Source organism: Burkholderia sp. MSMB1459WGS, assembly GCF_001534535.1.
GTDB lineage: Bacteria > Pseudomonadota > Gammaproteobacteria > Burkholderiales > Burkholderiaceae > Burkholderia.
This window is the reverse complement of sequence record NZ_LPMU01000008.1, coordinates 54,980-285,665: the sequence shown is the minus strand read 5'-3', so window position 1 is coordinate 285,665 and position 230,686 is coordinate 54,980. Positions and strand designations below refer to the sequence as shown.

Below are 230,686 nucleotides of genomic sequence, written 5' to 3'. Positions count from 1 at the left end.
CTGAACTGGGGCTCGCCCGTAGCTCCTACTTCTATCACCGGGCGCGGATACAAGCTGCCGACAAGTATGCCGGTGTACGCCTTGCCATCGCAGATATCTTTGAACTGAATCACCGCTGATACGGATATCGCCGAGTGCGCGCGGCACCTGGCAGGCAGAAAGTCTTCATCTCGGAGAAGGTCGTTCGGCGCTTGATGAAGCAGGAACAGCTAAGCGCAGCCACAACGAGGCGACGTCGATATGGCCCCTACGCCGGAGAAATAGGTCCGGCTCCAGAGAACCTTATCAACCGGGATTTCCGCGCCACAGCACCGAATGAAAAGTGGCTCACAGACATCACGGAGTTCCAGATTCCGGCCGGTAAAGTCTATCTGTCACCGGTCATCGATTGCTTCGATGGACTGGTGATCAGTTGGTCGATCGGTACGCGACCGGACGCCGAGCTTGTGAACACGATGCTCGATGCCGCCATCGAAGCAATCGGTAGCAGCAACAGTCGGCCCGTGGTCCATTCAGATCGCGGTGCGCATTATCGCTGGCCAGGCTGGCTTACCCGGATACGTGAGGCCAGGTTGATTCGCTCAATGTCGCGCAAGGGCTGCTCGCCCGACAACGCAACGTGCGAAGGCTTCTTTGGGCGGCTGAAAACGGAACTGTTTTACTCTCGGGACTGGCAGACCGTCAGCACCGACCAGTTCATCGAGGCCGTTGACTCGTACATTCGCTGGGACAACGAGAAACGGATCAAGATCTCGCTTGGCGCACTCAGTCCGATTGAATATCGGGAGACCCTCGGGCTGACGACATAAATCAGTCCAAGAATTCCGCCACACCCCCGAACACGACATTTCTAAAAAGCTACTACATACGAAAAATCGTTAGATACAATTATGTAAAATTAATTTGGAATCCCAATAACTTCAAATTTGGACTTGTAGATGATTTGACCATCGCGTGCCGGTGCGTTTCCTGCGCATCGGATAGCGAATGTCCTTTCGGTCCGATCTGTAACCGGCGAGCTCGACCCGTTCGATCTGGGCACCTGCGTCTACAACCCCGGTCAAGCCTGCAACGGCAACGTCACGTGCACGCCGAAACCGCCGCCGTTCAGCCCGTCGATGTACGTCAGATTCCCGCCCAGCTTGACCACGATGCGCGCGACGATGGACAGCCCCAAGCCGCTGCCACTCTCGTCGTGATCCGCGCCGCGAAAGAAGCGATCCTGCAGTCGGGACAGATCTTCTTCTGGGACGCCGGGGCCGTCGTCCAGTACCCGGATGCTGATCACGCCGCCGTCCTGCGACGACGAGATTTCGATGCACCCCTGCTCGCGACCGTACTTGATCGCATTGTCGACCAGGTTGTCGAGCAGGACGCGCATCAGCGTCGGCGGCGCATGTGCGACGACCGGACCATCGACACATGACACCAGCGACATGCCCTTGCGCTCCGCGTTCGCTCGATGGTCGTCGATGCAGGTCTGCACTGTGCGCGCGAGATCGACGTCCTCGCCCGGCATCGGTACCGCCTCGTCGAGTCGCGCCAGTGCAAGCAATTGGTCGGCCAGATGCGTGCTGCGGTCGACGCCCTCGACGACCCGCTGCATCGCGCGCCGCTGGCGAGCGGGATCGCGTGCGGTAAGCGCCACCTGCGCCTGAACCTTGAGCGCGGCAAGCGGGGTCTTGAGCTCGTGGGCGGCGTCGCTCGTGAACGCGCGTTCGCGATCGAGCGAGCCGCGCAGGCGCAGCAGCAACGCATTGAGTGCGGCGACAAGCGGCCGCACTTCATCGGGAATGTCTTTCGTGCCAATCGCATCGAGGCTGTCGGGGGAACGGGCGTCGATTGCCTCGGACAACGTACGCAGCGGCGTGAGGCTGTGGCCGATCGCCAGCCAGATCAGCACGGCCAGCACGGGCAGCGCGAATGCGAGTGGCCGGGCGATGCGGCGCGCCACCTCCGCAGACAAGTCTGAACGGTGCGTGCGCTGCTCGAAGATGCGCACAGAACGGCCGCGCGTGGCATCGGTCAGCACATACGCGTGCCACTTCGGATTGTCGAACCGTGACGGGCTCGACGCCGCGGCGGGAAACACCGGGAGATCCACCGACTCCAGTCCCGGGCTGGCGGCCAGGATGCGCCCGCCCGTGTCGCTGACCTGATACAGCATGCGCGGTGATGCATCGTTATCCCCGTCTCTGTCTTCGGCCGACCCGAGGGCGATGTCCGCAAAAACCGGGAGATCGGCCGCGTCGAGCGCGACGAACGCCCTTGCGATCTGTTCGACGCGCGTATCGTCCCATTCCTCCGCTTCGTGAATCGCCTGGCGGTAGCTCGACACCAGCGAGTACGCCCAGACGACCACGACACCCGACAGAACCAGCAAGGCCAGCCGTTGCCGAATCGAGCGCATCACGACGCCTTCTCCACCACGTATCCGACGCCGCGGATCGTGCGGATCAATTCGGCACCGAGTTTCTTGCGCAGGTTCGACACATGCACTTCGATCGCATTGCTTTCGATCTCTTCGTTCCAGCCATAGAGGCTGTCCTGCAGCTGCGCACGCGACAGCGGACGCCCCTGGTTCGCTAGCAACTCGACCAGCAACGCGCATTCGCGCGAAGTCAGCGCGATCCGTTCGGCACCGCGGACGACCGTCATCAATGCGGGATAGACCGTCAGTTCGCCATATTCGATCGTATCGGTCCCGCGGCCCTGCGAACGCCGCACGAGCGCACGGCACCGGGCAATCAGCTCGGCCAGGTCGAACGGCTTGCCGAGGTAGTCGTCGGCGCCCGCGCTCAAGCCGCTCACGCGGTCGGCCACCGTGTCGCGCGCAGTCATCACCAGTACCGGCGTGTGATCGCGGCGCTTGCGAATCCAGCCGAGCAAGTCGGTTCCCGACATGCGGGGCAGCCCGAGATCGAGCACGACGAGGTCGTACGGCGTGGTTTCGAGCGCAAGTTGCGCATGCCTGCCGTCGTGCGCCCAGTCGACCGTCATGCCGGCCTCGATCAGGCCATCTTCGACCCCGCTGCCGACCAGCTTGTCGTCTTCCACGAGTAACACCCGCATGGCGTCGCGTTCCTTTGGGTTCGGACATGGCGTCCCTTGCCGCACGATAACCGCGCGCACGGGCGGGCATCAAGCGGCGCGCTGAAAAATCCAGCCCTTAAGAATCCGTTAACGTCGGTGCCCTAAGGTCGCGATCACCGACACGTGCAATCGACTGACGACCATGAACAGACTACCGTTTCGACTCCGTTTCTGCGTAACGCTGGGCGTACTGCTTTCCGTGGCGGCCGCACCGGCCCGCGCAGGCGAAATCAAGACGCTGATGACTGACATGAAGCACGCGCTGCAGGGTGCGTTGGGCAGCCGGACGATTCCGGAAATGAAAAGCTACGCGATCCGGCTCGAAAGCGATGTGCAACGGGCGAGCCGCCAGCGCTATCGCAACGATCAGCCGACCTACGACGAAGGCATGCGCGTGCTGCACGATGAACTGACCGCCGTCGACCGTGCCATCGAAGCCAATGATCTGCCGGGCGCGAAGCAGGCGTTGCGGCGAATCAACGGTTCGAAAAAACACTATCACGACCTGCTCGGCTAACCCGGGCCGGACACGCTTGCGACACAGAACAGGCATTCCCGTCATGAAAACTGTTACCCGTTACCCACTGTCGATCAGTGTGCTGCACTGGCTGCTGGCCGCCGCGTTGATCGGCAACCTGATCGTCGGCTTGCTGCTGGACGACAACGAAGACCTCGTCGGCCTGCACAAGTCGATCGGCGTCGCCATTCTCGTACTCGTGGCGATTCGCGTTGCGAATCGGCTGCGCATGCGACGCCGGCTCCCGCCGTCGGTCAATCCGGTCGGCACGCTGAATCGGCTTGGGGAACGCTGCGTCCACGCGCTGCTCTACGTGTTGATGCTCGCCATTCCCGTGCTCGGGTGGATGAAGACAAATGCGGCCGGGCACGCCGCCAGCTGCTTCGGACTCTTCTCGCTGCCGACGCTAGTGCCCGAGAGCCGCGAACTGTCGCACTGGCTGGGCGAGCTGCACGCACTGACGGCATATGGGCTGGCCGCGCTGGTGGGCTTGCACGTGCTTGGTGCGGTGGCGCACCGGCTGTTCAAGTCGGAGAACGTGTTGCCGCGCATTCTGCCGTTGCCGACGCGCGTCGCCCGGCCGAGGATTCCGCCCGGCGACCGGAATTGAGCGCGGGCGCGGGCTTGAGCAGCGCGTTAGCAGTCGATCCCGTCAGGTCTGACAAATAGCGCGCCGGTACGGTCGGCCTTCGGTCACCGACGAGGCCCCGTCGCCCCGGACACCCACGACGAAGGTGCTTGACGGAGGTCAACCCCGTGGCAGCACACCGTGCGAAAAATGCCGTGTACAAGACCGTCGGTCGCCATCGGGAGACATTCATGAGCACCTGCCCTTCACCCGCCCAGGCCGTCCCCGCTCCGCGACGCGTGCTGATCGCCGTGGACGGTTCGAGCGCATCCGCGCATGCGCTCGCGTATGCCAAGGCGTTCCTTCCGGCAAACACGGAGGTACATATCGTCAGCGTCGCGGAAAACCCGCGAACGCTCGTCCCGCTCGGATCGAAGACCATGGCATTTCTCGAATCGGCGCGCGACGAGTTGCTCGGGGATGCATCCGACGCGCTATCGCGCGCCCAATCCGTCATGAAGCGCGACGACCTCGCCGTCGACACGGAGACCTTCGACCTGGCTACTCGTGGAGGGGATGTCGTGCATGCGCTGGCCGACAGCGCGCGAGCCTGGCGGGCCGATCTCCTGATCGTTGGTGCACGTCAGCATCACGGCTTGCTCCGCTGGGTAGAAGGAACGGTTTCAGGCCCGCTCGGCAAGTTCGTTGGCTGCCCGCTGCTCATCGTTCCGGAGGGCTTCGCGTCGGTTGCCGAGCATCTGCCGCGGCGGATGCTGTTCGCCGTCGATGGAAGCACGATTGCGCTCAACGCATTGGGAACGGGGTTGAAGTGGTCGCGACCGGATACGGAATTCCGTACGATATGCGTGCTCGATCGCCCCGTCTCGCTGGGTGATTTCGTCCCCGTCGAGACGCTGGATAACGCATTGATCGGCGAAGGCAATCGTGCATTGAAGGAGGCCACGGCTCTGCTCGGCGACAGGGCCGTGCAAGTACAGTCGCAACTCATTCAGACGGATTGGGCCGGCGCCGACGTCGCTCATCTGATCGTGCGCCATGCCGTCGAATGGAACGCGGACATGATCGTGATGGGCACCCATGGGCGACGCGGCGTCACGGGCTGGCTCGTCGGCAGCGTGGCCGCACGCGTGGCGCGCATCACGAAGACGCCGGTTCTGCTCGTGAACCCGCCGCGCGCATGAATGATGCGTTTCGACGTGTCGTCATGCATCCGCTCCCACGGCGTGGAACAGTTCCTCCTCCTGGGCGCAGTGCAGCCGGACGATCGCCTCCAGCCCGTACAGCAGGCGCTGTATCGCCTGAACCTGCAAGGGGTTCGATCCGTCGCGCGGCAGGTCCGAGACCATCTCCCTGAGCGACCGGACCATCCGGAAGATCTCCCGGTGTGCGCCGCTCATCGCCGCGAGCGGATCCTCGCCGCCGAGCAGCGGTGCAAGCCGCACGTAAACCTCCAGATCGTCGGCGCGCTCGTGCGGCAGCAGCCGTTGGTCCAGCGAGTCGACGGCATCGGCAAGCTCGCTGGCGGCGGTGACTCCGGACAGTTGCGGCAAGCGGTCCGCGAGATCCCTGAGGCGGTCCAGCAACGGTGACAATGCCGCATGCTCGCGCCTGAGTTGCTCGACGTCGACATCGGCCAGCCGGGCTTCCGGCGGCCGCACCAGCAACACGCGCAGCGCATTGACGATCACGACGACGTCGACGGCTTCCTGGATCACCGCGCCGGCAATCGGCGGCAGGAATCCTGCCGCGGCGATCGTCATCGCGACGACCGATAGCGACATGCCGATCAACACGCTCTCGAGCGCGATCCGGCGCGATCGACGGGCGATGCGCATCGCATCCACGAGTCGATCCAGCCGATCCACCAGCAGTACCACGTCGGCTGCTTCGGATGACGCGGCCGCTCCCCGCGCGCCCATCGCGACGCCGACGTCGGCTGCCGCCAGCGCCGGCGCGTCGTTCACGCCGTCGCCGACCATGATCGTCACGCCCTCCGTGCGCGCCGCCTGGACGGCCGCAAGCTTGTCCGCGGGCGTCTGTTCGGCGCGCACGTCGGTGACGCCCAGCAGTTCGCCAACGGCCTGGGCAATGTCGAGCCGGTCGCCGGTCAGCATGACGAGACGCTCGACGCCCTCGTGCTTGAGCAGCCGCAACGCCCGCGGCGTTTCCAGCCGCACCTGGTCGGCCATCTGGATCGCGCCAACCATGGCGCCATCGATGCCGACGAACACGGCAGCCCCGCCCGCGTTGCCTACCCGCTTCAGGAAGGCTTCGCACCAGGGGGCAACCGTCGCGCCGGCGCGGACGTACCCGAACTTGCCGATCGCGACGACACGGCCGTCGACCCTGCCGGTCACGCCCTCGCCGGCCGTCTCCATGACGGCCGACGGTGGCGATAGGCGGATCCCGCGTTCTCGCGCCGCGACCGTCAGCGCATCCGAGACGACATGGCCCGATGCCTGCGCCAACGACGCCGCGAAGCGCAGCACGTCGCCCCTTCCGACGCTGGCGCCGCATTCGATCGCGACGATGCGTGCGCGCCCGCCCGTCAGCGTTCCGGTCTTGTCGAAGAAGAGAATCGTCGCCTGCGCAAGCCGTTCGAGCACGCCTCCGCCTTTGACCAGGATGCCCCGTTTCGAACAACGCGACAGGCCCGAGACAATCGCGACCGGCACGGCGAGGATCAGCGGACAAGGCGTGGCGACGACGAGCACGGAAAGCGCACGTGCGACATCGCCGGTCAGCAGCCACGCGGTACCGGCGACGAGCAGCGACGCGAGCACGAAGAATGCGGCGTAGCGATCTGCAAGACGCACGGACGGACCGCGCTCGTGCCGTGCGCGCTCGACCATGCGGACGATGCCTGCAAACGTGCTGTCGGCCGCCGTCGTGCGGGCGACCATTTCAAATGGCGCGCCGGCATTGACCACGCCGCTGCATGCGTTTTCTCCGGAACGTCGCCGCTGGATGGACGACTCGCCCGTCAGCATCGATTCGTCCAGCTCCGCGTCGCCGGTCAACGTGCCGTCGACCGGCGCGCATTCGCCGCTTCGCACAAGCAGTCGGTCTCCCTGAACGATGGTTGCCGGTGCAACGGAACGCCACTCACCGTTCTCGAACCGCGTCGCTTGGCGCGGCGCGCGGCCGAGCAGCGCGGTCATCTCGCGTTGCGCGCGGTCTTGCGCATATCGCTCCAGCATCCGGCCGCTAGCCAGCATCAACCCGATGACCGCGGCAGTCAGCGTCTCGTCGAGCATGATCGCCAGGCCGATCGCCAGCCATGCGAGCACGTCGATGCCGGCCTGCCGTTTCGCCGCCGCCATTGCCAGCGATACCGTCAACGCGAGCAAGACCGGCACCGTACCCAGCAGCCACGCGAATCGCGCGAGCGAAGGCGCGCCGAACGCCGCGCACATGCCCCCTGCGGCGAGCGTAACGGCCGCCAGAACCAGCAACGCGAGATCGATCGACCAAGGGATTCGGGGCATGACCATTCTTCCGATCGCCGTACGAGGCGGGATTCGCCGCATCCGGTACCGGTTGCGGACGGCGTGGCATCAGTCTAGGCAACGCCGCGTTGCGACGGTTGACCTGAGTCAGCGCGATGCGCGTGACGCGACCGACTGGCGCGGCCCGTTGCTTGACGTGAGTCAAGCGGTCGACGCCTTTCGTCAGCACAATCGAAGCGTGACACCGGAGCGCCTGGAGTCGATATCGTGCTGACGCTGGCAGTACTCTTTCTGCTGATTCTCCTGCTGAATCTCATACCGGCGTTCGCACCGCCCACGTGGATGGCCATGTCGTGGGTCGGGTTCAACCTGCCTGACGGCAATCCGTGGGTCTTCGCCGTCGTGGCGGCCGGCGCGGCGACGACCGGCCGCGTCATTCTGGCGACCTTCGCAAGATCGCTCGTACGCTCCCGCTGGATGCGCGAATCGGATCGGGCGAACATCGAGGTCGCCACGCGCTGGCTGCGAAAGCACCGGACACTGACCGCCGGTGCGTTCTTCTTCTATGCGTTGAGTCCGCTTCCGTCGAACTATCTGTTCATCGCATACGGGCTGTCCGGGTTGCCACTCAGGATCATCGCGGCGGCGTTCTTCGTCGGCCGCGCGACGACCTATGCGATCTGGGCGTACCTCGGCCGCTTTGCGTCGACCCGGCTGGACGTGGAGTCCGAACTCGAAGGCACTTACCTCGGCGGATACTTCGTCGTCACGCAACTGGTGTTGCTCGGCGTCGTCTTCGCGTTGATGAAGCTGGACTGGCGCGCGCTCGTCGAAGAGCGCCGGTTGACGTTCCGACGCGGCCATCCTTCGCGCGGCGCGGAATGACACGGCAGGTCGCCGGAGCGGAACCGGCGCATTCGCCGAATGACGCGACGTCGCACCTCTGGCGGCGGCATGATCTGCGTCAAGCCCGCGTTCTCGCTCCACGTCAGCATGGAAGCACGATACCGGGTCGCTCTGCGCGCGCATTGTCGACGCGGTAGAACCACCGCCGAGGAGGCTTCGATGCGATCGCGAATTTTTCCTGTGCTGCTAGCCGGGCTAGCATTGCTCGCCGGCGAGGTATCGACCGCCTGCGCGAACGATCTGACGCGCAGCGTGACGACACCCACGCTGGTCATCCATTACGGGGTGGTTCCGGCGAGTCGCGCCGCCACGCCGGGCGGCCATGCCGGCGACGCATCGAACAATGTAAGCCTGTACCTGCTCACGGTCGCGTTGTTCGACAAGTCGAACGGAAATCGCATTGAACATGCTCGCGTCGCCGCCGTTGTTCAGGGCCCCCGAAGCGAAGCCAGTTCCTTCCATTCGAAGCCGACGCGAATGCAGCTCGACCCGACGCCGGACGGCAATGCGGTCACCTACGGGAACGTGTTCGACGCACGTTGGAAAGGCGTATATCACATCGATCTCACGATCACGGGAGACGGTCTCGCCCATCCGGAGCACGTCCGTCTCAACTACGACCAGCAGTTCTGACCGCTCAAGCTTCGTGGTCGCATCCGCGCCGCTGCGCGCGGCCGGGCCGGACAACAGGCGCACGTCGCGTTTCGGCCGGCCTGCCGCCGGTGCAAAAGCCGCCGTCGACGTGCGGTGGGCACGGTGCGGCTAGCGGTCAGCTTGCGGCTGCGAGGCCGGGCACGCCATGCACAGACGCATCGTTCCGCGCCGATCGGGGTCGTGCCAGTAAAAGCGTACGTCGACGGCGCCACTCGCCGGAACGACGACGCGCCGCACCTCCTGCACGGCCCTGTCGTGCGCGGACACGGTATATCGTCCCGGCGGCACCCGCGCGAACAGGAACGGTCCGCTCGTGTGTACGTCGAGGAGCTTCGACTTGCCGGACGACAGCGTCACATCGATGTCGGCAAGGTACTGGCCGGCATTCGATGCGAAGGTGATCCGCAGGTTGTATCGAGGCGCGACATCGCGAAACGCGGTGACCTCGTCCTGGCCGATTCCGCCGGTGATGTACGCGACACCGTTGCGCACGACCGGTTCGGTCGACGTTTCGGCCAGCGCGTTCACGCCGACGTTCAGCAGGCAGGCTGCCAGCAGCAGCGCCTTCACGGTTCCGGTCCTCATCTTCACTCTCCTGGTTGGCCCTGCATGGTCGCGATGCGGCCTGTCCGGTCGCGGAACGTGGCGCGTGCGGCGACGTCGCAGGCGTATCGACGACAATGCCAGCGTCGCGCGGAACGCCGATTTCCCGTTGACTCATGTCAAGGGCGCGCCTGTCGAAGCAGACCGACACCGCAGCGGGCGCCGCGATGCAGTCGTCGCGCCCGTCTTCCCGAGCGGGCCGCAAGCCTGGCAACACGAGGGCACGGCATCCGTCCGGCGCAATCGTCCGTAACGTCTGTCAACCGTTATTGCATGGCCCGTCGGAAATTTCCGACACGGTGGCTCGACATCGGACAGCAAGCTCAGGCCACGCTGATTGTCCCGCGCGGCGTCACTGTCGATACTGGAGACGTGACAGGACGCAACGTGTTTCGCGGCCGATGCGGGGTTTTCGCCCGCCGCCGCCGGGGCCGAGGAGCTGGCGATGAGACATCCGACCGCAGTGCACGCCGACGACGCCATACCGGACGGCGAACCGCCGGTCGGTGCCCACCTTGTGACCCGCCGCCATGGCTATCTGCATCATGGGATTTATGTCGGCGACGGCAACGTGATCCACTACGCCGGATGGTCGCGCCACCTGAGCGGCGGCGCGGTCGAGGTCGTGACCCTCGACGGCTTTCGCGCCGGTTTCGAGCTCGCGGTGATCCGCCACGCGCGCGCGCCGTACGACGGAACAGAGGCCGCGCGCCGCGCGGCGTCGCGCCTCGGCGAATGCCGCCACCGGCTTCTCACGAACAACTGCGAACACTTCTGCCTGTGGTGCCTGTTCGGTGTCGGGCGCAGCGATCAGGTCGCGTCGTGCCTGCGCAATCCGGTGCACGGCGTTGCGGTCGTCGTCATGCTGGTCACGTGCGTCCTGGTTGCACGGTGGCATCCGGCGGCGGCCGGGCGCGAATGCCCGCTCGGGTATCCGGCCTAGCATCGGCCGGAGTGCCTTCGTGCTGTCGATCGCTACGTTCTCCAAACCTGCCGGTCAGTGCGGCAACATGGCGGGATCGTAGCGATTGCGAGGATTCCACAGCATCCAGCCATCCGTGCCTGCGGCGTCGGCCGCGTCGACCTGTGCGCGAATCTCGTCGGCATCGAACGGCCGGCGATCGAATGCATAGTCGCGAAAAGCCTGGAGCCACGGCCTGAACCGGACACCGTCCAGGCCGGTCCGGCGCTTCGCCTCAGCCAGTGACCGCGCAACGATCTCGCCCGGATGCTCGGTCGGTTTCCGGCAACCGGGCAGGCCCCACGTAAAGCCGGACGGGTACAGCATCGGCGACACATAGTCCAGGGCCGGCCCGAGCGCATCGAGCCGCTGTCCGATCGCGGTGTCGTCGGTGTTCCAGCAGACGTAGCCGAAGATGTCGGCAGACGTGTAGAGGTTGTACGGCTGCAGTCGCTCGCGCGCGCCGGTGAGGAATCCGGCGATCGCGGTGACCCGGTTGGCCTCGGTATTGGGCTCGGCGAATCGCAGGCCGTTGGCGTCGGGAAACCGCAGGTAGTCGAACTGAATCTCGTCGAAACCCATGCGGGCGGCTTCTTCGGCGACATCGTAATTGTGTTGCCACGCCGCGCGCGACGTCGGGTCGATCCAGCGCTGATGCTCGCGGTCCTGCCAGATCTCGCCGGCCGCGTCGCGCACGGCCCACTCGGGGTGAGCGCGCGCGAGCGGATCGTCCTTGAACACGACGATTCGCGCGATCAAGTAGAGGCCGCGTGCATGAAACGTCCGCAGCAGGTCCGGCAAATCGGGCTGATGCACGATCGCACCGGCGACATGGCTCGCGGCGCCGGAGATTTCGCGCGCCTTGCTGCGATAAGGCGTCACGCCGCTGTCGCCCTTCACGTCGATGACGAGCGCATTGATCGCCGTCTGGTCCTGGAGGGACAGCGCCGCGTCGCGCAGCGTGCGGTCTGCGACGCCGTAGGCGGACAGGTAGACCGCCTTCGGACGCACCGGCGTCATGCGGATCGTGTACGCGGCCGCGGCGGGAGCCAGCGTGACTTCGATTCGCGCGTAGCCTGGCGCACGCACGCTCAGGCGCGTTCCGGCGGCGTCGATCTCCAGCGAAAACGATCCCTCGCGATCCGCGGTCCAGTTCGCGCCCGGCGCGTGGCCGATCGCGCCTGCCAGCGCGCGCCCGTTCGTCGCATCGACGACGGTGATCGTGACGGGCGCCGCCCGGGCGGCGAATCCCGCGAGCGACACGAGCAGACAGACGATCAGACGTTCGATCACGGGTTCCCCCCGACGGTTCTCAGCAATCCGTTCATGCATCGTGTGTCGCAGGCGTCGGTCATCAGATAGCGTGGCAGCGCCATTGCCGAGTCGGTGATACGAACGGGGCGTGCATCGAGGGTGAACGCCGCGACGTAGCCTTCGCGAGCGGCCAGCTGGTCGGTCAGCGCATCATGGACGCCGAACGGCCAGGCCAGCAGCCGGACCGGACGGCCGGTTTCGGCCTCGAGCCGCGCGCGCGACCGGCTCAACTGGAACGACACGAAACGCCGGTAGTCGTCCGGTGCGAGCCGGGCACGCTCGACGCGAAAATTCGGATGCCAGACCGTGTGGGACTCGATGTCGAACCCAGCCCGCCCGAGCGCAAGCAACTGGTCCCACGTCATCGCGTAGCTGGCGTTGGAGATGGCCGACGGATAGATGAACAGCGTGACCGGCACCGGATGCGCGGCCAGCAGCGGGCGCAGCACCTCGTAGACTGAGCGGTGACCGTCATCGACCGTGATCGCGACCGCCCGCGCCGGCACGGCATGGCGTTGGCCGTCATGCCAGCGTACGACGTCGGCGAGTGGCACGATGCGATAGCCGTTCGCGTCGATCGCCTGCAACTGATTGCGGAACGTGTCGATGCGCACCGTCATCGAATCGAGCCGCGCGGCGGCGAACCGATGGTAGACCAGGATCAGCACGCGCTGCGGTGGAGAAACGACCGTCGCGACGTCGGCGGACGCAACCGGTCGCATGCACGACAGCAGGAGCAGGCAGGCGATCAGTCGATAGACCATGGCGGATCTCGTGGAACGGGTTCCCCATTTTTTGCGATCGCGCCGCGCATGCCGCTGACCCAGATCAACGATCTGATCGCGCACCGGCGAGATTGTGTCCGCGTCGGGGCGCCCGCCCGTCAGCTTGCCTGCGCAACCAGTTCGGCATGAATCCGCTCGACGTCGTCGCGCGAGCACAGCGCCGTCCCCGGACGTTCGACCGAAGCGGCCGACGCCGCCAACGCGTAACGGCACGCATCGTCGAACGGCATGCCGCGCGCCAGCGCCCACACCATGCCGCCGACGAAACTGTCGCCCGCGCCGACCGTGCTGCATACCGCTGCGGGCCTGCCGGGCAGGCGCAGCGTGCGATCGCGCGTGACGACCCATGCGCCACGCGCGCCGAGCGTCAGCGCGACGATGTCGGCCTGGCCGCGCGCCACAAGTTCGCTCGCTTTCTGGCATGCCGACGTGTCGTCGAGCGGTTCGCCGGCCAGCGCGCTCAGTTCGCCAATACTAGGCTTGACGAGATGGACACCGCCCTCGAGGGCCGCCTGCAGCGCCCGGCCCGCAGCGTCCACAACCACGCGGCTGCCCCTTGCCTTCGCCGTCCGCGCAAGCGTCGCGTAGAGATCGTCGGGCGCGCCGGGCGGCAGGCTGCCGCTCAACACGAGATAGCGCGGCGCCGGTTGCATCGCGTCGATGCGCGCCGCGCACGCGCGCCACTCCGCCGCCGTGACCAGCGGCCCCGGCATCAGGAAGCGGTATTCGCGCCCGGTCGCGGTCTCGGTCACGCACACATTCTCGCGGGTCTCGCCGGCGATCCGGATGCGCTCGCTCGGCAGACGCTCGGCTTCGAGCAGCCGCGTCAGGACGGCGCCGGTCGGCCCGCCGGCCAGGTACAGCGCGACGCAATCGCCGCCAAGCCGGTGAACGGTCCGGGCGACGTTGATTCCGCCCCCGCCGGGGTCGCGCCGCGGCCGCGCGCAACGCAGCTTGTGCGTATCGACGATGTGCTCGACCGACGTAGCAACATCGACGGCGGGATTCAATGTGACGGTCACGATGTCGATCATGGTGGGTGGCTCTCGGTCGATGGCTGGGACGCCCGCCGGCTTGCACGGCGGACGCCGGCGCGGCGATACCCGGCAACCGGTGCGTGCCGGTCGTGGCTCCACATTACGTTCGCTGCCGGCCATCACGTTGACCGCGGTCAAGCCATGTCGCGAAGGCGCCCGCTTGCGCTCGATCAACGACGCATCCGGGCGGACTCCTACAGTGAGTCATTCATCGTTGCCGAGCCCCGCCATGGACGAGCAGCCGCTTTGCACCACCGTGTTTACCGAACGCTATGCGCAGCCCGGCGAAACCTCTCGCACGGCCGTCTTCCATCGCGTCGCGCATGCACTGTCGCTCGCCGAGCCGGCCGATCTCCGCGCGCAGGCGGAGCGTGCGTTCTTCCGGAACCTGCAGCGCGGCGCGCTCGGCGCGGGCCGCATCCTCGCGAACGCCGGCGCGGATACCGGCGGGACGATGGTCAACTGCTTCGTCCATCCGCTCGAGATTCCGCCGGGCGCGCGGTGGCCGGCCGTCGACGCAGCGCTTGCTCGTGCGCTCAGTGACGCATGGCGCACGCTATTGATGGGCGGCGGAATCGGCTACGACTTCTCGCCGGTGCCGCCTGCCGGCGCGTACGAACGGCGCGTGTCGTCCGAACGAGGCGCATGCATTGCGATCGACCGCTTCGATGCGATGTGCCGGGCGCTGTCGTTCACCGGCCCGCGCCGGGGTGCGCAAATGGGCGTGTTGCGCTGCGATCATCCGGATCTCGCGGCCTTCGTCGCATCCAAGCGCGGGCGATCGCGCTGGCCGACGTTCAACCTGTCGGTCGGCGTCACCGATGCGTTCATGGAGGCGGTCCGGCAGGACTTGCCCTGGGCGCTCGTGCATCACGCGCGGCCCCGTTCCGGGGCCGGCGCCCCGATCCGGCGGCCGGACGGCCAGTACCTGTATGCGACGATTCCGGCGCGTACGCTCTGGCACGAAATCGTCGGCGCGGCGCGCGACAGCGCCGAGCCGGGGCTGCTGTTCCTCGACACGATCCGCGACGCGAATCCGCTGCGCGAACACGAGCGGATCGACGCGACGAACCCGTGCGGCGAGCAGCCGCTGCCGCCGTACGGCAGTTGCGCACTCGGGCCGATCGACCTGTCGCGGTTCGTGCATCACCCGTTCGGCGTCGACGGCAAGCCGCGCTTCGATTTCCCGGGGCTCGCCGACGCGGTGGGCATCCAGGTGCGCATGCTCGACGACGTGCTCGACCTGACCGCGTGGCCACTCGCCGCGCACGAGCACGAAGCGCGGCGCACGCGCCGCATCGGGGTCGGCGTGACGGGCCTGGGCGACGCGCTGCCGATGCTGCAGTTGCGCTACGACAGCGCGCAAGCGCGCGCGTTCGCACGCGGAATCGTGCTGACGATGCGCGAGCATGCGTTCGCCGCCTCTGCCGCGCTTGCCGCCGAGCGCGGCGTGTTTCCCGCGTACGATGCCGCCGCCTATCTGACCGGCCCCGCGCACCGCACGCTGTTGCCGCTGAAGGTGCACCACGCGATCGCGCGGCACGGGCTGCGCAACAGCCATCTGCTGTCGTTCGCGCCGGCCGGCAGCGTGAGTCTCGCGTTCTGCGACAACTGTTCGAACGAGATCGAGCCAGCGCTCGGCTGGACGCAGCGTCGCCTGGTGCGCACCGCGGACGTCGACGCACTGTTCTTCCAGGCATGGCGTGGCGGGCTCAAGGGAATCACGGTGTTCCGGCCCGATCCCCGGCTCGCCTCGGTCGTGACCGCCGATGCGGCGCAGGCGCGGCGCGAGCACCCGGTTTGCATCGGCTGTTGAACGACGCACGGAAGCCAGCAGCCGACGCTCCGCGCGACCCGGCAATCGTTCGTTCAGACAGAGGCGTCCGTGGTCGTTTCCGTGTCGGCCTGCGTGGGCCGGCGCGCGTCGCCGATATCGTCGGGCCGCGCGATGAGCGCCGTCAGCCTGTCGTGATCGATCGATTCGTGTTGCAGCAAGCTGCGCGCGATCCGCTCCAGCGCATCGCGCTGCTCGCCGAGCGTCGCCGCGACCCGCGCGTGCGCATCGTCGAGCAGCGCGCGCACCTCTTCGTCGATCAGTTGTGCGGTGTGCTCGCTGCAATGGCCGTCGCCCGGTGTCCACACGGCCGGCACGCCGCCCTGCGATACCGCATCGTCGAGCGTCACCAGTCCGATCCGCTCGCTCATTCCGTACTGCATGACCATGTGCCGCGCGAGCGCGGTCGCGCGTTCGAGATCGTTCTGCGCGCCGGTGGATACGTCGCCGAACGCGAGTTCTTCCGCCACCCGCCCACCGAGCAAGACGTCGAGCCGGTCGAGCAGTTCGCTCCTGCGCAACACGTAGCGATCCTCGGTCGGCACCTGCTGCGTATAGCCGAGCGCCGCGATCCCGCGCGGGATGATCGACACCTTCTTCACCGGATCGCAGTGCGTACGGCTCTGCGCAACGAGCGCGTGCCCCGCTTCGTGGTAAGCGATGGTCCGTTTTTCCTGCTCGTTCATCACGCGGCTCTTGCGTTCCATGCCCGTCAACGCGCGATCGATCGCCTCGTCGAAATCGGCCATCGCGATCGCTGGCTTGCCGAGTTCCGCCGCATGCAGCGCGGCTTCGTTGACGACGTTCGCGAGATCGGCACCGACGAAGCCCGGCGTGCGTTGGGCCAGCTCCGCGAGGTCGACTTCCGGCGCAAGCTTCACGCGTTTCGTGTGGACGGTCAGAATCTGCTTGCGTCCGACCAGGTCCGGCCGGTCGATCGCGATGTGCCGGTCGAATCGTCCGGGGCGCAGCAGCGCGGGATCCAGGATTTCCGGCCGGTTGGTCGCGGCCATGATGATGACGCCCGAATTCGCCTGAAAGCCGTCCATCTCGACGAGCAACTGATTGAGCGTCTGTTCGCGCTCGTCGTTGCCGGACATCAGTCCGACGCCGCGCGCCTTGCCGAGCGCATCGAGCTCGTCGATGAACACGATGCACGGCGCCTTCTGCTGCGCCTGCTCGAACAAGTCGCGCACGCGGGCCGCCCCCACGCCGACGAACATCTCGACGAACGCCGATCCGCTGATCGTGAAGAACAGCACGCCCGCCTCGCCGGCGACGGCACGCGCAAGCAGCGTCTTGCCGGTGCCCGGCGCGCCGACGATCAGCACGCCCTTCGGAATCTTGCCGCCGAGCCGCTGGTAGCGCTCGGGGCTGCGCAGGAACGCGACGATCTGCTGCAGCTCGGCCTTCGCCTCGTCGATACCCGCGATGTCGTCGAACGTGATGCCGGTCTCCTGCTGCACGTACACGCGGGCCTGGCTCTTGCCCATGCCGCTCAGGTCCCGCATCCCGCCCGGCCGCCGTATCATGAAGTTCCAGACCAGCACGAGCACAATCATCGGCAGCAGCCACGTCGCGAGCATCGCGATTCAGCCCGAATCCGGCATCCCGCGATAGCGGATGCCGGCGGCCGTCAGCGCGGCGACCAGATGATCGTCGCCGACGCGATTCGTCGTGAAACGCCACGGCGGCCCTGCCTTCTTGACGGCGACCGCGTTGGAAGCCGGCAGCATCGCGCCGGCTTCGGGCATGCGCAGCGCGCTCGAGATCGACGACTGACCGATCTCGAGCTCGTCGACGAGCCGCGCGTCGACCAGCCGATGAAAATCGCTGTACGAAATCGATGTCGTCGCCGGCTGGGCCGCAAGCAATTGATAGGCGACCAGGACCGCGAACGCGATCGGGATCATCAACCCGGAGTAGTCGAATGTTTTCTTCATGACGTCGATGCTGTGCGCCGGACCCGCGACCGCTCAGGCCGCGTCACGGGTCCAGTTCGCGCGCGGCACGTCCTCGCTGTCGCGATAGTTGAATGCCAGCGCGCCGTGATGCGCATGCGCCTCACCACGTGCACGCCGGTGGTTCGAATCACGAGCGCGTCGCCGGTTTGCTCGATCTCCATGATGCGTTCGAGCGCGTGCTCGCTCATCTCCAGATCGGCTTGCCGCTCGAGCAGTTCGAGGATCGCCGAGCGATGCCGGCGCACGTATTCGCCGCGCAGCACCAGTTCGCCCGCCGGCGCGTTTTCCCGCATGCGCTTGCAGGCCGGGCATTCGAGCTGACGCCGGTCGAGCGGCGTCGCGTACCAGGTCCAGCGGCCGGCGTCGCAGACCGCGCCGCATCCTTCGCAGATCCGGTCGCCCGACGGCCGTTTCGGATCCCGATAACTGTCCTTCGTATGCGGCTGCATCCGCTCGTCGCGGCGCAGATAGTGGCGGCCGGGGCCGGAATGCGAACGATTCATGGCTGCTTCTCGGTGGTAATCGGCGGTACGGGCGCGACGGTCACGCGACGGTCAACCGGTCGACGACCTCGCGCACGCCCCTGACCGACGCCGCCGCGCCGCACGCGGCACGCCTTTCCGCCAGCGACGCGACCGTGCCCGTCAGCGTGACGATGCCGTCGTCCGCATCGATCGAGATCCCGGCGGATTCGCGCTGCGCGCGACGGGCCAGCGCTTCGGCAATCCGCGTGCCGACGTCGGGCACTGTATGGTCGGCCCGCACCCGAATGCGGTTCGCGACACCGACGACGCCCTTCATCCGGCTCACCATTTTTTTCGCTGCACGACTCTGGAACGCATGATCTACCTCGCCGTCGAGCGTCACGCAGCCGTGATCGACTTCGACGCGAATTTGGTGATCGCGCAATGCCTCCTGCCAGCCAAGCGCGAACGTGATCGCGATCGCCAGTTCGTGGTCGGCGCAGGCATCCTCCGGCGGCTCGACGTTCAGTTCGAGCACCAGCGCGCGCGCATCCGCGACGTGCAGCGCAGTTTTCTGGGCCTCGAGCTTCTGGGCCCAGCTGTCGACCGTGCCGCGTAACGTCACGATCCGGTCGCGTACGTCGACGTCGATCCGGCGCGAATCGATCGCCGGATTCCAGAACAGTGCTTGCTCGACATCCTGCTTGAGTGTTGCATCGGACTTCATGTCGGTCTCCCGTCCCGGCGTGCGCCGGTCGCGAAGCGTGCGACCGGATGTGTGCCGTACCCGATTCAGCATCGCGCATGGCGGCACTGGCGGCTTGACGAGGATCAATCATCCGCAGGCCTGCGGCAACGGCGAGCAGGCGCGCAACCGGCCAGTTTGTCCGTTGATGCAGATCAACGGCCCGCCGGCGCGCGACTCGATCATGGCGACAGAGGCTGCAAACCAGGCGACAACGCGCACATGGCGCAGCGATATGACCGAACCGCTTTCCGGGAGACCGTCATGAACCGAAAGCAGTACCGCATCGCACTCGCGACGCTGAGCGTGTTCATCGCGCTGGCGTCGCTGGCCGGCATCCTGCATGGGATGCTGTTCGACGAACGGGTGTTCAGGTATTCGATCATCACATTGATCCTGAGCATCCTGTCGTTCGTCGTGCTGCTGAATCTCGCGCCGGGCGACCGCCCATAAACAGAACATCGGCTGGGCGATCTGCCGTATGCATGTCAAGCGAGGCTTCACTCGAAACGCATTACGGACGCAGTGATACAGATCAAGGGGGCGCGCGGCAATCGTCGGATATAAGTGAACCCGAAGCGGCGTCGCCATGCAGCGGGCGCCATCCAGCGTTCTCGTATCCGATGAGGCATCCCATGCGCGCCGTCGCGGTTCCTCCGCTGTTTTTGCCTGCCATCGCGCGGTGCATTCGTCTCGTTGCGCTGGCAGCCGGCGCGGGCCTGTTGTCGGGATGCCTGTCGCTCGCGCCCCCCGACGAACGTCCCGCCGCGCCGATCCCCGCCGCGTTCCCCGATCCTTCCCGCAGCGTCTCCATTGCGCAAGCGCCGCCTGCCTGGCACGACTACTTCGTCGACGTCCGTCTGCGCGCGTTGATCGGGCAGGCACTCGCCAACAATCGGGATCTGCGTGCAGCCGTTGCACGTGTCGAACAGGCACGCGCCGTCTACGGTATCCGCAGCGCGGATCAATGGCCGACGATCGGCGCCGGCGCGGCCTACGCGCGGTTTCGCACGCCGGGTGGCTTCCTGACGCCAGCGCCGGTCATCGGCCAGGTATACGAGGTCCAGCTGGCTGAAACGCAATGGGAGATCGATTTCTGGGGCCGCGTGCGCAACCTGAAAGCGTCGGCGCTGCAGCGCTATCTCGCGAGCGATGCAGCGCGGCAAGCGGTGACGCTGAGCGTGATTACCGGCGTGGCGGACGCCTATCTGACCCTGTGCGAGCTCGATGAACGGATCGCGCTGACGCGCGCGACGATCGACTCGCGGCGCGAATCGCTGCGGATTTTCCGGCTGCGTCACGCGGCCGGCGCGATCTCGCGGCTGGACCTGACGCAATCGGAGATCCTGCTGCAGCAGGCCGAGTCGCTCGGCGTCCAGTTGCAACAGGCGCGGGCATCGGCGGCCGATGCGCTGGCATTGCTCGTCGGTGCGACGCCGGCGCTGGCCGACGCGCCGCTGACCCTCGACGACGGCGCTGTGACGCTGTCGCTCGCGCCGGGCCTGCCGTCGTCGCTGCTCGCGCGGCGTCCGGACGTGATCGCGGCCGAGCACGAACTGCAGGCCACGCGCGCGAACATCGGCGCAGCGCGTGCTGCGTTTTTCCCGCGTATCGCATTGACGAGTGCGATCGGTTCGGGAAGCACCGCGCTGCACGACCTGCTGTCGTCCGGAACGGGCGTGTGGTCGGTGATTCCGAACGTCACGCTGCCGCTCCTCGACGGCGGCCGCAACCGGTCGAATCTCGCGCTCGCGCACGCGCAGCGCGACGAGGCGCTCGCCCAGTACGAGAAGACCATGCAGCGCGCGTTTCGCGACGTGTCCGATGCACTCGCCGCACGCTACTGGCTCGCCGACCAGGTCGCGATCGAACGGGCGACGCTCGCGTCCCAGGCCGAGCGCGCACGTCTGGCGAAACTGCGCTACGACAGCGGCGCAACCCGCTTCCTGGAAGTTCTCGATGCGCAACGGGACCTGATGAACGCCGAGCAGCAATGGGTGATGACGCGTCGCGCGCTGTTATCGAGCCGCGTCGCGCTGTACGGCGCGCTCGGCGGCGGGACGCCCGGTACCGACAGCGCCGCCGCGGCATCGAACCACCTTTCCATCGATTCGGGTTCCATACCATGAAGACCATCATGCGCCCTCTTCTGATCGGTGCCGGTGCGGCCGTGCTCGCGATTGGCCTGATTTACTACGGCTGGACCCGCTGGCGCGACGCGCAGACGGACGCCGGGCTCGTCAGCGGCAATGGCCGCATCGAGGCGACCGAGATCGACGTCGCGACCAAGTTGCCGGGGCGCGTCACCGCCATGCTCGTCGACGAAGGCGATTTCGTAAGCGCAGGTCAGCCGCTCGCCCGCATGGACGTCGTCGTCCTTCGGGCGCAGCTCGACGAGGCGCAGGCCCGGGAACAACAGGCAGTGAACACCGCGGCGAGCATCGACGCGCAGGTGGCCCAGCGTCGCAGCGACAAGGCTGCGGCGGCTGCGCTCGTCGTGCAGCACGAAAGCGAACTCGACGCGGCCACGCGCCGGCTGGCGCGTTCCGAAACGCTGTCGCGGGACGGGGCGTCGTCGCTGCAGGAACTCGACGACGATCGCGCGCGCGCCGGCAGCCTGCGGGCGACCGTGAACGCCGCGCGCGCTCAGGTGGAAGCCGCCCAGGCCGGGATCGACGCCACGCGGGCCCAGCTCGTCGCCGCGCGCTCGGCGGTGACGGCCGCGCAAGCGACCGTCGCACGCGTACAGGCCGATATCTCGGACAGCGAGCTGACGTCGCCGCGCGACGGGCGGGTCCAGTACCGCATTGCCGAATCGGGCGAAGTCCTGCCGTCAGGCGGCAAGGTGCTCAATGTCGTCGACCTGTCCGACGTCTACATGACGTTCTTCCTGCCCGAAACGGTCGTCGGCCGCGTCCCGCTCGGCGCCGACGTGCGGATCGTGCTCGATGCGGCGCCGGAATACGTGATTCCGGCACGCGTGTCGTACGTGTCGAGCACGGCGCAATTCACGCCGAAGACGGTCGAGACGGCCACCGAACGGCAGAAACTGATGTTCCGGGTCAAGGCGCGCATCGACCGCGATCTGCTGCAGCGCCACCTGAAGCTGGTCAAGACCGGCCTGCCGGGTGTCGCGTGGCTGAAGACCGATCCGAACGCCGGCTGGCCGGCGCGCCTCGCGATCAAGGTGCCGCAATGAACGCGACGTTGCCTGTCGATACCGGTGCCGGTGCGGGCGAAGGTCCGTCGGCATCCATTGAATCGGGCGCGGTCGCCCGGCTGTCGGGCGTTTCGTTGCGCTACGGCGCAACGTACGCGCTCGACGACGTGACGCTCGATATCTCGGCCGGCCGCATGGTCGGGCTGATCGGACCGGACGGCGTCGGCAAGTCGAGCCTGCTCGCGCTCGTGTCCGGCGCACGTGCGATCCAGCAGGGCCGTGTATGGGCCCTCGGCGGCGACCTGTCGTCGCGCGGCCACCGCGCACGCGTATGCCGGCGCATCGCCTATATGCCGCAAGGGTTGGGTCGGAACCTGTACGCGACGCTGTCGGTCGAGGAAAACCTGCAGTTCTTCGCCCGACTGTTCGGCCACGATGCGGCCGAGCGACGCCGCCGGATCGACGCGCTCACGCACAGCACCGGGCTGCATGCGTTTCTCGACCGCCCTGCCGGCAAACTGTCCGGCGGCATGAAGCAGAAACTCGGTCTGTGCTGTGCATTGATTCATGATCCCGACCTGATGATCCTGGACGAACCGACGACCGGCGTGGACCCGCTCTCGCGAGCTCAGTTCTGGGAGCTGATCGAACGTATTCGCATCGCCCGTCCGGCAATGAGCGTACTCGTCGCCACCGCGTACATGGACGAGGCCCGGCGTTTCGACTGGCTGATCGCGATGGACGCCGGCCGCGTGCTGGCGACGGGTAGCCCCGGCGAACTGCTCGCTCGCACCCATTGCGACACGCTGGAAGCCGCGTTCATCGCGTTGCTGCCGGAAGCGCGACGGCACGGGCACCAGCCGATCCGGCTGACGCCGTTCCAGCCCGATGAGACCGACGGCTACGCGATTGAGGCCGACGCGCTAACGATGCGGTTCGGCGATTTCGTCGCGGTCGACCACGTGAGCCTGAAGATTCGTCGCGGCGAAATCTTCGGGTTTCTCGGCTCCAACGGCTGCGGAAAATCGACGACCATGAAGATGCTCACGGGCCTGCTCGCCGCGTCCGAAGGCACGGCGACGCTGTTCGGCCGTCCGGTCGCCGCGAACGACATCGATACGCGCCGGCGAGTCGGTTACATGTCGCAAGGGTTCTCGCTGTACGGCGAGCTGACCGTCAGGCAGAACCTCGTGCTGCATGCGCGCCTGTTCGGCGTACCGGAACCGGACCTTCCCGCGCGGATCGACGAAATGGTCGGGCGCTTCGGGCTCGCCGAGGTGCTCGATGCGCTGCCCGAGCGCCTGCCGCTTGGCATGCGGCAGCGGCTGTCCCTTGCCGTAGCGATGGTGCACAAGCCCGAACTGCTGATCCTCGACGAACCGACGTCGGGCGTTGACCCGGTTGCGCGTGACGACTTCTGGCGACTGATGATCGAGCTCGCGCGCAACGATCGCGTCACGATTTTCATTTCGACGCATTTCATGAACGAGGCCGCCCGCTGCGACCGCATCTCGCTGATGCACGCGGGCCGCGTGCTGGCAAGCGCCGCGCCGGACGAACTGGTTCGCCTGCGCGGCGCGGCCACGCTTGAGGACGCGTTCATCGGCTACCTGAGCGACGCGCAACGCGTGGACGGCGCCCCGACGGATACGTCGTCGGGCACCGGCTGGCTTGCCGCGTCGCCCGAGGCCGGCAACGCGGGCCACCGTGCCGCATGGTTCAGCCCGGCGCGCGCCGGCAGCTACCTGTGGCGCGAAGTGCTGGAACTGCGACGCGACCCGTTGCGCGCCACGCTGGCGCTGTTCGGTTCGCTCGTCCTGATGTGCGTGATCAGCATCGGCATCAGTCTCGACGTCGACAACCTGACCTTCGCCGTGCTGGATCGCGATCAGTCGATGCTGAGCCAGGACTACGCGCAGAACCTTGCGGGTTCCCGCTACTTCGTACCGCGCGCGCGGCTCGCGGACGATCGCGACATCGATCGCCGCATGCGCAACGGCCAGCTGTCGCTGGCGATCGAAATTCCACCCGGTTTCGCCCGCGACGTCGCACACGGCCGGCACGTGGAGATCGGCGCGTGGGTCGACGGCGCGATGCCGATGCGCGCGGAAACGATCCGCGGCTATGTGGCCGGCATGCACGAGAACTGGCTGCGCGATCAGGCGAAGCGCCGGCTCGGCGTGTCGCTCGTCCCGGCCGTCGATGTCGCGATCCGCTATCGGTACAACCCGGACGTCAAGAGTTTGCCCGCGATGATTCCCGCGATCATGCCGATGCTGCTGCTGATGCTGCCCGCGATGCTGACGGCGCTGGCCGTCGTACGGGAACGGGAGCTCGGATCGATCGTCAACCTGTACGTGACGCCCGTGACCCGCGCCGAATTCCTGCTCGGCAAGCAGGCGCCGTACGTGATGCTGGCCATGCTGAATTTCCTGCTGATGGTCGTGCTGGCCGACGTCGTGTTCGGCGTGCGGATCAAGGGAAGTTTCCCAACCTTGGCGGCTGCGGTGCTGGTCTTCAATGTCGTCGCCACCGGCATCGGGCTCTTTGCGTCGACGTTCACGCGCAGCCAGATCGCCGCGATCTTCATGACGATCGTCGGCACGCTGATCCCCGTCGTGCAGCTCTCCGGCCTGCTTACGCCGCTGTCGTCGCTCGAAGGCAGCGGCAGGTGGATCGGTACGGTCTATCCGGCCACCTACATGCTCGCGATCAGCCGAGGCGTCTACAACAAGGCGCTCGGGCTGGCCGACCTGTCGTCCCAGTTCTGGCCGCTGCTCGCGGCCGTGCCGGTCATCATGGTGACGACCGGCGTCCTGCTGCGCAAGCAGGAGCGCTGATCGTGTCGCGCCTGCTCGCCATTTACCGGCTCGGGATCAAGGAACTGTGGAGCCTCGCCCGCGACCCGATCCTGCTCGCGCTCATCGTCTATACGTTCAGCGCGTCGATCTACGTCGCCGCGACCGCACGCCCCGAAACGCTGCACAAGGTGCCGATCGCGCTCGTCGACGAAGACGCGTCGCCGCTGTCGGCACGGATCGCGGCGGCGTTCTTTCCGCCCCAGTTCGCGCCGCCCCCGATCGTCGACGCCGGCGCGGCCGATCGCGGCCTCGACAACGGCGACTACACGTTCTCGCTCGACATTCCGCCGGACTTCCAGCGCGACGTGCTTGCCGGCCGTCATGCGACGATCCAGCTCAACGTCGATGCGACACGGATGACGCAAGCCTTCACTGGCAGCACCTATATCCAGCAGATCGTGTCGGGCGAGATCGACGCATTCGTGCGACGCTATCGCGGCACGCCGTTGCCGGGCGTCGATCTCGCGATGCGGATGCGCTTCAACCCGAATCTCGACGAAGTCTGGTTCGGCGCGCTGATGGAACTGATCAACAACGTGACGATGCTGTCGATGATCCTCACCGGCGCCGCGCTGATTCGCGAGCGGGAACACGGCACGATCGAGCATCTGCTCGTGATGCCGGTGACCGCCGCGGAAATCATGCTCGCAAAGGTCTGGTCGATGGGGCTCGTCGTCACGGTGGCGGCCGTCGCGTCGCTGACGTGCGTCGTGGGCGGCGCCCTGCACGTGCCGATTCCCGGCTCCATCCCGCTGTTCGTGGCCGGGATGGCGTTGCATCTGTTCGCCACGACGTCGTTGGGGATCTTTCTCGCGACGCTCGTGCGCAGCATGCCGCAGTTCGGCATGTTGCTCGTGCTCGTGCTGCTGCCGCTGCAACTGCTGTCAGGCGGATTGACGCCGCGCGAAAGCATGCCGGCGGCCGTGCGGGACATCATGCTGGCCGCGCCCACCACCCATTTCGTCGAGCTCGCGCAACGCATCCTGTACCGGGGTGCCGGCCTCGATGCGGTGTGGCCGCAATTCGCGGCGCTTTCCGCGATCGGGAGCGTGCTGTTCCTGCTGTCGCTGATGCGGTTCCGCAAGACGATCGGTCAGATGACGTGATCGCCCGGTCGCGCGTGCGAAGCCGGGACTCACCTGTTGATACAGATCAACCGCGCCGGAGGCCGGCACGCGATCATGACGTCGTGTCTTGCGAAATCGCAAGCCGCCGCGATTGCGGCAACGCGGACGAACACCGGCCGCCCCACGGGAGAACGTCATGATTCGCCATTCGTACCGGACCGCGCTTGCTACGCTGGGCGTGTTCATTGCACTCGCGTCGCTACTGGGCGTCGTGCACGCGATGCTGGTCGACGCGCAGGTGCTGCCGTACGCGATCGGCACGCTGGTATCGGGCATCGTCGCGTTCGTCTCGCAGCTCGAGCCCGCGCCGAAAGAGCGATAGCGAAACAGCTGGAAGCGCCGGATTCGACCTCATCGTTTGATGCGGGAATCCCTGATTTCCGTCAATCGCCGCGGGCCGGTTCGCGATGTAATCGACGCACTGAACCCCTCGACTTTCAGGGAGGCGAGCGATGAAACTGACTTTTCTCGGTGCGACCGAAACCGTGACCGGCTCGAAGTATCTGGTCGAGCACGGCGGCCGGCGCGTGCTGGTCGATTGCGGCCTGTTCCAGGGCACGAAAAATCTGCGATTGCGCAACTGGAGACCGTTGCCGCTCGCACCCGACACGCTCGATGCAGTCGTGCTTACGCATGCGCATATCGACCATACCGGCTATCTGCCGGTGCTGGTGCGCGAAGGTTATCGCGGGCCGGTGTACTGCACGGCGGCCACGGCCGAACTCTGCGACATCATGCTGCGCGACAGCGCGCGGCTGCAGGAGGAGGAGGCCGAGTTCGCGAACCGGCACGGCTACTCGAAGCATCATCCCGCGCAGCCGCTCTATACGCTCGACGATGCGCAGCGCGCGTTGCGCCTGCTGAGGCCCGTTGCCCTAGACGAATGCACTACGCTCGGCGGTGGCCTGGCGTTCCGGCTGCTACCGGCCGGGCACATCCTCGGAGCGGCGAGCGTGGTGATGCACTGGAATCATAAGGTACTCGCGTTCTCGGGCGACCTCGGCCGCTATCGCGACCCGATCATGCAGCCGCCGCGACCGCCCGCGCATGCGGAGTTCCTGGTCGTCGAGTCGACGTACGGCGACCGGCTGCACCCAGCGTCGGATCCCGAGAACGAGCTGGCCACGCTGTTCGACAAGACATTCGCGCGCGGCGGGGTTGTCGTGATGCCCTGCTTCACCGTCGGCCGTGCGCAGGAAATCCTGCATTACATCGCACGGCTGAAGGCATCCGGCCGCATGGCGCGCGTCCCGGTATTTCTCGACAGCCCGATGGCGACGGACGTAACCGACATCTATCGCCACCACATCCTCGAGCACCGGCTGACACTGTCCGAAGCGAACGCCCTCGGCCATGCCGCGACGATGATCCGGTCGGTCGACCAGTCGAAGGCGATTGCGGAACACCACGGCCCGATGGTCATTATCGCGGGAAGCGGCATGGCAACGGGCGGGCGCGTACTCCATCACCTGAGCCGCTACGCGCCCGACGCACGCAACACGATCGCGCTGGTCGGCTATCAGGCTGCCGGTACGCGCGGCGCGGCCCTGGCTGCACACGAGCCGACAGTGAAGATTCACGGTGAATACGTCCGCGTGCGCGCCCAGGTCGAGTCGATCACCGCGCTTTCCGCGCATGCCGACTACGAGGAGATTCTCCAGTGGCTCGGCACGATGCAGCCTGCGCCCGTGCGGACCTTCATCACGCATGGCGAACCCGCATCGGCCGACGCATTGCGGCGGCGCATTTCGGAGCGCTTGCACTGGCCGTGCGAAGTACCGACTTACGCGCAGACCGTCGATCTCGATGCAGTCGAATCGGGCGATGCGCGCGAGCCGGCCGCCCTCTCTGACTACGGCACCGGCGAGACGCCGGCCACGCACGGTGGGATCCGGACGTTGCGTACCGGTCCCCGTCGCGCGCTACCCGGCGATCAACCAGCGATCAACCGGCTTCGATGATGACCTTCAGCGCATGGGTTTGCGCCGCGCGGCCGAACGTGTCGTACGCACGCTCGACGTCGTTGAGCGAGAACCGGTGGGTGATCAGGCGTTTCGGATCGAGACGCCCGGCGCGCACGGTCTTCAGCAGCATCGGCGTGCTGACCGTATCGACGAGCCGCGTCGTGATTGCGATGTTGCGATCCCACAGCTTCTCGAGGTGCAGGTCGGTCTTCACGCCATGCACACCGACGTTCGCAACGACACCGCCCGGCGCCACGAGCCCCGTGCACATCTCGAACGTCGCGGGAATGCCGACCGCCTCGATTGCACAATCGACACCGATGCCGTCGGTCAGCTTCATGACTTCCGCTACCGGGTCGCCAGCACGGCTGTCAAAGCAATCGGTCGCGCCGAAGTGCCGCGCGATCTCGCGCCGGTTGCCGTCGGGATCGATCATGATGATCTGCGCGGGCGAATAGAACTGCGCAGTCAGCAACGCTGCCAGCCCGATCGGGCCTGCGCCGACGATCGCGACCGTGCAGCCCGGCTGCACCTTGCCGTTCAGTACGCCGCATTCGAATCCTGTCGGCAGGATATCGGACAGCATCACGAGCGCGTCCTCGTCCGCGCCTGCCGGAATCCGGTACAGGCTCGTCTGCGCATGCGGGATGCGCACATACTCGGCCTGTGTGCCGTCGATCCGGTTACCGAGAATCCAGCCGCCGGTTGTGCAGTGAGAATAAAGTCCGCGGCGACAGTATTCGCAGCGGCCGCACGACGAGATGCACGAAATGAGTACGTGATCGCCCGGCTTCAGCGATTCGACCGCGGCGCCGATCTGATCGACGACACCGACGCCCTCATGGCCGAGAATCCGGCCGGGTTCGCACGTCGGTACGTCGCCCTTGAGGATATGCAGATCGGTGCCGCAAATCGTCGTGCGCGTCACGCGGATGATCGCGTCGGTGGGCGACTGCAGTTCCGGCTTGGGCCGTTCCTCGAGCGCCTTGCGCCCCGGCCCGTGGTAGACGAGTGCTTTCATCGCTGTTCCTCCATCGGAAAAGTTGCGGGTTCGTTGATCGAAGCGGGCGCGTGCCGTTGCTGCGCCAGCAATGCGGCCAGCGCGCAAGACGCGACCCGGACCGCGACGCTGTCGGCGCGACTCGTCAGCACGATCGGCACGCGTGCGCCGACGACGATGCCCGCGCTGGCGGCGCCCCCCAGGTATTCGAGCTGCTTTGCAAGCATGTTGCCCGCTTCGATATCGGGGACGACCAGGATGTCGGCGTGGCCGGCCACAGGGGAATCGATCCCTTTGTCGCGGGCCGCACGTTGGGATATCGCGTTGTCGAATGCGAGCGGGCCGTCGACGATCGCCCCCTCGAGCTGGCCACGCTCGGCCATCTTGGCGAGCGCTGCCGCGTCGAGCGTCGAACGCATTGCCGGATTGACGGTTTCGACCGCGCACAGCACCGCCACACGCGGACAGGCCACGCCAAGCGCATGGGCGACGTCGATCGCGTTCTGCGTGATGGCCGCTTTCTGCGCGAGATCCGGTGCGATGTTCACCGCCGCATCGGTCAGGATGAATGGTCGCGGATACGCCGGCGTCTCGATCAGGAAACAATGGGACATGCGCTTGTCGGTGCGCAGGCCCGAATCCGCGGCGACGACCGCACCCATCAGCTCGTCCGTATGCAGGCTGCCTTTCATCAGCGCGCCGGCGCGCCCGGCCGCCGCGAGTTCGACCGCACGAGCGGCGGCCGCATGGCTGTGCGGCACGTCTTCGATCGTCCACGTCGAAAGATCGACGCCCGCGTCGTTCGCGGCCCGCAGCACCTTGGCGCGGGGCGCGACGATCAGCGGCTCGATCGATGCGCCCAAGGGAGACGCCCTCAACTCGGCAAGCGCAACGACGCTGGCGGCATCACACGGATGCACGACGGCGACGACCAGCGGCCGCGCGTGACGCGTGCGTGCAATCAGGGACGGCAGTTCGCCGTTCGCTTGCGGCAGCAGCCTGGGCAGGCACGCGTCGTCGAGGCCACCCGGATGGAGGTTGTCGTTCATGTTTCGAGTACGTAAGTGCCGGGCGCCGCCGCGAACCCTGCGGCCGGCGTGCGGGCCGGTACGTCGCCCGACGAGCGCGCGTGCAACCAGTCTCGCCAGCAGAACCACCACGAGCCGTCCACCGCCGGCGTATCGCGCACGAAGTCGTGCCGGCTGCGGTAGGCCGCACCGGATTCGCGGGTCACGCATCGGTAGTGCCGGCCCGGATGGCCCGGCTCGGACACGATGCCTGCGTTGTGCCCGCCCGACGTCAGCACGAAGGTCAGCGCATGGTGCGTGAGCAGATGGAGCTTGTAGACGGACCGCCAGGGCGACACGTGATCGCGCTCGGTGCCAACCACGAACGTCGGCACGTCGATGTCCGACAGCGCGACAGGCCGCCCGTCGACGCAGTAGCGGCCGGCCGCAAGATCGTTGTCGAGAAAGAGCTGCGTCAGGTATTCCGTGTGCATGCGATACGGCATGCGCGTGGTATCCGCATTCCACGACATCAGGTCGTTGGGCTTCGTGCGCGTGCCGAGCAGGTATTCGCTCATCATCCGCGACCAGATCAGGTCGCGCGCGTTCAGCAGTTCGAACGCGGCGGACATCTGCGCACCGTCCAGGTAGCCCTGGCGCCACATCAGCGCGTCGAGCGCGGACAGTTCGCTCGCGTCGATGAACAGGCCGAGTTCGCCAGGCTCGCTGAAATCGGTCTGGGCCGCCAGCAACGTGACCGAGCGCAACGCTTCGTGTTGCCGCCCGTCGCGCGCCAGCGCTGCCGCGGCGATCGCGAGCAGCGTGCCGCCCAGACAATAGCCGGCCGCATGCACCGCTTCGCCGCAGATCGTCCGCGCGGCGTCGAGCGCCGCCATGCACCCGTCGCGCAGATAATCGTCGAGCCCGAGGTCGCGGGCCTCCGCGCCCGGGTTACGCCACGACACGGCGAACACCGTATAGCCCGCATCGACCAGGAAGCGAATCAGCGAATCGTGCGGCTGCAGATCGAGGATGTAGTACTTCATGATCCACGACGGTACGACCACGATCGGCTCGCGGGCCACGTCGGCCGTCGTCGGGGCGTACTGCAGCAGCTCGCACAGCGCGTTGCGCCAGACGACGCGGCCCGGCGTGATCGCCACGTCGCGTCCCGGCAGATAGGCGCGCGCATCGTGGCCCCGCGTGCCGCTCGCGCGATCGATCAACGCGTTCGCGTCGTCCAGCCAGTGTCGCCAGCCTGCCGCGAGGTTCGTGCCCCCGCTGCGTATCGTCGCGTCGAGTACGACCGGGTTCGTCGCGAGGAAATTTCCAGGCGAGCATGCGTCGAGCCACTGTCGCGCGACGAATCCAACCAGTTCCTCGTGATGACGTTCGACACCCGGCACGCCGCGTGTCGCGTCGCGCCACCAGCGCTGGATCGACAGGAAGCCGTCGCGATACGCGCGAAACGGCCAGCCGCCCCACGCCGGCGCGGCGAAGCGCGGATCGGCGCGGCCGGCGTGCACGGCAAGGCCGCTCGCATCCGCGTCACCGGCCTCGCCGTCGCGCCCGTTTGCCGCCGGCGCCACGGCGCCCAGCCACGCCTGCGTCGCGAGCACGAAGCATTTTCCCGGGGCCACAGCCAGATGCGCGCCCCAGTCAAGAATGGCCAGCGCCAGCGACACGGGTGACAACCCGAAGGTCATCGCGGCCACGTTCGCATGCGCGGCGCGATTCCACTCGTCGGCAGGCGCCGCTCGAACGGGTGCGCAGCCGGCGGCGCTCGTCGCGATTTCGACTGCATCGGGCGGGCACGTCAGCTCCGGCCCGAACGGGGCGCGGATGACGGCTGCCCTCATTTCATGTGCATCCCGCCGTTGACGTCGAATTCCGCGCCCGTCGCGAACGCCGCCGCATCGGAACACAGAAACGCGACGAGCGCGGCGATTTCGTCGGGATTGCCCAGGCGGCCGACCGGAATCTGCGGGAGGATCTTCGTGTCGAGCACCTCCTTAGGCACCGTCTCGAGCATCGCGGTCGCCAGGTAACCGGGTGCAACCGTGTTGACCGTCACGCCGTGGCGCGCGAGCTCGAGCGCCAGCGCCTTCGTGAAGCCGTGGATGCCGGCCTTCGCGGCCGCGTAGTTGGTCTGCCCGTAGGCGCCGCGCGAACCGTTCACGGAGCCGATGTTCACGATCCGCCCGAAGCCGCCTTCGATCATGCCCGGCACGAACGGCTTGGTCATGTTGAACATGCCGTCGAGATTGGTGCGCAACACCGCATCCCACATGCTCTTGGTCATCTTCACGAAGGTGGCGTCGTGCGTGATGCCGGCGTTGTTGACGAGCACGTCGACGCGCCCGAATTCGGCCAGCACGCGCGCCGCGCAATGCTGGCACGAATCGTAGTCGGCCACGTCGACCTCGAACGCATGGAACGCCCGACCCGCCTCCCGTTCCTTCGTGAGCCACGTCGCCACATGGTCGTTGCGCTCCGTGTGCGACACCGCCACCGTCATGCCGGCATCGTGCAGGCGATGGCTGATCGCCGCGCCGAGCCCGCCCATTCCCCCCGTGACGAACGCGACGCGCTTAGCGGACATGATCGTGCTCCCGTGCGCCTGCGATGTCGTTCACGCGGCCGGCGAGCAGTGCTCCGTTTGTTGCGCCGCCCGCGTCCTCGATCCCGCGCTCCAGCGCCGCCATCCAGCCGGCCCACGGCATGCTGGCTTCGTTGACCGCCGCGAGTCGCCCGAGGTCGGGCAACCAGTCGGTCTGATAACGAGACAGCGCGCCTGCGCCGTATTCGCGCAACCAAGTACGCCACGCACTGGCGCTCTCGAATTGCGCACGCATGCATAGCTCGGCGGCGTCCTGCCAGATCGCGATGCTCGCGATCGCGCAGTCGCTCATCACTTGCCTGCCGGCCTCGGCGAAGGCCGTCCATGCCTCCGATTCCCCCAGCGCCTGCTGCAGACGGCGCACCGCCGTGCGGTCGCGCTCGATGCATCGCCCTGCCAGCGCATGCCATTCGTGTTGCCAATCGCGGTTCTGCGCGATCACGCGCAACGCGAGATCGCAGCCCGCGCGCCAGGCATCGTTCGGTGTCTTCAAAGCATCGGGTTTCATCGGCTTCCCCCCTTTCGATCGGGTCAATGGGTTGGCATCCGCCTCGTGACGCCTACCTTGCCTCGGCGTCATGACCGCTTCACTGTGCGGGTATCGAGCACGGCTGCCGTTGATCTGAGTCAAGCGCGTGGAAACCCTGCTTCGTAGACTGGATCGCACTGGCGGATCACCCGTCGATGGAGCGATTCCGATGAGCTACAAAAGCATGGTCGTGCACCTCGATACGAGCGCCCGCGCACATTCCCGTCTCGAGTTCGCGTTGCATCTCGCCCGGCGCTTCGGTGCGCATCTCACCGGGCTGTTCGCGGTCTACACGCCCGAGCCGCATTCGTTCTACGTGATGGCCGGTTCCGCCGACTATTTCCGCGCGCATCGTGAACAGCGAGACGAGCGGCTCGCCGCGCTGGAGCGCCTGTTCCATGCGGAGACCGCTCGCGCGAAAGTACCCGCGACCTGGATTCGCGCGGACGAGCGCGCGAACGTGGCCGTGCCGCGCGCCGCGCGTCTCGCCGACCTGGTGATCACCGGCCAGAGCGATCCGAACGATCCCGAAACCTATATCGACGACCAGTTTCCGGAGAACCTCGTGTTGTCCGCCGGCCGCCCGGTGCTGTTCTGGCCGTACGCTGGGGAATTTCCATCGATCGGCGAGCGGGTGATCGTCGCGTGGGACGGCAGCCGCGAAGCGACCCGCGCCGCGCACGACGCACTCCCGTTTCTGGAGCATGCGAAGCGCACGACGGTCGTCGCCGTGGTCGACGGCGATTCGGACGCCGCGACCACGCGGGTTCCGGCCTCCGATGCCGCGCTGATGCTGGCGCGCCACGCGTACGACGTGAACGTGCTCGACATCGATACCGGCACCGGCTCGTCGGTCGGCGACACGCTGCTGTCACGCGCGTACGAGACCGGGTCCGACCTGCTCGTCATGGGGGCCTTCGGGCATCCGCGCTGGCGGGAGCTGGTCATGGGCGGCGCCACGCGCACGGTGCTGGCGTCGATGACGCTGCCGGTCCTGATGTCGCACTGAACCCGTCGATGCGTACGCTCGCGCTGCTCGTCATCAACGCCGGTTCGTCGAGCGTGAAGTTCGCGGTGTTCGCGTACCCGCCGCACGGCGATCCCGCGCGGCGGCCGCTGCACGAAGGCGAAGCGGTCGCCGCCGGCAACGGCGTGTCGATCCGCTTCGATGCCGTCCAGGACGGCACGCTGCCGCTGGGCGCGGGCGACCCTTACCGCGCGGTGCTCGCGCGGATCGCGACGTGGATCCGCGTGCAGCTGCCGCATATCGCGCTGGGCGCCATTGCGCATCGTGTCGTGCACGGCGGCGCCCGGTACGTCGACCCGGTCGTCGTCGACGATGCGGTGCTCGACGCGCTGCGCACGCTGACGCCGCTTGCGCCCCTGCACCAGCCGCACAGCCTCGATGCGATCGATGGGCTGCGCGACGCGTTTCCCGACCTGCCGCAGATCGCCGTGTTCGATACCGCGTTTCATCGCACGCTGCCGCGCGCCGAGCAATTGCTGCCGTTGCCGCACGCATGGTTCGACGAGGGCGTGCGGCGTTACGGGTTCCACGGTCTGTCGTACGAATACCTGGCGGTCGCGCTCGACGAGCAGTTCGGCGCGCGTGCACACGGCCGGGTCATCGCCGCCCATCTCGGCAGCGGCGCCAGCCTGTGCGCGATGCGCGACTGCCGCAGCGTCGCGACGACGATGGGCTTTTCGGCGCTCGACGGCCTGATGATGAGCACGCGCTGCGGAACGCTCGATCCCGGTGTCGTCCTGCACCTGCTCGAGATCGGCAAGCTGTCGGGCGATGCGCTCGGCCACCTGCTGTATCACGAGTCGGGCCTCAAGGGTGTTTCAGGCGCGTGCGGCGACCCGCGCGTGCTGCTCGCGTGCGAAGCCGCGGGCGACGCACGGGCCGGCGATGCGCTGACGCTGTACGTCCATCGCATCGTGCGCGAAACCGGTGCGCTGACCGCGCTGCTTGGCGGCCTCGACATGCTGGTCTTCACCGCCGGGATCGGCGAGCACTCGGCCGTGTTGCGCGAGCGGATCTGCGCGTCGCTCGGCTGGCTCGGCATCGATATCGACCCGCGTGCGAATGCGGCCGACGCACACGTGGTGTCGTGCGCATCGAGCGCGGTCACGGTGGTCGTCGAGCCGACCAACGAAGCGTGGATCGCGGCGCGCGCCGCGGTGACCGTGCTGCGCGGCAACCGCGACGCTTGATCCAGATCAGCGCCGTCGGCGTGCACGCGCCGATGATGAGTTCATCCACATCCGTTCAAGGGAAATGCCATGTACTCGAACATTCTGGTTGCGCTCGACGGCAGCGACACGTCGTCCCGTGCACTCGACGCCGCGCTGGATCTCGCGGCGGAAACGGGCGCGCGGCTGACACCCGTCTACGTCGTCGATTTCCTGGTGCCGGCCTACGACATGTACGGATACGATCCGTCGATCCTGGTCGATTCATTCCGTGAAGAAGGATTGCGCGTGACCGAGGACGCCGCGCGACGCATGAAAGCACGCAGCGTGACCGGCACGCCGCAGATTTCCAACGTGGCGCCGGCAGGCGAAGACATCCCGCACCGGATCGTCGGTCTCGCGGGCGAGATCGGGGCCGATCTGATCGTGTTGGGCACGCATGGCCGGCGCGGCGTCCAGCGCCTCTTCCTCGGCAGCGTGGCCGAACGCGTGCTGCGCCAGGCCGCATGCCCGGTCCTGATGATTCCGGCGAGCTGCGCCGCGAAGGCGTCTGCCGCAATCACGGCCGCGTCTACCGAAAAGGAGCCGTCATGAGCTACAAGACCCTGCTCGTTCACCTCGACGACAGCGAGCGCTGTGCGACGCGAGTCGACCTCGCGCTCGAGCTCGCGGGACGCTGGAACGCGCATTTGATCGGCCTCTACCTGGTCTGCCAGGATCTGTTCGAACCGTTGCGTCGGCCCGATGAACCGCTCAAGCTCGCCGTCTACGAGCGCTTGTGCGACCAGCGGCGCAAGGAGGCGGAAGAACGATTCCTGACAGCCGCCGAACGTGCCGGACGCAGCGTCGAATGGCAGGCGCCGAGCGGCAATGCGACCGATGCCGCGATCCTGCATGCACGTCACGCCGATCTGCTGGTGCTCGGCCAGGAGGATCCCGACGACCGCACGACCTACGTGGCGCGCCATTTCGTCGAGGACGTCGTGATGGGCGGCGGACGCCCGGCGATCGTCGTGCCCTATGCGGGCGACGTGCGAACGATCGGCGAGAACGTGCTGATCGGCTGGGACGGCGGACGCGAGGCCGCCCGCGTGATGGCCGATGCGCTGCCGCTGCTCGCCCGCGCGCGCTTCGTCAACATCGAGACAGTCTCCCGCGGGCATCCTGATCCGGATAAGACACCGCCGGGCGTCGATGTCGCCGCGTATCTCGAACGGCACGGCATTCGCGCGTCGTTCTCGACCACGCCGCGCACGCGGTCGGTCGGCGTGGGGGCGACGCTGCTGAACCGCGTGACCGACCTGCATGCGGATCTGCTGGTGATGGGCTTGTACAGTCATGCCCGCATGCACGAACGCGTGCTCGGCGGCGCGACCCGTACGATCCTCGAGACGATGACGGTACCGGTCCTGCTGTCTCACTGAACGCGTGAAAACGGGCAGCCGCGTGCGGCTGCCCGCTTCCGGCGACGACCACCGTCACTGCAATCGCAGTCGTCACAGCATGCCGGCGCAAGCGCCCGGCCCCTCCCGTACGACTAGCACCGGCCGGTCCGCGACGCGCACCAGCGATTCGGCGACGCTACCGAGCAACGCACGGCGCACGCCGCGGCGACCATGCGTGCCCATCACGATGAGGTCAGCGTCGCATTCGGCGGCGGCGCGCGCCAGCACGTCCGAGACGTCCTGTCCGCACGCGTCGATCATTTGCGCGATACCGCGTACGCCGGACAGCTGAAACGCCGTTTCCGCGTCGGAGACCGCGATCGCGGCCTTGTCCGCGTCCAGTCCGGCCGGATCGCGCTGATCGATATAGCCGCTGTCGACGTCCGCCAGCCGCGGCGCGTCCGATACCACGCACATGGCGATGACCAGACTGCCCGAATCGCGGGCGAGCGAAATCGCCTCGTCGAGCGCAAGCCGCGCGCAGCGGCTGCCGTCGAGTGCAGTAAAGATTCTTCGATACATAGCGCGTGCCTCCTGTCGTCCCGGTTCGATCGGTTCGTGAAACCAGTCTGATCCCTCCGCACGCCTTTCCGTTGACGCGGGTCAAGCGCGCGCGGCGACGTCCGTACGCATCAGTCCCGATTGGCGAACCTCGGTAAAACGCGCACAATTCAGGGCGATATCGCAATTCCAGCCCGCCCCGCCGCTTTTCGTGTCCCGCGTCCGGCCCGCCGCCAGCCGGCCGTCGACGAAATCCGTCAGGATGAACGGCCATGACAGTGAATGCGCCCCCCTTCCGGGCCGGGCCGGCTCCGCGCCGGATCCGGCCGCCCGCCCGATATGCCGCGCTGGCCGCGCTGCTGACGCTGGCGCTCGGCCTGACGGCAACATTTGCGGCATCCCGGGTACTGGAGAACAATGTCCGGCACGCTACCCAGGTGAGATTCGAGCAAGCCGCCACCCGCGCGACGGCCAGCCTGCGGCGCAGCCTCCTCGACGCCGCAGTTATATTGCGCGGCACCCGCGCGTTTGCATCGGCACTCTCGGCGGAGCCATCCGGCGCCGCATGGCTGCGCTATCTCGCCAGTCTCGATCTGGACGGGTTGCAATCGCCGGTCCGCAGTCTCGGAAGAATCGAGCCGAGCGCCGCCGAGGACAATCAGGCAACGCGACAGGCGCTGCAGCGGGCGGCAGAAACCGGCAAGGTCGCTTTGGCCGCGAACGCGATACAGGACAGTATCGATACGGCGTTCGCCCGGACGGAACTAACGTTGTATCTGCCGATTGGTGCAAAAGCGGAAGACGGCACAGCGTCCGAGGCGCGGCACGCGACGGCGACCGGATACGTTTATGCCGCACTGAATCCAGACCGTCTGGTCGATCCGTCCCTGCTCGATCGACTGCATCTGGAAATCGTCGCCGACACCCCAGCGGCGCCGGTCTATACCGTCGGTTTCAGCGGCGACGATGCCACCGATTCCCGCAAAGCGCTCGAGCGAACTGATTCGCTCGTGTTCGGTGGCACGCCGCTGTCGCTGCACTATCGCGCGGCGTCCGCCGACACGGCCCGCACCGCAATGGCTGTGCTGCTGACCGGCACCGTGCTCTCGCTGACGTTGGCCGCGCTCGTGCGGCAGATCCTCTCGCAACGCACGCGTGTCGCCGAGACCGCCGGCAACAGTCAACCGACGGAGGCCCGGATGATGGGCATCATCCGGTCGTCGATGGAAGCTATCGTCACGGTCGACGAGAACCAGACGATCGTGATCTTCAACCCTGCCGCCGAACACGTGTTCGGCGTTTCCGCGATGGAGGCGGTCGGCGCGCCGCTGTCCCGCTTCATCCCCGAACGCTTTCGTGCCGCGCATGCGCGGCATGTCGAGCAATTCGGCGTGACCGGTGTGTCTGAGCGCCAGATGGGGCGGCAACGCGTGCTGTTCGGCTTGCGCGGCGACGGCACCGAGTTTCCGATCGAGGCGTCGATCTCGCAGATTCGCGACGGCGGCGGCAAGCTGTACACGGTGATGCTGCGCGACGTCACCGAGCGGGTGCGAGCGGAAAACGCCCTCAAGCAGTCGCGCGAGGAGTTGCGCGACCTGTCCGCCAACCTGCAGAACGTGCGCGAGGAAGAGAAAACACGGATTGCGCGCGAATTGCACGACGACCTCGGCCAGCAACTCACGGCGCTTAAGATGGACCTGTCCGCCGTCGAACTGGGACTGGCGGGCGTCGTCGCGCCCCACACCGGCGTGCGCGAGCAGTTGGGTGCCATGCATCGCCTGATCGATTCGACCGTTGCGTCGGTGCGGCGCATCGCGGCCGATCTGCGGCCGGTGATGCTCGACGACCTGGGTCTCATCCCGGCGATCGAGTGGCTTGCAAACGATTTCATGCGCCGCTACCGGATCACGGTCGACCGTGACATCGGGCCGGTCGACACCAAGTTTACCGGCGCCGGCGCGACCGCGTTGTTCCGCATAGTGCAGGAGGCGCTGACCAACGTCGCGCGACATTCGGATGCGACGAATGTGACGCTGACCTTGAAAGCGGCAGACGGCTATTGCATGCTGCGCATCGCGGACAACGGCCACGGCGCGCCGAAACACCCCCGCGACAGTCAGGATCGCCCGTCGTTCGGGCTGATCGGCATCCGCGAGCGCGCGCACATGCTCGACGGCACGGTGACGATCGACAACCGGCCGGGCTCGGGATTCACGATCACCGTGGCGCTGCCACTTCACGCCATCCAGCAAGGAGACGTGCTGTCATGATCAGGGTACTCATCGCCGACGACCACGCGCTCGTGAGGGACGGTCTGCGGCACATCCTCCAAAACGCGAGCGGTTTCGACGTCGTCGGCGAAGCGCAGGACAGTGCTGCGACGATCGCGCTCATGCGCGACACGGACGCTAACGTGCTCGTGCTCGACCTGTCGATGCCCGGCCGCAACGGCGTCGAGCTCATCAAGCAGATCAAGGACGAGAAACCGGGATTGCATATCCTTGTGCTGACGATGCACGCCGAGCAGCAATACGCGGTGCGCGCGTTCCGCGCGGGAGCCTCAGGCTACATGACCAAGGAAAGCGCCAGCGCCGAACTGGTCGCCGCGTTGACCAAGATCGCGGTCGGTGGCGTCTACGTGAGCCTGACCATGGCCGAGCAATTCGCGCAGAGCCTGAACGAACCGACCGATCTCTTGCCGCACCAGCGCCTGTCCGACCGCGAGTTCGATGTGTTCCGGCGCGTCACCACCGGCGAGTCGATTTCCGAAATCGCGCAGGCGCTGTGCGTCAGCGTCAAGACCGTCAGCACGTACAAGACGCGGATCCTCGAAAAGATGCAGATGCCGAACGACACGGCCCTCGTGCGCTACGCGATGCGCCACAAGCTGTTCGAGGACCCAGACGAGCTCTGACGGCGGTCGCGACAAGACGCCGCACCAGTGTAGGAAACCTCCTACAAGCCTTCCCTCTCACCTACCATAACTTCAATTCCGGCTGATTTTCCTGACGGCGCGCAACATCCATACTGCAGATCAAGAAAAACAATTCAGCGTGCCTCCCGACGCACCGGCAGCGTCATCGCCGAGACCGGCCTGACGGTCTCCTGGCGCGTCCGCAAGGCGATCCCGACACGAAGGCGGCGCAGACAGGCCGCCGGTACAACGGCCGGCGCGATCCCACCCGACGGCGAATCGCCGCTGCCCCGAACTGGAGCCGATCATGCAGAGCAGTGCCGAAGTCTCGACGACCATGCCGTTACGTCCGTTCATCCCGCTGCATCCCGTCGAACCGGCGGACCAGCCCAAGCGCGCCGCGTCCCGCTGTTCGACGTGTGCGTTGCGTACCGTCTGCATGCCGCCCGATCTTTCGCCCGACGATTTCGTCCGCGTTGACGCGATGATCTGCACGACGCGCCACGTCAAGCGCGGTGAAACGCTGTTTCGTTCGGGCGATGCGTTCAACAGCATCTATGCGGTGAGAACCGGCTCGTTTAAGACGATCGTCATGCACCGCGACGGCGACGAGCAGATCACCGGCTTCCAGATCGTCGGCGAGTCGCTCGGGCTCGATGGCGTGCACACCGGGCGCCACAACGGCGACGCGATCGCGCTCGAAGACAGCACGGTCTGCATCATTCCGTTCGGCCAGCTCGAGCAGATGTGCCGCGAAGTGCGGCCGATGCAGCATCACGTCTATCAGATGATGAGCGGCGAGATCGTGCGCGAATCCTCGCAGATGCTGCTGCTCGGCACGATGAGCGCCGAACAGCGCGTGGCCGCGTTCCTGCTGAATCTTTCCGCGCGCTTCAAGGCGCGCGGCTACTCGGCCGCGGAATTCGTGCTGCGGATGACGCGCGACGAGATCGGCGAATATCTCGGGATGAAGCTCGAAACGGTCAGCCGCATGCTGTCGAAGTTTCAGCACAAAGGGCTCGTCGCGGCCCAAGGCAAGCAGATCCGGATCGTCGATTCGGACGGCCTGCGGCAAATCTGACCGCGCCGCGGCGGCGTCGAGCGGATCAGTCGTGCATACCGAGCACGGCAGCGCCTGACACGCGCCCGCCGCGCAAGTCGTCGAGTGCGCGGTTCGCGTCCGTCAGCGCGTAGCGTACCGTCTCGACCCGCAGCGGCGTCGCGGCGGCGATCCGCATGAATGCGGCCGCATCCGCACGCGTCAGGTTGGCCACCGACGCGATGCGGCGCTCGCCCCACAGCCACGCGTACGGAAAGCCGGGGATGTCGCTCATGTGAATGCCGCCGCACACGACGATCCCGCCTTTGTCGAGTGCCCGCAGCGCGGCCGGCACCAGCGCCCCCGCCGGCGCGAAAATCAGCGCGGCATCGAGCCGCTCCGGCGGCGCTTCGTCGCTGCCGCCGGCCCATGCCGCGCCCAGCGACAGCGCCAGTTGCTGCGCCACGGTGTCGCCGGGCTTCGTCAGCGCGAACACCTTGCGTCCTTCACCCCGCGCGACCTGCGCGACCAGATGCGCCGCTGCACCGAAGCCGTAGAGGCCGATACGGCGCGCATCGCCCGCCATGCGCAAGGTTCGATGACCGATCAGGCCGGCGCACAGCAGCGGCGCGGCCTCCAGATCGGAATAGCGCCGCGGCAGATGCACGCAGTACCGGTGGTCGGCGACCGCGCACTCGGCATAGCCGCCGTCGATCGTATAGCCCGTGAAACCCGGGCTGTCGCACAGGTTTTCGCGGCCGGATGTGCAATACGCGCAATGCCCGCATGTCGAGCCCAGCCACGGGACGCCTACCCGGTCGCCGACGGCAAAGCCCGTCACGCCTTCGCCCAGCCCGCGCACGGTGCCGACGATCTCGTGCCCCGGAATCAGCGGCAGCTTCGGGTGCGCGAGTTCGCCGTCGACCACGTGGAGATCGGTGCGGCATACGCCGCACGCGTGCACGTCGATCAGGAGCTGACCCGCCGCGGGCGACGGGTCAGGCACGCGCGTTTCGCGCAAACGCGGCGTCGTGCCGTCAAACGTCATCGCAAGCATGTTCCCCCTCCCCGCGCGAACCTCTTCGCGCGCTTCGCTTTCACAGGCTAGTCGCCGCCCGTCGCGCGTGCACCGTCCGGTGACGGACGCTTGACGTGGGTCAACGGCCGCCGGTCGGTTGCTGACACGATGAAGTGGCGTGAGTGACGCCGCCGGCGCGGCGACCTGGAGATGATCGATGATATCCGTTCCCCCGCTTGCCGCAAGCACGTGTCCCGACCGCGATCCGAGGTCGCTGGTGGGCTACGCGGTGCTGGCGCCGTCCAGCCACAATTCCCAGCCGTGGCGCTTCCTGGTCGACGGCAACACGATCTCGTTGTGCGCGGACCGCGTGCGCGCGTTGCCCGTGGTCGATCCGTTCGATCGCGAGTTGATCATCAGTTGCGGGGCGGCGTTGCTCAATCTGCGCGTCGCGCTCGATCACGCCGGGTTCGCCCATACGATCAGCACGTTTCCTTCCGAAGTCGACCCCGATCTGCTGGCGCAGGTCCGGATCTGCGACGACGGCTATTCTGACGCCGCCCTCGGCACACTGTTCGATGCGATTCCGGCGCGCGTCACGACACGCGCGCCGTTCGAATCGAGCCCGGTTCCGGAAGCGATCCAGCAAGCGTTGATCGAGGCCGGCATCGCGGAAGGCGCCGACGTCGCGTGCGTCGACTCGATTGCACACCGTGCGCGCGTCGCCGAGCTGGTCGCCGAAGCCGACCGTCGGCAGTTCGCGGACCCGCGCTTCCGGCGCGAACTCGCAAGCTGGATCGATCCGCGCCGGCACGTCGACGGCATGCCGGCATTCGCGGCCGGCGTGCCGACGCTGCTGGACTTCGCCGCGCCCGTCGTGACGATGGCGGTACGGACCTTCGATCTCGGCAACGGGCTGGCCGCGCTGCATCACCAGCTCGTCGGCGCATCGCCGTTGATCGTGTGCATCGCGACCGTGCGCGACGATCGCGAAGCATGGCTCGCCGCCGGCCAGGCGCTGGAGCGGATCCTGCTCGTCGCGACGCGCGCTGGCTATACCGCGTCGTACCTGAACCAGCCGGTCGAGACGGCCGGGTTGCGCGCCCACTTGCGCCACATGCTCGGCCTGCGCGGCGAGCCGCAGTTGCTGCTGCGCGTCGGGCGCGGGCCGCATACGCCGCATTCGCCGCGCCGCCCGCTCGACGAAGTGCTCTCCTTCTCCTGATCTCGACGAGGAAACGAACATGAGCATCATGCGTTGCGCGGTTCTCTGCGTGATCGCCGCGACGGCCGGCACGGCCGCCGCACGGACGGCCGTGCCCGAGCCGACCGAACTCGTGGACGCGCAGCACTGCATGTTCTGCCACACGCCCGACCTGACGTTCCTCGGCCCGTCATTCCGCGAGATCGCCGAGCGCTACCGCGACGATCCGCATGCGGCCGCGTATCTGGAACGTAAGCTGCGCGTCGGCGGCGGTGCGCACTGGGGCGACACGCCGATGCCGTCCGCCCTCGATCGCGGCGGACCGCTGTCCGTCGACGACGCGCATCGGCTCGTGCAATGGGTGTTGAGCCAGTGACCGCCGCGCGCCCCCTCCGCTCACGTCGACCATGATCGAGCACGCGCCCGCGGGCTCGGCGCGGCGCAACGCGCGCCACCGTCCCGCATCCGTTGCGACGATCGCGAAGCCGCGCGGCAAACGCTCGCGCACCAGGCTCGATGCCGTCGTCGGCGACGTCGGCAGCCAGCCCGTCTCGCGTCCGACGCGTACGGCGAAACGCCCGAACTGCGCGCGGATCGACGACGACGCGACCTTTTTGCGGCGCTCCGGCATGCGCGGCATCCGGCTGCAGCTCGACTACTGGAAAGCCGAGGAGCGCCTGCAGAACGAGCGCATCGGCCATGCGGTCGTGATCTATGGCAGCACGCGCATCGTTGCGCCGTCGGTCGCGAACGCGCGGCTCGACGAAGCGAACCGCCTGCTCGCGCAGCGTCCGCACGACGCGAGCCGGCGGCGCGCCGTGACGATCGCTAGCCGGCTCGTCGAACACAGCGGCTATTACCGCGTCGCGCGCGAGTTCGGGCGTCTCGTCGCCCATGCCGACCGATGCACGCGCACCGCGCGGCTCGCCATCGTCACCGGCGGCGGCCCCGGCATCATGGAGGCCGCCAATCGCGGCGCCTACGAGCGCGGTGCGCCGAGCATCGGCTTCAATATCGAGCTGCCGCGGGAGCAGGCGCCGAATCCGTACATCACGCCCGATCTCTGCTTCCGGTTTCACTATTTCGCGATCCGCAAGCTGCACCTGCTCGAGCGCGCGAAGGCCGCCGTATTCTTCCCCGGCGGCTACGGCACCTTCGACGAACTGTTCGAAGTGCTGACGCTGCTGCAGACGCGCAAGATCGCGCCGCTGCCCGTCATCCTCGTCGGCGAGGCGTACTGGCGCCGCGCGGTCGACCTGGCGTTTCTCGCGGACGAAGGGATGATCGACCGCCGCGACCTGGCGCTGTTCACGTATTGCGAATCCGCCGGCGAGATCTGGCACGCGATCGGAAGCTGGTATGCCCGGCGGCGGGAACGCGCGCCGGCCCGCTGCGATGCGTCCTCGAAGCCACGCGCGGTGTAGGAATCCGCCGACGAAACGAGCGCGATTCCTACCGCGACTTCGGGGCAGGCTGATTGAAGCGGCGACACGCGACACCGATACTGAAACCAGGGATACCGGCTGCACGGAGTCCGATCGCAAGACAACCAGGAGAGATGTCATGTCATACGTCGACTATCGTTCCGATCCGGGGATGCGGGCCGCCACCTTCGACACGGCCGGCACGGCATCGCTCGACACGGTGGCGCTCGTCGCACTCGCGCGCGACGCCGGCATGCTCGTCACGCTTGACGGGCAGATCGGGTGCGAGCGCTACGAAAGCGTGACGGGATCCATCGCGACACTGGCCCGCTTCGCACAGGCGCTGCAGCTCGCGGGGCTCAAGGCGGCGTGATGTCCGGCGTCCCGGCGCGCCGTGCCGCGACGTCCGTCGCCGTCCGAATGGCCCGGTCGTCGCACCGTCTTGCGCGCCCGTTCGAGGGGAGCTGTGTCTCGACGAACGCGTGCCTGCCGATGCGAGCCAGCCCGTTCGCGCAGACGCGTGCCCAATGAAGCCGCGATGAACCGCCCGTTATCCGGACGCATCGCCAGCGTGCTGCCGGGCGTGGCGCTGCTCGCGAACTACCGCCGCGCGTGGCTCTCGCGCGATCTGTATGCGGGAATCGCGCTGTCCGCCGTACTGGTGCCGGTCGGCATGAGTTACGCGCAGGCGGCCGGGCTGCCCGCCGTCACGGGGCTCCATGCGTCGGTCGCGGCGTTGCTTGCCTATGCGTTGCTCGGCCCGAGCCGGATTCTCGTCCTCGGTCCGGATTCCGCGCTGGCTGCGCTGATCGCCGGCGCGATCGCCCCGCTCGCCGGCCATGACCCGTCACGCGCGATCGCGCTTGCCGGCGCGCTGGCGCTGTCGGCGGGAACGATCTGCATCCTGCTCGGTGTGCTCGGCCTCGGCTTCGTCACCGATCTGCTGTCGCGCCCGATCCAGTATGGTTACCTGAACGGCATCGCCATCGCGCTCGCGCTCGGGCGGCTGCCCGAACTATTGGGCATGCCGATATCGGGCGGCGACGTGTTATCCAGCGTGCCGCGTATCGCGCAGGCGCTCGTCGGCGGCCGCTTTTCGGTCGCGGCCGGTCTGCTCGGCGTCGCCGTGCTGGCGGCCATCGTCCTGCTCAAACAAGTGGCGCCGCGCTGGCCCGGCGTATTGATCGCCGTGCTGGCGGCGACGATCGCCGCCCGTCTGCCGCCGTTGCACGGGATCGCGACGGTCGGCACGCTGCCGGTCGGCCTGCCCGCCCCGCGTCTTCCGGCCGTCTCGCTTTCCGACCTGAGCGCGCTTGCGTCCGGCGCGGTCGCCGTGGCGCTGGTGTCGTTCGCCGACATCAGCATGCTGTCGCGTGCGCTGTCCGCACGGACGGGCGATCCGCCGGAGCGCAACCAGGAACTGATCGCGCTCGGCGCGGCCAATCTGCTGGCCGGCATGACGCAGGGGTGCGCGGTCAGCAGCAGCGCGTCGCGCACGCCGGTCGCGATCGCCGCCGGCGCCCAAAGCCAGATCACGAACCTCGTCGCGGCTGCATGCATCGCAATACTGCTCGTTGCCGCGCCGGCCCTGCTGACCTTCGTCCCTTGCACGGCGCTGGCCGCGGTCGTGATCTACGCGGCGTTCGGCATCGCCGACGTGCGCAGCGTCGTGCGGCTGTACCGCATGCGCCGCGGCGAATGCCTGGTTTCGATGCTGTGCTTCGCCGGCGTGATCGGCATGGGCGTCGTGCCCGGCATCCTGCTCGCCAGCGCGCTGTCGCTGCTGTCGTTCGTGTGGCGGGCCTGGCATCCGTACGACGCGGTGCTGGGCCGCCTGACGGGCGTGCGCGGCTACCACGACATCGCGCGGCATCCGGGCGCGGCGCAAACGCCCGGACTCGCGCTGTTCCGCTGGGATGCGCCGCTCTTCTATGCGAACGTCGAAATCTTCTGCGAACATCTGCACGCCGCGATCGCACGATCGGCGAAGCCGGTCACGCGCGTCGTGGTCGCGGCCGAGCCCATCACCGACATCGACGTGAGCGCTGCGGATCGGCTCGTGGCGCTGCACGCAGAACTCGCGGAACGCGGCATCGCAATGAATTTCGCCGAGATGAAGGGGCCGGTGAAGGATCGCCTGCGCGCCTACGGCCTGTTCGACGTGTTCGGCGCAGCCAGCTTCTTTCCGACCGTGACCGATGCGGTTGCCCGTCACGTTCGGCGGCCGAGCCGACAGACGCGTCCGTGCAAAAGAAAGCGTGCGGCGCGCCGGCGCGTTTCGCACAAGACGCGATAGACGAGCGACGCGCAAATCGATACGGCCGCCGCCGCATTGCGCGACGGGATCGACGCCGTCGTCGACGCGCCCCGCCGTCGGCATACGCCGGTTCAGACCGTAAAGGTGTTCGACTTCTTCATCTCGATCCACGTCATCCCGACGCGCAACCCGTCGATCGCGGCCTCGCGCTCGCTCGCATGGATGCGGCTGTGCGCGAACGTCCGCTCGCATGCGCCGTCGGGCGATTCCAGCGCGACGTGGATCCGGCAACGAAAGCCGCCTGCTTCGGCCGGGACCGTCTCGATCGCGACCGACCAGTCCGCTTCGTGCACCTCACCCGACAAGGTCATCCGACCGCCCTCCCGGACTGCCGCATCCCGGCGGATTCACTCGACCACCAGGTCGTCGACGACGGCACGCACGCCTCGCGCCGACCACGCGGCGCCGCGCACGGCCTTGCGCTCGGAAAACGAGCCGACCTTGCCGGACAGCCGCACGGTGCCGTCGTGTACGTCGATCGCGATGTGCTTCGCTTCGCGCTCCGCGTGGCGCATGATCGCGCGCTTGATGTTGCCGCCGATGTCGTCCACGCCGACTGCCCCCTGCACCGCGATGTGGTCGGTCACGCCCGTCACGCTGCGCATCTGCGAGATCGCGCGCACGGCCAGGTGGCTCTGGTATGCCCAGTCGACCTTGCCGGACAACGTGATCCAGCCGCGCTCGACCTGGACCTTGACCGCGTCGTCATGCAGCCCGACCGTCCAGTGCAGCACGGAACGGACCGCCTTCGCGATGTCCTCGTCGGTACGCACGTCGTCGTCCGGCAGATGCACGGTCATGTCGACGACGAGCGCCTTGACCCCGTCCACGCGGTTCGCCGCGCGCTCGATCGCGAGCTTTTTCGCATAGCTGGGCGGGTGCCCCGAAAGCGTCACGATCCGGTCGGCCACCTCGACACCGATGCGTGTCGCGTCGATCGACGGGTCGGACTCCAGTTCATCCTCGACGTCCTGCTTCAACTGCTTGTCGGTTTTCATCGTCTGCTCTCCTGTGAGCCACGGCATGCCCGTGCGCCGCATACGGCCAGATTTGCACAAGCGCGTGCCCGGGTCGCTGATGCATGTCAACGGATGCCCAGCGTCACGCCGCGCGGCCGGCCGACGCGTCGCTTGACGGAAGTCAACTAGGCGCGGTGCGACCGTCTTATCGTGAGATCGCCGATGCGCGACTTTCCAGGCCCGCGCAGTCACGCTTCAAGGAGACTCGAATGACCGAACCGTAACTGTTGGCCTATTCGCCGGCGCCCGCGGCGCAGCCTGCACCGCCCCGCGGCGAGTCGCCGGAAGCCATCGACCTGTCGCGCCCGATGTTCGACAACGACGTGCCGCTGATGGCAGCGCTCGCGACCCGCATGAGTTCCCGGGAATTCGCCACCACGCCGATGCCGCCCGCGACGCTCGGCACGATGCTGTGGGCGGCGGACGGCATCAACCGTCCCGCGAGCGGCGGCCGTACGGTACCGTCCGCGCATGCGTTCAACGAAATCGACGTCTACGTCGCGCTGCCGGCCGGTGTCTATCGATACGATGCACCCGCACACCGGCTCGTGCTGAAGCACGCGGTCGACGCGCGCAACCTGACGGGCTACCAGGACTTCGTCGGCCGGGCGCCGCTGGATCTCGTCTATGTCGTGCAAACGTCCGCGATACTCGACATGCCGCCGCGACAACGTGACATGTTCTCGGCGATCGCGGCCGGCGCGATCGCGCAGAACGTTTCGCTGTACTGCGCGGCGGCCGGCATCGGCACCGTCGTGCGCGGCTGGATCGACCACCGCCTGCTCGCGGACGCGCTGCGGTTGAACGAGGACGAATTGCCGATCCTCGCGCAGACGGTCGGCTATCGAACCGGCGGCACGCCGTCGCATGCATGAGCGCCCCGCGGCCGCATCAATGAAAACGGCGCGCGGATCGCTCCGCGCGCCGGCTTCTCGCGGCGGACAATGCGCGCCTGCACCGCCCGCCGACGATCAGCTGATCGCGAGCTTCTTCTGCCCGACCGGCGCCTTCTTCGGTAGTGTCAGCGACAGCACGCCATCCTGATACGTCGCCGTCGCGTTCGCGTCGTCGATCTCGCCCGACAACGAGAACGAACGGCTGAACGCACCGCTGTAGCGTTCGCGCCGGATCACGCGTTCACCGTCCTTCTGTTCGTTGTTGCGCTCGATCTTCGCGTTGATCGATACGGTATTGCCCGTCACCTGGACGTCGATATCGTCCTTGGCGAAGCCGGGCAGTTCCGCGTTGACCGTGTATGCGTTGTCGTTTTCGGTGACGTCGATCTTCATCGATGCAAGATCCGGCTCGTCGGCCAGCGTCATCCCGCGCAGTGGCATGAACAGGCCCTGGAACAGGTCGGAAACGGGTTCGATCGAGAACGGATCGTAATGCGTCATGTTGTTCATGGTTCATACTCCTCATGCAGATGACAAGCAGTCGGCGCTTTCGTCCCGACAGCATCGACCGCGATGAAAACCGGGCGCGACACCGGGTGCCGCGCAAGGGACGAATGATCTTGCGAATTCCAGCGTACGCGCCCGTCTCGGCATGCGCTTGATGCGCGTCAAAGGCGGCGGCCGATCACGTACAGAACCGGAAGTACCCGCTGTGAATCAGGACCGGCCGCCCGCCCATTTCCTCGAGCAAGCAACGCGCCGCACGTTCGATGACGGGACGATGGCGCACAAACGCGTCGACAAGATCCTGCTCGCGAGGTGACACCGCGCGGAAGTGGTCCTCCAGCGCGGCCGCGGTGATCGCGCACTGCACGCGATGTCCGTCGACGAGCGCAAAAAAGCGCAGCGCGGGGTCGACGCCGCAATACGTCGGCGGTTCGGAAGGAAACGATATCTGCATGATGGGATAGTCCATTGGCTGTGGACGAAGGCACGCTCGGCACGTTGGCCGTGTCGTTCGGCCCGCACGTTCGGCTCCACCGCCGAGCTTCGTGCCGTGACGGCAATCAGGCCGCCACGGCGGCGGGTGTGGGGCCTTCGTCGCGCACGAGCAGAACCGGGCAACGGGATTCGCGCAGGAAGCGTTCGGCGACACTGCCGAGGAGCATCCGCCGAATGCCGCGACGTCCGTGTGTGCCGATCACGGCCAGATCGATCGAACGATCGTCGACGTATCGCTGCAGCCGCTCCACGACATCCTGCCCGATATCCGTCTCGACAATTTCCGTCTCGCCGTTCACCCCGGCATGCGAGATCGCCCGGTCAGCGCTTCGCAGGATCGTCTTGCCATAGTGACGGATTTCGTCGAGCAGCGCGGCCGGCTCCATACGCCCGCCGTAAGCAAACAGAATGGATTTATCGACGACGAAAACCGCGAACAGCCGTGCGCCGCACGATCCGGCCATTTTCAGTCCTTCGTCGAGCGCCTTTTTTGATGAAGGGCTACCGTCTACTGCGACCATGATGTTCGTATACATGCGGACCTCGCTGGATAACCCGACGCGTTGGCGGCGTTCGAATGTGTTTCCATCATCATCGCTGGCCGGACGCGCTCGTTGACCGAGGTCAACGGTTTGAAATCGGCGGAATGCCGACAACGGACGGGACCGAGGTCCGCAGCGGCGAGCGCATCGACGTGTTCGGTCGTGTCCCAGCGCGACGCAAGCCTTGACGCGACGCGCAACATGTTCAACGCTCACTCGGCAGCGATGGGATATGCGGCGAAGGCGGCTGACGCACGTACGACAGGAAGCCGCTCTGTATCCCGAGAATTTTCTTCGCGCACGTATCGTATTGCCAACCCGGCCCGCCATCGCTGTCGTACATGCCCTCGCACATCGGCTTGAGCCGGATCACGTAGCCGCCACCGTCCGATACCGTGCGAGAGGCCCACAGATAGACTTCTCCGGCCACATACGGTTGTGCGGTTTCGATCCGATCCATGCCTGATCGGATGACTCGGGTAGGCGAGTGATTTTCGATGTAGCGCTGTGTGCGGTTCCACTCGCCATCGCATTCCGATCGAGTCGAACACCGCAGTGATGCCACCTGACGCCCCTCGAGCAGTTGCGTCTCCGTCGACCTGAAAGTCGCAGCCCGCTGCGACCCGGCACATGCGCCGAGTGCGAGCAGTACACCAGCCATCAACATCCGTCGTTTCATCGCAAGTGCCTCGCGCAGCCGTGATTTTCCGCTCGTGATGGAACGACATGATTGGGCTTGATGTAGGGCACGGCCGCGCCGCGACGAACATGCCGCGTCCGGCGCACAATCACGCGTCATGGTGTGCGAGCGCTGGAACCGAATGTATTGCCGCTCCGGATGACACGATTGACCTGTGTCAATCATGCTTCGGTGCGGCGATCGATCGCGCGCGGAGGCCGGGGCCCATGCGCCTGGGCAGAAAGCCGCACACGCGGCATCATCTTCATTGACCGGTATCAACGCCAACGAATCGCGCGTGATAAACTCTCTAAGGCAAGCATCGAAAACGCCGCTCGTGGCCAAGGCAGACTGAACCGGCCACCCCGACTCTCATCGACGGCAGAGTTTTGATAAGCGCACCCCAAACTCTCCCCGCGTTGCGTGGTAGCGCAGTGACTACCGTCACCATCTCTAGCCCCATGATCGCGGTACGTTTTCCGCCGACACGCAGAAAGTGGCGCGTTGCCAGCAACATTACCGAAACCGAGAAATGTCAGTGCACGTCCGGTCGATACATCCGCCTCCGAAGACGCCATTCGCTTCGTTGGAGGCGAGCAGACGCTAACCCATTGTTTTGGCGGGTAACTATCTTGGACCACGAGACAACGCCTTCCCAGGTGTAAAGGCGTCTAACCGTAAGCGCTCAATAAATTACGCCCTGCCATAGATGTCGTGAATATGGGAAAAGGTGTCCACCTACTATTGGTGGACACTTATGGCAGAGAAAAACTCAGAGTTAGGAGTAGTGGGGCTGACGCGGGATGGTCGTCGCCGGTACGATGAGGGCGCGAAGCGCGCGCTGGGCGAGCGAGCGTTGAGTCCGCGCGTATCGGTAGCGCGACTGGCGCAAGAGCATGGGGGCAACGCCAACCTATTGCGCAAGTGGATTACAAAGCATCTGATGCAGCGCGAAGCTCCGGCAGTGGTTCCGCAGGAAGTGCGTACGATCGATATGATCGAAGGCGTGTCGATAGACATGCCAGCGCGTAATCGGTGGTGCCGCCCGAGCCGGCGTTCATTCCAGTCGTGGCCGCATCAAAGACGCCGGTGACTATGAGCATATCGAACGAATCTCGGCCTGCTACGACGATGGCAGTTGCGCTCCATGTGCGCTTGCCCAATGGAATCGAATTCGATCTCGGCGAAGCGAGTGCCGATGAGTTGGCCACGGTGATCCAGATGCTCGGGAGGCTGCCGTGTTCCGATTCGACGAAGGGCTGAAGGTCTACCTGCATCGCGATCCGGTCGACTTCCGCATCGGCATCAACGCGCTGTCGATCCTGGTCGAACAGGCGATGCGCCTGAACCCCATGACCTCAGCGCTGTTCGTCTTCGGCAACCGCCGTCGCGATCGCATCAAGATTCTCGGCTGGGGCGGCAACGGCTTCTGGTTGCTGCTCAAGCGACTCGAAGCCTACCGCTTCGTCTGGCCGACCGGAGGCGACACGATTACGCCCAGCGTTGAGCAGTTGCATTGGCTGCTCGACGGAATCGACCTGGCCGTGATCCAGAAGCATCCCCAGCGATATTACTCGCGGATGAGCTGAACACGACGAGGACCACATGGTCTAATCGGCCATGCCGAACAATCCCGTCATGTTGAGCGCCGAGCATTACGAGGCGCTGATTGCCGCGAGCACCGAACGCGATGCACTGCGCGGTGAGCTTCGGCTCGTGACGGCTCAGCGCGATCTGGCCGAAGAGAAACTGCGGGCCTACAAGCACGAACTGTTCGGCGCCTCGAGTGAGGCGCGCCATGCCGATCAGCTCGGCCTGTTCAACGAAGCCGAGGCGTTGGCGATGACTACCGACGCGCCTGCGCGCGAGGACGTGCCCGGCACGTTGGTCGCCGCCCACACGCGAGGCAAGCGCGGTCGCAAACCACTCGATCCGAACCTGCCGCGCGAGTTCGTGCGGCATGAGTTACCAGAGTCCGAACGATTCTGCACGCACGACGGCCATGCCCTTGTGGAGATCGGTGTCGTGACGAGCGAGCAGCTCGACGTGATTCCCGAGCAGGTGCGCGTCGTTCAGCACCAACGGGTCAAGTACGCGTGCCCGTGCTGCGACCTCGGCATCAAGGTCACGCCAGCCCCGGCGCGCATCATTCCACGCGGGCTGCTCACCGAATCCGCGCTGGCGTGGATCATCACCGGCAAGTACCAATACGGCATGCCGTTATATCGTCAGGCCACGCTGCTGCGTCGCTTCGGCGGAGACATCTCGTCGAATACGCTAGCCGCCAGCGTGGTGCGTGTAGGTCTGGCCACGCAGCCGGTGATCAACCTGATGCACGACGCGCTGCTCGAATCGGATCTTATCTACGGTGACGAGACAGCGTTCCAGGTACTGAAAGAACCGGGACGAAGGCCGCAGGCAAAAAGCTATCTCTGGGCGCAGGTCAACGGTTCGGGCCGCCTGTGCGGATGTTCTCGTACTCGCCGGGACGCGTTTCCCAACATGCGCAGAAGCTCTATGCCGGCGTGCAGCCTGGCACAGTGCTGATGACGGATGGATATGAACTCTACAATGGCATCGCCCACGATCACCAACTCGTGCATCTCGGGTGCTGGGCACACGTGCGCCGTGGCTTCATCAAGGCCGAGGAGTCGGTGCCGAAGGCCGCACGCTCTGCGGATCTGCTAGCCACGCGCTTCGTCGTGCTGATTGGCAAGCTGTCGCGGCCGAGGCGCGCAGCGCAAAGTGGAAGCCCGAACGTCGGCGGCGACTGCGCGCCCGGTACAGCATCCGCGTGCTTGCCATCATCGAGCGCATGCTGGTCGAGCATTTGCCCACCGTCATGCCATCGAGTCTGCTCGGCAAGGCATTGCAGTACATGAGCGGACAGTGGCACAAGCTGGTTCGGTACGTCGAGAACGGCAACTGGCCGATCTCGAACAACCTGTGCGAGAACGCGATCCGGCCGTTCGTCGTCGGACGCAAGGGCTGGCTGTTCTCCGATACTGTCGCTGGCGCGCAGGCTAGTGCTAACCTGTACTCCCTCGTCGAAACGTGCAAGGCGAACGGCATCGATCCGTATCGCTATCTGGTCTCGCTGTTTAGGGCATTACCGGAAGCCGCGACTCTCAGCGACTACGAAGGTCTTTTACCTTGGAGGACTGTACGTGCTGAAGTCATCGGACATTATCATCCGTGAAGCGCGATCATCGGATCACGCAGCAATCGCGCTCTTGCTGCAGCAACTCGGCTACCAGACAACTCCGGCGATAACCCTCGAGAAGATTGAAGCGATGCGTCCGAGCCCGATGGACAAAATCATTGTTGCATCCATGCGAGAACAAGTCATCGGGAGAATCAGCCTTCACGCCCTACCGTTGTTCCACGTGGCGGGCAGTCTCGGACGCATAACTAGCATGGTCGTCGACGAGCGATATCGGGGAAACAGAGTTGGTAGCACGCTGATTGACGCTGCAGAACACTGGTTTAGGCAGGTCGGATGTGTAAAGTTGGAAGTGACGAGCGGAGACCACCGACAGGCTGCTCACCACTTCTACGAGCGCCATGGTTTCCTGAGGGACGGCCAGCGCCTCTCCAAGAAGCCCCATTCATAGGAGTGGTGTCATTACCTGACCGCTTACGGATAACGGATAAACGACGTGCTGAGCAACGTCAGCGGATGCTGGAACATACTCGTCCTATGGCGCAGAATGCTTGGACGCGACGGATACCCTCACCACAGAGGCGCACAATGCAGGTTGGCCAATGTCACTGCACCCGACCAGGCAGCGACTGGCTTTACTTCAACCCGATAACATTGTGATATAGAGCGCCGAACATGAAGAGTTGGATCCGCCCCGTCCCGCTAGTCTTCGCGACGATGCTGTCGTTGCCCGGGCCCGGATGGGCGAGCAATGCGCCAAAGTTTACGACCGAGGAAACGGCATGGATCTCCGCACATCCGGTGGTACGTACGTGCGTCAACTCACAGTGGCGCCCATTTGAATTTGTCGAGAACGGAAAAATCGCCGGCCTGGTACCAGCATATCTGGAGGCTGTTTCAAGGATTAGCGGATTACGCTTCGAGTTCGTCGACGGCGCATGCTGGAACAATTCGATCAATGCGCTAACGTCCGGCAAGATCGACATGTCGCCCGACTGGCCCAAAAACGAGGACTTGGAGCTTTACCGCAAGGGCGTTATCACGAGCAGGCCGTATTTCGTCGGCACGGTCGCCGTCGTGACGACCGACCGCGAGTATCTTTTTGTCGACTTTCAAAGGCTCGCCGGCAAGCGGGTCGCAATCAAAGGTGGAGGCGCGCTCGAATACGGGGTCCGTCAAAGCAAGGTGCCGGTGAACCTGCTGACCTTCCCGGATGAACGCGAAGCGTTGGAAGCAGTTGCAGATGGCAATGCGGACGCTGCGCTCGGTACAGACGCGACCATCCTTCCGCCGTTGCACCGACAGTTCAAGGGTAAGCTATTCCTTTCGGGAAGTCTGTGGGATCGCCCGTATGCGTTGACGCTGGCAACGCGCGATGACGAGGCCGTACTGGCTTCGATTCTCGACAAGTCCCTGACAGCGATCCCGGCATCGGACACCGAAGCCATCCGCCATCGATGGCTCGAAATGGCGGACTACGGCGAACCGACATTGGCGTCGATCCTCCATTACCGTCGACGACAGGTCGCAGTCGTCGGCAGTGCCCTGATCGCATTCGCGCTGCTGGCGTACGTGTCGTGGCGCTCACGCGTGAGTGCCATCCGCAGCGAGCGCGACAAGGCGATGTTTCTTGCGTTCATTAGTCACGAGATCCGCACACCGATGCATACGATCCTGTCGTCGCTCGAGCTACTGCAGCGCTCGGCGCTGACCGGACAACAGGCGAACCGTGCGGATGCGGCGATCTCGGCCTCCGAAACGCTGCTGACCCTGCTCGACGACGTACTCGAATATTCGCGCCTCGAATCGCGCAATGTCACACTCGCGCCGAAGCCGACAACGATCGGGCCGTGGGCGAATCAAACCATCGAGATGGTACGCTGGCGGTCGAATGAAAAGAAGCTGACGCTGACGCTCGATCTCGCGTGCTCGCCGCAACTCGAGGTGTATTTCGACCCGATGCGGGTGCGGCAAATCGCGCTCAATCTGCTGGTCAACGCGATCAAGTTCACGTCGACCGGGACGGTTCTGCTGCGCGTCGATTACCTCGCCCGAAAATCCGGCCGTTCGGGTACGCTCGTGCTCGAAGTTCGCGACACCGGCATTGGCATTCCGCCCGATCGCCAGCGGCACATCTTCGAACCGTACCAGCGCGTCGAAAACCCGGGACACCGCGGTGCAAGCGGCAGCGGACTGGGCCTGTCCATTTGCCGCGAATTGGTCGACCTGATGAAAGGCGCGATTACGGTCAGCAGCAACCCCGGCATCGGAACCGTCTTTACCGTCATGCTGCCTGTGCGTCCGCCGCAGCAGCAGCCGTCGCGCCCCTCCGCCCAAGCGCCCCACCCAGCTCCCGTCGACCGCTCTACCCCGAAACGCTCACCCGATAGTGCTAGAGTCGCAGTGTCGCCGGCCACGAACGGCGGCCCGATGATCCTGGTCGTCGACGATCACGAAGCCGTACAGCACGCGATCCAGCATCAGCTCGACGCGCTGGCCTGCCGGTCGACGATCGCAGGCACCGGCGAAGCGGCGCTAGAACAATTCGGGCGAATGCCGTTTGACATGGTGCTGCTCGACTGCAATCTACCCGGCATCGACGGATATACGGTCGCGCAACAGATGCGCGACATCGAGCGGCAACGGCACGGCAAGCGCACGCCAATCATCGCCATCTCGGCTGCGACGGACGATGCGCATCGGGAACGCTGCCTCGACAGCGGCATGGACGGCGTGCTCGGCAAGCCGCTGCGACTCGCGGTATTGCGACAGGTGATCGAACTCTGGTGCGCATCCTATGAATCCGATGTGCCCGGCACTTTGCCAGTGGAAGCCGATGCGCCGCGCGCGGGTTTCAGCACCGTCTTCCGGCAGAGCGTCGACGGCGATCTGGAGATGCTTGCGCGCGCATTGCAAAGCCGCGATATCGATCTGGCCCGTCACGCGGCTCACCGCATCAAGGGCGCTGCCGCAGTCGCAGGCAAAACTGCCATGTACGATCTGGCTGCCGACCTGGAGCACCGGCTCCGGGAATCGGCCGACGGCATTGCGGTCGATGTCGACGGGCAATTTGCCGAGTTGCAGCGAATGCATCTTGCCGACACTGTGATTCACGGCGGTGGCGACGCAAGCGGTTCGGTCGGCACAAAATCATGAATCGCCTTTGGTCGCAAACAGCGGTGCGACGGTGTGCCACGCCGTTGACCCGCCGGCTGCCGGCGATCGGCGACAACGTGCGCGCTCCCTAGAGCACGTCGGGGTGTTCGCGCAGTTGCGACTCGATGCGTTCGGCCAACTCGGCCACGCGCGACGCCCCGGCGGTACGCGACGCGCCCTTGATCCGATGAGCCGCGCGCAAGGCGCCGGCAATATCGCCTGACTGCATTGCGTTGAAGAGTGCCTCGAAGTCCTGCACCACCGTCCGGGCGTAGAGTCCCTGCTGATCGCTTGAGTCGCCGAGAAGAAATGCTGTCGGCTCGTCCGGCACGATGTCCTGATAGGCCGGGCACCACATCGCGAGAAGTTGCCGTAACGCAGACAGCCTTAGCGGCTTGCCAAGTACGCCGTCCATGCCGCTGTCGAAGCAGCGCATTTTGTGTTCGTCACCCGACAAAGCTGAAATGGCAATGATCGGAACGCGTGGCGTTTTCCTCGTCGCCTCGTTCAGCCGGATCGTTCGGGCCAGCGCATAGCCGTCGGCGTCAGGCAAGTTGCAATCGAGCAGCACCATGTCGAAGCGAGTGCGAGCCAATTGCTGCAATGCGGCCATTCCGGTCTGTGCCATGACAGTCCGGCAACCAATCTCTTCGCACTGTCGGCAGATTGAATGCTGCACGCCCTCATGATCGTCGATGACCAGAATCAGCGGCTTGCCACCGCATTCGCATGCGCCATCGGCATTTTTCGACGAAACGGCGGTGTCCGAAGCGAGCGGCGGCGCAGGTGCCGCAGTCAATGCGATCGCCGTCGAAACCGGCAGTCGGACCGTTATCGTCGTCTCCACGTGCGGCGTGCTTTCGACCGCGATCGTCCCGTGCATCAGCTCGACGAGCTGGCGGCAGATCGCAAGCCCCAATCCACTGCCTTGTGCGCCGTGTTGCTGTAATCGCTCGGCCTGCGAGTACGCGTCAAACATATGCTCGCGATATTCCGGGGAAATACCGACACCGGTATCGCGCACTTCAAGCACCAGGATGCCGTGCGGCGCTTGCGGGCCGGGCTCGTAGTCGACGCGCAGGGCAACCGAACCGGCCGGCGTGAACTTGATCGCATTGACGAGCAGATTGAGCGCAATCTGACGAAGCCGCACCGGATCGATCACGACCTGCATCGCCGGTGGACAGGCGGCGTCCAGCACCAGTGCGACTTGCTTCTCGTCCGCACGCCAGCGCACCATGCCCAAGGTATCCCGGGCCCATGCATCGAGCGTGACCGGCTGCGGCTCGAGCGTGACTTTTCGCGAATCGAGACGCGAGAATTCGAGCACGTCGTCCAATAACGTCAATAGCGTTTCCGAGGCCGCAACCGCCTCATCCGCCCGGATTGCCTGTTGCCCGGTCAGCGCCGAGCATTGCAGCAACTCGAGCGACGACAGGATCGTCTGCATCGGTGTGCGGATCTCATGGCTGACGAACGCGAGAAACATGGCCTTGTCACGCTCGCTGCGAACGGCTGCGGTACGGGATTTCCACGACAGGTAGGCGAGCGTCGCAAAGGCGAGCAGCGCGAAGCCGACGGCGATTACCTGGGGCGCACGGTAATGCAGGATCGAGCGAATGGTCGGCTTGCCGTAGTCGGCCAACTCGACCCAGTTCCGGGTCATTTCCGCCGTCTCGCTGACGGGAATGGCGGCAAGCGACTTGCTGATGATCGATGCGAGAATCGGCATGTCGGTGCGCGTAATCATCGCCAGCGAAACAGGACGATCGGCGAGCATGCCCGACATGAAGAGCTGACCGAGGTAGCGGCTGCGAACGATCGGCAGCATCGTGACGTCGACGCCGAGCGCGGCGTCCGCTTCGCCTCTGGCGACGGCAGCCAGCGCGAGTTCCTCGCTGTCGAACGTCTGCACGTCGAGGTTCACGCCGCTGTGACGCGTGAAGTATTCGACCGCGCCGCGCCCCTTGATCGCGACGCGCTTGCCCTCGAGACGCTGCAAGCTGAAGATCATCGTCGAATCGCTGCGCGTCACCGCGGTCAGTCGACCGACCAGATACGGCATGCTGACGAGCGCACCGTCGCCGAGGCGGTCGTGCACCAGTTCGCGCCATACGCCGGGCAGCAGATCGACGTGGCCGGCTTTGAGCGCCTCGTAGGCTTGCCCCCACTGCGTGCCGGGCACCGTTTGAAACGTGAGACCGCTGATCCGGGAAATCGCATCCAGATACCCGGCGACCAGGCCCGCGTGCTTACCGCCGCGGAGGTATTCGATAGGGTGCCAGTTGGCTTCCACTGCAATGTGAACGACCGGATGCGTTTTGATCCATTGCAATTCTTCGTCGGTGAACGCCGGCTTCGTGCTCTCGGTCGCGGCTGAAGCAGAGAGTGATGCGACGAGCATGGCCACGAGCAGCGCGCAACAAAACCAGCGCCAGACGGCGCCGTTGGTGGAAAGCCGGGTTTTCATAGAGGCCAGTGCAATTCATCGGTCGTATAGCGGGAGCGATGAATTTAATCGTCGAATGGCCTATTTCGCACTTTACGGCGCAAATTCCAGACGCAGCCTATAAGACATTTCTTATAGGCCAGAAAAACGGAATATGTCTGTCGAGTCCAAAGATAGCCCGACGCCACTTTGGCACAGTAGTTCGATTGATCGGTGGGGATGTGAACGGCGCGGACCCGCTGTCGTGGAACCCAGGGACCCTATCGGCGTTCAGCTTTCCTCGAGCATCTTGCGGGACGCGAACAGCTCGGCGTCGCTTCGAATGCCGAGCTTGCGACACGCCGACTGTTTTTGCGCGCTGATGGTCTTGGGGCTGCGCGAGAATTTCAACGCGATGTCGGCAATGGTCATGCCCGCCAGATAGCAGCGCAGGACTTCGTGTTCGCGCGGGCTGAGACGCAGGTTTGCCGACAATGCGGAATCGGGCGAGGTCGTGCTTTCGTCGACGACGGGCGACCGCTCGAGCGAGCTCGGATCGACGGTCGTGCTCGACAGCATTTTCCGGGACAATTCGGCGCTGATATACGGACGGCCATTTGCAACCACGTGAATCGCATGCGCAAGCTCGCGGAGATTCTCGCTTTTGCCGAAAAATCCGAGCGCGCCGGCGCGCATCGTCATGTTGACGGTTGCGGGCGTATCGCTGCTCGAGGTCATCAGGATCTTGCAATCCGGAAAACGCGTGGCGATCAATTTGATCAGATTCAGGCCGTCGATCTCGTCGGGGCCTAACGTGTAGTCGAGCAGCACGACGTCTACCGAATTGGACTCGAGCCAGCGAATCAGGTCGCGCGATTTTGCGAAGCTCGCCGCAACCTCGATGCCGGTCTGCTCCGTCAGGTAGCTGGCGATCCCAAGCTGAACGACGGCATGGTCGTCCAGGATCACAACCCGGATCGGTTGATGCTCTGGCCTCATTGCAACCCCCTTGTCTTACGATTATTTCGGTCTAAGGGGATAATTTTAACTCTGTCGACTTGGCTCGGTTTGTATTTTCGCGAGGTCTGAAGCGCGCGCGGTCCGTCCAGTACGACGCCGATGCTTTGTCGGTGGCCGTGCCGAAGTCTGCACGGGCCGGTTCGACATCGGCAGGAGCCGGAAAAAAGAATTCGCGTCGTACGATGCGCCCAGAGACGGACATCGAGTTATTCGCGTCGCGCACGATGCACAAGGACAACTGGACGGGTGGCGGTCCGTGAATCGTTCCCACGCCGATGGGCCTACCATCGGATTTCGACAACGGTTCGCCAGGAGGCGTCGCTTTGGTACGGTCTAATCTCGATCCGAACACCATCGTACGGACGTTGCTTCAGTCAATTTCAGTCAATGCTTGTGTCGAGCGGGTCGCCATCTTCCGAAGCGCCGTATGGCCGCTTCCAAGAGATGTGTCATGCTCTGAGACTCGGAGCGTCTGCACACAACTGCTACTGGTATTCGATCTGCAGTGTGGCACCTGCCTCGAACCTGCCCAATTTCGGCTTGTCCGTCTGCCAGACAGCTTCTGCCACATACCGGTTGGTTTGAGATGTGGCGCTGGTCAAGTCCGCGAGTTCTTTTTTCTGATTAAACGGGAATATCTCGCCACTTCCTTGATTGCGAATTCTAATTCCAATTGAATCATTCCCCAACGGCATGATGAAATCGCCGCGAGTATAGCTATTTGCCACCAACGGTTTAAGTGTCGCGTTCACCTTGAACTTTCCCGGGCAAGACCGACTGGACGAGATTTCAAATGGGACTTGCCTTGCAATTTCATTGTTTACTGCGCGAAATGCCGAAACTTCATTGAAATCGATCGTATTCTTTGAAATTTTTACGTCAGCCGCGCAATCAATGCTTGTAATTCCAGGGTTGTTTACTGCTATGTGAACTGCCGCTGCGGTGCCTTCCGTTACGGCGCCATTGCCAGTCCGGGTCACCTTCAGTTGGACGGTTGGAAAAATCGAAGAATCCCACATTGGCCCGCTGGGCACATCACCTGCACGCCTCACAATAATGATGGAAAATATAAATTTAAACGAAACCTTGTCCCCAACTTTTGGCCCGAGTATATACGGCGTTGGCCTCATGATTCTGTCAAAGGGGTATTTAACACCTTGAAATTCATATCCCGGCTCCAATCCTCTCACACCGAAACCATTCCCCACCAACGCTGCCTGTACCGGAACCGATTCTTCTCTGAATGCGGCTATTAGTCGTTCGCATGTCACATCGAAAACAACCTCGCTCGACTGCCATACTACCGCGCCCAAGGGCATGTTGCCCGCAGGAATGGCTTCCGGAGGATCACCCGAATAAACTTGATGCGGAGGGACCTCGCCTTTGGTTGGCGCTCCGGTTTTGTAGCAAACAGTTGCGACAGCGCTAAATGCCGGAGTGGAATACGCCGACCAAATCACCAAAAACAACAATAAAACCGCACGATTCATTTGCAATATCCTGGAATTTTAAACATTCTCCGCACACACATGTTTCACACGAAGCGAAATGACATGGAGTTTCTCGTCAGAGGCAAAAAACTACCGACACCGTACGCTCTGTCGCACGTAATACCGCCCGGCTTCCGCCTTCGGTAACGCATACGGCGCCTGGCAGTGCCCATCCTTCCACTTGACTGCCAGCGTTCCCTGCTCCCGATCGAGCAGCACGAGCGCGTTGCCGCCCGGATCGATAATGCCGAGCTGCTTCCCGGATTCCTCATCTTCCAGGCTGGCCCCGAACGGCACCGGCTGACCATCCGACTGCGCCACGTTGAACTGCACTCGCCGTCCGCCGTTCGCCTTGAACACCGCTTCGACCGCCGCGCCACGACGCGGCACCACCTGTTTCGCCGTATCGATCAATTCCACGTCTGCTCCGAGGTTCCGCGTGTCCGGACGCAGCGTATTCACGCGATAGGGCTGCGCGTAGGGCACCACCATGTAGCCGTTCCGGCCAATGCTCACGCCATCGTCGGTCCGCACGTCCGCCCCCTTCACGCCCTCGACCTTCATCAACGCAAAGGTATCGCCGAGCGTCCGGCTCAGATTGACGCCGCCGCGGTGCACGACCAGCGCGCCCGTCGCGCCGACGCTGGCCGACTGATAGCTGCGTGCGTAGTTGTAGCTGCCCGTCAACTGCCCGATGTCTGCGTTGTGCGTCAGGCTCGCACCGGCCGTCGCACCTTGCCCCTGATTCGTATAACCGGATTGCGCCGCGTACGACGTCCGCTCGTTGAAACTGCCGCTCACGCCCGCCCGCACGTTGGCCGCGCCGGAGCTGTCACGGCTGATGTTCGTATAGGCACGCGGCGAACGAACCTGCTTGCCGAGTGGAATCGACAGCGAGGCCATCACCTGCGTGTTCGAGCCCGAGTTGCCGTATCGGGTGTCGCGCGACTGCGTGAAGCTCAGGTTGTAGCTCAACTGCTTCCAGTTGTTCCCGTAGCCCATGCTGACACTTCGGCTCGACCCGGACTGGTTCCAGTACGTCTGCTGGCTGACGTTCAGATAAACGCTGCCGTATTTCCGCTCCGGACCGAGGTCCTGGCTCGTCGTCAGATCGACCCGCGAACGGCTGCGCGCGGCCCGAATGCCGCTTGCTCCGTTGACGTCGCTAACGTGGTCGCTGAACGTCCGGTAACCCTCGGTCGAATATCGATACGCTGCCAGCGTGAAGTTGGTGTTGGTGCTCGTGAAAGTCTTCGCATACAAGATGCGCACACTCTGGCCAGCGTTGCGTGCGCCCTGCGCGCGGCTGATCGACTGCGTGACGTCGAGCGACAGTGCGCCGATCGGCGTATTGGTGCCGACGCCCAGGTTGAACGCCTGGAAATCCTTGGAAACCTGAAAGCCGCCCGCGACCGTGCTGTTGTCGGTCAGGCCGTACACTACCGAGCCCGTCGCCAGCATGGGCGACGCATCCTCGCCGCCCTGATACTGTCCGGCCGAAAAGTTGTACTTCATCCGGCCTTTGCGCAGCATCAGCGGCAGGCTCGAGAAGGCCTGGCGCGTCACATGCTTGCTGCCGTCCGCCTCCGTCACCGTGATTTCCAGGTCGCCGTTGGACCCCGACGGGAAGATGTCGGTCAGTTCGAACGGACCAGGCGGAACGTTCGCGCGATACAGCACGTAGCTACTCTGACGCACTTCCACCACCGCGTTGCTGAACGCCTGTCCGCGAATCACCGGTGCATAGCCGCGCTCGCTGTCCGGCAGCATTGCGTCATCCGACCCGAGCTGCACGCCGCGAAAGCGCACGCTGTCGAACAACGTGGAATCCGAATATTGCTCGCCGATGGCGAGCTGCGACTTGAGCGACGTGATATCGCGTTCGACCAGCGTACGGTTGCTTTTGAATTGCGGCTTGCCGCCCGTGCCGCCACTGAACGTGGACTCATTGCGCAAACGCCATGGGCCGATGTTGACGCCGTTTTGAAGACCAAGGAAATAGGCGCGGCTGTCGCCCGCGAAGGCGCTGTGATTATAGTTGCCGGTGAACTGGTAGTTCACGTACCCGGCCGCGACGCCGGCATCCCACAGCGCTGGATCGACGTAACCACGTGCCGTGCGCGACAGGAATGCCTGCGGGATGCTGAGATCGAGCCGCAACCGGCCGGCGTCGAAGTCCACCGCAGCCTGGTCCATCGTATTCGGCACGTCGATACACGAAGTGTCGTTCACTTCGGGCACCGGTGTCAGCGCGTGCAAGTTGACGCCGAAATCCCGAAGCATTTGTGCAGTCAAGCACGGCTCGATTCGCCCCTTCGTTTCGTCGAGACGGAAATTGATATCGCGGCGCGTAACGAGATCGCCGTTGACCTGAACTTCGACTCGATAGGTGCCCGGAGGCACGCTGTTATCAGCTGTCAGAACCGACGACAGATCAGTCGGTCGGCCGCGATCGTGCAGGAAGTTCGTATTGAACGCCAGAGTCATCGGTGCGGCCTGAGCGACAACCGTATCCGCCGTTTCCGCGTGTGCCTTGTTGACGATAGCAAGGCATATCGCGAGATACAGCGGCGTCGCACGCGGAAACGCGGTGGACGGAATCGATCCGGCCACGCTGCACGGCGATGTTGTAAACGGTCGGTCTGGCATCGAGGTTAAACTCCGGCGGCGGTTGAGTCAGGCAAAATTTGCCAGCGCAGATAGGAATACGAAATGACTTTGGTCGAACGAAAAATGAAACCGGCCGGCGTCACCCGCGCGGCCGCGCTCAGTGCGTGACGGAAACCGGTGCTGCGGACTGACCGGCAGGCAACGTTACGCGGTAAGATTCCCGTCCGCCGAAATCGTTGACGATCTCGTAACGAAGTTCAGGTGCGGCTTCGTTTGCTGGCAACTTGACCGGCATGCTCGCCGACGCACCGGGCGCGACCATCTTGGCGTCGATGACGGACGCATCCGTGCTGCCCGTGTGCCACTTCGCATCGACGACCGTGACGTGATACAGACCGGCATTCTTCACATGGAGAACTGCCTTGCCTGATTCGCGATCGAGGCGCCACTGCAGATGCCCGGGCGCCTGTTGCGGATCGCCCTTCAGCCCCGTCGGCCGAAAAAAGACCTTGATCCGCTGACGAACCGCGAGCTGAAGAACGTTGTCACCGGCGGCAGCCTGCGGGATTTCCTGCACATTCAGCCAGAATGCGGATTCCCGATCCGCGGGCAAGCCGACGCCCTCGTACAGCACACGAAGCAGTTGCTGCCGATTCGCAGGCACCTTGACAAGCGAAGGCGTTACCGCGAACGGCAACGCCTGGCTGCTGGCGTCGTCGAGCGGATCGAGCCAGGACTGGATCAACGCTTCCGCGCCGTCATTGTTGACGACGACAGACGCTTCCTTGTTCTTGCCGTCGAAGATGACGCGCGTGGCGGCCAATGAAATCGCAGCATGTGTCGCGGGCGTAATCAACGCGCACGCGAGCGCCACTCCGGCGGCGAAGTATCGAGTTTTCATAGCGAGGAGACCTGCAGAAGTGCAGCAGGGACGAGCGCCCCTGCTGCACGTTGAAGGCGACTCAAAGCCGCCTGAAGGGAACTTACTCGTAGCTCAGCGTGAACGGCAGGCTCGCGTTCGCGATACCGGCCGTGACCTTCGACGGGTCCTGTGCCACGTAAGCGGCTGCAAAGCGCACGTTGATTGCACCGGCTTGCGTCAATTCCGTCTGCGCCAGCAGATCGCCCTTGCTAAGGTCGAACGCATTTGCGCCAGCGCCCGTGCCTTCATACACAGCGATGCCCACGTTCTGCGCGTAACCAGCCGCAGTCGTGCCGTTGTTCACGCGAATCGACTTGTTGTCTGCGCTCAATTCCGAGGGCTGACCCGCGAACTTCATGCTGACCTTCGCGCCTGTCTTACAGGCGATGTTGAAGTTCGCAGTGCCCGCGCCGCTCGCCAGGAACTTCGGCGCTGCCACAGTACCGACGTCGTCGGTCGCGATCGTGCCCATGTTCACGTTGATCGTGCCGGCGTCGCCCGTAACAGAGCCCACCTTGCAGGTATCGCTCACGATCGAGCCCTGGAAGTTGATCACACCATCGACGGTGTCAGCCATCGCAAAGGAAGAGAACGTAGCCAGCGCAGCGCCGGCGAGAATCATTTTTGCTTTCATTAGATTGCTCTGTATGTATAGGACACCCTAAAACCGGGCGCCTTGAGTGGGATACAAGGCCTCACGCTCCACGCGAATCCTTCATTTACCTTTCACGGAAAGGCGTGCGCAGTATCTCAATCGGAATCGTTCGAGACCATAAGAATCGGCCTAATTCCATCCTTGCCCTGTCGGTACGGGCAGTCGAACGAGCTGCGAAAAACAGCTCATTGGGGCGTTCCCATGCTCTAAAGCAGGAATGAAGCGGAAGATCGGCCGTCGCCGAGTGCGGGTATTGATAGGTGACTGGCCAGTCTGCAAAGCTGTCGCGTGTCGGGTGGCGATCACGCCGGAATCCTTACTTGCTGTCGACGCGTTGCAACAGGCGTACGCCCACTATGAGAGGCCGCAAGTCGTGAACGATCAGAGCGAATTTTTCCATTTTAGGAACATCCTTATATCAATAGCCGGCTCCTTAAGGAAAATGCACGCGCCTTCATCACCTCCGATAACAAGGCAGCATTTCCCATTGTGAGGATGTCGAAATTGAAAAAAACGCCTGCAATGTCAGGATTTTTCCTGCGCCCCATCGTGCTCGCAACATCGCTGTTGGCGGCTCATCATGCGCTGGCGGTCGGCCCCGGCGCAATCGTGCACGGTAGCGGTTCTGTCGTAAGAGACGGCGCCGTCATCACCGTCAATCAGAAGACCGACAAGATGGTGGTCTACTGGGGCAACATGGACGTTGCGCCAAACGAGACGCTGAACTTCGCGCAGCCGAGCAAAACCGCCGCCGTGCTGAACCGGGTCGTCGGAACCGATCCGACGCAGATTCTCGGCGCGCTGAACGCGTCGGGCCGCGTGTTCGTCGTGAACCCCAACGGCATCCTGATCGGCAACCAGGCGAAGGTCAACGTCGGCAGCCTGGTCGCGTCGTCGCTGAACGTGTCAGATTACGACTTTATAGCGGGCCGCCTCAACTTCTCCGGTACCTCGCAGGGCAAGGTCGTCAACGAAGCGCGCATCGACGCCGGCGAATCGGTCGCGCTGATCGGCGCGCACGTCGCGAACCGCGGCACGATTCACAGCCAGCGCGGCAGCGTGGCGCTCGCGGCGGCCGATGGCATCTCGCTCGCATTCGCTGGCAACGGACTGCAAGTGAAGCTGACGCGCGGCAGCCTGCAGGCGCTGGTCGAAAACGGCGGGATGATCGTCAGCGACAATGGCGACGTGATGCTCAGCGCGTGGGCGCGCGACGCCCTCACGCGTGCCGTCGTGAACCAGACCGGCAAGATCGAGGCCGGCGGCATGGGGCAACTGCGCGGGATCCGCATTGCCAGCGAGGGCAGCGGCACGGTGACAGTAGGTGGAGACGTGCGCCTGACCGGCTCCGCCGCGAACGGGATGGAGCGTTCGATCGACATTTCGGCGCAAGGCATCCGGATCGCGGATGGCGCGCACTTCGACACGGCTGGCGGCCAGGATTCGATCAAGCTGCATACGCGTGCGCAAGCGGGAGCGGCCGGACACGTGACGTTCGGCGACGCGACGCTGAAGGCCGGCTATGTCGATATCGTCGCGGACAACGTGCTAACCGCCGCAGCAAGCGCCGGCTTGCCGACCTTCGTAGCCGACGCAATCATGCTCAGCGCCCAGAATGCGAAAGCCGGCTACGTGCTGAACCGCGCGCCCGACGCGCAAGCCATGTCGACGCTGGCGGCCGGCACCGGTTCCGTAAGCAGCGGTTTCCTGAAGGCGGCAGGCGAGCAAAATCTTTGGATCCTGTCGCAAGGCACCGTGTCCGTGCTCGGCGCCGTCAATGCGTCCGCCTTGTCGATCGCGGGGAACGCGGATGTCGATTTAAATGGCGGCTTCAACGGCAAGCAGCTCGCCGTGTGGGGCAATTCGATCAAGCTGGCCGGCACCACACAAGCGGACGCCGTGTCGCTTGCCGCCAATGACATCGCGCTGGACGGCGTCGTGGGCGTATGGCGGCTCGACGTCGACGGGTACGTCCGCGCGCAAACTACCGATCGCGCCGCGTTGCGCGCCAACACGGCCAATCTGGCTGGCGGTCAGATCGACTTTTCGCGCGGCGCGCACACGCTGAAGCACGTCGACATCGACGCGAATGGCGCACGTCTGTCGCTGGCCGGCGACACGACGATCGGGCGCGCGAAATCGTTCAGCGATCTGACGCTGCGCAGCCAAGGGAAGCTCGTGGCGGATATGCTCGACGCCCGCGGCAACGTCGATGTGGTGGCACGGGGCGACGCATCCCTCGGCAAGGTGTCGGGGAACAGCGTCACGTTGCGGTCGACGGATGGCAAGACCGCGTATGCGCGTCTCGACGCAAAATCCGGCGCATCGATCGCCGGAGCGCGCGGCGTCGACGCCGGGCAGACGAACGCATCGTCCCTGACGCTCGCGAGCGACGGCGATGTGCACATCGGCAGCGACCTGTCCATCCGCGGCCCGGTGGACATCAGCGGAAGAAACGTCACGGCCGCCGTTGTTCGCGACGGCGACACGCAACGCCTTTCGGCACGCGCGCACATCTCCGCTTCCGACGACGTGCGAGTCGCCGCCAAGGGCAATGCCACGCTCGGCAACGTGAGCGGCCAAACGGTCGCGCTCTCCGCGGGCGAGCAGCTCGACGTCGCCTCGGTCGTTGGGAAGCGCGGTGCGACGCTCGATGGGAAGGGCGGGCTGAGCGTGCGTCGCGCGGAGGCAACGTTCGGCGCACTGATGCTCAACAGCGACGGACGCATCCGCTATTCGGGTCCGCTCGTGGCAAACGGCGCGATGAGCGTGCAAGGCGGTGAAGTGTTGGCGGTTCGCGATTCCAGGCAACCCGCGCCGGTGATCATCGGCTCGGGCGGCATCACGATCCACGGCGTGCACGGGGTCGATCTCTTCGCGGTGCATGCGGCCGGCGGCGACCTTCGCGTCACGAGCGGCGGCGACATTCGCTTCACGGGAGGCCTGTGGGCGCACGGGGGTTCGAGCACCGTCCAAGGCAAGCGTGTCACAGCCGTCAGCGGTCCGAACGACTCGCATCGTCCCGGCATATACGCCACGGGCGATGTGTCGATCTCTGCGGACAGCGCGCCGACTCTCGGCAAGGTTTACAGTCGAGACGGCGCGGTCCGGGTCACGCTTCCGGCCCAGTCCACGCCGACACCGGCCACAGGCGACGCTTAAGTTCGTCGCCATGCCTGCCTGACGAATCGCGCATGAGCGCCGCTCGTTCCGATGCGGCAACGCGCTAACGCGATACGTTCTGTTCGAGCGCTCGGCTTTGGCCGAGCGCTCCCGTTGTTCCGACGTCGCACGCCGCGGTGCACCCTTCGCGGCCAACCGCGATGCGCGTCGGCTCCCCTGGTTCATCATGTTCGCCTCTCGCTTTCGTGCACTCACGCTCGGCGCGTTGTCCTGCGCCGCCCTTCACCCATTCGCCGCGCTCGCAGATGCGTTGCCGGCGCCGCCGGGCGATGCGCACGGCCCGTTGCCATCCACCGGCTCGATCCTGCGCAACCATTCGCTGCCGGAGCTGCAGGAGAAACCGCACCGCGCCGATGTGCCGCTTATCGAGCGTCGACCGGCCGACGACGCCCCCGAGGCAAACGACGCGGTGCGCTTGTACGTCGCCCGCATCGTCGTGGACGACGTGCCTGAACGCCTGCGGCAAGCAGTGGACGCCGTTGTCGCACCATACCGCCAGCGCGCGATGACGTTCGCGGAACTGCGCGAGGTGGCAATCGACGTCACGCGCGTGCTGCTCGGTAACGGCGAGTCCCTTTCGTATGCGTACCTGCCCGATCAGGATATCGTCGACGACGTCGTGCATCTTGCCGTCATGCAAGGCAAGCTCGAATCGGCGGCGCTGCGGCAAAACCGCTCGCTGGTGCGCGATTCGGTCATCGAACGCTATCTCGGCGCCGGCCTCGACCGCGACGGCGATGTGCGACGGATGCAGGATCAGCTCGACCGCCTCGGCGACCTGCCGGGCGTTGGTGCGATCGCGCCGGAATTGGCGCCCGGCCGGATGCCGGGCGGCACGGCCATGACGGTTGACGCCGACGCTGGCGAGCGGCTGACAGGCGCACTGATCGCAGACAATGCGGGCCAGCGGACCACCGGCCGCAACCGCATCGGCGCCCAGCTCGGCATCAACAGTCCGCTGGGGCTGGGCGACCGTCTTCTGGGTATCGCGTTTTTCTCGCCCGACTTCATGCAGCGCAACCACGACAGCGACGGCGGCAGCACGATGGTCGGGCGCATCTCCTACGACGTTCCTGTCGGTTGGCGCGGCACACGGCTAGGCGCGGCGCTGACGCGCGTCGACTACACGGTTGGCGGCGAGCAGTATCGCGACAGCGGCACCGGCGGACATGCAACGCTCTTCAGCGTGTACGGCACCGTCCCGCTGCTGAGAACGCCGGCCCACACGCTCGACGTCGAAGCCACCGCCGAATTCAAGCGGCTGTCCGACCGGACCCTCGATATCGACAATCCGCGCAGCGCGCCCGCATTAACCGTGCAACTGGCCGGTTCCCGCTACGGTGCATGGTCAGGAAACCAGAACATCGCCGCCTATCGCATCGGCGTCACCCGCGGCAGCCTGACGAACGAGGACGATTGGAACGGCGCCGCCACGCGCGGCCGCTACGTCAAGACGACCCAGCAATTCGACTTCCACCAGCGGCTGTCCGCGCGCACGCGCATACATCTGTCGCTCAATGCGCAACAGACGACCCGCAATCTCGACGGCTCGGAGAAAATGTCGCTCGGCGGCCCGTACGCGGTGCGCGCTTACGACAACGACATGTTCAGCGCTGATTCCGGCTATATCGTATCGGCCGCCTTGCATGCCGGCATGCCCGCGGTTCCCGGTCTCGGCTTCAGCGTTTTCTACGATCACGCGCGCGCTACCGTCCAGAAATTCTCGAGGCGCAAGCTGGCATTGACGCTTGCCGGGGCCGGCGCCGGCATCGAATACGCGATCGGCAAGCATGCAACCGTCAGCGTTTCGTACGCAATGCGAACGACAGGCGGCACGGGCGACCCGCCAAAAGCCATGACGTGGGTCAGCGGTGTGATTCGCCTCTGATCGCCCGTCGCCGCGATCGTTCGTCGAGACGATTTCCGGGCGTGGCACCCAAGCGCCAGCAAGGCCATCGGTAGGTCAATCGGTGGCAGGCGGTCTGTCTCGCTGCAATCCATGTGGCTGTCGTTCCGGCAGGCAGCAGGAGATCGGCGGATAGACTACTGAACCTAACTTGTCGACATCGCACACCCTAGATAGAAGGTTCACGTTAAGCTTTTGAGCTTTTCTCGCAAATTGGCTCTGCCCGTCCCCGGTCGGAGCGGGAGAAACTTCACGGAGGAAACTATGTGGCGCAGCTTGGTCAGTTCGACTTCCAGTGTGATGGATCGAAAGCGCTCATGGATCACACTAATGGTCGTGTTGCTGATCGGCGTCGCGCTGACGGGGTGTGGCAGAGTCACCGGAACTAGCACTGACACGGTCGCTCCGGCCGGGTTGATTTACGGCTACGATTCGGTGGTGTACGCGGTTGGTCAGCCGATCGAACCCAATGCACCGAGTAGCAGCGGAGGCGCTATCACGCAGTACAGCGTGGCGCCCGCATTGCCGGTCGGCCTCAATCTCGATGCAGCTACGGGTGTGATCTCCGGCACGCCCAGTGCGGTAGCGGACGCCGCGCTCTATACCGTCACCGGCACCAACAGCGCGGGCCACACCACCGCCCGCGTGCAAATTGAGGTCCGGCAGACCGCAATCGCGCCAGAGACCCTCCGCTATCGCGACAGCTCGCCGGTCTATTCCACTGGCGTCGCGATTGTCCCGAATCACCCCGTCATCACCGGCGGCGAAATCACGCGCTACAGCGCAGACAAACCGTTGCCCACCGGCCTGAATCTCGACCCGGCCACGGGTGTGATCTCCGGCACGCCCGCGACGGTCACCGCATCGGCCGTCTATACCGTGACCGGCAGCAACAGCGCAGGCAGTGTCGCGACCCGGCTGACGCTTGAGGTACGTGCAGCTGTCATCCCGCCGGCAAGTCTGAGCTACAGCGATCCGGCTCCGGTATATCGTTTGGCACAACCGGTTGTGCCGAACGCGCCGAGCAGCAGTGGCGGCGAGATCACGCAGTACAGCATCGCGCCGCCGCTGCCGGCGGGCCTGAGCCTGAATACCGTCACCGGCGAGATTACCGGCACGGCGACTGAAGCGGCGGCACAGGCTTCTTACACTGTGATGGGCGCCAACAGCGCGGGAGCGGTTTCCACCATCGTGAGCATAACGGTCGTGTCGGTAGGTGAATTTACACCGACCGACAACATGGCCGTCGCTCGGGCGCAGCACACCGCGACGCTGTTGACCGACGGCAAGGTGCTGGTCGTGGGGGGCGCCGACAACCTCGATGGCAAGTCTTCAGCTGAACTGTACGATCCGATCACCGGCAGGTGGTCGGTCACCGGCAGCTTGGCTACGCCGCGTCACACCCATACCGCGACGCTGTTGCCCAACGGCAAGGTATTGGTCGCCGGAGGCGCAGACAAGTTCGACAGCAAGTCCTCGGCGGAGCTGTATGACCCGATCACCGGAACTTGGTCGGCCACCGGCAGCATGGCCGTGCCGCGCTACTATCACAGCGCGACGCTGCTGCCGAACGGCAAGGTGTTGGTCGCCGGAGGCTTCAGCGTGATTACCAGCCTCTCGGCTGCCGCAGAACTGTACGACCCGGGCACCGGCACATGGTCGGCCACCGGCAGCATGGCCTGGGCGCGCGGCAACCACTCCGCAACGCTGCTGCCCGACGGCAAGGTGCTGGTCGCAGGGGGTAGCCTCCTCGATCCGAATTCAGCTGAGCTCTACAACCCGATTACCGGCATATGGTCGGCCATCGGCCGCATGGGCGCCGCGCGGCTGGCTCACACGGCGACCCTGCTGGCGGGCGGCAAGGTACTGGTCACGGGCGGGCGCAACAAGCAAGGCGCAGCGGAATCCTCCACGGAGTTGTATGACTCGAACACCGGCATATGGTCCACCGCGGGCAGCATGCCCGAACCGCGTTATGACCACCCCGCGACGCTGATCCCCACCGGCAAGGTGCTGGTCGCGGGAGGCGCCAACGGCCCCGGAAGCGGTCAGTCTTCAGCGCAGTTGTACGACCCGATCACCCGCACATGGTCAGCCACCAGCAGCATGGCTATGGCGCGTTACGAGCACAGCGCGATGCTGCTACCCAGCGGCAAGGTGCTGGTCGTGGGCGGCGCCAATGGCAACAACCTGTCTTCGGCGGAGCTGTACGAACCGTAACCGCAGATTGAATCATCCTCTGCAAGGATTCGCATCAGCCCCGTCACGATACCGGCTTGCCGAATAGCCGGTGATTTCGTGCAAACGTGACAAAGCCGAGATCGACCGTTCAGAACCGGAGGGTGACTAAAGCAAACAACAGGTGCGAGTGCGCCGGCGCATCGTGCGGTACGAATCGTCAGCTAACGGCACAGGCATGTGCAAACCACGCAACCTGCGACTGGCAGAACTCGAGATACGCGCGCACCAGCGCCGACGGATGCCGATGCGACGGGTACAACAGGTTGACCTGCTGTTCGGGCAGCCGATGGCCGGGAAGCAACGCCGTCAACCTCCCCTGCCGAATCGGCTCCGCGGCGAGAAATGGCGGAAGCTCCGTGACGACCTCGCCGGATATCGCGCGGCTGCGCAAGTGCGAATAGTCATTAGTGGACAAAACGGCGGCCGGTTCAAACGTCTGATCGCCCAAACGCCACCCCCGATCGAAATTCCCACCGGTGCCCCAGACCGCGCACGGAAACCGGTGCAGGTCGTCCGGCGCTGCCGGAGTGCCCAATGTGTCGAGCAAGCCCGGACTGGCGACCAGCACGTGCCGGTAGGCCAACAACCGACGCGCCACCATCGCTTCGTGCGAGATCGTGCCGATCCGCAGTGCGACATCGACTCCGTCTTCGATCAGATCGACTCGACGCTCGGTCGAATAGACATGCAAGTCGATTTCCGGATACCGCTTCCGGAACGCCGACAACAGATCCCACCACGCCTCGAATGCAGGCGGTAACGACAAGCGCAACCGCCCTTTCAGCCGAGCCTGATCGCTGACCACGGCCTGCTCGCCCTCGGCGAGTATTTCGACGCCGCGGCTCGCGTGCTCGTAAAGCCGGGTTCCCGCCTCGGTCAGCTTGGTGCCGCGCGCGGTGCGCTCCAGCAACTGCACCCGCAACTGCTTCTCGAGCGCGCGAATCCGGCGGCTCACCGTCGGCAACGGCATCTCCAGCCGCGCCGCGGCACCGGAAAGGCTGCCCGTCTGCACGACGCCCACGAAGATCCGCGCATCATTGAGATCCACTTCAGCCTACCAAAAATGAAATCAATGTTTCCATTCTAGCTACTTACATTGCAGATTTGAACTGTCCAGAATGGCACGCATTCGATGGCCGTTCTTCGTGGGATGTGCCGTCATAACGCAACTTTTCGCACTTCGGGCAGTGCATGTGGAAGCGGGTTCCGTACGGCGTCACTCAGGCTACAGATGCCCGTTACGGCGATCGCGCACGCATGTGCCCGGCGTGCATCGGGAGTACTCGTGAAGGCCTATGTCATTGAACGCTTCGGCGGCCCGGACGTCCTGCAGTTGCGGGACGTCCCGATTCGGAATCCCGGCGACGATGAAGTCCGGATTCGCGTTCGCGCGTTCGGGCTCAATCGCGCCGAAGCCTACCTCCGCTCGGGCAACCTCGGGCCGCTGGGCGACCAGCCGCGCGTGCCGGGCATCGAGGCCGTCGGCGAAGTGCTGCACGATCCCGCCGGCCAGTTCCGAACCGGACAGGCCGTCGCGACCGCGATGGGTGGCCTGCAGTTCACGCGGCCGGGCAGCTACGCGGAACAAGTCATCGTGCCGCGCTGCAACGTCGTCGCCTTGCCCGACACGGCACTATCGTGGGAAGAGCTGGCCGCGTTGCCGGAAGCCTATGTCACCGCGGTCGGCGCGCTCGACAGAATGCTCGCGATCCGCTCCGGCCAAACGCTGCTGGTTCGCGGCGGCACGTCGTCGGTCGGGCTCGCGGCCATCGCCTATGCGAAATACCGCGGTCTCACGGTCGTTGCCACGAGCCGTGCGGAAGCCCATTTGCAACGAATGCGCGACGTTGGCGCCGATCTCGCGCTCGTCGACGACGGGCAGATTGCGCCGACCGTCAGGAAAGCGATTCCGTCCGGCGTCGACGCCGTACTGGAAGCCGTGGGCGCCAGCACGCTCAGAGATTCCCTTCGCACGTTGCGCCCGTTCGGCACGGCGAGTGTCGTCGGCATGCACGGCGGCGCGCAGCTCGAGCATTTTCATCCGATGCGCGATCTGCCCGATGGCGCGCGTCTCGGCTTTTTCTCGTCCGGCATGTTCGGCACGGCAGCACTGCCGGCGTCGGCCGTGCCGCTGCCCGAGATCGCGCGCGCGACGGCCGAAGGCCGCATGCCCTCGCTGCGCACGCACACCTTCGACTTCGATGAACTCCGGCGCGCCCACTGCCTGATGGAAAGCAATCGGGCGCTGGGCAAGATCGTCGTGTCCGTCTGACGACTCACCCGCCGCGATGAAGCACTACCTGGCCGGCCAAGCCGGCTGAATCTGAATCCAGACCATCACCTCGCATCGACCATTCAATTCGATCAGAACCATAGGAATCCAACATGAATTCGAACGCCTCGCCCGGTATTTCGCTTCCCGCGACAGGCATCGCCCGATATCAGCCGGCGGCGATGCTGATTGCGCGCATTTTTCTCGCGCTGATCTTCCTGCTGTCCGGCCTCTCGAAGCTTGCCGCCCCGGATGCGATCCGCGGCTACATGGAGGCCAACCATGTGCCGGGCCTCCTGTTCGTTCCGACCGTGATCTTCGAGATCGGAACCGGTCTACTGGTCGCTCTCGGATATCGCGTGCGCGTCGTGGCCGGGCTGCTCGCCGTCTTTTGCGTCGTGACCGGCGTGTTGTTCCACAACCAGTTCGCGGACCAGACGCAGATGGTCATGTTCCTCAAGAACGTCGCCATGGCCGGGGGCTTCCTGCTTCTGGCAAGCGTCGGCGCGGGCCGTTTCAGTCTGGACGCGAAACGCGGTGCGCTCGATGCGTACCCCAACGGCAGCGCTCCCATTCATCCCGTTGTCCCACTCAATGAAGAGAGGAATTCACAAGTGTCGAATATTGCCGAAGTGATCAAGTCGCGTGTTTCCGCGAATCGCTACGACGCCGGCCGCACGGTGTCGGAAGAACAGATCCGTCATCTGATCGATCTGGCCACCCGCGCGCCGTCCGCGTTCAACCTGCAGAACTGGAAGTTCGTCGCCGTTCGCAGCGACGCGGCCAAGGCGCGCCTGCTGCCGCTCGCTTACGGGCAGCAGAAGGTCGCGGACGCTGCCGTCACGTTCATCGTGTGCGGCACGCTCGATCCGCATCTGACGCTCGCCAGCGCGTTGAAGCCGACGCTGGACGCCGGCATCATCGACGAGGCCGTCTACAAGGGCTGGGTTGGCGCGGCGCAGAACATGTACAAGAACAACCAGACGTTCCAGCGCGACGAAGCGATTCGCTCGGGTTCGCTGGCGGCGATGACGCTGATGCTCGCCGCGCAGGATTTTGGCCTCGTATCCGGCCCGATGATCGGCTTCGATCCGCATGGCGTCGCCGAAGCCTTCAAGCTCGAACCGACGGACGTCCCCGTCATGCTCGTCACAGTCGGCTATCCGGCGTCCGGCAACTGGCCGCAAAAGCCGCGCAAGCCTGTGACGGAAGTGCTGAGCTTCGCGTGAAGAATCCACCCGGGCGGCACGTGACGTGCGCGCTCCGGGTGACGACGAACGTATTCAAGCAGCAAGATGGGCGGTGCATGCGTTTTTCGTCGAAACGCCTCAGCCATTCGCTTTTCGGCATCGTGGCACCGCATCGAATCGTCAAACCGGCCGCAGCCGCGACGAATCGGGTCCCCGACCACACATCCGCGTTCGCCAAGAACATGCGAACGTCGTACCGCGCGATGATTCCGTCTGCTGGCGTACCCGACGCGGTCGGCAAGGTACTCGCGCTCGACGTGCCTGCCGGTCAACCTTCCCGGAACATTCCGGTGCGCGTCTATCGCCCGGCCGATGTACTGTCGTACGAGCGGCTCCCGATCGTGCTGTTCGCGCACGGCGGCGGCTTCGTATCGGGCGATCTGGATACGCACGACGTGCTCGTGCGCGCGATCGCCGGCCGCACTCGCGCACTCGTGATTGCCGTCGACTATCGGCTGGCGCCCGAATTTCCGTTCCCAGCCGGTCTCGAGGATCTCTACGCCGTGCTGCGGTGGACGGCCAACCACGCCGACGAATTGGGCGGCGACGCAAGGCGGATCGTCCTCTGCGGCGACAGCGCGGGCGCGACACTTTCGGCGGCTACCACCATGCTCGCCCGCGATCGCGACGGCCCTCGCCCGGTGGCGCAATGGCTGATGTATCCATTCGTGAGCAACAAGCTGAATACGGCCTCGTGGGCTGAGCTGGGCGACGCCTACTTTCCCATTCGGGAAGTGATGCGCAACGTGCTGGCGAGCTATGTGCCGCCGGGAACGAGCCCGTACGCGCCGCTGCTTTCCCCGATGCTCGGCGAGCATGCCGGCCTGCCGCCCGCGCTGATCCAGGTCGGCCAGCTCGATCCGTTGCGCGACGAGAACGTCGCCTACGCAAACCGCCTGAAAGCGGCAGGCGCGGAAGCGTCCGTCGTCTACGAAGGACAGGCGCATGGCTTCATCCAGTTCTTCAAGGACAACGCGAACCATTCGCGGGGCGAAGCTGCACTGGACGATGGCATCCGGTTTCTCACGGAACGGACGACCTCGCGGTAATCCCCCTGTCCGGCCGGCGACGGGCTTGTGTGCGGCAGGACGCGCACGGTCGGCGATCCCGCTCCGAACGATGCAATAAACAAGTTCTCCGATATGAGCGCTTTCGTGGGCCGTCGTCGCGTCGGGCACTTTTCCGAAGCCGCGCGTCGCCTCAGCACGGCCAAATCAATCATCAGCCAACGCATTCAGCAGCTCGAGAAGCGTCTCGGCTGCACGCTGCTCAAGCCCAGACGCCCGCTGCAACTGACCGGCGCCGGCCAGCGCTTCTTCGGGCAATGTCGTGTTTGCGGCACAGGTCTGCGACCTTCATGCCTGCGTCGGCTTCCTACAGCACCCCCGATAATCTGCGCTTCGCAGAACCGCGACTTCTTCATGACAAGGGTTCTCCTGCGCCCCGAGTTGGCTCAGCATTCCAGGAATTTAAACAATATCCGTCGACTCATCACTTTATAGAACGATCACAAATCGTGCTTGACCTAACCATTTTCAAATCCTAGATTGATTCAAAATACCTCCCCATGGAATCGAAAGCCCATCATGACAAGCAAGTGAAACAATAAAACTTTTATGGTGCACGCTTTCGCTTTCTTGGGAATTTGATGACGGGACCACCCCAGACTCAGCTTCGATACAGATTCACATAATTTCTACCACCTTCCCATTGAATTGGCCTGCAGAGATATGCAGGTCGCGACTTGCCGCCATTAAACATACGAAAGGAAAGACAAGTATGGCCAGCACCGCACCGCTACCATTACCTTTCCGCTAGACCATAGCGATTATGCGCACATTTAAAATTCCGGAATAGTTTCCGGATGATTATGTGCGCCTTCTCGATTATCAGAATTCTGCGCGGATTGCAAAACCCATTCGTCAGGCATTTTCCGATCGATGGTCGTCGCGCGCGCAATTCACCCTCCATAGAAATTCAAGCTGGATGAAAATGAAATGGATGAGACTCTTATTCTGGTAGACAAAAACGATACGCCTTTAGGTTTCGACACCAAGACGCGAATTCACCAAAATGGCGCATTGCATCGGGCTTTTTCAATCTTCATTTTCGACCGCAGAGACCGTCTGTTGCTTCAGCGGCGCGCCCTCCGGAAATACCACTCGGCGGGCCTGTGGAGCAACAGCTGTTGTGGCCATCCGCGGTACGGAGAGGAACTGGACGCGGCGGTATCGCGACGTCTGCGCGAGGAGATGGGCGTCGATTGCCGGATGAACAAGGTGTCATCGCTGACGTACCGCGCGGAATTGCCCGGCGGGCTGATCGAGCACGAGTACGACCATGTTTTCGCCGGCACCCTGGAGGGCGAGCCGACGGCGAATCCCGACGAGGTCGCCGACTGGCAATGGATCCCGATCGATCAGGTCGTGGATCTGGTCGAGTACCGGCCACACGACTTTACCGTCTGGTTCCGGGAAATCCTGGGCCGCGCGAGAACGAAGGGCCTCGCGCAATGGCGAACCATTTCGGGCAGCGGCCCATCGCTTCCCGCCGGGAGCGTCCCGGTATCGCGCTGACGGGATCTGCGAGATCAGCCCAGGACAACAACATGGACGCCTTGCTGAAGTCGATCGATACACCGGCCGCGTTGCGGAAACTCGCACGCGGACAACTCGCGGACGTGGCAACGGAATTGCGCGATTTCGTGCTGCAAACCGTATCGGCCACGGGCGGCCATCTGTCGTCGAATCTGGGTACCGTCGAACTGGCCATCGCGCTGCACTATGTGTTCGACACACCGTACGATCGCATCGTCTGGGACGTCGGGCACCAGTCGTATCCCCATAAGATTCTGACCGGCCGTCGCGATGCGATGAAAACGTTGCGGCAGCTGGGCGGTATTTCCGGCTTTCCACGACGCGAGGAGTCTGCCTACGACGCCTTCGGCACCGCGCATTCCAGTACATCGATTTCGGCCGTGCTCGGCATGGCCCATGCGGCACGGATCGCGGGCGAGGCAAGGCACTGTGTCGCCGTGATCGGCGACGGTGCGCTCAGCGCGGGGATGGCATTCGAGGCGATGAATAACGTCTCGGCGCACGAGGACATGCGCCTGCTGGTCATTCTGAACGACAACGACATGTCGATTTCGCCGTCTGTCGGCGGACTGCGCGACTGCCTCGCAAAACTGACCGCAAACCGCTTTCTCAACCAACAGAAAGTCAACGCGAAAGCCGCGTTGCAGGGGATGCCTGCTGCCGCAAGGGACATCGCTCATCGGCTCGAGACGCATTTGAAAGGCATCGTGCTACCGGCCACGCTGTTCGAGGCGCTCGGCTTCAATTATGTCGGCCCGCTGGACGGGCACGATCTCGATGCGCTGGTTCCCGCGCTCGAGATGCTGCGCACGCTCGAGGGACCGCAGTTGCTCCATGTCGTCACGCGTAAGGGACAAGGATATGCGCCGGCCGAAGCCGATCCGGTGCTGTATCACGGACCAGGCAAGTTCGATCCGTCAGTGGGGATCCTGCCGGCCAAGACAGGCAAAACCACCTATGCGCAAATCTTCGGCGACTGGCTCTGCGACGAGGCAGAACGCGACAGACGCGTGGTGGCGATCACGCCGGCGATGCGCGAGGGATCGGGGCTGGTCGAATTCGAGCGGCGCTTTCCCGATCGCTACTTCGATGTCGGCATCGCCGAGCAGCACGCCGTCACCTTCGCCGGCGGACTGGCGACCGAAGGCTTCCGGCCGGTGGTCGCGATCTATTCGACCTTCCTGCAGCGCGCTTACGATCAGCTCATCCACGACGTCGCGATCCAGCGCCTGCCCGTGGTGTTCGCCATCGACCGCGGCGGCGTGGTCGGCGCCGACGGCGCCACGCACATGGGCGCATTCGACCTGGCCTATCTGCGCTGCATCCCGAATCTGGTGGTGATGGCGCCGTCGGACGAGAACGAGTGCCGGCAGATGCTGCACACCGCCTTGCTGCACGACGGCCCCAGCGCGGTGCGCTATCCGCGCGGCACCGGGCCCGGCGCCGCCACCGCCAAGGAAATGAAGGCGCTGCCGATCGGCCGGGGTGAAGTCCGGCTCGAATCGTCGCAGCCGATGGGAAAGCGCGTCGCCATCCTGGCGTTCGGCGCGATGCTCGCGCCGGCGCTGGCCGCGGCCGAGCGGCTCGACGCCACCATCGCCAACATGCGCTATATCAAGCCGCTGGACGAAACCTTGTTGCGGGCATTGGCGCAGACGCACGATGCGCTCGTGACCGTGGAAGAAGGGTGCGTGATGGGCGGCGCGGGTTCCGCGTGCCTGGAAGCGCTGGCGGCGCAGGGCATCCTGATTCCGGTGCTCCAGATCGGCTTGCCCGACCGGTTTATCGAGCATGGCGATCCGGCCAGGCTGCTCGAAGCTTGCGGCCTGCATGCCGATGGCCTGTCGCGGTCGATCGAGGCGTTCCTCGACGCCAACCTTTCTGCCAGTCGGGCTGTCGCGGCGATCCGCACGCCTGAGCCCGTTTCCTTGAACGCCACACGGAGAAGACTCTCATGAGCACAACCCTCGCGCCCACCGGCCACGCCGTCGCCGCTCCGTTTGAAGTGGTGCCCGGCGCCGTGCCCAATCCTTATCTGGGCAAGGTGGAATATACCTATCAGGACGACCCCGAAGACTGGCGCAAGGCGATCGGGGACAACCTCATGTTCCAGTTCGGCGTCTATGACGATCCGCGTTCGACGCCGCCGATCTCGCTCGACGAATCGGGCCTGCGCTATTTCGACCAACAGATGGAGATCGCAGGCTTTGGCGGTTCCGAGCCGGCCCCGATCATCCGGCGCATTCTCGATGTCGGCTGTGGCTGGGGCTTCGGTCTCAAATATCTAGCGGAGCGCTTTCCGGCATGCGCGCGGCTCGATGGCGTCAATGTCAGCCGCACCCAGCTCGAATATTGCGCGAAATATCTCGCCGGGCAGCAGCTCGACGATCGCGTCCATCTCTATCTGTGCGATGCGCAGGACGTCGACCGGCTGCCGGACGCCGACGAGCTCTATGACCTGGTGACCATCCGCGGCGTCATCACGCACTTCCCGGACGATCTGTACGAGCGCGCGATGCGCCGGCTCGCCCCTCGCGTGCGCGAAGGCGCGAAGCTGGTGATCTCCGACAACCTCTACAACGTGCCGCTCGACGACTATCGCTCGGATATCCATGACGAGGTGGACCGGCTCGCCTGCAAGCACCGCAAGCGTCCGGACTATTTCCGGCGCGTGATCGAGGACAGCGGCTTCGTGGTGGAGGACATCCGCGTCCTGCCGGCCAATATCGACGTCGTGCGCTGGTTCATGGACGTCAAGAAAAACATCGAGCGGCACTTTACGCCAGGCAATATCCCGCCGCCGCTGGAGGAGCTGCGCGTCATGGCGGTGAGCCTTTCGGTCGCGCTGATCAAGGACAAATTCTCGACCTACAGCGTCATCGCGCGGCGGGAATCCGCCTGAGCGCGAGTCCGCCGATTCCAGATTCCATCCCAGCATCGGAGGCCCGTCATGAACGCGTTGCACGCGAGCGCAGCAGAAATCGAAATCGTCCGGGGAACCGGCGTCGATCCTTATCAGGACATGGTCGAGAAGGTTTATGCCGACCCATCGGAGGAATGGCGCAAGATCATCGGCAGCGAGCTCTGGTATCAGTACGGCATATTCGACGAAAAGACCGACCCGCACAGCGACCCGCTCGACGCGTCGGGCCGTCGGCATATGGAGCTGCAGTTCGAACTCGCCGAGCAGGCCGGCGCCAATCTGTCCGCGTCATCGGTGCGACGGGCCCTGGACATCGGCTGCGGCTGGGGGCCGGTGCTCCGCTTCCTGGCCGCGCGCTATCCCGATTGCCGGGTGGACGGCATCAACATCAGCCCGTCGCAGATGGAATGCGCGCGCCAGATGGTCGAGCGCGAGGGGCTGGCAGACAGAGTGCGCCTCTATCTGTGCAACGCCAAGGACATCGCCGCGCTGCCGCACCCGGAGATCCCCTATGACCTGGCGATATTGCGCGGCAGCCTGATCCATTTCCCGCCGGAGGTGCTGCAGGCGGCGCTGGCCGCGCTAGCCGCGCGCATGCGCGCCGATGCGACGGTGATCATTTCGGAAAGCCTCTACAAGGTCGATCTGGCGACCTACCAGTCGTTCATCCCCGACAAGGTGGATCGCGCCGCCTCCGGCCACCGGAAGACGCCTGACGGCTTGCAGAAGGCGCTGGAGGATCATGGTTTCGCCGTGATCGACCAGCGCATCCTGCCGAGCAACGCGGAGGTCGTCCGCTGGTATGACCTGGTCCGGGAAAACATCGAAGCCCACTGCCCGCCCCCCAGGAAGGCGAATTTCGAGGAGCTGCACGACATTTCGATCAGCTTCGGCGACGCACTGCGCAAGGACAAGGCCTCGTCCTTCAGCTTCGTCGCGCGTCGTACGCCGTCATGACCGCGCGCACCCCGCTTCCGGCCGCCACGCACGAAGAAGGCGAACCGGGGCTCGAAAGAGTAGTGATCGTGCCGGAGCCGGTCATCGAAGGTCCCCGTCCGCTGCCCTATCCGAACGGCTGGTTCGCACTGTGTTTCAGCGATGAGCTCAAGCGGGCAAGCGTGCGCACCGTTCCTTTCATGGGCAGCGATCTGGTGCTGTACCGGACGACTTCCGGCATCGCCCATGCCGTCACGCCCTATTGTCCGCATCTCGGCGCCCATCTCGGCCATGGCGGCAAGGTCGACGGCGAGCATCTGGTCTGCCCGTTCCACGGGCTCGCCTACGGGCCGGACGGCGCCTGCGTGCGCACTCCCTTCGGCTCGACGCCGCCGCGCGCCGCGCTGGACACATGGCTGGTGCGCGAGCGCGGCGGCGTGCTCCTAGTCTGGCGCGATCATCTGGGGCGGGCGCCGGACTGGGAGATGCCGGACTTCGATGCGACCGGCTTTTCGCCGGCAAGGGGCAGTTGCTACGAACTGGGCGGCTACGCGCACGACATGGTCGAGAACAGCTCGGACATCCGGCATTTCCCCCATCTGCACGGCTTCACCGATGTCGCGATGCGTCACGAGGTCGGTCGCCGTCATCTGACGATCGACCTCACCGCCCGCTGGAAGGGGGTGGATGTCCATCTGCGCATGACCAGCCATGGCCTCGGCCATGTGCATGGCGAAACCGACGTGCCGCGCTTCGGGGCGAAGGTGATCACCCGATCCTACGCCACGCCCACCGCGCCGCTGAAATGGACGTTGCGCTGGACGGACGTGATGCGTGTCGCGCGGATCGATGCCCTGCCGCCGTTTCTGCGCCAGCCGCTCTACGCGCTGCTGGCGCGGATCGCGCATCACTGGTTCGTCCGTGTCGTACGCGCCGATTTCCCGATCTGGAGCAACCGCCGCTACCTTGCCCGGCCGATGCTGATCGCCGGAGAGGACGCCACGGCGGCACTCCGGCGCTGGATGATGCAGTTCTATCCGGAGCAGCCCGCGCCCCGAAACGGCGGCCCGATCCTCGCCCCCTCCAGGCCCTCATCCCCCCAACGGAGACAATCATGACCGGCAATTTCAGGCTTCCTCCGCTGCCGCTGCCCATTAAACCCAAGGTGCATCCCCATTTCAATCTGGAATGTCCGGCGGAAGATCGTTTCGAGGCCGTCACGCTGGAATATGCCGATCGATTCAAGCTCTATCACAGCGACGAGCAGCGGGCCCGCATGCGCAATACGGAAAATTCCCGCCTCGCGGCCTGGATGTATCCCTACGGGTCCGATGAGCTGCTGCAGATCGGTTCCGATTTCGTGCTGTGGGCCTTCGCGTACGACGACGAATATTGCGACGAAGGGCCGCTCAGCAACGATCCAGTGCTTTTCATCCAGAAGGCGGGCGAAATCCTGCGGGCGATTGACAGCCCGGAAGATCCGCCCTGCAACGAAGATAAATACGCGATGGCGGCGCGGGACATGCGCCAGCGCCTCGATCGCTACGCGAAGCCCGTGCAGGTCGCACGCTTCGTGGAGGCGTTCCGCTGGTACATCACCGCCGAAATCCTGAAGATCACCAACCTCAAGCCGACGCTCAGCGATTTTATGGTTCAGCGCCTGTACAGCGGCGGCGGCTGGGCCTTTCCCATCTTGGTCCACGTCGTTGCCGACATCGACATCACGCCGGAGGAATACGAGGATCGCCGCGTTCGCGCGATCTCCGAAATGTCGGCGATGCTGACGGTACTGGACCCGGAACTCTACGCCTATCCGAAGGAACTCGCGCGGGCGGTCAACGACAAGGAACACAATCTCATCCAGATCATGTGCCGCGATCATCAATGCTCGCTGGAGGAAGGGATACGTCATTGCTACGATTTCCGTTGGCGCATCATCAGCCTGCTTCTCCGGCTGAGGGACGATGTGATGAAGGACGCCTCGCCGGGCCTGCGCGCCTATATCGAGACGATCATTCTCTATTGGGCCGGCTCCATCACCTGGGTCCGCGGCAATAACCGCTATTACTCGGTGGAGGGTCTCGAACAGACCGGTCTGGTCAGCGGCGGCGAGTTGACCTTCGACTGCCCGCCGGAAAGCTTTGAATCGATCGGCGTACCCTCTTTCGAATGGTGGTGGGAATACGATCCCGCGCGCCGCGCCGGATATCGCCGGGAAAAGGTGGCCGCCCATGGATAGGCCAATCGAACAGGCGCGGTGGCCGCGCGAGACGCCGCTGCCCGTCATCGCGGGGCCCCGTCCGCTGCCCTATCCGAACGGCTGGTTCGCGCTGTGTTTCAGCCATGAGCTCAAGCGGGCAAGCGTGCGCACCGCGCCTTTCATGGGCAGCGATCTGGTGCTGTACCGGACGGCTGCCGGCATCGCCCATGCGGTCACGCCTTATTGTCCGCATCTCGGCGCCCATCTCGGCCACGGCGGCAAGGTCGACGGCGAGGATCTGGTCTGCCCGTTCCACGGCCTTGCCTATGGGCCGGACGGCGCCTGCGTGCGCACCCCCTTCGGCTCGACGCCGCCGCGCGCCGCGCTGGACAAATGGTTGGTGCAGGAAAGAAACGGCGCGATCTTCGTCTGGCGCGATCATCTGGGACGCACGCCGGATCGGGACGTGCCCGAGATCGATGCGACGGGCTTTTCCACGCAGCGCCGGCATTGCAGCGAACTGGGCGGATATGCGCATGACGTGGCGGAGAATCTGTCGGATTTCGCCCATTTCGATTATCTGCACGGCTTCTCCGCCGCGGAGATGACCCATGAGATCGAGGACAATCTGCTCGTCTCCCATCTCACCGGCCAATGGTTCGGGACGCCGATCCGGATTCGCTTCGTCTCGCACGGACTTGGCTTCTCCGTCGGCGAATGCCACATACCGCGCCTTGGCGTGAAGATGATCCAGCGGGCCTACGCCACGCCGACTGCGCCGCTAAAATGGACCCTGCGATGGACCGACGCCGTGCAGGTGTCGCTGTTCAACATACTGCCGGCGGGGCTGGGCAAGCTGATGAACGAGCTGACCATCAGCATCCTGCATCGCATATTCGCCGGCATCGTCGCCCAGGATCATGAAATCTGGGCCAACCGTCGCTTCGATCCGCATCCCAGACTGCTGGCAAGGGAAGCGACCATCTCCACATGCCGGCGTTGGATGATGCAATTTTATCCGGATCCGCCGGCACGATGAAATTGCGCGCGTCCCGCGCGGGGCCGCGCGTCGGCGCCCGGGACGCAGTGCGCGAGCAACGAGAAGGTAGCGTGATTGCCGAGCCGAAATAGATTCAATAGTATGGTCATCGCGGTAACAAAAAATTGCGAATCTCCTGGAGGGCCCAATTCCGTGCCACACGGATGTGACAACCGACCAATCGACGATGATATAAGGTTGTTCCTCCAGAGATAAGCCGGTAAAGAGCTTGCGTCGTGAACGTTAGGTAGCTAGCCGGTCCGTTCGGGCATCTTCCATATCCCGTTGGTCCTTTTGCAAAGGACCCCATGGAGAATACGACAATGCCGAAAATTTCTCACAGCGAAGAACCGAACAGCGTTGATGCGCGACCGCTGTCGCCTACTTCGCGCATAACCGTAAGTGCATTGTCCGACAGCACGGTGCTCGACTGCGACGTAATTGTGGTTGGCGCCGGCCCAGCCGGCTTGTCGGTCGCGTCGCGGCTGGCTCGTGACCATCGGGTGATCGTGATCGACGCGAAAGCGCCGCCAGCGCGCGGCAACGCTCGCTTGCAAGCAATGGCAGACCCTATCGGCACGATCGACTCGGCAAGGATTCATCGAACGTGGTTTTGTCCGCACGACTGCCTATACGACAATCCCGAACTTTTACATTGCAGAAGATCGCATGGTGTGACCCGCTTTCTGGCAAAAACCTACAGCGGGCCGCAAGCTCACAATCCCGACGTATTCGACCTGTGCTGGGAAAGCCAACTGTTTCCGCAAGCACCGGCAATCGATCGTTATCCGTATCTCGACGAATACAAACTGATCGCGCATTGGGAACAGACAATCTTCGACTCAAGCAGCTCGTCGATCCGGGGTGGCTTGTTGTATCAGGATCACGCGGTGCGGCCCGATCACGTCGAAGTTCGTTTCATTGCCAGCGAGTTGGATGAGTCGGCTCCGACCGTCTATCGTGCGAAACTGCTGCTGGATGCGAGCGGCCACGATTCCGATATCCGCAAGGCCTATACCGATGGCCAGTCCGATGTCTACTGGTGGTCGGTATTCGGTGCGATCTGCTCGCATCCCGACGGCGACATCGTCGATCATCCCACGCCGGGACATCCACTCGTCGTCGGCGACTACATGCTGTGGCAGACCTTCGCAAGCACGAATGCAGAACCCGAGACGCCAGTGCGGCGCGGCCGCCCGATATTCGAATACGAGATCCTCGATCGCAACACGAGCTTCCCGTTGATTCTGTATCTTCGGCCTCACAAGATGTCGATGGAACATGCGAAGGCCGAGTTCCTGCGCATCATGAAGCAGGAGGAGGCAACACGCGGTTTCGCCCGCGCCGAAATCAAGGAATTCAAATTCGGACACTATCCATCGGGACGCGTGCATCGGAGCTTCGCACAGGATCGAGTGGATTTCATTGGCGATGCAGGCTTGTGGACGACACCATGCGGCTGGGGTACGAGCTTCATCCTCAAGAACTTCGCCCCCTATTCTGATCGAGTCGGCGAGCTCATCCGCGAAGACCGGCTCGATCGCAAATCGCTTCGCCGGCTGTCGAGGGGACATGTAAAGCGCGCGGAGTTTCTGATGAACTCGATCATCACACGATTCCTGTCTTACGGCACCGCCGAACAACTCGATCGTTTCATCGGATTGTTTCGCAAGGTCGACCCGGTTATCTGCGAGCGGATATTCACGTTGCGCGCGGAACCGCGCGACTTGCTCCGTTTCGTTGCCGCAGCGAAAGGAGACCTGCCATTTTCGGCACTTTGGCGTTCGATGCCGAGGCACGAGCGCGCCAGCATTGCTCTCGATGTCTGCAGAACCGTCACGCAATTTGTTCGCGAAGAGGTATCGCGATCGTTTGGCCGAACGATCGAACGCGGCTTCGATGTATTCAGAGAGTCTTGAGTGGCGCATGCGCGACAGCCATGGCCATCCGACGGCATGGACTTAGAAATCCTCGAGCGTAGTTGTTGAATTTCTCAGACTCTGCTAATGGTGTCCGTTCGTGCGCCAATCTTGTCCAATGATTCCGCTAATGCGGGGTCAAGCTGAGGCAGCGAGCAGCAGCGGGGCGATGGTGACGTATTTCATCAACATTCGCTGAATTCCACGCGATAGTGTTGATGCGCGACATAGGCGTGCACCACGGCTTAATGTCGACAGCCTCCCCCACCCTAGAAAACAGGCATTAAGTTACGCCCCCTGCCTTTGGACGAGAGGTATGTTGTTGCGCACGCATCCGAGTTGTTGATTCTTCGGATACATGCATGCCGTGCTCTCATCACGAGCGACTTTGCTCATTACGCCGCTCGTGAGCCACATCTGACATTGCAAGTCCTGAAGGCGCACTAGCAAATTCTTCGCACATATACCCTCCTTTTGTTGCATGAGCGCAACGGGTACGGGCACGAAAAGAACACCGCTCTCAGCCTTTTCCGACGGCGCCGCCGCTGCCACCCATTAGCAGTATCTGTGGCCACAGTTAGCAAAAACTTCGAACCGCAACAATCAGCCCCGGCGCCTCCGCCGACGTGAAGGCCGCGCCCCGTTGCGCGTTTCAGCGCCTCGCCTGCGTTCGATTGCGGCTTGCGAAGCGCGATCAGGCCTTGCGCGCAACAACACCCACCGGCGAAGCGGGCGCGCGTTTTGGTGCGGTCTTGTAGTGCGTGCTGTACAGCGCCGCGCCGACGAACACCAGCCCGCCGACCAAGTTGCCGAGTACCGTCGGGATCTCGTTCCACAGCAGATAGTCGACGATCGTGAAGTGGGCGCCGAGCATCAGACCGGACGGGAACAGGAACATGTTCACGACCGAGTGCTCGAAGCCCATGTAGAAGAGGATCGGCATCCACATCGCGATCACCTTGCCGGGTACGGACGTCGACATCATCGCCGCGACCACGCCGGTCGACACCATCCAGTTGCACATCACGCCGCGCACGATCACGCCGCGCACGAACAGTGTGAGCATGCCGGCGGCGCCGTGCGCCGCATAACCAAGCGTGCGTGCTTCGCCGATGCCGCCGATCTTCTGTCCGATTGCGTTCGGCGCTTCCGAAAAGCCGAATGTGAAGATGATCGCCATGAACAGCGCGACCGTCAGCGCGCCCGCGAAATTACCGAAGAACACCAGCGTCCAGTTGCGGAACACCCCACCCCAGGTCGCGCCGGGCTGGCGATCAATCACCACAAGCGGCGCGAGCGTGAAGACGCCCGTGAGCAAATCGAAGCCGAGCAGGTACAGCATGCAGAATCCGACCGGAAACAGCAGCGAACCGGCCAGTGCGTTGCCGGTGTTGATCGTGATGCTGACCGCGAAGGCGGCTGCGAGCGCGAGGATCGCGCCAGCCATATACGCGCGAATCAGCGTATCGCGGGTCGACATCGACAGCTTCGATTCACCGGCGTCGACCATCCTGGTGACGAATTCGTTGGGCGTGAGGTAGGCCATGGTGTGCGCTCGTAAAGTTGGACGAAAAAAAACGCGCCAGGCACTCGCTCGACATGCGAGTGCCTGGCGCGGACGACGGTTGCACTGGGGAGCTAAATCCTGGCATTGTCGGTCAGGACGCTAGCCACACACTCCCCCAATTCTCTCCGCACCGCGGAGAGAATTCAGCCACCGACCAGCGAGGCCCCCACCTGTCACCGCGCTAAAAGTGCGCACGCGCATTTGAGCTTCGGCGCCGCCAGAGGCAAAGCCGCCTCTCCCGCCGCCGCGCCCGGATCGAAGCATCTCTACGCCCGTCTGTGACGCACTGCCCATTGAACCCGCCCAGCGGCACGTCATCGCCCGCGCCAGAAATCCTGGGGTGCCGGAACGGTCATGACACCACTTTTCGAACGCCGCGGTGGGGAGCGCTCAGTTCCTTAGGGCTTGTGCCGCTACGCCGGACCCATGTCCCGAAATGAAGGAGAACATAGCCCTTAATATGTTCCCCTGCGTTCCACAGGCCTCACCCCGGAACCCCCCTTCTGCACAGTGGTTCACGACATCCATTCGTTGCGCTAGCCATATCGCGACTCGGCTTCTACAGTTTCTACATAAAAACCGTCGGAATGCTTCGAGTTCGTCGTAGATTGTGCAGACAGTGCCTGCACAATTGAATAAGGGTCGAATTAAATAAAACGCGCGCATTGCGTTAGATTTCTGCCAACAGAAGCCTTGGGTCAAGCGCTCTGACAGGTCGGCACCCCGACCGCCGATTACGGCCTCGCCACATGTCGCCCTTTCCTCGCCGCCTGCGCGAACTCCACAATACGCCGTACCATCTAGCAATGGTCGCCGCCATCAGAGCGACCACAGTGCATGCCATGGACGCGTCGGTACGGTGACTTCGGCAATTTCACGATGCAGCCCGCCACAGAATGCCTCCGCCTTCGGGTAGCGTCATGGGCTACTCACCGCATCCTTGAACACCTTGCCGGCAGTGAACTCACAGCATTTGCCGCTGCAATGGGGATCTCAGCGCCTGTCGTCGGATTGCAACCGGCACGTGTGGCACGCTGCCCTTGCGAGACCGCGCCGAAATCAATCAACTGTACCGCTTCGCCGCGACTCACTGCGTCCGTGATGACATCCAGCACCGCCTGACGGTTTCGCTCCTAAAGTCAAAGTCGCACCCTACCGCATCCGAAGATCAACAAACAAACCGCGGGGCCCAATGCGGGGCACCCATCCCCGTCCGCCCACTTATAGTCGCGGTCACGAGACAGTTAGCGGTGAGCCCACGACGCATCAGCGTCGGCTCTATAACTCATGCCGGCGCTGCGCCATCGGCGCCGGCACGCCGAGAACTCGCGGGGGACAGCAATGGAACAGGAATTTTCTGACCTTCCGCGGCGTTTTAACCGTGATAAGTCGTATGTTTTATCACGATTGCATTTAACGACCGAAGAATGGGCCTATGCGCGTCGCCGACGGGCCAGTTCATACCTCATACGAGCGCGCACGTCGCACTGAAATGCAACTACGTAGTGACGCCGCCTGGCACCGCAGGTCGAGGCTCGTCGCCCCGGAATGATTGATGAATGATTCTGCTCTCGCCCCGTCGCATCGTAGGTGGATCAAAATCGCATCCGCATTCCAGCCCCCAAGCTATTACCCGACGATGCGCCCGTGATGCAGTCGTAGCGCCACGCTGCATAGACATCCGTGCGTTTCGATAGTGGATAGTCGTATCCCAAGGCGAGCGTCGACCAGCGGAGCGCGGAACCAACGGCGGGACGTCGGCGCGTACCCGCCCACGAGATCAACACATTGCCCGTGCCAATTCGAGCGCTTGCCCCCATCTGCACTGTGTCGTCTTTTACTTCACTGTTGTTGTCGACGTGTTCGTACAAAAACATGAGCTTCATCGCATGAAGTCGATAGGCACCCGCGACTAGCCAAGCAGTTTGTGCTGTCGCTCCGTTGAGAAAAAGCGAAGCGGTATGCAGACTTTGTACTGCTGCGGTTGCCGAAAACGGGCCCGCAAAGTAAAGCATATTCGCACTGTAGTTCGCCTGTCCTGCGTGACCCACAACACCAGCATTGCTGTACAGAAAACTCCCCGACAATCCGCCCACCTCCGGTATTTGATACAGCATAGAATTGTCGATCGCGGTATCGCTTTGTACCGACGCCGCGCCCATGGCCGAACCCAGATAGCTGTGCGCCACTATCGGCGAGAACGCGAACGAGTTGCCAAACGGGTTGAACAGCAGCGTCGATACGAACAATGGCGCCGTATTGCGACCTATCGTCACCTCACCGAAACGCCCGCTCAATCCAACAAAGGCGTTGCGGCCAAAGAATGACTGGCCATTGAACGATCCAATCTGACCGCTATTGACCCTAAAAAAGCTCTCCAACGTGAATACCGCCTTCATCCCACGCCCGAGATCCTCCGACCCGGACAGGCCCCAATATGAAGTCGTCATCCCGCCGGAACTGACCTGCCAGGCACTTCCAGCGCTGCCGGGCATGTGCGTGTCGCCAACAAAAGCATCGACCAACCCGTAAAGCGACACTGAAGATTGAGCGTGTGCGATCGTTGCGAAACCCCATATCCCCATTACCATCGCACATACCCGGCCTAAACCACAAAACGCTTTCTGCATTGGTTCTCCTCGCTGTCGTTTGTTTTCTTTTGCCGAAACACGTGTGTGCGCTACGCCGGTGTGACGCGCGCAAGCGGCCGCCCTCGCTCAGACAGCGCGACGGCCACCACAATCTCATGCGGTGCAGGTGAATCCGGCACAACGAGCGACGCCGTATCAAAGTGGTCAAAGCTCCACATATCCAGAGCACCATGCACAGGAATATCCATGCATGCGCCGGCCGCACCGCGCTTGGTAACAGACGGGATAAGCGATATGGTGCCGGGCAGACACGCACGTATTGCCTTGCCCATTCGCGGATGCAGGATCGCCGCCGCACACTCAAGCGGCACGGCAGTGCCCACAAGCGCGGCCTTGCCATACGCCTGAATCTGCGCGCGCGGTGTGTCAAGGGCGCCTCTCGCACGCTCGCTCAATAGCGTCCCGAGCTCCGCACCAACTTCGTATAGAGGCTCGAGCGAAGTATCGGTACACCAGTTCTTCGACGTCAGAACCGCGGCTGCAATCACTTGGCGATGCGCCGGATGGACCGCGATACCAAGCTCCGCGCGCCGTTCGATCACGTGAACAACAATCTTCTCAATCTGTATGTTCACGGTCATACCTCAGCGACCGTCGCATTCTCGGCTGGTGCTGCGGCCGGTATAGGAAACGTCCCGCGTGCAGACTCATAAGCCCGTGCCGCGCGCAGCACAAGGGCATCTCCATGCAAGGGGCCGACAATCTGAACGCCGGTCGGCAGTCCTGCGGGCAATCCACAAGGAATACTGATGGCGGGCAACCCAGTTTGGTTGCACCACGACGTCTGCTGAGGTGCCGTGAGCAGCGTCTCAGGCAGACCTGGAACGGGCAGCGGCCCACAGTGGAACACTGGCGTCACAAGCAAGTCATAGCGCTCGAAGAACGCCGCCATCTCGACGCCGAGCGTGTGGCGCGCACGCAATGCGTCGGCAAGCTCGAGCGCAGTGACGCGCAAACCGGCCCGCACAAGCGCTTGCACGTCCGCATCGAGCTGCATGCGTTGAGGCTCCGTCAATCCGCAGGCGCGCTGCGCAAAAAACACCGACCATTGGATCGCGTGCATGCGGCTACCCAGATAGTCGCCGAGCGGCTTTACGTCGACTTGCTCGACCTGTGCGCCCAATGTTTCGATCACCTCTGCGGCGTGCGCCACACTCGCGGCAATCACGGGATCCACGGTGACGCCCGGGATCGATGGGCAATATGCAATACGCAGCCCCGCGACGCCCTCTTCCAGACCGACTCGATAATCCTGCGGGGCGACATAGCCCGATGGCCCAGATCCATGTTGACCGGCTACCACACTCAGCATTAACGCTGCATCACGCACATTGCGCGCCATCGGCCCGAACGTAGACAGGCGCGTCCACGAACCGGCCACGCCCGTCGGAACACGGTCGAACGTTGGTTTAAACCCCACCACCCCAGTCCAACAGGCGGGCACACGAATCGACCCACCACCATCGGTCGCAAGCGCGAGCGGCCCCATACCGAGCGCGATTGCCACTGATGAACCACCGCTGCTGCCACCTGGCGTCAGGCGCCGGTCCCAGGGATTGCGCGTGATGCCAGTCAGCGGACAATCAGTCACGATCTTGTTGCCGTATTCCGAAGTGGTCGTCTTGCCAAAAAGCAGCGCACCGGCCCGCCGCAGACGCGCCACGGCGGGCCCGTCCTCGCGCTGGGGCGTGTCCGGCGTCGTCAACGATCCGTATCGCGTCGGAAATCCGGCTACATCGATCAAATCCTTGACCGATACAGGCACGCCATCGAGCAGCCCGCATGGCTCACGCCGCATCCAGCGCCGCTCCGATTCGCGCGCCGCCTCCAGCGCAGCCTCCTCGTCAAGGGCGCACATACAGTTCACAAGGGGATTGAAGCGCTCAACGCGGTCCAGGACCGCTTTCATGCTCTCAAGCGGAGAAAGCGCATGACGACGATACTCAGTAATCATCTCTTCCGCGCTCATCGATGAAATTTCGTTCATATGTATTCCTAATTTATCGAATTAAGTTGATAGAAGCGTCCCGATACTGCTCTACCTCTGACACACTGCTTGGATCGGCCCGATCGAGTCCAAAACTGCAAAGCTGTTGTCGGCGCGCGCCTGAGCAATACGTGCCTCACAAGTAACGTGGTCGCCGCCTTGGCTCACACCCGCCTTGCCTCGCGGCAAATCCAGCGAAATGCCCGGCAAGACGGACTTGACGCGCGTCACATCCAGACTGCCGGCTGCGCGCACGGCCTGCGCGAAAAGCCGAACGCCTGCGTACGTGCATTCGCCGTGCGGAAGCATCACCGCATAAGAACCCAATCGAGGAACATGAGTGTCGGCTACGCGCGCGGTATAACGTGCAAGGAAGGTTCGGTTTTCGGAACTATCGAGACTCATAAAGTAGGACGAGACACCGACGATGCCCGTCGACGCACCGGCAGTAGCAATCGACAGCGACTCGTGCGCAATATCCGTCACCAACTGCGGCTTCATCGCAAATGACCGATACTGCTTGACGAACGTCACCGGATCGTCGCCGACGCTGTGCCAAACAAGCTGCGGCTGCTCCCCAGCAATCCGCTGAAGCACTGCCCCATAGTCACGCGTGCCGAACGGCAGCCAGTACACACTGAGAAACCGACCGCCGTGACGCGTGACGGCCGCCTCCAGCGAGGGAATCAGTACCTTACGGTTGCTGCCGACGTCCGACACCACCGCGCTCACGCTCTTGCCGCCGGCACGCATCAGCCAACCAATGAGCGGCTCGACCCGTTGCGCGACACTGAGCCCCGTGCTCAACAACTGCGGATCACAGCGCCCCTCGTCGAAATTCGGGTAGATAACAAGGCGGGCCGCGCCTCTGGCCGCCTGCAGCGCTGCTTCGCGTTCGGCTGGCAGCACCATGCCCGTAATCATTGCCGCCTCATCGCGCATAAAGAGTTGCCGCGCTTTCTCGAGCGTCACGGTCGTCGACATCTGCGTGTCCTCGACAGCCAGTTGCAGCGGACGCCCCAGCAGTCCGCCCGCTGCATTGATTTCCTCGATGGCAAGCGCCGCACAATGTCGATTTGTTTCACCCACGCGGGTGAGCGGCCCGCTCAACGGCGCGAGCAAACCGATCTTGATGGGCGCCACCGCACGTGCGCGCGTCGGATAAGTGGTGGCGGCCAATGCGCCAACCACACCGAGCATCGTCATACGTGAAAAATCGCGTCGATTCATGATCATTTCATTCGATAGACGCTACCGGCGAACCCATGGTTCGTTCCGCAGCAGGTGACAGAAAGTGAGCCAACGGGTGGGCGCTGCTAGCACCGTGTCGGGGTTCGACTGCGCCTGCATGCACAAGTCGACCGTTTTTCAGAACGATGCATCGTTGCGCGCAGCGCAATACCAGATTGAGGTTCTGCTCGACCAGAAGCACAGCGAGCTTCGATCGACGACAAAGCGTCGGAATGACGTCACCGATCAGCTCAACAAGATTTGGTTGCACGCCGTCCGAGGGTTCGTCCAATAGCAACAACTTCGGGCGGCCGCACAACGCTCGCGCGATGGCCAGGACCTGCTGTTCGCCTCCTGACAATGTCCCTCCATGCTGAGCAAGTCTTAATTTCAATACTGGGAAATACTCGAATACCTCGTCCAGAATCTCGCCGTCACCAGCGGCCGCGGTACCCATTGCCAAGTTCTCCCGCACTGTGAGCTTGGGGAAAATCCACCGTCCCTGCGGCACCAGGCCGATGCCCAGTCGAGCGATTTCATGCGTGCGCAAACCCCGAATGGCCCGCCCGCCGAAGCGAATATCACCGCTCACGCGCGGCAACAGCCCCATGATGGCCTTGACAAGCGTTGACTTACCCGCGCCATTGCACCCCAGCACACCGACCACTTCATTAGGCTGAACAGTAAGGTCAATCTGACTCAAAATCGAGATTTCGCCGTATCCGGCCGACAGACTTTCAATGTGCAGCATGGCCTGCTCCTTGCCCAAGATAAATGCGTCGGATTTCTTCGTCCCTGGCGATGTCGTCATAGCTGCCCTGCCGAACAATTTCTCCACGATGCATAACCCACGTGTCGCACTTAAGCGACTGAACGAAACTCAGGTCATGCTCGATCGCAAGCACCGCACATTGTTCGCGCAAGCGATGAAGAAGGCGCACGAGTCGCTGAACCTCATTGCCAGACAATCCTGCAGCAGGCTCGTCAAGCAACAACAACGCCGGCCGGCACATCATGGCCATACCGATTTCCAGCCACTGGCGCTCTCCGTGCGGGAGATGCATGGCGAGCACGTCTGCCTGCGACGTGAGTCCGATCTCGTCCAGAACGGAATCGAGCTCTCGCGTCACAGATGGCCTGCGAGCCGCAACGCCGAGCGCGGCGACTTCCAGGTTCTCCCGAACGCTCATCGTGAGAAAAACGTTGGTCCCCTGGAATTTCCGGACAACGCCACGCCGGCAATACTGATACATAGGCCGGCCAGTCATCCGCTCTCCAGACAGATACAGTTCTCCCGCTCCTGGGATAACCGCGCCGGATAACAGTCCCACTAGCGTGCTTTTTCCAGCCCCGTTTGGGCCAATGACGCAGATCAGGTCGTGTGGGCCGATTTCGACGTCAACGCCTGCAATCGCATTGATGCCACCAAACGCGCGGCGTAGTCCGATGCCCTTCATAAGCCGTCTTTCCATCACTGCCCTCCTTCGGCTCGCTTGGCGCAATGCTGCGGCACACGTTCGATCCAGAATCGGGCGACGTGATGCAACCGCGCGACCAAACGGCCGATTCGAATGCCGTTCGGTAAGCACAGCACACACATAAGGAAGATCGCGCCGAGTACCAACGGCCACCATTGCGTGCTAAGACTGGACGCGGAGTGCTTGAGAAGTGTCAATGCGACGGCTGCCATTACCGGTCCACCGAGAGTGCCGCGACCGCCCACGGCAACCCAAAGGATGACTTCAGTGGCCAGTACCGGAGAAAATACGTCCGGGGCCACGACGCCAGCGCATGCTGCCATCAGGCAGCCGGCAACCGCAGCTACCACCCCTGAGGCAACGAACGCCAACAGCAAATGCCACGACGTGTGGTATCCGCACGCTTGCGCACGCCACTCGTTGGTCGAAATCGCCATGAGCACCTTCCCGTAGCGACTTCGACAGAGCAGCCACGTCGCACTTAGGATCAGAATGAGTACAGCCGTAACGACATACCAGGACGCCACAGGGCTACTGAGATCCGCTGCGAATCTCCCGAGTTGCAAGGACAACCCTGGAATGCCGAGCAAGCCGGTATCGCCCCCCGTGATGGACTGCCAACTTGTGGCCAACTGCTGCACGATGATCAGAACGGCCATGCTGAGAATGGCAAAGAAATGCAATCTGACACCTGCATACAGCAGGAAGTAGCCAAGAACGACTGCCACGATGGCAGCACATGCAAGACCTGCGAGCAACCCGACCAGCGGCGCTTGACCAAACTGGACGGTAGCCACGGCAAACCCATATGCACCAAGCCCAAAGAATGTCGTATGTCCAAGCGTCAGGACGCCAGCCTTGCCCCAAAGAAGGTCGTAACTGAGCGCCAATATCGCCAACACCAGCGCGTCTCGTATCACGGTGAGCTGATAAGCGCCCACGACAATAGGAAGAATCACGCCGGCGGCTGCCGTCGCCAACCCGATCGCGACAGGAGAGAGGTCCGTGCGGCTCAGTGCTGGCTGTGACAACCAGGTACGGGCACGCAAAAGATGACGTTCGAACATCGCCTTACCCCTTTCCGAGAAGCTGGTGAGCGGCACTGAAACCCGGAAGCAAGCCTTGTGGGCGGAAGCGGATCAGGACAATGGAGACGATCAAAACGATCGCTGAGGCAAGCGAAGGATCGACGCGATAGCTGAGCAAGGTTTCGACCGTGCCAACGAAGGCACTACCGAGTACACTGCCGGCGACCGAGCCGATACCACCCAGTACAATCACGAAAAATGCCTTGGCCAGATAGGACACCCCGAGATGGGACTCCACCGATACCATCGGCGCGACGAGCACACCGGCAAGCGAGGCGAGCGCCGCACCGCCACAAAATGCTGCTCGATTGAGTCGCTTGGTATTGATGCCAGCGGCCTCTGCCATCGCAGGATGTTGAATGACCGCACGCAACTTCGTCCCAAAGCGCGTTCGCGCAAAAAGTAGCCAGCACCCCACGGTGGCGGCCAATGCCACACCGATCACGAACATCCGATATGCGGGATAGCCGCCGCCCGGCACGTCGATGGTTCCGTTAAATGGCGCATAGACGAGCATCGGCTGTGTACCGAAAACGAGCTCCAGCACCTTCTGAACGATCAGACTGACCGCGTAAGTCGCCAGAAGCGTGTCCAGCGGTCGGTCATAAAGTAGCCGGATGACGAAGCGTTCGAGACACCAACCCAGCGCCGCGCCAATGACCGGTGCCACGATCAGCGCAACCCAAAACGCGTGTTGGCCGCCTAGTGATTGCGCCACGGCAAGCGTATATGCCCCCATCGTGACCCATTCTGCGTGCGCAAGATTCACGATGTCCATCATGCCAAACACGATCGCGAGGCCAAGAGCGACCAAAATTAACAAAGATACATAATTCAAAATATTCAATAGTCCTAACATATCGTCTCCAAAAGCAAAATTCTGAAGCCCGGGGTCCTCCAACGCTCGCTACCCTGCATCGGTATGCCAAAGCGTCTAACCCACAAGGCAGGCCATTCTGTTCAGTGGCGCACCCTGATGGCGCGCAACTCAAATATCACAATACATTGTGAATCCCAAAACAGGCAAGCAGAAATTCACAATGTGTTGTGAATTTCTGGACGCACCTTCCGGGATACTCGATGTGCCCTGTTCCATCGAGTCCGCATGACCACAGAAAAATTTATCGAGGCCCTCGGAAATGAGATCCGCGCGCGCCGCAAGATGAAGAAACTTACCCAGGTCGGTCTCGCGCTGCGCGCCAACGTCCATCCGAACACCGTCTCGTTAATTGAGCGTGCTCAAATAGTCGCGAAAATCGACGCGTTGCTCGTTCTCTCTGCTGCTCTCGATACCCCGCTCTCGCAATTGCTCAAGGGCGCGGAAGATCGCATGAACCTTCGCTGAACTCACCACGCTTCTGCCGCTCAGAGCTCATGAAAACATCATGAGCCGCTCCCGACGGGAGCCCGCAACCAAATCTTCCCCATTCATCCTCTGCGCCACGCCCATCCCAAGCCATCTCATGGCGGGATTCAGGGAGCCCCGTGAGCGTGTATTGACGCGCCGAACGGTAGCCTTCCGCGCGCCGTTTGCGCTCAGCCAGCCAATTTATTGTCAGGGAATCTAAGAGGCAGATACAGTGCTGTCAATCCGCGTGACGCTGATGTTTACCCGAAGAATACGTAGAAAATAGGGCTCGCGTGCGAGCAGCGCGCTTCGGCCAAGCCTCCCCTTTCGGATATTTATTATAATGAATATTCCAATCTTCGCCGTAGCGCCTTGTAACTCGGTGCAAGCGAAATCGAGCGGCAGCAATCCAAGCCTCCATTCCCTGACCACCGCGCCAAACCACGTCAGCACACGTCGCGATCCACATGCAAATCAAGCTCGGAATCCAGCACGAGCTTTTGCCTCAGCGCCGCACGCACCTTGCGCAACTGCGCCTCGGCCTCGTCCATATGCGCGAGCATCAATCGCTCGACGGCCTGCGCATCACGCCGCCTTGCGGCATCCAAGATCGCGCGATGTGCGGCGACAGTCGTCCGCCCAAACGCTTGATAGTCCCGCTGCGTGACGTTCCCTGCCACGATCACCAGTGAGTGCAGCATCTGGTTGATGATCTGGCAAAGGCAACGCAAAAACGCGTTGGGATGCGCGGCAGCAAGCACGTCGTGAAAATGAATGTCCTCGCAACGTTGATCAAGCGCTTGCTCGTGACCGACCACGAATGGTTCACACACTGAAATGCTGCGCTCGAGTGATTCGAAATCGGCATCCGTCAAATACGCCACTGCGCCCGCGGCCACCATGGGCTCAAGCGTGCGCCTCACCGCATAAATGTCCTCCAGCGTGGTCTGTTCAAAAAACAGATAGTTCTGCAGCGACTGGAACGCCCGCGCGAGCGGCACACGAGTAATTGTCGCTCCGCCCTCGGGCCCAGTACTCAAGCTAACAAGCCCCTGTACCTCCAGCGCCTTGAGCGCATCGCGCATCGAGCCACGACTGACGTTGAACATTTGCTGCAGCTCGGCCTCCTTACTCAGACGCTTGCCCGGCCGGGCCCGACCGTCGTTGATCCACCCTTTGATCGAATCGGCTACCTGATCACCACGCTTGGTCGTGCGCGGGCCGCGCCTGTCCGGCTGCACCGACTGTATCTTGCGCGTTGTCCGTTGTCGTCCTGCCATGTCCATCAAGTCCGTGGTTAGTCTTCGGCATTTCCTAACGGCGCCATTATCGGACATCCGCAAATCGCCTGGCGAGAATCAGGCGTCGCTGCCAGCCGTCCATACCCTCCCAACCTTGGGAGGTAGCGGGCATCGCCGAGAATGCCTACGCTGCAGATCAAGCTGTATGGATATGGCGTAAGGGCGGTCCCCATGCAGCTCAACTGCTCGGCGCCAGTGCGCCATCCGGGAAGATCGCATATGCCCAACTCATCGCTAGAATCGCAACAACCTTCCACTGTATCGGCGCTCAAGGCAAGCCTCGCGGCGTTTGGCCTGGACCTCGACCGGCTTACTTCGCAGATGCGCACGCATCGTGAGGCAGCCGATCGCACCGGGCAAATCCCTAATGCATTCTGGCAATCCGATGCGGTACGGGCGCTAAACCTGAACCTCGTGCCGCAGGAGTACGGCGGATGCCCGCAGGCCCAATCGCTCGTCTCGCGCGTCATGCTAATGGAGCACCTTGGGTACGCGGATGCGGCGCTTGCGCTCGCGCTTCCTGGCCCGGGACTGGCAATGCCGCCGGTTCTTGCGCTTGCCAACCGTAAGCAGCAGGCGACATTCTTCGCGCACTTTCAAAGCGATACGCCACGCTGGGGCGCATTCGCGATCACCGAGCCCGACTGCGGATCCGACGCGACAGCCATGCGCACGTCGGCACGCAAGACGGCTCATGGCTGGGTCCTTAACGGAACCAAGTGCTTCATCACCAATGGTGCACGTGCTGACACCGTTATCACGTTTGCAACGATCAATCGAAACGCGGGCCGCTTCGGTATCAGGGCGTTTCGCGTCCAACACGACACTCCGGGTTTCGCGGTGACGCGCATCGAACGCATGGTCGGCTTGCGCGTGACCCAACTGGCTGTGCTGTCCTATACCGACTGCGAGGTGCCAGACGACGCCCGGCTCACGCACGACCATGAGACGCCGCTTAGCGATGCGTTCTCAGGCGCACAACAGTCGTGGGACTATTTTCGGCCGCTTCTGTCCGCCGTAATGATCGGCGCCTGTCGACGCGTACGCGATGACCTCGCCACCTATCTCGAAGCAGGCGCACGTCCCGTCAATCTGCACTGCGGCGCGAGCAACGTACGAGCGAGTCTTTTGGAGCTCGACCGGCATATCACGACAGCTTATCTGCTCTGCCATCACGCTGCATGGCACGCAGACCAAGGCAGCACAAGCGCCATGCATGCTTCGATCGCAAAGGCGTACGCCGCGCGCATGATCGCGCACGTCACTCGTACGGCCCTCACGCTCGTTGGTCTGGACGGCATCGCCAGTTTCCCGTCGCTGGAGCAAAGCTGCCGAGATGCCAAAGCGTTCGACATCATGGAAGGTACCGGAGACATGCAACGCCTGATGATTGCTCGAGCCGCCCAGCGTGCGTCACGCCCGCCGTGGGAGACGATCCAACCCAGTGCGTCCGTGCATCGCCCCGCATGCACGTGAGCATGATTTCGTCTTAGAACCGTTACAGGAGACTTTCATGAGCTCTCGTCTCGAATCAAGTCGTCACGGCGATATCCCCGCCTCGGTCAAAACTTGCCTGCTATCAGTGCTGGGCACCCATCTGAGCGCCGACCTCATCAACGACGATACGAATCTGTTCGATCTGGGTGTCGATTCCATGAACATGACCGATCTTCTGCTCAAGCTCGAGCAACGCTTCGGATTTGTTCTGGACCCCGAAGATCTGTCCAGCGACCTATTTATACGGTTCGACAATCTCGTCGGGTTCGTCGCTTCCCATGTTTCATCGAGCTGACTCCACGAGCGCCGAGCCTCGAATCGTTGCCACCGCGCAATACGTGCCGCTTCGGTGTCACGCAGACCGCGCGGTAGCCGAGACGGTCTCGTCCGCACAACCGAGCGCGCTCGACATTGTCATGCACGCGCTCTACGCCGATACGCTGCGGTGGCGCGCTCAATGCGCGCCATGCGGCGACAACTGCTCGATGACCGACGCCACCTTTCGGCCAGACAATCGAATCGCAACCGAAACGAATTTGTCGCTGTCGGACATGGCGCTACGCGTGGCGCGCATGATCTATCCCAATGCACCAACGCAACCTGGCCCTGACCAGATCATCGTTTGCACGACAAGCTTCGAACATGATTTGGCCTTGTCCTGCGCAGGACGCTTGCATAGCGAACTCGGCTCCAGCCGCGCGCCCTTCGCGATCGGGCAACTCCAGGATGTGTCGTTTCTGACCGCGGTGGACGTGGCGCTTGCGATGATGGACACGGACAACACACTGAACACCGTTCTGATTGTCGCGGCCGAGTGTTGGCATCGCGCCTTGTCCCGGCAGGTCAGCCCGCGGATCTCGCTTGTAGACGGCGCTGCTGCCGTGCTGATCGCTCGCAGCTCCATGCCAGGATGGCGTGTCCGCGGTCTTTCGATCTGTACGCCCGGTACGCAACTGAGTTGTGAGGAAACCGTAAATACAAGCCTCAATTCGACCACACTAGTCGGGGCGATTAACAAGTCATTGTCACGCGCCGCACTTCGTGCCGCGCAAATCGACTGGATTCTTCCGCCTACAGCCGACAGTGCCATCATTCGCGCCGTCTGTGCCCAATGTCAACTGGCCCCTGAGCGCATCAGAAGCATGGGCGACGGCCATCAAAGCCATCTATGTGCGGCACAGACACCGGCACGCCTTGATGACCTGCTCGGTGTGATTTCGCCACGTGACGGTCAGCGTGTGCTTGTGTGGTCCACGGGATTTCAAGGCCAAAGTGCCTGCGCGATCCTCGAATTCCGGGGTGTGCAATCATGAGAGCGCACCCTTTCTCGATTTCAGGCGTCGCTCACAGCCTTCCGGAGCGCATCGTCAACGTGCAGCAGTGGGCATCGCGCTGTGGTCTGCCTGCTTCGCGCGTTATCGCTTTGCGCGCTCATGGCGCCACGCAATTTTATGATGCCGCGGGCGAGTCGCCCATCAGCCTCGCCGCACGTGCTGTCACGACGCTATTACGCGACACCTCAACCCCGGGGTCGGCAATTGATGCACTCGTCTATACACATACGATCCAAACGAGCGTACTCGCGCCGCCCGCCGGTAGTGCTCATTACATTCAGCGCCGCGCTGGACTCACTCGCGCGTTGACGTTCTCCATCACGCAGCAGCAGTGCGTGTCGCCGATGGCAGCTATTCGCGTCCTGCTCACGCTTGCCGCACGAGAGCCCTCACTCGAACGTGCAATCGTCGTATGCGCCGACGTCATCGGCTCCGGGTGCGATCGGTTGCGCGCAATCCATGACCTCGCATTGCATAGTGACGGAGCGTGCGCCTTGCTGCTCGAGCGCTGCGCGCAACGCAACATCATCAGCGGTTTGCACTTGTATACCGACGCGCGCTTTTCGCGCGGCACTGATGAGAGCTTGCAGCCTATCGCTGACGATCGGTATTACTGGTCCGCGTTCACAACCATGCGCGCAGCGATCCGACGAGCCGGCATCACGACGGGCGATATCGCTCACGTGTTGCCGCACCACGTGAATCTACCGGGATGGACGCGATTGATGACGATGCTCGACATTCCGCAAACGCGACTATTCGTGCCGAACTTCGCCGCGCTTGGCCACGTATTCGGAGCGGACCCGTTCATCAATTTTCAGACTTGTCGCGCACAAGCCGACGAGTGGTCCTTGCTTTTTTCCAGCGGCCTTGCCGGTTGCTTCGGCGCCATGGTGATTCATCACTGACACGCGTCGACTCATCAACCAGACACCAATGGTCCACCATGCGAAACATACTCGATCTCGTACTCACCGCTGCGCGGCATGCGCCCGATTCGCCAGCAATCGTCTTCGCGAGCACCAGTCTGAGCTACCAGGAACTGGCAACGCGCGCTAACACACTCGGCCGTGGCCTCGTCTCGATAGGACTTGTGCCGGGCTCACGAGTCGGCATCTTCCTGGACAAGCGCATCGAAACGGTCGTCTCGCTGCTTGGTGCGGCCGCCGCCCAATGTGTGTTCGTTCCCATCAATCCGCTTCTGAAGCCCCAGCAGGTCGCCCATATTCTGCGTGACTGCGGCGCGAGCTGCCTAGTTACGAGCGCATTGCGCGCGCGCCTGCTCGCCGAAAACGGGTTGTGTGGCGTGCCACATACGATCCTGATCGACTCAATCGATGTGACCGAGCATGCGCCCCACGGGAATGACTGCGTTCACAGCTGGGGTGCGTGCGTCAGTGCTCACGCTTTCGGCCCGCCGAGCGACACCGGACCCGTAGCAGAAACGGCAATCGACACAGACCTGGCAGCTATTCTGTACACATCGGGCTCTACCGGCTTGCCCAAAGGCGTGATGCTCAGTCATCGCAATCTGCTCGAGGGTGCGTGGAGCGTCGCCCATTATCTGCAGCATACAAGCTGCGACCGCATTCTCGCGGCGCTGCCGCTCAGCTTCGATGCGGGTCTCAGTCAGCTCACATCCGCGTGGGCGGCCGGCGCCGCCGTTGTCCTCGTCAATTATCTCAGCCCACAAGACGTAATCGACGCCTGCACGAGAGAACGTATCACCGCCCTCACGGCTGTGCCGCCGCTGTGGATGCAATTGACGCGCGCGAGCTGGCCGCACGCGGCTCGCACCACACTGCGCTATTTCGCCAATACCGGCGGCCGACTACCCGTTCCGATATTGCACCGCCTGCGCACACTCTTTCCCCAGGCAAAACCTTATTTGATGTACGGGTTGACCGAGGCATTCCGCTCCACCTATCTCGATCCGTCCGAAGTCGACCGTCGCCCTGACTCGATCGGCAAGGCCGTGCCCAACGCGCGAATCCTAGTCGTGCGTCCGGACGGCACACCCTGTGCTCCCGGCGAGACGGGCGAGCTCGTCCATGTAGGCGCGTGCGTGACAATGGGCTACTGGAACGATCCGGCTCGAACGGCCGAGCGCTATCGGCCCTCGCCCGAAGCCAAGCCGGGAGGAGCCATACCGGACACTGCCGTGTGGTCGGGGGACCTCGTACGACGCGATGAAGAGGGCTTTCTTTACTTCATTGCGCGCAACGATGCGCAAATCAAAAGCTCGGGCTACCGTATCAGCCCAGAGGAAATCGAAGAGACCGTGCATCGCAGCGAACTGGTGACCGAAGCGGTCGCCGTGGGCGTGCCCGATGATGCGCTGGGCGAAGCTATAGCGCTCGTTGTCGTGCCGGCGGCAAAACCCTTTGTCCCGCAAACACTCATGGCATGGTGCACGCAACATTTGCCGAGCTACATGGTGCCGAAGCGCATCGTCGTGCGAACCGACGTGCCGCGTAACGCTAACGGCAAGTTTGACCGCCCAGCACTGCGAAATGCGCTCGCCCAATCCATAGCTCAAGACCAAGCGAGGTCCGTATGAGTGCGTCGTTGATCAACCGTAGCAGCGCCTTTCCAGCGGAAGGCATCGACGTCGCCCGCCTGGCTCACTGTGCCGGATCGACGCCTTTTTTTGCCTACGCGCGCGCAGCGATCGACGCCCGTGTGCGCCTGTTGCGCGCAAAGCTTCCGGCTTCGGTCCATTTGCATTACTCCGTCAAGGCTAACCCGATGCCGGCGCTCGTGCATCATCTGGCAACCCGCGTCGATGGGTTTGATGTCGCATCCGCCGCGGAGATGGCGCTGGCGCTTAACGCAGGCACACCGCCCGATCAAATCGGCTTTGCGGGGCCGGGTAAGGCGCGCGACGAGTTGCGACGCGCGGTGGCCAACGGTGTGAACGTTCATATCGAGTCCGCCACTCAACTGCATCTGGTGACCGCGATCGGTTGGGAACTGGGCGTGCAACCGAAGGTCACCCTTCGCGTGAACCCGGACTTCCACGTCGGCCACAGCGGCATGCGCATGGGCGGGGGTGCCGCCCAGTTCGGCGTCGACGTCGAACAAGTGCCGGCATTGCTGCAGGAACTTGCCGCGCGCGAGGTGACATTGGCCGGTTTTCACATCTTTTGGGGATCTCAGTGCTTGCACGCACCAACCATCGTCAAAGCGCAGCAACACAGCGCGGAGCTTGTTATAAGGCTTGGCCGCGATTTACCGACACCGCCCCGATATGTGAATCTCGGCGGCGGTCTCGGTATCCCCTATTTCGACGGCGATAAGCCGCTTGATCTGGATGCGGTCACCCAGCCCATGCATACGTGGCTCGCACAGCTCCAACGGGCGTTGCCCGGGGCTGTGCCCATCCTCGAGCTTGGGCGGTACTTGGTTGGAGAAGCGGGTATCTACGTATGTCGCATTATTGACCGTAAAGTCTCGCGCGGCACCACCTTCCTCGTCACCGATGGCGGTCTGCATCACCATCTAGCGGCCTCCGGCAATTTTGGACAAGTGTTGCGCCGCAATTTCCCGGTGCTGCTCGGCAATCGGCTCAACGATCTACCGGTCGAGCGGTGCCACATCGTCGGATGCTCGTGCACGCCGCTCGATCGCATCGCCGACGATGTGCTGCTCCCGCGCGCGCAAATTGGCGACTTCGTGGTGGTACTGCAATCGGGCGCCTACGCCCGCTCGGCAAGTCCCAGGGACTTTCTCGGCCACCCCGAGGCAATCGAGATGCTCGTCTGAATTCCGTACACGGAGAACTGCGATGCGCCAGCCCGACTTTTCGTTATCCGACCTCGCGCCGCACTCGTGGCACCTGTCCGAGGATCAGCGCGCACTCGTCGCGGCAAGCCAACGTTTTGCTCGCGAAAAACTTGAGCCGCTGCTCTCACAACCTCCGTCGGAAAAGGCCTGGCACGAAATCGTCGAGCAAGCGGGTGCACTCGATCTGGGTACCATGATTTTGCCACTGGAGCTCGGCGGCATGGCCATTGACCACCACGATCTGTCCTGCATTCTCGGTGCGCTGGGCTGCGGGCCGATCGAGCGCGTCGTGCAATTGACGCAAAGCATTCCTGCACTCATGACGCTGCGCGCGCACGATGCGCTTCGGTCGCTCGGTTGCGCCCGAATCGGCGAATACTTCGACGGCACGCGCCCGATTGCGCTTACCGTGCCCGATTTTCGCACCGCCACACTTTGGCGCCTGTGTGAGCACACCAGCCCGTCAGCGCGGACATTGATTCCCGCGCCGGCTGCACCTGGCATTACCCTAGTCGAATCGACGTGTGCCCCATCCAGGCTCGCTCGGCAACCCGTCGCCTGCCTTGGCGCACTCACGCTTGAGCAGTTGCGCTGCGACGACGCTTTGTACGCCGCTGTGCTGGTCACGCTCGAGCGCCCTGACGCGCACGGCGTCTCGCCGACCCAGACGTGGCTTACCAACACCGCGCTCTATTTGTCAGCCCTGCTCAGTGGCACCATGCAGCATGGCGTGACGTTTGCGCTGGGCTACGGGGCAGAGCGGCAGGCATTTCGCAAACCGTTGGTGATGCATCAACGTGTCGCTACGCGCTTGGCCGATATGCTTATTGCCGTGCAAGGCACGCAACTCTTTGTGCGCATGCTCGCGCTTGCCCAGCCCGGCACATCATTGGCACTGGTGCGCCAGCTAGCCCGACATGTCGCAGCCGAATCTGTCGAATTCACGCACGAGCTCGTTCAGTTCTGCGGCGCTCATGGCTATGTCGAGGGACTGGCGCCTGCTGCGCGCCTGACAACATGTCACTGGTTTGCCATGTTGCTCAGGCAAGTCGATGCAGCGCTCGGCGAGCTCGATAGTCTGTGCTCACCCCGCTCGGTACCGGGAGCCTAGCCATGAACGAGGAGAAACACCCCCGCCGGCATTGCAACTCACCCTCCAGAGTTGCCGCGAGATCGTCGATTGGTTGCTGGCTGCGCGATGCAAATTCAGAAGACGTTCGCGATATCACGCGCTGGCTTGCACGCCCGGAGATCGCGCAGTGGTTCGATTTCGGACTGGGTCGGCAAGGATTGAGCGCACTCGCCGTTCAGGCGATGGTGCAAAGCGAGCGGCACCGCATACGCGTATTTGGCTCGCTCGGAACGGCCGAACCGAGCGGTCTGGTGGCGATTAGCGATATCACGCATCGCTTCGGTTTGGGCTCGTTCTGGGTGCTGCGTGACCCTTTGCGCCCCGCTTGCGCGAACATGACGTTCGACGCTTCCCGGCGCGTGCTGCGCGACGGCTTCGAACTGGATCGGCTGCACTGCATCAGCGCCTGGGCCGTTCAAACGAATGTACGATCACAACGCCTACTCACACGCCTGGGCTTTGGCCTGATCGGCCTGCAGCGCAACTGCCATGTCATCGCCGGCCAGCGCGTGGGGCGTCTACTCTACGATCTGCTCCCGGACAATCTCGCCTGACGCGCACCACGATGTCGCCAATCATTACAGCACTCAGTACCTATGTGCCGCCCGCCATGGGGCTCACGCGCGCGCCGCGATCGACAGAGGCTGCGCTCACCGCGTCACACACCACGACTCGCACCGGCTGGGATGCCTGGATCGAGTCCTGGCGCGCTGACTTCGGCGCATTCGATACACCGGTGGCCTGCGTCGAGGATGTTATTGATCACCACGCACGGCCGCTTCGTATTCCCGTTGAACGCGACGAGCAGCTATCGGGGCTCGCCGTGCGCGTGGCCACGGAGATACTCGCTACCCGGCATCCGGCTGCTGTCCCCATCGATATCATTGTGTTTTGTCACAGCAGCGTCGATGAGCACGTATCGACCACAACGGCGGGGCGTCTGGCAAGCGTGGTAGGACCATGCTTTGCGTTTTCGATCTCCCAGCAGCATACTGTCTCGCTATTTTCCGCCTTGCAGCTCGTCGGGGACCTGATGGTCGCTGAGTCCGATGTGCAGTGTGCGCTGATTGTCGCCGCAGAAAAATGGACACCGCCGTTTTCACGATGGACCGCGCAGGGAGCAGCGCAAGGGGATGCCGCAGCCGCCGCTTTGCTTGAGCGGGCCACGGCAACGACGCGCGGCTTTCGCGTGATGGACGCACAAGCGCGTCAATGCCCGGTGCGGCCCGGCCACCCGTTTGGCCAACGCTCATATTTCGATTCCGCCTCGGAGCGGACTGTGCTGGAACTCATTGATGCGATGCTCGCGCAACACGCGCTCGCGGCGTGCGATGTCACTGGCATCGGACAGGATCTCAATCCGGCACCTACCGAGCGCGTATTGCATCATCTGGACATGAAGGCGCGCGCCCACGCGCGCTGTCATGATGCGCACCTCGGTGCAGCAGAACCAATCATCCAACTGACAGAGAGGCTGGAGGCCAACACACTACCTACACGCGGTCCTGTCCTGATATGGGGGATGAGCGTGTGCGGCTACGTGGGCTGCGCCCTGCTCGACGCGCGCGGTGCGCCCGCCATCTCGCGTGAGCCCGGTCGGAGCAATCGATGACGGACGTGTCAATCGGTATTCCGTACGTCGCATACTATCTGTCCGAGCGGGTCGACACGGTCCGGGCGTGGGGCCGCCGTACGCGCCAGCCCGACACGATCATCGCAAAGCTCGAACGATCAGGTGTATGCGATTTTCACGTGGCATATGAGCAAAGTGCGCTAAGCCTTGCGATCAAAGCCGTCGAGTCGCTGTTGCACACCGCGCCGATCGCACCAGACTCGATCGACTATCTCCTGTACACCCATACGCTACAAGGCAGCATCGCACCACCGCCGCAGTCGCTGCCGCGCGCGCTATGCGAGCGATTTGGATTCACCCGCGCGCAGTCGTTTTCGTTTGCCCAACAGCACTGCGCGTCCTCGCTCGGCGCGCTGCGAATTGTGCGCGCGCTATTCGCCGCGCACCGCTCGCTCAATCGCGTGCTGCTCGTCGGAGCAGACACGATGCCCATTGAGGCAGAGCGCCGCATGGGTACCTCCGCGCTCCTGGGCGACGGGGCGTTTGCCGCAACGATTGAGCGCCACGCCCATATCAACCGCCTTGTTGCGATAGCCACGCATGCCACCGGGCAAGGTTGGCGCGGCATGCTCGACCAGGCCGATCCGAATTTCGTCGCCCAATACCAGCTTGCCGCCAGAAAGCTCATCACGCATCTCGCGAGCAATGCCCGGATCGCGCTAGCCGATGCGTGTCACATCTTGCCGCCGCATCTCGACCTGCCGTCGTGGCAGCGGCTCGTCCAGTCGCTCGGTCTGCCACTTGCGCGTCTTTTTATTCGCAACTTCTCGCGCATCGCACACGTGACGGTGAGCGATCCCTTTATCAACCTTGCCGACTGCCATGCGCTCGCGCCAGGCACCCCGCTCGTGCTCTACTCGCAGGGTGTAGGCGGCTTTTCCGCGGCAACGCTACTCATTCATTAGGCACGCCGTTCGAATGCGGCCAGGGGCAAGCGCGCAACCTGAGGTCCGGATATAGCGAATACCGTTCCTGTGTGCTGGTTGGTTGCTCGTGGATGTATCACGACATTAAATATTGATACCCACGATTGGCCCACAAGCATCTAAAATAATGACAGGCAACACGCATATATTCGTCACGAGTAAAACAAGCGCCATTGCCAAACATTGTGTTGTTTGAGCCTGAATTTTGCGCGCATGGTCATCACGCGAGTCCGATGCGCGACGATTTTCTGCGAGGGACATCGGTGGATCAGATCTTTCCCTGCAGCGTGGGCAACACGCCCGTCGCGGCGCTGCAACCTTCACACGCGATTGCGCGATGGGCGCCACTGGCCACATCCTTTCTCGATACCGTGGATCTCTCGTCACTCGCGAAGCTCTTCGGTGACGTGGCCGCTTCGTTAGGGTTTCCTCGTTTTGCCGTCAGCCGGCTCTCGCGCGCACGTGCTCGCTCGCGCGTAGCGATGGCCGTCGACACACTTTGCGCACGCTATCCCGATACTTGGGTTTTTCACTATGCGAAGCACGACTATGGTCCGGTCGATCCCGTTCATCGCATGGCACTTGTGCACGCCACACCCTATCGCTGGACCGATATAGCGGGGTTAAACCACATCGAGCAGCGCGTGCTCGACGAAGCGCGCGAGGCCGGATTGGCCAATGGGGTAAGCATCCCGATTCACGAGCCCGATGGCAACATCTTGCTCGTCAATCTCGCAAGCCCCTCACCGGAGATCAAGACCGAGGTCAGCTTGCGGCTCGCAAGCCTCATTAGCGCATTGTTTCATCAAGAGCTGAATCGATTGGCCCGCCCGCGCTGTGTCAGCCCCTTGCCCAAGCTATCCCCGCGCCAAAAAGAATGTCTTTCGTGGGTCGCGCGCGGCAAATCATCATGGGAGATTGCAGGCATTCTCGGTATATCGCCCCATACGGTTGACTACCACATCGACGAGGCAAAGAGGAGCCTGCGTATCAATAGCCGAACCGCCGCGGCCGTGTATGCGGCCGCCCGCGGATTGATTCTAGTCTGATCGGCAATTCATCTGCCCGGCGCGCCGTATCATCTCACGCGCCTTCTCGCGCATGCCTTACGCTGTCGGCCTTACGCTGTCGGAATACTCGATGCGTCTCGCGCACACACATCGCAGCGACACCTAACGTTCGCACTCCCGTGTGCGCACCCGCACGCGCCTTTTGCGACCTACACCCTCCCTATATCACTAGTTCCGTTCAGACTGCCTGCTTGCTAGCGTGACACGGTTTCTTTAGTGCGAGGGAAAAACCGTGCAATCGATCTTTGCAGGCAGGCTTGTCGATATACCCGCCACGTTACGCCATGGCCTTGGCGAGTTCCGATATAAAGTCTTCGTTAAGCGTCTCGGTTGGCAGTTGCCCAATGCCGATGCCGTCAAGACCACCGAGTGGGACCACTTCGACCAAGGAGATACGATCCACGTCGTGTTACTGGACTCGATGGAACAAGTCTGCGGCTGTGCGAGGCTGATGCAAACGACCAGACCGTATTTGCTCCAGACGCTGCACGCACCTTCACCGAATTGCGTATTACCCGTCTCCCCCACCGTATGGGAGCTATCTCGGTTTGCCGCCAGCACCCGGCACGTTCGGTCAATGGGTCGCTCAAACGGGATGCAGTTCTTCCCACCGGTCCTCGCGATCGCAGCTTCATTAGGTGCAACGCGCATTATCGGTGCGCTCTCTCACGCGATAGCGCGCCTTTACCGCCGCGCCGGGCTTGAACTCGAAACCCTGCCAATCGCCGAACGTGCGAATGCGGCGAACTATCTCGTCTGCGCCATCAATCTCAGCGCTTCGACGTTCGAGCGTTTTGGCTGCGATACCAGCGCGTTGCTACGCAATGTGACCTGGCTCAGCCCGGGCTCTGTCGCCTTGTTTGCGAGCTCGGCCGGTCATACCCCATCCCATGATCATTGAGCATACAACCGTTCGCAAAGTGACCAAAACCCGTTGAGCGTTGTGTTCCGTGCCGGCCTTAAATCGCGCGGCAATTTTGCATCCGGAACGCAAGTCCGTGGTCGGCTCAGTGTCGCTGCCCGTGACGATGATGTCGGCGATCCGCGTCTTTGACCCAATCGGGGCGAATTGCCGACGCGTATGCCTGACCGCTGCGAGAAGCTTCACCGTTAGTTTGAGCGGCCAGCCCCAGGCGCGCATCGATCGCATGCGCGACAGCAGAGGATTTGGGCAGGCGCTGAGGATCGCAGTCAGCCCAGAATTCGAACATGCTATCGAACAACACGGACAGAATACTCGTTATATAAGGCAGCTTTACAGTGATGAGACTATCCGACGAATCAACATTGACGAAGGCGTTGGAATTCGATATTACGTTTCCGCACACGCCTGTGCGCGCCGCGTCGAGTTCACGCTGCAACCTTGTCTCAACATCACAATGAACGATCGAGAAATTGACGATGACCCGAGTCAACCTGTCAAGCTCCTGGGTCTTGAGCCCCAGGCAGTTTTGCAACCGACCGATTTCCAGTTCCGCAAGCCGTAGTCGCTCGCGCAACACCGCGCATTCGTCAGTCGGCAGCGTGCACGCCACCTTCTCATCGGATTGACACGTATTCTCACGTTGCTCCATGGATTTACCTCAACCTGAATGCGAACATTCTCGATTCGGGTCGGCACTCGCTCACCACGAGCCATTTCGCTTGAGACGGCCCGCTTGCGTCACACGCCCATTTGACTGTACTGCCGCCCGTCCATATCGCAGTCACCATCGAACGTCGGGTGCTTGCCACGGCATTGTTGGTTCGTGTATCGCGGATCGTCAACTACCAAACTCGGGAGGATAGAGGCGTTCGATCTTCGTGACAAAATGTCATTCGCACGTATCACACATCGTTCTTTAAAACGTATTACCAAAATTTCGCTTGATATTTCTGAAATTGAAATTGTTTGCAGATATTTTACGATGACGTTGTAAATTTTCCATGCAACACCGGCTGATACCGGCGAATTCATGTCGGCGATTGAAATTTAAACTTATGTAGCCACATCGTATTTCTCGCGCTTCACGTGTTTGAGTGTGACATTACCGTCTATAGTCGCAGTACATCCGACAGGAGGAACTTCGATGGCAACGTATCTCGAGCTGAAAACCCAAGCGGAACGACTGATGCAGCAAGCGGAGCAAGCACGGCAAGCGGAGCTTGAAACCGTCCTGCAGGAAGTGCGCGCCCGCGTGGCCGAATATGGAATAACGCCTGAGCAAGTCTTTGGGCGTCGCCGGGCGGCATCTGGCACACGTACAGCTCAAAGCAGCGTGTCACCCAAATATCGTGATCCAAAGACAGGCGCGACGTGGAGCGGTCGCGGACGCGAACCGGGCTGGATTAAGGGTAAAAGGCGTGAGCGGTTCCTGATCGAGCAGGAGTAAGCACGCTAGATGGCCCGCGGCGCGAAATACCGTGCTCGCGGGCCGTATCAGACGCGTTCGTTACATGCAATGCGCGATGTCGTCGTCTTACCGCGATGCCTCACGTGCCCTCGGCGTGCCCGCCGCGCAGCTATGCGGCCCGCACGACGCTCATTGATTTAGCGCGCGGAAAAACACGCGATACCCGCACGATGCCAGCCGAGAACAACTGCCGACGACACCCAACGAGATTGGCATCGCCACGCGACAATGAGTAGCGCTACGTTTGACATGTTGGACCCGCATTGCTTCTCAGACGCCGTGTGTCGTAAATTGAAAGCGCGGCAAGCTACACGGAGCTAACCGTACGGGCCGATCCAGTGGAAGCGCGAACGACCGCCTTCGACATGTCCCATCCGTCGCGTCATGCCTGCTTCTTGCCCTTGAGTATGAACGCAGCTGCCGTACACCCGATCATCGCGATTCCTGCGATCAAGAACGTATCGCTGTATGCCATGAGCAGCGCCTCGCGCATCACGCGCTGGTTGACGAACCCGAGTGCCAGCTCGTGCACACCGGAGATCGACCCGCCGGGCAGCACGTCCGCGCGCGGCGCATGCACGCGGGCAAGCAACCGCGCGAGCATCGCCATGCGTTCCTGGAACGCTTCGGAAAACGGCGTGACCGCCTCGCCGATGCGCATCGCGTGCAGTTTCTGTCGCTCGACGACGATCTGGCTCATCACTGCGATGCCGATCGCGCCGCCCACGTTACGGACCATGTTGAACACGCCCGACGCGGAGCCAAGCTGCGCCTTCTCGATCCCGTCGACGGCCATCACGGCCAGCGCGATCACGACGAACGACTGCCCGATCCCGCGCACGATCAACGACGGGACGATCACGTTCGACGCCGCATCGGCGTCGAGGTGGATGTTCATCAGGCAGCCCGCGGCGACCAGCACGAAGCCGAGCACGATCGTCGTACGCGGGCTCGTGCGGCGCATCAAGGGCGGTGTCAGGAACGACATCGCGAACTGCACGAGTCCGTACGGAATCATCGCGAGACCGATGTCGCGCGCGCTGTAGCCGTGCAGCTCGGCAAAGTAGTTCGGCACGAGAAACACCACGCCGAACACCACCGCGCCGAACAGGAACTGCATCAGGCTCGCGATCCCGAAGTTGTACTGGCCGAGCAGCCGCAGGTTGATGAACGGCTCCTTGCGTCGCAGCTCGATCGCGACGAACGCGGCCAACCCGAGCCCCGCGACGATCGATAGCTCGACGATCATGTCCGACGCGAACCAATCCTTGCGACCACCCTCCTCCAGCACGATCTGTAGCGCGCTCAAGCCCACCGCCATCGTCGCGATGCCGAACCAGTCGGCACGCCTGAGCATCCCGAGCTGCACGGGTACGGGCCGGATCGCCCAGCCGATTGCCGCAACTAGCGCGATCGCCGGCGGAATCTGCAGATAGAAGATCCAGCGCCACGAATACATGTCGGTCAGCCAGCCGCCGACCGACGGGCCCGCCGCCTGCGCGACGTTATTCGCGATCGCGAACAGCGCCATCCCGAGCGGATGTTTCGATGGAGGCAACTCCGTGACGATCAGCTGGAACGACAGCGGAATCAGCACGCCGCCGAACGCCCCCTGCAACGCCCGCGCGACGATCATCGTCGAGATGCTCGGCGCGACCGAGCACGCGAGCGAAAACGCGAGAAAGCCGGTGGCGCCAACCAACAGCACACGTCGCGCGGAAAACACCTGCACGAGCCAGCCAGTGAGCGGAATCACGACGATCTCGGCGACCAGGTATGCAGTGGTAATCCACGAGCCTTCCTCGAAGCTCGCGCCGAGCGAGCCGCGAATGTCGGGCAGCGACGCATTGGTCACGTGCACGTTCATGCCGGCCATGAAGCAGCCGAACACGCCGCCGAGCACCGCGACCCACGCGCGCAGCGAAACAGTGTCTTCGTGCTCGGCCTGCACGGTCGTCGCGCTCACGAGCCGGCCCCCTGCGTGCCGCGCGTGTCGACGCGCGCGATCACCGACATGCCGGGCCGCAGCACGACGCCGGTCGGCGGCGCATCGACACGGATCTTGACCGGAATGCGCTGCACGATCTTCGTGAAGTTTCCCGTCGCGTTGTCGGGCGGCAGCAGCGCGAACTGCGCGCCGGAGCCCGGCGCGAGGCCAATCACACGGCCGTGCAGCGTGCGGCCCGAATAGGTGTCGACGTCGATCTCGACGGGCTGGCCGTCGTGCATCGCGCCCAACTGCGTTTCCTTGAAATTCGCGACCACATACACGTCGCTCAGCGGCACCACCGCAAGCAACGGCATCCCGACTTCGACGTACTGGCCCGCCCGCACCGCGCGCTGGCCGACGCTGCCGTCGCGCGTCGCCCGGATCACCGTGTGGTCGAGATCGAGCTGTGCGAGCGCCAGCTTCGCCTGGGCGGCTGCGAGCCGCGCACGCGCCTGCGCAATCGCCGCCGTGCTTTGTTCGCGACGGCGCTGCAACACGGTCTGCTGGTCGGTTTGCACGCGCACGGCCGCGCCGGCACGGGCCAGCTCGGCGCGCGCCTTCAGCGCATCCGCATGGGCCTGCTCCCAGCGCTGTCCGCTCGCGGCGGATTCGGCCAGCAGTTGCTTGTAGCGCGTTGCATCGGCATCACGCCGCGCGGCTTCGGCACGCGCGGCGGTGGCATCGGCGTCGGCCTGCGCGATCTGGCTGCGCTGCTGGCCGATCTGGGCGTCGAGCGTCGCGGCCGCGGCCTGCTCGGCCTGCAGCGTCGCCTCGGCCGCCGCGACGGCGGCCTGCGCATCGTCGACCTTCGCGCGATAGTCGCTATCGTCGAGCCGCACGAGCACGTCGCCGCGCTTGACCGGCTGGTTATCGTCGACGGCGACCTGCGTGACGTAACCCGACACGCGCGAGCTGACGGTCACGACGTCGGCGCGCACATACGCGTCGTCGGTGCCCTCGATGAAACGGCCGACGGTCCACCAGTGCCAGCCGAACACGGCGAGTGCGATGACGGCGAGCACGACGCCCGCGGCGATCAGTTGGCGCCGGGAGAACCGGGCGGATTTGGCTTTTTCGGGTACGGCAGTCGTGCTCATGATCGAAATGATGGGTTGGCGTGCAAGAGAACGGGCAGGGATGCTGCGAACGCGGCCGGCTATGGTTGCCAGCCGCCTCCGAGCGCCTTGAACACGGCGACCTGGTCGAGCGAGACCTGCTGCGTCGACTCGGCCAGCGCCGAATCGACCGCGACGAGGCTGCGCTGCGCATCGAGCACGCCGAGGAAATCGAGTGCGCCGGCCTCGTAGTTCAGCTCGGCGAGGCGATAGGCGCGCGCATGCTCGGCGCGCGCGGTTTCGAGCGCGGCGCGGCGGCGCCACGCGGCGCCGTAACGAGCCAGCGCCTGCTCGGTTTCCTTCAGCGCGCGCAGCACCTGCGCATCGAACTGGGCACGAGCGAGCGTGTCGTCGGCGCGTGCCTGCGCGAGCCGCGCGCGGCTCGCCGCCATGTTCGGAAAGCGCCACGTGATCAGCGGGCCGACGCCCCAGGCGATCGCGTACTTGTCACCGAGCGTCGACGGATCGCCGCCGGTCGACAGCCAGTTGACCGAGCCGCCGAGCGAAATCGACGGATACAGCTCGGCCGTCGCCACGCCGATTCGCGCATTCGCGGCGGCCAGCTGACGCTCGCTTTCACGCAGGTCGGGACGGCGGCGCAGCAGCGACGCGCCGTCGCCGACCGGGAACGGCCGGGCGAGCACCGGCGCGGTACGGCAATGCGCGACGGCGTCGGGCAACGCGCCGGGCGCACGCCCGGTCAGCACCGCGAGTTCGTACAGCGCGGCGCGGCGCGAGCCGACGAGCGCGGGCAGATCGGCGCGCGTGTCGTCGGCGAACGCGCGTGACCGCGCCACTTCGAGATCGGACACGAGCCCGTGCGCGCGCTGCTTCGCCGTCAGCGCGGCCAGCCGGTCCGCGATCCCGACCGACTGCTGGGCCACGTCGATTCGCTCGCCATACGCGCACACTTGCGCATACGCGGCCGTCGTCTCGGCGGCCACCACCACGCGCATCGCGTCCGACGCGGCCTGCACCGCGTCCGCATCCGCGCGCGCGGCATCGACCAGATGACGCACGCGGCCCCACAGATCGACTTCCCACGACAGCGAAAACGACGGCGCGAAGCCCCAGCGCGTATGCGCATCGGTGTCCTTGGCCGCCGCGACGATCTGGTCGGGCGCGTGCTTGCCGTAATCGACGCCGAACCCGGCCGTCGTATCGGGCATCCGCGCGGCGCCGGCCTCGTCGAACACGGCACGCGCGCGTTCGACCCGCGCCACGGCCACCGCGAGATCGCGGTTCTGCGCGAGCGCATCGCGCACGAGGCCGTCGAGCACGGGGTCGTCGTAGAGGCGCCACCAGCGTTGCGGCGGCTCGCCCGCCGCCGCGGCCGGCACGTCGGCCACCGCGTCGAACGGCCCGGTGCGCGCCGCGTCGGACACGGGCGGCCGGTACGGCTCGCCGACCGAACACGCGGCCAGCGCGGCCGATGCCAGCAGCACGGCCGCACAGGTGGCGCGCCGCACGCGCGGCAAGCGTGTCTCGACGGCGGGAGAAACGGGCGAAGCGGACGGAGTGGACGGAACGCGCATCGGGTGGCAAGGAGGTCGAACAAACGATGGGCTTATGGTAATTTCGACCTGAGTGGTCGATCTCGCGCGTAAAGCGCATTCGTCGTCGAGAAAAGGACACACAGATCAATTGGAAAACTTCTTCGTCGCACTCGAGCGTCAGGCGCGCGACAAGCAGATCGCGGTCGTCGCATCCGACTCGCCGGCGGGCACGGCGTACCCGCCGCATTCGCACCGCCAGGGTCAGCTGATCCACGCGATTTCCGGCGTGATGATCGTGCACGCGGACGCGGGTAGCTGGGTCGTGCCCACGGGCCGCGCGGTATGGGTGCCGGGCGGCACGCAGCATGAGATCCGCTCGGCCGGCGACGTGCAGATGCGCACCGTGTTCGTCGGCCCGGAAGTGCGGCCGAGCCTGCCGACCGAATGCCGCGTGATCGAAGTCGGCACGCTGCTGCGCGAACTGATCGTAACGGCCTGCGACCTGCCCGCCGACTACGATCTGTCGCATCGCGCGGGTCGCGTGCTTGCACTGATCCTGGACGAGATCGAAATCGCGCCGCCACTGTCGCTACACGTGCCGATGCCGCGCCATCCCGCGCTCGTCGCGCTGTGCACGCGGCTCATCAACGACCCGTCGTCGGTCGTTACGCTCCAGGCGTGGGCGCGCGACGCACACATGAACGAACGCACGCTCGCCCGTGCATTCAAACGCGAGACGGGCATGACGCACGGCGCGTGGTGCCGCCACGCGCGGCTGCTGCTGAGCCTGCCGCGCCTCGCCGCCGGCACGCCGATCCTCGAACTCGCGCTCGAACACGGCTACGACAGCCCCAGCGCGTTCGCGGCGATGTTCCGCAAGGCGCTCGGCGTCGCGCCGAGCGAATACTTCCGACGACGCTGACCCGTCCGTCGATTGTCCGTTTTGCGACGATCGATCGCTGATGCACGCGCGCGGCGTGCCGCGGCCGTCGCTACAGTAGCGACATTGCCACCTGGCCAGCCGGAGGTTTCGTTATCCCGATGGATCTGATTCAATGCATGCAGGCGTTCGTCACGCTCGCGGACGCGGGCACCTTCACCGAGACCGGCAAACGGCTCGGCATCACGACCGCACACGTCAGCCGGCTCGTCGCGTCGCTCGAGCAGCGTCTCGGCATCCGGTTGCTGAACCGCACGACGCGTTCGATGTGCCTGACCGAAGCGGGCGAGCGCTATCTGGCGCGCGCCCGCGACATCACGCTGGCCGTCGATGCGAGCGAGCGGGAGGCGCGCGACGCGCGCGTGCATCCGCACGGCCGGCTGCGCGTGCATTGCAGCGCCAGCATCGCGAACCATTTCGTGATTCCGCGGATCGGGCAATTCCAGGCGCGCTACCCGGACGTCAGCGTCGACCTGACGCTCGCGCCGCACTTGCCGAAACTGGTGCGCGACAGCTACGACGTCGCGGTAATCGCGATGCCGAGCCTGCCGAGTTCCGAACAGGTCGCAATCGACGTCGGCCGCATCCGTAGCGTGCTGTGCGCATCGCCCGCGTATCTCGATGCACACGGCACGCCCGATTCGCCCGGCGCGCTGGTTCACCATCGCTGCGTACAGCTGGTTGCGCCTGCGTATCACGAGCGCATCTGGACGCTGTGGAATGGCGCGGAAGCACAGACGGTGGACGTCGATCCGTCGATGACGGCCGACGTCGCCGCGTCGCTCGCGATCGCGGTGCGCGAAGGCGCGGGGATCGGCTTGCTGCCGGACTTCGTCGCCGCGGCAGACTTGCGCTCGGGCGCGCTGGTGCGTGTGCTGCCCCACTACCAGGCGGAAGAAATCGGCGTGTTCCTGGTGTACGCGTCACGTCAGCATCTCGATGCGAAGACGCGCGCGTGGGTCGACTTCATGAAGGCCGCGCTGCGCGATGCATTCGCACAGATGCACGACGACACGTGCGCACCATCGGTCAGGAAAAAAAACCACGCGCCGGGCAAGGCCGGCGCGTGGGCCGGCGCCGCCGCATAGCGGCACGGCGCCGACGGGCGATGCACGGTTACTGCGGCTTGAACAGCGCGCGCAGGTTCGTCATCGCCATGTCGAGGAAGCCGGTGACGAACGCGTCGAATTCCGGCTGGCGCGCGGCGCCGCCGTGCGACGGTTCGCCGGCAATGTCCCACGTCACCGTGCAGGCCTGGTCGCCGCGCGGCTCGACGCGCATCAGCGCCCATAGATTGCCGATGTCGAACGACGTATGGATCAGGCTCCACGTCATCACCATCGCTTCGTCGTCGTGGCTGTTGAGCTGTTCGACGACGACGTTGCCGTCCGCGAAATGCTTGATGCGCAGCGAGCGCACGCCTTCGCCGATCATGTCGGTATGGTCGAGCCCCGTGATGAAGCGCGAGAAGCCGGCGAAATCGCCGACCACGCGCCACGCGTCACGCGCCGGCACGTCGAGATCGGCCGAGCCGGACAGGATCGGCGTTTGCGGCGCGTAGACGAGCGTGGACGGACGGGGTTGCGTTGCAGTACGTTGCAGCATGATGCCTCCTTGATGAATGATGCGATGACAGCGATTGATCAAACGGGGTACGTCTTCACCACGCGGGTTCGGGCTCGGCGTCGCGGCGGGCGTCGTTCGCGCGCCGCGACGGCTCGGCCGGCGGCGGCATGAAGCCGCATTCGGCGAGATAGCCGAAATGCGCATCGAGCAACGCATCATCCTTGTCCGGATACGCAACGCCGAGCCGGCGCAGCGTCGCCTCGGTGCGCGTGTGGTCGATGACGGCCATGTCGCCGATATCGTCCTGCCGGTCGTCGAGATAGAAGGCGACGACATCGAACAGCGCATTCGATTCGTCGATCGACAACAGCCGCTCGCGCCACACGTCGGGCGGCTCGAAACGCAACGGATAGCCGCGGCGTGCGAGCGCGCGCAGATAACCGGCCCAGTCGAGCGGGCGCGGGTTGTGCAGATGGAACACGCGCTCGGTACGCACACCGTCGAGCGTGCACGCGACAATCGCCCGCGCCAGGTAGTCGACCGGACTCAGGTCGAACAGGCCGCCCTCGCTCGCGAGCGGCGCGCAGCCGAGCTGCACCGCGCCCTTGAGCAGCAGCAGGATCCGGTTGCGTCCCGGCTGGCACAGCCCCGTGCGCGAATGGCCCGTGATGTTGCCAGGCCGCAGGATCGTCGTATCGATCCCGCGCACAGCCGCTTCGGCAACGAGATGCTCGGACACCCACTTCGTCAGGTTGTAGCCGTTGTTGACAAAGGCAGGGCCGGCCTCCGACGGGGCCGCCTCGATCAGGCGGCCCGTCGGGCCCGTCGCGCTCGCCGCGGATAGCGTCGATACGAAATGCAGCGCCTTGCGGCGGCCGCTGCAGCACAGGCGGAGCAGCTCGAGTGTCGAGCCGACGTTCTCCGCGTGCAGGTACGGGTAGTCGTACACATGGTTCACGTGTGCGCCGTTGTGATAAATCGCGCCGACCTCAGCCGCGAGCGTCTGCCACTGCGCGTCCGACAGCCCGAGGTGCTGCGCGCCGAGATCGCCGCGCAGCACCCGCACACGTGGATGTCCGCACAGATGGCCAAGCCCGTTGACGAACGCCGCTTCGTCGAGTCGCCGGCGCGCGCTCGCATCGTCGTCGCCGCGCACAACGCAATAGACGATCTGGTTCGTGCCGCTGATCAGCTCGCTGAGGATGAAGCTGCCCAGAAAGCCGTTCGCGCCGGTCAACAGCACCGCGCCGGGCCCGTCGCCCGCCGGCTGGCCGGCCGGCAGTCGCACGTCGTCGGGCAAGCGGCGATCGTCGTGCACGCGAGCCGGCACGTTCGCGCCGCGCTCGACCGACTCATCGCTCAGCAGTGCCGCGAGCGCGGAGACCGTCGGCCGTTCCATGAAACGCGCGAGCGCCGCGTTGCCGCCCAGCTCGCGCTTGATCGCCAGCATCAGCCGCGACACCAGCAGCGAATGGCCGCCCAGTTCGAAGAACGACGCGTCGCGGCCGATCTCTTCCGGCGCGAGTTCGAGCAGCGTCGCCCACAACGCGGCAAGACGCGTCTCCAGCGCGCCGCGCGGTGCACCGCGCGTGTCGCTTGCCGCACGCGATACCGGCAGGCGTGCCAGCGCCGCGCGGTCGATCTTGCCGTTCGGCGTCGCGGGCAGTACGTCGAGCGCCGTGATGTCGTACGGCACCATGTAATCGGGCAGCGTGGCGGCCAGCACTGCGCGCAGCGCGTCGGGCGTCGCCGTCGCGTCGACCGGCTTCGCGGCAAACAGCCGAATGCGCTTGCGCTCGTCGGGCACCACCGCGCACTGGCGGTACAGCCCCGCCGCCAGTGCGGCCGTCTCGATCTCGCCCGGCTCGACGCGAAAGCCGCGAATCTTCAGTTGCGCGTCGCGGCGGCCTACGTAGCGCAGCGTGCCGTCCGGCTCCCAGCTGGCGATGTCGCCCGTCCGGTACATCGTGGCGCCCGGCGCACCGTACGGATCGGCGACGAAGCGCTCGGCGCTCAGGTCGGGCTGGCCGAGATAGCCAAGGCCGACGCCCGCGCCGGCGATGCACAGCTCGCCCTCCTCGCCGGTGAGCGCCGGACGGCCGTCAGCCGCGAGCACATGGCAGCGCGCGTTCGCGATCGGCCGGCCGATGCGCCGATTGCTGTCGCCGGCGCGCAGTTCGCCCGTCGTCGCGAGCACCGTGCATTCGGTCGGCCCGTAGATGTTATGCAGCCGCCGGTTCGCGCTCCAGCGCGCGATCGTGTCGGGATCGCACACGTCGCCGCCCGTGACGAGATGCGCGAGCGCGGGCCAGTCGCAATCCGGCAACGCCGCGAGCAGCGCGGGCGGCAGGAAGGCATGCGTGATGCGAGCATCGGCGACGAGCGCCGCGAGCGCGTCGAGTTCGCGGCGCTGCGCTTCGCTCGGCGCGACCAACGTCGCACCGGCGAGCCAGGTCGGAAACATGTCGAGCAGCGACGCATCGAATGCGACCGTCGAGAACTGCAGCACCCGCGAGGACGCATCGAGCGACACGTGCGCGCGATACCAGTGGCAGAAATGCACGATGTTCCGGTGCGACAGCATCACGCCCTTCGGCACGCCGGTCGAACCCGACGTGTAGATCGCGACCGCGCAGCGCGCATCGCGGTCGGCATCCCGTTCGAGCGGCCACTGGCCAGCCAGCGCATCGGGCGCAGCGTCTGCTTCCGCGAGGGTGCCGCAGTCGATTACGTCGAGATCGAGCCCGTCGAGCAGCACCGGCTCGACCGCACCACCGACGACGAGCGCCTGCGCGCCCGATTCGCGCAGGATCGTGCGGGCACGCTCGGGCGGAAACGCCGGATCGAGCGGCACGCAAGTCGCGCCAGCGCCCAGCACGCCGACGATCGCCGGATACAGCGCGACGCCCTTGTCGAGCCGCACGGCGACCACGCGTGGCGCGGCAGGCCAAGCAGCGATACGCGCGGCGACACGGCGGGCACGCGCGAGCAGCTCACGATAGGTCAACCGACCGTCGGCCGCGACGAGCGCGCAGGCGTCCGGCACTGCGGCCGCCGCACGCGAGACGAGTTCCGGCAGCGACGGCTCGCACGGCCACGCAGCGGCCGTGTCGTTCGATGCGTGCCAGCCGGCCAGCCGTTCGAGATCGATCAGAATGTCGGCCGGCCCGGGCGGTGTCGCGCGCGGCGCGTCGTGCGGGTCGCTTAGCTCGCGTGCGATTGCACTCGCGACTTCGTGCATCAGATCGACCGCGCACGCGGCGATCTCGTCCGCGAGATCGGCGCCGTTGAGCACCGTGCCGAACGCGAGCGTCGCGTCGGCCAGCACGCGCGTGTCGCCCGGCGCCGCATCCGTGAGCCACGCGACGCGTACCTCGCGCGGCGGAAACGCATCGGCGACGATCTCGCACTGCAGCGGCCGTGCGTGCGCGCAATGCACGGCAGGGTCGGGCGCGCCGCAGACAATCGACCACTCGGCCGCGTTGCGCAACGTATCGGGTGCCGGAGCCGGCAACAGCAGCGCATCGGCCGCGTCACGCAACGGGCCGTCGCGTCCGTCGGCGATGCACAGGGTATGGCCGGTCGCCTCGAGTTCAGCCGCCAGCCGCGCAGCGAGGCGGGTCTGGCCGCCGATCGCAATGATGATCGCTTTCATCGACGTGACTCACAGGTAGTCGGACAGGGCCGCGCGGGTCGGCGCGTGATCGAGCAGGCCGCTCATCCGGAAGAACTGCCGGATGTTGACGATCATCGGATGCTGGCTCGTGATCGGATACGCACCGACCATGTCGTCCGCGATCCGCGCGCGCTCGGCGGCCGGCAGATCGAGCGCGTCGATCAGGCGGCGATCGAACTGCAGTTGCAGATCGGCGCTCAAGTATTCGCGCAGGAAGCATGGCAGCCCTTCGCCGAGCGCGAGCCGCGCGGGTTCGTCAATCTCCGACCAGTACAGCTTCACGAGATTGATCCAGAACGCCGAGTGACGGCCTTCGTCCGCGAGGTGATCGGCCATCACGCCCTTCACCGAGCGCTTGAGCGTCGCGTCGCGCGAGAAAGCCGCGACTTCCGCCGTGACCGTGTTCTCCGAGATCGCGACGCACAGCAGCTCCATGCCGTCGCGATACTGCGCGCCGACCCGCTCGATCGCGCGCGGAATCGCACGCGACAGCTCGATCTCGCTGTTCGGCGGCAGCGGCGCGATGCCGGTGGCCTCCTCGACCTGCCGCAGGTAGTCCATGGCGACATACGCGTGATAATCCTCGTCGATCACCACGGTCATCGCGTCCTGCCGGCACGCGAACGGAAACGGGTGCGCGAACCGGCCGCGTGCGATGCGCAACGCGGTGGCGTTGACGATCTCCGTCTCGAAGATGATCACGTCCTGGATGTACTTGTAGAAGCTCTGCAGCAGGACGAAGTCGCGCACCACGTCGCCCGCGTCGACGATCGCCGGGTGCGCGCACAACGGCTGGCGTTCGAGCGGGTAGTAGCGCAGTTCGTCGTCCTCGACGAGCCGCCGCGGGCGCGATCGCACGGTCGCGCGCGCCTCCCAGCGATCGACGTGGCTCACGTATGTGACGGCGCTCGTCATCGCGTGTCCTCCGGGGAACCGTAGTAATGGATTTCAAGCAGCAGGCAGCCCGCGTCGCTGCGAAATGGGCCATGCGGCGTGCCGGCCGGACGCACGAAATAGCTGCCTTCCCGATACGTCGCGCGATACTCGCGCGTCACGACGTCGACCAGACTCTGGTCACCGTCAATCAGGTGCACCTCCTCGTGGTAGTCGTGCAGGAATGGCACGCGCGTGCCCGCGCCGGGATCGAACCGCACGATCCGTGTCCGGATGCCGCGCTTCGCGTGCTCGTCCAGCGTATCGACGAGCACGACCTGGTTGATGCCGTCGTCGAACGCCGCCGGGTGCTCCCAGTCGAGCGCCGCGAAATCGACGATGCGCTCGGACAGCCCGCGCGCGTTCATGCCGGCACCACGTTGCGGGTCTGGCCGAGATGCGCGAGCAGCCCATCCCACAGGCGCATCCGCTCGTCGATCGCATCGAGCCCGGCCTGCAGCGCTTCCTCGAGCTTCGCCGCGTCGCCGTCCGCCGCTTCGCGGATCATCGCGCGCGCCGCCGGCCCATGCTCGCCCGAATCCACTTCGATATGGCGGTCGAGGTAATACACGAGCAGCGGAATCGACGAGCGCTCGATCTTCCATTCGTCGAGCAGCGTGCGGAACATGTCGGGAATCACGTTCTCGCGGCCGTAGAAGAAGTTGCCGAGCACCTGGTGCGTCGCGCCCGACGTGCACGTGGCCATCGTCGCCTCGACGAAGCGGATCACCGGCTCCGGCGCATCGACGGCCTTCAGCGCGGCCGACACCGAGAAGCCCGAGCGCACCAGCGACACCATTTCCTCGATGCGTGACGTCGACGCGCCGACATCGCGCATCGCGTGCAGGTACAGGTCGTAGTGGCTCATGTGGCCGTTCGGCGTTTCGTCCGATTCCTCGCCGAGAACGATCTCGTTGATCAGGCGCGACGCATTCGCGTTGCGCGGCGCGACCCACGGCACCGCGACGGTTGTCAGATCCTGTTGCAGCCGCTTCACGAGCGACATGAAATCCCACACGGCAAATACGTGCCATTCCATGAACACGCGCAGCTCGTCGATGGTACGGATCGATCCGAACACCGGATGATGCGCGAGCCGCTCGTGCTGCTCGCCGATTTTTCGCTCCAGCCCTTCCAGTTGATTCACGGGACTCTCCTAGTAATGTCCGCTCGCGCCAGCCCACTGCGCCGGCTTCCGGCGCCGGAAACCGTTTCCGGCGAATTGCCTGCATGCCGTTTTCGGCTTGCGCAGCAATTTCAGGCGTCGATGCTAAATAAGCTTCCAATTTGCCGCCTATTCAAAACAGACATTCTCATATTCTTTCCGGACCAGACTTCTCACACACCCACCAACCCATTTACTGGCAAGGCTTTTACGAATTAACAACAAAACCGAATGGAATTGACAGCTGCAAATCGGGCTGTCTAGGATAACAATTGCGATTCATCAAAAATGAAATGCACGATGCAAATATGTATTTTTTATTAAACAAATGCGCGCATTTAATTCATCCACCAGAATAAGCTTTCCGGGAGAAACGACGTGACCGATTCGACGCTTCAATTGCCGCTGTCCGCGCCGCAGCGCGATTTCTGGGAAGCAGCGCTCGCGTATCCCGTCCCGTCGACGCACATCTACGCGGCCGAGTATTTCGAGATTCGCGGCGCACTTGACACTGACGCATTCGAACGCGCGCTGCGGCAGGTGATTCGAGAGGCGCAGACGCTGCACACGACGCGGATCGTGCTGGATGGCGATACGCCCGTGCGCGTGCTCGACGCCGCGCTCGCCGACGACTGGACGCTCGAACACGTCGACCTCGCCGGCACGAAAGACGCGCATGCCATCGCGCTCGCCAGCATGCGCGCGCACTGCACGGGCGCGATCGAGCTGGTGCGCGGGCCGTTCTTCCGCCACACGCTGTACCGCATCGCGCCGGATCACTACTACTGGTATCACGGCTACGCGCACATCCTGGTCGACGGCTATTCGGGCAGCCTGATCGCCACGCGCGCCGCCGAGCTGTACAGCGCATTCGCATCTGGCGCCAAGGCGCCGCCCGCGCGCTTCGCGTCGCTTGCCGAGTTGCAACTGGACGAAAACGCTTACCGCGCCTCCGAACAGTTCGCGCGCGATCGCCGCTACTGGCTCGAACGCTTCGCGGACCAGCCGCGCACCGTCACGCTCGCCGGCCCCGCACGCTTTCCCGAGCGCGACGACGGGCCCGACCTGCGCGAGACGCGCATCGCCACCGCAACCGAGAGCGCGCGCATCGAGGCGGTCGCCAAGGGGCTGTTCACGTCGACGGTGCCGCGGCTCGTCACCGCGCTGACCGCCGCGTACCTGTACCTGAACACCGGGGCGCCCGACATCGTGCTGTCGGTCGCTGCAATGGCCCGCACGTCGGCGCGCGAGCGCCGCACGCCGACGCAGTGCGCGAACATGCTGCCGCTGCGCCTGCACGTCGAGCCGGGTCACACGCTCGACGATCTGTGCCGCCAGGCAAACCGCGAGATGACCGCGCTGCGCCAGCATCAGCGCTACCGGATGGGAGACCTGCACCGCGAGCTGACGTCGCTCGACAACGGCCAGGGCGTGTTCGGCCCCGAGATCAACATCATGGCATTCGACTACGACCTGCGGTTCGGCGACTGCGTGACGACGTCGCACAACCTGTCCGTCGGCACCACCGACGACCTGATGGTGAACCTGACTGATCGCCGCAACGGCGAGCCGCTGCGCTTTGACTTCGACGCGAGCCCGCAGTACTACAGCCGTGACGCGCTAAACACCCACGTCGGCCAGTTCCTGGCTTTCATGCGTGTCGCGCTCGACGAACCATTCGCGACGCTCGGCGCGCTCGAAAGTCGGCTCGACTTTCGAGCGACGGCGCTCGTCGGCTGAGCGTCATCTGCCTCACCCTGCTGCCCCGTCCAACCGAATCACTATGGAGTCCTGCCATGTCCTATTCGGAATCTCGCTTCTGGCATCCCCGACAACATCCGCTCGCTGCGGCGCGCCCGCCGATCCGCATCACGCGCGGCGAAGGCTGCTACCTATACGACGATACCGGCCGCCCGTATCTCGACGCAGTCGCGTCGCTGTTCAACGTGTACGTCGGTCACGGCCGGCGGGAGATCAAGGAGGCGATCATCCGCCAGTTGGACGAGCTCGAATATCACCCGGTGTTCGCCGGGTTCAGCCATCCGCGCGCGGAAGAACTGTCGGCGCGGCTGGTCAGCATGCTGCAGCCGGAAGACATGAGCCGCGTGATCTTCGGCTCCGGCGGCTCGGACGCTGTCGAGGCCGCGCTGATGATCGCGCGGCAGTACTGGAAGGTGTCCGGGCAGCCCGAGCGCACCAAGTTCATCGCGCTGCGTCAGGCCTATCACGGCTCGCACTTCGGCGGCAGCTCCGTCACCGGCAACACCATCTACCGGCGCAACTACGAGCCGACGCTCGCCGGCTGCTTCCACGTCGAAACGCCGTGGATCTATCGCAACCCGTTCACGCATGACCCTGAGGAGCTCGGCCGGCTGTGTGCATCGCTCGTCGAGCGCGAGATCCTGTTCCAGGGGCCCGACACTGTGGCCGCCTTCATCGCCGAACCGGTGCAGGCGACAGGCGGCATCATCGTGCCACCCGCGAACTACTGGCCGCTGGTGCGCGAAGTATGCGACCGCCACGGCGTGCTGCTGGTCGCCGACGAGGTGGTGACCGGCTTCGGCCGGACCGGCGCGGCGTTCGGTAGTCGCGGCTGGGGTGTCGCGCCCGACATCATGTGCCTGGCGAAGGGCGTGTCGTCAGGGTATCTGCCGCTTGGCGCGACCGTCGTCAACCGCCGCATCGAGAACGCGTTTGCATCCAACCCGGGCGGTATCGGCACGCTGATGCACGGCTACACCTACTCGGGCCACCCGATTGTCTGCGCGGCCGCGCTCGCGAACCTGCAAATCATCGTCGACGAGGATCTCGCCGGCAACGCGGCGCGCGAAGGTGCGTACCTGCTGGAGCGGCTGCAGCCGCTCGTCGACCGCTATCCGGTCGTCGGCGACGTGCGCGGCAAGGGGCTGCTGGTCGGCATCGACCTCGTGAAGGACAAGGCGACGCGCGAATCGATCGATCCATCGGACGGCTATGCGGCCGCGCTCGCCGACGCGGCGCGCGATGCGGGCGTGCTGATCCGCTCGCTCGGCAACCGGCTCGCGATCGCGCCGCCGCTCGTGATCGGACGCGAGGACGTCGACCGGATCGTGCATGCGCTCGAGCATGCGTTCGAAGCGGTGCCGCGCTGGACCGCACGCTGAACGCGGCAGCGGAGGCGGTGGCAGCGGAGGCGGTGGCAGCGGGGGTCAGCGCGCCGCCGCTTCCGCCGCCGCGAGGTACTGGCTCGGCGTGACGCCGAACGCGCGCTTGAAGGTGGCCGCATAGGTGGTCGGGCTGCGATAGCCGACCTGGTGCGCGGCCTGCGTGACGGGCATGCCGCTCGCGAGCAGCGCGAGCGACATCGACAGCCGCAGTTGCTGGCGCCACGCGGCCACGCTCATGCCGGTCTCGCTGCGAAACAGGCGCGCCAAGTGGCGCGCGCTTAGCGCGGCGTCGCGTGCGAGCGTGTCGAGCGGCAATTCGCAGTGCGGCTCGCGCTGCAGCCGCTCGCACAGCTTCAGCAGGCGCCGGTCGCGCGGCAGCGGCAACGTGAGCGGCGTCTGCGCGAGTTCATGCAGTTCGTCGGCGAACAGGCGTGTGAGCGGGTCGTGCTCGATGCTGCAATCGAACGGATGGGAAACGCGCGTGGCGAGCTCGCGCAGCAGCGGCGATACGGTCATCGCGCATAGCGTGGCCGGCAGCCGCGCGCTGAGTGTGTCGCCGAGATAGAGCGAGCAGAGCTGCACGTCGTCGGCCACGCGCATCGCATGGACGGTGCGCGCCGGAATCCAGATTGCGCGCAGCGGCGGGGTGATCCAGCGCTGGCCTTCGACGTCGAGCACTAATACGCCGCGTGTCGTAAACAATAGTTGCCCGGCCTGATGCGCGTGCGGGGCATACTCGTGAGCAAGCGCGCGGGCGGGGGCCGACGCGCAGAGCGGTTCGATCGAGCGGATCCCGCCGAAGGCGAACGCGCGCGCACCGGCGCGCGCGAGGAGAGGCACGTCTTGAACGCTAGTCATGGTCGATCATCCTGATACGAAACCGGAGGGGTACCGCAACACGTGAAACGACGGGGGGACAGGTGCCCGCACAAGCGGGCCCGTCGTGCGAACAGTCGCCATTAAACCGGCGTCGGCTTCGCCTCAAAACTGTCCTTTTGAACAGGATACGCGCGGGCCGCAATGTACGACCCGCCCACACCAACGAGGAACACCGATGGACCTGACAATACTGCACGACTGTTTCGATGCACTACAGCGCGCACCCACTGCGGAAGCCGCGCTCCTGCCGATTGCCGCCGCTGCGGCCGCACTCGGGTTCCGGTATTGCGTGTACGGCTTGCGCCGCACGCTACCGCTCGCCCGGCCCGACATGCAGATCGTCGGCAATCATCCACGCGAATGGGAACACCGTTATGTGAAATTCGGCTACGTCACCATCGATCCGATCATCAAGCGGGTCGCGAATCAGCCGCGGCCGGTCGTCTGGAATGCGTTCGACGAACCGGGCGACACTGCGTTCTGGCACGACGCGGCGTGCTTCGGGATGCGCTACGGCTGGTCGCACGGCGGCTACGACCGGGGCGGCAACCTCGGCGTGCTGACGCTCGTGCGCGACACGACACCGCTCGACGCGGATGAAGTCTCGCGGTTGCGTGTACCGTGTGCGAGCCTCGCGCATGCGGCGCACGCGTACCTGATGCCGTGCCTTGCCGATCCGATTGCGCCGGTGGGCAGCGGACTGACACTGCGCGAGCGCGAGGTGCTGGCGTGGACGGCCGACGGCAAGACGGCCTACGAGATTGGGATGATCTTCGGGATCGCGGAGCGGACGGTGAAGTTCCATCTGCAGAACGCCGTCGTGAAGCTGGATGCGATGAACAAGACGCATGCGGCCACCAAGGCCGCGATGCTCGGGCTGCTGCCCTGACGGCGCGCGCACGCCGTGATCTGAAACAACCCGGCCGGCCCTGCCGTCCGGGTTTCGACCCGCTTATGCGATGGCCTGCACCGCCGGCTGTCCGGCAAAGAAGGTTGCCTGCACAACCTCATCCGCGCGGGCATACGCGCGGTTCACACCGCTGATCACCGCACGAATCGATGCGGTCGTCAAGTTCGCATCGACGCCGACACCGAACGCGCTGCCGCGCACGCCCGTGCCGGCCAGTTCGGCGATCGCGATCGCCTTCGCATCGGCGCCCTGCGACAGCGCGCGCTCCTCGTAATGCTGGATCCGCAGCGGCGTGTGCAGCGCATGCATCAGCGCGTCGAGCGGGCCGTTGCCTTCGCCGCGCAGCACGCGGCGCTCGCCATGCACGTCGGCGGTCAGCACGATCGTCTCGCGGCCGTCGCGCTCGGTCAGCTCGTGGCTGACATAGCGCAGCGGCGTGTCGCTTTCGACGTACTCCTGCTGGAACAGCGCCCAGATCTGCGCGCTCGTCACCTCGTGCCCGCTCTCGTCGGTCAGGCGCTGCACGGCCGCGCTGAAATCGACCTGCATGCGGCGTGGCAGCGCGACGCCGTAGCCCTGTTCGAGCAGGTACGCGATACCGCCCTTGCCGGACTGGCTGTTCACGCGAATGATCGAATCGTACGTGCGGCCGAGATCGTTCGGATCGATCGGCAGGTACGGAACTTCCCATACGGTATCCGCGCGCTGGACCGCGAAGCCCTTCTTGATTGCGTCCTGGTGCGAACCGGAGAACGCGGTGAACACGAGGTCGCCGACATACGGATGGCGCGGGTGGACCGGCAACTGTGTGCATTCTTCGGCGGTGCGCGCAACTTCGTTGATCTGCGAAAAATCGAGGCCGGGATCGACGCCCTGCGTGTACAGGTTCAGCGCGAGCGTGACGAGATCGACGTTACCGGTGCGTTCGCCGTTGCCGAACAGGCAGCCTTCGATGCGCTCGGCGCCAGCCATTACCGCGAGCTCGGCCGCCGCGACCGCAGTGCCGCGGTCGTTGTGTGGATGCACGGAGAGGATCAGCGAATCGCGGCGCGCGAGGTTCCGATGCATCCATTCGATCTGGTCAGCATAGAAGTTCGGCGTGCCGATTTCCACCGTGGCCGGCAGGTTCACGATCGACTTGCGCTCGGGCGTCGGCTGCCACACGTCGAACACCGCGTCGCAGACTTCCTTCGCGAAGTCGAGTTCAGTCGCCGTAAAGGTTTCCGGGCTGTACTGCAGCGTGAATTGCGTGTCCGTCGCTGCATCGGCGCAGCGCTTGATCGTGCGCGCCGCGTTCACCGCCAGTTGCTTCACGCCGTCGCGATCGAGGTTGAACACGATCTTGCGGAATTCCGGCGCGGTCGCGTTGTACAAGTGCACGATCGCGCGCTTCGCGCCGCGCAGCGATGCGAAGGTGCGCTCGATCAGGTCATCGCGCGCCTGCGTGAGTACTTCGATCGTCACGTCGTCGGGAATATGGCCGCCTTCGATCAGTTCACGCACGAAGTTGAAATCGGTTTCGGACGCCGACGGGAACGCGACCTCGATCTCCTTGAAACCGATCGCGACCAGCGTCTTGAACATCCGCATCTTGCGCGCGGCGTCCATCGGTTCGAACAGCGCCTGGTTGCCGTCGCGCAGGTCGGTGCTCATCCAGATCGGCGCCTGCGTGATCGTGCGCGAGGGCCACGTGCGGTCGGGCAGGTTGACGGGCGTGAACGCTCGGTATTTCGTCGCGGGGTTCTTCAGCATCATGATGTTCGGTCCTCGGTCTGTTTGTCGGTGAAGCGCAGCGCGACGGCCATCGGCATCAGGAGCCGGCTACGCGCGCAGCGGTGAAAATGGCAAGAAAGCGGCACAACGGCAAAGCGGTACGGCAAACGACGGCCTTGGCGGTTGAGCGACCGGGACGGAGCGGAGTGGTAACGGAAGAAAGACAAACTCAGGCGCCGGTCGACAACCGGGGCCAGGTCGGTGATGCGGGGAAAATCTGGCGCTTCAGGAAAGAAGCAGATGGAGCGCGCGCAGCCGCAGACCCAGCCCGGAGAAGCGAGCTAGTAGTCGTAGCGAGAAAAGGAACTGAGCGGCGTGCATGACCGGCATCAAATCACAGGGTGACCACGGCTGTCAACCGGGTACGCATCGATCCCGCTTCGTCCACGACACGCGCGTTTTGCGCAGAATCAGTCCAGTCCGATAGGCACCGGCTTGCCCCGTCGATATGCTTCACGAGTGCGGCGCCGGTGAGGCCCTATTCATGTTCGGAGTGAGTCGGTCCATCCTCCTCACCGGTCGCCGCATACCCTTCCCCTGCAATCGGGCTTCGGTGTGGGCGTTCGACGGTGGCCGGTGGGCGCGGCCACGACAGAGATGCTGATGTTGAAACGAAACGCTGCCATATGCGAACGCCGAGCGTCTGCTCCGAAGTCCGATTACCCCCGCCTTCCCCCCCACCCCGCGTAGTGCGCTCGCGCATCATTCAGGAAAGCGATACACGCATCGGTATAATTTCTGGAATATATATAAATCCACCTCATTAAGCATATTTCACTAAATCGATTAATGTTGAATTTCGATTTACTGAACAATAACCATTCTCATTCGAATATTTTTTTATTTATTTTTCGTCATGCTCGGTACGTCGCGTTTCAAACGGCAAACGTTTGCGCGGCAAGGCCCTTGGCCTTACCCAACACTCCACAGGAGAAAAGCATGGCCGACTCTCAAACGTCATCCAACCGCGCCGGCGAGTTCTCGATTCCGCCGAATACCGATTTCCGCGCGATTTTCTTCGCGAATGCAGCCGAGCAACAACACATCAAATTGTTTATCGGCGATAGCCAGGAACCCGCCGCGTACCACAAGCTGACGACGCGCGACGGCCCGCGCGAAGCCAAGCTGAATTCCGGCAACGGCAAGATCCGTTTCGAAGTATCGGTGAACGGCAAGCCGTCGCCGACTGACGCGCGCCTCGCGCCGATCAACGGTAAGAAGTCGGACGGCTCGCCGTTCACGGTCAACTTCGGGATTGTCGTATCGGAAGACGGCCACGACAGCGACTACAACGACGGGATCGTGGTGCTCCAGTGGCCGATCGGCTGATCGGCCCGCCAATAACCGCCGGGATGCCGCGTGCCAGGCCGACCGGCGGTTTCGCGCATCACCGCCCCCCTCATCAAACCGTTTGGCTTTCAGGAGACCTCCGTGCCCATCCTTTCGGCTTCGATCACCAGCGCGCCGGTATTGACCTCGGAGACTTACGTCGACATTCCGGGCCTGCATCTCGACATCGCTAAAGAGAACATTCGCGACGGCAAACTGCTCGTCACGCTCAACGTGCCGACGCCGTATGCCACCGGCAACAACTATCCCGGCATTTACTTCGCGATCGCGACCGACAAGGGCGTCGTCGCGGACGGCTGCTTCACGCATTCGACCAAGGCGCCGGAAACCAGCGGCCGCATGCCGTTCACGCTCGTCGTCGCGATCGACGTCGACAGCAGCGTCACGTTCGTGAAAGGCCAATGGAAAAGCGTGCGCGGCAGCACGATGCATATCGATTCGTTTGCGAGCCTTTCCGCGATCGGTGAGGCGGTCGCGCAATCGTCGTCGCAAGGCGGCGGGAATCAGGGTGCCGACGCCGGTAGCGGCAACAGCGGAAGCGGCGGCGCAGGCAACATCGGCGGCGGCGAACGCGACGGCACGTTCAATCTGCCGGCCAACATCAAGTTCGGCGTGACCGCGCTCACCAATGCGGCGAACGACCAGACGATCGACATCTATATCGACGACAACCCGAAGCCGGCCGCGACGTTCAAAGGCGCCGGCGCGCAGGACCAGAACCTCGGCACGAAGGTGCTCGACTCCGGCAAGGGCCGCGTGCGGGTGATCGTGACGGCGAACGGCAAGCCGTCGCGGCTCGGCTCGCGACAGGTCGACATTTTCAAGAAGTCGTTCTTCGGGATCGTCGGGTCGGAAGACGGCGCCGATGACGATTACAACGACGGCATCGTGTTCCTGAACTGGCCGCTCGGCTGAGCACGGCCGTCGCGAAACATCGCAATGGCGACGGGACCAGCCACCCATTGCGAATCGTTCGAGCAGTCCCACGCTTTGCCTCGCGCGGCCCGGTGAACTCCGATCACCGGGCGCGCGATGCGAGACCTTCCATCCAGACGAGGACGACATGTCACAACCCTTTACCCACGACGACCTGTACGCGCTGTTGCAACTCGCAGGCAACGATGCCACTGCCGTGCAAGCCAACGGCGACCAGGCCGTGCTCGACCGGATGCGTCAGTTCATGACCGCGCAGCTCGTCGAGAAACTGCCGCAATACGACGTGTTCGTCGATATCGCGACGATCCCGTACAGCTTCGACGTCGGCAGTTGGCAGAACAAGGTGAAAACCGATGCGGCGGGCCAGGTCGTTGCCTGCACGGTGACGTGGGCCGGCGCGCCCGGTGTGTTGCCCGGTGCGGCGGCGAAGTTCGGCGTCGGCGCGGTGGTCAATTACTTCTCGAAAGCGACGCCGCAACCCGTACAGCCGGATCCCACGCCAGCCGGCGGCGAACGCGACGGCATCTTCAACCTGCCGCCGAACATCGCGTTCGGCGTGACCGCACTGGTCAATTCGTCCGCGCAGCAGACGATCGAGGTCTTCGTCGACGACAACCCGAAACCGGCCGCGACGTTCCAGGGCGCCGGCACGCAGGACGCGAACCTGAACACGCAGGTCGTGAACTCGGGCAAGGGGAAGGTGCGCGTGGTCGTGACGGCGAACGGCAAGCCGTCGAAGATCGGCTCACGTCAGGTCGACATCTTCAAGAAGACCTACTTCGGGCTGGTCGGCTCGGAGGATGGCGGCGACGGCGACTACAACGACGGCATCGCGATCCTGAACTGGCCGTTGGGCTAAGCATCGGGTTGACACCGGCGGACATGCACTCGCCATCGCCGGGCCGCACGGTCCGGCGATCCCGTTTCACGGCAATCAGAAATTAAGCGTCGCCGTAACCCACGTCTGTCCGGCGTCCGGCCGCTGGCCGGCCGGCGCCCCGACTCGGAACGCATGCGATACATCGACGCGTGCGCGGGCCTTGTATTGATAGGTCATGCCTACTCCATAGCCGCGCGCGTTCCACGTGTTGTCGGCACCGGCGAGCGCGCGCGACTTATTGATCTGACCGCGGCCGACATCCGCGAACACACGAGCCGAAAGGCCGGGCACCACGGCGATATCCTGCATCAGATCGACCGATGCAATTGCACCTTGATCGACACTCGGTGCATCGTAGCCATAGGCGCGCACGGCGTCCGGTCCGCCCAGCGACATCTGTTCCGAAGGATCCAAGTGTGTGCTCGCGAATTGCGCGCTCATTCGCGCCCGAACACTGGCTCCCGGCCACAGCATCTGCGTGAAGTCGGCCGAGCCGCCCCACTTCACGAAGCGCCCCTGCGTGGACGGATCGCCCAATCCGACATCAAGCTGTTTCACGTCGCCGGCATCGACCGTGAACGCATATTGCAATCCGTTCGGCCGCCCTTTCCAGTCGCCGAAATGCGAGCCGTTCAGCGAGACGCTCGCCACGTTTGAGCGTCGACGAAACGCGTAAGAGAAAAACGAGTCCTTCAGCAGCTTCCGGTTGTAGGCGACACCGACACTCAAATCGTCTTTCGGCGTCAATATCAACGGATGCCTGACATACGCGCCGATGACGTCCGCATAGCCGTCGCCCAGATCCTGCAAGGGGCCGCCCAACGCGTACTGGACGCGAGAATACTGGACGCCGCCGCGCGTTCCCGCGCCGCCCAGCGGGATATCGTATGAGGCGAGACCGATCCACGTCTTGCCATGCGCGCCGTCCCGATCCTGAATCGCCGACGGCGCATTGTAGGCCAGCACGCGCGCGCGATCGCCGATGCCCAGCGGGCTGTTCGCCGTCATTTGCGCGCCAACCCGGTAGCGCCCGGTACTCGGCGATCCGCCGTTGTCGGCGACCGCCGTCGCTTCGATGGCCGGTTCGGGCGCGACGTCGAGCACCACACGCGTGCCGCCCTCGGTCTCGCCTTGCGTCAGCATCGGTGTGACGGACGCGACACCGGGCAACGTGCGCGCGATCTGCGCGGCGTGCTGCACGTCGCTCAGATCCGGCCGCGTGATCGCGAGCAGTGGAGCCCCGCCCTTCCCCGCAGCCGGCACGATTCGCTCGAGCGTCGCATCCGACACACGCGAGCGATTGTTCATTTCGATGCTCTCGACATGCCCGCGCACGATGGCGAAGCGCACGATGCCGTTGCGCGCATCCTGCTCCGGCAGGATCGCGAATACCAGCAAGCCAAGCCGCCGACGCAGCAGCGCGTTGAGCTGCATGCGCACCATCGTGATCTGCTCGAACGTCAGATCGCGCCCCGCCGCGCCCGCGAACAGCCGCGCGACGTCGCTGTCAAGCGGCTCGCCCAGTGATTCGTTCAACTCGAAGCGAGCGACGTGCAGCGTCGCCATGCCGCTCCCGGTGGCACGCGCGCGCTCGTCGACGACCGCGTCGTCCGCGCCCTCCTGCTGGCGTACGCCATCGACGCCGGGGGATAACAGCGACTGGTTCTGCTGCAACAACTGGCCTGCGTTTCCGGGCGGCTGCAACGTCTGCCCGTCCGCACGAGCGGCAGCAAACAGCAGCAACGCGGACGCCGAGATGCGCGCCGTCGCTCCGTCCATGCGACGACCCACGGCTAACGTCGATTTCATGATGAGTTCCGCCAACAAATAGCCACACGTCAGGCGCGGACGCCGTGCTCCGGCTTCCGGTCATGCGACCTTTCAAGAGATTCGGGATTCGACGCTGCAAGCCTGCGTTGCAGCGGATATGACGGAAAGGGGCGCGGCGCCAAGCCGTGCATCCGCCAGATGAAGCATTCGCGGCGTGAGCCGCGACGACTGCCAACGACGTCAAGAGAAGGCGGGCGCAGCAATCGCCCGCCCGGGACGGGCAAAAACGAACGCACGCGTCACGTTTGCGCCCGCCCGTGCCGCACGAAAAGGATTCCGTGCGGCACGCGGCACGGCTTACCGCGACGTGACGATGTTGCTCATCGACAATTGGCCTGACGTGTTCAGCGCCCCGTCCTGCACATACACGGCTTTATCGCCCACGCCCTGCACGGTCGCATCGCCGTTGATTGTCGCGCCGGTCGATGCGATCGCCACGCGCCGGCCGGCCAGCGTCACGCCGTAATCCGGGCCGACGTTGCGCGTGCCCAGCGTGGCGCCGTTCGACAGATTCAGGTCGCCCGTGCTGGCCAGGCGGATGTTCTGCCCGGTGATCCGACCGCGGATATTGACGATACCGCCCTGGTCGCCGCCATCCGCGTTGCGGCCGCTGATCAGCACGTCGCCCCGGCTCAGGCCGCTTGCCGACCGGCTCGTGTTCGACCGGTTGATCGCGTCGATCTGGCCGCGGTTGCGCGCCACTTCCGCATCGGCCGAGCCGGAAGCGTAAGCCTGCAGGCTCGCATAGCCGTTGTCCGCCGTGATCCGGCCGTCGTTCGCTACCAATGCACGATTGGCCGCGTCCGTCACGTCGACCTGGTTCAGGCTGCCGTCCGCATTCAGCGACATCGTTGCGCCACCGCCTGCCGCCAGCGCGACGTTGCCGTTACCGCTCGTGATGCGCCCGGACGCGAGGTTCGCCGCCTCGCGGCCAATCAGCGCCGCGCCCGTTCTCGACGCGATGGTCCCTTCGTTCTGCACGATCCCGCGCTTGGCCGAATCCATGCTGAAGCGCAGCGCGCGCTTTTGCATGAAGTCGTCGTCCGACGTGTCGGCGGCTGCCAGCGTCACGCCGTTCGCATTGATCGTCGCGTTCTTGCCGACCACAATACCGTCCGGATTCAGCACAAAGACGCGGCCGTTCGCGTTCAGCGCGCCGTCGATCGACGTGACCTTGCCGGATGCAACGCGGTTGAGCACGGCTGCATTCGCATTCGGTTGCCGGAAATTGATGGCCTCGTCGCGTGCGATGTCGAAATCCTTCCAGTTCACGACCATGCGATCGGTCGACTGCTGGACGTCGGTGACCTTGCCGTCCTGAGCGATCGTGCCAGCGCCAGCCGCGATCGAACCACCACGCCCCGGCTGTACCGGCGCGAGGCTGGCGCCGTGCGCCTGTCCCGGTGCGTAGTCGCCCGCAGCGTAGTTGACGACGTCATCCCCTTCCCTGACGTAATACCCGTTCGGGGCACGCACCGCACCGTTAAGCACGACGTCACCGCCGCTCGCAATGCGCAACAATCTTCCGCCGCGCAGGACGCCGCTTTGAGACTGCTCGACGCCTCGATCGCCGATAAGTTGTACCGTCACTCCGTCGACCACGCCATCGATACGCAGCATGCCGCCACTCTTCGTACTAATGGCGAGATTCGCGGCCCGCGAGGCGTCCGGGTTCGTCACCGCGCCCGCAACATTCACGTTTTTACCGGACAGCAACCCCAAATTGCTCGCGTCAACTCGTCCGTCGACATTCAGGTCGTTGCCGGCATTCAACGAGGCAACTCGCGCATTGACGGCACCGGGCGCGGAGACGGTCATGTCGCTCCCGGCCGTGGCGTTTATAGTGGGCACGTTTAGCGCGCCGTTCATGTCGAGATTGCGATCGGCACCCGCCGTCAGGAGGCCGGGTGTCGTCACGTCGCCGAGCACGATGTCACGCGCGGAAAGATCGACGGGCCCGTTTGCGTACAGCAGGCCGCCGTTCTGAACGATTCGATCGAAACCTGAGGCGCTCATCGCGCCGTTGGTCACGATCAGATCGCCCTGCTGGCGATAAGTCGCATCCAGCCCGCTCCCGATGATCTTCAGCGTGCCATCGGATGTCGCACCGTTCTCCGATACAGTGACCCGATTGGCGCTCAAGGTGGTGTCGGGTGCAGGTGGCAAACCCTCCCCCCGGTTGGTGCTCAGCGTCGCTCCATCGAGCGTCAGTTCACCGGGACTGCGGATCTCGATACTGCGCGCGCTGATATCGCCACCCACGCGAATATCGGCATTCCTCAGGCTGCCGCCGTTTGCGAAGATCGACACGGTACCAGCGCCCTCTGTCCCACTCAGACCCGCGAGCGACGCCGCTTCGACGTGGCCGGTGTTGCGTACGACCTCGGCACGTAACGCATCGGTCGTATTCCCTTCCAGACGTGCCCAGCCGTTTCCGGCGGAAACCACTCCGTCGTTGGCCGCCAATGCGCCCGCCGCACCCTCGTTGACGTAGGCCCCTTGCAGGCTGCCGTCCGCCGCCAGCGCGAGCGTCACCTTGCCGCCCGCCACGAGCCCGACGCTGCCGTTCCGGGCCACGACGACCCCGTTCGGGCCGTTGACGACGCGCGCGCCGGCCAGCAGTGCACCGCTCTGCGTTGCGATCGTGCCGTCGTTACGCACGGTGCCTGTCGCGCCATTGGCGTTCTGCAACGTCAGTTGGCGATTCGTCATGAAGTCGCCGTCCGACACGTCGGCGGCGGACAGCACCACGCTGTTCGCGTTGATCGTCGCACCCTTGCCGACCACGATGCCGTTCGGGTTCACGACGAACACGCGCCCGTTTGCGTTCAACGCACCCTGAATCGACGTCACGTCGCCCGACTGCACGCGGTTCAGGATAGCGGCATTGGCAGTCGGCTGTGCGATGTTGACCGCCTCTCCTTTGGCGATGTCGAAATTCTTCCAGTTGACGATCATCTTCGATGACGTCTGATCGATCTGCGTGTTCGGGCCGTTATGCGTAATGCTGCCGGTGCCGGCCGCGATCGCACCGCCTTGAGCCGCATACGCATGGCCGGCCACAATCAGTGGAATCAGCATCGCGAGCGGCTTCAGCACGCACTGACGTGCATGCCTCGTATCCAATTTCAAGGACTGCTTTGAATTCATTTTCCTACTTCCTCATCTGGCCGATCACGGAGCGGATTCCGCGCGCATCGATTTTCTCCGTTGCATCGGGCCGAAAGAGCCGAATGGATGCGGAATCCCGGCGTACGACATACAGCGACCGATGCAATCTCTTGATGCTACGCAGGCCGTTTCGGCAGGTCCATCGGACTGGGATGATTCGGCCCACCGGCGCACAGTTCTTGACATTCCCTCCAGGAAGATACGGCGCCGATGGCAAGGCGATTCGGGTCACGCAATGGCCGAAGGCTTGCAGGGAGTGACCCGCTACCGATGATGCCGAGGGGAAGAAACACGAAGAATGAGAGGGCTTCGAACTGGCCGATAGACCCGATGGTTCGCCGCGACCGACGTGGATTCGGACCGGGCTGATTGGCCTGCGCGGCGCCGCGCGTTACTCTGTTGCGGCACGATTCCGGTTCGGCAAGCAACCGGCGACCGCGGGGGAGCGCGGCACAGCCCCTGCCCGCCAGCCGTCCGGATACCGCGCACGATCCGGCTGCGGCGCGGGCGTTCGATGGTGGCCGGTGGGCGCGGCCACAGGGTTCAAGCGCTATAGTGCTCCAAACGATACGCTGCCACATGCGAGCATCGAGCGCTCGCGCCGCAGCCGGACCGCTGCCCGGACTCGTCCGCCGCAACGATCGACGCGTCGGCCGTCACCACGCCCAGCGCACGCCCGCGTTCCCGGTAATCGTGCGTTGGTGCTCGCCGCCCAGGTTCGTCAGGTAGCTCACCGTCGCATACACGCTGCCGCGCTTCGTGAGCTGCGCGACCAGCCCCGCGCCGATCTGCCCGGCCGTCTGACCGATCTGCGTGCCGAGCGTCGTCGTGCCGCCGAACGTCGTCTTGTCGTCCGAACCAAACGAGCGCAGCACGTTCAGCCGCAGGTACGGCTTCCAGCTCACGCCGTTCGCATCGAACGCATATTGCAGCCGTGCGCCGATCCGGCCGAGGAACGTGTTGCCGTTGTTCCATGCGATGCTCGACACGCCGTCGTCGAAACGATCGAGCGACAGCCATTGCCACACGAGTTGCGCCTGCGGCTCGAGCGTCAATCCGTTGCTGAGCGCTATCGGCAGCCCGGCCTCCACCGAGCCCGTGAACGCGTTACCGTTCGTCGAGCCGTTCACGTTGCCGTTCGAATGCGTACGCACCGTGAGCGCGCTGCCCATCAGCACCGCATCCGTATACCAGCCGCCCGGGCCAATATGCGTCCAGTAGCCGCCGAGGTTGTACGCATTGACCTGCAGCGAGCCGACGCCCATGTCCGGCTGCGCGAGCGCGAAGCCGTTCACGTCGCCGACCGCGCGCGAGAAGCCGAGGAAGAAACCGTAGTGATTGCGATGGCCGCCGGCGGTCGTATCGGCGTAAAGGTCCTGCCCGACCTGCATCCCCCACACCGTGCCGTCGAACGACGGCGCCACGTCGCCCTTCTGCTTGATGTTGCTGTTGCCGCCCCATACGCGCGCCCACGACGCGGGTACCGAACCGCTTTCGGCGAGCAGCCCTTGCTCGCCCTGACGGTCGTGGAACGTATCGATCTGCAGCAGGCCGAGCTGACGTGCGACGGCCGGCGCTTCCGCGTACAGCGGCACTTCGGCGCGGTAGATCGGCTCCGGGTTGCCACCGATGCCCGCATGATCGACCGCTTCGACGATCGATTCGGGCGTGCCTTCGGCTGCGACGACCGGCGGCGTCGGCTGGCCGGGCTCGACGACGGGCGGCTGCGGCTTCGGCGGCACCGTGTTGCGCAGGTACCAGTTGTCGCCGCTGCCGGTCGACGCACCGCCTTTCGCGAGGAAGTACGTGTATGCACCTGCACTGACCGCCCCGCCGGACAGCGAGAACGCGCCCGCGCTCGTCGTCGCGCCATTCGTCGCCTGCACGACCTGGATACCGTCGCCCGTCGTCTGCGCACCCGCGCCGCCGACGTTCGTCACCTTCAGCGCGCTGGTGCCGCTCGCCGTGCCGCCGCTGACGATCAGTTTGTCCGACGGCGCACCATCGCCGGCGAGCGTCGTGTTCATCGCGAGCGTCGCGTTCTGGCCGACGTAGTTGCCCGCGACCGTCAGCGTGTTGCCCACGCCGCTGCCGCCGAGCTGCACGAGCCCCGCGTTGGTCAGGTTGCCATTGATCCGGAAATTGCCGGTCGCGCCGCTCGCGAGGCTCGCCAGCGCGTTCGCGACCGAGATCGTGCCGTTGTTCGTCACGTTGCCCGTCACGCTGCCATAGCCCCCGAGCGTTGCCCCCGCTGCCACCGTCACCGGGCCGCCACCGCCCAGCGCCGCCGATGCGCTCGTCGCGTCGCCGACGATCACGGTGCCCGCATTGACGTTCGTTCCGCCCGCGTAACCGTTCGTGCCGTTCATCGTCAGCGTGCCGCCGCCGAGCTTCGTCAGTGAACCCGCACCCGTGATGCCTTGCGTCAGTGTCGAGTTGAAACCCTGCGTATCGATCGTGCCGTTGTTGGACGTGATCGACACCGCGCGGCTCGACGCGAGATCGAACGCGCCGCCGAGTTGCAGCGTGCCGCCGTTGAAGGTCAGCGATCCCGACGAAGCGCCGAGCGCGTTGTCAGCCGCGACCGACAGCGTGCCTTGCGTGATCGTCGTGCCGCCCGAATACGTGTTGCCGCCCGCTGCAGCAGGCGCGACCGTCAGCGTGCCCGCACCGGTTTTCTCGACCGCGCCCGAGCCGCCGATCGTGCCGGTATAGGTGCCGGCGCTGTCCTGCTGGAAGCGCACGAGCCCGTTGTCGGTCACCGACAGCGGCAGGTTCGCTGCATTCGCCTGCAGCGTCGCGCCCGCGTTGACGATCGCGACGACCGATGCCGTCGTCGTGCCGAGCGTGCCCGTGAGGTTCAGCGTGCCGCTCTGCACCAGCGCGGTCGAGAACGTGCCGGTGCCGGCGCCGGCCCATGTCCAGTCCGTGCCCGCCATCGTCAGGCTCTGGAAATTCGTGAACGCATTCGCTGCGGTGCCGGTGCCTTGCAGCGTCACCGTGTTGGTGCCCGCGCCGCCGTTGGCCGTACCGACGATCTGCGAGCCCGTCTGCAGGATCAGCGTCACGTTGCCGTTGCCGCCCTGGATCGCGGTGCCGCCGCCGCCCTGGATCAACCCCGCGTTGGTGATCGTCGTCGCGCCGTTGGTCGAGCGCACGCCGATGCCGTTGTTGCTGATGATCCTGCCGCCAGCCTGGTTCGTGATCGTCGCGGTAAACGAGCTGCCGAGCGTGTTCGACACGACCGCGTCGACGCTGCCGCCGCTCGTCGCCGTGCCGGTGGTCTGGATCGTGCCGCTGTTGACCAGCGTGTCGTTGTTGCCCTGCATGTAGACGGCCGGCGCATCGCGGCCGTTCGACGTCAGCGTGCCGCTGTTGGTGATCGTGCCGTTGCCGCCGAGCAGCGACGCCGCGCGCGCGTTGTTGCCGGACGTCGTCACGGTGCCCGTGTTGACGATCCGGTTGCCCGACGCGCCGGGATTGCTTTGCCCCCACGCGGCCGTCATCCCGTACGCGTTGTTGCCCGTGGTCGTGATCGTGCCGTTGTTGACGAGCGTGTTGTTGTTGCCGTTCGCGGCCATCCCGTCGTTGTACTGACCGGTCGTCGAGATCGCGCCGGTCGCGCCGTTGGTAAGCGTATTGCCGTTGTTCACGCCGAGCAGCACTGCGCCACGGTTCGCGACGCCCGTGCCATTGCCGGACATCGACAGGTTGCCGTTGTTGGCGATCGTGCTCGATGTGTCGACGGAAAACGGCGTCGGCGTGGACGTCAGCACATAGCTGCCCGTCACCGTCGAATCGAGATTGATCGTCACGCCGGTACTGCCGGCCGTGGCCACGACCGAGGGGGCATTCGCGCCGGTACACGTGACTGTCGTGCCGCTGCCCGGCGCGGTGGCCGAGCATGCCGCATGGACACCGACCGGCATCGCACCGGTCAGGATCGCCACTCCACCCAAACCCAGATTCCGCGCCTTTCTTTTCATTTTTTCGCTCGCATTTATTGGTGACGTTATTGCTTCCAATCGGTGCGTGAAACGGGTTATATCACCTGTCTTGAAATAATCGCAAGATCCGAATGCGTGATATCGACGATCACGCGGTGATTAATTTCGCATCGGGAAACAATGGGAACGGAATTGCCGCTATGCAGCATGCGAAGCCGGGGCGGGTGCGGCGGCGGGGCGGGACGGAAAGCCGGTTGAATTTGCCGGCTTTCGCTTATATGCACTCAGCGAACGTGACGCACTCCGAAGCGATCGGAAAATTTGACGTAATTCGATGAATAATGGGCCGAGCGGGATGTCGCCCGACATTTGACGATGTTGCTTCGCACGATGGTGCGCCATTCAAACGCGGGCGTATTTCCGGATATCCGCGCGGCGGCGACGACATGCATGTTCGCCAATCGGATGCCGGCCATCACGGCCGGCACCGGCGAACGATCAGCCCGCCTGCGGCGCGACAGCCTCCGACATCGCAACCGGCTGCGCGAACGCGGCCGACGCCAGTTGCGTACGTGCGTCACGGGCCATGCGGTTGAACGCCACGCGCTGTTCGCCCGTCAGTTGCGCCGCTTTGGCTGTGTGCACGAGTTCGATCGGATCGACGAGGCGGGCATGCCGGCGCACCTCGAAGTGCAGATGCGGGCCGGTCGCCGTGCCGGTGCTGCCGACCGCACCGACACGCTGCCCGCGGGCGACGCGCGAGCCGACACGCAACGCCGGCTCGAACGCCGACAGGTGCGCGTAGTACGACGCGTAGCCGCCGTCATGCCGAATCACCACGTACTTGCCGTAGCCGCGCGGCTCGGTGCCGATGAACGTCACGACGCCGTGCGCCGACGCATGGACGGCGCGACCCGTCGGCGCCGCGAGATCGACGCCCGAATGCACGTGACGCGCACCGCTCACCGGATGCACGCGCGCGCCGAATTGCGAGCTGATGCGCGTCGCGGCCACCGGCATCGCGAAGTGTGTGCCGGCGAGCGGCATGCCGCCGAGGTCGTAATAGGCGCCCGACGAGCCGGCCTGCGGGACGAACCACACGGCCGCGACGTGCTGCCCGCGAAAGCAGACGTCGAGCGCCGTCACGCGTACACGGCCCGGCCGCGTTGCATCGTGGTCGGGCTCGAATGCCACGCGGAAGGTGTCGCCATGCGCGCCGCGCTGCTTCGGATCGACGCGCCCGGCCAGCATGCGGACGATCTGCGCGGCGACGCCGGCCGGCAGATCGGCGCGCGCCAGCGACGCGTGGAGGCTTCCGACGATCGCACCGGCGCGCGTGCCGCGATCCGGCTGCGCGAGCGTGAACGGCTCCGCGGATGCCAGATCGACGGGACCTTGCGCGAACGCCGGCTGCGCGCTCATCGCGGGCAACGCCGACGCCAGCCCGTAATCGAACCGCGACGCATAGCCGCGTTCGACCGCACCGCGTGCGGTCTCGCACAGCACGCGATACGCGACACAGGCGCCGAAGCGCGCCACCGGGTCGGCGCGCCCTATGTCTGCCGACACGTTCAACGCAAGCGACGCATAAGCGACGTCGAGCGGCGTGGCTGACGATACACGCAGGCCGCCCCACGTCGTGCGCGCGGAATTGAAGAAAGGCACGTCGCCAAGGTCGGTGGTTTCCGCCTCCAGGGGTGCGAGCGGCGCGGCGTCGTGAAACGCCTGCGCTGCCGCGCCGTGTGCGCCGGCCACGCAGGCCGCCGCGACGATGCCGCGCAGGAACGCGCGGCCCATCGGGAAACGGTGAACGCCGCGTGGTGCGGGTCGACCTTGTTCGCGTGCGACACGGAAACGCAGGTCTGACCGCATGACGTCGTCACTCGCTATTCAAAGAAAAATCGGGGAGAACCGGATATCGCAGAAGGGCCTGCATCGCGACCCGGCAACCTGAAAGCGAGTGTATCGGCGCCACCAAAACGGCTAAATAGGACGAGTCTCATTTAATACGAAAGTCGATTAGTACCAGTTCGAAAACATGATTCGGCGCAGTGCGGCATTCGACCCCATGCATTCGCGCGAACCATCGTGCGCCGTGTACGGTCGAACGCTGCCGGCGCGCGGCACACGTCGCGCCCTCTGTTTTTCAACCCGGAATCCCTTCATGTTTCTCGATCAACTACATCCGGAACGCTGGACGTTCCTGTGGAACGCGTTGTCCACCCTCTCCGTCAAGCTGGCCGCCGGCCTGGCGCTGCTCGTCGCCGGCTGGTGGCTGTCGAAACGCATCGGCAACTGGCTGAACCGGCTGCTCTCGAACAAGGAGCGCGTCGACGACACGCTGCGGCCGATCCTCTGCGACGTCGCGGTGTGGGGCATCCGCATCGTCGCGATCGTCGGCGCGCTGTCGCAGCTCGGCATCGAAACCGCGAGCATCGTCGCGGTGCTCGGCGCGGCCGGCCTGGCCATCGGGCTCGCGCTGCAGGGCACGATGCAGAACATCGCGGCCGGCATCATGCTTCTGCTGCTGCGGCCGTTCAAGGTCGGCGACTACATCGACGGCGGCACGGGCGTCGCGGGCACCGTCGAAGAGGTCGGCCTCTTCATGACGCGTCTCACGAAGCCGGACGGCATCTGCGAATACGTGCCGAACAGCGCGCTGTGGGGCAGCGCGATCCGCAACTACACGCGCAACCCGACGCGCCGCCTCGATCTCGAAGTGGAAGTGTCCGTGCATGACGATATCGATCGCGCGCTCGATGCGCTGCATGCGCTGGCCGTGGCCGATCCCGACGTGCTGCAGGACCCCGCGCCGGACGTGATGGTGATGCGCTTCGACGACAGCACGGCCGTCGCGAACCTGCGCGTGTGGACGCATACCGACAAGTTCTGGGCGATGCGCTGGCGCCTCGCGCGCCAGGTGCGCAAGACGCTCGACGATGCGGATTGCGCGCTGCCGATCCGCACGCGGGAGCTGCACATCGTGCACGACGCGGAGCGCCGCGCGGACGGTGCGCGCGTGCGGCAGATGTAATGGCGCACATAGCCGCATCGGTTTCCCGGCCGCTTCGCGTGCAAATCGGACCCGTCTGATTCACTGCGCGGCGTCACCTCGCGACAATGGCCGTGCTGGACGAAACGGTCATCTCGTCCGGCACGCAATAGCGAATCTCTCCGTTCATTGCCACCTTCCGCGGGTGGCATTTTTTTGCCTGCCGATCCGATGCGCGGGCATGCAATCAGGAAACCTCAATGAAAGAACGCGCCACCGTCCTTTGCCGACGCGGCGACCGGATCCTTCTGGTCGCCCGGTTGAATGCCCGCTGGGCGCTGCCCGGCGGCAAGCCGCATCACGGCGAATCGTTGCGCGACGCGGCGCGGCGCGAACTGCTCGAGGAAACCGGGCTCGCATGCGGCCACGCCCGCTACCTGTTCCGGGTCGCGGGCACGCACAAGCTGCACCACGTGTTTCTCGCCGAGATCGATCCGGATGCGATCGCGCGCCCGATGAACGAGATCGCGCATTGCGCGTGGATCGACCGCGAGTCCGTCGCGTCGCTGCATTGCAGCCAGCCGACGCCGCTCATCATCGAGCTCGCATTCGACTGGCTGCGGCAGCCCCGCCTCGTGCCGGGTGTGGTCGATCGCGACGTGTTCGCCGGTATCGCGGCCTGAGGTCTTCGCCTGCGGTTGACGCGCGACACTCATTTCGCATCTCGACACAGCGCGAGATCACTCCACCTTCAGAGACCTGCTTGACGCCTGGTGCTAGATGTTTGCTGCCTAATGGGAGAATTACCTCATGCGTACAACAATCGACATCGACGACGACGTTCTCGCATTCGCCCGAGAACGTGCAAGGCCCGGTATGAGTGTCGGCAAGGTCATTTCCAAGCTCGCTCGCGCGGCATTGCAGCGAACGACAACCGAGCATACAAGTCGCAACGGAGTGCCGCTGATACCGGTCTCGTCGACGACCCGTCCGGTCACGCTCGATACCGTCAATCGAATTCGTGACGATTCGCTTTGATTTCTTGAGCGTCAATCGAAGGAGAACCGAGGCCGCGACGCTCATCAGGTTGCGTTCAGCCGTTCGGACTCGTTTCCGCTCGAAGCGGCGCGGGCTGGATGGGAGGCGACGACACGCCAACCGGCCCCGCCGCTGGAACCGGCACTCGCCACAGCCAGTAATTTGCACAAAGATGGATTCGACCGACTCTCCATCGTAGCCGCGCGAGCTGGTCACGATACGGCTCGAGTCCGCCGCTTGTGCTTCCCTTCAACGACCGCGCAGCACAGCCCGGTCAACTTCGCCGGCGAAGCGTTGACGTTGGCCGCACGATACTCCTGCGCTCCCACGGAACCCCGCTTCCCGCCCCGCCATTCCGGAAACCCGGACGCACAAAAAACCCCACAAAAACAGGGATATTCAGCGTCTGCGACACGTTGTCCGAGTTCGGTTATATTACGCGCCCCTTGCCATCCCGCCCCTGCAAAACGCGTCGCACGCGGCCTCTTTCAACGCAGCCTGGAGCGCCGTCCGCTCAGGCTTGCCGCCAAGGCCCGGAGGCGCGGCGCATCGTCGCGACGCGCGCGCTTGCCGGCTCGCGGGAAGCCGATCCGAAGGTGTCCTTCCGAATGGCTTCACGTGCGCAAATGCAACGGCGCGCGGCGTCGATCCGGAGTTCCGGATTTGCGGTCCGGATCTCCGGATTAGTGTTTCGGCGTAACGGAACCGCGGGAACCGCGCGCCGGGCGGCATGGCAAACCGATGCATCCAAGTTGAAAAAGGGATCTGCTGTGATCAAAACGTTACGGGTAATACTGTCGGCGCTCGCGCTGTGCGTCGCGACATCGTCCGCGCACGCCGCCGACACGAAGAAGGTCGACGTCCTGCTGGTGGGCGGCGGCATCATGAGCTCGACGCTCGGCGTCTGGCTGCACGAACTCCAGCCCGACTGGTCGATGACGATGGTCGAGCGCCTCGACGGCGTCGCGCTGGAAAGCTCCAACGGCTGGAACAACGCCGGCACCGGCCACTCGGCGCTCGCCGAGCTGAACTACACGCCGGAAAAGGCGGACGGCAAGATCGACATCTCGAAGGCGATCGAGATCAACGAGTCGTTCCAGATCTCGCGCCAGTTCTGGGCGTGGCAGGTGAAACAGGGCGTGCTGAAGAACCCGCACACGTTCATCAACTCGACGCCGCACATGAGCTTCGTCTGGGGCGACGACAACGTCCGCTTCCTGAAGAAACGCTACGAAGCGCTGCAGGCCAGCCCGCTGTTCCGCGGGATGCAGTATTCGGAAGACTACGACCAGATCAAGCAGTGGGTGCCGCTGATGATGGAAGGCCGCGATCGCAACCAGAAGGTGGCCGCGACGTGGACGCCGATCGGCACCGACGTGAACTTCGGCGAGATCACACGCCAGTTCGTCGGCTACCTGAAGACGCAGCCGAACTTCACGCTGTCGCTGTCGAGCGAAGTACGCGAGATCACGCGCAACGCCGACGGCACGTGGCACGTGTCGTGGGTCAAGCTGCACTCGGACGAACCGCCGCAAGCGGTCGACGCGAAATTCGTGTTCATCGGCGCGGGCGGCGGTGCGCTGCACCTGCTGCAGGCGTCGGGCATCCCCGAAGCGAAGGACTACGGCGCGTTCCCGGTCGGCGGCTCGTTCCTCGTGACCGACAACCCCGAGGTCGTGAAGCAGCATCTCGCGAAGGCGTACGGCAAGGCGTCGGTCGGCTCGCCGCCGATGTCGGTGCCGCACCTCGACACGCGGATCATCGACGGCAAGAAGATCATCCTGTTCGGGCCGTTCGCGACGTTCTCGACCAAGTTCCTGAAGAACGGCTCGTACTTCGACCTCGCGAAGAGCACCAACCTGCACAACGTCGCGCCGATGATGCGCGTGGGCGTCGACGAATTCCCGCTGGTGCAGTACCTCGCCGGCCAGCTGATGCTGTCCGACGACGACCGCTTCAACGCGCTGAAGGAATACTTCCCGAACGCGAAGAAGGAAGACTGGCGCCTGTGGCAGGCCGGCCAGCGCGTGCAGATCATCAAGCGCGACCCGGTCAAAGGCGGCGTGCTGAAGCTCGGCACCGAGATCGTCGCGTCGCAGGACGGCAGCATCGCGGGCCTGCTCGGCGCGTCGCCGGGCGCATCGACCGCCGCGCCGATCATGCTGAACCTGATGCAGAAGGTGTTCAAGGACAAGGTCGCGACGCCCGCGTGGCAGCAGAAGATCCGCCAGATCGTGCCGAGCTACGGCACCAGGCTGAACGACAGCCCGGCGAAGGTCGTCGAGGAATGGACCTACACGAGCGACGTGCTGCAACTCTCGCCGCCGCCGAAGATCGACCTGAGCGCGCCGGCTCCGTCCGGCGCCAGTGCCGCGCCGGCCCGACCGGCGAAGGCGTCGGCCGACATGGCGCTGTAACGCGCCGAACCGCGACACGCCACGCGAACCCGACGGGCGACCGTTGCCCGTTCGGGCCTGTTTCGCCTGAAAGGCGGACATCCTCTCGCCCCGGAGCACGGGGAGGCAGGCGGCGATCCACGGCCATCCGGGAGGATGGCCGTTTTTGCGTCTGCGCCCGGCGGCCCGGTGCCAGCCACCGGCCGCACGGTCGCGACACCCGGGCGAAATCGACCGATTGCGCCGGTTCCGCCGCATCCGGCCGGCGTAGCGCGCGGTATCCGCTAGAATTGCGGCACGCGCGATCCCGAATCGCCCTCCCGATCCATCATCCGCAGCGTCGCACCCTTACGCCACCGTCCGCACCGCCCCGCTCCCGCGGGTGCACGCGACCGCCGCGGCCGTGCGACGCCCGCGCCCGCAAAGGGCGCACAACCGAATTCAGCTGGAGAAAGACCGTGTTTACCTGCCGAAACCAGAGCTGCGGCACGCAGTGGGAGCAGTCCGACGTCGTCATCAAGGACGAGGGCCAGGGGCTGCTGTTCCGCTGCCCGCTGTGCGGCGCCCGCAACTATCTCGAACGCTTCGAGGACGACGAAGGCAATGTCGTCTACGAGCAGATGGAAGGCCGCCCCTACCTCGGAGACCTGTCTTGACCCAACCGACCGCCACGCCGTTCAGCGCGCTGCCGCTGACGCCCGCCACGCTCGCGAACCTCGCGCAGCTCGGCTATGTCGACATGACGCCGATCCAGGCCGCCAGCCTGCCGGTCGCGCTGGCCGGGCAGGACCTGATCGCGCAGGCGAAGACGGGCAGCGGCAAGACCGCCGCGTTCTCGCTCGCGCTGCTCGCGCGCCTCGATGCGCGCCGTTTCGACGTGCAGGCGATGATCCTGTGCCCGACACGCGAGCTCGCCGACCAGGTCGCGCAGGAAGTGCGCCGCCTCGCGCGCGGCGAGGAAAACGTGAAGGTGCTGACGCTGTGCGGCGGCACGCCGATGCGTCCGCAGGCGCAGAGCCTCGAGCACGGTGCGCATATCGTCGTCGGCACGCCCGGGCGCATCATGGACCACCTCGATCGCGGCAACCTGAAGCTCGACGCGCTAAATACGCTGGTGCTCGACGAAGCCGACCGGATGCTCGACATGGGCTTCTTCGACGACATCGCGAAGGTCGCGCGGATGTGCCCGACGACGCGCCAGACGCTGCTGTTCTCCGCGACCTATCCGGACGGCATCGCGAAGCTGAGCCAGCAGTTCCTGCGCAATCCGAAGGAAATCAAGCTCGCGGAACGCCACGACGACAGCAAGATCCGCCAGCGCTTCTATGAAGTGACCGAGGACGAGCGGCTGCATGCGGTCGGCCAGTTGCTGAACCACTACCGGCCGGTGAGCACGATCGCGTTCTGCAACACCAAGCAGCAGTGCCGCGACCTGCTCGACGTGCTGCACGCGCAAGGCTTCCACGCGCTCGCGCTGCACGGCGAGCTCGATCAGCGCGAGCGCGACCAGGTGCTGATCCAGTTCGCGAACCGCAGTTGCTCGGTGCTGGTCGCGACCGACGTCGCCGCGCGTGGGCTCGACATCGCGCAGCTCGAAGCGGTGATCAACGTCGACGTGACGCCCGACCCCGAAGTGCACGTGCACCGCATCGGTCGCACGGGCCGCGCGGATCAGGACGGCTGGGCGCTGAGCCTCGCGAGCATGGACGAGATGGGCCGCGTCGGCGCGATCGAGCAAGCGCAGAAGCGCGACGTCGAATGGCATCCGCTCGCCGAACTGACGCCGGCGGACGACAGCGTGCTGCTGCCGCCGATGGAAACGCTGCAGATCCTCGGCGGACGCAAGGACAAGATTCGTCCGGGCGACGTGCTCGGCGCACTGACCGGCGACGCCGGGTTCGACGGCAAGCAGATCGGCAAGATCAACGTGACCGAGTTCTCGACCTATGTCGCGATCGAGCGCGGCGTCGCGCGCGACGCGCTGCGCAAGCTCAATGCCGGGAAGATCAAGGGCAAGCGGGTCAAGGTCCGATTGATGGACGAGGAGTAAGCGGGCCGCGGCGCGGGCGGTCGCGGTACCGCCGCGCCCCGTGCGTCACGCGAGTTCGGGATAGCCGTGTGCAGCGGCTTCCCGCTCGAACCGCGCAATCGCGTCGTAGTCGGCCGGCGACAGCCGGTCGAATCCCTTCAGCCTCAGCACGCGCGCGCGCTGCGCATCGGCCGCGACCGCGCGATCGAGCGCATCCTGCAATGCGCCGACCTGCGCGTCCGCCAGCGCCCGCGATGCGATGAACGGCAATCCCGGCGCGGATGCCGTCATGCCGACGATCCGGATGTCCTTCAGCAGATCGGGTAGCGCGTCGCGCACATACGCGAACGTCACGCAGTCGATCGCCGCGCAATCGGCCTCTCCCGATGCCAGCGCACGCAGCACGTTCAGGTGCGAACCGAACGGCGTGACCGAGCCGAAAAACCGGCCGTCGTGCGCATGCGGCGCGATCGCGTGCCGGAATGCATTCATCCCGCTGTGTGAATCCTCGCCGTTGAAGGCGGCCCGCAACCCGCGGCATGCGGCGAGCGTCGTCGCGCCGCCCGCATGCGCGCGCGCCGACACGACCAGCACGCTGCTGTAGCGCGCGCCGTCGCAACCGTGCGCGTCGAACACCGGGGTCGCGACCAATCGCACGGCATCGCGCAGGCCCAGCATCCGGTACGGGTAGCCGCAGGTCTGCGACAGCAGCAGATCGTCGCGCCGCCACAGTGCATGCAGGTCGTCGAACGGCGCGTCGGGCAGCGCGACGTCGGCGGACCCGCCCGCGTTCGCGAACGCATCGAGCGCGTCGCGCAGCAGCGCGCGCCACAATTCGGCGTGGCGCGGCGTCACGTTGTACATCGGCAAGATTGCGATCCAGGGCTTCATGCGGACATTCTACGCATCGGCAGCGGCCCCGATGCTTATCGGCGCCAGCATGATAAGCAAATGCGAATCGATTGGTTGGCGTTGCCGCGCCGCCCCGGTACCGTTCGAATGCCTGTCGGCGCCGCCACCGCGCGCGACGCCGTGCAGGTCGACCGTGATCCGCGAGACACCAGCGCACCCGGGCCGAGCGCCCCGGTTCCATCGCTCGTTCCCCGCACTGCCCGATCCATCCCGCCTCAACGCCATGGCCGAATACTTCGACGTCGACCACGCGCGCGCGATTGCCGCGCTCGACGCCCGCTTCACCGCCCGCACCGAGTGGCCGACCTGGCTGCTGGTCGTCGTCATTTACGGCGGCTGGCTCGCCGTGCTGCTGCTCGTGCGCGACGGGCGCCTGTCGCTCGCCGCCGCGACGCCGCCGCTGATCCTGCTCGGCGCGTGGCATCTGTCGCTGCAGCACGAACTGCTGCACGGCCATCCGACGCGTTCCGCGTTCGTGAACAAGCTGCTCGGCTATCCGCCGCTGACCGTCTGGTATCCGTACACGCTGTATCGCGACACGCACCTCGACCATCACCGCGACGAAGACCTGACCGTGCCGGGCATCGATCCCGAAACGAACTACGTGACGCGCGAACGCTGGGCGCGGCTGCCACGTTGGCGCCGGGCGCTGACGGTCGCGCGCAAGACTTTCGTCGGGCGAATCGTCGTCGGGCCGCCGCTGGCCATCGCCGCGACGTTCGGCGATGCGTTCGCCGCGTTCCGGCGCGGCGACTTCCGTTATCTGCCGATGTGGTTGACCCACGTTGCCTGCGTGATCGCGCTGCTCGCGTGGCTGCAATGGGCGATCGGCGTGCCGTGGTGGTACTACCTGCTGCTCGTGACATGGCCCGCGCTGTCGCTCGCGATGATCCGCTCGCTGTACGAGCATCGCGCCGCACCGCATCCGAAGGCGCGCATCGCGATCAACGAAGCCGGGTTCGCGATGCGGCTGCTGTACCTGAACAACAACTATCACCTCGTCCATCACGACCTGCCGAAGCTGCCGTGGTACGACCTGCCGCGCGCGTACCGGATGCGGCGCGACGCATATGCGCGCAAATGCGGCGGCTTCGTGATCCGCGGCGGGTATCGCAAGCTGCTCGCACGCCATGCGTGGACGCCGACCGATCCGCCCGTGCATCCGTTCGACCAGGGCACGGCATCGCTGTCGACGGGCAGCGGCGTGAAAGTGGCGGTGGTCGACGAGGTGTTGCAGATCAGCACGTGACGTCGTCCGGCACGCGCTGCCGATCCTCCGGACTTGCGCGCCCATTCTTACGAAATGCCGACAATGCCGCTCGGCCGCACCCGAATTGCCAATTGCGTCGGCAATGCCCAGAATGGCGGCTCATCCGGGGCTTCCAACCACATTCGCCCCGGCTCCGCCGCACGGCCGCGCGCCGCATTCCCCGACGACGATGCAACCGAACACTCCACCCGGCGCGATCCGCACGCTCGGCCACGACTGGTCCGTTTCCGCGATCACCGCGGGTTTTCTCGCGGTCCTGATTTCCTATGCAGGCCCGCTCGCGATCTTCTTCCAGGCGTCGCAGGCCGCGCATGCGTCCAACGACATGGTGTCGTCGTGGGTCTGGGCGATCTCGATCGGCGCGGGCGTGTCGGGCCTCGTCGCCAGCTGGAAGCTGAAGGTGCCGGTCGTCACCGCGTGGTCGGCGCCCGGCACCGCGCTGCTCGTCGGCCTGTTTCCGCAACTGACGCTCAACCAGGCCGTCGGCGCGTACATCACGGCTGCGCTGATCATCCTGGCGATCGGCGTCTCCGGCTATTTCGACCGGCTGGTGCGCCACATCCCGCGCGGCATCGCCTGCGGGATGATGGCCGGCATCCTGCTGCCGTTCGGCATGCATGCGTTCTCGGCCGCGTCGGAGCAGCCCGCGCTCGCGTTCGGGATGATCGCGGCCTACGTGATATTCAGGCGCCTGCTGCCGCGCTACAGCATCGTGCTCGTGCTGCTGACGGGCGCCGCGCTCGCGACGCTGCTCGGGATGACGCATCTCGGCAACGTGTCGCCGAGCCTCGCACGGCCGATCTTCATCGCCCCCGAGTGGACGCTCGGCACGACGCTCAGCCTGGCGCTGCCGCTCGTCGTGGTCAGCCTCACCGGCCAGTTCCTGCCGGGGATGACGATTTTGCGCGTGTCCGGCTATCACACGCCGGCGCGCCCGATCATTATCGCGACCAGCGCGATGTCGCTGATCGTCGCGTGCTTCGGCGGGTTCACGATCGTCGTCGCGGCGATTACCGCGGCGCTGTGCACCGGCAAGGACGCGCACGAGGACGCGGACCGACGGTACGTCGCCGGGCTCGCGAACGGCGTGATCTATCTGATCGGCGGGCTCTTCGCGGGCACGATCGTCACGGTGTTCTTCGCACTGCCGAAGGCGTTCGTCGCGATTCTGGCGGGGCTCGCGCTGATCGGCGCGATCGGCGCGAACGTGCACGGCATCTTCGAGGACGAGAACCATCGCGAAGCGTCGGTGATCACGTTCCTCGCGACCGCATCGGGAATGACGTGGCTCGGGCTCGGGTCAGCGTTCTGGGGGACCGTGATCGGATCCCTGTCGTATGCGGTGTTGAACAAGGTGCGACGGCCTGCGTGACGCGCCGCGCGCCGACGCTTCGCTCAACGCGCATGCCGGCGCACCAGTTGCGCGAGGGCCTCCTCCATCGGAGTCGTACCGTACACCTGCTCCGACACGTCGGCCTCGACGTCGATCCGCCCCGCGTTGTGCACGTCGTACAGATCGACGATCAGCTGCGCATGGCGTTCGCTGAGCCCGGCGCGCAGCAGCGTCGCGCTCCACGTGTCGCGCGGCAGCTCGTGCGCGACGATCGCACGGCCCGCCGGCGCGCCCAACGTAGCCGCGATCGCCGTCACGCTCACCCGCCGCGGCCCTTCGACGCTGACGATGCGCGGCCCGCTGCCGCCTTCCGGCGCATCGAGCAGCAGCCGCGCCGCGACGACGCCCACGTCGGGCGCCCAGACCGTCGGAAACACCTTGTCGACCGGATGGTGGAAGCTCGGCAGCACGCCGGTGCCCAGCGCGACCGGCAGCACGCGGGCCCAGTTCTGCACATGCTCGGCCGACCGCAGCAGCGTCAATTGCGTGGGGATCGTCTTCAGCCGTTCCTCGAAGTCATGGAACAGGCGCGTGATACCCGTATTGCCTTCAAGCTCCGCGCCGTAATCCGACAACGCCAGCAGCGCGGGCGGCGGGTTCACGGCGAGCGCGGCGGTCGCCGCGTCGATCGTCCGCGTCATCGTCGCGGCCGGATCGGGGTCGGCAACCGGCACCGGGCACAGCATCTGCACGGCCTGCGCGCCGTCGATCGCCGCGGCGATCGCGTGCGCGTCGGTCAGGTCCGCGATCGCGACATCGCAGCCGAGCTGCGCGAACCGTTCACGATGGCGTGCGTCGCGCAGCACCGCGCGCACGGAATGGCCTGCGTTGCGCAAGGTCGTCACGGTCGACAGGCCGACGTTGCCGGATGCTCCGAAGATCACGAACACGATTCGCTCCTGATGGGTGAAAGTGCTGTGATTGTCGGCATGCGCGGCCCGAGTGGCGCGCAGGGAGAGATGAATCGAGCAGGAAAGGATGACGGGATGAACGGCCGTGGCCATGCGGGCTGCTCGATCTGACACCGATCGCTTCAGGTCGGGCGATGTGCCGATCAAGAGGAACAACACACCTCAAACGAACAGCCGCTCACATCCGACGCGTCGCGCTTCAACAGCGCTCGTGGGCGCCGGAGAAGCGAGCGCGGCAATTGTCCAACACCCTGTTTGTTGGACAATTGCCGTCGAATCAAATGCAACGCCCGTGCACCGCTGTTTCGTCATGCGTCCCTGCCCCCGTCCTCACCGTCATAAGCCAGCCGCAATCCGCCCCGCGCGCCCGACCGCGCAATCTCCGTCGGCGTCGCGCCGAGCACGCGGTTCATCCAGTTCGCCATGTGGCTCTGATGCGCGAACCCGGCTTCCAGCGCAATCTGGCTGATGCTGAGCCGGCCTTCGAGCAGCAGCGCCTTCGCACGCTCCACCCGGCGCCGCACGACGTACTGGTGCACGGGCATCCCGAGCGTTTCGCGGAACAGCACCTTGAAATGCGGCACGCTGATCGACACGAGCGCCGCGAGCTCGGCAAGTGTCATGCGCCGGTCGAGATTCGCTTCGACATAGTCGATCACGCGCGCCGCGGCCTTCGGCGCCAGCGTGCGCCGGCGTTCGCGAAACGCCGGCTGGCCGTCGACCAGCCGCGCGACGAGCGCCGTGCACAGACTTTCCGCGTAGAGCGGATCCGATGCGTCTTCCGCTTCGAGTTCGGCGGCCATCGCCCATGCGATGTGCTGCAGCCGCGGATCGCGCACCTGCAGCCGCCGACGGATCTGCGCGTGCGACGGCTTCAGTTCGAGCTGCTCGACCGTGCGCCGCACGAAGGTGTCGCTGAGCGCGATGTGCAGGATCCGGCAGTCGGCGCTGTCGGTCCACTGGCCGGGCAGGCCGGCCGGAATCACGTCGACGTCGCCGTGCGCCTGGATACGCGACACGCGCTCGCCGTCGCAGACGCAATCCGCCCGCACCGGCGCGCCGATATGCACGCCGATCCGGTGATGCTCGGCTGCCGGAATCCGGTACGTGCCCGCGCGGATCTCCAGCAGCGACGCGCCGAAGCCGTGCCAGCCGAGCCCGCGGCTGGAGCGCAGGCTAACCGGGACGCCGTTGTCCGTCGGCGCGGCAAGAATCGGATCGCTCATCGATGGTCTCCACGAGATCGGGTGCCGAATGCGCATTGTGACGCGTTTCGCGCCGGCGTGCCGGCCCTGCCCGGCCGTCTCCGAATCCAGCAGAAAAAGATCATCCGTTTCTGCTCGGGACGATCCTTGCGTGCGCGCCGACGGGCGCCGCGCCGCTTACGATCGGCTCGTCCGACACCAACGGAGCCCGTCATGCCCCATTACTGCCCGCAACGCGCGGCGTTCATTGCCCGCTCGCGCTGCGCCGCCCGCCCGTCATCCGGCCCCCACGCCCGTCACGGCCGCACCGCCATCGCCGCGTGGTGCCTGCGCATCGTCGGCTGGTACCGGCTCGAACGGCTGCTCGCGTCGATTCCCGACAGCAACGACGATTTCGGGCTCGTCTGACCGGCCGGTCGACACCCCGCCTACTTGCGCCGCCGCTCGTGCGGCGCCACCGTCGCGCCGTCGATCACCGGCGCGCCCTGCTTGATCAGGAAGTCGCGAAACAGCCCCGTCACCTGCGAGATGCGCCGGTCGGCGAGCGTCACCACATACCATTCGCGCTCGATCGGGTTGCCGGGGAACGGCAGTTGCCCGAGCAGCCCCGTGCGCAGTTCGAGCGCACACGCGTGCAACGACAGGAACGCGACGCCGAGCCCCGCTTCGGCCATCTGCTTGATCGCCTCGTTGCTCGACAGTTCGGAGCCCACATGAAAGCGGTGGCCCGCGTTCTTGAACAGGCTCTCGACGGTCGAGCGCGTGCCGGCGCCGCGTTCGCGCACGAGCAGGTGCGCGGATTCGAGATCCTTCAGCGCGACGCGCTTGCGCCGCATCAGCGGATGGCCTGGCGCCGCGACGAACACCATCGGGTGCTTCGCGAACTCGACCGCATGCGTACGCAGTTCCTTCGGGGCGCTGCCCATCACCGCGAGATCGATTTCATGCGTCGCGAGCATGCGGATGATGTCGTCGCGATTACCGACCTTGAAATACGTCTTCACGTGCGGACGCGTCGCGGTGAATTTGACGAGCAGCGGCGGGATCAGGTACTCGGCTGTCGTGATCGCGCCGATCCGCAGCGTGCCGCCGAGATCGCCCGTCAGCGCGGCCACTTCGTCGCCGGCCTCGCTCCACAGATGCAGGATCTCGCGCGCGTAGCGCGCCACGATCTCGCCGGCCGCGGTCAGTTGCACGCCACGCCCCACCCGCTGCAACAACGCGGCGCCCACGGCCTCCTCGAGCAGCCGAACCTGCAGCGACACGGCCGGCTGCGTCAGGTTCAGCTCCTCGGCCGCGCGCGACACGCTGCCGAGCCGCGCAATCATGTCCAGCGCCTTCAACTGCCGGAACGTCGCGGTCTTTCCTATAAGTGAATACATATGAGTCGCTTATAAACATTAAATTGTTCGAGTGGGTTCGAAACTATATCGTCGGTTCCTGAGCAATGTCATCCGAATCGTCATTCAGCGGGAGCCCAACATGGACAACACCACGCCCAACCTTGCAACGGACCGCGCACCGCGCCTGCCGCGCATCGTGATCGTCGGCGGCGGCGCCGGCGGCCTGCAGCTCGCGACGCGTCTCGGCGATACGGTCGGACGCCGCGGGCAGGCCGACGTCGTGCTCGTCGACCGCTATCCGACGCACTTCTGGAAGCCGCTGTTGCACGAAGCCGCATCGGGCCATCGCGATCCGGCTTCCCACACGATCGAATACGCGGCGCAGGCGAAGCGCCACGGCTTTCGCTTCGTGCAGGGCGCGCTGCGGCGGGTCGATCGCGCGGCACGCACGGCGACGATCGCGGCCGTGCAGGATGCGGACGGCACGGAAATCCTGCCGCAACGCGTGCTCGACTATGACGATCTCGTGCTGGCGGTCGGCAGCGTGACGAACTTCTTCAACGTGCCGGGCGCCGAGCACCATGCGCTGCCGCTCGAAAACCTCGAACAGGCCGAGGATTTCCGCCGCAAGTTCCTTGCTGCCTGCACGAAGGCGAATCACCTGGCCGAACAGCAGCCGGCACGGCGCGGCGCGCCGATCTGCATCAACGTGATCGGTGCGGGCGCGACGGGCGTCGAGCTGGCCGCCGCGCTGCGGCATGCGGTCCAGCAACTGACGACGTACCGCTTCAAGGCGCTGGTGTCCGCGCGCGACGTGCACATCCGGCTGATCGAAGGCGGCCCGCGCATCCTGCCGGCGCTCGACGAACGGCTGTCCGGCAAGATGCACGCGCAGCTTCGCGCGCTGAACGTCGACGTGCTGACCGACACGCGCGTGGCGGAAGTCGGCGCGGATGCCGTGACGACCGCGACCGGCGAACGGCTCGCGAGCGACATCACGATCTGGGCGGCCGGCGTCGCGGGCCCCGCGATGCTGCGGGACATCGGCGACATCGCGCTCAACCGGTCGAACCAGGTGATCGTGACCGACACGCTGCAGACGCCTCACGATCCGCACGTGTACGCGTTCGGCGACTGCGCCGCGTGCCCGTCGACCGGTGCAGGCGGGTTCCTGCCGCCGCGTGCGCAAGTCGCATACCAGCAGGCCGTGTATCTGGTCGACGCATTCGCGCGCCGCGTCGCCGGCAAGCCGGTGGCCGGCTTCACGTTCCGCGACGCGGGCACGGTCGTGTCGCTCGGGCATGCGGGCGCCGTGTATCAGGCGGATATCGGCATGCGCTCACGCTCGCTGATCGTCGATGGGCTGGCGGCGATCGGGCTGTACAAGTTCCTGTATCGCAAGCACCTGTTCAGCGTGGTCGGCATGAAGCGCGCGCTGTTCCAGTCGCTGAGCCACTGGCTGCAAAGCCGCAACGAGCCGTCGATCAAGCTGCATTGATCGCGCTGTTCGCACGCAACATCGCGGCACGGCATATCGGGCAAGCATCGTCCGATATGCCGTTTTCCTATATGGATATGCGCGATTCAGCCGGAATGTGCGCCACGCCGGTGCATCACATCGAAGGCCGTCGATACGATGCACTTCATGCGTGAAATGCCGTGCGACGCGTATCCCGCGCCCGCTCTGGCTTGCCACCCCATTCATTAGTCGAATCGTATGAGTCGGCTATAAATATTGATTGGTCGCGTTTTCCGGATCGACGCTAAGGTGTGTGGCATTCCCGTCGGCGAACGGATCATCACGTTTCTGAAAAGGAATCACCGTGGTCATCGAAGCCATCGTCACCCGTCTCGACGCAGCATTCGCGCAGATCGAAGCAACGCCGGATTCGCGCGAGTCGCGCCATCAACGCGACGCGATCATCCAGTGGCTGGACCGGGCATCGGAAGAGGGATATCGACTCGGTCTCGTCACGACACTGCCGGCCGCGCGGCTCAACGACATGTTCGAAGGCCAGTTCGGCCGCGCGAACCTCGACCGCTTCTCGGTCGTCGTCACGGACACCGATCAACAGGACTCCCGATCGAATCGGCATCCGTTCGATGTCGCGTTGCAGGCGCTCGGCGTGCCGCGGGAGCGCGCGCTCGGGATCGCGAGCAGCGAACCGGAACGCCGCGAAGCCGAGCACTTCGGGTTGTCGCGCTGCGTGAACATCACCGATACGGTGCGCTCGATCGCATCGGCCGGGCTGCACTGAATGCCCGCACACGGGCCGGCCTGAGCCGGCCATCATCGCCGATCCGGCGGCAATCCGACGATTGCCCGACCGCATCCTGACATTCTGCTGTCAAAGTCGCTTGCAACACTTCGGGGCTCGACCACATTCCCCCGGAGACGGGACGACGCGCATGCGTATCGTCCCGTCCGTTGCCCGCCACGATGACACGCCCGACCCGCACCGCCGCCGCCCTCACGATTGCCTGCCTGTTGCTCGCCGCTTGCGGCGGGGATGACTCGACGCCGCCCGCCACGTCGGCCGACAACAACGGCACGGCGCCCGCACCGCAGCCTCAACCTCAGCCCGCGCCGGCCCCGGCACCCGCGACCTACTACCAGACGAAGACGCCGTACCGCCCGCAGCAGGACGCCGCGACATACGAAGCGCCGCCGGCCGGCTACGCGCCGGTCTATACCGAACTCGTCGCACGTCACGGCTCGCGCGGGCTGTCGGGCTTCAAGTACGACGGCGCGATCTACGCGATGCTGGTCAAGGCCGAGGCCGACGGTGCGCTGACCGCACTCGGCGCGCAGCTCAAGGCCGACACGTACGCGATGATGAAGGCCAATGCGCTGCTCGGCTACGGCGTGCAGGGCATCTCGACGCCCGGGTACGGCAACCTGACTCAAACCGGCATCCGCGAACATCAGCAACTCGCCGCGCGTCTCGCGCAGCGGCTGCCCACGCTGTTCTCCGCGGGCAACCGGCAGGTGGTGGTCGTCAACTCGGGCCAGGATCGCGCGGTCGACAGTTCGACGTATTTCTCGGCCGCGCTCGTCGCCGCGCAGCCGGCACTGGCGCCGGCCATCACGCTGCCGGCCGCGCCGGCCGGCTATCCGGCGAGCGCACCGGTCGCGCAGCCGGCCGGCACCAACCGTTTCCTGCTGTATTTCCACTCGCTGAAGCCGGCCACCGATCTCGTGACCGACACGAGCGATCCGTACTACGCGACCTATCAGGCGAGCCAGGCGTACCAGGCCTACGCAAACGACGCGACGGTGGCCGCCAAGCTGAAAGCGATCAAGGCCGCGCCGCAGGCGGCCGAAGTCGCGCAAACGGTGCTGTCCGCACTCGTGTCGCCGGCCTTCATCGCGAAGCTCGGCTCCGACGGCTACACGTTCGCGAACACCGGCACCTATGCGTTCACGTCGACGGACGGCAAGTTCACCAACACGCTGAAGGGCGACGGCAAGACGAAGATCGCGACGGCCGTCGACGCGGTGAACGTGCTGTACAACCTGCTGCAGGTTGCGCCCGCCATGACCGCGGAAACCGGCGGCGTCACGATGGAGAAGTACATCGGCGCCGAGCAGGCGCAGTATCTCGCGTATCTGCAGGATGCCGAGGACTACTACCAGAAAGGGCCCGGCATCCAGGAGGCGAACCCCGTGACGTACCGGATGGCGAAGGTGCTGCAGGACGACTTCTTCGGCGAAGTTGACGCGATCGCGCGCGGGGACCTGACGCACGCCGCGAAGCTGCGCTTCACGCATGCGGAGATCGTGATTCCGTTCGCGTCGATCATGAACCTGAAGAACGTGTTCGTGCCGACGCCGCAGGCGCAGACGTACACGTATGCGAACAACCCGTGGCGCGGCGACCAGGTGTCGCCGATGGCCGCGAACATGCAGTGGGATGTCTATCGCAACGGGTCGCGGCTCATCGTGAAGATGCTGTACAACGAGCGCGAGACGGATTTCCAGGCCGCGTGCGACGGCGCGAAGATCGCGCCGGGCAGCCACTTCTACGACTACGCGGGGCTGAAGCAGTGTTACGGGTATCAGTGACGTGAAGCGCAGCGCCGCAGCCTGCAGCGGTGTGGCCGGCCGGCATCTCGCGCCGACGAACTCGCGGCGGCTCGCCGGGTCGAACGAGCATCGTCGGAGGACTCCCATGAAACGCGTCGCGCTTGCCGCCGTCCTGACCCTGTTTGCCGCCATCGGTGTGCCGGCTATCGCCGGTACACCATCGGGCGCCGCCTCGGCGGCCCCGACTCAGGCATACGCAAAGAATTGCGTACCGTCGCGAGACACCGCCCAGGGCGCCGGTTCATCCTCCCATGCGCCGCCGATCCGCGTCTGCGTCGGCGATTCCGACACGCAACTGAACCTGCCGTGGTTCCTGACCGATGTCCTCACCGCCGTGGACACGCACCAGTCGCCCGGCGGCCTGCTCCGCAAGATGCGCAACGATTTCTGAATCGCCGCCGGCACCGCATCGTTCATGACGCGTCGGGACGCTTCAGCACCTGGATGAACGTGCCGACGATGCCGGCGCACATCGCGGGGTCGGCAATGCGCTCCAGCGGCACCCGCCATCCCGCCATCCCGCCATTCTTCGTTCGACAGCACGCCGTGCACGACGCAAGCACGCGAACGAGCGAATAGTGGCGGGCCTCTGCGTCCACCGAAATCCGGATCCACGGCGAACCGCCGTCCGCCGCGGCGGCGCCATCGGTCACGATGACCGCTGATGCGGCATTTTCTTCCATCGCAACGCTCCGGTTTGACGCCCCGACAGCAGACAGCCGACAACGGCGCCGTATGAAAATGTTTCTTTTTGAGACACAATCGCGAAATCGCATCAATATTTAAACAACAATATTTCGCAATGGCGCGCCGCATCTTATACTTGCCGCGCACCATCCTCGTGCCAAGAGACGGTGTCTTTCGTCCCGGCTGCACACACTGTGCGGCCGGGGCTTTTTTCGGTACGCTGCGTCGATATACATGCGGGATGCGCGCATGTTATTACGGAATGCTGCCGGATAAATGGCCGATCGCGACAGGCTCGTGCCGATGCCCGTCGCGACGGCCGAATCGACCGGCGCCCCGAAACCGGCGCGAGCCGCAGGGCCCGAATCAGGCATGCGGCATGCGCGCGGTTTGCACATCGACCGGTTCGACTTGCCACGCCATGCGTACAACACCAAAGGCAACCGCAGGACTGTGGGCACTCACGCCCGGCTCGAAGCCCCTTTTCCACCGCCGCGACGCGTGGCCGCGCATCGTGTTTCTCGCCGCGGCAATCATTTGCGTGCTCGTGCCCGCGTTCGCGATCGTGCTGGCCGACCGCTACGCGCGCGATGCCGTCACCGCGCATGAGCGCGTCGTGGCAAACGACATCGTGACCTCCGTGGACCGCATCCTGGACGGCGTTCGCCTTCGGCACGCGGACGAGCTGACCGCACTCGTCGGACGGCCCTGTGCGACGGTGTTCCGAACGCTGGCCGAAGTGGGCACTCGCCTGCGCTACCTGCGTGCGGTCGCGCTGGTGAACGACGGGCGCGTCATGTGCTCGTCGGCGCTCGGTTCGATCGACCTGCCGCTCGCCGCCTATGCACGCGAACCCGACCCAGGCTCGACGGTCGTCACGCTGCTGCGCCAGACGCCGTTCCAGCACGACATTCCGGTGCTGTCCGCGTTTCGCGCCACCGCGCGCGGCGCGGGCGTCCTGTACCTGATCGAAGGCGACTACGTGGCCGACGCGCTCGCCCACGGCACCGGCAATGAAGCGGCAACGGCCACGCTGTCGATCGCGGGTTCGGGCCGTCTCGATCAGCACGGGAAGTTCACGCCGGAAACGGACGCAGGCCCCGCGGGCGGCAGCACGATCGCTTCGCAGCGCTGGCCGTTCACGGTGTCGGTCATCGCATCGACGCACTACGCGTCGCAGGTCCAGCGCCACTACCGGTTGATCTGCGCGACGATCGTGCTGCTGGCCGATAGCCTCGTGATGGCCGCCTACCTGCTCGCGATGGCGCCGCGGCGGCTGTTGCTGAAGGCCGTGCGCCACGCGCTCAGGCGCAACGAATTCCATGTCGTGTACCAGCCGATCGTCGACGTGCGGACGCGCAGGACGGTCGGCGTCGAAGCGCTGCTGCGCTGGCACCATCCGAAGTGGGGGGCCATCAGCCCGGCCGTGTTCATCCCGCAGGTGGAATCGAGCACCGTGCTGCCGAAGGTCACCGAATTCGTGCTGCGCACCGCCGTGTCCGAGCTGACCGCGCTGACGCCGTCCGCGCCGCTGCGCATCGCCGTGAACGTCGCGCCTCGGGACCTCGAGCGCGGGCGGTTCGTGGCCGTCGTCGAGGAGGCGATCCGTGCGCTGCCGCCCGGCTTCACGCTGGTGCTCGAAGTCACCGAGCGCATGCTGCTCGAGAAGAACGCGCGAACCACCGAGATCTTCCAGACACTGCGTTCGAAAGGCGCGAAGTTCGCGATCGACGATTTCGGCACGCATCACAGCAATCTCGACATGCTGTCGCGCTTTCCGTTCGACTACGTGAAGATCGATCGACAGTTCGTCTCGCAACTGGACCATGGCAGCGCGAGGCTGATCGAGGGGATCGCGGCCGTCGCGCATCACTACGGCCTGAAGATCATCGCGGAAGGCGTGGAGACGGAAGCGCAGCATCGCGCACTGCATGCGGTCGGAATCCAGTACGCGCAGGGCTACCTGTACCAGCGGCCGCTGCGCGCGGAGAACCTGAAGCGAGATTTCGGATGGGCGACGGTGTAGCGGCGCCGCGGACGGCGACTACTGCGCGCCGTATTGACCGCCGAGGTGCACGCGGCCCTGCTCGATCCATCCTTCGAAATCGTCGCCGGTCTTGCCGTTCACGTACATGACGTCGTACCAGCGCCCGTGCGACTTGTAGACGGTCACCGAATCGCCGGGGACGATGAAGGTCCGCTTCGTCATGCACTGCGCGTCGGGCGCCGAGTAGAAATACGCGCGCCCCGCGCCGACGACCGTGCCGGACGCAGGCGGCCGGAAGTTGTCGTCCGGGCCGCTCGTGGCTGCATCGAGCTGCCTGCAATCCGCCGCGCTTTTTGCATGCGCGCCGTTCGCGCCCAGGCTCGCGCCGAGCACCAGCATCGCGACGCCGATGCGCATCGTCGCTTTCATCTGCATGATTCGTTCCGGATGCCGTATTTTTTCGGTTTGCCGGTTCGCGGCCGGCCCACGTTCAATCCTGCGCGACCGTCGTCGCTTCGACGTCGGCCGCTTCCGGATGATGCCCGAGCCGCGCGGAAATCGCCTGCCCGGCCTCCTTCAGCAACGCGACGTAATGCGCCTTCGTGTCCGCGCCGCACCGCATCGTCGGAAACGACAGCGACAGCCCCGCGATCACGCGATCGAAGCGGTCGAATACGGGCACCGCGAGACACAGCAGGCCATCTTCCTGCTCCTCGTTGTCCTCGCCGTAGCCCTGCCGCCGCACGTGCGGCAGGATGCTCATCACCGCATCCGCAGACGCGAGCGTTTTCGCGGTCGACTTCCTGAACTCGATGCCGGCCAGCACCGCCCGCGCGTCGCCGGGCGGCATCCATGCGAGCAGCACCTTGCCGATCGCCGTGCTGTACAGCGGATTGCGCCGGCCGATGCGCGACTGCATGCGCAACCCGTAATCGGCGTCGATCTTGTGGATGTAGATGATCGCGTCCTCGTCGAACGCGCCGAGATGCACGGCTTCGCGCGTCAGTTGCCCGATGCGGCGCATCTCGAGATCGGCCTCGCGCACGAGATCCACACTCTCCAGGGCCTTGCTGCCGAGTTCGAACAGCCGGATCGTCAGCCGGTAGCGATCGGTCTCGCCTTCCTGCGCGACGTAGCCGAGCGCCTTGAGCGTCTGCAGGAAGCGATGCACCGTCGTCTTCGACATGCCGAGCTGGTGCGACAGTTCGCTGATGCCGATCTCGCGGCGCTCGCCGAGCGCGGCGAGGATCGTGAAGACCTTGCCGACGGCGGCAACCGAATCGGGCTTCTCGACGGCGCCTGCCGCCGAAAGGTCCGCCCCGGTTTCCTGGTTCGCCTGATCGCGCTTGCGCTGCCTGGGCGTTGCTGTCATGTCCGTGAATCCGTGAGATGCGAATCGGGAGAGCATAACGCGTTCGTCTTGCGATACGGTCAGCGCGCGAGCCAGCCGCCGTCGACGGCGAGCGTGTGACCGTGCACGTAGTCCGACGCGCGCGACGCGAGGAACACCGCCGCGCCCGCGAGATCGTCCGGCACGCCCCAGCGGCCGGCCGGGATGCGGGCGAGGATTTCGTCGCTGCGCCGGCTGTCCTCGCGCAACGGCGCGGTGTTGTCGGTCGCCATGTAGCCGGGCGCGATCGCGTTCACGTTGATCCCGCGCGCGGCCCATTCATTCGCGAGCAGCCGCGTGAGGCCCAGCACGCCGCTCTTCGACGCCGTGTACGACGGCACGCGGATGCCGCCCTGGAACGACAGCATCGACGCGACGTTCACGATCTTGCCGCCGCGCCCCTGCCGCACCATCTGCCGCGCGACCGCCTGCGACAGGAAAAATACGCTCTTCAGGTTCACGTCGATCACGGCGTCCCAGTCGGCTTCGGTGAACTCGAGCGCATCGCAACGGCGGATCATGCCCGCGTTGTTGACGAGGATGTCGACGTGGCCGAACGCATCGACCGCGCCATCGACGATCCGCTCGACCGGCTCGAGCGTCGACAGATCCGCGCGCACGTCGACGAAACGCCGCCCCACGGCCGCCACGCGCGCCGACGTTGCATCGGACGACGAACGGTTCGCGCCGACGATGTCGCACCCGGCCGACGCGAGCGCGACGGCCATCGCCGCACCCAGCCCCGTGTTGCAGCCGGTGACGATCGCGACCTTGCCGGTCAGGTCGAACAGGCCGGCGAGCGCGGCATGCGCATCGGCGGCGGGAAGATCGGGCGTATCGCGTTTCATGATGTCAGCGCAGGTCGGCAACGGCGACAGGGTCCATGTCCTTGAACACCTGGTTTTCGCCGACCATCCCCCAGATGAACGTGTATGCCTTCGTGCCGACGCCGGAATGAATCGACCAGCTCGGCGAGATCACGGCCTGCTCGTTGTGCACCACCACGTGACGCGTCTCCCGCGGCTCGCCGAGCATGTGGAACACGGCCGCGTCGGCGGCGAGATTGAAGTAGAAATACACTTCCATGCGCCGCTCGTGCGTATGGCACGGCATCGTGTTCCACAGGCTGCCGGGCTCGAGTTTCGTCATCCCCATCGACAACTGGCAGGTCGGCAATACATCCGGCACGATGAACTTGTAGATCGTGCGGCGGTTGCTCGTGGCCGCGTCGCCGAGCGTTTCGGGCGATGCCTGCGCAAGCGTGATCGTGCGGGTCGGATAGGCCGTGTGCGCGGGCGCGCAGTTCAGGTAGAACTTCGCGGGCCGCGCGCGATCGTCGCTGCCGAACACGACACCCTGCCCGCCTTGCCCGATGTAGATCGCCTCCTCCGTGCCCACCGCATGACGCTGCCCGTCGACCTCGATCCAGCCCGGCCCGCCGATGTTGATCGCCCCGAGTTCGCGCCGCTCCAGCAGATGGCTCACGCCCACCGCGGCGCCGAGCGACGCCGGCACCTCGAGCGGCCGCGTGGCCGGCCACGCGCCGCCGACGATGATGCGGTCGATATGACTGTAGGTGAGCGTCAGCGCGTCCGGCGCGAACACGTTCTCCACCAGGAAATGCCGGCGCAGGCCGGCCGTGTCGAGCGCCTTCGCGTGTTCGCTGTGAATGCCCTGCCGCACTTCCATGCCGGTTCTCCATGGGAAACGGACACGCCGCCGGCACCGTCGCCGCCGATCGCCCTGATGAAGATTGAAGCACACATTTCTTGAATTCGGAACGTCGATCCGGATTTTCGATCTTGCACGGCGAATCGATAAATTCCTTTCGTATCAATGTCATTGCGTATTACGGGTATACGACTACCGCCGAAATTCACAAAAACGGACCATCGTTCCGAATGATGTCCTATAGTCAGTCGGCAGACATCATTCGACAACGGGACGCCTCGACGTCCACGGAGGAGACGTGAAGCTGAAACAGGCCATCGACCGCATTCCGGGCGGACTCATGCTGGTCCCGATGCTGCTGGGCGCGTGCGTGCATACGCTCGCACCGAACGCCGGGAAGTACTTCGGCTCGTTCACCAACGGCCTGATCGCCGGCACGGTGCCGATCCTCGCCGTCTGGTTCTTCTGCATGGGCGCGACGATCAACCTGCGCGCGACGGGCGTCGTGCTGCGCAAATCGGGCACGCTGCTCGTGACGAAGATCGTGGTCGCCTGGCTCGCGACGCTGATCGCCGCACAGTTCATCCCCGACGACGGCATCCGCACGGGCGTCTTCGCGGGCCTGTCGCTGCTCGCGATCACGACATCGATGGACATGACCAACGGCGGCCTTTATGCGGCCGTGATGCAGCAGTACGGCAGCAAGGAAGAGGCCGGCGCGTTCGTGCTGATGTCGATCGAATCGGGGCCGCTCGTCAGCATGCTGATTCTCGGCGCGGCTGGCGTGGCGGTGTTCGAGACGCGGCTGTTCGTCGGCGCGGTGCTGCCGTTCCTGATCGGCTTCACGCTCGGCAACCTCGATGTGGAACTGCGCGAATTGTTCGGGCGCTGCGTGCATCCGCTGATTCCGTTCTTCGGGTTCGCGCTCGGCAACGGCATCGATCTGAACGTGATCGCGAAGAGCGGGCTGCCGGGCATCGCTCTCGGGCTCGCGGTGATCGTCGTGACGGGCGTGCCGTTGATGCTCGCCGACAAGTTTCTGGGCGGCGGCAACGGGACGGCCGGGCTTGCCGCGTCGTCGACGGCCGGTGCCGCGGTCGCGAACCCGGCGATCATCGGCGAGATGATTCCGAAGTTCAAACCGATGGTGCCGGCGGCGACCGCGATCGTCGCGACCGCATGCCTCGTGACGGCGATACTCGTGCCGATTCTGACGGCGATGTGGGCGAAACGGGCGGCGCGGGCAAGCGGCGCGCCGCTGCCGTCGCTGGCCGCACGGCCCGCGCATGGAAGCCCGATCGAGCATGAAGGGCATGTGTGATGCGCTTTTGACGCCGTTCCCTACTCCTGTCACAGGAAATCCGTTCGCCATGTCATTGCTCGAGCGCTTCGGCGCCGCTGCCCGTTTCATCGCCGTTGCCGCGCTGCTTGCCGGAAGCGCCGCCGCTCATGCCGCCGATGCCGACGCCGAGCGCGTCGCGCATGCGGTCGAGCACCTGCGCGTCGCGATGCTCGACGGCGACGGCGCCGCGCTGCGCACGCTCGTCGAGGACGATCTCACCTACGGCCATTCGTCCGGCCAGTTGCAGGATCGCGCCGCATTCCTGAAGACGCTCGACGGCACGCATGCGTTCCAGTCGATCGCACTGTCGGGCCAGACGGTGACGGTGAACGGCGACAGCGCATGGGTGCGCCATACGTTCGATTCCGTCAACAATCTGCCGGACGGCAAGACGAGCACCGCGCATATCGGCGTGCTGCAGGTGTGGAAGCGGCATCCGGACGGATGGCGGCTGTTCGCACGGCAGGCGTATTTGCTGCCGAAGGAGTGACGGCGCGATCCTGCGGCATCGCGCAGCGCCGCCGCACTGCCCCGTTCCCGTCCCTCCGGAGTGCCGCGCGGCTCCGTTGCGTATCGCGCTACAACGCCATCCCGCCGTCGATCGTCAGGCTCGAACCCGTCATGTATCCCGATTCGGCGCTCGCGAGCCACGCAACCAGCGATGCAATCTCGTCCGGGCTGCCGGCCCGCCGCAGCGGAATCAGCGGACGAATCCGGTCGAGGTGATCGGCCGTCATGTCGGTCTCGACCGGCCCCGGCTGCACGTTGTTGATCGTGATCCCGCGCGGTGCGAGATCGACGGCGATGCCCTTGACCATCACGGCCACCGCGGCCTTCGTCATCGAATAGACGCTCGACCCCGGATGTCCGCTGCGCACGGCCGTGTTGCTGCCGATCGTGACGATCCGGCCGCCGTGCGTCAGGTGCGCGGCGCCGGCCTGGACGGCCAGGAACACGCCCCGCACGTTGACCGCCAGCATCCGGTCGAGATCGTCGACGCCGACCTCGGCCACGTCGCCCAGCTTCAGGATGCCCGCATTGACCACGACGACATCGAGCCGCCCGAAGCGCCCGACCGCCTGCGCGACGGCCTGGCGGATCTCGTCCGCGTTCGCGCTGTCGGCCCGGATCGCCAGCGCGGCTCGCCCGTTCGCTTCGATCGCGGCAGCGGTTTCCTGCGCGCGCTCGGGCGCCGAGACATAGGTGAACGCGACATCCGCGCCGTCCGCCGCGAGCCGCCGTGCGATGGCCGCGCCGATCCCGCGCGATCCGCCGAATACGATCGCGGCCTTGCGTACGCCGCCGGAAATGCCAGTCATGATTCGCTCCTTTATGGACTGATCAGTCAATAACTTGACAAAAAAACGCCGGCAGCCGTGCCGGCGCGTTGTGTTGCGTGTATTGGTATCAGCGCGCCCTGAGACGATCGGCCGCGAATTCCGCGGTCGTGCGCAACGCCTGCAGCTTCGATCCGGCACGTGCGCCGAGCTGGATACCTTGCATCGTCGTCAGGATGAAACTCGCAGCGTCGCGCGCATCGACCGCGCGGTCGATCTCGCCCGCCTCCTGCCCTTCGCGGACGCGCGCGACGACCTGCTTGTGCAGCATCGCACCCGCTTTATCGCGCAGCTCGGCCAGCTCGGGATCGGCCGTGCCGAATTCGCAGATCGCATTGACGCCCATGCAACCCAGCACGCGCTCGGCCGCGTTGCCGGCGATCACGCCGAGCAGCAGCGCCTCGATACCCGCGATCGCGGACGCCGGCGCCGTCAGGCGGGCGACGTGAGCCGACACGCTTTCCGACTGGTAGCGTTCGAGCGCTTCGACGTACAGACTGCGCTTGTCGCCGAACGCGTTATAGAGGCTCTGCCTGCCGATATGCATCGCGCTCAGCAGGTCGTCGGTGGACGTCGCGGCATAGCCCTTCTCCCAGAACACGCGCAACGCGCGCTCCAGTGCCTCGTCCCGATCGAATTCACGTGGTCTCACCATTGCCGCAGAATAGGCGTTATGGACAGAGCAGTCAATAAATAGATGTCGCTCCATCCCCATTTCGTCCATGCCCGCGTCAGGCACGGCCCTCTCCCAAGCGCTAAAATCCGGCGCCTGGGCATCCACGACGAGCAAGCGTTTTGACGGCGTTCGAGCAGGGTTTCATCCTTACCCGCCACTGGCGGGACACCGCATCCGGTATCGAGATCGAGTTCTGGCTGGCAACCGAACACGGTCCGCGCCGCGTGCGGTTGCGTCCGCAGGAAGCCGTCGCCTTCATCCCGGCCGAACAGCAGGCGCTCGCCGAACGCACGCTGGCCGGCGAACGCGAGGCGGAACTGCGCCCGCTCGCGCTGCGCGATTTCAGCCGGCGCCCGGTCGTAGGACTCTATTGCCGGCGCTATCGCCACCTGTCCGGGCTCCAGAAGCGCCTCGCGGCGGCCGGCGTCGACGTCTACGAAGCCGACGTGCAGCCGCCCGACCGCTATGCGATGGAGCGCTTCATCACCGCATGCGTCGAGTTTCGCGGCCAGCCCGCCCGCGACGGCACGCTGACCGGCGGCGAGCTGAAACCCGCGACCGGCTACCGCCCGGCGCTGCGCTGCGTGTCGCTCGACATCGAAACCAGCGTCCATGGCGAGCTGTATTCGATCGCGCTCGAAGGCTGCGGGCAACGGCAGGTCTACATGCTCGGACCGCCGAACGGCGATGCCGGCGCGAGCGCCGTCGACTTCCGCCTCGACTACTGCGATAGCCGGCCCGCGATGCTCGCGCGGCTGAACGACTGGTTCGACGAACACGATCCCGATGCGGTGATCGGCTGGAACCTCGTGCAGTTCGACCTGCGCATCCTGCATGCGCACGCGGAGCAATACGGCGTGCCGCTCAAGCTCGGGCGCGGCGGCAGCGTGCTCGACTGGCGCGCGCACGGCCAGCAGCCCGACCACTTCTTCGCGGGTGCGGCCGGCCGGCTGATCCTCGACGGCATCGACATGCTGAAATCAGCGACGTGGACGTTCCCGTCGTTCAGCCTCGAATACGTGTCGCAAGCGCTGCTCGGCGAAGGCAAGTCGATCGACAATCCGTACCAGCGGATGGACGAGATCCAGCGCCGCTTCGATCACGACAAACCCGCGCTCGCGCGCTACAACCTGAAGGACTGCGAGCTCGTCACGCGCATCTTCGACAAGGCCGACCTGCTGTCCTTCGCGCTGGAACGCGCGAGCGTCACGGGGCTCGCGGCCGACCGCACCGGCGGGTCGGTGGCCGCCTTCACGCACCTGTACCTGCCGCGCATGCACCGGCTCGGCTATGTCGCGCCGAACCTCGGCGACGTGACGGGGCAGAACAGCCCCGGCGGCTTCGTGATGGATTCGCGCCCCGGGCTGTACGATTCGGTGCTCGTGTTCGACTACAAGAGCCTCTATCCGTCGATCATCCGCACGTTCCTGATCGATCCGGTCGGCCTGATCGAAGGGCTCGCGAACCCCGGCGACGATGCATCGGTGCCCGGCTTTCTCGGCGCGCGCTTCTCGCGCACCGCGCACTGCCTGCCCGATATCGTGCGCCGCGTGTGGGAAGGCCGCGACGACGCGAAGCGGCAGCGCAACGCGCCGCTGTCGCAAGCGCTGAAGATCATCATGAATTCGTTCTACGGCGTGCTCGGCTCGACGGGCTGCCGCTTCTTCAACCCGCGCCTTGCGTCGTCGATCACGATGCGCGGCCACGAGATCATGCATCGCACGCGCAAGCTGATCGAAGCTCAGGGATACGAAGTGATTTACGGCGATACCGATTCGACGTTCGTGTGGCTCGGCCGCGCGCACGACGACGACGAAGCCGGCGCCAAGGGCCGCGCACTCGTCGAGCACGTGAACCGCTGGTGGCATGCGCACCTGCGCGACCAATTCGGGCTCGAAAGCGCGCTGGAGCTGCAGTACGAGCGGCATTACCGCCGGTTCCTGATGCCGACCGTGCGCGGTGCGGAAGAAGGCAGCAAGAAGCGCTATGCGGGCCTCGCGGCGACGGCCGACGGCGGCGAGGACCTCGTGTTCAAGGGGCTCGAAACGGTACGCACCGACTGGACGCCGCTCGCGCAGCAGTTTCAGCGCGAGCTGTACCGCCGCGTGTTCAGGCGCGAGCCGTACCAGGATTTCATTCGCGACTACGTGCAGCGCACGCTCGCCGGCGAATTCGACGACCAGCTCGTCTACCGCAAGCGCGTGCGCCGGCCGCTGCGCGAGTACGAACGCAACGTGCCGCCGCACGTGCGCGCGGCGCGGATCGCCGACGAATTCAACCTCGCGCAGGGTCGGCCGCTGCAGTATCAGCGCGGCGGCTGGATCAGCTACGTGATGACGACGGCCGGCCCCGAGCCGCTCGAAACGATGCGTTCGCCGATCGACTATGCGTTCTATCTGAGCCGTCAGCTTCAGCCTGTCGCCGATGCGATCCTGCCGTTCCTGCGGGACGATTTCGAACGCGTGATCTCCGGGCAAGGGCAGTTGTTCGGCGACTGACGGAACGATGACGCGCCGTACACGCGTCAGCGCAGGCGTCGCATCCCGCTTCCGCGCGACGTCGATCTCCATCGCGTTCCGTCCGCATCACGCACTCTCACTCATTCTGGAACACAGCTCGCCAGGAATCGCCATTTATCAGGCCGATCCGGGTTCCTAAACTTGCCTCGTCGGTTCAGCAAACCGCAACGAAATCGTCTGAGGAAACCGTGAAGCCCATCATCGTCGCCATCGCCACTATCGCCCTTCTCGCCGCACCGGCCGCGTCGTACGCGCAGTCGTCGCATTCGACGCTCACGCGCGCGCAAGTGCGCCAGGAGCTGCTCGACCTCGAATCGGTCGGCTACGAGCCGGTCGCCGGCGACGGCGACAACTATCCGGGCGACATCGTCGCCGCGCAGGAACGCCTCGCCGCCAAGCGCGTCGCAGAACGCAAGAGCGCGGAAGCCGCCTACGGAGCGAACGGCGCACTGGGGACGGATTCGGGCGCGCCGACGGCCGCGACGATGAAGCGGTAACGCGCCGCAGGCCGTTTCGGGGGCGCGCCCGTCCAGCTAAAATACCGGCCTGCCGCGCGTCCCGCCGCGGCCGGAGGATTTCAATCATGACCGCACGTCGCGGTGCCGCGGTCGCCATCGCGCCCGGCCACGAGACAGCCAGCCTGTCGAAAGCCCAGAAAACGTTCAATACGCTCGTCGAGCAAATCGAAAAGCGTCGCGAGCGGCTCCGCGCGTGGGACGCCGTGGTACCGGCGTTCCAAAAGAAGTTCGTCGACGTTCTGTTGCCGCTCGAACAGGAAGCGACGGCGCTGCGCATCCGGCTGATCCATCTGCTCGACGACGCGTTTCTGCGGAAGGGCCTGAGCAAGGCCGAGCAACGCACGCTGTCCGGGTTGATCGCCGATATGGCGGGCGATTTGCCGAACCTGAGTGACGACCCGGCGTTGAAGATGATTTACGACCGGCATGTCGAATCCGACCACGTCGGCCACGCAACGGCCGCTCCCGAGCCGACGAAACCGAAACGGGAACCTGAATCGCAACCGCCCGAGGATCTCGACTCGCTGTCCCCCGACGAACTTGCCGAGCGGATGCAAGCCGAACTCGACGCCCAGTTCGAGCGCGACATGGCCGCTCACGCGGCCCGCGAGGCGCAGCGCGCGAAGCGCAAGAAAGCACCGAAGCAATCGGCCGCGCAAGCCCGGATCGAAGCCGACCGGGCCGAATCGAGCAAGTCGATCCGCGAGATCTATCGCAAGCTCGCGAGCGCGCTGCATCCCGACCGCGAAACCGATCCGCACGAGCAGCAACGCAAAACCGTGCTGATGCAACGGGTCAACCGTGCCTACGAAAAGGGCAACCTGCTGCAATTGCTGGAACTGCAGCTGGAAATCGAACAGATCGACCGGCATGCGATCGACGGCCTCGGCGAAGCGCGGCTCACGCGCTACAACGGCATCCTGGAGGAACAGTTGCGCGAGCTCGATCAGGAGATCGTGCACGTCGAGAACGATTTCAGGGGCACGTACGGCATCGCGCCGTCCACCAAGGTCGCGCCCGATACCGTGCTGCGCATGCTAGCGCGCGACATCGCCGGCATGCAGCGCGGCAATCAGGACCTGACCGTCGCGCTGCGCGAATTCGAGGATCCGGACAACGTCAGGCGCTGGCTGAAGGACATGAAGCGTCGACCCGCATCGTCAAGCTTCGACGACGAGCCGTTCTGACGAAACGACGGCACGCACCTGCACGGCGTTCCCTCACCGCCCCTCCCCCATCCCGCCCATCAGCGCCATCAACTGCTCGCGCAGCCACCGGCTGCCCTGATCCTGATCGGCGCTGCGATGCCAATAGCAGAAATAGTCGAGCCCCGGCATCTCGAACGGCAATTCGAGAATGCGCGCCGGATAGCGTTGCAGCAGCCGCAGCGGCGCCGTCAGCGCGAGATCGCCGCGCATCGCGATCAGCGGCGCGACCATGTAGTGCTGCACGCGCATCTGGATGTTGCGGCGCAGCCCGAGCCGCGTCAGTTCCGCGTCGACGTGCCCGCTGCCCTTGCGGCGGCTCGATACGTGGATGTGGCCCATCGACAGGTAGTCGTCCATGGTCAGCGTATCGCCCTTGAACGGGTGATCGTCGCGGATCATGCACGCGTAGCGGTCTTGCACGAGCAGCGCCTGGTGCAGGTGCGGATCGCCGATCAGCGGCGCGTCGATCGCGATGTCGACCGAGCCGTTCGCAAGCGCGGTCGCGACTTCGCGTCGATCCATCGTATAGCTGCGTACGTGCATGCCGGGCGCATGCGTCTGCAGCAACTCGCCGAGCGCCGGCAGCAGCAGTGCTTCGGTCAGGTCGCTCATGCTGAGCCGGAATACGCGCTCGGACGAAGCCGGATCGAACACGTCGCCTTCGTGCGCGCTCGAATCGAGCAGTTGCAGCGCCTCGCGCACGCGGCCGACGATGTTCTCGGCCATCGGCGTCGGCATCATCCCGGCCGGCGTGCTGACGAACAGCGGATCGTTCAGCGTCTTGCGCAGCCGCGCCAGCGCGTTGCTGACGGCCGGCTGCGTGAGGTTCAGCACCTCGGCCGCGCGCGTCAGGTTGCGCTTGTTGTAGATCGCCTCGAATACGACGAACAGGTTCAGATCAATCTTCGAAAGGCGCATCGCCGGATCTCCTTGCCGAGATCTTACGGCGGGCGCCATTCGTTCGTCCACGTCGCCCCGCTCAGCCGCGCGGCGGCGGCGTCAGGTACGGCGCCGTTGCACCGGGCTCGCCGTCCTTGATCTCCATCCGTGCGATCGCCTGCAGGTGCACCTCGTCCGGGCCGTCGGCGAAGCGCAGCGCGCGGCCCCAGGTCCACAGGTCGGCCAGCGGCGTATCCGGGCTCAAACCCGCTGCGCCGAATACCTGCATCGCGCGGTCGCACACGTCCGTGTAGACGGTCGGCACGAGCGCCTTGATCATCGAGATTTCCTTGCGCGCGGCCTTCGCGCCGACCTTGTCGATCATCCACGCGGCCTTCAGCACCAGTAGGCGCGCCTGGTCGATCTCGATGCGCGAGCGCGCGATCCATTCGCCGACGGTACCGTGCCGGTTCAGCGGCTTGCCGAACGCGACGCGCGACTGCGCGCGGTCGATCATCAGCTCCAGCGCCAGCTCGGCCGCGCCGATCGAACGCATGCAGTGGTGGATGCGGCCCGGCCCGAGGCGCGCCTGCGCGAGCGCGAAGCCGCTGCCCTCCTCGCCGAGCAGGTTGCGCGCCGGTACGCGCACGTTGTCGAACGTGATCTCGCAGTGTCCTTCCGGCGCGTGGTGATTGACCACCGTGATGTTGCGCACGACCGTCACGCCCGGCGTGTCGCGCGGCACGAGAATCATGCTTTGCTGCTGGTGCGATTCGGCATCGGGATCGGTCTTGCCCATCACGATGAAGATCTTGCAGTTCGGATGCGCGGCGTTCGTGATGAACCATTTGCGGCCGTTGATCACGTACTCGTCGCCCACGCGCTCGATACGCGTCGTAATGTTGGTCGCATCCGACGACGCGACGTCGGGCTCCGTCATCGCGAACGCCGAGCGGATCTCGCCGCGCAGCAGCGGCAGCAGCCACTGTTCGCGCTGCTCGGGCGTCGCGAACATGTGCAGCAGCTCCATGTTGCCGGTGTCCGGCGCGTTGCAGTTGAATACTTCCGACGCCCAGCTCACGCGCCCCATGATCTCGGCAAGCGGTGCGTATTCGAGGTTCGTCAGGCCCGTGCCCGGCTCGTCGTCCTTCAGGTGCGGCAGGAACAGGTTCCACATCCCTTCCGCTTTCGCGCGCTCCTTCAGCTCCTCCATGAACGACACCGGATACCGGCCCGCGTGCACTTCGTCGTTCCACTGGCGGATGCGCGGCACGATGTGCGCGTCCATGAACGCGCGCACACGTTCGCGCAGCGCTTCCACTTTCGGGGTGTAGCCAAAGTCCATGATCGACTCCTCGAGATTGTCGTGATCCGTTCGTCCGGTTCAGAAGGCCGAGACGCCGCCGTCGACGGCGACGGCCTGCCCGGTCAGATAGGTGTTTTCCTTCGCGCACAGCATCAGCATCGCCGCGACGACTTCGTCGGGCCGGCCGAGCCGCTTCATCGGCGAGCCCTTTGCGAGAAAATCCTGGCGCTCGCCGATATCGCCGTCGGTGACCATCGGCGTCGTGCTGTAGAACGGGCACACCGCATTCACGCGGATACCATGGCGCGCGTATTCGAGCGCGGCCGTCTTCGTGAGCCCGACCACCGCATGCTTCGACGCCGCATACGCGGCCAGCTTCGGCGCACCGCCGAGCCCGGCCATCGACGCGACGTTCAGGATCACGCCTTCGCGCTGCGCGAGCATCTGGCGGATCTGATGCTTCATCCCGAAGAACACGCCTTTCGCGTTCACCGCGAAGCTCAGGTCGAGATCGGCTTCGTCGGTGTCGATCAGTGCCTTCATCGGCGGTGCAATGCCCGCGTTGTTGATGCCGACGTCGAGCCGCCCGAAACGCGCGACGGCGTCATGCACCAGTGCTGCGACGTCCGTTTCGACACGCACGTCGCAGCGCTGCGCGAGCACGTCGGCGCCGGCCGCGCGCAGCGGTGCGGCCACGCGTTCGAGCGCCTCACCGTTCAGGTCGCCGAGCGCGAGCCGCGCGCCCATCGCGGCGAGTTCGCTCGCGAGCAGCGCGCCGAAGCCGCTCGCGGCGCCGGTGATCATCACGGTCTGGCCGGCATAGCTGTCGAGTTTCATCGCGTGCTCAGATCGTCAGGCCGCCGTCGACGACGATGCATTCGCCGTTCGTGTAGCTCGCCGCGTCCGACACCAGATACAGCACGGTGCCGGCCATTTCGCGCGGCTCCGCGTGGCGGCGCAGCGGGATCTTCGTCATCCACGCTTCGTAGATGTCCTTGTCGGCGAACAGCGCACCCGCGAACTTGGTCTTCGTGAGCCCCGGCAGCAGCGCGTTCACGCGGATGCCGAGCGGCCCGCATTCCTTCGCGAACGCCTTCGTCATGTTGACGACGGCCGCCTTCGTGATCGAGTAGATGCCTTGCCGGTCGCCCGGCTGCAGCGCGTTCACCGACGCCGTGTTGACGATCGCGCCGCCGCCGTGCGTCTTCATCAGCTTGCCGGCCTCGACCGACATGAAGAAGTAGCCGCGGATGTTCACGTCGACGGTCTTCTCGTACGCGGCGAGATCGGTATCGAGGATGTGCCCGAAATACGGGTTCGCGGCCGCATTGTTCACGAGGATGTCGAGACGGCCGTGCTTGCCGCGAATGTGCTCGAACGTCGCGGCGATGTCCTCCAGACGCCCGACGTGGCACGCCAGCGCCTCGGCGCGGCCGCCCGCGGCGACGATCGCATCGGCCACGGCCCGGCAGTCGTCGAGCTTGCGGCTGGATACGATCACGTGCGCGCCCTGCTGCGCGAGCAGCTTCGCGATTTCCTCGCCGATGCCGCGGCTCGCGCCCGTCACCAGCGCGATCTTGCCCGTCAGGTCGAACAGGTTCGTTGCCATGTTGCTGTGCTCCTCCATTGATTGGGATGTCGTGCCGCCGCGCGGCGATCGTGGCGCTTCGCGGCGACGTCAGCGATGCGCGTCGATCACGCCGACGGCCATTTCGGCCAGCCGGCCGGCCATTTCGCCGACGCGCAGCGCCTGCTCGCTCGATGCATTGCCCTGCAGCGCGCGTGCCTTCACGCCCTGCGCGATCGCCGCGAGCCGGAAGAAACTGAATGCGAGGTAGAAGTGCCAGTCGCGGATCGGCGCGATGCCGCGCAGCTCGCAGTAGCGCGCGACGATCGCCGCTTCGTCCGGAATGCCGAGCGCCGCGCGATCCTGGCCCGCCAGCCCGCGCACCTGCCCGCCGGACGGCAGCCGCAGGCACATGCAGAAATACGCGAGGTCGGCGAGCGGGTTGCCGAGCGTCGACAGTTCCCAGTCGAGCACGGCCTGCACGCGATAGCCGTCACGCGCGAACATCAGGTTGTCGATCCGGAAATCGCCGTGCACCAGCGCCGGCCGGCCCGTGTCCTCGGGGCACGCTTTGGGCAGCCAGTCGATCAGCGTCTCCATCGCGTCGAGGCGCCCGGTTTCGGCCGCGCGATACTGCTTCGTCCACACGCCGATCTGGCGTTCGAAGTAGTTGCCCGGGCGGCCGTAGTCGGCGAGGCCCACCGCGTCGGCATCGACATCGTGCAGCGCGGCCATCGTCTGCAGCAGCGCGTCGTAGCAGGTCGCGCGCTCGGCCTTCGGCAGTTCCGGCAGCGCGGGATCCCAGAAAATCCGGCCATCCTCGAAACTCATCACGTAGAACAGGCTGCCGATCACATCGCGGTCTTCGCAGAGGTGATACGGATGCGCGACCGGCACCGCGGTACCCGACAGTGCGCTCAGCACGCGGAATTCGCGGTCGACCGCGTGCGCGGATTTCAGCAGTTCGCCCGGCGGCTGGCGGCGCAGCACGTAGCGGCCGCTCTTCGCCTTCAGCAGGAAAGTCGGATTCGACTGGCCGCCGGCAAACTTCTCCATGTCGACCGGGCCTTCGAAGCCCGGCACGTGCGTTTCCAGATAACGCGTGAGGCGGGCTACGTCGAGTTGCGGGGAAGGGTTCGTCATCGTCGCGATCGTTCGTGGGTCAGCCGTAGGTCCGCAGCGCATGTCGTTCGGGATCCTCCAGATGCGGGATGCCGTTGAACGACGCGAGGTGGAACGCGTCGGCGTTGAAGAAAAACTGCGAAAGACTGCTGTTGCGGATCTGCAGGTTCAGCGCGATCGCACTCGACGGCGGCGCCGCGAGCACCTGCTGCACGGTGACCGCGATCGGGCCGCCGGAGCTCACGGCCAGCACGCGCTGGCCGCCGCCGTGGCGGATCGCGGCGCGCGCGTCGGCCACGCGCTGCTGGAAACTGGCCCAGGTTTCGGGGGCCGCAGCGCCGAGCTTGTCTTCGGTCCACAGGTGCAGCACCTGCCGCAGCGCGCGGAAGTGTTCCTTCATCGAGCCGGCCGCGAGCCGCGCGATCTCCGGGTAGTCGCTGGCGGCTGCCGCGAACAGCCCGTGGAAATCGTATTCGTTCAGGCCCGGATGGCGGTCGACCGCGACGCCTTCGCGGCCCATCCCGCGCAGGATCGCGGCGACCGTCTGCGCATGGCGGTTCATCGTGCCGCAGATCACGCGGTCGAACGTCAGGCCCTGCCGCGCGAAGTATTCGCCGAGCCAGACGCCCTGCTGGTCGCCCGCAGCGGAAAGCCGGTCGTAGTCGTCGGTGCCGAACGACGCCTGCCCGTGCCGTACCAGAAAGAGTTCAGCCATTGCGCTCGCCTGAGGAAAACCGAAGGCCCAGCATAGCGACCGGGCATACATTTTTGAAATTTATTTTCTGAATCGATCGGTATTCATCGCATGAATTTACGGAATTCGAACAATGCGCTTGCACCGACTTTCACCGGCACCCGCGTCGCGGCACGCGAATTGCGTCGGCGCATACCGTGTCGAATAAATCCAGGAGGGATGCGATGCTCGGTACGATCCTCATCATCGTTCTGATTCTGCTGCTCATCGGAGCATTTCCTTCATGGCCGCATAGCCGAAGCTGGGGTTATTGGCCATCGGGGACCGTCGGGCTGATCGTCGTCATTGTCGTGATACTGGTACTGCTCGGTCGCATCTGAGTACGGACGCGCGTGCCGCTGGATGGGCACGCGCGTTCCGATCCGGCGTGCCGATCCGGCGTTCCGATCCGGCCGCCGTGTCTTCTTTACACGCGAAAGTAAGCCGTAAAGGAAAGCCCGCCCACACCGCCCGTGTGACCCGCGCTTATTCGCGCGTCCATCCGTTCTCGTAAAGCTGGCCCGCCAGCACGCCGAGGCGCGACGCGAGGATGTAGTTCTCGCCATCCTCGATCAAGGCCGAGCGCACGTCGCGGAACAGCTTCTCGATCGGGAATTCGCGCGTGGTGCCGTTGCCGCCGAACAGCTGGAATGCCTCGTGCGTGATCTTCATCGCCTCCTCGGTCACGCTCACCTTTGCTTGCGCGGTCGCATACGGATGGCTTTGCGGCGACATCCGCGAGAACGCGAGGCTGCGGCGCGCGATCGCGCGCGCCATCTCGAGCCGGCGCAGCATCTCGCCGATGCGCAGGTGCGTCATCTGGTGATCCATCAGCAGCGCGCCGCCCTGCTTGCGCTCGTGGCAATACGCGAGCGCCAGTTCGAACGCGGCCCGCGCCGCCCCGACGAACACCTGGCACATGTGCGTGCCCGCATACGACCACGTCGATGCGAGGTTGCCGAGATAGTCGTCCTTCAGCGCGACCGCGAAGCGCTTCGGCACCTTCACGTTGTCGAAATAGATCTCGCCCTGCGGCAGCGCGCGCTGGCCGATCTTGTCGAGCGGCTTGCCGCGCGACACGCCGGGCAGATCGAGCGGCAGGATCATCGCGATGCCGTTCGTGAACGCGCTGCGCTCGCCTTCGCCATAGAAGCCGTCGCCGTAGTCGGCCGCCATGTACGCGAGCGCGACCTGCGCGACCGAGCCGTTCGAGATCCACGCCGAGCTTTGCCCGTTGATCACGATCTCGTCGGCGCCGACCTTCGCGGTCACATTGCCGACCGGCTGCCGGCCATTCCCGGCGAGCTCCTGCCGATACAGGATCGCCGCATCCGACCCGCGATCGGGCTGCGTGTTCATCCAGCAGCCGACCTTGCCCGCGCACATCTCGATCAGTTCGGCGTTGCCGACCGTGTGCGCCATCATCAGCGGCATCGTGGCCGCGCCGATCGACACGGCGAGGCCCGAATCGCCCCAGCCAAGTTCCTCGCCGATCAACGACTCGATGCGCACGGCTGTCTCCGCCGGAAACTGCGCGATCAGTTGCGGATCGAGCCCGAGCTTCGCGCTCTCGACGATCGCGGCCCAGTACGGCGAGCCCGGGGCGATCACGTCCTCCGCCGTCATCCGGTCGAGCTCGCGGCCGATCGGCCGCAGCACATCGCGCGCAAAACGATGAACCGTGTGCTGGATTGCGCTTTCCTCTTCGCTCAGCGGCGTCTCGAAGCCGGTCATGCCGACCGCGGGCAGCGCCGCGGACTTGTTCAGACGAATCATCTCCGTTCTCCTCCTGGACTCGAATCATGTCGGCCCGGCAGCGGATGCGCCCGGCCATCCCACATCTAGTAATACATACCAAACATAGGTCATCATGATAAACACAGGAAGCAAAAAAAAGACAGGGTATTCCCCTGTCCCGATTCGCCTGGCGCTGCAGGCTCGTGCAGTTATTTGCCGGCCGGACCCGTCAGCGTGCCGTAGGCGATCGCGCGCGACGTCGCGAGGAAATACGCTTCGAGCGCCTGCGTCTGCCGCCCGGTGCCGTACTGCATCGCGAGGCCGTCGGCCAGCGCGATCAGCATCGTCGCCGCATGCCGGCTGTCGGCCGCGCTGAACGCCGGATTGACGGCGCGCAGCAGTTGCGCGAGGTCGCGCGTCAGCGTCGTGTACCACTCGTCGTAGAGTTTGAAACATTCGGCATCGGTAGCCGCAAACGACAGCAAATGCCGGAACAGTGCGTTGTACTTGGCATCCTTCGCATCGGCGATCGAGCGCTGCATGATCTCTTCGAACACGTCGCGCGGGGACGCTTCGCTGCTCATCGCGCGCTTCATGTCGTCGAGATAGGTGTCGATGACCGGTTCGATGACGGCCCGCAACACGGCGATGCGGGTCGGGAAGTAGTACTGCAGATTGCTGACGCTGATGCCTGCGGCCGCGGCAACCGCGCGCTGCGAGAATTCCAGCGGGCCGCCGTCGAGCAGCAGCTTGCGTGCGACGCGAATGATCGTGTTGCGGGTGCGCAGGCCCTGCGCCCGCAAGCCGTCGGTGTTGCCGGCTGCGGCGGCGGGAGTCGAGGTGCGTCGCTTTTTCGTGCTGCGCGGCTCGTTGGACACTGTCATCGTGTTCGTCGTGAAGAGGGCGTTTCGGCTTCGTCGAATGGACGCTCCGTCCCTTACGGAGCGCCAACGACTATACCCGATGCGAGCTGCATTTTCCATCGAGCCGCCCTTCCGTCGGGTGGCCCGGCCGGATGCGCGTTTTCGCGTCGCGACGATCGCATGCGCCGCTACATCGTCCGCACCTTGCGATTCACGCGTTCGTCGAGCAGGTTCGCGACGCCGAGCATCGCGGTCATCGCACACCATCGCAGCGGCTCGGGCGGCACCGACGGCGTCTTGTGCGTCAACGCGTCGAGCAGCGGCGATCGCCCGTCGTGAATGCGCTCGGCCAGCACGCGGCCGATCAGCGATTGCGTGCCGACGCCATGCCCCGAGCACCCGGCCGTGTAGAACACGTTGCCGTGTGCGCCGGCCGCGCCGACCACCGGCAACGCATCGCCCGCGAACGAGATGTAGCCGCTCCAGCATGCGCGCACCGGCACGTCGCCGAGTTGCGGAAAGCGCGCGTGCAGCGTCTTCAGAAGCGCGCGATACGTGTCGCCGTCCGGCACGTTCGGCGTCTGCGAGCCGTAGACGTAATGCAGCCGCTTGGTCGTCAGCAACAGCGTGTTGCGCGCGGTCAGGCGATGGCTCTCCATCGTCAGATGCGGCGTGACGATGCCCTCGCGATTCGGCCAGCCGAGCGCCTCGAGCTGCGCGTCGGACAGCGGCTCGGTCTCGAGCGCCGATACGCGCAGCGGCATCACCTTGTCGCCGAGCAAGCCGAGTTGCGGCGTGTACGCATTGGTCGCGAGCACCAGCACCGGCGCACTCGCGCTGCCGCGTGCGGTGCGCACGCGCACCGTCTCGCCGGCGTCGAATTCGAGCAGCGCGGTGTTCTCGTAAAGTCTCACGCCGGCTGCGAGCGCAGCCCGCCGCAAGCCCGTCACGTACTTGCCGGGATCGAGCGTGCCGCCGCCCGGCACGTACGCGCCGAACAGGAACGCCGGCGGAATCCCGCGCTCGCGCATCGCCGCGCCATCGAGAAACTCCGCAGGCGAGCCGAGTTCGATCCCGATGGCCATGCTCTCGCGCAGGCGCTTCTCCTGCGACGGATGCACGCCCGCGCGAATGATGCCCGACGCGCGGTAGTCGCAGTCGATCGCGTATTCGGCGAGCTTGCGTTCGACGTACGCGACGCCTTCGTCGTAGAAGCCGACGATCCGCTTCGCCTGTTCGTGGCCGATCCGCTTGAGAAACAGCTCGTATTCGAGCCCCTGGCCGCCGGCGAGATAGCCGGCGTTGCGCCCGCTCGCGCCGAAGCCCGCGAACTCGCGTTCGAGCACGACGACGCTCGCGCCGCGCGCGGCCAGTTCCAGCGCGGTCGACAGGCCGGCAAAGCCCGCGCCGACGACGATCGCGTCCGCCTGCACGTCGCCTTCGAGCACCGGTTGCGCACGCTCGGGCGGCTCGATCCAGCCGCCGACGGGGCGATATTTCCGCAACGCGGCGTCGGCGCGAATGCCCTCGCCCCAGCGCGCGAGCGGCCCGCCCGCATCGGTGCCCGCCGCCTGCATCGCCGCTGCCGAACCGACCCCGCCCGACGCCGGTCGCGTCGCCTGCCCTGCCTGCGCTACTTGCTCGAGCGCCATTGCGCCGTGTGCGTCGCCCATGTCCGTCTCCGTCAATCCCTGCTGAGAATGTGAATCGCCAGTGCCGCCTCTTCGACGCCCTGCAAGCCGCCGCCGTTTTCCTGGATCGCATGGCGCGCGCCGTCCACCTGCCGTGCGCCCGCTTCGCCGCGCAACTGCGTGACCAGTTCGTACAACTGACCGATGCCGGTCGCGCCGAGCGGATGCCCCTTCGATTCGAGGCCGCCGGACGTGTTGATGGGGATGCGCCCGCCGAGCGTGAACTCGCCGCGCTCGGCGGCCGGACCGCCTTCGCCGAGCGGCACGAAGCCGAGGTTCTCGGCCTGGATGATTTCACCCATCGCCGACGCGTCGTGCACTTCGGCCACGTCCATGTCCTCCGGCCCCACGCCGGCCTGCTCGTACGCCTGGAATGCGGCGAGCCGGCCGATGTGCTTGTGCGGCTCGTCGATGCGCCGCCGCGTGAAGCTGCGGATCACGCTCGCGGCGATCCGGATGCAGCGGCTGCGGTCGGCGCCGATGCGTTCCAGCCCTTCTTCCGTACAGAGGATCGCGGCCGCCGCGCCATCCGACAGCGGTGCGCACATCGGCAGCGTGATCGGATACGTGATCGGTGCGGCCGCCAGCACCTCGTCGATCGTGAACGGCTGGCGGAACTGCGAGTACGGGTTGTGCACCGAATGCCCGTGGTTCTTCGCCGACACGGCGGCGATCTGCCGCTGCGTCGTGCCGTACGTGCGCATGTGATGCCGGCACAGCGCCGCGTAGATCTTCATGAAGCGGCTGTACGGGCGGTCGGATTCCGAGCCGGGCGGCGGCTCGATCCCTTCGCCGAGCCGCGCGAGCATCGCGAAATTCTCGTCGACGCGCGACACGTCCCAGCCGGCCTCGAACAGCGCGAACGATTTCGCCTTGTCCGCGACGTTCATCTTTTCCGCGCCGAGCGCGAGCGCGACGTCGCATGCGCCCGACTGCAACTGCCGCACGGCGAGGTGCAGGGCCGTACTGCCCGACGCGCACGCATTCTCGACGTTGAACACCGGAATGCCTTCGAGGCCGATCTTGCTGAACACGACCTGACCGGGAATCGACAGCTGCCCCTGCAGCGCGCCGTTGGTGATGCCCGCGTAGAACGCGGCGCGGATCGCATCGGCGTGGCAGCCGGCGTCCCGCAATGCGCGCTGCAGCGCCTCTCTCGCCAGATCGTCGAGGCTGCGCTCGAGATGCCGGCCGAACACGGTCATCGCGATGCCGGCGATGTAGATGTTGCTCATCGTATGGAATCCGTATGAATCAGGTTCAGATCCTGCGTTGCTGGCCTTGCCAGTACCGTTCGCGCAGGTCCTTCTTCAGCACCTTGCCGGCCGTGCTGCGCGGCAGCGCGGCGACGAAGTCCACGCTCTTCGGCGCCTTCACCGAGCCGAGCTTCTCCTTGCACAGCGCGACGAGTTCTTCGGCGCTCACCTGCTGCCCGGCGTTGAGCTCCACCACGGCCTTCACCGCCTCGCCCCACTTGTCGTCGGGCACGCCGATCACCGCGCAGTCCTGCACGGCCGGATGCGCCCAGATCACCTGCTCGATCTCGCTCGGATAGACGTTGAAGCCGCCGCTGATGATCATGTCCTTCTTGCGGTCGGTGATGTGCAGATAGCCGTCGCGATCGAGATGGCCGATATCGCCGGTGTGCAGCCAGCCGTCGACGATCGTCTCGGCCGTCTTGTCCGGCGCGCGGTAGTAACCCTTCATCACGAGATCGCCGCGCACGCAGATCTCGCCGGTCTCACCCTGCTTCAGCAACTCGCCGCGCTCGCCGACGATCTCGACGCGCACCAGCGGATTCGGGCGGCCGACCGACGCGAGTCGCGTGTCGGGCGCCAGCTTGCCGTCGACGAAATGCTCGGCCGGCGTCAGGTACGAAATCGACGCGGGCGCCTCGGTCTGCCCGTAGCCGCCCGTCATCACCGGGCCGAACACGTCGATCGCGCGCTTGAGCTTCTCGACCGACATCGGCGCGGCACCGTACAGGAAGTAGCGCAGCGACGAGAAATCGACCTGCTCGATGCCGGGGATATCGAGGAGCCGATAGATCACGGTCGGCGGCAGGAAGAACTCGGTCACGCGATGCTTGACGATCGCGCCGAGCAGCAACGCCGGATCGGGCTTCGGCAGCACGACCACCGTGCCGCCGCGCGCGGTGCACGGCAGCGACATCATGCCGGCCGTATGCGTCATCGGCGCCGCGGCGAGATTCACGGGGCGCACATCGTCGTACGTCATCGCGATCATGAATTGGGCGAAGTACGTCTGCAGCGAACGATGCGTGTTCATCACGCCCTTCGGCGCACCCGTCGTGCCGCCCGTGGCCGACAGCGCGACGACGTCGTCCATCGCGTAATCGACGGCTGGCTGCGTCGCCGGCTGGCGCTCGCTCCACGCGGCCAGCGACGGCGCCCACGGCAGGTCGGCGTCGAGACACACCCACAGCCGGATCTTCGGCAGGCTCGGCCGCAGCGCATCGATCGCGTCCGCGAACGCGCGATGGAAAAACAGTACTTCGCAGTCGAACGCATCGAGCACGTATTGGTTCTCGGCCACCGCGTTGCGGCCGTTCACCGGGATGTACGCGAGCCCGGCGCGCCACATCCCGAGCGCGCAGCTCCAGCCGATCACGTCGTTGTCGGCCCACACCGCCGCCTTCGCCTCCTTCGCGAAGCCGGCGGCGAGCAGCCCGTTGGCGATGCGGCACGACAGCTCGCCGATCTCCTGGAACGTGTAGTTGCGCTCGTCCTGGATGTACGCGATGCCGTCGGGATTGAGCCGCCACCCGCGGTCGTAGAAATCGATAATGGCCATGTCACAAGTTCCGTTGGATCTGTACCGATGCGGCGGCGGCCGTCACAGTTGCGTGACCGTCGCGCGCGCGAGCCCGCGCTGTTCGAGGAAGCCGAGCAGGTAGCGATGGCCGAATGCCTTCGAGCCGGACGCGAAGCCCGTGCGCGCGGTATCGCCGTCGAGCAGCTTCAGCACGCCGGCCGCATGAATCGCGCCCGTCGAGATGTACGGCGTGACGCCGTGCACGGTCGCGCGCACCGCCGCGAGCTGGCCGCGGCCGATCGCGAAATCGACGCTGCGCTGGATCGTCGTGCGCTCGCGCGGCGGCATCGTCGGCGTGGTCGACGCGACGACCTGCTTCAGCACCTCGTCCTGCTGCTCGCGCGGCAGGTGCTTGTATTCGGCTTCCCACTTCTGCCCGAACTGGTGCACCAGCTTCATCACGTTGTTGTCGTAGAAGCCCACGCACGAGATGCAGCTGCGCACGCGCGCATCGTGCTCGAAATAGACGGGCAGCGACGTGCCGCCCCACGGCAGGCAGAACACCGGCTGCATCAGTTCGGGCGTCGCGACGGTGAACGACGCGTCTGCGGCGTGCGGCACGAGCGCCTTCTCCCACAGGTAGCAGGACTCGTGGCGGGCGCCGTCGAAGATCGTCGCGGTCGAGCCGATGCTCACGCCGGCCGCACCGCGCGGGCCGCGCGTCAGCGTGGCCGTCTCCAGCGCATCGATGCCCGGCGTTTCGAGCGCGAGCTCGGCGGCGATCTCGGCGAACGTGTACATGTAGGCGTTCGACGACGACACCAGCAGGCCGGCCTGGCGATACTGCTCGCCGAATTCGTCGCGCACCGCACGGATGTACGACTGCTCGCCGGTCGTATCGAGGTGGTGGCAGCCGGCCTTCAGCGCGGCCTCGACGCCGACGAGCCCGAAGCTCGAGAACGGTCCGACCGTGTTGCACACCACCTTCGCACCGCGGAAAGCCTTCACGAGCGCATCGACGTCGTGCTCCGCTTCGATGATTTCGTATTGCGCGGATTCGAGCCGCACGACGCGCTGCGCCATCATTTCCTTCGCGCGGCCCGCATTGCGCGCGACCGCCGTGAACGGGATGTTCTGGTCGATCAGCCAGTCCATGATCAACATGCCGGTGTAACCGCTTGCGCCATAAACGACGACGGGGTGCTTAGCCATGGTTGTCTCCTGAAACGTGAGTTGTCGAGAACCGGTTCGGTTCGAGGTCGGGTACTGCTGCTTCGTATCCGGTGCGTCCTTTTGTAGAACACATTACCAATCTTAGGTCACTATGACAAAGTAAAAGGCAAAGAAAAAGGCAGGGTATTCCCGGCCCCGACGCGTTTTGCGCATCATTTCGCCGCTCCGCCCGGCGACAGACCGGCCAGATAATGCGCAACGGCACGCGTGTCGTCGCCCGACAACGTCGCGGCCAACGCGTTCATCGCACCGGTCGGATCGTGCCGCTCGCCCGAGCGGAACGCCGCCAGTTGCGCTTCCAGGTAAAACTGCCCCTGGCCGGCGAGGCGCGGGGCCGGATCCTTACCCGTCAGCGCCGCGCCGTGACACGCGCGGCAGCTTCGCGCGTCGACCAGCGCCATCCCGCGCTTGTCGAGCACCGCGTCGGCCGGCACGGCCTCGTTGCGCGCCGGAGCCTGTCGCGCGAAGTAGGTCGCCAGCGCGCGGATCTTGGCGTCGTCGAGTTCGCGCGAAAGCGGCCCCATGTACGCGTTGCGGCGCTGGTCCGTGGCGAACGCGCGCAGTTGCGCGGCGATATACGGGGCCGGCTGGCCGGACAGCGACGGATACCACGCGTTCTGCGACTGTCCGTGCGCGCCGTGGCAGAAGAAGCATGTCTCCTGAGGCTGCGGCCACGCGCCGCCGTTGGCCTTGTCGGCTGCGCCGATCGCGGTCATCGCCTTCTGGTAACGCATGCCGTCGACGAGGTCCGGGCCGTACAGCACGCCGGCCGCCGCGCCGCCCGCCAACAGCAGCGCGGCGCCGATCATCCAGGTTCGTTTCACTCAGGCCTCCCCGCCGCGGCCGGCCAGCTTGCCGAGCGCCTGCAACGCCGCGCGATGCCCGGAGCGCACCGCGCCGTCCATCGCGCCGGGCCACAGATCGGCCGTCTCGGTGCCCGACCAGATCAGCCGGCCGGCCTCCGGGCGCAGGAACTTGCCCCATTTCGTCCAGAAGCCGGGCGGCAGCGGGTGGATGCACTGCAGCGTCCACGGATCGACGCGGCCCCAGTCGTAGTCGTGGAACTGCGTCGGATGCAGCGCCTTGTCGCCGAGTGCGCGCGCAAAGATGGCCGACAGCGTCCGTTCGGCCGCCTTCGGTTCGGCCGGCAGCGCGCCCGGCGCGACGAACGCGGCGAGCACGCCGACCGAGCCGTCCGGCGGCGAGTTGTCGTACGCCATGAACACCGGGCCGCCGACCTCGAAGATCTGTCCGTTGTAGCCGTCGTCGCGCCAGAACGGCCGGTCGTACACGTGCACCGTCTTGCGCATCGGCGCATTCGCCGGCCAGTTCCGCTGCAACTGCGCGCGCCCGTCCGGCAGCGGCGGATCGAACGCGATCTGCTCGCACAGCGCCGGATTGAGCGCGACGATCACGCGCCGCGCGCGCAGCACGCCGCGATCGGTCAGCACGTCGACCACGTCGCGATCCCAGCCCGAGATCTTGCGCACCGGGCAGGACAGTCGCACCTTCGCGCCGAGCTCGCTCGCCATCCGGAGGCTCAACACCTGCGAGCCGCCGACGAAGCGCGTTTCCTGTGCGCCGCCCTTGGTCGATTCGAGCTTCGCGTAGTCGCAATCGGCGCTGTTGATCATCGACAGGTAGTGCAGCAACCCGAGCTGCGCCGGCGCGCCGCCGAGCGACAGCTTCGCCGCGAGGCCGAGGAAGTAGCCGTCCTCGTAGGTCACGCCCTGCTTGAGCAGCCAGTCGCCGTAGGTGAGCCTGTCGAGCTCCGCCGCATGCTGCGCGGTCCATGGTTCGCGCGACGGCACGTCGCGGGCGAGTGCGCCGAGCTTCGCGCCGATCGCGTCGTCGCCGCCCGAGCCGCCATGGAAATCCTGTGCGACGCGCGTGTCGCCCGCCAGCACGACGGTCTTGCCCGCGTAATACGTCGGGAACGTATCGACCCCGAGTTCGCGCGCGAGATCGGCGATCGCCGTCTGCCCCGGGCCGATCCACTGGCCGCCGGCCTCGGACACCACGCCACGGCCGAGGTCGTGGTTGTAGGTCCGTCCGCCGACGCGATCGCGCGCCTCGACCACGACGAACGATTCGCATCCGGCGCGCTTCAGGTCGCGCGCGGCGGTCAGCCCCGCGAGCCCTGCGCCGATGACGACGACATCGAACACGCCGCGATCGGCCGATGCCGACGCCGCGCCTTCGGCGAACGACACCTCGCCGGCGGCGAGCGACGCAGCGCCCGCGGCCGCAGCGCGCAATATCCGCCGCCGGGCCTGCATGTCCGGCTTGTGCTTGCGATTCATTTCAACGGCTCCATGCTTCCTCGTTTTTCTCGATCGATTCGACTCATGGCGCGGCCAGCACGCCATCCTGCGAAAACAGCACCGGCTTGCCGCGCGCGTCGATCAGCGCGGCGGTCAGCGTCGCGCGATCCGCGCGCTGCGCGACGTCGAACGGGCCGCCTGCCACGCGCTGCGTCAGCACGAGGCCGTCCAGCCCGACGCCGGTCAGGCCGCCACCGGTCGCGACGAGATCGGTGATCGAGCTGCGCGTGCCGGTGTGCTGCGCCGCCCACGTCGCGCCGCCGTCGCGGCTCTCGAACAGGCTGCCGAGCAGCCCGCCCACCACGATCCGCCCGTCCGGCATCGCGACGCCCGACCACAACGTGCCCTTGCCGCCCGTCGGCAGATAGGTCCAGTTCGCGCCGCCGTCGGCCGACTTGAGCACCATTCCCTGTTCGGAGACGATGTAGAGCGCCTGCGCGGCGTCGGCGAACACGTGATAGAGGTTGCGGTCGGCCTTGCCGCCGCCCGGCGGCTTCGGCAGCGTCGTGCGCGCCCACGTCTTGCCGCCGTCGTGCGTCTGCAGCATCAGCGACCACAGGCCGACGGCAATGCCGTCGCGCGCGTTCGTGAACAGCACCGAGAACAGCGGCTGATCGACCGACGTATCGAGCCGTTGTGTGACCCACGTGTCGCCGCCGTCGTCGGTCGCGAGAATCGCCCCCCACTGGCCGACGGCCCAGCCGTGCTTCGCGTCGGCGAACGACACGGCCGACAGCGTCGCCGATACCGGCACGCGTCGCGCCTGCCGCCAGGTCTTGCCGTCGTCGTCGGACAGCAGCACGATGCCGTGCTCGCCGACCGCGACGATCCGCGCGCCAGCGCGCGCCGCGTCCATCAGCATCCGGTGCGTGGGCGCGGCCCATGCATGCGCGGGTTTCGCGGCCCAGGCCGCCACCGTTCCGTCCTGCGGTTGCGCGAGGGCCGCAGCGGCCGCGCAGAGCGCGGTACAGGCAACGAGTGTCTTGATCATCGATGAACCTCCGTGGTGGTGTGCGCGGGCATCAGTGGCTGAACAGCGCCGACCAGCCGGCATGCGCGACGCCGAGCGCGACGACGGGGGGCTTGTCGGCACCCTGTTCGGCCGCCGTCTGACGTCCGGACCCGGCGTCGTTCGACGACGGAGCCGCAGCCGTTTCGTCACCCGTCGCGTGACGCACGCTGACGCGTTTCACGTCGGTCGAGAACGCGTGGGCCGGCGCAGGCTGCTGCGCGGCCGTTTCATGAAAGCGTGCGAAGGCGGCCGCCGCGAGGCAAAGCGTGCCGCAAACAGCGAAGGTCTTGACCATGACCGGATCTCCGTCGGAATGTTCGTCGGCTTCAGTGGCTGAACAGGCCCGGCGCGCGAGCCGGCTTGCGGCGCGGAAACCAGCGCTCGAGCAGCGACGCGAGCGCGGGCAGCGCGGTCATCGCCATCACCAGGTTCACGATGAACATGAACGCGAGCAGCTTGCCCATGTCGGCCTGGAACTTGAGCGCCGAGAAGCTCCACGTCGCGACGCCGATCGCCAGCGTGATCGCAGTGAAGATCGTGGCCACGCCCACTTCGAGCATCGCGTGCTGCACGGCCTTCACGATGTCCTGCCCGCCTGCGAGATGCACCTGCAGCCGGTTGTAGATGTAGAACGCGTAATCGACGCCGATCCCCACCGCCAGCACCATCACCGGCAACGTCGCGACCGTCAGCCCGATCTGCAGTTCCTTCATGAACCAGTAGCCGATGAAGGTCGCGACCGACAGCGGTACGCAACAGGCGAGCATCGCGCGCCAGTCGCGATAGGCGAGGAACACGAGCACCAGGATCGCCGCATACACGTAGAGCATCATCGGCAGCTCGCTCTTCTCGACTTCGTCGTTCGTCGCGGCGAGCACGCCCGCGTTGCCCGCGGCCAGCCGCACCGTGATGCCCGGGAACGGATGCGATGCGCGGTATTGCTTCACGTCGTCGAGGATGCGGTTGATCGTCGTCGCCTTGTGATCGGTCAGGAACAGGTGCACGGCCGTCATCCCGCAGTCGCGGCTCATGAAGCCCTTCACGCGCGACACGTCGACCGACACCGCGCCGTAGTTCTCGGGCGCGATCGGCACGACGTTCATCTTCGGGAAGTCCTCGTTGTAGCCCTGGTTGTACGCGCGCAGCATCGCCGAGTACGACTGCACCGACACGACGCCCGGCTCGGTCTTCATCGCCGCCGAAAAGTCGTCCTCGTACAGCCCGACCGCCGGGTTGTCGCACGCGTTGCCGGTCGATTCGATCGCCACCGTCAGCCAGTCGAGGCCCATGTCGTAGTTGCCGGCAATCGACGTCGCGTCGCGGTTGAAGCGCGCGTCCGCGCGCAGCTCCGGCGCGCCCGGCTGCAGCGTGCCGATCACGCGGTCGCGGCTCTGCCACGCGGCGAGCGCGAAGATCGCCACCGTCAGCGCGACGGCGACGCCTGCGACCTTCGGCTCCGCCACGCGGGCGAGCACACGCAGCGGCTTCGCACGTTGCTGCGCGCGCTTCAGCGAAGCGTCCGCATAGGTTTTCGTGAAGTTGAAGCACGATGCCGCGACGGGCAGCAGGATCAGGTTCGTCACGATCTTGTACGCGACGCCGAGCGACGCGGTGATCGCCAGTTCGCGCACCATCGGGATCGGGATCAGCAGCAGCGTGATGAACGACACGAACGCGGTAATCAGCGCGAGCACGCCGGGGACCAGCAGGCCGCTGAAGCTGTGGCGCGCCGCATCGAACGAACTCCGCCCGTGCGCGATCTCGCGGACGATGAAGTTCACCTGTTGCACCCCATGCGACACGCCAATCGCGAACACGAGGAACGGCACGAGCACCGCGAGCGGATCGAGGCCGAAACCGAGCAGCTTCAACGTGCCGAACTGCCACACGAGCGACGTGAGCGAGCACGCGACCAGCAGCACCGTGAAGCGCACCGAATGGCAGTACCAGTACACCGCAAGCGTGGTCAGCAAGAGCGCGATCGCGCAGAAGCCGAGCACGGCCGTCGCGCCGTCGGCGATATCGCCGATCTGTTTCGCGAAGCCGATGATCTGGATCTCGTAGCCGGCATCCTCGAATGGCTTGCGGATCTTCTCTTCGAGCAGGCGATTGAATGCGACGTAGTCGAGCACCTTGCCGGCGCTGTCGCGCTCGTTCAGCTCGGCCGTGATCATCGCGCTGTCCTCGCCGTGCGACACGAGCGTGCCGACGTAGCCGCCGAGCGTCGTGGCGCGGCGCACGCGCGCCACGATGTCGGGCGTCAACTGGTCGGGCGTGATCGTGCCCGGGATAATCGGCTCCGCTCGAAACCCCTCGTCGGTCACTTCATTGACGAACGCGTTCGGCGTCCACAGCGAGCGCACGCCGATCCGGTCGACGTTCGGCAGGTACGTGACGGCCTGCGTGACGTCGTACAGCCGCGTCAGCCCCTGCTTCGACCAGATCGAGCCGTGCTTCGCGCGCACGACCACCGTGATCCGGTTCGCGCCGAGCAGGTCGTTGCGGTATTGCTGGAACGTGCGGATGTACTCGTGCCCGATCGGCATCTGCTTGTCGAAGCCGGCATCCATGCGCAGTTGCACGGCGAACACGGCCATCGCGACGGTGAACAACGCGATCGCCGCGAGCACGATCGCGCGGTGACCGAAGAAAAGCCTTTCCAGGCGACTGACCAGACGATTGAGCACGACGTTACCCCTTCATGTATTCCGGTGGCGTACGCCACCTGCCGGTTGCTATCCGCCGCCGTCAGAAATTCCGCGTGACGAACAAGCCGACGAAATTGCGGTCCGCATAAGGCTGGCCCACCGTGTTGTGGCCGCCCCAGAACGCGGTGAAGTTGATGCCGGCCTGCCAGTTCGGCGGGTTCTGGTTGAACAGCACGTAGACGTTCAGCGACTTCGCGCCCTGCATGTAATTCGCGGTGAAGGTCGGCGTGTAGCCGTACAGGCCGGTCGAGAACGTCACGCCCGGCGTGACCTGCCAGCCGGGAATCAGCGAGCCGTCATAGGTCCAGTTGAAGTCGATCGTCGCGCCCACCGAGCTCGACGTACCCTGGCCCATCCCGATCGGATAGCCGGCCGCCGACCCGTTGTTCAGCCACGGCAGGTAGCCGGTCTGCGGCACCTGCGTGACGGTCTGCCCGCCGACCGTGCGGGTGACGCCGCTCGAACTCAGCCCCGGGTAGTAGATCCACGTCAGTTCCCACGTCAGCGCGGCCGAATCGGCGCCGAGCAGTTTCAGGAATGGGTACTCGCTGCGCGTAAGCGCGAGCAGGCCGTTGATGTCGTACTGGAACTTCTTCTTGTCGACCCATTGCGGGCAGTCCACGCCGGCCACGCCGTTCGTGTTCAGGTCGAGCGGGCCGCCCGTGCCATAGCAGCTCGACAGCGCGACCGCGTCGCGCGGACGGTACGACAATTCGGTGCCGATTGCCCACGGCCCGACGCCGAAGTTCGCGCTGACGCCGAACAACTGGCCGCGGCCGAGATACGACCATTGCTCGGTGCCGTTCGCGAGCGACGCGAGCACCGGCGACTTGTCGGTGTAGTTCAGGTAGTAGAACGCGAAGTTCGCGTCGAACGCGCGCGGCGAATAGTTGAACTTCACGCCGAACTGCGGCCGGTATTTCGCCGGCAGGGTCGTCGTGCTCGGCAGGCCGATATCGTTGAACGGCGGCCCGGCGTAGGCGCCGTTCACGAGCCCGTTCCTGATCGCGTTGAGCGTGTCCTGGTTGCCGGCCGCGCCCGATCCGCCGATCGCGTTGGCGATCGTGCCCGCGCTCGGGCCGGTCACGTTCAGGTTGTTCGTGTTGATCGTGAACGGTTCCGCGCCGCGGCCAAAACCGTTCGTCACCGACCAGTACGACCCGACCGGCGGGTAGCGGTTGCCGTTCCACTGGAACTGGTAATACGCCTCGGTACTGAACCCGTGCGAGAGGTCGGCCGCGAAGCTCGCCATCGGCGCGGGCAGCAGCGCCTGCTTGAGCTGCGAGCCGGGAATCAGCAGTTTCTGCGCATCGATCGAGTTCGTCGCGTTGATGCCGCTCTGCGCGAACATGCTCTCGCCCCAGTTGATCACCTGGTTGCCGAGCCGCACGTGCGCGTTGCGCCCGCCGATCGTGAAATCCTTCTGCGCCCACAGGTCGAGCAGTTGCGCGTTGTAGACGACCTGCGCGGCCGCCGTGCTCGACAACGGCGTGCGGTTCGTGTTCCTGGCCATGAAGTCGTACATGCCCGTGCCGCGCACCATGAACTTCAGCCCTTCGCCCGGCATCTTCAGCAGCAGCTCGCTGGTCGCGCTGACGTAGGTGCTGAACGGCTGGCCCTTGCGATAGTTCAAATCGCCGTCGTCCGCGTAGCCCCATTGGTTCGTGTTCGCGCCCGCACCGCAGCCGAAGGCGTTCGGGTCGCCGGTGAGCGAGCAGCTCGGGTTTTTGGTCCGGATGCCGGCGCCCGCCGTCAGGTTCGTCACCCATGAGCCCTGCACGGCGCCGCCGCCCGCCGTGAAATCGTACGCATACGCGCTCGACGTCGCGGCGCCCGCCATCGCCAACGATACTGTAGTATTCCTGAACAATCGTGCCGGTTCCATGATACGCCTCCGCCCCTGTTCGATGCCGGCGCACGATCGTTGCGCGCGCCGGTCCTTGTATCCGTCAGCCGGTTTACGTCACCGCTCGCTGACCGAGCGCAGCGATTCCGCCGTATAGAAATCCTGCTTGAAGCGAGGATCGTCCGCGTGCTCGAGCCAGCGCACGTCCTTGCCCTGGCCGATCGACGACGCATCGAACACGTAACGGCCGTTGATCATGTCGTATTGCGCGAGCGGTTCGTTGTCGCAGGTGCCGCCGAGCTCCCACACCGGAATCGGGTAGCTTTCCCGCACCTTCCACAGCTTGCCCTGCGCGTCGTAGTCCTCGCCCACCAGCGCGAGCCAGCTGTCCTCGTCGAGATAGAACACCTTCTTCGACGCGACGTGCCGCGCGCTCGGCTTCAACGCCGCCTCGACCACCCACACGCGATGCGTCTCGTAGCGCCGGCTCGCGGCGGCGAGGCCGTCGGGCGTCGCGACGTCGTGCAGCTTGCTCTTGAACCGGTACAGGCCGAACGCGTTGTACGGAACGATCATTTCCTTCTTGCCGACCAGCTTCCAGTTGAAGCGGTCGAGCGAGCCGTTGATCATGTTCCCTTCGTCGATCAGGTACTGGTTCTCGAAGCCGATCAGCGGCGCGTCGTGCGTGTAGGCCGGCATGCGTCGCACGCGGCGCTGGCCCGGGAAGTAGTAGTACGTCTCCGACGGCTTGTTGAAGTACTGGCGCTGCACGAACGCCTGGCCGGCCAGCGCCGCCGGCGAATTCATCTGGAAGTAGACGGCCGTGCTGAGCTGGTCGACCTCCTGCGGCGACGTCTTGCCGAGCTTGCCGGACGGGAAGTAATACGTCTGCGGGCCGACTGCGTCGATCCATTCGCTGCTGCCCGGACGCGGTGAAATCGTCGTGGCGACCTGCGCCCAGTCGACGCCTTCGCCGCGATAACGCATCTCGTAGTTCAGGATCGCTTCGATGCCGCTTTTCGGTTGCGGAAACGGCACGCCGGGCAACGCGGCCGCGGCGAGGTTCTCGCCGCTCGCATCCAGCTTCGCGGCGGTGAGGTTCGCCTTCGAGTTCTGCTCGACGGCATCCGGCAACTGGCATTCGCGATGGGACGGATAGACGTCCATCCGGTAGCCCTTCTTCTGCTTGATCAGCGCCACCTGGCCAGGCGACAGCTTGTCCGCATACTTGTCGACGTTCGCCGCGTCGATCGAGTAGAGCGGCTTCTCGTTGCGATGCTTCCAGAAATCGCCGCGCACCTTGCCCCACTCCCAGCCGGCGTCGGGCGACTGCTTGCCCGCATAAGCCGGCACCGTGCCGTCCTTGCTCGCCGAGCGGTCGGCGCCGGCCGGCGTCAGGTCGTCCGCCGCGACGGCGGTGCCGATCGCGACACATGCAGCGGCCGCGATCGCGGACGTGGTCCAGAAACGATGCTTCTTCATCATGGTTCTCCTTGCTGCTCCGCCTTCGCTCGCCCATTCCGGACGAAACCCGTTTGCTTCGATCGTCGCCGTCAGTCGACGGCGACGTCGCACCTTGTCGCGCCGGCCGGAGTTTCCGGCCGACCGTTTGCCGCTCGACTGCCATTCCGGTATTTTTCGTCAGGACTGCGATTCGAATGGAACGCAGAGTCGGAGAAAAACCCTCGTGCCTTCCGTCAGCCCTTGCCGGACCCGGCCACCGCCACCGCGCGAATCTCGACGCACAGCCCCGGCAGCGCCAGCTGCGTGACGCCCACCGCCGTCCACGACGGGTAACGGTCGGGGAAATACACGTCCTTGACCGCTGCGAAGCCTTCGGTCTCGCGCTGCAGATCCGTATGGAAGGTCGTGAGTTCCACGACGTCGGCGAGGCTCGCGCCGGCTTCCTCGAGAATCGTCTTCAGGCATTCGAACGCGATCCGCGCCTGCGCCTGCACGCCGTCGGCCGGCTGCATCTGCGCGTCGAGGCCGACCTGGCCCGACACCCAGATCGTGTCGCCGACGCGCGTCGCCGGCGAGAAGTGGTACGCGTCGTACCACGGCTGGAACGCTGCCGGCACGATCGATTGCCGCTTCGGAGTGGCTGTCATGATGAAAATCTCCCGGTTCAGACGAGTTGACGGAAACACGGCGCGCGGAACGGATCGCCGGCCTTCAGCGCGGCGAGTTCCTCGACGAACAGCACGCCGGCCGGCGTGAATCCCGAGCGGCTTTCGTCGGGCAGCGGACTGAACACCGCGTCATCGCCGAAAAAGCGCAGCACGAGCGTGTGGCGATCGGGGAAATCGGCGTCGACCGCGCCGCCGCCGTGCAGCACGCCCGGATGAAGCAGCAGCACGTCGCCCGGTTTCGTTTCCCACGACAGGATGTCGTATGCATCCGGCGCCGCACGGCGCTCGGCCTCGATGTCCGGCAAGCGCGGCCATACGTCGCCGCCATGCAACGGGTCGGTCGGATCGTCGGCGTTCTGGAACGTCGTGCCGTCATGGCGCACACCGTGATGCGAGCCGCGCACGATCTCGAGCGCATTGCGCTTCGGTACGTGCTCGAAGCTGATCCACGCGTTGCCGAAATGCATCCCCTGCCACGGCAGGTACGACGTGTCCTGGTGCCACGGCGAGCGTGCGCTCTTGCCGCCGGCCTTCATGAACAGCTCCTCGGCGAAGTACCATACGTGCTTCGAGCCCCACAGGTCGGCGAACAGTTGCCCGAACGGCAGCGTGCCGACCAGTGCGTCGAGCCGCGCCTTCGCGTACGGGTTCGCGTTGTCGTTGTGCGACTTGTATTCGGTGCCGTCGAGCAGCGTCGTCGCCATCGGGCCCGGGTTCTCCATCCCCCAGTCGAACACCGCGCGGCATTGCGCGAGTTGTTCGTCGTTCAGCACGCCTTCGATGAGCACGGCTCCGTCCTCGAAGAACGCCTTGCGCGTCATTGCATCCATCGTCCATCTCCCGATTCGTTCAGCCACGACCGGCAGTTCGCCTTCATTGCCGGTCACCAGTAGAACACGATGACTATGTTAGGTCATCATGACAAAAATAATGAAAAGAAAAAGACGGGGTATTCCCTGTTTCGTCTGCATGATCGAACGTCCGTCGCCGTCCGCCGCCGGCCCGTCATGACAATCGGCTTTCGGCCTTCATACACGCACACGACAACGCACCGCCGCCGCTTCTTCGCGCGTTCATCCGCGCACGCGGTCGAACACCATGTGCGTGATGAAGCCGACCAACACCGCGTCGGCCAGCGCGTCGACCGTGCTCCGTGCATCGGCCGCGCCGTCCGACTGCATGCCGTCGCACAGCGCGGTCAGACCGCGCGCCAGCACCGGCGCAGGCAACGGCAGCGACACGCCGGCCCGCGCCGCATACGCGTCGATGCACGCGACCGCGAGCGCCTGCCGCTCGCGCAGCAACGCGCCGAAGCGCGCGCGGAACCGCGTATCGCGCGCCGCCTGGAGCTGCGCGTCGAGCCACATCAGGCGCGATGCAGACCGGGTCGTGCCCCTTCGCCAGTACGCGAGCATCGCGCGCTGCGCGTCGTCGGCGGGGTCATGCGAACCGACGATCCGCTGCAATGCCGCGGCGGCCTCGCCCTGATCGCGTCGTAGCAACTCGAACAGCGCGTCGGCCTTGCCGCGGAAGTTCGAGTAGAACGCGCCGCGCGTAAGCCCGGCCGTCGCGGCAATGTCTTCCACGCTCGCGGCCGCATACCCCTTCTCCGCGAAGATCGCGCGCGCGGCATCGATCAGGCGTTCGCGCGTCGCATTGCGCCGCTCTGCGCGGGTCAGGCGAACCCGGTCCATCCGCGCGCTCCGCGATCGCCGCAGCCGGACCCGCGACCGGCGCGCGCCGTGTCTGCTTCCTCGATGGCGCGACTCATTTCGGATACGACAGGACGCTCGCGTTCACCTTGCCGGGCCCGGCGTCGCGCTCCAGCGCGCAATACGCGTAATAGAGCGTGGCGGTCAGATACGACCAGGTCAGCAACGCCAGTACGTAGAAATTGAGCACGACGTTGGTTTCCTCGCCGGGAATCTTGTAGAAATCGTAGATGCACGCGATCGCCTGCGAAGCGACGAGCGCGAGCGTCGTCGTCAGCGCATGGACCGCGTGGCCGGCACGCACGAGCCGCCACACGAAACCGGCGAGATAGATCGACATCAGCGTCCACATCGCCACGTAAAAGTACGGCAGCGCATGCTGCAACGCGCCGGCAACGAGCGCGACCGTCCCGAGCGTCGCGAGCACGAACAGCGTCACGTCCTGCCGCATCGACGGCCGGTAGCCGTGCGTGACGGCCATCAGGCCCGCGACCGCGATCACCGGCATCCCGAACCCGCGCGAGAACGCGTCGAGGAAGTGCGAAACGAAGTACGACACCGGCGATTCCGTCGCGAAGAAGATCACTGCGTTGGACGCGGAGATCGTCACGATCCACCATTCGAAGCCGAGCAGGAAGTTGCGCTTGCGCACGAACTTGAAGCCGTAGACGCCGGTCGTCATCGCGAGCGTCGCGCTGGCAAGACAAAGGACAAGTGATCTGTGATCCATGGTTCGAACTCCCGAAGTCGATTGCTGCCGTTGATTCACTGCCTGGCGGGGCCAAGGCTTGCAAGATAGGTCGCCACCGCCGCCCGATCGTCCGCCGACATCGCCTGCGCGACGCGCTGCATCGTGCCGGTCGCCTCGCTGCGCGAGCCCGTCGCGAACGCGTCGAGCTGCGCGAGCAGATAGTCGTAACCCTGGCCGGCCAGACGCGGGAACTGCGCCTGCCCCGTCAGCCGTGCGCCGTGGCAGGCCGCGCACGCGCCGGCCGTCACGAGTTGTTCGCCTTTCGCGCGCAGTCGTGCATCCGGCTTGAAATAGCGGTTGTCCAGCGGCGCCTGCTTCGCGTAATAGCCGGCCACACGCGTGATCTCGGCCTCGCTCATCGTCATCGCGAGCGGGCCCATCGTCGGGTTCGTGCGTTGCCCGCCCGCAAACGCGCGAAGCTGCGCGGCCACGTATTGCGCCGGCTGGCCGGCGAGGCTCGGATAAGCCTGGCTGAGCGACGTGCCCTTCACGCCGTGGCAGCCCATGCACGCGTCGGTCACGCGCGGCCACGGGCCGCCGTCGGCGTCATCGGCTTGCGCGGCCGTATCGATATGGCGCTGCAGGCGATAGAAGCCGAGCAGCGTCGGGCCGTAGAGCGCCAGCAATGCACCGATCGCCACGAGCGCCACGACGAGCAGCATGCGTTTCTTCATTTTCGGTCTCCTAAGCACGACGCAGCGCATTGAGCGCCTGAAGCGCGCTTTGGTGACCGGAGCGCACGGCGCCGTCCATGTAGCCGGCCCAGATGTTCGCGGTCTCGGTGCCCGACCAGATCAGGTTGCCGCACGGCGCGCGCAACGCGTCGCCGTGCGCGCTCCAGAAGCCGGGCGGGATCGCCGACACGCACGTGATCGTCCACGGGTCGGCCAGCCCCCAGTCGCGATCGTGGTACGACACCGGCGCACGCGCTTCGTCGCCCCACGCCTGCGCATAGAGATCCATGTGCATCTGCTGCGCGGCCTGCGGATCCGACGGCATCAGCGCATTCCGGACGAATGCGTTGATCACGCCGATCTCGCCGCCCGGCGGCGAATTGTCGTAGGCCCAGAAGATCGGCCCGTCGGTCTGGAAGATGTGGCCGTTCAGTCCCTTGTCGCGCCAGAACGGGCGGCGATAGACCATCGCCGTCTTGCGCGCCGGCGAATGGGCCGGCCACGCGCGCTGCAGCGCGTGGCGCTTTTCAGGCAGCGGCGGATCGAATTGCACCTGGTGGCACAGCGCCGGGTGAAGCGCCATCACGACCTTTCTCGCGCGCACCGTGCCGCGATCGGTCTGCAACGTGACGACGTCGCGATCCCAGCCGACGATCCGCCGCACCGGCGACGACAGCCGCACCTTGTCGCCCAGTTGCTGCGCCATCCGGATGCTCAGGCGCTGCGAGCCGCCGACGAACCGCGTTTCCTGTGCGCTGTGCTTGATCGAGTCGAGCTGCGCGTAATCGCAATCGGCGGAGTTGATCATCGACAGGAAGTGCAGCAGCCCCATCTTCGCCGGCGCGACGCCGCCCGACAGCGAGATCGACGCGTTCCAGCCCATCCGGTCTTCCGCCTTGATACCCTGTGTCGCGAGCCAGTCGCCGACCGACAGCCGGTCGAGCTCGCCGACCTTCGGCGACGTCCACGGCGCACCGGACGGCACGTCGCGCGACAACCTGCCGAGCTTCGCCGCGACGGCCTCGTCGGTGCCGAAGGTGCCCTCCAGGTCGATCTCGGCGCGCCCGTCGCCGCCCAGGATCACCGTCTTGCCCGCGTAGTAGCTCGGAAACGTGCCGACTTCCAGCTCGCGGGCAAGATCGGCGATCGCCGTCTGGCCCGGGCCGATCCACTGGCCGCCGACTTCGGTCACGAAGCCGCCGCCGACGTCGTAGTTCAGCGTGCGGCCGCCCACGCGGTCGCGCGCCTCCAGCACGACGAAGGATTCGCAGCCCGCGTAACGCAGGTCGCGCGCGGCCGTCAGGCCGGCCAACCCGGCGCCGACGATCGCGACATCGAGGACGTCGCCGCCCTGGCCGGCGGCTGACGCCGAATCGGCCTTCGCCCGCGCGGCGCCGAGTGCAAGACCGCTCGCCGCGACCGACGCGCCCGCGACCTTGAGCCACTGCCTGCGCTGCAGGTCGGCCGACCCGCTGATGGATGACTTCCTGGACATGATCGGTAAATGACGCCTGCAATGGGCGCGAACGCCGGCCGCCCTGCCGGGAGACAGCCATCGTTCGCGCGGAGTCTGACGACGGGATGCGATCCCGATCCGCTTCACCTGCCGCCGGCCCACCCGCCCCTCTGACGGGGCGCGCGAATCCGGTTCGCATTCCTGCCTGAACACGCGCCGGACTGCCCGTACCGATATGGATTTTCCGGCGCCTATAATTAGTACATGTTGCAAAAGTTAGGTCATGATACATAAAACAGGATTGAAAAAAAAAGACAGGGTATTCCCCTGTCGGGCAATGCATCGCAGCGCTTCCGAAAGGTCGCGGAAAGCCGGCGCACGCGACGGCGATCGGCGCGGCTTCGCCCGTCTCCGTTCGGTTGCGCGGGCCGTGCGGTAGTATGGCGATTCGATGGAACCCCGATAGATCCGAACGAGTGGCCATGCCCGAATTTTCTTCATCTCCCGGCGCCGGCCAGCGCGCACAGGCGCTCGTCCTCATCGCCGAGGACGAACCCGAGATCGCCGAGATCCTGATCGCCTATTTCGCGCGCAACGGCCTGCGTACCGTGCACGCCGCCGACGGCCGCCGCGCGCTCGAACTCCACCTGTCGCTGAAGCCCGATCTCGTGCTGCTCGACGTGCAGATGCCGCACGTCGACGGCTGGAAGGTGCTCGCCGAGATCCGCCATCGCGGCGATACGCCGGTCATCATGCTGACCGCGCTCGACCAGGACATCGACAAGCTGACCGGGCTGCGCATCGGCGCCGACGACTACGTGGTCAAGCCGTTCAACCCGGCCGAAGTCGTCGCGCGCGCCCAGGCGGTGCTGCGCCGGTCGATGGGCGGCTCGCGCCAGGAAGAGCAGCGCGTGCTGCGCGCCGCGCCGTTCGAGATCGATCTCGAGCACCACGAAGCGACGGTCGAAGTCGACGGCGCGCGCCACACGCTCGTGCTGACGCTCACCGAATTCAAGCTGCTCGCGCAGCTCGCGCGCGCGCCGCGCCGCGTGTTCAGCCGCGCCGAGCTGATGGCCACCTGCCTGCCGGAAGGCGATGCGCTGGAGCGCACGGTCGACAGCCACGTCAGCAAGCTGCGCAAGAAACTCGACGATCTCGGTGTCGCGGGCGTGCCGGCCAGCGTGCGCGGCGTCGGCTACAAACTGTGGAGCGGCGAGTGAGACTCGATGGCCTGAGCCGCCAGATCGCGCTGACGATGGGCGCGATCGCCTTCGGCGTCACGGTGCTGATCGTCGTGACGGCCTATGCGTTCTACTACCTGCTGTACCAGTACTCGCCGGAGTCGTTCCAGCCGCAGAGCTGGCTCCCGAGCGGGCCGGAGTGGGTATGGATCATCTCGACCACGCTGGTCGGCCTGCTGATCGCGATCGTCGTCGCGATCAACCTGTCGCGCCGCATCCTCGTGCCGCTGAATTCGGTGACGGACAGCATTCGCCGGGTCGCGCGCGGCGATCTCGGCGCACGCGCGGTTGCCGGCGACCGTTCGTTGAAGGAAGCGGCGCTGCTCGCCGACAACTTCAACGCGCTCGCGAGCGAGCTGCAGCGCGTGACCGACGAGCAAACCTTCTGGAACGCGGCGATCGCGCACGAGCTGCGCACGCCCGTGACCGTGCTGCGCGGCCGGCTGCAGGGGCTCGCCGAAGGCGTGTTCACGCCGAGCGAGGCGCTGTACCGCAGCCTGCTCGCGCAGGTCGAAGGACTGACGCGGCTGATCGAGGATCTGCGCGTGGTCAGCCTCGCCGACAGCGGCCACCTGAGCATCGAGATCCGCGACACCGATCTCGCCGCCGAAGTGCGCGCCGTGGTCGACGTGTTCGCGCACGCGCTGCAGGCCGCCGGCCAGCATCCGGAACTCGATCTCGACCCGCGTCGCATGCGCTGCGACCCGGTCCGCATCCGCCAGGCATTGCTCGCACTGCTGGAGAACGCACGCCGCCATGCGGTGCCCGGCGCGATCCGGATCCAGACGCGCATCGAGAACGGAATGTGCCGGCTGCGCGTCGAGGACGACGGCCCGGGCATTCCCGCCGAGTTCGCGCCGCACGTGTTCCAGGCGTTCCGGCGCGTCGACGAGTCGCAACCCGGCGGCACCGGCCTCGGGCTCGCCGTCGTCGCGGCGATCGCGCATGCGCATCGCGGCGAAGCGCTGTGCGTGCCGACCGGCGCGGGCGGCACGCGGTTCGACGTGCAGTGGCCCGACGATCTCGTGCCGGCGCCCGACGGCGAGCGCTTCCCGGCGTAACGCGCGGGCCCCGGCGCTCACGCGCGCGGCTTGCGTTCGACCTGTTCGAGCGGCGGGCTGAACCCGGCGCCGTATGCACCATCACGGGCACCGTCCCCTTCCCGGCCGCGCGCTGCACGCCCCCGCGCGCACGGCGCCGGCACGGTCGAATGCCGGCCGCGTGCGGATGGTCACGTAGCGCACCACCTCCAGTGCCTCGCTTCGCGCAATCGCCAGCTTGCGCACCGCGCCGGACACGTGCGGCTGAAGCGGAAATGAACACCTGGGGTTATCGATTGATCCCAAAGATTCATTGGACAGCGTCTCCGCCGCCGCGCGATGCTGGGCCGGCCCGTGAACGCAGCGTCATTGCAACGCCGCGCACGAACATGGAGTGAGACAGATGCCCACCGACCACCGTCAACGGCGCCACACGCTGTGGCTGCTGTGCGCGCTTTCGTTCATCCTCTACGTCGACCGCGTCAATCTCGCGACCGCAGCCGGCGCGATCAAGGCCGAACTCGGGCTGTCGAATACCGAGCTTGGCGTCGCCTTCTCCGCGTTCGCGTATTCGTATGCAATTTGCCAGATCGGCGGCGGCTGGATCGCCGACCGGTTCGGCGCCCGCATCACGCTGATCGGCTGCGGGCTGATCTGGGTCGTCTCCACGTTCGCGACCGGGCTCGTGCACAGCCTCGGGCTGCTGTTCGCCGCGCGCCTGCTGCTCGGCATCGGCGAAGGCGCGACGCTGCCGGCCCAGGCCCGAGCGATCACGCAGTGGTTCCCGCGCGAGCGGCGCGGCGTCGTGCAGGGCTTCACGCATTCGTTCTCCCGGCTCGGCAACGCGGTCACGCCGCCGATCGTCGCCGCGCTGATGACGTGGCTGTCGTGGCGCGCGGCGTTCTTCGTGATCGGCGCGGTCACGCTGGCGTGGCTCGCATGGTGGATCGCCGGTTTCCGCGAGCATCCGCTTGGCGACGACGATGGCCGCACGCGCACCCGCCGCCCCGCCGCACTCTCCGGGCCCACGCCGTGGGGCCCGCTGTTGCGCCGGATGGCGCCGACCATCTTCGTGTACTTCTGCTACGGCTGGACCGCGTGGCTGTTCTTCACGTGGCTGCCGACCTTTTTCTTGAACGGTCAGGGCCTCAACCTGAAATCGACCGCGTTGTTCGCGTCCGGCGTGTTCTTCGCGGGCGTCGTCGGCGACACGCTCGGCGGCTGGCTCTGCGACCGCATCTACCGGAAGACCGGCAACCTCGCGCTGTCGCGCCAGAGCGTGATCGTGACGAGCTTCGTCGGTGCGCTCGCCTGCCTGCTGCCGCTCGCCTTCGTGCACTCGACGGCCGGCGTCGCGCTGTGCCTGTCGGGCTCGTTCCTGTGCCTCGAACTGACGATCGGGCCGATCTGGGCCGTGCCGAGCGATATCGCGCCGGCCCATGCCGGCATCGCGAGTGGAATGATGAACGCCGGTTCCGCGATCTCGGGAATCCTGTCGCCGATCCTGTTCGGCTATCTCGTCGATCGCACCGGCAGTTGGACGGTGCCGTTCATCGGCTCGGTCGCGATGCTGCTGTTCGGCATCGTCGCCGCGCTGCGGATTCGGCCGGACCGCGCGCTGTCCGACTCGATGCCGGCGCTCGCCGACGCGCCCGCCGCGCCGTCGGCACACTGAAGCCGGTCTTCGCTGCCTCTGTCGTCCCTTCCGCGCCGTCGTCACGCATCGCCGCGTTCCGCGACACGTGACCGGCGCGGCGGCGCACCGCCGGATCAGGCGCCGCCGTCCGCGCCCACGGCGTCCTGGTGAAACAGCGCGAGAAACTGCCGGGCGGGAATGCTCAACGGCCGGTCGCGCCGCACGAGGCTGCCGTACGACGGCAGCTTCTGCTCCAGCGTGTAATCGACGATCGCGACGAGCCCGTGCGCCGCGTTGCGCTGCGCGACCGTCAGCGGAATCACGCCGAGCATCGACGAACGGTCGACGAGGTTCATCGTGGTCAGGATCGAGCCCGTTTCGACGAGCCCGCGCGGCATCGGCTGGTGACGCGCGCGGAATTCGCGCTCGACGACCTCGCGCGCCGGGCTGCCGGCCGGCTGCAGGATCCACGCGTACTCGAGCAACGCGTCGAATTCGACCGGCCCCGCGCCCGCGAGCGGATGGTCGCGGCCCGCGATGATCGCGAGCGCCTCGTCGTCGACCACGCGGAAGTCGCAGTCGGTCCCCACGTTGCGCCCGATCACCACTTCGAGCACGCCTTCGCGAAGCTGCGGCATCAGCCGGTCGCTCGTATCCACCGCGATGTCGATCGCAAGCAGCGGATAACGCGCCTTCAACCGCACCAGCGCCTCGGTCAGCCGCCCCGGCGACGCCGCCATGATGCTGCCGATCGCGAGCCGCCCCGCGCTGCCCAGTTGCAGCTCGCCGAGTTCGCGGTTCAGCGCCTCCATGCTGCCGCGGATGCCGCGGAAATAGCCGAGCACGCGCTCGCCGGCCGGATTCAGCACGAGCCCGCGCCCGATGCGATCGAACAGCCGCTGGCCGAGCGCGCTCTCCAGTTCGGCCAGCATCTTCGTCGCGGCCGGTTGCGTGAGGCCCATCTGCTCGGCCGCCGCGCGCAGCGTCGAGCATTCGTCCACGGCGAGCAGCAGCGCGATCTGGCGCATGCGCAGCCGGTTCAGCAATTGCGGGGTCGAATCTCGTCGGTCGATCGAGCCCATCTTCGATTACTCCTGGTTATCGATTCATCAAGAGTTTTCAATTTACCGACTCATTCCGTCTACCTAGCATCAACCCCATAGACCAACGGCCGTGCGCCGCCACCGGAGACACCGCATGCACACCCCCTCGACCGACGCCGCCCTGCCCGTCGTCGCGCTGACGCTCGGCGACCCCGCCGGCATCGGCGCCGAACTGATCGCGAAACTGCTCGCCCGCCCCGATGCGACCGCCCGCGCGAACCTCGTACTGATCGGCGATCGCTGGCTGTGGGAAGCCGGCCAGCGTGTCGCCGGCGTCGAGGTCGACGTCGAACCCGTCGCGTCGCTCGCCGCCGTGCGCGGCCGGCCGTCCACCGAGCGCGCCGCGTTCGTCGCGGTCGATACGATCGATCCCGCGCTGGTCACGGTCGGCGAGGCGGGCGCTGCCGGCGGCCGCTCGGCGCTGACCGTGCTCGACCGTTGCCTCGACGCCGCGCACGCCGGCGATGTCGATGCGATCTGCTTCGCACCCCTGAACAAGTACGCGATGAAGCTCGGCGGCCTGCGTCACGACGACGAACTGCACCACTTCGCCGAAGCGCTCGGCGTGACCGGCTACTTCTGCGAATTCAACACGCTTGGCGAACTGTGGACGGCGCGGATCTCGTCGCACATTCCGCTCAAGGATGCGGCCGCCCAACTGAGCATCGAACGGATCGAACAGGCGTCGGAGCTGATCTACCGGTCGCTGCTCGCGAACGGCGTCGCCGCGCCGAAGGTCGCGATCGCCGCGTTCAACCCGCACGGCGGCGACGGCGGCAGTTGCGGCCGCGAGGAAGTCGACGTCATCGAGCCGGCCGTGCGCCGGTTGCAGGCACGCGACTGGCCGACCGACGCGCCGTTCCACGGCCCGTTCCCGGCCGACACGATCTTCCTGAAGGCACAGGCCGGCGATTACCAGGCGGTCGTCACGATGTATCACGACCAGGGGCAGATCGCGATCAAGCTGCTCGGCTTCTCGCGCGGCGTGACCGTGCAGGGCGGGCTGCCCGTGCCGATCACGACGCCCGCGCACGGCACCGCGTACGACATCGCGGGCCGCGGCACGGCCGACGTCGGCGCATCCTGGCAGGCGCTGCAGATCGCGTGCCGAATGGGCGCCGCGCGGCGCTCGCCCACCGTTTCGGCGTGACGCTCGCACGCCCTCTACACCGACGACATCGATTCCGGAGACACCACCATGAAGATTCGCTCCGTACGCGCCCGCGTATTCCAGTGGAAAGGCAAGACCGTCCCGCCGCAAGGCAACTTCTGCTCGAACGCGATGGACCTGCTGTATGCGCCGCAGGAAACGATGAGCACGTTCCGCTTCCATGCGTGGACGGTCGTCGAAGTCGAAACCGACGACGGCATCGTCGGCCTCGGCAACGTCGCGCTCGCGCCGCACGTCGCGAAGGCGATCGTCGACCAGTACCTCGCGCCGCTCGTGATCGGCCAGGACCCGTGGGACTACGAGTACCTGAGCCAGCGCATGTACCGCGCGACGCACGCCTGGGGCCGCAAGGGCATCGGCATGGCCGCGATCTCGGCGGTCGACATCGCGATCTGGGACATCCTCGGCAAGAGCGTCGGCAAGCCTGTGTTCAAGCTGCTCGGCGGCCGCACCAAGGAACGGATCCCGTGCTACTACTCGAAGCTCTACCGCACCGACCTGAGGGCAATGCAGGAGGAAGCGCAGCAGTACCTGAAGGAAGGCTTTCGCGCGTTCAAGATGCGCTTCGGCTACGGGCCCGCGCACGGGCAGCAGGGCGTGGTCGAGAACCTGAAGTCGGTCGCGGCGATCCGCGAGGTGATCGGCTACGACAACGACCTGATGCTCGAGTGCTACATGGGCTGGAACCTCGAGTATGCGAAGCGCATCCTGCCGAAGCTGGAGAAGTACCAGCCGCGCTGGCTGGAAGAGCCGGTGATCGCCGACGACATCGACGGCTACGCGGAACTGAACCGGCTCACGACCATCCCGATCTCCGGCGGCGAGCACGAATTCACGCTGTACGGCTTCAAGCAGTTGCTCGACCGCAAGGCCGTGTCGGTCGTCCAGTACGACACGAACCGCGTCGGCGGGATCACGATGGCGCACAAGATCAACGCGCTGTGCGAGGCGTACAGCGTGCCGGTGATTCCGCACGCGGGCCAGATGCACAACTACCATCTGACGATGAGCACGCTCGCGTCGCCGATGAGCGAGTACTTCCCGATGTTCGACGTCGAGGTCGGCAACGAGCTGTTCTATTACATCTTCGACGGCGAGCCGGTGGCCGAGAACGGCTTCCTGCAACTGCGCGACGACGTGCCGGGCCTCGGCCTCACGTTGAAGACCGAATTCCTCGACCAGTTCGACATCGTCGAGTGAGGCCGGCCATGAGCACACGCTACCAGGGCGTCTTTCCCGTCGTGCCGACGATTTTCGACGCGCACGGCGCGCTCGATCTCGACGGCCAGCGCCGCTGCATCGATTTCATGATCGATGCCGGCTCGCACGGCCTTTGCATCCACGCGAACTATTCCGAGCAGTTCGCGCTCGGCGACGACGAACGCGATCTGCTCACGCGCACCACGCTCGAGCACGTCGCGGCCCGCGTGCCGGTGATCGTCACGACGTCGCACTTCAGCGCGCGGATCTGCGCGCAACGCAACCGGCACGCCCAGGCGCTCGGCGCCGCGATGGTGATGGCGATGCCGCCGTACCACGGCGCGACGTTCCGCGTCTCCGACGCGCAGATCCGCGCGTACTTCCGCGAAATCGCCGACGGCCTCGCCATTCCGCTGATGATCCAGGACGCACCGGCCAGCGGCGTCGCACTGCCCGCGTCGCTGCTCGCGGCGCTCGCGCGCGAGATCGACGCGGTGTCGTACTTCAAGATCGAGACCGCCAGCGCCGCGTCGAAGCTGCGCGAGCTGATCGCGCTCGGCGGCGACGCGATCGAAGGGCCGTGGGACGGCGAGGAAGGCATCACGTTGCTCGCCGACCTCGATGCCGGCGCGACCGGCGCGATGACGGGCGGCGGCTATCCGGACGGGATTCGCCGGATCACCGACGCGTATTTCGCCGGGCGTCGCGACGACGCGTACGACGAATACGCGCGCTGGCTGCCGCTGATCAACTACGAGAACCGCCAGTCGGGCTTCCTCACCGCGAAGGCGCTGATGAAGGAAGGCGGCGTGATCGCGTGCGACCGGCCGCGCGCGCCGTGGCCCGAGCTGCATCCGCAGGTACGTGCCGGCCTGCTCGACACGGCGCGGCGGCTCGACCCGCTCGTGCTGCGCTGGGGGCGCTAGACATCGTTTTTTCACCCGCAACGCGCGTGTGTTGCGCATCGGCGTGACAGCGGCCCGACAGAAAGCCGCCGCCGCTCATCGGATGGACGGAGACACCATGAATCTGCTGAACCCCACGACCCCGGCATACGAAGCCGGCGAAGCCATTCCGCGCCGCCGCTGGCTGCGCGTGATCCCGCCGCTGCTGCTCGCCTGCATCATTTCCTACATGGACCGCGTGAACATCGCGTTCGCGATGCCGGGCGGAATGAACGCCGATCTCGGCATGGACGCGACGATGGCCGGCCTCGCCGGCGGCATCTTCTTCTTCGGCTACCTGTTCCTGCAGATTCCCGGCGGCCGGCATGCGGCGCTCGGCAGCGGCAAGACCTTCATCGCGTGGTCGCTCGTGAGCTGGGCCGTGCTGTCGGCACTGACCGGGCTCGTCACCCATACGTGGCAACTGTTGACGCTACGCTTCCTGCTCGGCGTGGCCGAGGGCGGGATGCTGCCCGTCGTGCTGACGATGGTCAGCCACTGGTTTCCCGATCGCGAACGCGGCCGCGCGAATGCGATGGTCATCCTGTTCGTGCCGCTCGCCGGCATGATCACCGCGCCGCTGTCCGGCTTCATTCTCGCCGCGTACGACTGGCATCACCTGTTCTTCAGCGCGGGCGCGCTGTCGCTGCTGTGCCTGGTCGTGTGGATGCTGTTCGCCGACGACGGTCCGCAGACCGCACGCTGGGTGTCGCCGCGCGAGAAGGCGTACATCCTCGACGCGCTGCGCGACGAGCAGGAACGCAAGCGCGCGGCCGGCACGCCGGCTGCCGCCTCGTTCGGCGCGCTGCTGCGCCACCCGACGATCTGGCTGCTCATCGCGATCAACTTCTGCTATCAGGCCGGTATCTACGGCTATACGATGTGGCTGCCGACCCTGCTGAAAAACCTCACGCACAGCGGGATGGGCAGGATCGGCCTGCTCGCGATGCTGCCGTACGTCGCGATGGTGATCGGGATGCTCGTCACGTCGTATTGGTCCGACCGGACCGGCAAGCGGCGGCTGTTCGTGCTGCTGCCGCTCGTCGGCTTCGCCGCGTGCCTCGCGCTGTCGGTGCTCACGCATGCGTCGATGGCCGTGTCGTTCGCGTTCCTGATCGGCTGCGGCTTCTTCCTGCAGGCGGCGGCCGGCGTGTTCTGGGCGATTCCGCCGAAGCTCTGCAGCGTCGAGGCGGCCGGCAGTGCACGCGGCCTGATCAACGCGCTCGGCAACCTCGGCGGCTTCTGCGGCCCGTATGCGGTCGGCGTGCTGACGCAGCACGTGAGCGCGGCGGCCGGCGTGTACAGCCTCGCCGTCACGCTGGCCGTGGCAGGCTTGCTCGCGTTGACGCTGCCCCGCCGCTGCGAAGACTGACGCGCGCGCCGACACACGGCGGGCACGCGAACGAAACAACGGAGACACACCATGAACGACATCCTGTTGCTGGTGCAGAAATGCGCCCACACCTTCAGCTTCTACGATCTCGAAACCAAAGCCGCGCTCAAGCACATCGTGTTGCCGAACTTTCCGCACGAGTTCACCGTCGACGTGAACGACCGCTACGCGTACGTCGGCATTTTCGGGATCGAGACCGCATGGTCGCGCGGCCATGAAGGCGATCACCGGATCGCCGAGATCGATCTCGTCGAGCGCACGCACACGCGCATGCTCGACCTGTGGCCGTACTACCGGCCGCACGGGATGGCGAGCGACCGCGACGGCCGGCTGTACGCGATGAGCGAGGCGCACGACATGCTGCTCGTATTCGACGAGCCGACCCGGCAGCCGGTACCGAACATGGCCGTGCCGTCCGGCGGCGTGAAAACGCACCTCGTGACGCTCACGCGCGACGCGAGCCGCGCGTACGGCGTGCATCTGCTGTCGAACACGGTCACGCAATTCCATCCGCGCGACGCGACGGTCGCGCCGCGCGCGGTGATGCCCGGCCCCCGCCCCGAAGGCAATGCGCTGTCGAGCGACGAGCGCACGCTGTTCGTCGCGAATCGCGGCGACGACACGCTGGTCGAGATCGACACCGAAACGATGACCTGCCGCCGTCGCGTCAAAACCCGCAGCGATCCGAACCGCATCTACCGGGCGAGCGCGCCCGACGGTCGCGACCTGCTGCTGTTGACCAATTCGGGCGAGCAGTCGATCTCGGTATTCGATGCGCGGCAGCTCGAGGAGATCGAGCGCATCGCGCTGCCCGCGAACCCGACCGCGCTGTCGTTTCATCCGTCGCGGCGCGTCGCATACGTATCGTTCCAGGACGACCACGTGCGCGAACTCGACCTCGACGCATGGCGCTTCGTCGGTGCGCTGCCGACGCTGCGCGAGCCCGATGCGTCGTACGTGCTCGCCGGCGCGCTCTGACATGCGCGACGAAGCGCCGCCCGACGGCATGCCCGACGCGCTCGTCGACGCGCATCATCATCTGTGGCGACTCGATGCGGGCGCGCACTACCCGTGGCTGCAGACGCACTACGACCCGGCGCGCTTCATGTTCGGCGACTACGCGGCGCTGTGCCGCAACTTCGGCGTCGACGATTTCCGGCGCACGGCGCAGTGTGCACCGCTCGTCGCCAGCGTGCACGTCGAAGCCGAACGTGCGCGCGATGAGGCGCTCGCGGAAACGCGCTGGCTGCACGAGGTCGCGGCCGCGCACGCGCTGCCGTCGGCGCTCGTCGCGTGGGTCGATCTGCTGGCGGGCGATGCGGACGAACGGCTCGCCGAACAGGCCGCATGGCCGCGCGTGCGCGGCGTCCGTTTCAAGCCGCGCACCGCGACAGCGCCCGATGCATCGATCGACGAACCGGGCGCTCTGCACGATCCGCGCTGGCCGGCGGCGCTCGAACGTCTCGCCGCGCACGGCCTGAGCTGGGATCTGCGCGTGCCGTTCTGGCATCTCGGCGACGCGGCCGCGATGCTGGCCGATGCGCCCGAAGTCGACGTCGTGCTCGAACACGCGGGGCTGCCGTGGGATCGTTCCGAAGCCGGGGTCGCGCGCTGGCGCCGCGGCATGGAAGCGCTTGCCGCATTGCCGCGCGTGGTCGTGAAGATTTCCGAACTCGGCTTGCGCGATGCCGTGTGGAACGACGCGGACAACGCGCGAATCATCCGCGACACGATCGCGATCTTCGGCTGGCGGCGCTGCCTGTTCGCCAGCAATTTCCCGGTGGCCGGGCTGCGCGTGTCCTATCCCGCGCTGCTGCGCACGTTCGCCGGCGCGATCGCGCACCTCGACTGCCCCGCGCGCCGCGCGATCTGGCATGACAACGCGCTGCGCGTGTACCGGATCGCGCTCGACGATGCAGCGCAGCGTCCGGCGCGCGGGTAACGCCGCATTTCCTCCGTGCCGCCCCGTCGGTGGAGCGCCGCGCCCGCCCCGACCACCACATTTTGTGCATCGCACGACCGACCCTGAGCAAAAAGTATCGGTTCGCGAACTTTTTTGATGTGGTGATCGCATCGCCCGCGTCACACCATTGTCCCTGCCGTCATCGGCGGCATTCGAACAAGCAGAATCAAGGAGACACGGGTGAACAAGATGCGAATCGTCGCAGCCGGCGTGCTGCTCGGCGCCTGTCTGCCGGGCGTCGCGACCGCGCAGGTCTGCAAGGTGCCGACCCTTCGGGTGCTCGCGCAGAAGAGCCTCGGCTTGTCGGTGATGGAGAAATCGCTGGCCGACTACGAGAAGAAGAGCGGCACGAAGGTCGAGATCAGCTATTTCGGCGAGAACGACCGCCGCGCGAAATCGCGGCTCGACGCGTCGACCGGCGCGGGTTCGTACCAGATCTACTACGTCGACGAGGCGAACGTCGCCGAATTCGCGTCGGCCAACTGGATCGTGCCGCTCCTCAAGTACTACCCGAAGGAATACGACTACGACGACTTCCTGCCCGGCCGCCGCGCGGTCGCGAGCTACAACGGCGTCGCGTACTTCGCGCCGCTGATCGGCGGCGGCGACTTCCTGTTCTACCGCCGCGACCTGCTCGACGCCGCGCACATCCCCGTGCCGAAGACGCTCGACCAGCTCGTCGCCGCGATCAAGAAGCTCAACGCGCCGCCGAAGCTGTACGGCTGGGTCGCGCGCGGCCAGCGCGGCTCGGGGATGAACGTGTGGCGCTGGTCGCCGTTCATGCTCGGCATGGGCGGCGCGTGGACCGACAAAGGCGGCCAGCCCGCGTTCAATTCGCCGGCCGCCGTGAAGGCCACGCAGCTCTACGGCGACCTGTTCAAGTACGCGCCGCCGGGCGCCGCCACCTACGACTGGAGCAACGCGCTCGAAGCGTTCCGCTCCGGCAAGGTCGCGTTCATGATCGAATCGACGCCGTTCGCGGACTGGATGGAAGATGCGAGCAAGTCGAGCGTGGCCGGCAAGGTCGGCTACACGCGGCCGCCCGCGCCGCTGCCGTCGGCCGCGTACGGCCACGGCTTCGCGATCTCGGCCGTCGGCGCGAAGGACGACTGCACGCGCATGGCCGCCGGCCGCTTCATCGCGTGGGCGACCAGCAAGGACCAGGAGCAGGCACGGCTGCGCAACGGCGTATTCAGCGACTACAACCGCACGAGCACGATCGGCAGTCCGTACTTCAAGCAGCACGTCGCGCCGCAGATTCAGGCCGGGCTGAACGACACCAACCCCGTCACGCAGGTGACGATCTGGCGCACGCCGCAGTGGCCGGATATCGGCGACAACCTCGGCATCGCGCTCGAACAGGTCTTCACCGGCACGCAGACGGACATCCGCGGCACGCTCGACGACGCGGACCAGTACGCGAAGGACGCGCTCGAACATGTCGCTCGCAAATGACGGCGCCGGCGGACGCGCGCTCGGCGTCCGCCCCGCCCCTTCCCAGCCTTCGGCCCGGCGCGCCAGCGCGCGCCGCGACCGCACGAGCCTGCCGTGGGTGTTCCTCGCGCCGACGCTCGCGCTGCTCGCGGTCCTGAGCCTCGTCCCGACGATCGCCGCGATCAACCTCGCGTTGCGCAACCGCGTGCTGCGCTACCCGGACAGCGAATACGTCGGCCTGCGCAATTTCGTCCGGCTCGCGTCGGACCGGCGCTTCCTGAACGCGATCGAGGTGTCGGTGCTGTGGGAAGTCGTCACGGTCGCCGGCGCGGTGCTGGTCGGCATCGCGCTCGCGGTGTTCCTGTTCGAGCGCGTGCACGGTCGCTGGCGCCGCTTCGCGTCGCTGGTGCTGATCATGCCGGTGCTGCTGCCGCGCGTGTCGGCCGCGTTCATCTGGAAGTTCATGTACGCGCCGCTCACCGGGATCCTGAGCTGGCTGCTCGGCACGCTCGGCGTCGAGCACACCGCGTTTCTCGCCGATCCGCATCTCGCGCTGTATGCGGTCGCGCTCGTCGACGTATGGCAGTGGGGACTGTTCTTCGCGGTCGTGATCCTGAAGCTGCTGGAGACGCTGCCGCCCGAGCCGCTCGAAGCCGCGCGGCTCGACTACGCGACGACGTGGCAGGTGCATGCGTACATCGCGCTGCCGATGCTGAAGGCGCCGCTCGTGAGCCTCGTGTTCATCAAGATGGTCGAATCGCTGCGCTCGTTCGACCTGATCTACGTGATGACCAAGGGCGGCCCCGGCATCGCAACCGAAACGCTCGATCTCTACGCGTACCAGCAGGGCATCGGCCTCGCCGGCAAGGTGTCGTATGCGTCGGGCATGGCCGTGCTGATGATGGTCGCGACCACGCTCGTCTTCACGCTCATCTGGAAGAGGGTCAACAAATGGGACGACTGACGGCTCGCCGAATGGCTCGCCGCGGCTCTGCCGCCACCGTGTCCACCGGCGCCATCGCCGGCGCGATCCTGATCGTCGCCGCGTTTCCGCTGTTCTGGGCCGTGCTCAATTCGCTCAAGCACCTGCTCGACATCGTCACGCCCACGCCGCGCTTCTTCTTCACGCCGACGCTCGCGAACTACGAACAGGTGCTGTCGAGCCCCGAAGTATTGATCGGGCTCGGCAACAGCATCGCGATCGTCGGCGCGGCCGTGCTGATCGGCGCGGTGCTCGGCGTGCCGGCCGCGTACGCGATCGCGCGCTACCCGGTGCGCGGCAAGCGCGACATCCAGTTCTTCCTGCTGTCGCTGCGCTTTTTGCCGCCCGTCGCGGTCGCGCTGCCGCTGATCGCGATCTGGGTCGATCTCGGGCTGTACGACACGAAGCTGTCGATGATCGTCACGTATCTGCTGGTCACGCTGTCGACCATCACGTGGCTGTCGATTCCCGTATTTCGCCGGCTGCCGCGCGAGATCGAGGAAGCCGCCGCGCTCGACGGCTACGGCCCGTACGCGGTGTTCTGGCATATCGCGCTGCCGGTGTGCGCGAGCACGCTGCTCGGCGGGATCGTGTTCAGCTTCGTGCTGGTGTGGAACGAACTGATGATCGCGCTCGCGCTCACGTCGTCGCGCAGCGCGACGCTGCCGGTGGTCGCGTCCGCGTTCACGTCGCTCGGCCAGGAAGTGCCGTGGGGCGTGATCAACGCGTCGACGGTGCTGCTCGCGCTGCCGCCGCTCGTATTCGTCGGCATGCTGAGCCGGCTGCTCAATTCGATCGTCAAGGGAAAATGAGGAGAACACGTTGAAAGCGCTCGTACTCGAACGCACGCGCGAGCTCGCGCTGCGCGACATCGACCTGCCGCAAGAGGTCGGCCCCGGCGACGTCCGGATCAAGGTTCATACGGTCGGCGTCTGCGGCAGCGACGTGCATTACTACGTTCACGGCGGAATCGGCCCGTTCCGCGTCGATGCACCGATGGTGCTCGGTCACGAAGCGTCCGGCACCGTCGTCGAGATCGGCGCCGGTGTCACGCACCTGCGCGTCGGCGACCGCGTGTGCATGGAGCCCGGCGTGCCGCGCCTCGATTCGCCCGCCACGCTGCGCGGGCTGTACAACCTCGATCCCGACGTGCGCTTCTGGGCGACGCCGCCGATCCACGGCTGCCTGACGCCGTTCGTCGTGCATCCGGCCGCGTTCACGTACCGGCTGCCCGACAACGTGTCGTTCGCCGAAGGCGCGATCGTCGAGCCGCTGTCGATCGGCCTGCAGGCCGCGAAGAAGGCGGCGATGAAGCCGGGCGACCTCGCGGTCGTGATCGGCGCCGGCACGATCGGCGCGATGACGGCGCTCGCCGCACTTGCCGGCGGCGCCGCGCGCGTGATCCTCGCCGACGTCGTGCCGGACAAGCTCGCGTTGTTCGCCGGCAACCCGGCCGTCACGACCGTCGACGTGCGCACGCAGCCGCTCGCCGACGCGGTGGCCGGCGCATCGGGCGGCTGGGGCGCGGACGTCGTGTTCGAGGCAAGCGGCAGTGCTAACGCGTATGCGGGCCTCGTCGATCTGATGTGCCCGGGCGGCTGCGCGGTGCTGATCGGGATGCCGGTCGCGCCGGTGCCGCTCGACGTGGTCGCGCTGCAGGCGAAGGAAGGCCGCATCGAATCGGTGTTCCGCTACGCGAACATCTTCCCGCGCGCACTCGCGCTGATCGCGTCCGGCGCGATCGACGTGAAGCCGTTCATCTCGCGCACGTTCCCGTTTTCCGAAGGCGTGCGCGCGTTCGAGGAAGCGGCGAGCGGGCACCCGCGCGACGTCAAGATTCAGATCGAAATGGATTGAGCCATGGCCCAGATCACCTGCAAGGCTTTGTCGAAGCACTACGACGGTGGCCCCGCCGTGCTGCATCCGCTCGACCTCGAGATCGCCGACGGCGAATTCATCGTGCTGCTCGGCCCGTCCGGCTGCGGCAAGTCGACGATGTTGCGGATGATCGCGGGCCTCGAGGCGATCACCGGCGGCGAGCTCGCGATCGGCGACGCAGTCGTCAACGACCTGCCGCCGCGCGAGCGCAATGTCGCGATGGTGTTCCAGAACTACGCGCTGTATCCGCACATGACGGTGTACGACAACATCGCGTTCGGCCTGCGGCGCCTGAAGGTGCCGGCCGACGAGATCGACCGCCGCGTGCGCGAGGTCGCGCGCATCCTGAGCCTCGACGCGCTGCTCGAGCGCCGTCCGCGCGCGATGTCGGGCGGCCAGCAGCAGCGCGCGGCGATCGCGCGCGCGATGATCAAGACGCCCGACGTGTTCCTGTTCGACGAGCCGTTGTCGAATCTCGACGCGAAGCTGCGCACGCAGTTGCGCAGCGACATCAAGCGGCTGCACCGGCAGTTGAGGACGACCACGCTGTACGTCACGCACGACCAGCTCGAAGCGATGACGCTCGCCGACCGCGTCGTGCTGATGCGCGGCGGCCGCATCGAGCAGATCGGCACGCCGGCCGAGCTGTACGGCCAGCCGCACACCGTGTTCGCGGCCGGGTTCATCGGCACGCCCGCGATGAACTTCGCGGACGGCACGATCGCCCGCGTCGGCACGAACGTGCTGCTCGACTGCAACGGCACGCGCTGGCCGCTCGTGTCCTCACGCTTCGCGCGGCTGCAGGACGGCCAGCAGGTGAAGGCCGCGATTCGCCCGAACCACCTGCGGCTCGTCGCCGAAGGCGATCCGACCCCAGGCGCGCTCACGCTGACCGGCACGGTCGAACTCGTCGAATTGCTCGGCGCCGAGGCGCTCGTCACGCTGGACTGGCGCGGCCAGCCGTGTGCGACCCTCGTGCCGGCCCCGATGGCTCCGGCGCCGGGCGCCGTGGTAGCGTTGCGCTTCGACGAAGAAGCCCTGCATCTGTTCGACGCCGGCACCGAGCGCAACGTCGCGCTGCCGGAGGCGAACCCGATCGCGCACGCGGCGGCGCCGGCGGCCGCGACGCGCGCCACGCCGCCTGCCGCGACGGGCTGGTCGATGTCCCGTTCGTAGCACGCCGGCATGCCCCGACGGAGCATACGATGAACCCGGATCTCGAGATCGTTCCCACCCACCGCGACGAATCGTTCCGCGCGTGGGTCCACGACTATCCGCATTCGGTCGCGAAGTGGCACTTTCATCCCGAGTACGAGATTCACCTGATCCAGGCGTCGCGCGGCAAGGTATTCGTCGGCGACCACATCGGCGATTTCGGCCCCGGCAACCTGATCGTCACCGGGCCGAATCTGCCGCACAACTGGGTCAGCGAGCTCGCCGACGGCGAACGCGTGCCGTCGCGCGACGTCGTGCTGCAGTTCTCGCGCGATGCGATCGAGAAGATGGTCGGCGCGTTCAGCGAATTGCAGCCGGTGATCGACCTGATCGACGACGCGGCGCGCGGCGTGCAGTTTCCCGACCGCGTGGGCATCGAGGTCGCGCCGCTGATGCTCGAACTCGCGAACGCGCACGGCTGCCGCCGCGTCGAGATCCTGATGTCGCTGTTCGACCGGCTGTCGTCGTGCCGCGAGCGGCGCGTGCTCGCGGGGCCCGGCTACCGCAGCGACGCGCAGCACTACATGTCGTCGACCATCAACCAGGTGCTGTCGTACCTGCAGCAGAACCTGCCCGGCATGCTGCGCGAAACCGACGTCGCCGCGTTCGCCGGCATGAGCGTCAGCACTTTCACGCGGTTTTTCCGGCGTCACACCGGCTCGTCGTTCGTGCGCTACCTGAACCGGCTGCGCATCAACGAGGCCTGCGAGCTGCTGATGTTTTCCGACCTGACGGTGACCGACATCTGCTACCGGGTGGGCTTCAACAACCTGTCGAACTTCAACCGTCAGTTTCTCGCGATGAAGCAGGTGCCGCCGTCGAAGTTCCGCGCGCTGCACCGGCTCAACGAACCGCACGGCCGCGACGACGCGCCGCCCCCGCGACGCGCGCCGCCGCGCGCCCCAGACAGGACGCTTCATACGTGACATATCTCGGCATCGATCTCGGCACGTCCGAGGTCAAGGTTCTCCTCACCGATTCCCGATCGGTCCCCCTCGCGACCGGCTCGGCCACGCTGTCGATCAGCCGGCCGCATCCGCACTGGTCCGAACAAAGCCCGCAAGCGTGGTGGCACGCGATGCTCGACGCGATCGCGTCGGTGCGCGCCGCGCACCCGGCCGGCTTCGCCGCGCTGCGCGGCATCGCGCTGTCCGGCCAGATGCACGGCGCGACGCTGATCGACCGCGCGGACCAGGTGCTGCGCCCCGCGATCCTGTGGAACGACACGCGCGCCGGCACCGAATGCGTCGAGCTCGAGGCGCTGGTGCCGGAATCGCGCGCGATCACCGGCAACATGGCGATGCCCGGCTTCACCGCGCCGAAGCTGCTCTGGCTCGCGAAATACGAGCCGGCCGTGTTTCGCGCGGTGCACAAGGTGCTGCTGCCGAAGGACTACCTGATCTGGCGCCTGTCCGGCGAATTCGTGTCCGACCTGTCCGACGCGTCGGGCACGCTGTGGCTCGACTGTGCGCGCCGCGACTGGTCCGACCGGATGCTCGCCGCGACCGACCTGTCGCGCGAGCAGATGCCGCGCCTCGTCGAAGGCAACGCAGCCGCCGCGCAGTTGCGCGACGCCTTGCGGCGCGATTGGGGCATCGCCGGACCCGTGACGATCGCCGGCGGCGCCGGCGACAACGCGGCGTCCGCGATCGGCATGGGCGTCACGGGCGCCGGCAGCGGCTTCCTGTCGCTCGGCACGTCGGGCGTGCTGTTCGCCGGCAACGACCGCTTCGCGCCGAATCCGGACGCCGCCGTGCACGCGTTCTGTCACTGCGTCGACGGGCGCTGGCACCAGATGAGCGTGATCCTGTCGGCCGCCGCGAGCCTCGACTGGCTCGCGCGCGCGCAGGGCACGACCGCCGGCGCGCTGGCGGCGCGCGCCGAACGCGCCGATCCGGCTCGCGCGCCGCTGTTCCTGCCGTATCTCGGCGGCGAACGCACGCCGCACAACGACGCGCATGCGCGCGGCGTGTTCTTCGGGCTGTCGAACGAACACGATGCCGACGATCTCGCGTATGCGGTGATGGAAGGCGTCGCGTTCGCGATGGCCGACGGCTACGACGCGCTGCGCGCGGCCGGCACGGCGCTCGACGCGGTGTCGTTCATCGGCGGCGGCTCGAAGAGCGCGTTCTGGGCGCGGCTGTGCGCGAATGCGACCGGGCTCGCGATGCAGCGCCATGCGGACGGTGCGGTCGGTGCGGCGCTCGGCGCGGCGCGGCTTGCGCGTCTCGCGGCGACGGGCGACACGCTGGAGGAAGTCTGTGTCGCGCCGCCCGTCGCGGAGACGGTCGTGCCCGATGCCGCGTCGGCCGATCTGCTGACGGGGCGGCTCGCGCGCTATCGGCGGTTGTATCGCGCGCTGCGGGACGAGTTCAAGGACGCCGATTGAACGCTCGGGCGACGTACCGCTTCGCCGTTCGGAGCGTTTTATCGGTCAGGCGCGCTTGACCCGGCCCTTGGGATCGCCTTTATGCTGAGCGCAACGAATCGACGGCAAGGAGGTGACGGATGGGTACGGACACACCCCGTTTGAACGCATCGGCCGCCGCCGCGCGGCTCGGCGTCTCGATCAAGGCGCTGCGGCTGTACGAGCGGCAGGGCCTCGTCACGCCGGCACGCACGCCGGCCGGATACCGCACGTACGGCCCGGAAGACCTCGCGCGTGCCGCCGACATCGCGGCGCTGCGCAAGCTCGGCCTCGGGCTCGCGCAAGTGGCGAGCGTCCTCGACGGCGACGCGCGCCATCTCGATGCCGCGCTGGCTGCTCACGAAGCGGCGCTCGATCACGGGATTCGGGCGCTCGTGAGCAAGCTCGACGGCGTGCGCGCGATGCGCGCCGGCCTCACGCGCGGCCGAATGCCGGCCGATGGCGACCTGACGCGGCTGCTCGGCGAAACGGACGCGGGGGTCGCGTTCAGCCTGCCGTGGCCGTGGGGTGGCGAACGGTTCGAGTGTCGCGATATCCGGCCGTTGAACTACATCATCGGTTCGCTGGGGAGCGGCAAGACGCGGCTCGCGCTTCGGCTGGCCGATGCGTTGCCCGGCGCCGTGTTCGTCGGCCTCGATCGGCTGGACGACGATTGCGCCGCGGCATCCGACGCATTGCGCGCCGATCCGGAACTGAAGTCGCGCGTCGACCGCACGTCGGCAGTGCTCGCCGGCAACGGCGCGACGCCGTCGGCGGCGCTGACCGCACTGCTCGTCAGCCTCGAAGCGGAAAGCCCGCGCGTGCGGATCGTCGACATGATCGAACAAGGCCTCGACCGCGCCACGCAACTGGCATTGATCGCGCATCTGCGCGAATGCGCAGCCGCCGGCATGCGGCCGCTGTTCCTGCTGACCCGCTCGACGGCGATCCTGGATCTGTCAGCGGTCGGCCCCGACGAAACCATCCTGCTGTGCCCGGCCAATCACAGCCCGCCTGCGCGCGTGGCGCCTTACCCGGGCGCGCCGGGGTATGAAGCCGTGGCCACGTGCCTCGCGGCGCCGGAGGTGCGGGAGCGGATTGCGCGGCGGCCGGAAGCGCGCGCCGTCATGCTTCGTCCGGAGCAGGAAATGAATACTTCGCGACCCGCCTGTCGGAGAACGTGATGGCGCGCGACGAAAGGGTAGAAATCGAACTCGGCGATATCGAATCGACCGAACAGTTTCTACGTGCGCAATGCTTCAAACCGATTCATGGTCGCAGTAACCCGACATGGATTCGCATCCGGATCGACACCATCGGACGAGTTCGTTGCTTGCCGGCCGCTGTCGGGACACGTCGACAAGTCGTCTTGTCCGGATGGCCAAAATCGCGCGCAAACGGTCATTCGCGTTCAACATGAAGGACATCCGAAAGCGTTCGTTTCGGATATCGTCCACCTTTCCTGCCAGCACGCCACATGACCGCAAATGGAAACAGTACCGGCCCGGCCGATATCGGCCCCTGCGACGCGATGAGCCGATTTCGCGTCACCTACGACGGGCCCGCGCTCGAATCGTCCGAGATGGACGTGCGCGAACTCGCGCCCGCGCTGCTCGCCTTCGGCGATTTGCTCGATGCGTCGACGCGCGCGCTGTGCGGCGATCAGGTCCGGCCGCAGGTGAACGTGCGCGGCAGCTTCAAGACCGGCAGCTTCGGCATCGACTTCACGCTCGCGACCTCCTTGCTCGGCCGCATGCGCGACCTGCTGAGCGGCAACGAAGGCACGGCGCTCGCCAATGCGGTCACGATCCTGACCGCGCTCGGCATCGCCGCGCCAAGAGCGAGGAGCGGGCTTTTCGCGGTCCTCAAATGGCTGCGCGGGCGCGAGATCACCCGAGTGCGAATGCAGGACCACACCGCGGTGCTGCACGTCGACGGCGACGCCCTCGAAATCGACCTGCCCGTGCTCACGCTGCTGCGCGACGTCCGTGTTCGCCATGCAACCGCGCAAGTGCTTGCGCCGCTCGCGCGCGACGGCATCGAGATGTTCGCGGCCGGCACCGACACGGAGGTGTACGAGACGGTCACCCGCGACGAGATGGCATGGTTTCACGCGCCCGAGCCAACCGCTGCGCTCCTGCTCGACGAGCATCGCAAGATGGCGTTCTCGATCGTGTCGCTTGCGTTCAAGGACGACAACACATGGCGACTGTACGACGGCACGTCGACGATTC

199 protein-coding genes and 4 pseudogenes (2 of these 203 cut by a window edge) are annotated in these 230,686 nt (G+C 65.5%); 110 read left to right on the top strand and 93 right to left on the bottom strand.

Going from position 1 to position 230,686, the window contains the following annotated elements; all coding sequences use genetic code 11:
* Positions 1-809: pseudogene (locus tag WT97_RS32195) on the top strand (IS3 family transposase); it begins 734 nt to the left of the window's first position.
* A gap of 251 nt (positions 810-1,060) precedes the next feature.
* Here the strand turns inward: WT97_RS32195 and WT97_RS04725 are convergent.
* Together WT97_RS04725 and WT97_RS04720 are read right to left on the bottom strand one after the other, a co-directional pair.
* On the bottom strand, positions 1,061-2,410 hold the full coding sequence (locus WT97_RS04725) for an ATP-binding protein (RefSeq protein WP_060353012.1): 1,350 nt from the start codon (positions 2,408-2,410) through the stop codon (positions 1,061-1,063).
* On the bottom strand, positions 2,410-3,072 hold the full coding sequence (locus WT97_RS04720) for a response regulator transcription factor (protein ID WP_060353011.1): 663 nt from the start codon (positions 3,070-3,072) through the stop codon (positions 2,410-2,412). Before WT97_RS04720 ends, WT97_RS04725 begins: the two co-directional genes overlap by 1 nt.
* A gap of 163 nt (positions 3,073-3,235) precedes the next feature.
* Here WT97_RS04720 and WT97_RS04715 point away from each other — a divergent pair, with 163 nt between their 5' ends.
* The 3 genes from WT97_RS04715 to WT97_RS04705 all read left to right on the top strand — a co-directional run bounded on the left by WT97_RS04715 (position 3,236) and on the right by WT97_RS04705 (position 5,380).
* Entirely contained in the window at positions 3,236-3,610 is a 375-nt protein-coding gene (locus tag WT97_RS04715; protein WP_060353010.1) for a cytochrome b562, read from the top strand.
* Between the two features lie 43 nt (positions 3,611-3,653).
* Complete coding sequence (locus WT97_RS04710; protein WP_060353009.1) at positions 3,654-4,220, top strand: cytochrome b; 567 nt, start codon at positions 3,654-3,656, stop codon at positions 4,218-4,220.
* Positions 4,221-4,429: 209 nt separating this feature from the next.
* Complete coding sequence (locus tag WT97_RS04705) at positions 4,430-5,380, top strand: universal stress protein (protein ID WP_060353008.1); 951 nt, start codon at positions 4,430-4,432, stop codon at positions 5,378-5,380.
* A gap of 21 nt (positions 5,381-5,401) precedes the next feature.
* Here WT97_RS04705 and WT97_RS04700 read toward each other — a convergent pair whose 3' ends face one another.
* Positions 5,402-7,687 carry a heavy metal translocating P-type ATPase gene (locus WT97_RS04700; protein WP_060353078.1) on the bottom strand — a complete coding sequence of 762 codons (2,286 nt, stop codon included), beginning with the start codon at positions 7,685-7,687 and terminating at the stop codon, positions 5,402-5,404.
* Positions 7,688-7,915: 228 nt separating this feature from the next.
* On the opposite strand from WT97_RS04700, the gene WT97_RS04690 reads away from it, so the two are divergent.
* Together WT97_RS04690 and WT97_RS04685 are read left to right on the top strand one after the other, a co-directional pair.
* Complete coding sequence (locus WT97_RS04690) at positions 7,916-8,533, top strand: VTT domain-containing protein (protein ID WP_058902635.1); 618 nt, start codon at positions 7,916-7,918, stop codon at positions 8,531-8,533.
* Between the two features lie 69 nt (positions 8,534-8,602).
* Complete coding sequence (locus WT97_RS04685; protein WP_257128456.1) at positions 8,603-9,187, top strand: hypothetical protein; 585 nt, start codon at positions 8,603-8,605, stop codon at positions 9,185-9,187.
* 129 nt (positions 9,188-9,316) lie between these two features.
* On the opposite strand, the gene WT97_RS04680 is transcribed toward WT97_RS04685, so the two are convergent.
* On the bottom strand, positions 9,317-9,793 hold the full coding sequence (locus WT97_RS04680; RefSeq protein ID WP_060353005.1) for a hypothetical protein: 477 nt from the start codon (positions 9,791-9,793) through the stop codon (positions 9,317-9,319).
* A gap of 463 nt (positions 9,794-10,256) precedes the next feature.
* Between WT97_RS04680 and WT97_RS04675 the strand changes: the two genes are divergently transcribed.
* Entirely contained in the window at positions 10,257-10,754 is a 498-nt protein-coding gene (locus WT97_RS04675; RefSeq protein WP_060353004.1) for a lecithin retinol acyltransferase family protein, read from the top strand.
* A 54-nt stretch (positions 10,755-10,808) separates the two neighbouring features.
* On the opposite strand, the gene WT97_RS04670 is transcribed toward WT97_RS04675, so the two are convergent.
* The 3 genes from WT97_RS04670 to WT97_RS04660 form a co-directional block, all read right to left on the bottom strand.
* A complete protein-coding gene (locus WT97_RS04670) occupies positions 10,809-12,065 on the bottom strand; it encodes a putative glycoside hydrolase (protein ID WP_060353003.1) in 1,257 nt (418 codons plus the stop codon).
* On the bottom strand, positions 12,062-12,850 hold the full coding sequence (locus WT97_RS04665) for a polysaccharide deacetylase family protein (protein WP_060353002.1): 789 nt from the start codon (positions 12,848-12,850) through the stop codon (positions 12,062-12,064). Before WT97_RS04665 ends, WT97_RS04670 begins: the two co-directional genes overlap by 4 nt.
* Positions 12,851-12,969: 119 nt before the next feature.
* A complete protein-coding gene (locus tag WT97_RS04660; protein ID WP_060353001.1) occupies positions 12,970-13,905 on the bottom strand; it encodes a 1-phosphofructokinase family hexose kinase in 936 nt (311 codons plus the stop codon).
* 232 nt (positions 13,906-14,137) lie between these two features.
* Here WT97_RS04660 and WT97_RS04655 point away from each other — a divergent pair, with 232 nt between their 5' ends.
* Positions 14,138-15,724, top strand: coding sequence for a ribonucleotide reductase-like protein (locus tag WT97_RS04655; protein WP_060353000.1), 1,587 nt, complete (start codon positions 14,138-14,140; stop codon positions 15,722-15,724).
* 53 nt (positions 15,725-15,777) lie between these two features.
* Here the strand turns inward: WT97_RS04655 and ftsH are convergent.
* From ftsH to WT97_RS04640, 3 genes and pseudogenes are all read right to left on the bottom strand, one after another.
* Positions 15,778-17,685, bottom strand: a pseudogene (gene ftsH / locus WT97_RS04650) (ATP-dependent zinc metalloprotease FtsH).
* Positions 17,682-18,209, bottom strand: a complete 528-nt coding sequence (locus WT97_RS04645; RefSeq protein ID WP_373558472.1) for a BCAM0308 family protein — start codon at positions 18,207-18,209, stop codon at positions 17,682-17,684. The pseudogene ftsH and the gene WT97_RS04645 overlap by 4 nt, the downstream one beginning before the upstream one ends.
* A gap of 40 nt (positions 18,210-18,249) precedes the next feature.
* The gene (locus tag WT97_RS04640) at positions 18,250-18,897 is read right to left on the bottom strand and encodes a BON domain-containing protein (RefSeq protein WP_060352999.1); all 648 of its coding nucleotides are present in this window, start codon (positions 18,895-18,897) and stop codon (positions 18,250-18,252) included.
* Between the two features lie 282 nt (positions 18,898-19,179).
* On the opposite strand from WT97_RS04640, the gene WT97_RS04635 reads away from it, so the two are divergent.
* The 7 genes from WT97_RS04635 (at position 19,180) to WT97_RS04605 (ending at position 28,024) form a co-directional block, all read left to right on the top strand.
* On the top strand, positions 19,180-19,368 hold the full coding sequence (locus WT97_RS04635; protein ID WP_060352998.1) for a DUF2964 family protein: 189 nt from the start codon (positions 19,180-19,182) through the stop codon (positions 19,366-19,368).
* A gap of 182 nt (positions 19,369-19,550) precedes the next feature.
* A complete protein-coding gene (locus WT97_RS04630; protein WP_060352997.1) occupies positions 19,551-21,044 on the top strand; it encodes an efflux transporter outer membrane subunit in 1,494 nt (497 codons plus the stop codon).
* The gene (locus WT97_RS04625) at positions 21,041-22,114 is read left to right on the top strand and encodes an HlyD family secretion protein (protein ID WP_060352996.1); all 1,074 of its coding nucleotides are present in this window, start codon (positions 21,041-21,043) and stop codon (positions 22,112-22,114) included. Before WT97_RS04630 ends, WT97_RS04625 begins: the two co-directional genes overlap by 4 nt.
* Positions 22,111-24,915, top strand: coding sequence for a ribosome-associated ATPase/putative transporter RbbA (gene rbbA / locus WT97_RS04620; RefSeq protein ID WP_060352995.1), 2,805 nt, complete (start codon positions 22,111-22,113; stop codon positions 24,913-24,915). The genes WT97_RS04625 and rbbA overlap by 4 nt, the downstream gene beginning before the upstream one ends.
* A gap of 2 nt (positions 24,916-24,917) precedes the next feature.
* Positions 24,918-26,042 carry an ABC transporter permease gene (locus WT97_RS04615; RefSeq protein WP_082751333.1) on the top strand — a complete coding sequence of 375 codons (1,125 nt, stop codon included), beginning with the start codon at positions 24,918-24,920 and terminating at the stop codon, positions 26,040-26,042.
* A gap of 157 nt (positions 26,043-26,199) precedes the next feature.
* Positions 26,200-26,385, top strand: coding sequence for a DUF2964 family protein (locus WT97_RS04610; protein WP_060352994.1), 186 nt, complete (start codon positions 26,200-26,202; stop codon positions 26,383-26,385).
* A gap of 130 nt (positions 26,386-26,515) precedes the next feature.
* Entirely contained in the window at positions 26,516-28,024 is a 1,509-nt protein-coding gene (locus WT97_RS04605) for an MBL fold metallo-hydrolase RNA specificity domain-containing protein (protein WP_257128455.1), read from the top strand.
* Here the strand turns inward: WT97_RS04605 and WT97_RS04600 are convergent.
* Genes WT97_RS04600 through WT97_RS04580 form a run of 5 tightly spaced genes read right to left on the bottom strand, consistent with a single transcriptional unit; the run spans position 28,008 to position 33,162 of the window.
* Positions 28,008-29,048: a zinc-dependent alcohol dehydrogenase family protein gene (locus WT97_RS04600; protein ID WP_060352993.1), complete on the bottom strand. Its 1,041-nt coding sequence runs from the start codon at positions 29,046-29,048 to the stop codon at positions 28,008-28,010. The genes WT97_RS04605 and WT97_RS04600 overlap by 17 nt on opposite strands.
* Positions 29,045-30,076 carry a bifunctional enoyl-CoA hydratase/phosphate acetyltransferase gene (locus WT97_RS04595; protein WP_060352992.1) on the bottom strand — a complete coding sequence of 344 codons (1,032 nt, stop codon included), beginning with the start codon at positions 30,074-30,076 and terminating at the stop codon, positions 29,045-29,047. Before WT97_RS04595 ends, WT97_RS04600 begins: the two co-directional genes overlap by 4 nt.
* Positions 30,073-31,893: an alpha/beta hydrolase gene (locus WT97_RS04590; RefSeq protein WP_060352991.1), complete on the bottom strand. Its 1,821-nt coding sequence runs from the start codon at positions 31,891-31,893 to the stop codon at positions 30,073-30,075. The genes WT97_RS04595 and WT97_RS04590 overlap by 4 nt, the downstream gene beginning before the upstream one ends.
* Positions 31,890-32,636: a beta-ketoacyl-ACP reductase gene (locus tag WT97_RS04585; protein ID WP_060352990.1), complete on the bottom strand. Its 747-nt coding sequence runs from the start codon at positions 32,634-32,636 to the stop codon at positions 31,890-31,892. The genes WT97_RS04590 and WT97_RS04585 overlap by 4 nt, the downstream gene beginning before the upstream one ends.
* Positions 32,626-33,162 carry a hypothetical protein gene (locus tag WT97_RS04580; protein ID WP_060352989.1) on the bottom strand — a complete coding sequence of 179 codons (537 nt, stop codon included), beginning with the start codon at positions 33,160-33,162 and terminating at the stop codon, positions 32,626-32,628. The genes WT97_RS04585 and WT97_RS04580 overlap by 11 nt, the downstream gene beginning before the upstream one ends.
* Positions 33,163-33,352: 190 nt before the next feature.
* Between WT97_RS04580 and WT97_RS04575 the strand changes: the two genes are divergently transcribed.
* From WT97_RS04575 to WT97_RS04560, 4 genes are all read left to right on the top strand, one after another.
* Positions 33,353-34,192 (top strand): universal stress protein, encoded by an 840-nt coding sequence (locus tag WT97_RS04575; RefSeq protein ID WP_060352988.1) that lies wholly within the window; start codon positions 33,353-33,355, stop codon positions 34,190-34,192.
* An 8-nt stretch (positions 34,193-34,200) separates the two neighbouring features.
* The gene (locus WT97_RS04570; protein ID WP_060352987.1) at positions 34,201-35,400 is read left to right on the top strand and encodes an acetate/propionate family kinase; all 1,200 of its coding nucleotides are present in this window, start codon (positions 34,201-34,203) and stop codon (positions 35,398-35,400) included.
* A gap of 69 nt (positions 35,401-35,469) precedes the next feature.
* Positions 35,470-35,973 carry a universal stress protein gene (locus WT97_RS04565; protein ID WP_060352986.1) on the top strand — a complete coding sequence of 168 codons (504 nt, stop codon included), beginning with the start codon at positions 35,470-35,472 and terminating at the stop codon, positions 35,971-35,973.
* Positions 35,970-36,803: a universal stress protein gene (locus WT97_RS04560; RefSeq protein ID WP_060352985.1), complete on the top strand. Its 834-nt coding sequence runs from the start codon at positions 35,970-35,972 to the stop codon at positions 36,801-36,803. The genes WT97_RS04565 and WT97_RS04560 overlap by 4 nt, the downstream gene beginning before the upstream one ends.
* A gap of 72 nt (positions 36,804-36,875) precedes the next feature.
* Here the strand turns inward: WT97_RS04560 and WT97_RS04555 are convergent, their stop codons facing one another.
* On the bottom strand, positions 36,876-37,346 hold the full coding sequence (locus WT97_RS04555; RefSeq protein WP_060352984.1) for a universal stress protein: 471 nt from the start codon (positions 37,344-37,346) through the stop codon (positions 36,876-36,878).
* A gap of 251 nt (positions 37,347-37,597) precedes the next feature.
* Here WT97_RS04555 and WT97_RS04550 point away from each other — a divergent pair, with 251 nt between their 5' ends.
* The 3 genes from WT97_RS04550 to fnr all read left to right on the top strand — a co-directional run bounded on the left by WT97_RS04550 (position 37,598) and on the right by fnr (position 41,320).
* Positions 37,598-39,595 (top strand): PAS domain S-box protein, encoded by a 1,998-nt coding sequence (locus tag WT97_RS04550; RefSeq protein ID WP_060352983.1) that lies wholly within the window; start codon positions 37,598-37,600, stop codon positions 39,593-39,595.
* Positions 39,592-40,239: a response regulator transcription factor gene (locus tag WT97_RS04545; RefSeq protein ID WP_060352982.1), complete on the top strand. Its 648-nt coding sequence runs from the start codon at positions 39,592-39,594 to the stop codon at positions 40,237-40,239. The genes WT97_RS04550 and WT97_RS04545 overlap by 4 nt, the downstream gene beginning before the upstream one ends.
* A gap of 307 nt (positions 40,240-40,546) precedes the next feature.
* The gene (fnr, locus tag WT97_RS04540) at positions 40,547-41,320 is read left to right on the top strand and encodes a fumarate/nitrate reduction transcriptional regulator Fnr (RefSeq protein WP_060352981.1); all 774 of its coding nucleotides are present in this window, start codon (positions 40,547-40,549) and stop codon (positions 41,318-41,320) included.
* A 25-nt stretch (positions 41,321-41,345) separates the two neighbouring features.
* Here the strand turns inward: fnr and WT97_RS04535 are convergent, their stop codons facing one another.
* A complete protein-coding gene (locus tag WT97_RS04535; RefSeq protein WP_060352980.1) occupies positions 41,346-42,335 on the bottom strand; it encodes a zinc-dependent alcohol dehydrogenase family protein in 990 nt (329 codons plus the stop codon).
* 178 nt (positions 42,336-42,513) lie between these two features.
* Here WT97_RS04535 and WT97_RS04530 point away from each other — a divergent pair, with 178 nt between their 5' ends.
* The 5 genes from WT97_RS04530 to WT97_RS04510 all read left to right on the top strand — a co-directional run bounded on the left by WT97_RS04530 (position 42,514) and on the right by WT97_RS04510 (position 47,220).
* Positions 42,514-43,521 carry a nitroreductase family protein gene (locus WT97_RS04530; protein WP_060352979.1) on the top strand — a complete coding sequence of 336 codons (1,008 nt, stop codon included), beginning with the start codon at positions 42,514-42,516 and terminating at the stop codon, positions 43,519-43,521.
* A gap of 19 nt (positions 43,522-43,540) precedes the next feature.
* Entirely contained in the window at positions 43,541-43,876 is a 336-nt protein-coding gene (locus WT97_RS04525) for a c-type cytochrome (protein WP_060352978.1), read from the top strand.
* A gap of 31 nt (positions 43,877-43,907) precedes the next feature.
* Positions 43,908-44,924, top strand: coding sequence for an LOG family protein (locus WT97_RS04520; protein WP_060352977.1), 1,017 nt, complete (start codon positions 43,908-43,910; stop codon positions 44,922-44,924).
* A 172-nt stretch (positions 44,925-45,096) separates the two neighbouring features.
* Complete coding sequence (locus WT97_RS04515; protein ID WP_373558475.1) at positions 45,097-45,297, top strand: hypothetical protein; 201 nt, start codon at positions 45,097-45,099, stop codon at positions 45,295-45,297.
* 165 nt (positions 45,298-45,462) lie between these two features.
* A complete protein-coding gene (locus WT97_RS04510) occupies positions 45,463-47,220 on the top strand; it encodes a SulP family inorganic anion transporter (RefSeq protein WP_060352975.1) in 1,758 nt (585 codons plus the stop codon).
* Positions 47,221-47,312: 92 nt separating this feature from the next.
* Here WT97_RS04510 and WT97_RS04505 read toward each other — a convergent pair whose 3' ends face one another.
* Both WT97_RS04505 and WT97_RS04500 read right to left on the bottom strand, forming a co-directional pair.
* The gene (locus WT97_RS04505; RefSeq protein WP_060352974.1) at positions 47,313-47,552 is read right to left on the bottom strand and encodes a hypothetical protein; all 240 of its coding nucleotides are present in this window, start codon (positions 47,550-47,552) and stop codon (positions 47,313-47,315) included.
* A gap of 36 nt (positions 47,553-47,588) precedes the next feature.
* Complete coding sequence (locus tag WT97_RS04500) at positions 47,589-48,239, bottom strand: BON domain-containing protein (RefSeq protein WP_060353076.1); 651 nt, start codon at positions 48,237-48,239, stop codon at positions 47,589-47,591.
* Positions 48,240-48,484: 245 nt separating this feature from the next.
* On the opposite strand from WT97_RS04500, the gene WT97_RS04495 reads away from it, so the two are divergent.
* The gene (locus tag WT97_RS04495) at positions 48,485-49,135 is read left to right on the top strand and encodes a nitroreductase family protein (protein WP_257128463.1); all 651 of its coding nucleotides are present in this window, start codon (positions 48,485-48,487) and stop codon (positions 49,133-49,135) included.
* A gap of 96 nt (positions 49,136-49,231) precedes the next feature.
* Here the strand turns inward: WT97_RS04495 and WT97_RS04490 are convergent, their stop codons facing one another.
* The 4 genes from WT97_RS04490 to WT97_RS34835 all read right to left on the bottom strand — a co-directional run bounded on the left by WT97_RS04490 (position 49,232) and on the right by WT97_RS34835 (position 51,160).
* On the bottom strand, positions 49,232-49,666 hold the full coding sequence (locus WT97_RS04490; protein WP_060352973.1) for an Hsp20/alpha crystallin family protein: 435 nt from the start codon (positions 49,664-49,666) through the stop codon (positions 49,232-49,234).
* Between the two features lie 175 nt (positions 49,667-49,841).
* Positions 49,842-50,117, bottom strand: a complete 276-nt coding sequence (locus tag WT97_RS04485) for a DUF1488 domain-containing protein (protein ID WP_060353075.1) — start codon at positions 50,115-50,117, stop codon at positions 49,842-49,844.
* A gap of 106 nt (positions 50,118-50,223) precedes the next feature.
* Positions 50,224-50,694, bottom strand: coding sequence for a universal stress protein (locus tag WT97_RS04480; RefSeq protein ID WP_060352972.1), 471 nt, complete (start codon positions 50,692-50,694; stop codon positions 50,224-50,226).
* 211 nt (positions 50,695-50,905) lie between these two features.
* Entirely contained in the window at positions 50,906-51,160 is a 255-nt protein-coding gene (locus WT97_RS34835) for a hypothetical protein (protein ID WP_257128454.1), read from the bottom strand.
* A 976-nt stretch (positions 51,161-52,136) separates the two neighbouring features.
* Here WT97_RS34835 and WT97_RS32185 point away from each other — a divergent pair.
* From WT97_RS32185 to WT97_RS04450, 5 genes and pseudogenes are all read left to right on the top strand, one after another.
* On the top strand, positions 52,137-52,472 hold the full coding sequence (locus tag WT97_RS32185; protein WP_306639694.1) for a transposase: 336 nt from the start codon (positions 52,137-52,139) through the stop codon (positions 52,470-52,472).
* Between the two features lie 145 nt (positions 52,473-52,617).
* The gene (tnpB, locus tag WT97_RS04465; RefSeq protein WP_060352969.1) at positions 52,618-52,968 is read left to right on the top strand and encodes an IS66 family insertion sequence element accessory protein TnpB; all 351 of its coding nucleotides are present in this window, start codon (positions 52,618-52,620) and stop codon (positions 52,966-52,968) included.
* Positions 52,969-52,999: 31 nt separating this feature from the next.
* Positions 53,000-54,578 (top strand): annotated as a pseudogene (locus WT97_RS04460) (IS66 family transposase).
* On the top strand, positions 54,547-54,993 hold the full coding sequence (locus tag WT97_RS04455) for a GNAT family N-acetyltransferase (RefSeq protein WP_257128453.1): 447 nt from the start codon (positions 54,547-54,549) through the stop codon (positions 54,991-54,993). Before WT97_RS04460 ends, WT97_RS04455 begins: the two are co-directional and overlap by 32 nt.
* A 224-nt stretch (positions 54,994-55,217) precedes the next feature.
* Complete coding sequence (locus tag WT97_RS04450) at positions 55,218-57,698, top strand: ATP-binding protein (protein ID WP_060352968.1); 2,481 nt, start codon at positions 55,218-55,220, stop codon at positions 57,696-57,698.
* A gap of 88 nt (positions 57,699-57,786) precedes the next feature.
* Here the strand turns inward: WT97_RS04450 and WT97_RS04445 are convergent, their stop codons facing one another.
* The 6 genes from WT97_RS04445 to WT97_RS04425 all read right to left on the bottom strand — a co-directional run bounded on the left by WT97_RS04445 (position 57,787) and on the right by WT97_RS04425 (position 66,802).
* Positions 57,787-60,168 (bottom strand): ATP-binding protein, encoded by a 2,382-nt coding sequence (locus tag WT97_RS04445; protein ID WP_179949747.1) that lies wholly within the window; start codon positions 60,166-60,168, stop codon positions 57,787-57,789.
* Between the two features lie 249 nt (positions 60,169-60,417).
* Entirely contained in the window at positions 60,418-61,095 is a 678-nt protein-coding gene (locus tag WT97_RS04440; RefSeq protein WP_306639655.1) for a response regulator transcription factor, read from the bottom strand.
* Between the two features lie 536 nt (positions 61,096-61,631).
* Positions 61,632-62,636, bottom strand: a complete 1,005-nt coding sequence (locus WT97_RS32180) for a fimbrial protein (protein WP_082751332.1) — start codon at positions 62,634-62,636, stop codon at positions 61,632-61,634.
* Between the two features lie 90 nt (positions 62,637-62,726).
* Positions 62,727-65,285 (bottom strand): fimbria/pilus outer membrane usher protein, encoded by a 2,559-nt coding sequence (locus WT97_RS04435; protein WP_060352966.1) that lies wholly within the window; start codon positions 65,283-65,285, stop codon positions 62,727-62,729.
* Between the two features lie 118 nt (positions 65,286-65,403).
* The gene (locus tag WT97_RS04430) at positions 65,404-66,147 is read right to left on the bottom strand and encodes a molecular chaperone (protein ID WP_060352965.1); all 744 of its coding nucleotides are present in this window, start codon (positions 66,145-66,147) and stop codon (positions 65,404-65,406) included.
* A gap of 82 nt (positions 66,148-66,229) precedes the next feature.
* Positions 66,230-66,802 (bottom strand): fimbrial protein, encoded by a 573-nt coding sequence (locus WT97_RS04425; RefSeq protein WP_059984268.1) that lies wholly within the window; start codon positions 66,800-66,802, stop codon positions 66,230-66,232.
* Between the two features lie 516 nt (positions 66,803-67,318).
* Between WT97_RS04425 and WT97_RS04420 the strand changes: the two genes are divergently transcribed.
* From WT97_RS04420 to WT97_RS04410, 3 genes are all read left to right on the top strand, one after another.
* A complete protein-coding gene (locus tag WT97_RS04420; protein ID WP_082751331.1) occupies positions 67,319-69,985 on the top strand; it encodes a filamentous hemagglutinin N-terminal domain-containing protein in 2,667 nt (888 codons plus the stop codon).
* A gap of 97 nt (positions 69,986-70,082) precedes the next feature.
* Positions 70,083-71,894, top strand: coding sequence for a ShlB/FhaC/HecB family hemolysin secretion/activation protein (locus WT97_RS04415; protein WP_156440206.1), 1,812 nt, complete (start codon positions 70,083-70,085; stop codon positions 71,892-71,894).
* 348 nt (positions 71,895-72,242) lie between these two features.
* The gene (locus WT97_RS04410; RefSeq protein WP_060352962.1) at positions 72,243-74,132 is read left to right on the top strand and encodes a kelch repeat-containing protein; all 1,890 of its coding nucleotides are present in this window, start codon (positions 72,243-72,245) and stop codon (positions 74,130-74,132) included.
* A 178-nt stretch (positions 74,133-74,310) separates the two neighbouring features.
* On the opposite strand, the gene WT97_RS04405 is transcribed toward WT97_RS04410, so the two are convergent.
* Complete coding sequence (locus tag WT97_RS04405; RefSeq protein WP_060352961.1) at positions 74,311-75,201, bottom strand: LysR family transcriptional regulator; 891 nt, start codon at positions 75,199-75,201, stop codon at positions 74,311-74,313.
* 237 nt (positions 75,202-75,438) lie between these two features.
* Between WT97_RS04405 and WT97_RS04400 the strand changes: the two genes are divergently transcribed.
* From WT97_RS04400 to WT97_RS04350, 13 genes and pseudogenes are all read left to right on the top strand, one after another.
* Entirely contained in the window at positions 75,439-76,425 is a 987-nt protein-coding gene (locus WT97_RS04400) for a zinc-binding dehydrogenase (RefSeq protein WP_060352960.1), read from the top strand.
* Between the two features lie 113 nt (positions 76,426-76,538).
* Positions 76,539-76,832: pseudogene (locus WT97_RS34745) on the top strand (DoxX family protein); the annotation flags it as partial.
* Between the two features lie 207 nt (positions 76,833-77,039).
* Positions 77,040-77,654, top strand: coding sequence for a nitroreductase family protein (locus tag WT97_RS34740; RefSeq protein WP_060353073.1), 615 nt, complete (start codon positions 77,040-77,042; stop codon positions 77,652-77,654).
* A gap of 203 nt (positions 77,655-77,857) precedes the next feature.
* Complete coding sequence (locus tag WT97_RS04390; protein ID WP_257128451.1) at positions 77,858-78,724, top strand: alpha/beta hydrolase; 867 nt, start codon at positions 77,858-77,860, stop codon at positions 78,722-78,724.
* A gap of 93 nt (positions 78,725-78,817) precedes the next feature.
* A complete protein-coding gene (locus WT97_RS32170; protein WP_218919440.1) occupies positions 78,818-79,177 on the top strand; it encodes a LysR family transcriptional regulator in 360 nt (119 codons plus the stop codon).
* 495 nt (positions 79,178-79,672) lie between these two features.
* Positions 79,673-80,251 (top strand): isopentenyl-diphosphate Delta-isomerase, encoded by a 579-nt coding sequence (gene idi / locus WT97_RS04385; protein WP_060352959.1) that lies wholly within the window; start codon positions 79,673-79,675, stop codon positions 80,249-80,251.
* Between the two features lie 32 nt (positions 80,252-80,283).
* Positions 80,284-82,230 carry a 1-deoxy-D-xylulose-5-phosphate synthase gene (dxs, locus tag WT97_RS04380; RefSeq protein ID WP_060352958.1) on the top strand — a complete coding sequence of 649 codons (1,947 nt, stop codon included), beginning with the start codon at positions 80,284-80,286 and terminating at the stop codon, positions 82,228-82,230.
* Entirely contained in the window at positions 82,227-83,174 is a 948-nt protein-coding gene (locus WT97_RS04375) for a cyclopropane-fatty-acyl-phospholipid synthase family protein (RefSeq protein WP_060352957.1), read from the top strand. The genes dxs and WT97_RS04375 overlap by 4 nt, the downstream gene beginning before the upstream one ends.
* A 48-nt stretch (positions 83,175-83,222) precedes the next feature.
* Positions 83,223-84,152: a cyclopropane-fatty-acyl-phospholipid synthase family protein gene (locus WT97_RS04370; RefSeq protein ID WP_060352956.1), complete on the top strand. Its 930-nt coding sequence runs from the start codon at positions 83,223-83,225 to the stop codon at positions 84,150-84,152.
* Positions 84,149-85,249, top strand: coding sequence for a Rieske 2Fe-2S domain-containing protein (locus tag WT97_RS04365; RefSeq protein WP_060352955.1), 1,101 nt, complete (start codon positions 84,149-84,151; stop codon positions 85,247-85,249). Before WT97_RS04370 ends, WT97_RS04365 begins: the two co-directional genes overlap by 4 nt.
* Positions 85,246-86,370 (top strand): terpene synthase family protein, encoded by a 1,125-nt coding sequence (locus WT97_RS04360; protein ID WP_156440205.1) that lies wholly within the window; start codon positions 85,246-85,248, stop codon positions 86,368-86,370. Before WT97_RS04365 ends, WT97_RS04360 begins: the two co-directional genes overlap by 4 nt.
* On the top strand, positions 86,363-87,370 hold the full coding sequence (locus WT97_RS04355) for a Rieske 2Fe-2S domain-containing protein (protein ID WP_060352953.1): 1,008 nt from the start codon (positions 86,363-86,365) through the stop codon (positions 87,368-87,370). The genes WT97_RS04360 and WT97_RS04355 overlap by 8 nt, the downstream gene beginning before the upstream one ends.
* Before the next feature lie 308 nt (positions 87,371-87,678).
* Positions 87,679-89,289, top strand: a complete 1,611-nt coding sequence (locus tag WT97_RS04350) for an NAD(P)-binding protein (RefSeq protein WP_156440204.1) — start codon at positions 87,679-87,681, stop codon at positions 89,287-89,289.
* A 694-nt stretch (positions 89,290-89,983) separates the two neighbouring features.
* On the opposite strand, the gene WT97_RS04345 is transcribed toward WT97_RS04350, so the two are convergent.
* From WT97_RS04345 to WT97_RS04315, 10 genes are all read right to left on the bottom strand, one after another.
* Complete coding sequence (locus WT97_RS04345) at positions 89,984-90,835, bottom strand: formate/nitrite transporter family protein (protein WP_060352951.1); 852 nt, start codon at positions 90,833-90,835, stop codon at positions 89,984-89,986.
* 950 nt (positions 90,836-91,785) lie between these two features.
* On the bottom strand, positions 91,786-91,947 hold the full coding sequence (locus tag WT97_RS32165; RefSeq protein WP_373558474.1) for an HU family DNA-binding protein: 162 nt from the start codon (positions 91,945-91,947) through the stop codon (positions 91,786-91,788).
* A gap of 504 nt (positions 91,948-92,451) precedes the next feature.
* Positions 92,452-93,486 carry a porin gene (locus WT97_RS32160; RefSeq protein WP_082751327.1) on the bottom strand — a complete coding sequence of 345 codons (1,035 nt, stop codon included), beginning with the start codon at positions 93,484-93,486 and terminating at the stop codon, positions 92,452-92,454.
* Positions 93,487-93,536: 50 nt separating this feature from the next.
* Positions 93,537-94,082 carry an amino acid synthesis family protein gene (locus WT97_RS04340; RefSeq protein ID WP_060353071.1) on the bottom strand — a complete coding sequence of 182 codons (546 nt, stop codon included), beginning with the start codon at positions 94,080-94,082 and terminating at the stop codon, positions 93,537-93,539.
* A gap of 2 nt (positions 94,083-94,084) precedes the next feature.
* Positions 94,085-95,494, bottom strand: a complete 1,410-nt coding sequence (locus WT97_RS04335; protein WP_060352950.1) for an amidase family protein — start codon at positions 95,492-95,494, stop codon at positions 94,085-94,087.
* Between the two features lie 51 nt (positions 95,495-95,545).
* Complete coding sequence (locus WT97_RS04330) at positions 95,546-96,724, bottom strand: ABC transporter substrate-binding protein (protein WP_060353070.1); 1,179 nt, start codon at positions 96,722-96,724, stop codon at positions 95,546-95,548.
* Positions 96,725-96,731: 7 nt separating this feature from the next.
* Complete coding sequence (locus tag WT97_RS32155; protein ID WP_082751340.1) at positions 96,732-97,475, bottom strand: ABC transporter ATP-binding protein; 744 nt, start codon at positions 97,473-97,475, stop codon at positions 96,732-96,734.
* Positions 97,462-98,181, bottom strand: a complete 720-nt coding sequence (locus WT97_RS04325; RefSeq protein ID WP_373558471.1) for an ABC transporter ATP-binding protein — start codon at positions 98,179-98,181, stop codon at positions 97,462-97,464. The genes WT97_RS32155 and WT97_RS04325 overlap by 14 nt, the downstream gene beginning before the upstream one ends.
* Before the next feature lie 14 nt (positions 98,182-98,195).
* Positions 98,196-99,269: a branched-chain amino acid ABC transporter permease gene (locus WT97_RS04320; RefSeq protein WP_060352948.1), complete on the bottom strand. Its 1,074-nt coding sequence runs from the start codon at positions 99,267-99,269 to the stop codon at positions 98,196-98,198.
* A gap of 4 nt (positions 99,270-99,273) precedes the next feature.
* Positions 99,274-100,149, bottom strand: a complete 876-nt coding sequence (locus tag WT97_RS04315) for a branched-chain amino acid ABC transporter permease (RefSeq protein ID WP_060352947.1) — start codon at positions 100,147-100,149, stop codon at positions 99,274-99,276.
* A 246-nt stretch (positions 100,150-100,395) separates the two neighbouring features.
* Here WT97_RS04315 and WT97_RS04310 point away from each other — a divergent pair, with 246 nt between their 5' ends.
* On the top strand, positions 100,396-100,635 hold the full coding sequence (locus WT97_RS04310; protein ID WP_027781984.1) for a helix-turn-helix domain-containing protein: 240 nt from the start codon (positions 100,396-100,398) through the stop codon (positions 100,633-100,635).
* A gap of 449 nt (positions 100,636-101,084) precedes the next feature.
* Here the strand turns inward: WT97_RS04310 and WT97_RS04305 are convergent, their stop codons facing one another.
* A complete protein-coding gene (locus WT97_RS04305) occupies positions 101,085-101,918 on the bottom strand; it encodes a FadR/GntR family transcriptional regulator (RefSeq protein WP_060353069.1) in 834 nt (277 codons plus the stop codon).
* A gap of 240 nt (positions 101,919-102,158) precedes the next feature.
* Between WT97_RS04305 and WT97_RS04300 the strand changes: the two genes are divergently transcribed.
* From WT97_RS04300 to WT97_RS32145, 12 genes are all read left to right on the top strand, one after another.
* On the top strand, positions 102,159-103,415 hold the full coding sequence (locus tag WT97_RS04300; protein ID WP_060352946.1) for an acyl-CoA dehydrogenase family protein: 1,257 nt from the start codon (positions 102,159-102,161) through the stop codon (positions 103,413-103,415).
* Between the two features lie 37 nt (positions 103,416-103,452).
* Positions 103,453-103,731, top strand: a complete 279-nt coding sequence (locus tag WT97_RS04295; protein WP_060352945.1) for an acyl carrier protein — start codon at positions 103,453-103,455, stop codon at positions 103,729-103,731.
* A gap of 121 nt (positions 103,732-103,852) precedes the next feature.
* Entirely contained in the window at positions 103,853-104,749 is an 897-nt protein-coding gene (locus WT97_RS32150; protein WP_179949746.1) for a 3-oxoacyl-[acyl-carrier-protein] synthase III C-terminal domain-containing protein, read from the top strand.
* Positions 104,746-105,678, top strand: a complete 933-nt coding sequence (locus WT97_RS04290; RefSeq protein WP_060352944.1) for a 3-oxoacyl-[acyl-carrier-protein] synthase III C-terminal domain-containing protein — start codon at positions 104,746-104,748, stop codon at positions 105,676-105,678. Before WT97_RS32150 ends, WT97_RS04290 begins: the two co-directional genes overlap by 4 nt.
* A 38-nt stretch (positions 105,679-105,716) precedes the next feature.
* Positions 105,717-107,330, top strand: coding sequence for an acyl-CoA ligase (AMP-forming), exosortase A system-associated (locus tag WT97_RS04285; RefSeq protein WP_060352943.1), 1,614 nt, complete (start codon positions 105,717-105,719; stop codon positions 107,328-107,330).
* Positions 107,327-108,535 (top strand): pyridoxal-dependent decarboxylase, exosortase A system-associated, encoded by a 1,209-nt coding sequence (locus tag WT97_RS04280; RefSeq protein WP_060352942.1) that lies wholly within the window; start codon positions 107,327-107,329, stop codon positions 108,533-108,535. Before WT97_RS04285 ends, WT97_RS04280 begins: the two co-directional genes overlap by 4 nt.
* A 22-nt stretch (positions 108,536-108,557) precedes the next feature.
* On the top strand, positions 108,558-109,667 hold the full coding sequence (locus tag WT97_RS04275; protein WP_060352941.1) for an acyl-CoA dehydrogenase family protein: 1,110 nt from the start codon (positions 108,558-108,560) through the stop codon (positions 109,665-109,667).
* Between the two features lie 2 nt (positions 109,668-109,669).
* A complete protein-coding gene (locus tag WT97_RS04270; RefSeq protein ID WP_060353068.1) occupies positions 109,670-110,242 on the top strand; it encodes a GNAT family N-acetyltransferase in 573 nt (190 codons plus the stop codon).
* Between the two features lie 11 nt (positions 110,243-110,253).
* A complete protein-coding gene (locus WT97_RS04265; protein ID WP_082751325.1) occupies positions 110,254-111,300 on the top strand; it encodes a hypothetical protein in 1,047 nt (348 codons plus the stop codon).
* Entirely contained in the window at positions 111,297-112,226 is a 930-nt protein-coding gene (locus WT97_RS04260) for a 3-oxoacyl-ACP synthase (protein WP_060352939.1), read from the top strand. The genes WT97_RS04265 and WT97_RS04260 overlap by 4 nt, the downstream gene beginning before the upstream one ends.
* Positions 112,227-112,480: 254 nt before the next feature.
* On the top strand, positions 112,481-113,296 hold the full coding sequence (locus WT97_RS04255; RefSeq protein WP_082751324.1) for an autoinducer binding domain-containing protein: 816 nt from the start codon (positions 112,481-112,483) through the stop codon (positions 113,294-113,296).
* 253 nt (positions 113,297-113,549) lie between these two features.
* Positions 113,550-114,218, top strand: a complete 669-nt coding sequence (locus tag WT97_RS32145; RefSeq protein WP_082751323.1) for an acyl-homoserine-lactone synthase — start codon at positions 113,550-113,552, stop codon at positions 114,216-114,218.
* A gap of 106 nt (positions 114,219-114,324) precedes the next feature.
* Here the strand turns inward: WT97_RS32145 and WT97_RS32140 are convergent, their stop codons facing one another.
* On the bottom strand, positions 114,325-114,891 hold the full coding sequence (locus WT97_RS32140) for a hypothetical protein (RefSeq protein WP_082751322.1): 567 nt from the start codon (positions 114,889-114,891) through the stop codon (positions 114,325-114,327).
* 495 nt (positions 114,892-115,386) lie between these two features.
* Between WT97_RS32140 and WT97_RS32135 the strand changes: the two genes are divergently transcribed.
* The gene (locus WT97_RS32135) at positions 115,387-115,689 is read left to right on the top strand and encodes an H-NS histone family protein (protein WP_082751321.1); all 303 of its coding nucleotides are present in this window, start codon (positions 115,387-115,389) and stop codon (positions 115,687-115,689) included.
* Between the two features lie 403 nt (positions 115,690-116,092).
* Here the strand turns inward: WT97_RS32135 and WT97_RS04245 are convergent, their stop codons facing one another.
* Genes WT97_RS04245 through WT97_RS04235 form a run of 3 tightly spaced genes read right to left on the bottom strand, consistent with a single transcriptional unit; the run spans position 116,093 to position 120,284 of the window.
* A complete protein-coding gene (locus tag WT97_RS04245; RefSeq protein ID WP_060352937.1) occupies positions 116,093-117,676 on the bottom strand; it encodes a DHA2 family efflux MFS transporter permease subunit in 1,584 nt (527 codons plus the stop codon).
* Entirely contained in the window at positions 117,673-118,797 is a 1,125-nt protein-coding gene (locus tag WT97_RS04240; RefSeq protein WP_060352936.1) for an HlyD family secretion protein, read from the bottom strand. Before WT97_RS04240 ends, WT97_RS04245 begins: the two co-directional genes overlap by 4 nt.
* A gap of 59 nt (positions 118,798-118,856) precedes the next feature.
* Positions 118,857-120,284, bottom strand: a complete 1,428-nt coding sequence (locus WT97_RS04235) for an efflux transporter outer membrane subunit (RefSeq protein ID WP_257128462.1) — start codon at positions 120,282-120,284, stop codon at positions 118,857-118,859.
* 175 nt (positions 120,285-120,459) lie between these two features.
* Between WT97_RS04235 and WT97_RS04230 the strand changes: the two genes are divergently transcribed.
* Entirely contained in the window at positions 120,460-121,233 is a 774-nt protein-coding gene (locus tag WT97_RS04230) for a helix-turn-helix domain-containing protein (RefSeq protein WP_060352934.1), read from the top strand.
* A gap of 119 nt (positions 121,234-121,352) precedes the next feature.
* Complete coding sequence (locus WT97_RS04225) at positions 121,353-122,339, top strand: LysR family transcriptional regulator (protein ID WP_060352933.1); 987 nt, start codon at positions 121,353-121,355, stop codon at positions 122,337-122,339.
* A gap of 28 nt (positions 122,340-122,367) precedes the next feature.
* Here WT97_RS04225 and WT97_RS04220 read toward each other — a convergent pair whose 3' ends face one another.
* From WT97_RS04220 to WT97_RS04200, 5 genes are read right to left on the bottom strand one after another with little or no spacing between them, the layout of a single operon-like run.
* A complete protein-coding gene (locus WT97_RS04220; protein WP_006479988.1) occupies positions 122,368-122,856 on the bottom strand; it encodes an SRPBCC family protein in 489 nt (162 codons plus the stop codon).
* Positions 122,857-122,911: 55 nt separating this feature from the next.
* The gene (locus WT97_RS04215; RefSeq protein ID WP_060352932.1) at positions 122,912-126,472 is read right to left on the bottom strand and encodes an amino acid adenylation domain-containing protein; all 3,561 of its coding nucleotides are present in this window, start codon (positions 126,470-126,472) and stop codon (positions 122,912-122,914) included.
* A gap of 9 nt (positions 126,473-126,481) precedes the next feature.
* A complete protein-coding gene (locus WT97_RS04210) occupies positions 126,482-127,408 on the bottom strand; it encodes a diiron oxygenase (protein ID WP_060352931.1) in 927 nt (308 codons plus the stop codon).
* A complete protein-coding gene (locus WT97_RS04205; RefSeq protein ID WP_060352930.1) occupies positions 127,405-127,794 on the bottom strand; it encodes a hypothetical protein in 390 nt (129 codons plus the stop codon). The genes WT97_RS04210 and WT97_RS04205 overlap by 4 nt, the downstream gene beginning before the upstream one ends.
* The gene (locus tag WT97_RS04200; protein WP_060352929.1) at positions 127,791-128,573 is read right to left on the bottom strand and encodes a DUF3050 domain-containing protein; all 783 of its coding nucleotides are present in this window, start codon (positions 128,571-128,573) and stop codon (positions 127,791-127,793) included. The genes WT97_RS04205 and WT97_RS04200 overlap by 4 nt, the downstream gene beginning before the upstream one ends.
* A gap of 396 nt (positions 128,574-128,969) precedes the next feature.
* Here WT97_RS04200 and WT97_RS04195 point away from each other — a divergent pair, with 396 nt between their 5' ends.
* Both WT97_RS04195 and WT97_RS04190 read left to right on the top strand, forming a co-directional pair.
* On the top strand, positions 128,970-130,331 hold the full coding sequence (locus tag WT97_RS04195) for a condensation domain-containing protein (RefSeq protein ID WP_060352928.1): 1,362 nt from the start codon (positions 128,970-128,972) through the stop codon (positions 130,329-130,331).
* A 56-nt stretch (positions 130,332-130,387) separates the two neighbouring features.
* A complete protein-coding gene (locus WT97_RS04190) occupies positions 130,388-131,734 on the top strand; it encodes an aspartate aminotransferase family protein (protein ID WP_060352927.1) in 1,347 nt (448 codons plus the stop codon).
* 45 nt (positions 131,735-131,779) lie between these two features.
* Here the strand turns inward: WT97_RS04190 and WT97_RS04185 are convergent, their stop codons facing one another.
* Positions 131,780-132,595, bottom strand: a complete 816-nt coding sequence (locus tag WT97_RS04185; RefSeq protein ID WP_060352926.1) for a helix-turn-helix transcriptional regulator — start codon at positions 132,593-132,595, stop codon at positions 131,780-131,782.
* 196 nt (positions 132,596-132,791) lie between these two features.
* Here WT97_RS04185 and WT97_RS04180 point away from each other — a divergent pair, with 196 nt between their 5' ends.
* Positions 132,792-133,505, top strand: coding sequence for an autoinducer binding domain-containing protein (locus tag WT97_RS04180; protein ID WP_060352925.1), 714 nt, complete (start codon positions 132,792-132,794; stop codon positions 133,503-133,505).
* Positions 133,506-133,568: 63 nt separating this feature from the next.
* On the opposite strand, the gene leuA is transcribed toward WT97_RS04180, so the two are convergent.
* On the bottom strand, positions 133,569-135,278 hold the full coding sequence (gene leuA / locus WT97_RS04175; RefSeq protein ID WP_179949749.1) for a 2-isopropylmalate synthase: 1,710 nt from the start codon (positions 135,276-135,278) through the stop codon (positions 133,569-133,571).
* Between the two features lie 960 nt (positions 135,279-136,238).
* Here leuA and WT97_RS04170 point away from each other — a divergent pair.
* From WT97_RS04170 to WT97_RS04160, 3 genes are all read left to right on the top strand, one after another.
* Positions 136,239-136,628 carry a fucose-binding lectin II gene (locus tag WT97_RS04170; protein ID WP_023474822.1) on the top strand — a complete coding sequence of 130 codons (390 nt, stop codon included), beginning with the start codon at positions 136,239-136,241 and terminating at the stop codon, positions 136,626-136,628.
* Positions 136,629-136,730: 102 nt separating this feature from the next.
* The gene (locus WT97_RS04165; protein WP_060352923.1) at positions 136,731-137,564 is read left to right on the top strand and encodes a fucose-binding lectin II; all 834 of its coding nucleotides are present in this window, start codon (positions 136,731-136,733) and stop codon (positions 137,562-137,564) included.
* Between the two features lie 148 nt (positions 137,565-137,712).
* The gene (locus WT97_RS04160; protein WP_060352922.1) at positions 137,713-138,444 is read left to right on the top strand and encodes a fucose-binding lectin II; all 732 of its coding nucleotides are present in this window, start codon (positions 137,713-137,715) and stop codon (positions 138,442-138,444) included.
* Positions 138,445-138,519: 75 nt separating this feature from the next.
* Here the strand turns inward: WT97_RS04160 and WT97_RS04155 are convergent, their stop codons facing one another.
* From WT97_RS04155 to WT97_RS04140, 4 genes are all read right to left on the bottom strand, one after another.
* On the bottom strand, positions 138,520-140,274 hold the full coding sequence (locus WT97_RS04155; RefSeq protein ID WP_156440203.1) for a ShlB/FhaC/HecB family hemolysin secretion/activation protein: 1,755 nt from the start codon (positions 140,272-140,274) through the stop codon (positions 138,520-138,522).
* Positions 140,275-140,592: 318 nt separating this feature from the next.
* Positions 140,593-143,445, bottom strand: a complete 2,853-nt coding sequence (locus WT97_RS04150; RefSeq protein WP_082751319.1) for a filamentous hemagglutinin N-terminal domain-containing protein — start codon at positions 143,443-143,445, stop codon at positions 140,593-140,595.
* Positions 143,446-144,122: 677 nt separating this feature from the next.
* Positions 144,123-147,452, bottom strand: coding sequence for an autotransporter outer membrane beta-barrel domain-containing protein (locus tag WT97_RS04145; protein ID WP_257128449.1), 3,330 nt, complete (start codon positions 147,450-147,452; stop codon positions 144,123-144,125).
* A gap of 459 nt (positions 147,453-147,911) precedes the next feature.
* Positions 147,912-149,285, bottom strand: a complete 1,374-nt coding sequence (locus WT97_RS04140) for a M23 family metallopeptidase (RefSeq protein WP_060352918.1) — start codon at positions 149,283-149,285, stop codon at positions 147,912-147,914.
* A gap of 292 nt (positions 149,286-149,577) precedes the next feature.
* On the opposite strand from WT97_RS04140, the gene WT97_RS04135 reads away from it, so the two are divergent.
* From WT97_RS04135 to dbpA, 6 genes are all read left to right on the top strand, one after another.
* Positions 149,578-150,447, top strand: coding sequence for a mechanosensitive ion channel family protein (locus WT97_RS04135; protein ID WP_060352917.1), 870 nt, complete (start codon positions 149,578-149,580; stop codon positions 150,445-150,447).
* A gap of 218 nt (positions 150,448-150,665) precedes the next feature.
* Positions 150,666-151,088 carry an NUDIX hydrolase gene (locus WT97_RS04130; RefSeq protein WP_060352916.1) on the top strand — a complete coding sequence of 141 codons (423 nt, stop codon included), beginning with the start codon at positions 150,666-150,668 and terminating at the stop codon, positions 151,086-151,088.
* Positions 151,089-151,215: 127 nt separating this feature from the next.
* The gene (locus WT97_RS32125) at positions 151,216-151,443 is read left to right on the top strand and encodes a CopG family transcriptional regulator (RefSeq protein WP_156440202.1); all 228 of its coding nucleotides are present in this window, start codon (positions 151,216-151,218) and stop codon (positions 151,441-151,443) included.
* Positions 151,444-152,213: 770 nt separating this feature from the next.
* On the top strand, positions 152,214-153,860 hold the full coding sequence (gene mqo, locus WT97_RS04125) for a malate dehydrogenase (quinone) (protein ID WP_060352915.1): 1,647 nt from the start codon (positions 152,214-152,216) through the stop codon (positions 153,858-153,860).
* A 437-nt stretch (positions 153,861-154,297) separates the two neighbouring features.
* Positions 154,298-154,495: a hypothetical protein gene (locus WT97_RS04120; protein ID WP_006483193.1), complete on the top strand. Its 198-nt coding sequence runs from the start codon at positions 154,298-154,300 to the stop codon at positions 154,493-154,495.
* Positions 154,492-155,889, top strand: coding sequence for an ATP-dependent RNA helicase DbpA (gene dbpA / locus WT97_RS04115; protein WP_059792225.1), 1,398 nt, complete (start codon positions 154,492-154,494; stop codon positions 155,887-155,889). Before WT97_RS04120 ends, dbpA begins: the two co-directional genes overlap by 4 nt.
* 45 nt (positions 155,890-155,934) lie before the next feature.
* On the opposite strand, the gene WT97_RS04110 is transcribed toward dbpA, so the two are convergent.
* Positions 155,935-156,759, bottom strand: a complete 825-nt coding sequence (locus tag WT97_RS04110; RefSeq protein ID WP_060352914.1) for a phosphate/phosphite/phosphonate ABC transporter substrate-binding protein — start codon at positions 156,757-156,759, stop codon at positions 155,935-155,937.
* Positions 156,760-157,003: 244 nt separating this feature from the next.
* On the opposite strand from WT97_RS04110, the gene WT97_RS04105 reads away from it, so the two are divergent.
* Positions 157,004-158,029: a fatty acid desaturase gene (locus tag WT97_RS04105; protein WP_060352913.1), complete on the top strand. Its 1,026-nt coding sequence runs from the start codon at positions 157,004-157,006 to the stop codon at positions 158,027-158,029.
* Positions 158,030-158,219: 190 nt separating this feature from the next.
* Complete coding sequence (locus WT97_RS04100) at positions 158,220-159,422, top strand: benzoate/H(+) symporter BenE family transporter (RefSeq protein ID WP_060352912.1); 1,203 nt, start codon at positions 158,220-158,222, stop codon at positions 159,420-159,422.
* 23 nt (positions 159,423-159,445) lie between these two features.
* Here the strand turns inward: WT97_RS04100 and WT97_RS04095 are convergent, their stop codons facing one another.
* The gene (locus tag WT97_RS04095) at positions 159,446-160,333 is read right to left on the bottom strand and encodes an NAD(P)H-binding protein (RefSeq protein ID WP_060352911.1); all 888 of its coding nucleotides are present in this window, start codon (positions 160,331-160,333) and stop codon (positions 159,446-159,448) included.
* Positions 160,334-160,662: 329 nt separating this feature from the next.
* Entirely contained in the window at positions 160,663-161,580 is a 918-nt protein-coding gene (locus WT97_RS04090; protein ID WP_059792215.1) for an AraC family transcriptional regulator, read from the bottom strand.
* 192 nt (positions 161,581-161,772) lie between these two features.
* Between WT97_RS04090 and WT97_RS04085 the strand changes: the two genes are divergently transcribed.
* Positions 161,773-161,967: a hypothetical protein gene (locus tag WT97_RS04085; RefSeq protein WP_059792213.1), complete on the top strand. Its 195-nt coding sequence runs from the start codon at positions 161,773-161,775 to the stop codon at positions 161,965-161,967.
* Between the two features lie 20 nt (positions 161,968-161,987).
* Here the strand turns inward: WT97_RS04085 and WT97_RS04080 are convergent, their stop codons facing one another.
* A complete protein-coding gene (locus tag WT97_RS04080; protein ID WP_059503689.1) occupies positions 161,988-162,941 on the bottom strand; it encodes a LysR family transcriptional regulator in 954 nt (317 codons plus the stop codon).
* Between the two features lie 100 nt (positions 162,942-163,041).
* On the opposite strand from WT97_RS04080, the gene WT97_RS04075 reads away from it, so the two are divergent.
* The 5 genes from WT97_RS04075 to WT97_RS04060 all read left to right on the top strand — a co-directional run bounded on the left by WT97_RS04075 (position 163,042) and on the right by WT97_RS04060 (position 167,380).
* A complete protein-coding gene (locus WT97_RS04075) occupies positions 163,042-164,400 on the top strand; it encodes an NAD(P)/FAD-dependent oxidoreductase (RefSeq protein ID WP_060352910.1) in 1,359 nt (452 codons plus the stop codon).
* Positions 164,397-164,555, top strand: coding sequence for a hypothetical protein (locus WT97_RS33965; protein WP_156440201.1), 159 nt, complete (start codon positions 164,397-164,399; stop codon positions 164,553-164,555). The genes WT97_RS04075 and WT97_RS33965 overlap by 4 nt, the downstream gene beginning before the upstream one ends.
* Positions 164,556-164,725: 170 nt before the next feature.
* Entirely contained in the window at positions 164,726-165,160 is a 435-nt protein-coding gene (locus WT97_RS04070) for a phosphatase (protein ID WP_060352909.1), read from the top strand.
* 182 nt (positions 165,161-165,342) lie between these two features.
* Complete coding sequence (locus WT97_RS04065; protein ID WP_060352908.1) at positions 165,343-166,968, top strand: histidine-type phosphatase; 1,626 nt, start codon at positions 165,343-165,345, stop codon at positions 166,966-166,968.
* 106 nt (positions 166,969-167,074) lie between these two features.
* Positions 167,075-167,380: a hypothetical protein gene (locus WT97_RS04060; RefSeq protein ID WP_060352907.1), complete on the top strand. Its 306-nt coding sequence runs from the start codon at positions 167,075-167,077 to the stop codon at positions 167,378-167,380.
* A gap of 22 nt (positions 167,381-167,402) precedes the next feature.
* Here WT97_RS04060 and WT97_RS04055 read toward each other — a convergent pair whose 3' ends face one another.
* Positions 167,403-167,672 (bottom strand): hypothetical protein, encoded by a 270-nt coding sequence (locus tag WT97_RS04055; protein WP_060352906.1) that lies wholly within the window; start codon positions 167,670-167,672, stop codon positions 167,403-167,405.
* A gap of 425 nt (positions 167,673-168,097) precedes the next feature.
* On the opposite strand from WT97_RS04055, the gene WT97_RS04050 reads away from it, so the two are divergent.
* Complete coding sequence (locus WT97_RS04050; protein WP_060352905.1) at positions 168,098-169,702, top strand: EAL domain-containing protein; 1,605 nt, start codon at positions 168,098-168,100, stop codon at positions 169,700-169,702.
* Between the two features lie 18 nt (positions 169,703-169,720).
* On the opposite strand, the gene WT97_RS04045 is transcribed toward WT97_RS04050, so the two are convergent.
* The 4 genes from WT97_RS04045 to kduI form a co-directional block, all read right to left on the bottom strand.
* Entirely contained in the window at positions 169,721-170,092 is a 372-nt protein-coding gene (locus WT97_RS04045; RefSeq protein WP_060352904.1) for an SH3 domain-containing protein, read from the bottom strand.
* Positions 170,093-170,153: 61 nt separating this feature from the next.
* Complete coding sequence (gene kdgR / locus WT97_RS04040) at positions 170,154-171,035, bottom strand: DNA-binding transcriptional regulator KdgR (RefSeq protein WP_060352903.1); 882 nt, start codon at positions 171,033-171,035, stop codon at positions 170,154-170,156.
* 59 nt (positions 171,036-171,094) lie between these two features.
* Positions 171,095-171,901, bottom strand: a complete 807-nt coding sequence (gene kduD, locus WT97_RS04035; RefSeq protein WP_060353066.1) for a 2-dehydro-3-deoxy-D-gluconate 5-dehydrogenase KduD — start codon at positions 171,899-171,901, stop codon at positions 171,095-171,097.
* Between the two features lie 4 nt (positions 171,902-171,905).
* Positions 171,906-172,742: a 5-dehydro-4-deoxy-D-glucuronate isomerase gene (kduI, locus tag WT97_RS04030; protein WP_060352902.1), complete on the bottom strand. Its 837-nt coding sequence runs from the start codon at positions 172,740-172,742 to the stop codon at positions 171,906-171,908.
* 280 nt (positions 172,743-173,022) lie between these two features.
* Here kduI and kdgT point away from each other — a divergent pair, with 280 nt between their 5' ends.
* A complete protein-coding gene (gene kdgT, locus WT97_RS04025) occupies positions 173,023-174,045 on the top strand; it encodes a 2-keto-3-deoxygluconate transporter (protein WP_060352901.1) in 1,023 nt (340 codons plus the stop codon).
* Positions 174,046-174,094: 49 nt separating this feature from the next.
* Positions 174,095-174,556: a nuclear transport factor 2 family protein gene (locus WT97_RS04020; protein ID WP_060352900.1), complete on the top strand. Its 462-nt coding sequence runs from the start codon at positions 174,095-174,097 to the stop codon at positions 174,554-174,556.
* Between the two features lie 88 nt (positions 174,557-174,644).
* On the opposite strand, the gene WT97_RS04015 is transcribed toward WT97_RS04020, so the two are convergent.
* Together WT97_RS04015 and WT97_RS04010 are read right to left on the bottom strand one after the other, a co-directional pair.
* Positions 174,645-175,385, bottom strand: a complete 741-nt coding sequence (locus WT97_RS04015; protein WP_179949744.1) for an SDR family oxidoreductase — start codon at positions 175,383-175,385, stop codon at positions 174,645-174,647.
* Between the two features lie 88 nt (positions 175,386-175,473).
* The gene (locus tag WT97_RS04010) at positions 175,474-176,184 is read right to left on the bottom strand and encodes a TetR/AcrR family transcriptional regulator (protein WP_257128448.1); all 711 of its coding nucleotides are present in this window, start codon (positions 176,182-176,184) and stop codon (positions 175,474-175,476) included.
* Between the two features lie 14 nt (positions 176,185-176,198).
* Between WT97_RS04010 and WT97_RS04005 the strand changes: the two genes are divergently transcribed.
* From WT97_RS04005 to WT97_RS03995, 3 genes are all read left to right on the top strand, one after another.
* The gene (locus WT97_RS04005) at positions 176,199-178,577 is read left to right on the top strand and encodes a DNA polymerase II (protein ID WP_060352898.1); all 2,379 of its coding nucleotides are present in this window, start codon (positions 176,199-176,201) and stop codon (positions 178,575-178,577) included.
* A gap of 209 nt (positions 178,578-178,786) precedes the next feature.
* Complete coding sequence (locus WT97_RS04000) at positions 178,787-179,095, top strand: DUF4148 domain-containing protein (protein ID WP_060352897.1); 309 nt, start codon at positions 178,787-178,789, stop codon at positions 179,093-179,095.
* An 86-nt stretch (positions 179,096-179,181) separates the two neighbouring features.
* Positions 179,182-180,303 (top strand): J domain-containing protein, encoded by a 1,122-nt coding sequence (locus WT97_RS03995; protein WP_060352896.1) that lies wholly within the window; start codon positions 179,182-179,184, stop codon positions 180,301-180,303.
* Between the two features lie 33 nt (positions 180,304-180,336).
* Here WT97_RS03995 and WT97_RS03990 read toward each other — a convergent pair whose 3' ends face one another.
* The 6 genes from WT97_RS03990 to WT97_RS03965 form a co-directional block, all read right to left on the bottom strand.
* Positions 180,337-181,242: a LysR family transcriptional regulator gene (locus tag WT97_RS03990; RefSeq protein ID WP_060352895.1), complete on the bottom strand. Its 906-nt coding sequence runs from the start codon at positions 181,240-181,242 to the stop codon at positions 180,337-180,339.
* Positions 181,243-181,303: 61 nt separating this feature from the next.
* Positions 181,304-182,548: an acyl-CoA dehydrogenase family protein gene (locus tag WT97_RS03985; RefSeq protein WP_060352894.1), complete on the bottom strand. Its 1,245-nt coding sequence runs from the start codon at positions 182,546-182,548 to the stop codon at positions 181,304-181,306.
* Between the two features lie 39 nt (positions 182,549-182,587).
* A complete protein-coding gene (locus WT97_RS03980) occupies positions 182,588-183,346 on the bottom strand; it encodes an SDR family NAD(P)-dependent oxidoreductase (RefSeq protein ID WP_060352893.1) in 759 nt (252 codons plus the stop codon).
* Between the two features lie 7 nt (positions 183,347-183,353).
* Positions 183,354-184,118 (bottom strand): SDR family oxidoreductase, encoded by a 765-nt coding sequence (locus tag WT97_RS03975; RefSeq protein ID WP_059503657.1) that lies wholly within the window; start codon positions 184,116-184,118, stop codon positions 183,354-183,356.
* 69 nt (positions 184,119-184,187) lie between these two features.
* The gene (locus tag WT97_RS03970; protein ID WP_060352892.1) at positions 184,188-185,219 is read right to left on the bottom strand and encodes a phosphotransferase; all 1,032 of its coding nucleotides are present in this window, start codon (positions 185,217-185,219) and stop codon (positions 184,188-184,190) included.
* Between the two features lie 19 nt (positions 185,220-185,238).
* A complete protein-coding gene (locus WT97_RS03965) occupies positions 185,239-185,913 on the bottom strand; it encodes a histidine phosphatase family protein (protein ID WP_060352891.1) in 675 nt (224 codons plus the stop codon).
* Between the two features lie 203 nt (positions 185,914-186,116).
* Here WT97_RS03965 and WT97_RS32115 point away from each other — a divergent pair, with 203 nt between their 5' ends.
* Entirely contained in the window at positions 186,117-186,272 is a 156-nt protein-coding gene (locus tag WT97_RS32115; protein WP_034185249.1) for a DUF3309 family protein, read from the top strand.
* Between the two features lie 145 nt (positions 186,273-186,417).
* Here the strand turns inward: WT97_RS32115 and WT97_RS03960 are convergent, their stop codons facing one another.
* From WT97_RS03960 to WT97_RS03870, 19 genes are all read right to left on the bottom strand, one after another.
* Complete coding sequence (locus WT97_RS03960; protein ID WP_059503649.1) at positions 186,418-187,707, bottom strand: acyl-CoA dehydrogenase family protein; 1,290 nt, start codon at positions 187,705-187,707, stop codon at positions 186,418-186,420.
* A gap of 170 nt (positions 187,708-187,877) precedes the next feature.
* Positions 187,878-188,552 carry a TetR/AcrR family transcriptional regulator gene (locus WT97_RS03955; RefSeq protein ID WP_179949326.1) on the bottom strand — a complete coding sequence of 225 codons (675 nt, stop codon included), beginning with the start codon at positions 188,550-188,552 and terminating at the stop codon, positions 187,878-187,880.
* A 167-nt stretch (positions 188,553-188,719) separates the two neighbouring features.
* On the bottom strand, positions 188,720-190,204 hold the full coding sequence (locus WT97_RS03950; protein WP_060352890.1) for an FAD-binding oxidoreductase: 1,485 nt from the start codon (positions 190,202-190,204) through the stop codon (positions 188,720-188,722).
* Between the two features lie 11 nt (positions 190,205-190,215).
* The gene (locus tag WT97_RS03945) at positions 190,216-191,457 is read right to left on the bottom strand and encodes a thiolase family protein (RefSeq protein ID WP_060352889.1); all 1,242 of its coding nucleotides are present in this window, start codon (positions 191,455-191,457) and stop codon (positions 190,216-190,218) included.
* Between the two features lie 25 nt (positions 191,458-191,482).
* A complete protein-coding gene (locus WT97_RS03940) occupies positions 191,483-193,036 on the bottom strand; it encodes an AMP-binding protein (RefSeq protein ID WP_059792154.1) in 1,554 nt (517 codons plus the stop codon).
* Positions 193,037-193,078: 42 nt separating this feature from the next.
* Positions 193,079-194,209: a trans-acting enoyl reductase family protein gene (locus WT97_RS03935; protein WP_053524264.1), complete on the bottom strand. Its 1,131-nt coding sequence runs from the start codon at positions 194,207-194,209 to the stop codon at positions 193,079-193,081.
* A 173-nt stretch (positions 194,210-194,382) separates the two neighbouring features.
* Positions 194,383-195,054, bottom strand: a complete 672-nt coding sequence (locus WT97_RS03930; RefSeq protein ID WP_060352888.1) for a c-type cytochrome — start codon at positions 195,052-195,054, stop codon at positions 194,383-194,385.
* Positions 195,055-196,533, bottom strand: coding sequence for an FAD-dependent oxidoreductase (locus WT97_RS03925; RefSeq protein WP_060352887.1), 1,479 nt, complete (start codon positions 196,531-196,533; stop codon positions 195,055-195,057).
* A gap of 43 nt (positions 196,534-196,576) precedes the next feature.
* Entirely contained in the window at positions 196,577-197,545 is a 969-nt protein-coding gene (locus WT97_RS03920; RefSeq protein ID WP_059503636.1) for a YCF48-related protein, read from the bottom strand.
* 31 nt (positions 197,546-197,576) lie between these two features.
* Positions 197,577-197,861, bottom strand: coding sequence for a hypothetical protein (locus WT97_RS03915; RefSeq protein WP_060352886.1), 285 nt, complete (start codon positions 197,859-197,861; stop codon positions 197,577-197,579).
* Between the two features lie 31 nt (positions 197,862-197,892).
* The gene (locus WT97_RS03910) at positions 197,893-200,253 is read right to left on the bottom strand and encodes an RND family transporter (RefSeq protein WP_060352885.1); all 2,361 of its coding nucleotides are present in this window, start codon (positions 200,251-200,253) and stop codon (positions 197,893-197,895) included.
* A 61-nt stretch (positions 200,254-200,314) separates the two neighbouring features.
* A complete protein-coding gene (locus tag WT97_RS03905) occupies positions 200,315-202,159 on the bottom strand; it encodes a DUF1302 domain-containing protein (protein WP_060352884.1) in 1,845 nt (614 codons plus the stop codon).
* Between the two features lie 78 nt (positions 202,160-202,237).
* A complete protein-coding gene (locus tag WT97_RS03900; protein WP_060032541.1) occupies positions 202,238-203,605 on the bottom strand; it encodes a DUF1329 domain-containing protein in 1,368 nt (455 codons plus the stop codon).
* 212 nt (positions 203,606-203,817) lie between these two features.
* Positions 203,818-204,231, bottom strand: coding sequence for a RidA family protein (locus WT97_RS03895; RefSeq protein ID WP_059786396.1), 414 nt, complete (start codon positions 204,229-204,231; stop codon positions 203,818-203,820).
* A 17-nt stretch (positions 204,232-204,248) separates the two neighbouring features.
* On the bottom strand, positions 204,249-205,082 hold the full coding sequence (locus tag WT97_RS03890; RefSeq protein ID WP_060032538.1) for a phytanoyl-CoA dioxygenase family protein: 834 nt from the start codon (positions 205,080-205,082) through the stop codon (positions 204,249-204,251).
* A 243-nt stretch (positions 205,083-205,325) separates the two neighbouring features.
* Positions 205,326-205,946, bottom strand: a complete 621-nt coding sequence (locus tag WT97_RS03885; protein ID WP_060352883.1) for a TetR/AcrR family transcriptional regulator — start codon at positions 205,944-205,946, stop codon at positions 205,326-205,328.
* A gap of 73 nt (positions 205,947-206,019) precedes the next feature.
* The gene (locus tag WT97_RS03880; protein WP_060352882.1) at positions 206,020-206,694 is read right to left on the bottom strand and encodes a hypothetical protein; all 675 of its coding nucleotides are present in this window, start codon (positions 206,692-206,694) and stop codon (positions 206,020-206,022) included.
* Positions 206,695-206,729: 35 nt separating this feature from the next.
* The gene (locus WT97_RS03875) at positions 206,730-207,389 is read right to left on the bottom strand and encodes a c-type cytochrome (RefSeq protein WP_059792132.1); all 660 of its coding nucleotides are present in this window, start codon (positions 207,387-207,389) and stop codon (positions 206,730-206,732) included.
* 10 nt (positions 207,390-207,399) lie between these two features.
* Positions 207,400-208,884, bottom strand: coding sequence for an FAD-dependent oxidoreductase (locus WT97_RS03870; protein WP_060352881.1), 1,485 nt, complete (start codon positions 208,882-208,884; stop codon positions 207,400-207,402).
* A gap of 443 nt (positions 208,885-209,327) precedes the next feature.
* On the opposite strand from WT97_RS03870, the gene WT97_RS03865 reads away from it, so the two are divergent.
* From WT97_RS03865 to WT97_RS03855, 3 genes are all read left to right on the top strand, one after another.
* The gene (locus WT97_RS03865) at positions 209,328-210,065 is read left to right on the top strand and encodes a response regulator (RefSeq protein WP_059503617.1); all 738 of its coding nucleotides are present in this window, start codon (positions 209,328-209,330) and stop codon (positions 210,063-210,065) included.
* Positions 210,062-211,147 (top strand): ATP-binding protein, encoded by a 1,086-nt coding sequence (locus tag WT97_RS03860; RefSeq protein ID WP_060352880.1) that lies wholly within the window; start codon positions 210,062-210,064, stop codon positions 211,145-211,147. Before WT97_RS03865 ends, WT97_RS03860 begins: the two co-directional genes overlap by 4 nt.
* Before the next feature lie 382 nt (positions 211,148-211,529).
* Positions 211,530-212,801 carry an MFS transporter gene (locus WT97_RS03855; protein ID WP_059792124.1) on the top strand — a complete coding sequence of 424 codons (1,272 nt, stop codon included), beginning with the start codon at positions 211,530-211,532 and terminating at the stop codon, positions 212,799-212,801.
* 95 nt (positions 212,802-212,896) lie between these two features.
* Here the strand turns inward: WT97_RS03855 and WT97_RS03850 are convergent, their stop codons facing one another.
* Positions 212,897-213,844, bottom strand: coding sequence for a LysR family transcriptional regulator (locus tag WT97_RS03850; protein WP_060032522.1), 948 nt, complete (start codon positions 213,842-213,844; stop codon positions 212,897-212,899).
* A gap of 115 nt (positions 213,845-213,959) precedes the next feature.
* Here WT97_RS03850 and WT97_RS03845 point away from each other — a divergent pair, with 115 nt between their 5' ends.
* The 15 genes from WT97_RS03845 to WT97_RS03775 all read left to right on the top strand — a co-directional run.
* Positions 213,960-215,015 carry a 4-hydroxythreonine-4-phosphate dehydrogenase PdxA gene (locus tag WT97_RS03845; RefSeq protein WP_060352879.1) on the top strand — a complete coding sequence of 352 codons (1,056 nt, stop codon included), beginning with the start codon at positions 213,960-213,962 and terminating at the stop codon, positions 215,013-215,015.
* 48 nt (positions 215,016-215,063) lie between these two features.
* Positions 215,064-216,236 (top strand): L-rhamnonate dehydratase, encoded by a 1,173-nt coding sequence (locus tag WT97_RS03840; RefSeq protein ID WP_059792118.1) that lies wholly within the window; start codon positions 215,064-215,066, stop codon positions 216,234-216,236.
* Between the two features lie 8 nt (positions 216,237-216,244).
* A complete protein-coding gene (locus tag WT97_RS03835; protein ID WP_060352878.1) occupies positions 216,245-217,162 on the top strand; it encodes a dihydrodipicolinate synthase family protein in 918 nt (305 codons plus the stop codon).
* Positions 217,163-217,259: 97 nt separating this feature from the next.
* Positions 217,260-218,552: an MFS transporter gene (locus tag WT97_RS03830; protein ID WP_060352877.1), complete on the top strand. Its 1,293-nt coding sequence runs from the start codon at positions 217,260-217,262 to the stop codon at positions 218,550-218,552.
* A 51-nt stretch (positions 218,553-218,603) separates the two neighbouring features.
* Positions 218,604-219,551: a YncE family protein gene (locus tag WT97_RS03825; protein WP_060352876.1), complete on the top strand. Its 948-nt coding sequence runs from the start codon at positions 218,604-218,606 to the stop codon at positions 219,549-219,551.
* Between the two features lies 1 nt (position 219,552).
* Positions 219,553-220,515 carry an amidohydrolase gene (locus WT97_RS03820; RefSeq protein WP_060352875.1) on the top strand — a complete coding sequence of 321 codons (963 nt, stop codon included), beginning with the start codon at positions 219,553-219,555 and terminating at the stop codon, positions 220,513-220,515.
* A gap of 210 nt (positions 220,516-220,725) precedes the next feature.
* Complete coding sequence (locus WT97_RS03815; RefSeq protein WP_373558391.1) at positions 220,726-221,991, top strand: sugar ABC transporter substrate-binding protein; 1,266 nt, start codon at positions 220,726-220,728, stop codon at positions 221,989-221,991.
* A complete protein-coding gene (locus tag WT97_RS03810; RefSeq protein ID WP_257128447.1) occupies positions 221,975-222,934 on the top strand; it encodes a carbohydrate ABC transporter permease in 960 nt (319 codons plus the stop codon). Before WT97_RS03815 ends, WT97_RS03810 begins: the two co-directional genes overlap by 17 nt.
* A gap of 11 nt (positions 222,935-222,945) precedes the next feature.
* A complete protein-coding gene (locus WT97_RS03805; RefSeq protein WP_179949743.1) occupies positions 222,946-223,764 on the top strand; it encodes a carbohydrate ABC transporter permease in 819 nt (272 codons plus the stop codon).
* A 10-nt stretch (positions 223,765-223,774) separates the two neighbouring features.
* Positions 223,775-224,809 (top strand): NAD(P)-dependent alcohol dehydrogenase, encoded by a 1,035-nt coding sequence (locus WT97_RS03800; RefSeq protein ID WP_059792104.1) that lies wholly within the window; start codon positions 223,775-223,777, stop codon positions 224,807-224,809.
* 3 nt (positions 224,810-224,812) lie between these two features.
* A complete protein-coding gene (locus tag WT97_RS03795; RefSeq protein WP_060352873.1) occupies positions 224,813-226,006 on the top strand; it encodes an ABC transporter ATP-binding protein in 1,194 nt (397 codons plus the stop codon).
* 29 nt (positions 226,007-226,035) lie between these two features.
* Complete coding sequence (locus tag WT97_RS03790) at positions 226,036-226,971, top strand: AraC family transcriptional regulator (RefSeq protein ID WP_034205746.1); 936 nt, start codon at positions 226,036-226,038, stop codon at positions 226,969-226,971.
* On the top strand, positions 226,968-228,434 hold the full coding sequence (gene xylB, locus WT97_RS03785) for a xylulokinase (protein WP_060352872.1): 1,467 nt from the start codon (positions 226,968-226,970) through the stop codon (positions 228,432-228,434). The genes WT97_RS03790 and xylB overlap by 4 nt, the downstream gene beginning before the upstream one ends.
* Before the next feature lie 119 nt (positions 228,435-228,553).
* Complete coding sequence (locus WT97_RS03780) at positions 228,554-229,636, top strand: MerR family transcriptional regulator (protein WP_060352871.1); 1,083 nt, start codon at positions 228,554-228,556, stop codon at positions 229,634-229,636.
* A gap of 293 nt (positions 229,637-229,929) precedes the next feature.
* Positions 229,930-230,686, top strand: partial view of a hypothetical protein gene (locus WT97_RS03775; protein ID WP_060352870.1) — the 5' portion only. The gene runs 197 nt beyond the window's last position; the window shows 757 of its 954 coding nt (coding positions 1-757); it begins with the start codon at positions 229,930-229,932; its stop codon lies beyond the right edge, outside the window.

Coding starts and splice junctions, on each gene's coding strand:
- WT97_RS04725 (WP_060353012.1), bottom strand. CDS start 2,410: ATGCGCTCGATTCGGCAACGGCTGGCCTTGCTGGTTCTGTCGGGTGTC.
- WT97_RS04720 (WP_060353011.1), bottom strand. CDS start 3,072: ATGCGGGTGTTACTCGTGGAAGACGACAAGCTGGTCGGCAGCGGGGTC.
- WT97_RS04715 (WP_060353010.1), top strand. CDS start 3,236: ATGAACAGACTACCGTTTCGACTCCGTTTCTGCGTAACGCTGGGCGTA.
- WT97_RS04710 (WP_060353009.1), top strand. CDS start 3,654: ATGAAAACTGTTACCCGTTACCCACTGTCGATCAGTGTGCTGCACTGG.
- WT97_RS04705 (WP_060353008.1), top strand. CDS start 4,430: ATGAGCACCTGCCCTTCACCCGCCCAGGCCGTCCCCGCTCCGCGACGC.
- WT97_RS04700 (WP_060353078.1), bottom strand. CDS start 7,687: ATGCCCCGAATCCCTTGGTCGATCGATCTCGCGTTGCTGGTTCTGGCG.
- WT97_RS04685 (WP_257128456.1), top strand. CDS start 8,603: ATGATCTGCGTCAAGCCCGCGTTCTCGCTCCACGTCAGCATGGAAGCA.
- WT97_RS04680 (WP_060353005.1), bottom strand. CDS start 9,793: ATGAGGACCGGAACCGTGAAGGCGCTGCTGCTGGCAGCCTGCCTGCTG.
- WT97_RS04675 (WP_060353004.1), top strand. CDS start 10,257: ATGAGACATCCGACCGCAGTGCACGCCGACGACGCCATACCGGACGGC.
- WT97_RS04665 (WP_060353002.1), bottom strand. CDS start 12,850: ATGGTCTATCGACTGATCGCCTGCCTGCTCCTGCTGTCGTGCATGCGA.
- WT97_RS04660 (WP_060353001.1), bottom strand. CDS start 13,905: ATGATCGACATCGTGACCGTCACATTGAATCCCGCCGTCGATGTTGCT.
- WT97_RS04655 (WP_060353000.1), top strand. CDS start 14,138: ATGGACGAGCAGCCGCTTTGCACCACCGTGTTTACCGAACGCTATGCG.
- WT97_RS04645 (WP_373558472.1), bottom strand. CDS start 18,209: ATGAATCGTTCGCATTCCGGCCCCGGCCGCCACTATCTGCGCCGCGAC.
- WT97_RS04640 (WP_060352999.1), bottom strand. CDS start 18,897: ATGAAGTCCGATGCAACACTCAAGCAGGATGTCGAGCAAGCACTGTTC.
- WT97_RS04635 (WP_060352998.1), top strand. CDS start 19,180: ATGAACCGAAAGCAGTACCGCATCGCACTCGCGACGCTGAGCGTGTTC.
- WT97_RS04630 (WP_060352997.1), top strand. CDS start 19,551: ATGCGCGCCGTCGCGGTTCCTCCGCTGTTTTTGCCTGCCATCGCGCGG.
- WT97_RS04625 (WP_060352996.1), top strand. CDS start 21,041: ATGAAGACCATCATGCGCCCTCTTCTGATCGGTGCCGGTGCGGCCGTG.
- rbbA (WP_060352995.1), top strand. CDS start 22,111: ATGAACGCGACGTTGCCTGTCGATACCGGTGCCGGTGCGGGCGAAGGT.
- WT97_RS04610 (WP_060352994.1), top strand. CDS start 26,200: ATGATTCGCCATTCGTACCGGACCGCGCTTGCTACGCTGGGCGTGTTC.
- WT97_RS04605 (WP_257128455.1), top strand. CDS start 26,516: ATGAAACTGACTTTTCTCGGTGCGACCGAAACCGTGACCGGCTCGAAG.
- WT97_RS04600 (WP_060352993.1), bottom strand. CDS start 29,048: ATGAAAGCACTCGTCTACCACGGGCCGGGGCGCAAGGCGCTCGAGGAA.
- WT97_RS04595 (WP_060352992.1), bottom strand. CDS start 30,076: ATGAACGACAACCTCCATCCGGGTGGCCTCGACGACGCGTGCCTGCCC.
- WT97_RS04590 (WP_060352991.1), bottom strand. CDS start 31,893: ATGAGGGCAGCCGTCATCCGCGCCCCGTTCGGGCCGGAGCTGACGTGC.
- WT97_RS04585 (WP_060352990.1), bottom strand. CDS start 32,636: ATGTCCGCTAAGCGCGTCGCGTTCGTCACGGGGGGAATGGGCGGGCTC.
- WT97_RS04580 (WP_060352989.1), bottom strand. CDS start 33,162: ATGAAACCCGATGCTTTGAAGACACCGAACGATGCCTGGCGCGCGGGC.
- WT97_RS04575 (WP_060352988.1), top strand. CDS start 33,353: ATGAGCTACAAAAGCATGGTCGTGCACCTCGATACGAGCGCCCGCGCA.
- WT97_RS04570 (WP_060352987.1), top strand. CDS start 34,201: ATGCGTACGCTCGCGCTGCTCGTCATCAACGCCGGTTCGTCGAGCGTG.
- WT97_RS04565 (WP_060352986.1), top strand. CDS start 35,470: ATGTACTCGAACATTCTGGTTGCGCTCGACGGCAGCGACACGTCGTCC.
- WT97_RS04560 (WP_060352985.1), top strand. CDS start 35,970: ATGAGCTACAAGACCCTGCTCGTTCACCTCGACGACAGCGAGCGCTGT.
- WT97_RS04555 (WP_060352984.1), bottom strand. CDS start 37,346: ATGTATCGAAGAATCTTTACTGCACTCGACGGCAGCCGCTGCGCGCGG.
- WT97_RS04550 (WP_060352983.1), top strand. CDS start 37,598: ATGACAGTGAATGCGCCCCCCTTCCGGGCCGGGCCGGCTCCGCGCCGG.
- WT97_RS04545 (WP_060352982.1), top strand. CDS start 39,592: ATGATCAGGGTACTCATCGCCGACGACCACGCGCTCGTGAGGGACGGT.
- fnr (WP_060352981.1), top strand. CDS start 40,547: ATGCAGAGCAGTGCCGAAGTCTCGACGACCATGCCGTTACGTCCGTTC.
- WT97_RS04535 (WP_060352980.1), bottom strand. CDS start 42,335: ATGCTTGCGATGACGTTTGACGGCACGACGCCGCGTTTGCGCGAAACG.
- WT97_RS04530 (WP_060352979.1), top strand. CDS start 42,514: ATGATATCCGTTCCCCCGCTTGCCGCAAGCACGTGTCCCGACCGCGAT.
- WT97_RS04525 (WP_060352978.1), top strand. CDS start 43,541: ATGAGCATCATGCGTTGCGCGGTTCTCTGCGTGATCGCCGCGACGGCC.
- WT97_RS04520 (WP_060352977.1), top strand. CDS start 43,908: ATGATCGAGCACGCGCCCGCGGGCTCGGCGCGGCGCAACGCGCGCCAC.
- WT97_RS04515 (WP_373558475.1), top strand. CDS start 45,097: ATGCGGGCCGCCACCTTCGACACGGCCGGCACGGCATCGCTCGACACG.
- WT97_RS04510 (WP_060352975.1), top strand. CDS start 45,463: ATGAACCGCCCGTTATCCGGACGCATCGCCAGCGTGCTGCCGGGCGTG.
- WT97_RS04505 (WP_060352974.1), bottom strand. CDS start 47,552: ATGACCTTGTCGGGTGAGGTGCACGAAGCGGACTGGTCGGTCGCGATC.
- WT97_RS04500 (WP_060353076.1), bottom strand. CDS start 48,239: ATGAAAACCGACAAGCAGTTGAAGCAGGACGTCGAGGATGAACTGGAG.
- WT97_RS04490 (WP_060352973.1), bottom strand. CDS start 49,666: ATGAACAACATGACGCATTACGATCCGTTCTCGATCGAACCCGTTTCC.
- WT97_RS04485 (WP_060353075.1), bottom strand. CDS start 50,117: ATGCAGATATCGTTTCCTTCCGAACCGCCGACGTATTGCGGCGTCGAC.
- WT97_RS04480 (WP_060352972.1), bottom strand. CDS start 50,694: ATGTATACGAACATCATGGTCGCAGTAGACGGTAGCCCTTCATCAAAA.
- WT97_RS34835 (WP_257128454.1), bottom strand. CDS start 51,160: ATGGATCGGATCGAAACCGCACAACCGTATGTGGCCGGAGAAGTCTAT.
- WT97_RS32185 (WP_306639694.1), top strand. CDS start 52,137: ATGGCAGAGAAAAACTCAGAGTTAGGAGTAGTGGGGCTGACGCGGGAT.
- WT97_RS04450 (WP_060352968.1), top strand. CDS start 55,218: ATGAAGAGTTGGATCCGCCCCGTCCCGCTAGTCTTCGCGACGATGCTG.
- WT97_RS04445 (WP_179949747.1), bottom strand. CDS start 60,168: ATGAAAACCCGGCTTTCCACCAACGGCGCCGTCTGGCGCTGGTTTTGT.
- WT97_RS32180 (WP_082751332.1), bottom strand. CDS start 62,636: ATGAATCGTGCGGTTTTATTGTTGTTTTTGGTGATTTGGTCGGCGTAT.
- WT97_RS04435 (WP_060352966.1), bottom strand. CDS start 65,285: ATGCCAGACCGACCGTTTACAACATCGCCGTGCAGCGTGGCCGGATCG.
- WT97_RS04430 (WP_060352965.1), bottom strand. CDS start 66,147: ATGAAAACTCGATACTTCGCCGCCGGAGTGGCGCTCGCGTGCGCGTTG.
- WT97_RS04425 (WP_059984268.1), bottom strand. CDS start 66,802: ATGAAAGCAAAAATGATTCTCGCCGGCGCTGCGCTGGCTACGTTCTCT.
- WT97_RS04420 (WP_082751331.1), top strand. CDS start 67,319: ATGTCGAAATTGAAAAAAACGCCTGCAATGTCAGGATTTTTCCTGCGC.
- WT97_RS04410 (WP_060352962.1), top strand. CDS start 72,243: ATGGTCGTGTTGCTGATCGGCGTCGCGCTGACGGGGTGTGGCAGAGTC.
- WT97_RS04390 (WP_257128451.1), top strand. CDS start 77,858: ATGCGAACGTCGTACCGCGCGATGATTCCGTCTGCTGGCGTACCCGAC.
- WT97_RS32170 (WP_218919440.1), top strand. CDS start 78,818: ATGAGCGCTTTCGTGGGCCGTCGTCGCGTCGGGCACTTTTCCGAAGCC.
- idi (WP_060352959.1), top strand. CDS start 79,673: ATGGATGAGACTCTTATTCTGGTAGACAAAAACGATACGCCTTTAGGT.
- dxs (WP_060352958.1), top strand. CDS start 80,284: ATGGACGCCTTGCTGAAGTCGATCGATACACCGGCCGCGTTGCGGAAA.
- WT97_RS04375 (WP_060352957.1), top strand. CDS start 82,227: ATGAGCACAACCCTCGCGCCCACCGGCCACGCCGTCGCCGCTCCGTTT.
- WT97_RS04370 (WP_060352956.1), top strand. CDS start 83,223: ATGAACGCGTTGCACGCGAGCGCAGCAGAAATCGAAATCGTCCGGGGA.
- WT97_RS04365 (WP_060352955.1), top strand. CDS start 84,149: ATGACCGCGCGCACCCCGCTTCCGGCCGCCACGCACGAAGAAGGCGAA.
- WT97_RS04360 (WP_156440205.1), top strand. CDS start 85,246: ATGACCGGCAATTTCAGGCTTCCTCCGCTGCCGCTGCCCATTAAACCC.
- WT97_RS04355 (WP_060352953.1), top strand. CDS start 86,363: ATGGATAGGCCAATCGAACAGGCGCGGTGGCCGCGCGAGACGCCGCTG.
- WT97_RS04350 (WP_156440204.1), top strand. CDS start 87,679: ATGGAGAATACGACAATGCCGAAAATTTCTCACAGCGAAGAACCGAAC.
- WT97_RS04345 (WP_060352951.1), bottom strand. CDS start 90,835: ATGGCCTACCTCACGCCCAACGAATTCGTCACCAGGATGGTCGACGCC.
- WT97_RS32160 (WP_082751327.1), bottom strand. CDS start 93,486: ATGCAGAAAGCGTTTTGTGGTTTAGGCCGGGTATGTGCGATGGTAATG.
- WT97_RS04335 (WP_060352950.1), bottom strand. CDS start 95,494: ATGAACGAAATTTCATCGATGAGCGCGGAAGAGATGATTACTGAGTAT.
- WT97_RS04330 (WP_060353070.1), bottom strand. CDS start 96,724: ATGAATCGACGCGATTTTTCACGTATGACGATGCTCGGTGTGGTTGGC.
- WT97_RS32155 (WP_082751340.1), bottom strand. CDS start 97,475: ATGCTGCACATTGAAAGTCTGTCGGCCGGATACGGCGAAATCTCGATT.
- WT97_RS04325 (WP_373558471.1), bottom strand. CDS start 98,181: ATGAAGGGCATCGGACTACGCCGCGCGTTTGGTGGCATCAATGCGATT.
- WT97_RS04320 (WP_060352948.1), bottom strand. CDS start 99,269: ATGTTCGAACGTCATCTTTTGCGTGCCCGTACCTGGTTGTCACAGCCA.
- WT97_RS04315 (WP_060352947.1), bottom strand. CDS start 100,149: ATGTTAGGACTATTGAATATTTTGAATTATGTATCTTTGTTAATTTTG.
- WT97_RS04310 (WP_027781984.1), top strand. CDS start 100,396: ATGACCACAGAAAAATTTATCGAGGCCCTCGGAAATGAGATCCGCGCG.
- WT97_RS04305 (WP_060353069.1), bottom strand. CDS start 101,918: ATGGCAGGACGACAACGGACAACGCGCAAGATACAGTCGGTGCAGCCG.
- WT97_RS04300 (WP_060352946.1), top strand. CDS start 102,159: ATGCCCAACTCATCGCTAGAATCGCAACAACCTTCCACTGTATCGGCG.
- WT97_RS04295 (WP_060352945.1), top strand. CDS start 103,453: ATGAGCTCTCGTCTCGAATCAAGTCGTCACGGCGATATCCCCGCCTCG.
- WT97_RS32150 (WP_179949746.1), top strand. CDS start 103,853: ATGCACGCGCTCTACGCCGATACGCTGCGGTGGCGCGCTCAATGCGCG.
- WT97_RS04290 (WP_060352944.1), top strand. CDS start 104,746: ATGAGAGCGCACCCTTTCTCGATTTCAGGCGTCGCTCACAGCCTTCCG.
- WT97_RS04285 (WP_060352943.1), top strand. CDS start 105,717: ATGCGAAACATACTCGATCTCGTACTCACCGCTGCGCGGCATGCGCCC.
- WT97_RS04280 (WP_060352942.1), top strand. CDS start 107,327: ATGAGTGCGTCGTTGATCAACCGTAGCAGCGCCTTTCCAGCGGAAGGC.
- WT97_RS04275 (WP_060352941.1), top strand. CDS start 108,558: ATGCGCCAGCCCGACTTTTCGTTATCCGACCTCGCGCCGCACTCGTGG.
- WT97_RS04270 (WP_060353068.1), top strand. CDS start 109,670: ATGAACGAGGAGAAACACCCCCGCCGGCATTGCAACTCACCCTCCAGA.
- WT97_RS04265 (WP_082751325.1), top strand. CDS start 110,254: ATGTCGCCAATCATTACAGCACTCAGTACCTATGTGCCGCCCGCCATG.
- WT97_RS04260 (WP_060352939.1), top strand. CDS start 111,297: ATGACGGACGTGTCAATCGGTATTCCGTACGTCGCATACTATCTGTCC.
- WT97_RS04255 (WP_082751324.1), top strand. CDS start 112,481: ATGCGCGACGATTTTCTGCGAGGGACATCGGTGGATCAGATCTTTCCC.
- WT97_RS32140 (WP_082751322.1), bottom strand. CDS start 114,891: ATGGAGCAACGTGAGAATACGTGTCAATCCGATGAGAAGGTGGCGTGC.
- WT97_RS32135 (WP_082751321.1), top strand. CDS start 115,387: ATGGCAACGTATCTCGAGCTGAAAACCCAAGCGGAACGACTGATGCAG.
- WT97_RS04240 (WP_060352936.1), bottom strand. CDS start 118,797: ATGAGCACGACTGCCGTACCCGAAAAAGCCAAATCCGCCCGGTTCTCC.
- WT97_RS04225 (WP_060352933.1), top strand. CDS start 121,353: ATGGATCTGATTCAATGCATGCAGGCGTTCGTCACGCTCGCGGACGCG.
- WT97_RS04220 (WP_006479988.1), bottom strand. CDS start 122,856: ATGCTGCAACGTACTGCAACGCAACCCCGTCCGTCCACGCTCGTCTAC.
- WT97_RS04215 (WP_060352932.1), bottom strand. CDS start 126,472: ATGAAAGCGATCATCATTGCGATCGGCGGCCAGACCCGCCTCGCTGCG.
- WT97_RS04210 (WP_060352931.1), bottom strand. CDS start 127,408: ATGACGAGCGCCGTCACATACGTGAGCCACGTCGATCGCTGGGAGGCG.
- WT97_RS04205 (WP_060352930.1), bottom strand. CDS start 127,794: ATGAACGCGCGCGGGCTGTCCGAGCGCATCGTCGATTTCGCGGCGCTC.
- WT97_RS04190 (WP_060352927.1), top strand. CDS start 130,388: ATGTCCTATTCGGAATCTCGCTTCTGGCATCCCCGACAACATCCGCTC.
- WT97_RS04185 (WP_060352926.1), bottom strand. CDS start 132,595: ATGACTAGCGTTCAAGACGTGCCTCTCCTCGCGCGCGCCGGTGCGCGC.
- WT97_RS04180 (WP_060352925.1), top strand. CDS start 132,792: ATGGACCTGACAATACTGCACGACTGTTTCGATGCACTACAGCGCGCA.
- leuA (WP_179949749.1), bottom strand. CDS start 135,278: ATGCTGAAGAACCCCGCGACGAAATACCGAGCGTTCACGCCCGTCAAC.
- WT97_RS04170 (WP_023474822.1), top strand. CDS start 136,239: ATGGCCGACTCTCAAACGTCATCCAACCGCGCCGGCGAGTTCTCGATT.
- WT97_RS04160 (WP_060352922.1), top strand. CDS start 137,713: ATGTCACAACCCTTTACCCACGACGACCTGTACGCGCTGTTGCAACTC.
- WT97_RS04155 (WP_156440203.1), bottom strand. CDS start 140,274: ATGAAATCGACGTTAGCCGTGGGTCGTCGCATGGACGGAGCGACGGCG.
- WT97_RS04150 (WP_082751319.1), bottom strand. CDS start 143,445: ATGAATTCAAAGCAGTCCTTGAAATTGGATACGAGGCATGCACGTCAG.
- WT97_RS04145 (WP_257128449.1), bottom strand. CDS start 147,452: ATGAAAAGAAAGGCGCGGAATCTGGGTTTGGGTGGAGTGGCGATCCTG.
- WT97_RS04140 (WP_060352918.1), bottom strand. CDS start 149,285: ATGCGGTCAGACCTGCGTTTCCGTGTCGCACGCGAACAAGGTCGACCC.
- WT97_RS04135 (WP_060352917.1), top strand. CDS start 149,578: ATGTTTCTCGATCAACTACATCCGGAACGCTGGACGTTCCTGTGGAAC.
- WT97_RS04130 (WP_060352916.1), top strand. CDS start 150,666: ATGAAAGAACGCGCCACCGTCCTTTGCCGACGCGGCGACCGGATCCTT.
- WT97_RS32125 (WP_156440202.1), top strand. CDS start 151,216: ATGCGTACAACAATCGACATCGACGACGACGTTCTCGCATTCGCCCGA.
- WT97_RS04110 (WP_060352914.1), bottom strand. CDS start 156,759: ATGAAGCCCTGGATCGCAATCTTGCCGATGTACAACGTGACGCCGCGC.
- WT97_RS04105 (WP_060352913.1), top strand. CDS start 157,004: ATGGCCGAATACTTCGACGTCGACCACGCGCGCGCGATTGCCGCGCTC.
- WT97_RS04100 (WP_060352912.1), top strand. CDS start 158,220: ATGCAACCGAACACTCCACCCGGCGCGATCCGCACGCTCGGCCACGAC.
- WT97_RS04090 (WP_059792215.1), bottom strand. CDS start 161,580: ATGAGCGATCCGATTCTTGCCGCGCCGACGGACAACGGCGTCCCGGTT.
- WT97_RS04085 (WP_059792213.1), top strand. CDS start 161,773: ATGCCCCATTACTGCCCGCAACGCGCGGCGTTCATTGCCCGCTCGCGC.
- WT97_RS04080 (WP_059503689.1), bottom strand. CDS start 162,941: ATGTATTCACTTATAGGAAAGACCGCGACGTTCCGGCAGTTGAAGGCG.
- WT97_RS04075 (WP_060352910.1), top strand. CDS start 163,042: ATGGACAACACCACGCCCAACCTTGCAACGGACCGCGCACCGCGCCTG.
- WT97_RS04065 (WP_060352908.1), top strand. CDS start 165,343: ATGACACGCCCGACCCGCACCGCCGCCGCCCTCACGATTGCCTGCCTG.
- WT97_RS04060 (WP_060352907.1), top strand. CDS start 167,075: ATGAAACGCGTCGCGCTTGCCGCCGTCCTGACCCTGTTTGCCGCCATC.
- WT97_RS04055 (WP_060352906.1), bottom strand. CDS start 167,672: ATGGAAGAAAATGCCGCATCAGCGGTCATCGTGACCGATGGCGCCGCC.
- WT97_RS04050 (WP_060352905.1), top strand. CDS start 168,098: ATGCGTACAACACCAAAGGCAACCGCAGGACTGTGGGCACTCACGCCC.
- WT97_RS04045 (WP_060352904.1), bottom strand. CDS start 170,092: ATGAAAGCGACGATGCGCATCGGCGTCGCGATGCTGGTGCTCGGCGCG.
- kdgR (WP_060352903.1), bottom strand. CDS start 171,035: ATGACAGCAACGCCCAGGCAGCGCAAGCGCGATCAGGCGAACCAGGAA.
- kduD (WP_060353066.1), bottom strand. CDS start 171,901: ATGAAACGCGATACGCCCGATCTTCCCGCCGCCGATGCGCATGCCGCG.
- kduI (WP_060352902.1), bottom strand. CDS start 172,742: ATGGAAGTGCGGCAGGGCATTCACAGCGAACACGCGAAGGCGCTCGAC.
- WT97_RS04020 (WP_060352900.1), top strand. CDS start 174,095: ATGTCATTGCTCGAGCGCTTCGGCGCCGCTGCCCGTTTCATCGCCGTT.
- WT97_RS04015 (WP_179949744.1), bottom strand. CDS start 175,385: ATGACTGGCATTTCCGGCGGCGTACGCAAGGCCGCGATCGTATTCGGC.
- WT97_RS03995 (WP_060352896.1), top strand. CDS start 179,182: ATGACCGCACGTCGCGGTGCCGCGGTCGCCATCGCGCCCGGCCACGAG.
- WT97_RS03990 (WP_060352895.1), bottom strand. CDS start 181,242: ATGCGCCTTTCGAAGATTGATCTGAACCTGTTCGTCGTATTCGAGGCG.
- WT97_RS03985 (WP_060352894.1), bottom strand. CDS start 182,548: ATGGACTTTGGCTACACCCCGAAAGTGGAAGCGCTGCGCGAACGTGTG.
- WT97_RS03980 (WP_060352893.1), bottom strand. CDS start 183,346: ATGAAACTCGACAGCTATGCCGGCCAGACCGTGATGATCACCGGCGCC.
- WT97_RS03975 (WP_059503657.1), bottom strand. CDS start 184,118: ATGGCAACGAACCTGTTCGACCTGACGGGCAAGATCGCGCTGGTGACG.
- WT97_RS03970 (WP_060352892.1), bottom strand. CDS start 185,219: ATGACGAACCCTTCCCCGCAACTCGACGTAGCCCGCCTCACGCGTTAT.
- WT97_RS03965 (WP_060352891.1), bottom strand. CDS start 185,913: ATGGCTGAACTCTTTCTGGTACGGCACGGGCAGGCGTCGTTCGGCACC.
- WT97_RS32115 (WP_034185249.1), top strand. CDS start 186,117: ATGCTCGGTACGATCCTCATCATCGTTCTGATTCTGCTGCTCATCGGA.
- WT97_RS03960 (WP_059503649.1), bottom strand. CDS start 187,707: ATGATTCGTCTGAACAAGTCCGCGGCGCTGCCCGCGGTCGGCATGACC.
- WT97_RS03955 (WP_179949326.1), bottom strand. CDS start 188,552: ATGACAGTGTCCAACGAGCCGCGCAGCACGAAAAAGCGACGCACCTCG.
- WT97_RS03950 (WP_060352890.1), bottom strand. CDS start 190,204: ATGGGCGACGCACACGGCGCAATGGCGCTCGAGCAAGTAGCGCAGGCA.
- WT97_RS03945 (WP_060352889.1), bottom strand. CDS start 191,457: ATGAGCAACATCTACATCGCCGGCATCGCGATGACCGTGTTCGGCCGG.
- WT97_RS03940 (WP_059792154.1), bottom strand. CDS start 193,036: ATGGCCATTATCGATTTCTACGACCGCGGGTGGCGGCTCAATCCCGAC.
- WT97_RS03935 (WP_053524264.1), bottom strand. CDS start 194,209: ATGGCTAAGCACCCCGTCGTCGTTTATGGCGCAAGCGGTTACACCGGC.
- WT97_RS03925 (WP_060352887.1), bottom strand. CDS start 196,533: ATGAATCGCAAGCACAAGCCGGACATGCAGGCCCGGCGGCGGATATTG.
- WT97_RS03920 (WP_059503636.1), bottom strand. CDS start 197,545: ATGATCAAGACACTCGTTGCCTGTACCGCGCTCTGCGCGGCCGCTGCG.
- WT97_RS03915 (WP_060352886.1), bottom strand. CDS start 197,861: ATGGTCAAGACCTTCGCTGTTTGCGGCACGCTTTGCCTCGCGGCGGCC.
- WT97_RS03905 (WP_060352884.1), bottom strand. CDS start 202,159: ATGGAACCGGCACGATTGTTCAGGAATACTACAGTATCGTTGGCGATG.
- WT97_RS03900 (WP_060032541.1), bottom strand. CDS start 203,605: ATGATGAAGAAGCATCGTTTCTGGACCACGTCCGCGATCGCGGCCGCT.
- WT97_RS03895 (WP_059786396.1), bottom strand. CDS start 204,231: ATGACAGCCACTCCGAAGCGGCAATCGATCGTGCCGGCAGCGTTCCAG.
- WT97_RS03890 (WP_060032538.1), bottom strand. CDS start 205,082: ATGGATGCAATGACGCGCAAGGCGTTCTTCGAGGACGGAGCCGTGCTC.
- WT97_RS03885 (WP_060352883.1), bottom strand. CDS start 205,946: ATGGACCGGGTTCGCCTGACCCGCGCAGAGCGGCGCAATGCGACGCGC.
- WT97_RS03880 (WP_060352882.1), bottom strand. CDS start 206,694: ATGGATCACAGATCACTTGTCCTTTGTCTTGCCAGCGCGACGCTCGCG.
- WT97_RS03875 (WP_059792132.1), bottom strand. CDS start 207,389: ATGAAGAAACGCATGCTGCTCGTCGTGGCGCTCGTGGCGATCGGTGCA.
- WT97_RS03870 (WP_060352881.1), bottom strand. CDS start 208,884: ATGTCCAGGAAGTCATCCATCAGCGGGTCGGCCGACCTGCAGCGCAGG.
- WT97_RS03865 (WP_059503617.1), top strand. CDS start 209,328: ATGCCCGAATTTTCTTCATCTCCCGGCGCCGGCCAGCGCGCACAGGCG.
- WT97_RS03855 (WP_059792124.1), top strand. CDS start 211,530: ATGCCCACCGACCACCGTCAACGGCGCCACACGCTGTGGCTGCTGTGC.
- WT97_RS03850 (WP_060032522.1), bottom strand. CDS start 213,844: ATGGGCTCGATCGACCGACGAGATTCGACCCCGCAATTGCTGAACCGG.
- WT97_RS03845 (WP_060352879.1), top strand. CDS start 213,960: ATGCACACCCCCTCGACCGACGCCGCCCTGCCCGTCGTCGCGCTGACG.
- WT97_RS03840 (WP_059792118.1), top strand. CDS start 215,064: ATGAAGATTCGCTCCGTACGCGCCCGCGTATTCCAGTGGAAAGGCAAG.
- WT97_RS03835 (WP_060352878.1), top strand. CDS start 216,245: ATGAGCACACGCTACCAGGGCGTCTTTCCCGTCGTGCCGACGATTTTC.
- WT97_RS03830 (WP_060352877.1), top strand. CDS start 217,260: ATGAATCTGCTGAACCCCACGACCCCGGCATACGAAGCCGGCGAAGCC.
- WT97_RS03825 (WP_060352876.1), top strand. CDS start 218,604: ATGAACGACATCCTGTTGCTGGTGCAGAAATGCGCCCACACCTTCAGC.
- WT97_RS03820 (WP_060352875.1), top strand. CDS start 219,553: ATGCGCGACGAAGCGCCGCCCGACGGCATGCCCGACGCGCTCGTCGAC.
- WT97_RS03815 (WP_373558391.1), top strand. CDS start 220,726: ATGCGAATCGTCGCAGCCGGCGTGCTGCTCGGCGCCTGTCTGCCGGGC.
- WT97_RS03810 (WP_257128447.1), top strand. CDS start 221,975: ATGTCGCTCGCAAATGACGGCGCCGGCGGACGCGCGCTCGGCGTCCGC.
- WT97_RS03805 (WP_179949743.1), top strand. CDS start 222,946: ATGGCTCGCCGCGGCTCTGCCGCCACCGTGTCCACCGGCGCCATCGCC.
- WT97_RS03795 (WP_060352873.1), top strand. CDS start 224,813: ATGGCCCAGATCACCTGCAAGGCTTTGTCGAAGCACTACGACGGTGGC.
- WT97_RS03790 (WP_034205746.1), top strand. CDS start 226,036: ATGAACCCGGATCTCGAGATCGTTCCCACCCACCGCGACGAATCGTTC.
- WT97_RS03780 (WP_060352871.1), top strand. CDS start 228,554: ATGGGTACGGACACACCCCGTTTGAACGCATCGGCCGCCGCCGCGCGG.